Below are 179,826 nucleotides of genomic sequence, written 5' to 3' on the forward strand. Positions count from 1 at the left end.
GTTCCCATTCCATAATACCTTTGTGGGGTACAAAGTCTGGTTGCCTATTTAATAAAGTTTGATACCATTTTTGTCCTCCTATGATGTCCTGTACTCTTACTTGATTTGTTATTTCAATAATCATTTTTTCCTCCAAATTTAATAATTTTCATGATGTGAGACAGATAAACAAACAATCTGGTCGCCTGATTCTCTTAAAGTATATAATCTTTACATTGTATTGCAAATAGTCTATATAATTGATATATTTTTACTTAAGATTCCTTTATAGTTTTTATAAGTAAGACATGGCTGTAAAAGTTGGATATTGGGGATACTTAAATTTTTTTGAAAGGGATTAAACTATCGTGAAGAATAAAACAATGGATTCAAGAAAGAAGAGAAAGAAGAAGAAATCAAAAAGAGTTCTTTTTTTTGTATTATTGTCGATCACTATTCTTTTCCTCTCTCTAGCAAGCTATGCCACATATTTGTATTTTAAAGCGGAATCTGTGTTTTCAGAATCCTACGCTGAAACGACTAGAGATAAATCCAGCCTTAGAGATGTTAAAGTTGATCCTAAGTTTGATAATATCTCTATTCTCATCATTGGAGTTGATGAAAGTAAAAACAGAAAAAACGCCGGTAACTCTCGGAGTGATGCATTAATGCTTGCTACCCTAAATAAAGATGAAAAAAGCGTTAAACTATTGAGCATTCCTAGAGACTCGTATGTACATATCCCTGGATTGGGGTATGAAACACGTATAAATCACGCATATCAAAGTGGCGGTACTGAAGGAACGATTGAAACGGTGGAAACTCTTTTGGATGTGCCAATAGACTATTATGTTAAATTAAACTTTGAAGGGTTTGTCGATGTAATTGATTCAATAGGAACAGTAAGAGTTAATGTTCCTTATGAAATAACGGAAGGGAGTTATTACGGAACAGCTAAGGTTCATCTGGAACCGGGAGTACAAAAATTGAACGGAGAGGAAGCTCTTGCTTTTGCAAGGACAAGGAAACAAGATAACGATATTGAGCGAGGAAAGCGTCAACAAGAAGTTGTAAAGGCTACTGTTCAGGAAGTAACATCATTAGATTCCTTATTTAACTACGAAAAAATTATAGAGGCTGTTGGTGACAACATGACTACAGATCTTAGATTTGATGAAATGAAAAGCTTTATTACTTATGGGATGGAAGGGTCTAATCTAAATTTCGAAACGTTAACTCTTGCAGGAACCGATTATCAGCCTGGTAACATGTATTTTTGGAAGCTGGATGAAGAAGAGCTTGAAAACACAAAAAGAGAGTTAAAAGAACACCTTGAATTGTGATAAAACTAGTTGAAATTTCTAGTATTAATATAAGTAAGCGCTACCAATATATAAAGAATCCATTTTGAAAAACTTTAGCAAAATGGATTCTTTAGAGCAGATACACATACCATAATTTAATTATCAAAAGCATCTTTTACTTTATTCGATATCATATGTTTTGACATGGACTCTTTGTCTTATAAATCATCAACTTTTATATCCGATAATTGAGCATTTTCCTGGGAACTTTTTATTTTCCTTTCCATTTCCTCCATTCTTTTTTCTAAATCACTGCTGTTTATTTCTTCTTTACTGAAATAGCTAAAAAGTGCAGAGATTATAATTCCAAGCCCTAGGCCCAGAAACATACCTGCTGCCACCTCATCAATTGCTAGTCCGATTCCTATTCCTGTCAGCAAACTACCTGGAATGAATAAACTTTCATTATTAGCTAGAATTGCTATCTCCCCCTAAAAATAGATTCATATAGAATTTTAGCCCCATTCCTTCGCTAAAATCCCATAGATAACTTGGTCTTCGTATCTGTCCCTTATCCATTCTGCCTGTCTAATTCTTCCTTCTTCTAAAAAACCTAATTGTTCAGGCAATGCTCTGCTCCGCTCATTCCCAACTGCAATATACACTTCAATCCGGTTGAGTGATAGCTCTTTAAATCCATAATCTAAAATAGCTTTACATGCTTTGAGCATAATGCCTTTACCTTGAAAGTCTTTTCCTAACCAATAACCTAACTCCCCTACCCTATTCACTGTGTCTACTTCATTAAACCCAATCGTACCCGCCATTTTCCCTTTATAATTAATGGCAAACCATTTAGGGCTATTTTCTACTACCTCTTCCATTCGTAGTTTTAAACTTATATTCGTATCTTCCTCGTTTTCTACTGATCCAACCCAGGCGATCCATCGCTTTAAATGCTCCTTTGAATTAATTATTAAATGATAATACTCCTCTGCATCATCCTCCGTAAACATTCTTAAAGATACATCATTATCAATTATATGTTCTGACATGACACTTACCTCCTGTAATTACTATTTAAGTTTTGTGGTTAAAGGAATTATTTTGATACTGATGAATTTTTAAATGATGTTCTTCAAGATGCAATAACTGATATACTTCATGAATGATAAAGCAGGCTGTACTTTTAACAGTTATTCCCTCTTATGGCTTCACCAGATTACACCACAAAATGCAAGGTCTGCTGATTTTGCCATTTTTACATCAAACATTTTGTATTCAAAATCCAATAAGAGCTGCTGAAACAATGAGAGATTTAATGGATTGGACGATGAAGTTAATGAAAGGAATCAAAGGCACTTTGCCCATCTCGGTGTAAGATGCATTTGGTTACTTAGACTCTATTTTCTTTTAAAATGAAGAGTTTGCCAAAATACTTAAATCACGATAAAACAAACAAACACCGATCCTTTTATATATTATAAATGGCTCAGTGTTTACTCTTTATTATGGGGTTCTCAAAATTTTCTCCATTTTCTTTCCTTTTGCTAATTCATCAATCAACTTATCCATGTAACGGATTTCCTGCATAATAGGTTCTTCGATGTCTTCCACCCGGATACCACAGATTACCCCTTTGATTAAAGACCTAGAAGGACTTAGTTTGGGAGCTTCCGCAAAGAAAGTTTCAAAATCTGTCTGTTTTTCCAATTGCGTTTCTAACTCCTCTTGGCTATATCCTGTTAACCAACGAATAATTTCATCGACTTCTGATTTGGTTCTTCCTTTTCTCTCTGCCTTTGTAATATAATGTGGATAGACACTAGCGACACTCATTGTATAAATTCTATGTTTAGCCATGTAAAATACTTCCTTATAGTGTTTTCTTTATTATATTATGAAAAATAGGTGGTTTCAATAAAATTAACTATAGGAGTAGCCGTCAGTGGACTTTGTTTAAAGTCCGCACAAGAAGGTATATTAGAGTTCCATTACTAAATAATACCATGTAGCTCCTAATTATGCGTTTCATTATCTTCAATTCTGTCAAAACGCTTTTTATTCTTTATTACCGTTTAATCAATGCAGACAAATCTCCTTTAAAGACTTTTTCTTTTTTAAGATTGTAAGTGGATAACCTTAGCGTAATAATTCCTGTTTCATTTTTTAAGGCTTTCTTATTAATTACCTCCACTGTTGTATACAGCTCATCACCTGGATACACGGGTTTTATAAACTTAATATTATTCATGCCAGTTCCAGCGATAATATCATCACCATGCCTGCCTTGTTCAATCCAAAGTTTAAATGAGATAGCTAATGTATGTATACCAGAAGCAATGATTCCATTAAACCTACCTTGTGCTGCTTTTTCTTCTTCTAAATGCATATATTGTGGATCCAACTCTCCTGCAAATCTAATAATATCCTCTTTTGATAATTTATATGCTTCAGTTTCGAATATATCGCCAATTGTAAATTCATCTAATTTCATAAAACACCTCAATAAAATATAGTAATTAAACAGTTTTTTAATTTTAACATCTGTTAATAAGAGTTAGTACTAATTTGAGTGTTATAGACCTTACCTTATTTTAGAAAATCCTTAACCTAATTACATTTCCTTGAATACTTACCTGAGTTTTATACTATAAAACCTCATCGCTTTTGGAACACCTTTAATTTCGAAAATGCCATTCATAATTAACTGTCTTACTCTATACTCAATATATTCATCACTAATATACTGATCCAAATATCCAATGACCTCTCCTATTAGGCGTGCAGATTTCATAAATTCTTTACTTTTTTGCTGTTTATGCAGTTTCTTAGCTTTATTGATAATATACTCATCAAAATAGGATTCATCTACACTCTTAATCATTTTATATTGCCATATTCTAAGCACTTCTTTTGTAGTAGATAGATGCTGCCATTCCTCCTCAAGAATTTTACGCTGCTCTTGACTTAAGGAGGAACCATTTCTGTTTTTCTCATAAATGAACCTTAACTTTTCAGGTATTATTTCCCCGGTATGTAATGGGTAAGATTCTGTATCTGGAATATTGAATTGGGATTTAAGTTGTTCAGTTGAATTGATTAAACTGATTTCGTTATTCCTTTCTCTTAATAAATACAGAACAAACCGTAAAGCTGTTTGTTCATGAGCGTTCTCCCCAGCCCAAATGGTAATTCGGATGTTCTTAGGAATAGCGTTAATCATGGAGATTGTGTTATTGAAATGGAAAAGATATTGATCAAGACAGTCATCATCATATATGAGATGATTTTTTATCCATTCATACCTGTGCTTAACTCCTGTATTTTCATGCAAACGCCACATAGGCCCAATAGAAAATAAATCCGAAAATGAAATGACGTTTTCCTCTTCATGCAATTTCATCTCATGTAATACTCTTTTTAAAGTACCTGATGATGAAGCATCAAACAAAATATGCACATTTTTATAACTCTTATTATCTTTAGCTTTAGTTCCATTACTTTTATAATGTAAGAATTCATGATACGTTTTCTTCAAATCGATAATAAATTCGCTCTCCGTATAGCGGTTGGATTCTTCCAGCATCTTCAGTCGTAGAAATGTTTGTAATAAAAGCGATTTCATTTCGTCATTAGAAGAATTATTAAGAATTCTTTTTAATTCATCAATCATGCTTGTCTCCCACCTTTTGCAGATAATTTACTAATTCGATAGTAATCGATTCTTTTGATCCAAATAAACATAATTTCAGCTATACTTTTATACTCTCAGTACATCTTGTAATTAGTGATTTAAAATCTCTCAAAAACATAGAAATATAAAAAAATATAGCCAATGTTAAGCAGAATTGCAATGAGTGATTTAATAAAAGACTCTCTTAACAAAATAGCTCCCATTCCTAAAAACGCACCACTAAATGCCACCATTGGCAAAAAAAATATAACTATGCTTACAATTCCTAAACTAAAACCGGCAAACGAATATGTAAAAATTACGATTAAACTTATCGCAATATTAAAAGCTAGACAAAGGAATGACATATTATTTAAAGGCATCAAGTTTCCAACTCCAATAGATTTTCGTTTAGCTCGTTCTTCGTAGAATATTCCTACTTCGCTAGAAGGTCATTATACCTGCTTTTTAAAAATTATTAAGTCATAGAACAATAAGGTTAATGCTTGTTATTTCCCAAATCGTGTTGATTAGATAAAAATTTTACTTAATACTCTTTATTTGTTTATCATACAAAAAAAACAAAGAGCAACAGGCTAATGGATAATAGAATGAAAGCAATCTGAATTGTGATATACATTGTAAATTCAAAAGCAGATAGCTTCCTTTGTTTTTTCTCTTTTTCTAAATGCCGAAGATAAAAAGGCGAAGTAATAACTAAAACAGATATAGAAATTGTCCGTAAAATTTCCGCAAAGACTATCAAATGATTCACTCTTTTCTATGGTTCATTCAAATAATAAACCCAAAATCTAATTTTGATATTCATTTAAATTCTGGTATGACTGCATTCTCTATAGAACGTATGAAGTCATTGAATCCCCTCACATATCACAACAATAATTTCCGATTAACTCTTACACACTTAAGCTTAAAAGAAATCTATTACCGAAACAAATATATTAAACAATCCACCTATAATAAGTAAATAGCCTATTGTTTTCTTTTCTTTGGGTATTGCTTCGACCCCCATTGTTAAAAGCAATGCTCCTAAGAATACCATCGAAATAGTTGTTGTATCTACACTTGGGTTCAAGAGTCCATAACCAGATAATACCATAAGTGATATAGCTAGGACTGCGATAATAATATTCAACTTCCCCCTCCATCATTTGTTCAAATGTAATTAATATTACGAAATTGTACAATAATGGTTTCATTAAATAACAAGGCTGTCCAACCGATAAATTTCGCGTTAAAAATGGCGGGTATTTTCAAAATCGCTTTGCTGTTATGTAAATATGAAAAGGAGGGATTGCGTGTTAAAGAATTTAACGTACGTTCTACTATCGACTTTTTGGTGTTACACTTTAATGGTACCGCACCATTTAAACAAACTTGTTAATATTGATATTTTATCTAAACCATTTTATACATTTCATATTGTTCTATATTAACTTTCTTAAATCCCGTTTTTCTAAGGAAGTCGGCCATATTAATATTATCAGGCATACTGATACTTAATTTTGCCAAATTTAGCTGCTTTACTGCGTATGAAATAAGATTACTAGCAACTCCTTTACACCTTTCTCCTTCAAGGACATATAAAAAATTAATTATCCCTGCTTTCGTAATAACTAATGCAGCTATAACCTGTTTATCGCCGTAAGCAGCAAAACAGTGAGCAGTGTGATCTTTAATAAAGTAGTCTACTTCATTCTGCCAGTTAATGTGTGTTGATAAAATGCGATTTCTTAGTTCTTCTGCTACTGATAAACCAACTTTTTCTACCTTTAAATTAGTATTGTGTTTAATCCAATTGACATTTATTGAACTGTTGAAATAGGTGATTATATTTCCCTTTTTGAATCCTTGTTTCTCATAGAAGCGGATGGCACGTTCGTTGTCTTTTAAAACTTCTAAACTAAATCGCTCACATTGTTGCTTATTTCCATTTTCAATAAACAATTGGAAAAGCTCTTGACTCACACCTCTTCCACGAAATTCCGGTGTTATACATAAAGTACCACACCTTAAGTTTTTATATCCATCAAACTTTCTAATTCCGCCAAGTATTAATCCAACAGGTACATCCTCTTTAAATGCAATAAATGAGTCTTCTAATGTATTTCCTTCAGGTCCAAAAAATCTATCAATAAACGGATCAAGTGGTAGATTCATAGGAATTGCGTAATCTGAGAAACCACTTAAAAAGGCTTGATGGATTAAGGATGGATCTACAACTGAACAAATCTTATAGTTCATAATGTACCTCCGTACTATTTGGGATTTTTATAATCATTTTGTAGCTATATCGGAATGCTGTTAGTTAGTAATTTAACTTATTATCTGCAATAAAACCCTTAATAAAAAAACAAATTAATAATAATCCATAAGTATTCTATTCTAACTCGGATATGGTTATTCATTTTGGTTCCATAGCTACATTGGTGGAACTAAAAGTTAAGGCAGAATATCCGTTGCCTCCATATCTAATTAAGACTTAACACAAATCCGCTACTTTATTCACTCCTAATCTTTCTCCCATCTTCTTAAAAAAGTACTTATTCCTCTTTTTTATTAGAATTCTTATCTGGCTTTCCCCAATAATATAAGAATCCTGCCGAAGATAATATAACTAACAAAGTATAAACGAAGCCCATTGTTATCCCCCTATTAATTACTTCTAGTTTATGTATCTTAGATAATCTATTGTTGTCTCGTCCAATCAAAATCTCTTATTAATAAACCTTGCTTTTTTGCATAGTCATTAATGGCTTTAATTAATTTATTCTTATATATGGAAAATGAATAGTGAATTTCCCTTTTTTGATTTATTTCATATTCTTCATAAATGATAAAGTTCAATAGATCCATCTTTTTAACTATAAATTGATTGCATTCATATTCCCCACTCCTGATATTGACAGAATATATAAAACTAATAATACCATCATAGTAATCTTGATGAGAGATTTCAGTTTCTAAAAATGACTGCAGCATTCCGTGCATTCAAACCCACCTCCCAAACTCTTCATTCCTTCAAGTAATCTATCCTGTTAAAAGTCTCGAAAAAAGTACAATAAATACTGCTATAATTATTCCAATGACTTGTTTATATGTTGTATTTGGATATGCAGTAATTATTTTCTCGATTATACAATTACTAAAATAATTAACGCTTATTAAGATTTGAGCTGTAAATAACATCATTAATTCCAATCTCTATCGTTCTATTATTAATTAAAAAGCCTGCACTAAATACAATAACCATTTCACTTTCACTTTTTTCAGTGATTTTCTCCTGGATTTTGTAATACCCATTTTCGAATGCTGCAAAAGATCTGTCGATAAAACAGGCCATTATTTTTTGGAATCTACCTTTCTCAAAATTATAAAACAAAAAATCGCGTATAAAAGGATATCTATCGTAACAACAAGATATGGATTCACTGTTTCGACTAGAAACATAGAAGGTATTCCGCCCATTACGTTATTTTCTGTCGTTATAAATAAGCAAACAAATATATTATTTGCTGCGTGAGCTCCAATTGCTAATTCTAAACTATTCGTTTTTGCAGTAATATAGGTTAATATAAAACCAGAGAAAAGATAGTCTAATGCAATAATCCAGCCGTACGACATCTCCGGATTAAAAAAGTGAAGCGACCCGAATATGGCACCAACAATAATAGCTAAAATAATTGGATTTTTAGTGAATTTGGCCAGCCATTGCAGCAGCAATCCTCTGAAAAACAACTCTTCAGACGTCGTTTGAATGGGAATAAGAATGATTGCTGCAATAATCAACAGCAAATAACTCTTCCAGTCCACAATATTAAAGGAATAACTGCCGAATTGAAATATCATAGTAATAACTTGAATAATAAAAAGCAAAATAAAAAATACAGAAAACCCAAAAATAATTCTTCTCCAATTAATCCGTTCATATGGTGTAATTAAAGATTTAAACCCACGCTTCAAAACAAACCGGACTGAGAACCAACAGCCTAAAATAATAAATATGGTGATAAACAAATCCACATAAAGGCTTAATAGAGGATCAGTAATCAGTAAATCTGCTTCATTGACTAGAGAATCATCGAAATTATTGATTCCATTTAGTATGCCAAAATATACTGCACCAGTTATTATTAAACCAAAAACAATGATAGTAATGAATAAAGATAAAATATATCTGGGATGCGTATTTTTGCCTTTTTCCACGCGCAAGAATTCAGTTAGCATTTCAACACACGACCTTTTCTATTATATTTTGCTTAATGAACGTTTAGATACAGCCGGTCTTTTACCATAGCCCTCCTAACGAACCGACTTATAATAATTTTATGCGTTGATATCCATAAACTTTAACTCAACAATACGCCAACCTATTTTAATCTTCATTTTTTATACGCGGTAATTGAAGAAAAAGTTCCATTCATTCTAAAATTCTGCCTCATCATAGAAATAGACCGCACCCTTGAACGATCTCATTGTTTATTGTAAAGAACCATGTTCTAATGCAAAAGGCATCTATATAAGAATAAGACTTAAATAGATGCCTCCTTAAAAAGTATTTCTTTTCCATATAATCCTAGTTGGAAAAAGATACTTTTATCAGTGTTTAACTTTTAATTTGTTTATTTTTTCCATGTGAATTTTGTAATGGCAGAAATTCTTCTATTATTTCATATGTATTGTTGTTAACTATACAATGAATTGAGTAAACCAAGCAATATATTTTGCACCTGGAATAAATATTACTTGTGCTAACAGAGTTCCTAATAACCTTGATGAAACCATCATTATAGATGCATTTTTTAAATTGATATAGCTTCCCTTTTGGTTAATCACATCATCTGCAAGGATTGAAATTTTTGGGTCTATAAAGACAATGAGCAAGATTGTGGCTAGTCCATTAATTAAACCTGATGCCATTACTGCTGTTGTCGCCCTCTCAGGTGCAAGCAATGCTGCATACAGTGCTGATAATACTCCTATTGTATAAATTGCAGTAATCAACATATTAATGCAAAATAATTTAATTGGTATATCTCGCCAGTTCATATCTTTTAAGTATACGAACTTAGGTAAATGAACATGTTTTTTTGCACGTTTTAGATAAGGTATTGTAAGCCCCTTTCTCAATAATGCTGGAATAGAACCTCGTTCATCTGCTAAATGAATGATTGCTCTCGAAAAAATAGCAATGAATGTTGGTAACAACAGTAGACCAATAATTGTTCCTAATGTTGCAGAACCAATTAAGATTCTGTATTGACCTGCTACGAACTCCAGAGCATTTTCTTTTGGCGCATTGTCAATCAAACTTCCTGTAAAAGGCTGTTGCATCATATTTGCTAACCTTGAAACCATTACCATTACATTAAACAGGGAAAGGGCCGAAGCTAATAGCTTTACTCTTGCACCCAATAACCTTACTGAATATGCTAATGTTTCGATTGAATGAATGATTAAGATAAAAAATCCAATCATTATTAATTGTGTTGTAAAATATTCCATATACATTCCCTACTCTATGTTATAGGATAGCACTGGTGTTACCTTAGTAGCTTTATCGTATAAATTCTTTAAGATTATTAGTTAAAGAGATAAATTCTCCCTTTGATACGGTTATTTCTGGTTCGACCCAAGTGAAACCATCATTTAAAAAACGAGGAATAATGTGCATATGATAATGCTCCACATCTTTAAATATTCCATTGTTTTGCATTATTGAGATTCCATCCGTTTTTAATACAACTTCTAGAGCAATTGCAATTTGTTGTGATGAAAGGATAACTTGAGTTAAACTTTCTGAGTCCACTTCACTAAACTCTCTATAATGCTTCTTAGGCACCACTAGAATATGGCCTTTGTTTATTGGATATTTATCCAGAAAACAACAAACTATATCATTCTCATATATGATATAAGCATCCTCTTTCTTAGATAAAATGTCACAAAACACACACCGTTTCATTTATCCAGCTTCCCCCTGAATTTGTTATAAATAATTTTCTAATCCCTCTAAACAATGAAGTAAAAATATGAATTTCAATATTAACATAATACTTAGATGATTTTTTCAATCTATAATCTATAAGGAAATGACGATTATGTGGAATCGTCCAATTGAACTTCTGCGGACGTTAGCCAATGAACTTTTTCTCAAGAATAATTTTATGTAATCCTTTTTCGTCAGTATAAGTTCCTATAATATCAAATCCATGTTTTATATTTAGAATTAACATGCCTCTCCATTTGTTCATTGTTTTAGTTTGAACAATCTTATAGCCTTCCTTTTTTAAATATTGATGTTGTTTTTCCATTAACTTAGAAGCGACTCCTTTTTCTCTGTAGTGAGAGCTCACTCCCCCTAACCAGCTATAAAACTTTTTTTATCAACCTCATATCCCATCTTGAATCCAATAACTTTTTTATCATCCATCGCTGTGATAACTAGTAACTTTGGTTTGGTGAGCATTTTTTCTATTAAATTATCATTAGTACTAAAAATTATATTTTGTAATCTAAGATTCCTTCTAATACATCTTCGTTAGGCATGGAATGAAAAACATGATAACTAGCAGTCAATGTAAATCTCCTTCTTTCCAAAGAAAGATTCATGTATTTGTTTCTGTTGATCTTTTTGTTATTTTGAATATGATTGCTTTAATAAATACTACTACACTCTCACCTCTTCAGTTTAATATCTCCCATAGAATCCCATCATCCATTGGAAAGAGGTTACCAAAAACACCAAAGAGCCTAATCGTTATTTTTTCACCGTTCTCAAATTCAACATACTTTTCATAAGAAGAGAATAAGCCAGTATTTCTAAAATGAGAAGAATTATTCTTTATTCTAATTTCCTTATTGTCTTTAATACACTTTTCATCTTGATCTTCACCATTACACTCTATTCCATTCTCTTTAAGAATCCATTGATTATAATCTGCTTTACTAGGGTTAGTAAATATCATAATAGCTATTAGAAGGATTACTATAATTAATACAGATAGCCACTTTTTCTTTACCAAATGTAAATCCACCCCTTCACCTAATTTAACGTTATCTAGGATTTTATATCCATCTTTTAATTAAAATGTGCTCTAATTCAACTAGAGAAGCCATGCTTCCTTCTTGAAAGATCGTTTAAAAACTATTTAGGAGCGACAAGTTCCACTTTAATTCTATCGGGGTCTTCAAAGTAAACGGCATAGTGATTATCTCCACCGGCAAAAGGATGACTTTTTGGATAAAGGATATTTACTCCTTTTTCTTTTAGTTTGCTTGTCATATCATCTACTTGCTGACGTGAACTTGCGTGAAACGCCAAGTGATTAAGACCTACTCGACATCTATGGTACGGAGTATCTAAAAATCTTTCCTCTGCTTGTACAAAAACAATGTATGTATCATCTAACTTCCAGCTTCGTCCACGTTCCCAATCTTGAAAAGGCGTATAACCTAATTCTTCAAGAAACCATCCCCAAAAATCTACAGTCTTACATATATCTGATACGTTTATTTCAATATGATGGAGCAATCCCTTGGACATGGAAAACCTCTCTTTCTTTGACCGTAATTTAAATCAACCCGATTATTAGATCATAGATAAATATTCTACTTTATAAAAACCTGTTTCCCGTGTCAACGTATACAACCATAAATAAAATAATGGCAAAAAATAATAAAAGACCAAGAATGTACAATCAGTTAATTTTATATGCTTCACTAATTAACCAGAACAACATACTAAAGACAAGGCAAACATTTCTCCCCATAAACTTAGAGAGAGCAGTTGTATCATTTTTCTTCTTTACTATGGAGGTATTGTGTTATAGCCTGTAATTAAGAAGGATCCTCTGCCATTTCTTAGAAAAATACCCATTACTATAAACAACATAATGACACCCATCATTTCAATCATTCTTATACCCGCAGTACAATATTTTTTGAAAAATCCTAGACAGAATATGTTGTGTTTATTAGGTAAAAGACCTGTTCATTAAAACTATTCGCCAACCGTCAGGGTCTTCAATAGTAACTCCCAGTTCTTTCCAATATTCATTCTCTGCTTCAACTTCAGGATAACCCATTATCTTTAATCGCTCTGTTACTTTGTCGATTTCTTTTTTATCAGTTATATAAAAGACCAATAGATTATCTTTTGTAGGTGCAGGGCAAGGACTTCCATCAATATGGCGTGTGAATTCCAAATGATAATTAACATCCGGTAAGCCAAATATTACTCCATCATAACCCCTGTGTCCTTTAAACTGTCCAATTTGTTTAAGTCCTAAGCCATTTTGGTAAAAATCAATGATTTCTTCAAATTTGTCAGTTGGCCTCGCAATTCTAACTTGTGCTGCTGTAAAATCTTTGAATTTCAAAATAAAACAACCTTTCTAGATAGATTTTTAACTCCAATTAGCAAACATATCATAAAGTAGCTAAATTCACAGATTACTATACCTGCAAGATTTATTATCTCATAATTGATAATCGGACTCCTGTAAACGCGAGTGATTTCACAACGATAAACTCATGATAAGCTGTTCTCCAATAGGACCACTTTTTCTCCTGCCTGTATCTTTAAAACCTACTTTTGAGTACAGTCTTTGAGCAGGAATGTTTTTATGATTAACAGCTAGTACAATCTCGTCACAGCTAGGAAATTCAGATTTAATAAATTCACCCAATAAGTTCATAGCTTGTTTAGCATATCCTTTTCCTTGCTTCGTATAATTAATGGATAATGCGGTTAATAACATGGCATTAGGATTATTGCAATACTCCTTTACACGTTTCGTTGTATGTAATAAAAAGAACCCAACAGGTTCATACTCGCTTAGTATAACGATTCGAAAGGTAGTGCACTAAATTTTACTTGTGTTTCAGGGAGTTCAAAAGCCATTAACTCCTTCAAATATTCGTTAGAATAATGTATCAATTCAACGTAACCATCTGTTCCCATAATACGGTATTCCTCTCTTTTTCAATTGGTGGTAAAATTTCCACTCCTCAACCTACAATACCTGAAAAACGTGTTTGTATTATTTCCTTCTTGATTAAGATTTTCTAGCTCTTGTTTTGTTAGAGGATTTTGTAAATACCAATGATTTTTTCTTAGCTGGCCCAATGAATTTCCTCCTTAGTTTTACTTAAACTAATTTCCCTCGTAAAAAATAAAATCTATAGATGTAAATGCACCTATTGCAATTAAAAAAGGTGATCTTATACGCTTCACCCTTTAGTTAAAAAACAAATATTCATTTATTTAATGCTTTGGTTAATGAGTCGATTGCAGCCATTACTTCTTGCATATTCTCATTATCGTTCAGATTATTACGAGCATGAAGCAGTACTGGTCTAACGGATTCAACCAAGCGACCAAATTTGTCGATCCAATCATATCTTGGAACCATCCAAGTATGAAAATGATGGGTTGTATCTTCGTTGTAAAAGTAATAAACGGACTCAATGCCTAATACATCTCTTTGTGCCTTCCTTAGCTTTGAAAGAACCTGAATATAATCTGTTTTTTCTTCTTCTATTAATTCATCAAAACATTTGATATGTCGTTTAGAAGCTAATATGATGAGTCCCTTTATTGGATACGCAACATCCTGATGAGCATGGAAATAATCAGTTTCTAGCACAACCCCACCTTCTGGTTCTATTACCCCACTTGTTAAAGCGCAACTTAAACACTGAACTTCTACTGTTCTACCGTTAGAGAAAGTTATTTTCTTCACATATTTCTCTCCTAAGCTATTCATGTGGATTCTATTATTTTCAACTTTGTCCTTATGGATATTGTTGTTATGTTAGGCTACCCGTTGGTATAAATTTTTGGTAGTTTTTTTACTAAAAGTTTCCCATAGCTTCTCATGATTACTAGCTACATTAATGGTGACTATAAAAGAATATGGTAAAATTCTTACATAAACTTTATTATTATTTATAAAACTCCTCTTCTTAATCGTCATTTTTACTGTGTTCTCATAATACTACGGTTAAGAGTATGAAAAGTTACATATATTTTTGTGTTCTTTAAATATATTTCTTCATTTAAAAGAGCGCCAAGAAGTTAATAAGATTATGAATTACAGCGACACTCATATTCTTTAAATTTATATTCTCTATACAATCTAAACTCTTTAAAATCACTTGTCTGCGACTCATAAACTTTTATAATAGGCGCAACATCCTTCTTTGCAAAATCCCTAACTTGTTCTTCCAAATCAATAGACGCATCTATAGGGTATTCATTCATATTTTCATATAGATTATTATGTTCACAAACATCATACGACACTGCAATATAATATCGTCTCATCATACCACCCCATTATTTCAATAAAACTTTAATAACCATTCTTCGTTTCCGCCCCCTTTCATTGAATAACTAAACCTCTAGAACCATCCTTACCGTTTTTAGTATATGACCATCAGAATTATCGTCATACTCTTCAGTGATGTTAAAACCTTTCGCTTGGTAAAAAGTTTTCCTATTTTATTCTCCTTCTCAACATTTATATAGATCTCCCTTACACCTTCTAATGATCGTATTCCTTCTTGTAACAAAGCAGTTCCGATTCCCTTTCCTTGATGTTCAGGATAAATATATATGGCACCTAATTCTACCTCGCCCCCATTTTTAACCGGGGAGTAATTAGCAAAACCAACGATGTTTTTCTTTACTTCTGCAACAAGAAATAAGGAGCCATTTAGACTTTTTTGCATCATTTCATCACTATATGCAATCTTTAAAAAGTTTTCTTGTATATCAGAAGGAATGATCCCTTCATAAGTCGAATTCCATGTTGCTCGTGCTATCTCTTGAACTTTGACAATGTCTTCTTTTGTCATTTTTTCGAATTGAGAGACTCACTTATATCATCCTCCGCATCATTTTTATGTGGTACCACTTCATATTTTCATGGATTAAATACCTTCACAAAGTATAGAAGAACACATCCAAAGAGACAAGTTGCCTCTGTGTAACCACTTTAAAACACTTACCTTTGATAACGTGGCTTTCTAAAGGAAATCGTATTCCGAATGTTTCTTTAGTGCCTCTGCACTAGAAAGTTGATTAGTAAATTAAAGTGGAAAATAATGATGAATGATTTCCATGAGGCGCTCAGAATTTTCGGTTGATACATTTTCCGATAGTCTTGCTGCTGCCATAATTGGAGCCCATTCAAATATTTCCTTCTTTGACAAACCACTTTTCTCCAAATATAATCGCAAATATAACTCGGCTAACTCTTCGGAAAACTGAGAATACAAAAGGTACGTCCTATAAATATCCGCACGAATGTCCCCTGCACTTGAATCAACCCAATCTATAATTGTAACTTTGTCATTCTCTGTAATAATCAAATTAAAAAGATGATAATCTCCATGACATAGTCTATTCTCAAATGTCATCGATTCTAATTTCGCTATTAACTGAGATTTATGCTGTTCTTCCAAATAGATAGTTCTTGCAATTTGATGTCGTAATCTATCTATCATAGGTTCAAATGAATCGGCTACTACCTTATGTATTTTTCGTTGGATATCAACGGAGATATTCATGTAATATTCTGCTCTATCCATGTTTTTAGATACGATTTCACCTATTGTCTTACCTTTAACATATTCCATAATGATGGCCTGTTTTCCATTTATTTTTGTTACATCAATAATTTTAGGAACATTAAGGCCAAGCGAGTAGGCAAGGCTTTGCTTATTCGCTTCATACATGGACTCCGTTAAAGGCAGATGATCTTTAAATACTTTAAAAATCCTTCCTTCATGAAGAAAAATCTCAGCTGTATATCCATTTGCGAATGGAACGCCTAAATTCAATCGCTTTCCCTCCTTTTATACTGGATCCTAAAATTAGCGATTAAATATATTTCTAGGGCTTATTTCTTAACCTGACATACATTAAGAGAGTGGCTGTCGTTTCATTTAACCCTCTACATTAGCTAGCCAGCAAGTTTAAATAGTTCATCTATATTTTTCATTTTTTCCTTATATAGTAGATTCCCATAATCTCTTAACTTCTACTAATTCCTCTCCATAATATTCCATTTTGTATATATCTGGTTTTGATGTTTGGAGCAAAAATTCAAGACCAAATTTACGATCATAATATCCCATCAATAAAGTCATCACAACTCCATGAGTACCTATAACTACTTTTTTTCCTTGATAAGTTTTTAAAACTTCTTTTAAGATATTTATTGCCCTTGCCTGGCATTCTACATTAGACTCTCCGCCCGGTAATTTGAAATCAGGTACTGAAAATGACTTTTCTACTATCGGAAGTAATTCTTTGTCGGCTATTCGTATATTTTCTCTCGTAAAGATTCTTTCCTTAAGGTCTTCGTATACTAAAACTTCTTGTCCTATTTGATTTGCTAGTTCCTGAACCGTTAGAATTGATCGCTTGTAAGGGCTCGAAATAACAGCGTCTACCCCTTCTTCTGTTAAGCGTTTTGTTATCAGCTGGGCGTCTATATACCCTTTTTCTGTTAACTCTCTTGTTCTTTCACTTCCTTCTTTTGGTGAATCACCGTGTCTTACCATGTATATAAACGTTTTCAAAATACGCACCTCTTTTCAGAATCCCTAATCTAATTATAGTCTGTGTCACCAATTACGATCTCGATTAAGTTATTAAACAAATTTTGTTGTGAGGGATTTTGCCAGTCCTTTTCGAACTCAGCCATCAGCCACATTACCTCATCAAGGAAGATATGTTGTATCGACTTTTTCCAAAAGAACTTTTCTTTGTCTGTTAAAGTGACATATTCTTTGTATCCTGATAAGAACAGATTCCATTCATCTATAGTGAAAATCCGGTCTGGCGCTTCTCTATGCTCATTATGAAAAAGCAGTAATGCTAAGGCTAAATCAAAAATTCTTGGTATCCAGCTTGCATTATCAGGATCAATCAAAAATGGTTCCGGGATGAAGACTAAATTATTCGCTTTAAAATCATGAGGACTTGCAACATGAGGTAATTCTGCATGGGAAAGTTCTGCTTGATACTCTACACTCTCGAGTAACTTTGCTTTTAACCCTGTATCAATTTTCAATCCAGCTTTATCTGCATGATGTTTTATTGCTTCCATACTCTCTTCTACTTCTTGCTCATTAAAATCGTATATATTATATTCAAGAAGATCATATACATTTGAAACTGGTGAAAGACGATGAATCAGCCCTAACAATTTCCCAGCCTCAAGGATTTCCTTTTTTTCACCTGAATATTTGTTGCCTTCTATAAATGGATAAACTACAAAGTTTGATTCGTTAAATTTTTGTGGATTATCTACTGTTAACTTAACAGGTGTGACAACATTTACTCCTCTATCCTTTAGCATAGAAGTATAAGCCATTACTTGACGTGCTTTCCTCTGCGTGCGTTTCACTATAAAATCATCATCGCCATGTCGAACAAGATATACAGGTGAATATGGATAAATACTTATTGGTTCTTCCTTAACTTTAAATCCAAATCTATTCAGAATCTCTTTTCCATTCATATTTTTATCCCCCAGTTGATATGCATTAACTTTTAACTTATTCTGTTATTAGTAGACTGCTAGTAGTTAATAAATATACCATTCACCTAGTGCTCATTCTCTTATTAAATAGCTTGCCTCTTAATACAATAGTTCAACAAAAAAGGTGGTTAATCCTTCTTGGATCAACGCACCCTATAAATAACATACAAATCTATTAATAAATCACATTACCTATTTGTAATCTTCCTTTAGAATTCCATATACATCTACATCTTCGTATTTTCCCCATCTTAAAATATCCTGTTTTAAGGTCCCTTCATATTTCAAACCAATTTTCTCCATAACCTTACTTGAAGCTTTATTTTTACTCATAATTGGGGCCCACACGCGATTCAAGCCTAATTCACCAAAGCCGAATTCAAGCACTGTTTTAGCAGCTTCTGTTGCAATGCCTTTTCCCCAATATTCTTTGCCTATCCAATAAGCTAATTCACCTTTGTTATGTAATTTATCTACTCTAATAGTCATGGTTCCTACAAGCTTATTTTCTGTTTTTAGAATGACAGCAAATGGAAAAGCATTACCATTTTTCATAAGTTGTGAATGACTACTAATCCAATTTTCAGCGAGTTCTATTGTATAGGGATGAGGTAAAAAAGTAGTTTCAGCTAATTCCTTGTCTCCAGCAAGCACTTGCACTTTACTGGCGTCACTTAATTCATAAGGTCGTAATACTAAACGCTCCGTATTCAGTGATTGCAACATATTAAGTATACCTTCCTTGTTCTTTTTTATTATTCTATCACACATAATAGTAAAAGTTTTCTATATTGTAGAAAAGTAATAACATACATCAATCAGTGGTAGACGAAGGACTATTTAGTTCCTTTGTCTCTCTTCCCATTCGCTTCTCAATATCCCCATCTTAATCGCGTCAAAATACTCCCCGTTCACTGTCCTTGCCTGTCTTATTCTTGCTTCTTCTATCATTCCTATTTTTTCTGCTACCTTTACCATTCTTGTATTGCCAGACCATGTTGACATTCCTAAACGGTGTAAATCAGTAGAGTTAAAAAGAAAATCAATCCATAATTTATAAGCTTCCGTCCCATAGCCACCATTCCAATAATTACTATCATAAATTACTATTCCTGTTTCCAGCCAGTTAGTATTTTGATCTACCCAGTAGCAACCAACGGATCCAATCACTTTCCCATCCGCTCTTATAACCATGGAAGCAGGAACATTTGGGTAAATTTCTTCCTCCCAACTTTTTTGGTAATCTATTTTGGTTACTTTTTCCTCAGGAATATAAGGCCCATTCCACTTTTTTGCTTCTTGTCCATTTTCTTCATACTTCCAAAAATATAACTCATCAATATCTTTCTTTGTTGCCCTTGATATTATAGCTTTCTTCCCAATCATTTCTTTCATCTTTAAAGACTTCTCCCTTAATTCAGTATGTAGAATAAAAATAAACCCTAAGCTACAGTTATCTTTGAGTATGTAAATGAACTGTTCATCGAGCACTACCAACATTTAACTTTATTTGTAAGTATCATTTGATGAAACCCAATCCATAAATTGTCTATATGGATAATAGGTTGTTCCATTTAAATTTATCTTAGGAGCGTCTGGGTTTCTTCTCAATAACTCTGTAATTTCATTTTTATCTAAGTTAAGGTAAAATTCCAATTCACTTTCTTTTAGAAAGAGATGGTAGTTTTGACCTTTCTCCGGATGCCCCATATTTTGTAGACCTTTTCCAATAAAATACCCCATAAGTGTCAAACCTACTGCTAACAAAACTAATCCAGTGCCTAATCCAGATATCTCTATTTCCATTAAATCTCCTCCATTATTATACGTTTATCTCTATTTGTCACAGCTAATTTCGTTTTCTTCCTACTATGTGATAAAGGGACATCATGCCCCATATTGCAGTGGGAAATGCGATTCCTCCTATTGCCATTGAAGTTATAATTCTAATTACGTTATCAGGAAAAAATACTGATAGAAAACCAATCACAGTGATTAGGAAGATGACGAATGGAACGACTCTTAATAATATTGCAGTTCCTTTCTTACCTTTTACTTTCCATTTGTTACTGTAAGTTGCAGCTAATGTACAAGCTATCGGAAGAACAAACGAACTGAGTATCGCTGCAACGAAGAAAAGAATAACTTTTAAAGTCCCTGTGCTCAGCGAAAATATTGTCCACAAAATTATAGTCGAAAGGAACAGGGATATCGATACATTTTTCATGGAACTATTTAAATTCTTATACTTTTCAACCGTTGTATCCTGATCACTATATATCGGATTTGTTCCAGAATTTGCTCTAAATAAGTGGATATTGGCTTCCGATGTGACATGTGACCATCCTGAAGAAGAGAAAAATTCCAAGTACTCTTCTTTTTCATCTTCATTTAATGGTCGATAGTCTATACTGTAGATATAATCTCTGCTCTCACCTTTTTCAAGTGTGTATCCCATAAACTTGAAATCACGGACATGCCAGCCTTTCAATGAATATCTACGTAATTTTCCCATATCTTGTTCTTCCGCAAAAGCTAGTCCCCCAGAGGTAATATACTTCGTTTGTCTCATTCTCTAACCTCCTTAAGTCCATTTTCAGCTAGATGAATCATCTGCTTTCTTACATTTAAATCTGCTTCTAAAACTTCTCTTCCTTTTTCGGTGAGCAAATACGTTTTACGTCTTGAATCTGACCCATCATATAGATAAATCCATTCTTGTTTTAACAATTTTTTTATAATCGTGTACATGGAAGCAGGACCAATCGTAATGGCGCCATTGGATGTTTTTTCCATTAAATTCATAATCCCATACCCATGCCTTGGTTCTGTTAAAGCAGCCATTATATAAAACATGGAATCTGTTAATTGCTCCGTTTTCTTCAATCGATCACCTTCTATATCTTTATAAGATATATCATAAAGTGTTATATATCTAAAAATAATATATCAACATATGATATAAATGTCTATAGGTATATCAAAAAATGATACAAGTTAGTTCCTTTGTTGTTGCTCGACCATTTTTTCTTTTCATACAGAACAGGAAAGGGATTAGCCAATCAGATACTCCCTTCCCACTATTTGGTTCATATGTTAATCAAACCATCCAATAAAGTTATTAGCAAACAAAGAATACAATAATATAGTGATAAACACTAATTGACTGATGGTAAATATATAAGCATTTCTATTTTCTTCATATTTCCACTCCATAATAGCCTTAGCTGTTTCCGTTAGAAAGAGAAATAGAAAGACTATATAGTATGATTCCAAATACCAGATTTTTCTCTAAAGGCTCTCTTCCGGAGTTTACGATAAAACCAATCAATAAAACGATAATAAAAATTATCCTGATTGTCCGATCGATCCATTTATGTTTATCATTAATATAAGTAGACGAAAAGATATTTTTCCTCTCTACTTTTAGCAACTTTCTCATTACAGTATTAAATAAGAATAACAGTAATCCCAACGTAGCCATAAACAAAAATAGCTTCAGCAAGAAATTTGATTCAACCCCTAGATCATACACAATTTCTCTCCCCTTTTTAAGTATCCCTCCAACGATATTAAAGCAAATACCTACTGCCCCATTACAAAATAAATCGACTTAATGTGTTAACGAACCCATTTGTTTTCTATTAAAGTCACGCATCCTAATCTGCAATTATTTCTCAGTTTTACGATATATTAATTGAACAACTCCAGAACTAAACTTTCTTGAATGAACCTCATCTCAGAATCAATTATGCACCAATCTACCTCCCCATTTTTCCCTTCAACAAAACCGTCCAGAGTAACTGATATCCAATAGTATTTTTCTTTTCCTGCTTTTGTTAGGTATTTCACTTCATTCCTTTACTTTTTTATAATCCCTCACAATACATGAAAGCTTTTTTTGCAACCTTTTTTTCGGTAAAAAAAGACCGTCACCTTAGACGATCCTTAAATTGTACTAATATAGAAGCTTTAACTTTAAACCTTCATGTGTTGCTTTAAAACCTAATCGTTCATAAAATCTTATTGCGTCTGGTCGTTTTTTATCCGTTGTCAGCTGGATTAAATGGCAACCGCGTTCTTCTGCGCGCTGGATTGCCCATTTGATTAATTCAGTGCCTATACCCTTTCCTCTTACCGAAGCCGACGTTCTTACCCCTTCAATTGTAGCTCTCCAACCACCTTGATGGGTTAAATAAGGAGTAAAAGTAATTTGTACGACGCCTATTACTTCTTTGTCACAAAAAGCCACTACTAATTCGTTATTTGGGTCAGATGTTATCGCCTCAAATGCTTTTATGTAACTATTCGGAAGTGGATCTTCAAAACGTTCACGTTTACTTCCCAAAACATCATCCGCAAGCATGGCCACTATCGTTATCAAGTCACCTTTAGTGGCCATCCTAAATCCTAATTCCTTCTTAAATGGAATCTCCCCCTCTTTTTAGTAAACTTTTTAATTCAAAGCTTACGATTGCCTGGAATACTTTAATGAGTCTTGTTTAATAGTTATTTCTTCCCCTTCTATAATTGAGTTGGCAATCACTTCACATTTTTTGATAGCCCACAGGTAATGATTAGACGTGTTCGCAGCAAAATAACTGTATAAATTACTAGTTTTAGTCCACTTAAAGTATTTTTTTGACATGAGTTCTTCATCAGTATGTAATTTAATTAAATCCATTACTCTTTGATGGCTTAGTTTCAATTTTTTAAAAGCTTGATTAAAAGTTACATCTTGGTAATTTTCCCAGATTTGCATATTTAGCAAATTAATATTCCTCCATTTATAACCCGGTGCCGGTATAGAAGGAGTATCACCATCCATACCTTCTCTGTACCATCTTTCAAGCATTGCATGCCATTCATACAAATGCATGAGGATATCCCGGAAATTCTTATCCCTTTCTGGAGTTTCAATGGAAATACTTCTTTTTCTGCTAGGTACGGATTCTATTATTTCAAGTAATCTTTTAAAATTCTGGTCACTATTCATTAGTAGAATTTCTTTTTCACTCTGCTCTGCCATGATTCTCTCCCCATCTTTTATAACCTGCTTTTTATTAGAAAAATCGGGTACAGTCTTATAATAGCATTTATCGTAAAAATATTTTTATTAAGTAAGGATCATTATTAATAACAGCAAAAATGACTGGATGAGTGACTAAATGAGGTAATTTTCCTGTAAATCGGTACTTATCTATAAATGACAGGTTGTATCTTAGTAGTTTTTGGTGTTATAAGACTTATAATCTTTTGATGTCATTTATATGCTCAACAATTGATAAAATACAGGTTAGAAACTAGATTCTGAAAATACTTATGTATTATTTAGGCAAATTAAGCTGCCATGAGATCCCAAAACGATCAACAAGCCAGCCGAATTTCTTACTGAAACCATAGTCACCAATGGGCATGAGGGCTGCTCCACCATCTTGCAGTTTTTGATAAAGATAATCCATTTCGTCTTCTTTATCGCAAGTAACATAAATGGAAAACGAAGGTGTAAAAGAAAATTCATGTTTTACATTACTATCAATACACATAAATTCTTGGCCTTTTAATGAAAAAACTGCTTGCATCACTGTTCCTTCTTCCCCAGCTTCATCAGCTCCATATCGAACTATACTTTTGATTTCTGAATCCTCAATTAACGAGGTATAATAGTTCATCGCTTCTTCCGCATTTCCGTCTTGAAACATTAAAAACGGTGTAACTTTTGACATCTTTATCAACCTTTCAAAAAAGATAATAGTACTAGATATATTATAAAGCCTTTATACAATATAAATAATCTGATACGTATGTTTTATTTTAAGCTAGTTAGAAACATTTAGTAGTCCACGTTAACCTTTTTTGTACTTTCTATAACCAAATTAAAACTCTGACTCGTTTTCCTCATTACATTGGCTCAAATTAAGAAAAATCATTCTCTGAGACGGTCATCATTTTGTTTGCTTTATTAGATGTTTCTTCATGACCCGGACCAAATAAATTTAGAATGATAACCCCTGCAAGAATTAAAAGGATTCCTGCAATACTAGCAAGATTAATTTTTTCTTTCCATATTAAAACCGATATGATAGTAGTAAAAACAAGTCCTAGTCCTGACCACATTGCATATGCAGTATTTAAAGGAATGTTTTTAAGTGATAATGACAAAAAATAAAAACTAAACACAAATGCTATTATTAATCCAATTGTAGGAAAAAGTTTTGAGAACCCTTCAGAGGCTTTTAATAAGGAAGTACCAATTAGTTCTGCAACTATTGCAAATAGCAAGTAAAGATATGACATTTAATTCCTCCTGTATCTTGTTGTGGTCATGAATTAGTGTTTTGAGTCCTTCGTTAAAATGAATGGTGTTTTATTTAAGAGACATTGGCACTCTCCCCTCTCTTTCAATAAATATCAAAGAGTTGATTCACTATTGCCTCTTTAACTTTCTTTCACTTACAACTTGATAAAATTGAAAAAACGTAAATAAAATAGCCAATACAGCTATAAAGCTTAATAAAACAGGATTACTTAAAGAAATGCTGTTATTAATCGATAAAATGATTACAATCAACCAAAAACCAGCTAGCTTTAATATTCTATTTGCAATATTATTTTTAAACAAATCTCTCACCCCTTATGTTAGCCATTCTTTAAGAATACTAGTCATTCATAGATATATATCTATACGGTTTAAATTGCAAAATGTTTCGATTTCAAAATTACTAAACAATAAACCTGGCTCAATATTTAAAAAACATTCTCCCCATTAATAGTTTATTATTCCATTTCTCTCAATCAGAAAAAGGAGAGTGTTTTGATATTCTTCTTTGCTAACATAATAGATTATGAAGGGTTACTTCTGATTTAAATAGGACGCGTTTTTGCATAAATTGCTTGCTCAGCCCCAAATCTGATTACTGTTCGCTCTAATTTCATACCAACTCTTTCTAATAACTTACAGGAGTAAATATTTGCTGTTTGTGTTTCAGCAACAACTTTAAAGTGGTTTAACTCATACAAAACATAATGAATAATGAACTGAACTACCTCTGTTGCATAACCTTTTCCCCACCAATTCGGTAATAGTTGATATGAAATTTCATGACAAATACCATCGTGATGTGGATCTATACTTACTAGCCCGATAAAATCACCGGTGTGTTTTTCTCTGACAATCCAGTAAAAAGAGTCTTCATCGGCATAAAGCATTTCAGAGAATACTGCTTCCATTTCATCATCGTGGCGTATGCCACCAAGATATTTTCTTACTTCAGAATTGACGTATAAGCTTTTTACCTCAGCATAATCAGAATTTTGCAAGGTATTAATGGAACATCGGGTTGATTCGAACAAATTCATACCTCCTATTAAATGGTAAAGACTCCCATCGGTCATTGTTTTAATTCTACTTCAATTGTTCGTGGCTCATGCCCTTCCACATATATAACGACATTGGCCTCGCCATCATTTAACCAGTTTACAGATACATCTTCAGGTTCTATATTAATCCTATCCGTTGTATGAATTTTTCTCTCAATATAAGTGGTGTTATCATACTTAATTCTTATTCTAGGAACAGGAGAATCTCCTATTTCAACAACTTCAATCCTATTTTTATTATTAGGCGAATCACTTACAACCAGCAGTGTTTCTTCAGGGAAGAATAAAATAAAGAAAACCTTTAATGGGTACCAAGCAATAACTCATAAAAGTAAAAGCACTAAGATAATGCCCCAGATAAAACAGCCGATTCCAGATATGAATTTTGTTTTTTGTTGTTCTTCCATGTAATCATTATTCCAATCCATCTCCTTATTCCCCACAATCTTGTAACATTCCCAGCTAAATACGGGGCAATAAAACTTAAAAAAACCTATTACTATAACATGAATTTTAATATGGCTTTATTTCAATATAATTTTCCTCAGTTATTTCATTTTTATCAGGAACTAGTAAGGACTGAAAGGATTCAAATAGTTCTTGTATTTCTTTCTGCCCATTTATCATAATTATTTTTTCTTCATACTCATCCTTATCTTTATATCTTGTTACCTCTATCCATTTCGTGTCATCGTCTTGATTATTTAGGTATAGTAGATCGATATCTAAATACCTGTCATAAATTTCGGATGTTTTTTTCTGAATATCTAAATATTCTTCTACTCTATCTTTTTGAATATGATATTGATAAACTTTAACATACACTTTTCTGTCCCCCTAAATTATCTCCTTCCATTTTCAAACCATTGAAACCATCTGCCATGCCCATCCGTTTCTGCGATCATATGACAACTTTCTATCCCATTCAAATAATAATCCAGATGTAAGTACTTATCTTGAATGTTATTATATATATGGAAAACATCTCTCTCCTTCCCAATAGCTTCTACAGTTTGTAACAGAACCTTTTTCTTTTCTAACGGTATTTGATTTGCAACGTGAGTATGAAAAATACAGATAACACTTTCTTTTGGAATACTGTTAACACATTTAGGTAACAAACTTATACCATCTCCATCAACGAGTCTTACTGAAGCTTTCTTCATATAATTTGCAGCTTCTTCAAACATAAGCATTCTATCTGTATGCTCGGTCCATATTAATGCTTTAAGCCACAATTCTTCTTCCTCATCATTTAAATCAACTGTATTTATATCTAAACCAATCCTAGTTGAAATTGGTGGTGGCATTAAATGGAGGATTGGGGTATTCGCTCCTTTTACTTCAGTTGAAAGATGAAGTTTTGAATTTTTATTACCATAAATAATATTTGTCCCGTATGAGTAAGAATATTTATCCCATAAAAGCTGTAATCCAGCACTTGTCCCGATTTCGATAAGTGCTAATGGTTTCTTTGCCATCTCGTAAATCGTACAAAAAACTGGATAAAGATAGGCACATCTCCTTACTTCATTCGTTTGCACAAGTTTGGTTTTTAGGATGGATTCAACTTCTATTTGATATGTTAAGCAGAAATCCTTAAAGAATTGGAATGATTCCTTATATGATTTTGCATGAGGTACGATACTTGGATAATACTCCCTTAAAGAGTGTTCCTTTCCTTTTAGTAAGAGATAATGAATTGCAGCAAATAAGAGGTTTGGTACGGGTTGCCCTTTTCGCGCCTTACTACAAATTGCAAGAAGATGATTGTCTGATGCAATTTTGATAGATAGATGTTCATATAATAAGCTAGAACCCTTACACTCCTTTTCAGCAAAAGTCAAAAAGTTTCGAGACAACTTTTCTTTTTTAATCAAATAAGCTCCCCCTTTTATGTTTTGGGCGACTATTTTAATGGTAAATTAGCTCATACAGCGAGAATAAATTGAGGTCTCCTTTGAATAAGAAGACCTCATTGGATTTAAAATGCTTTTGCCTCAATAATAAAGCGATGCTGCTTTACATCAAAAAACCCTCTTGACTGAATATGCTGATGTATTTCATAAAGTTTTTCTTCATATTTTTGAATACTGAAGTCTGGAATTTGCCAAGGAATTGCTTTTAAGTAATACACTAATGCACCCACATCATAAAATCGCTGAATCGGGAATTCTTCCTTACTATACAATACTTGGAAATGATTCTTTTTAATTTCCTTTAAGGCTTCTTTTAAATCCCAATTCTCAAACTCCGTGTTTAAAGAGACACCAAGGGCTTTATTAATTTCTTTACAATCCAATCCTCCAACCTGCTGTGTTAGAAATATACCATCTTGTCGGATGATTCTTCTGACCTCTTCTGGTGAATAAGATTCATGTTGATTGAGAATTAAGTCGAACTGATTTTCCTTAAATGGTAAGTCAGAATCTTCTTCAATTAACTCTACTTTAATACCCAAAGGTTCCAGATTCTCCTTAGCTAATTTAACGTTTGGTTTGTAAGCTTCTGTTGCATAAACCGTACGAGGAAGTGGTCTTAACATAGATAAAAATTCTCCGCCACCAGTACCCATGTCCAACATCGAATCTGCACGTTGAATTAGCTGTCTCGCCATACTTCCGTAAGACCATGAAAGCAGGCCACTCCGCTTACGTCCTGTCCCTGAAATAAAGGAGAAGTCCCATCCTGAAAATTGTCTATTAATATCATTTACATAACTTAAAAACTCACTGTCACGTCTCATCTATTCCCCTCCCAAATAGTTTAATTATTATATAACGCAGATTGGGAGGACCTCTTACAAAATAGGTAAACTGTTATGGTTCATGTTCCAATAATTTCATTTGTAAACACCCCTAATTGTAATCGCTTTTATTAGTAAATTATATCAAGCATTCGATATCTACCGGCTCAATAATCGCTGCCTTTCTAAAAAATATAGGCTGGTAAAGTTTTAATAAAAGTTATAGGTTATAATGTCTTTTCCATATTAATATTCGTTTCTATATATCCTAACTTTTCATATAACACACGTGCTCTTTTGTTGTGACCAAAGACGTGGAGACCTATCTTTTTCAATCCAATCTTTTTAGCAAAAACTTCGATCTCTCTCATTGCTTGTTTTCCATAGCCTTTACCTTGATTCTCTTCCCAGATATTTATGTCATAAATAAATCCTTTTTCAGCAGTTCTCTGTGCAAGCCAAATCATACCGACTTCCTTGCTTCCGTCACGAATCGTAAATAAATAATGGTTTCTTGTATTCTGACCGTCGGGCAATAATTTATTATATACTTGTTCTGCTCTACTAATTGCATCTTGTGGCTCCCAACCACCAGACTTCATTTGCTCGTTTGCATAGTTTCTAATGGAGAAACGATGATATTGCTGATACTCAATTAAATTCATGTCTTCTAATCTCAGATTCATTTAATTTCTTCTCCTATATGTTTTAAAATTACAAGATGTGCCCCTATTTATTCCACTAGGGTTTCAAGGTGTCCATTAGATTGTAGAAATATTTTGGTGCACCCGTATGGAAATAGTTAATACCAAGCCTCAAGGGTACTTCAGAAAAAACATCTAACTTCGATAAAATAATCTTAGCGAAGAGCAACCCACCAGCTGAACTAGCTGTTATTAGATTATTGTCCGAAATAGCTTTTACATTTATAGTTTGATTCACCCTTATAGTTGGGGTATACCATTTTGAGATATTCAAGACTGTTGCTCGTATGTATACGTTCGTCTAGTACACCAGATTCGGCGAGTGCAGTGGTAACACCGCAAATGGCGGCAACGGTTGCACCACACTCCAGCAATTCAAGTACCTTGTCTATAATCGGTAGGTGTCTTGGGTCATCCCAAGCATCTGCTCCAGGCAGCAGCAATACAGTTGAAAGAGAAGTAATAATATCATCGGTGGTAATCTCGGGTATAACTTTCATACCACCCTTTGTGATAATTGGATCCTTTGTGGCTCCTACGATCTTGACGGAGACTTTATCACTCTGCTTTTTGAAGTATTGTCATGAATTCAGCTCTGCTGTTACATGCGCAATTTCCCAATCTGCTAATGGATCTAGTACATAACTATAGACATTAATCACTTTATCCCTCCGGAAAAATAGTTATTGTCATTCCGATTAATTGACCTATTTCCCTAAGCTTAATATTTCTATATTAACATAATAGTCAAATAACAGACCGAAAAAATAGATTTGTTTGAGTCGCTTTGTCTTGATTTCTGTGCATCTGCTATTAAATGATGATTATTTCTTCCCTAGAGAAAAACCATGAAATAATCGTCCTCCATAAGGAAGCAATATTTCATCAACTAATTTGATCACTTCTTTTTTGGAATCACTTTTATAATATAAATCAAAAACTTCCACAAATTGTTCAGCAAAACTTATGTCGTATTCCTTTAAGGAACGTATGATCCATTTAGAACGTCCAATCCACATATTATTTGTTCTCAACACAAATTCACTTACGAGTTCAGCAAGTGTGTTAGCTATAAAAATTCCTTCTGCTCTATTATTACAACCAATAAAATCATCAAGGCTATCCGTAATAAAATAGCGTTTAGTATTTATTGTTTCCGTTGTCCAAATTTCTGGACCTTTGGCTAATAATTCTTTTGCTTCATATTTGATAGCATTTATAATTCCATTATCTTTTAGAATGATCCCTTCTGATACCATTCGTGGCAACGAAGGTCTTGCTCGTCTATAATCACTTTGGAAATACTCTCGATAAGATTCTAGATTATGTGCAAACACTTCAATCTTCCAACCATACTCAATTAGTGACTCCCTATAGGAAGAGCTATATGTTTTATCAAAAATTACTATATCCAAATCTGAGGTTTCTGTTGCTTCCCCACGTACAACACTACCTGCCAATAAAGCTCCATCGCAGTATGGAAAGTGACTTTTTATAAATTTGTGTGCTGCATTTATTGGATGTAACTTGTAATGATTTCCCATTAATATCCCTTCTTTGTATTATCTATAAAAATATCTATTAACATTTCCTGTTGAATAGCTGTAAATTTCTTGTCATAGTAAGCTATTGCTGCACTTATTAATCTTTCATCAGCTTTAACTACCTCTTGATTAGCTAGATACCAAAAGCAAATCCAAGATTGGTGCCTTTATATTTTTCTATCACTGTATTCCATTTGGATAACCATACTTAATTTTTTATCATTTCCAAATCATAGTCGTGGTCCCATTCACCGTGAATCATAAAGGAAGTTGGGAGCTGCTCTTTTAACGAAAAGAAACCTAATATCAACAAACCGAGAAAATTTGTCATGTCTTACATAAATTAAATTCAGATTTGGAATTTGCATTTAATTATTAAAAAGACTATGAAATTCTTTATCATGGATTAACAAATCTTCTATTTTATGTTCTTTATTTAGGTTCGCTTGCCCCTTCACAACCTCAACTGCTGATTTTTTACTGCCTTCTTTTCGATATTGTATTTCTACGGCGAAGTTATAAATAATCTCATTAGACTCTGTTTTTTCATATTCAATATTGTTTACTTTTAATTCGTAACCATTTCTTATTGGTTCAATCATAAATCCTGACCCATAGTTGTTTTTTACAAATTCCAAGTAGGACGATTCATCTGCAAAGTAATCTTTATAGAAGTTCTCGTCATATTGCACTAAATCTTCAAGTCCTTTACTATCCACAATTTGCTTCAATTCATCACTAGGACCTGTAAATGCTTGGTTTAATACTGTTTCTATTGTCACTAAATTTTCATCTTGATATTTTGTTTCTGTTTTTTCATTACAAGCAACTAAGACTAAGAGAATTATGGTAATGAAGGTGACTACATAAAACGATTGCCATTGTTTTTTCAAATACAAATCCCCCCTTGAGTAATACATCGAAGTGAAATCGATCTAATATTTTCTATGACCATCCGTTAAACCAACAGATTCAAAACCATTATTAATATAAAAGTTATTTAATTTTATATTATCGGCAAAACAACCTAGCCTAAGGTAATCTTTATCTCTTAATTTGGTTTGTACCCAAGCCAAAATATTTCTGCCTAAATCTTTCTTTATATATGTAGAAATAATCATTACACTTCACCAAACAAAATCTGCCTTATTTCTTTGGGTTCTTCTTGGTAGAGTTCGCTGCTATTATACCAGTTAATAATGCTATAGAAATTGCCACCCAAACCCAAAAACTCCTTAAATATCTACAGTAAACCATACTCTTTGTTTATAATGCTATGCATATTAGTCACTAAAGAGCATTTGTTATTTACTTTATAGCTATATAGATTTCAACTTTCCCATTAGGATAGTATTTTTCATAATCTATTGAATAAGCTCTCTCTATTGTACCTGCTTCTTCTTGATTCCATATTTTTCTCCAAGTATGAAAGATACCCTGTTCATCAGATGTTTCCACTTTATAGATTTCGAATTTCACATTTTCTGGGATTTCTATGAATGTTTTCCCATTATTATTTTCAATTCCAACGCTTAATGTATAATCTCCTTTATAGTTGCTCTCATAATTATGATAAATACCATATGTAGTTATTGCATTCATTTTGAGATGACTAGAAGCTTCTTTCCACATTTCGGTAATTTTCTCCATTACATGTTCATCGTTAAAATTATTTGTTTTAATACTACTAATTATTGATAGTCTCAACATCCTCACCCTTTATTTTTAGAATTAGAGTTTCCCATCTTCCGTAAATCTTCTCCTATTTGTAATGAAATCGACATAAAAGCACTGCTATTATTTTATGAAAAAGCGTCCCTTCTCAATAATTCCTATCCAACAAAAGCAGTAAATAGCTAACAGTACATAGAAAGATGGCAATTTGAGTTATAATATAAATACATTGTTCAATTAAATTTAACTTTCTATCCTTTTTAACTTTCTTAAAAAATCTATAAAAATAGAATGAACATAAGATTAGTATACCTGCAGTTACTTGTAATATATTTTCCAATATAGAAATCATTACATCATCCACTTAACTGATTTATCTCTATCATAACGGCTCTCCAAAAACAATATGCCAATGAAGATGTTTTGAATCCTGAAAATCACCTAAATTCGTAATTACTCTACAAGCACCGTATTCCTCAGTTACCATAGCTGCAACCTTTTTAATAACGCCCAATAGTTCTAGTAATATTTCATTATCATTTTCTTCCAATGTAATTAAAGAAGGGATATGTTTCTTAGGGATAGCTACTATATGGACTGGCCAAAAAGGTCTTGTATGATAGTAGGCTAATACATTTTCGGTTTCCAATACTTTATTGACTCGGGTTTTACCACTTAATACTTCATCACAATAAAAATCATCCGTCATAATGAACCTCCTTTTATAAATCTATTAAAGTCAATTCCTTCTTTTGGGTAATACCTATGGATTTATGTTCATTCATAACAACACGATAAAAAGCTTACACTTACTAAATGATATTATCGTATAAATCCACCTTCCGAATGAATAACCTGACCCGTAATCCATGCGGCTTCCTCGCTTACTAAAAATTTTACTGCTCTCGCGACATCATTTGGTTCGCCTACTCTTCCAAAAGGAAATTTTGGTTCCAAATGACTTTTAATTTCGTCCGTCATCCAGACTGTATCTGTTGGACCAGGATTAATAGCGTTTATCGTAATACCCAACGAGGCTAGCTCCGCTGACAATGTAACCGTTAGTGCATCTACCGCTCCTTTAGTTGTAGCATAGGCTAATTCACCAGGCATTGGTCCCTGAGACTGAACAGAGGTAATATTAACAATTCTTCCACCAGATTTTTTATTGAATCCTTTAGCTTAATGAACAGCTTAGCATTGTGGTTGCACGAATATTTACCAAATAGTGCTGATCTAATTCTTCTAGTGTTAGATTAGAAAAGTCATTGTTAACAGAGTATGCAGCACTATTAATAAGAACATCGGGATATCCTAAGGTTGATAAACAGTCTGCAGCAGTTTTTGGGTTGATTCATTTTGAGTTAAATCTAACTCCATATTTGATATCTTAACCCCATATTCCCTTAGCTCTTCCACCAATAATTTTGGTTCCTCCAAATCCATAGACCAAGGCATGTTCATATCATATCCTGTCCAATAGGTAAAAAATATGTGATGAGTAGTACTTGCAAGCTCTCTGCATATGGCAGCCCCTTTTTACGGCTTACCCCAGTAACAATTGCGATTTTCTCATTTAATTGACTCATAATAACCCCCATTTCATATAAGTAAATTTTCTAAACCCTTAACTTTAGAAAGGTACTTTCTTCTTAAGTAGGTTTGTTTGAATACAGAATTTAATCTGGAGATTTATATATTATTCTTTGAATCGTGTAACCCAAGCCCGAACCATCTTCTTCAATATATACGAAATAAAATATTCAAATAAACAGCAAATACGCAATTTAAAGATAGGATATACTAAATTCACGACAGATTCACTTAGTAACATAATATTCAAACAATACATCTAAAAAAAACGACCATTTCGAGATACGCTCCTCCTGAAGTTATAATTAAAGCTATTTACCTCAGTAGGGGCATAACACGTCATAGTCGCCTTGTCTAATCAAGTTGTGGTTAGACGGTTTTGTATTGCGTACCGTCTACTTGCATTATTGAAGCATTACTTCATATAATTATTAACCAATTCAAAACATCTTTCTTCTGTAAGGTTTGCTAACACACTTACATATTCCACGTGTTCCTGAGTACCACCTTTAAATCTATACGATGCTTCCAATGCATTATCATCTCTAAGTTTTAACCAATTTCGTTGTTCTTCTCTTAATTCTTCCATCTGATGTGGTGGCAGTTGTTGCTCTAAAACACCATAAATTTCATTCAATGAGTCATCCCACATATTCCACCTATCGTCTTCCACTTTTTTTAAAGCGAATGTGGAAGAATCAACTGGTTCCAAAGCTTCGGCTTCTTTTTTAGTATTGTTCAATTTTTTTAGATGCTCTTGCTTCAAAACTGCATTAGAATCATCAGAAGGCAAATTCTCCTCTTTTAAGGATACAGTGTTTGAAATATTCTCTTCTTTAATTGCATTACTACTCTGTGAGTTGTTTGAATCATCTGTTGCTACATCTGCACTAGTTGATGTAACTTTTTTTTCGTTTAAGTCTTTGACTGTCTGACTGCTGTCGTAGTTTGAATCAATTTCTGTTGAATCCAAATCAGACGAATCATCGTTTTTTTCTTGAGATGAATTGTAATCTTTCGACTGGTCGTCCGACTTAGCGGTCCTTTCGTCAGTTGAATTGTTGCAAGCGGCTAACAGAACTAATAATAAAGTAAAAATTATTAATATTATTTTTTTGTCACTTTTCATATGTATCTCCTTTTTTTGATTAGGTATCCGAAAAGATTTTACCATATATTTCCTTTTAATGATTACTGAATTTTATTAAAATTTACTTCGGGCAGCTAAATCACCTTTAAAAAAAACTTATGCAAAACCTACTTTAATAGATCTTTTCTCAGCAAACTCACTTGGAACAGATTTTTCTTTGGCCCTAAAATACTCGTTCCGTTACTTCGAACACAAGAAAAATTTATCATTATAGAAGTTAATAATGACCGTGAAAACAACTGAATTCTTTATGATTTCAAGTATTAGAAAACATGTATCAAAGAAATGAAGTCACTTGAATGACTTGAATATTAGAATAAAGCTTTTGCAAATAATTAATAGTAAGCACTTCTAAGCGAACGGTACTATTTGGAATGTAATATTTTATAATTATGGTTTTAAGAAACTAAACAAAAAAATGCAAAAATTATTTTTAAGGGCATACGTCTATTCCATCTAGTACAAATGAACATACACTATTTTGTACAATGATGTTAGGAGAGGATAAAATGAAAGAAGAAAATAGACAATTTGGAGGCGGCTACCCACAAATGGGCGGTTACCCGCAAATGGGTGGCTACCCGCAGATGGGCGGGTATCCGTATATGGGTGGTTATCCACAAATGGGAGGGTATCCGCATATGGGCGGTTACCCACAAATGGGCGGTTACCCACAAATGGGCGGCTACCCACAAATGGGCGGTTACCCACAAACGGGCGGTTACCCACAAATGGGTGGTTACCCGCATACGGGTAGTTACCCGCAAATGGGCGGGTCTTCACATTCAGGTTCGCAATCAGGTCAGCGTTCCAACGATTAATTTTGATACTATAAATGATGCAAATACTACACAGTTAGGTAGTATTTGCTCTTTTTTCTGAAATTGTATAGTAATTTGGAAAGCTGTTTATATTCAACAGTGTACTTCTTCCCTATAGAGAGCAACTTGTTGTTGAAGTATGATTTAACACTTTACAATAATAAACTTTCCACTGGATTTGATGCAGGAGTCTTAAAATAATTCTTTAGGTTATTTTATATCCATGTTCTCCTTAAGGAACAACTAGACTATAAAGATAAAAATCTAAGATAGCTTGTTTCACTAATTAAATAACTAAACTTCAATTATTACCGAATATTTAAATATCTCCTTCGATAAAAATAGACGATGATTTAAATGAACGCCTTGCCAAACTTTTGTTCTATGAGTTAAAGAAGGGTTCTGTTATTGATCCAACCATTGTTCTATGGGTTGAAAGGAATCGTGTCTTTTCTATAAGCGCGATGTGTTTAACTCTCCTTTTTGAGAGAAAAAATACTAAAGGCAGCAATCTGCTAGATAATAAGCTAGTCGTGTAAAGCCCCCATTAATAAAGAACCATTCTTTATTAATTTCTCGAGTATTTATCCTACTGGCAAAACAATAGTAATCATTGTACTTTTTCTAAAAACTGTTGTACTTCTTTTGGAGTTTTCAATATTATAATTTGCTTGTCCTTAGACAAATGCGCGAGACTCATTAAAATTTCAGGTTTTTTAGTTTTGGGATATTTCCATATCCATTTAATAAAACCTAAGTTAAATTTTTCTTTACATCCTTTTCCCATATCAGGTCTTGTTTTATTTCGATACTGAAATATTCGAGTAAGAACACAAAAAAGACAGATTGTTCTGTGAATATCGAGGAAAATTACGGTATCTGCTGCATGAAGTCTGATGTCCATTGTACTACCATAGTTTCCATCGATAATCCACTCTTCTTTTTTTACTAAATTTTTCTGGATTTTTATTTGTTCATCCTTGGGAACACCCACCCAATGTGGTTTCCAAAATAACGCGTCAAGGTGATATACATTTATTTGCAGCTTTTCACCTAGTTGTCTTGCAAGTGTGGATTTCCCAGCCCCGCCGGAACCAATAAGTATAACCTTTTTCATAAGCTCTCCCTTCTACATAGTGTTTCTGTGTATCTTCGTTTTGAAAGTTAAAATTAACACAATATTCAAAATTACTTATAAAAAAGCTAAGACGATCAATTTGATGATCGCCTTGTTTTTTTCCTGTACCCATAGCTCAAGTTATAAACGTACTTTTAAAATTGGTGTAAAGTAATCTAGGCTATGTCCTATCGTCATAGTCTTCATTAAACCACAGTGGATCTTTGTTATCGACCTCTCCATTATAATTAATTAAAATCTCATCACCTGCTTTAATATCTGTGAAAGCATAGAAGTCAAATGTATGATTTTCAAAATTTATCTCGTAGTTTGCATTAGGTTCATAGGAATGGTTAAATAACATTCCATACCCTAGAAGGATTGCAGTATGATTTATCCCATACTCGAAAGCGTAATCAGCTAGTAAAGTTTGCTCGATGTATTGATGCTGATCGTTTGGATAAGAAATAACAGGTGCTTCATGTAAAAGCTCCCCTTTTTTAATATCACGCGTAGCAAATACCCCTCTATTGAACTCCCCATCACTTATAGAAGATGTTTTTATCTCGATCATGTTGTCACCTACTCACTTTTAAAATGTTATTAAATACTTACTTTAACATTCATTCTAACATTTATTTAGAAAATAGGCTTCTACAATAAAATCCCTTCAAAATTTCAAAATCGTACATAAGGTAATTCTGCAGTTTTTTCATAATTAAAATATAATCACTACTGTTTGTCCCATTTGTTCTCTATTCTTAGCGAGTTAATCTAAAGTTCAAAACCTGTTAAGAGCAGATAAGCCAATATTAAGTCCAGATATAATCACAAAAAGTAACATGCCTGAACTAATAACGCTAATCACCATTCCTAACCAAGATCCGATAGAAAATGGGACTGTAAGAACGAGTAAAAAGCAAAAAAACAAATTAGTAATGACCACCTTTATTTGTATAAGAAACTTAGAAATAAAATAGCTCACTAAATTTATAACAAAACCAATATGAATTTTCCACGTACCTTAGACTAATTGAGTTGCGCCAAATATATAAAATACATAGCACAAGCATAAATATAAGAAATATAAGTTTTATTTCTTAAGCCAATCACTATTCCATTGAAAAAAAGTATTATCTACAGAAGAGTTTTTAAATATGAAATCTGGATATGGTAAAGCGAGTTTTGGTTTATTATCTTCTTTTATAAACACTAGGTCGACGGATTCACCATCAAACGGTGCCAATTCGCCACTTACTATGTCACATTCAAAAACAAATACATTGTACTCTACTTGATCACCATTAGGGTATGTATAACGAAAAGTCTCTCCACCAAATATTCCTAATAACATATTTGGCTTTACTCTTAGTCCAGTTTCTTCCCGAACTTCACGAATAATCGCTTGTGCAGGTGTTTCTCCTGGCTCTATCGCTCCCGCAGGTAAACTCCAATATTCACCTTCCTGAGGCTTTTGGAACAATATTTCATTATCAATGTTTCTGATAACGGCAGCTACACTTGGCATTAACATCAGCTCTGTTCCAATCTTACTACGGATTTCTTTATAGTAATCAGAAATTGGCATGATTCCCCACCTCTATGAATGTGTCTTTTTATCACTCCAGTGTTACTCGCAATAATAGAATATTTGTGTTTTTAACTTAGATTCTTTCGTAAATCTCAATTAATGAACCAGCAGGATCTCTAAAATGAGCTACCTTAATACCCCAATCTTGCTGTTCAGTCGGTTTCGTAATAAACTCTACTTTGCTTTTTAACTCTTGATATGTCTCTTCCACGCTATCTACTTTAAAGATTAAAGCTGTCTTATCCGCCTGTTCGATATGTGTGGAATATTCTTCTCCAATAGCTTCCACCATCTGTTTACGGTCAAAAACACCTAAAGTAGCACCCTTAAATTTGAAATCAGCATAATTAGAATTTTCATCTCCCCAAGTAACATCAAACCCCAATAAATCTCTATAAAATAAAAAGCATTCTTTATAATTGTCTACAAGTAATCTAGTGTGCGTAAATTCCATCTATAATATCTCCTCTTGAATTCTTCTTTCAATATTTATTCATACCAAGCTTTAATTGGCCTATTCTTAGGAAAACCTAATTTATCGCGATAAGCCTTCCTTTCTTCCGTAAAATCAAACCACTGTTTACTACTCCCAGGATTGTTCGAAAAGTTAATCACACACCGAATCTGATCTTCAACACAACTATCAGACCAAACACCTAATTTTTGTTCCAATTCATCAAAGAGTTTGGCCCCATCCTTTCCCTTGACATCCTCTAGTGAAAAAAAGTTCAATTCAAAAACCAGTTTTTCAGCTAATTTAGAACCAATAGAAGGAATACTCTGGAAATCCGCTAATCCCTTTAAAATGTTCGCTCTTTCAACAGAAATATCTAACATTACAACTATTTCTTCTCTATTATAAGTATGTATTTCACTAATTTTTACTTTTGCTTTTCTAAGTTTTGATTTTTCACTGTCTGTTAAGGGCAATTTAGGGTTAGAACTCATCAGTTATACCTCCTCTTCAAAACACTTAATAATTAATAAAACGTACTCTGTTATAAAATTGCTCCGTTCACTTAATGACCTCGTCAAAAAGGGGTGTTAATCCTCGTAATTAGATAGCTGAAAAGGAGATTTATCTATTATTCTTTAGTAACGAATAAACATATGTATCGTACACTTCACCATTCTGATGCATATAATCCCTTAGGACGCCTTCTTTCTGAAACCCCAATTTGCTGAGCAATTTATTAGATGCTTGATTATTAATAAAAACAACAGCTCCTATACGAAATAATCCTAATTCATCAAAACCATATTGAATTACTTTTAATACTGCCTCTGATGCATACCCTTTTCTCCAATAATCTGGGTGAATTTCATAACCTATTTCCGCCCGTTTATGTTTAGGTGACCAAGCATTAAATCCAATGGTTCCAATAATATTTTGGCTTCCTTTTATTGTAATTCCCCAACGTATTCCTCTTTTATCTTTGTAATTCTTTTCGAAAAAGTCAACAAATGCTTCTGCTTCTTCTATTCTACCTAATGTTTCTTGACCATAAAATCTCGTTACATTTTCGTTAGAAAAACAAGCGAATATGCCAGCTGCATCATCCTTAGATATTTCTCTTAACACCAATCTATCTGTTTTTAATGTTGGAAACATATTTTCTCCCCATCTCTCCAAAGAAGTAACATCTCTTCAACCATTCCTATTCATACATTTACTTCTACAAAAAAGGCGGTTAATCCTTCTTGGATCAACGCACCTTTTCGTTCAATAATTGATAAACTTTAATAATAGCCCAAACTATTATTATAATCCAAATTAATAATATTAATAAACCAACTATCCAATTCTTTGGCTTATCATTTTTTGTTCTTTCTTCTGCCTTTTTTACACAATCAGATAATACATCTGTTGGTATCATCTTCAATGCCAATAATATACCTAATGGGAGGAGAATCACTTCATCCAAAAAGCCAAGAATCGGGATGAAATCTGGTATTAAGTCAATCGGACTAAACGCATATGCGACAACACAAGCAGTAAATACTTTTGCATACCAAGGTACTCTTTCATCTTTACAAGCATAGTAGAGAACAAATATCTGTTGTTTTAATTTTTTCGCCCAAGCCTTGATTTTCTTAAACATCTTATCCCCTTCTAGCAACAGAATTTATATTTTCATTTTAACAGAGACCTACTACTAAAATATCGCAGATGGGATTAAAAAGGCGCCTTCACATTGATAAAAAGCTCCTTGTTGATGAATAGTATTTATTCCACTCCACTTTCCAGGATCTTGAAAGTCCCTTTTTCACAGTCAATTTCTGCTTCTACGCCATATGGCAATATAAATTTCGGTTCGGTATGACCAAAATTCAAGTTATAGAGAATCGGCAAATTCTCCAAATCATATTCCTTCATTACTTTTTGAATTTCTTCTTTATACTCATCGTAATATTTCTCATCCTGTGGTTTACCAAAAACAATTCCATTTGCTTTTTGAAGAATACCTTGTACAGCATAATTTCGTAACCAATATTTAATAAATTTTGGCTCCGGTTTTTCTTCTGATGTTTCAAAGAAAAGGATGCTATTCTCCCAATATTTTTCTTCTGGCCAAAGTTCTGTTCCTTTTGCAAATTCCAGTACTTCTATACAACCACCAATCAAATGGCCTTGAACTGCACCTGATCCTTGAAGGACCTCGTAACCCGTATTTTTCACCATCGTCCGTTGACGGTTCTTATTCCCTTCTATCCATTCTAGACGTTCACTCGTCCATTCATTAGCCGGTTGAATTTCACCAATAATTTCATTTGAAAAGAGAGTTCGATTTATCATTTCAATCGTATAGGGATGCATCTCCACGTTTTCAGCAAAGTCGGTTAAAATGGCTGGACCATAAAAAGAGGTGATTCCTGCTTTATGACAAAATAAATGGGAAACCGTCACATCAGAGTAGCCCATAAAGATTTTCGGATTTTCTCTTATAACATCGAAATTAATAAATGGGAGCAGGCGAATACTATCTTCTCCACCAATGTTTGCAATGATACCTTTTATACTCTTATCCAGAAATGCTTCCATTAAATCTTCAGAACGAGCTTGTGGATTATTATAAAGATACTCTCCCCCTTTTAAACTATTCGGCATGGAGACCACTTCCAGCCCAAAGACCTTTTCAAGTCTCTCTACGCCTTGCTCATATCTCCATCTTAGTGCGGGTTCACCCGCTCCTCCCCAGGAAGGGCTTAATGTTGCAACACGATCTCCCGGCTGCAGTTTTTTTGGCTTAATTAACATATAACTCCCACCCTTTTAAAAACTGATTTTTTATGTAGTTTTAGGTTAGTTAAACTTACTTTCTTCTATCGTCAAATTTCCTTGACAAGTAGAAACATGATAAACCAGAACCTAAAGAAATAATAAAAGGAATAATTGCGAGGAAAGGCATAATAACTGTCCAATATAGTAAATAAGCGCTTATAGCCAATATAAACTAACTCACTTTAAGTAAAAAACTCGATGCAAACTGTTTTAACACAAGCAAAGTATCTGCCTCCTATTGCACCTTATAAATTAATTCTTTCTTAATGATAACATAATTTTCAATGAGTATTTTTCAAAACATATTGATTACTCTCTAGCCTGATTGTCTCTCCCGATACCTCTTTTAAAAACACCTATAAGCTTATCATATTCCCTCTCATATTTTTTCCATTTTATATAGTTATAAATAAGCTGAATTAAAAAAAGAACAAAGAAGAAAATGGACACCATAAGAAATTCAAGAAGAATTAAGTCTGCAAAAAAGTATATTACAATAAGTGAAACAACAAATACCGGAAGCGACCACACGGTACGAATCATTTTCCTTCTATATGTCAACTTATGATAAAAAAATTCAAAACCTTTATCTTCTTTTTCTATATTTTTGAAAATTAACGATAATATCAATGTGACATTCCAAGTAATCAAAATTTCTTTTCTATTATTTCTTCCCTTTACCAACAAAAAAGGTGCTTCCCTTTTTAAAGGATGCACCCTCCATATCTCTTCTCTCTACTTTCATTATACTACTAATTATACATTATTTATAGACTACTCTTTGCCCCATTCCTATACTATACTGTAATACACAACTAAAAAGTAGGAGAGGTGTATCCGAATGACTGACAAAAAAGATGTCTTAGATAATGGTCCTTTTTTTCATGGTACGAAAGCAGAACTAAAAATTGGAGATTTATTAGTACCTAATCACTTATCAAATTATCAAGATAAGAAATCTAACTATATATATTTTACTGCAACACTTGATGCTGCTAAATGGGGTGCTGAATTAGCTGCATCTAAGTTAAAAGAAAGAATTTATGTTGTCGAACCATTGGGTGAATTTGAAAATGATCCGAACGTAACAGACAAAAGATTCCCTGGAAATCCAACTCGATCATATAGGTCGAAATCTCCTTTGAAAATAGTCGCTGAATTAAGTTCATGGGAAAGACATTCTGATGAACAAATAAATCATATGCTCTCCTCTTTAAAAGAATTACGTGAACAAGGGAAGGCTGTCATATATGATTAATCCTTAAATCAAAAGGGTAACGCATTAAATGAACCAAAAATTAATTTGTCTTTGCACACCAAGGTGCACAAAAACAAGATTAATCATTAAAAAATGGCTTATCAATCTCGATAAGCCATTTCCTATATGGTTTATTTTGATAATGCAATTTTTATATGAGCAAGGTGATGCTCTTCATGCCAAGCTAATTTTGCAACTTTTGTTGCCACTGTTATTTTACCGTTTATCTCGTGAGTAAAAGTCCGATCTAACTGTTCCTCAGTTAAACTTTTACCTAAAGACACGATGCGTTCATTGATACCTTCTAGCATTTTAATTGAACTTTCTACAGGAAGGTTTGTATCTGGTTGAATTGCCCACTTATCTTGATCAAATTCCGGTACTGTAGGATTCTCATCTGTTAAAGCAAGCTTCAAACGCTGATACATATTTAACTGAGAATCTGCAATGTGGTGAACAAGTTGACGAACTGTCCAGCTGCCTTCACGATAAGTTTTGCTTAATTCCTCATCACTTAATGAGTTTACTGTTTCTCTTAATCGAATGGTATAAGTTTCGATTTCCTTTAACCATTCTTGAATATTTTCTAATGTTACTTTTTCAGGTACTTGTAGTTGCCCAATAGGATATTTAACATCCATTTTAATTCCCCATTTCTATAATTATTATTATTAACTTAATTATCTCACAAACAGCGTTTTATTTTAACTATAATATCTAATTACTTTGTTATTCAAGAAATTAAAACCAATTAGTGACTAGAACTTAATTTCTTTGATACTTTCCAATTTCCTGTTCCTTACTACTATATACGTAAAATAGCGTTCGTATATTGACGTATCCACTGGCTAAAGCCCCAAAATCTCATTTGAAGAGTAAACAATTTTTTTAATACCACTTGATAATGTTCGTGCCCCTACTCATTCCTTCATTTCCCTTTATATATTTAATAAAGATCAGAAGTGAAATTAGTAAATTATGTGAAATGATTCGTGTTATTGTATTCTTTCTCCATACTAAGTAAATGCTTATTATTAAAAGACTGATAGACTGCATATCTTTTAAATTGGAAAAAAGGATAAAATTTTACGGCATATATAAAGTAGTCTAATTGCGATATATCGGATTTATGTATTATTTCACCATTAAACGTTTTGGAAAAAAATGCAGTATATTTCCATTCATAGGAATTATACCTTATATAGCTTCCTTCGTACCAGGTAACAAATGTGGACAGAAGCAAGACAGAAATTCCAACTAGATACTTAATGACAAACTTCACCTATCTTTCTCCTTTAGTTAATTCTCTTTTGAAAAAATCCTCACTTGGTCATAGCTAAGTTTGAACTAAAAGGAAAAGTGTTTTTAGCTAAAGGCAAGAGCTTGCTTTCTTATCTTTTCGAAAAACAAGAGCAACTATGAATAAAAATTTAATCGGTAAGAAAGCTCTTAATCTAACGATTTTCTTTTATCTGTTTTAATAATTCAATTATTTCTTGTTGTTGTTTATATCCTTTTCGCATGTGTCCTTCTATTGATAATAGAGTAATAAATATTACGATAAAAATTATAATAGCCACTTTTCAAATCCCCATTCTTCCATTCTTATTCAAATGTTCACTCCTCACATTTAAATAGATGTACAAATTAATATTACCTTTCAGAAAACGAGATGGTCCTTCATTTATTTCTAATTTGATAAAAGGATGATACATCTGATGCATCATCCCTTAGAATTTTAAAAGCCTCATTTAATACCTGAATGTTTACACTTGATTAATTTTACTTTCATCCAAATATGCAACTTCCCATAAATGACCATCTAAATCCTGAAAACCCCAAATATACATGAAACCATGGTCTTGCGGCTCACTTAAAGATTTACCACCAGATGACAATGCTTTATTTACTAACTCGTCCACTTGATCCCTACTGTCAGCTGAAAAGCTGAAAATTGCTTCAGCAGAAGTAGTAGTATCCACAATATCCTTCTTACTAAATCCTTTGAAACGTTCCTCATTCATAATCATAGCAAAGATATTTTCACTGATGATCATGCAAGATGTAGTTTCATCAGAGAATTGTGGGTTGAACTCAAAACCAAGGTTTTTGAAAAAAATGGTGGATTTGTTCACGTCTTTTACAGATAAATTGATAAAGATATTTTTGGATGTGAATGCCATTCTTATAACCTCCTTGAAAATAACTGGCAAGTTAGCCTTATCATTTAAGTTTTTCAATGTATGTCCCTAAATATTCCACTTTTCTCTACGTCATCTATACATTAAATAGCCTTGCTTTTGGAATTCCATTTATTTCAAATCTCTAAAGTTATTCATCTCTGTATTTTTTTCGTCTTTACTCTACAAAACTGCCCCTTTAGTAGTATATATTCTTTCTAAATTAGTACGGATCCTTCTTGAACCAATCTGTTGATTAAGAAGATTTTTCCTCATTATTTTTTAAAAACTGCCTGATTTCTTGGATAGAGATTCCTAAGTTAAAAGCCTCTTCAATAAGTTCAATCCACTCTTCATCTAATTCTGTAACCATCTTAAAACCCCCCCAAAATATGTAATATTTTAGGTAGCACAGCCATCATAGTTCATAACCTTAGACCTGTAGCTTTGCGTCCCAGTCTTTCGATTGGTTTGCCTTTTCTGTTTTATTACAGGATACCTATACAAATAATACCAAATATTGGTAGAAATAAATTGGTAATCTTTACCAAAAATTTCGACACATTCTGCGAAAATAAAAATACATGATTGGGGATTTAATTGATAATTTCGGTAGGATTATAAACAACCTATTAAACTGCAACGCTAATGAAATAGTAAAAAATGAAATTATTGAAGTGACTAAACTTTTTTGTGAGTCGATACTAGCTGAGGTATAACTTATAGGAAAGCTAAGAAGCATAGGAAATAATGACGAAAAAGAGGATTTCTAACCGACCCAACGGTAGTGTGTTTGCTCGTAGAAACAGGTCCAGGTCTAGCCGAAGAAATGAATAATCCTTCTTTTTTATATCCAGAGATACACCTAATTGTACAAAGGTAGAAATAATTATAATGGCATGAGAGGATTCTAATGTACGGTGTTAAAAATGCTATTTATTCTCACAAGAAACTTGTGACCAAAAGCTATCCATCTTTTAAAGAACTTTACTAAAATCAAAAGTATTCTCTTCAATATAGATTTTTTCCTGAGTACTTTTAATAACAACGTCGAAATTCTTACTGTATGGATGCATAAATACCTCATACTGAATACGCCGTTCATGGTGAGATTGCTTTAAATAATCGAAATTCGCTCCTCTTTCCTCGATATCCCGCCCAACTCGTCTCACAAGTTCCGTAGCACCATCTGTATAAAAATAAATTAGAAGATCAAATAACTCAGGACTAATAAAAGCAACACTCATACCCTCTACAATGGTTAATTTATTTTGCGAAGAGAGAATTTCACTTTCTAAATAATGTGCATCAATCGTACGTAAATTCATCCCTTCTCTAAGCATAAGTATATCTCTTTCTAAGGAGGGTAAATGATGTGCTGCTGGGTGGCATGCTGTCATTTTATAATGATGTAATTCTCCTTTATGTGTGTAGTCAATAAATGTAGATTTTCGCACAGTAGAACTCAAGATATATGGGTCCGTATTAAGATAGTTTATACCGCATTTCAACTCTTCCATTAGCATATGTGCAAAAGTCGTCTTTCCAGCGGCCCCATGACCAGAGACCCCAATAATCAGCTTCATATTAGATTTATAAATCCAGCGTACTATTTCTTGTATTAATGTATCCACCATTCTCCCACTTTTCAAATGTTCTTTTCTTTAGTGAAATTCTATCTCTGATATATAACAGAGAGGTCATTTTTCCTTGTTTCACAAATTAGTACGATACTTTAAAATTTAAATTTCTATATTGAAGCGTGGCACACGTTACTTCAACAAATTAATTCTGTTTTTCTTCAACATAAATACCCAACATATATAAGTAAAATAACCAATAATTATTGGCAAAACAGGGGCAATACTGAATTTTTCAGGTAAATAGATAAACAAGATTAAAGTAAATATAAAGGCTGGAATCATAAGCCATAACCATACTCTTACTCTTTTATTTTTTAAAGTTAGTTCAAATTCCATCCTTCAATCCTCCACTTATTAAACTCAACTGGCCCATTAATAATTTAACTTGTCCGTTAAAATATCATTTTTGTTATCTATGGTATTCAATTAACCAACAGTCCTCATACACTCCTTCATGTAACTCTTTTTTAGGAAGTAACTTTACCTTTTTAAAACAACATTTCTCATAGCAACGAATAGCCCTTATATTTCTTACTTGAGGATCCATTACTACTCTATCCGCATTCTTTTCTGAAGTTAAAAAATCAACCATTGATGAAACAAGTAATGTTCCAATACCTCTATTCCAATAATCTACTTCGCCAATAAATTGGTCTATTCCATAAATATTTTCTGTAACATATCCATAATCTTCTTTCGTTTTATTATCTAATTTATAGAATTGAATATATCCGATCTTTTCCCCATTAAATTCCACCATACATTTGCCCACATCATCTTCAGAAGCATAAAAGACTTTTTGAACCATATCGAAATCAAAGGGCTTGTCCCTTCCTTCATAAAATTCAAGAACTCGTGGGTCAGAAAGCCATTTCGTTAACAGATACTTATCTTTATCTTCTAATTTACGAACTTTTAGACGACCATTTTGAAACAACATTATCTCCCTCACTCTTAGAATTACACTTTTAAATTATCCTTAATTTCTCAATACCTGATTATAGTATCATATTATTCTAAATAATTTTATGACCTTCTCAAAAAATATAAGTCACTTTTTAACTTCCCTCTATAACTCAACTTCCAATAATTACAACTAGCAAACCGAAAATAATAAACATAAGATTGTATCCCCAATAAGTTTGCTTCCATTCTCGTTAAATCTTTCTTTCCATTATAAGTCTTTCCATATACTTTATAAAATTACCAAGATAGGCAAAAATCTTCTTCACCTATCACTATTATAAAAATTCCTTCTACACATCTTCTTTCATCTATTCATCGAAGATTCGTATTCCTTAAGTGAATTATTAAATCCAGATAATGTTGCACTATCTTTCAATCGACTGACTATTTTTTTGGCACATTCCATCAAAGAATTGGTGTATGTATTAACCTCCACATCGTAAATTTCTCTCTGATGCACAAAACTAAGCTGAGAAACTGCTTGACCGATTCTGCGATCCCCTCTGACCTGTTCTCTACGTTTAAGCTCCTCGACGGGACAATGAACTCCCACAAGAAGAATTGGATAAGAGTTCAGAGTTCCATAAAATTTTCTTAATGTTAAAGGGTCATGAAGAATTTGATCTAGTATTAAGTTAATGCCTTGATCTGAGAACATTGCTACATTTTTATAATAAAAATATTCTGTTTCTAGAGGGATTAGCCGTTGATTTTCTCTATCTTCCATCTTTTCTATGACTAAATCATAATCATCTATGCTAAAAACAAAAAATTCAGGAAGTAATTTTATTATCTCCTAAAGTTGATTTTCCTGAACTTGATACACCATTTAGAACTATAATCCTTCCTTTTTCCACAAACAACACCCCAATTTTTTCAGTTTTAAAGAGATTCAATGCCTATCTATAGATTTCCTGCTTCTGCCTCTATTGTGAAAACTTAACTGTTCAACTCTAGTCATTATTACTTTGAATTATTCCAAAACAATCTGACTTCGTATTTATTGCTAATTTTAAGACAATACTCTACACTGTTTTAGTTTCTGTATATTTACCATATAAAAGGGGAAATTACTACCAAGAATTCTAGAATTCAATGGTGGAAAATATTCTTGTCAGCGGAGGAAGATAATGAATAAAAAGAAATGGGACTTATTTGCTCTGTCATCTATACCATTAGCCATGACACTGGGAAATTCCATGTTCATACCAGTTTTACCAATTATTGAAAAGGAAATTGGCATTTCTTCTTTCCAATCAAGTTTAATTATCACTGTGTACTCGATAATTGCAATATTACTTATCCCACTAGCCGGTTATTTATCTGACAGGATTGGTAGAAAGAAAGTGATTATCCCTAGTTTAATTATTTCTGCGATTGGCGGTATTGTATCTACGTTGGCTGCTTGGATGGTTGAAGATCCATATATTCTTATTCTGGTTGGCAGGTTTTTGCAAGGGGCAGGAGCAGCAGGAGCGTTTCCAGTTGTTATACCTACTGTCGGTGATATGTTTGAAGATGAAAAGGAGATGAGTAACAGCTTAGGGATTATTGAAACATCAAATACATTTGGAAAAGTTTTAAGTCCTATCTTTGGAGCCGTTCTTGCAGCGTCAATCTGGTATCTACCTTTTGCCTCCGTACCAGTGCTTTCTGTCATATCCCTTCTTCTGATTGCTAAATTCGTGAAAGTACCTAATAAAAACGAAGAAGGAAAGAAAAAAAGCTTTCGGAATTTTATAGAGGAAATTAAGGAAACTTTTCATCATAATGGCCGTTGGCTGATGGCTGTGTTTATTATCGGCTGTCTAAATATGTTTATTCTTTTTAGCTTCTTATTCCATTTATCCTCTCTCCTAGAAGATAAATATGATATAACTGGTATTCTTAAAGGAGTTGTACTCGCTATTCCGCTGCTTTTTCTCTGTACGGCCTCTTATTTTTGCGGCAAGAAAATTGGCGGAAATAAAATTGTCATGCGTACCGTTATCTTAATAAGTAACTTAGGAGGAGCTGTGGCACTAGCTTTTATTAATAATAATATGGGACTTTTCTTAATGATACTTTTACTAACTATAACGGGCATAGGTATTGGTCTTTCCCTGCCTTGTCTTGATACCTTAATAACAGCTGGAATTTCAAAAGAAGAAAGGGGAACAATCACTTCTCTTTACAGCAGCATGCGCTTTTTAGGTGTAGCAGCTGGACCTTTTGTTACTGCTTTGTTACTAGAAAATAACATTAAGTATATTTACCTTATTTTTGCTTCCTTTAGTATGTTTGCTGCTCTTTTAGCCTTTTGGGCTATAAAACCAGAGAGGGAAAAGAAAGTTGTGGCTCAGCAATGAGAATATTTTTTACAATAAAGTATAAGTTATCGGGGGATTTCTTCCCCCTAAGAATGATATTCCTAGGATTGTTTTATTGGTTTTTCTTCTTTAAATTTTTCACAAAACCAGATAATAAACCATCACAATTCAACTCATCATATAATTGATGTGTTATTTCATTAGCTTCTCTGTCAATCCCTGCCGTCGTCCATTCTGCTACATCTTTCTTAGGAGCTGTGGTAATTTTTATCGTTAATAGATAGAGAAGAGATCTAAAATCACCTCTGGTTTATTTAAATTAAACTCCCCTTTCAAAATCTTATCTTAATTTGTAGTTGTATGTCACTGTATTACACACTTATTGAACTAAGTTGCCCCATAAGCAGAAAAAAGATCGCCATTTTGACGATCTCAATACTGTATTAAACTACCCGTTTGTTTCGCGATTTTGCTTTTAGAAACAAAGGAGACCTCCTCAAATCTTTCCAATAAAATTTAAAGTAACAAAAGGCCCTTTCTTACTTTCTTGGTTTCCCTTCCTATTTCAAGCATTATTTTTAGAGGGATCCGTGCCAAAATTCATCTTTTACTTACTGCTAGCTCTTCTTTACGTATTTCCTTAACTGCTTCAATCATCGCTTTTAAAGCACCGATAGTCTCTGTTTCATTTCTTGTTTTTAGACCACAGTCCGGATTGATCCAGAATTTAGTAGGTGAAATTGCTTTAAGCTGATTGGTAATATTTTGTTTGATTTCATCTTTACTTGGAATGCGAGGACTGTGAATATCATAGACCCCCAGCCCAATTTCTTTTTCATACGTGTTCTCTTCGAATATGGAAATAATTTCTCCGTGGCTTCTTGATGTTTCAATGGAAATGACATCCGCATCTAGGGCATCGATCGCATCGAATATATCATTAAATTCAGAATAGCACATATGTGTATGAATTTGCGTCTGATCCTGTACAATCGATGTTGCCAAGCGGAATGCATAGACGGCTGCCTCCAAATAGGACTGCCATTTCTCTTTGTCAAGGGGAAGTCCTTCTCTTAACGCAGGTTCATCCACTTGAATAACTTGGATCCCATTTTGCTCAAGTAGCTCCACTTCTTTACGAAGGGCTAGAGCAATCTGATTTTGTACGGTATACCTTGGCACATCATCATGAACGAAGGACCAATTTAAAATCGTTACAGGCCCTGTTAGCATTCCTTTTACTGGTTTATCGGTTAAAGACTGTGCATAAACACTTTCCTTCACTGTCATGGGTTGCCTAAAGGAAACATCACCAAAAACCAGCGGCGGCTTCACGCAGCGGGAACCATAGGATTGAACCCATCCAGATGTTGTAACGTCGAATCCATTCAGTTTTTCACCAAAGTATTCCACCATATCTGTCCGTTCAAATTCCCCATGGACGAGCACATCCAACCCAATGTCTTCTTGGATAGCGATCCACATCTTAATGTTGTCTTTAATAAACTGATCATATTGAGCTTGGGTAATTTCACCTTTACGCCATTGTGTTCTAGTTTGCCTTACTTCTTTTGTTTGTGGCAGACTCCCAATCGTTGTCGTCGGGAAAAATGGCAGTTTTAATTGATCCTGCTGCTTTTGAATCCGTTCAGCGAAAGGTTGAGAACGTTTCGTATCGGTTGTATCGACCTGTTCCAGTTCTTTTCGTACCTGTTCATTAATCCGATCTGTTGAACGATTAAATTGTTCCAATTGTTGTCTGTTTTCCTTTAATTCCCTGCTGATACATTGTTTACCCTCTTCCAGACCTTTTGCTAGTGTTACAATTTCTATAATTTTTTCATCGGCAAAAGCTAAGCCATTCTTAATTGCCGGATCCAGATTTTTCTCGGATTTAACTGTTACTGGCACGTGAAGGAGGGAAGCGGATGGCTGAACAATCAGTGTCCCACTTTTCACATATTCTCTAATCGCTTCCAGCTGTGTGAGCTTCTCTTCCAATTTCGAAACCCAAACATTTCGGCCATTCACAATTCCTGCTGCAAGCACTTTATCTTCAGGGAATCCATGCGCTTTTATTAATTCAAGTGAATCTCCATGCACGAAATCCATTCCAATTGCCGCCACAGGAAAATCAACAATTGATTTATAATGAACAATATGTTCAAAATAGGTTTGCAAAATAAGCTTTAATTTCGGTGCTTCTTTATTGAACCGTTCGTACACTTGTCTTGCCTCGGCAATTACTTCTTCGGAAAGATTCGTTCCGAAAATCGGCTCATCGATTTGTATCCAGGTTGCACCAGCAGCTTCTAGTTCTTTTAATATTTGAATATATAACGGAACAAATGCTTGTAAAAGTTTCGAAAAATCTTTTTCCTCGTAGCCTTTTGACAGCTTTAGGAAGGTGATTGGGCCCAAAATGACCGGCTTGCCATCAATCCCCAATTTCTCTTTTGCTTCTTTATAAAATGCCAGCGGCCGATTTTCTGTTATTTCCGGTTTTGCATTTTCCAGTTCCGGTACAATGTAATGATAATTTGTATTAAACCATTTCGTCATTTCCGACGCAACCGCATCCTTTGTACCACGGGCAATGGCGAAATAGGTGTCGAGATTAACCTTGCCTCCATTATAAGGAAAACGCTCAGGTATTACTCCAAACATAACCGATGTATCAAGCACATGATCATACAGGGAAACATCTCCTACAGGGATGAGTTCGAGACCCAACTCTTTTTGTTTTTGCAGGTTATTCAATCGCAATTCACCTGTTTTTTCCAATAATTCCTGTTCTGTCATTTCCTGTTTCCAAAAGCTTTCCAGCGCGCGCTTCCATTCCCTGTTTTCTCCGATTCTTGGATATCCTAAATTAGAACTGATTACGTTTGTCATTTGTTTTCTCCTCCTAAAAATATTCAGATTAATGATGATGAATAGCCCTAAGTGTTTGCTTCCCAGTGACAGATTGTACTTTTTCATTGATATAGTCCACCAGCCTGACGGTGATATCATATCTTGTAAAAGGTGTGATTAAATAAATGCCATGAAAGTATTCCATCGCTGTATTGATTAGCTCCTTTGCAATGGCAATGCCTTCTTCAACCGACTGCTGTTTATTAGCTGAAACAGCTCTCATTCTTGCTCTGGTCTCATCGGTCAACTTAATTCCAGGTACTTCATTATGAAGAAATTCTGCATTTCTCGCGGACATAAGCGGCATAATTCCTATATAAATGGGTTTATCAATATGCCTGGTTGCTTTGCTTAATTCAATCATTTTATCGGGGCTGTAAATAGGCTGTGTCAGAAAATAATCTGCACCAAAAGTTATTTTTTTCTCCATCCGTTCCACTGCTTTATCAAGCTTGGCAACATTCGGGTTAAAGGCAGCAGCAACGTGGAAAGATGTCGGCTTTCTTAAGGATTTTCCTGAAAAAGACATACCATTATTGGCCTGTTTGATCAATTTAATGAGGTCAAAGGAAATCACATCAAATACTGAGGTGGCTCCAGGAAAATCCCCTATTTTGGTTGGATCACCAGTGATGGCCAGAATGTCATGGATTCCTAATGTCGAAAGCCCCATTAGATGGGATTGCAGGCCAATCAGATTTCGGTCCCGGCATGTGACATGAACAAGTGGCCGAATGCCGATTTCCTGTTTGATTTTCGCTGCAATGGCCATGTTGCTTATTCTTGGCGATGCCAGTGAATTGTCTGCTAGTGTAATCGCATCAATCCCAGCTTCATTTAATGCTTTTACCCCTTCCATAAATTCAGTTGTATCTAAATGCTTTGGTGCATCAAACTCAACAATTACCGAGTGTTGTTTTTTAGCGATTTCCGGTAAAGGTGTCTTTGTTTGTACCTGTTTCTCCTTTAACTGAATCGGTGTCGATTCCATATGGATTTGTTTTTCCTTTATTGGGGTTAAGTTCTTTAACCCCTCTGCCAACGCGCGGATATGCTCAGGTGTTGTTCCACAGCAGCCGCCTATCAGTCTTACCCCTTCATTGCGAAAATCCTTCGCACAACTCTTAAAATAATCTGGCTCGTTTTCATAGATAAGTTTTCCATTGTGATATGCAGGTAAACTCGCATTGGGATAAGCTGCAAGATAGGATTTATTCGACAAAGGTACATCTTCAAGCGATTTGACCATATGATAAGGCCCAAGCCTGCAGTTAATACCGACAATATCCGCACCGGAATTCTCTAAATGCTTTAGTGCGTCCGGTAATCGAATTCCATTTTCCAAGACACCTGGCTCATGCATGGCAACATTCGTTATAATCGGCAAGTCTGTTTCTTCCCTGGCAATCTCCAAAACAGTTGTCAGTTCATCGAGATCATAATAGGTTTCAAGAATCAGTCCATCTACTTTTTCGGTAAGCAGGCAGTACAATTGTTCCCGGAAGCTACGCTTGATCTCCTCTTTTGAGGCAAATGATTGTGTACCATGAATTCCACCTATTGTTCCGAGAACATATGCCTGATCACCAGCTGCCTGTGTAGCATGACGAACGGCCGCTGTATTAATCTTTTTGACCTGATCTTCCAATCCGTATCGGGACAGCTTGAGATAATTTGCAGCATAAGTATTTGTTTGAATCAGATCAGCACCGGCTTTTATATAGGCTTGATGTACGTTAACAATTTGTTCCTGGTGTGTCAGGTTCAATTCTTCAAAACTACGATCTACCCCGTAGGAATAAAGCAAAGTTCCAATCGCTCCATCACCAATCAGAATACGTTCTTTCATTGCAGCTAGAAGATCCATTTTTTCACTTCCCTTATAACATTTAGAATATTTAAAAATCCAAATCGATTAAAATAAAAAACATTCTTTTTTACTCGAATTTATTCGCGGTTAAATAGAATGCCTTTAGTTGTCTAATGGTATTACTTATTATGTTTTTTCGGGATTCTTCTCTGTACGTGTAAACCGATTCGTTGCCATATCAATTTGTGTGATTTCTCCATAATAACTCACATCTCCAAATGCTTTAATGATATTTCAATTAGTTTAAGGTTAATAGATTGCTTTTCCCATTTGAATCGCCTATACGTCTATATTCACCATTCTGCAGAAGATTACTATTAATATAACAGGGAAAAGTTAATATAGGCTAACACCGAAAAGCTATCGTTCGTTATAGGTTTAAACTATAGTTATTCAGATCATTATCACTATACAAATGTTCTTCTTAAAGACAAGGGCCGTTGTATTCAGGTGGTTCTTTTCTAATAAGATATTTATACTTGCAAAACACCTACGAATTTGATTGACTCTTAATAAGATCGGTTTTTCGCCAACAGTCATGTTTTGGAATATCGATAAAAAAAAGAATAGGACGAGGAGTGAACATCTATGGTAAGTGATACAGATATGAAACACTTGCAACGTTGTGTTGAATTAGCAAAGACTGCCTTAGACAAAGGTGATGAACCATTTGGTTCAGTATTAGTTTCGGCCGATGGAGAAGTACTATTTGAAGATCATAACCATGTGGCGGGCGGAGACCATACCCAACACCCGGAATTTGCTATAGCGAGATGGGCAGCCAACAACATGACGTCTGAAGAAAGAAGCAAAGCAACAGTATATACCTCTGGCGAACATTGCCCTATGTGCGCTGCTGCTCACGGTTGGGTTGGTTTAGGTCGAATTGTTTATGCAAGTTCTTCTGAGCAGTTGGTACAGTGGTTGAATGAATTGGAGGTTGCTCCATCTCGCGTTCGAAATCTTTCCATTCAGGATGTTATTCGTGATACCAGAGTAGATGGCCCTGTTCCGGAACTAGCTGATCAGGTTCACAGGCTCCATCGTCAGTTTTACGCAAGAGATGTTGATTAAAATTCACAGATCACTATGAAAGAGGAAATAGGAGTCCTATTTTGGGCTCTATTTTCTACCCAAATTTAGCACTAATCTTCTTGGATTATTGCACCCTTTCCATTTAGTTGAATGAAATATATCATAATCGCTCAACGAAATACGATTTTAATTTTAAAATAGTATTATCTGATTCGGTATTGAGCTTTCATAAAATACTTCTAATTTGCCCAATGTAAAGTTATGCAAGTTAATAACCCCCGTAAAAACCATTCCCGCACCTCTTCTACCTCACCCATCTTTTAACCAATAGTCCTACTGCAAAGCTATAAACCATATGGCCGGCCGTCCAATAGATAAAGGCTGGAAAATCAGTCAGGCTTGGAGTTTTTTCCGATAGAGCTGTTAGTGGAAACAGCATAGCACTCCCTACTGTATAAACAAGAATATAGGCTAATAGGCTATACTCGATTCCCAGTGCTCTCAGTATATAAAATAATCCAATGACACTTGAAATACACGTAACAAAGTGGAAGATGATTCCGACAATAGACCAGTTGTGCAGTTGGTTTATTAGCGGAATGTAATCAGTGTTAAACAACAATATATATGCATCGTTATGAGTCAGAAGCTGAATAATTTTGAGAGACCCTGATAGAATAATTCCAGCAATGATTCCGATCACTGTTAGTTTCATAACTCTTTTCATTTCAAACCTCCTAGTTTCTGAATTTTATTCCCTGAAGTAAAAATTCTAAAACTGGAGCAAGTTTTCTCTAAAAATTATGAATGTCCGTAAACAATTGTAGCTAAGAATTTAAGAACAAGAAATATTAGTGCATTATTGAAAATCTTCAATCTTGATGCTATATTCGAAAAGAATAAAGGAGGAGATTACAGTAAACCATTATCAGGTGTGAAGAATTAAATGAATGTGTTTTTCAAAATTCATTTAAACATTTTGTAAAAATACATTCAGGAGGAATGAAAATGGATAAACAAATGAATTGGAATAGTTTGGCAAAAAAACAACAACAACTTCAATTTTCTGGAAGCATTCACGTGCGCAGGAGTGGTGAGACCATATTATCAGAGAGCTTTGGCTATGCGATCTATTCGGAGGGAATCGTAAATCAATCAAGCACCCGCTTCTCCATCGCATCTGGAAGTAAGATTTTTACTTCTATTGCTATTTGCCAGTTGGTGGACGAAGGAAAAATCACATTTGATACGAAAATTATCGACTGCTTAGATATTAATTTTCCGTATTTTGATGAAAGAATCACCATTCATCATTTACTAACACATACATCAGGTGTTCCAGATTATTTCGACGAAGAAGAAATGGATGATTTTGAAGTGCTTTGGGAGACCCTTCCAATGTATCATGTTCGTAATGCGGAGGACTTCTTGCCAATGTTTCAGCAAAAAAAGATGCAAGGCAAAGTCGGCGGTCCTTTCAAATACAATAATACGGGATATATTATTCTAGGCCTTGTTATTGAGCAAATCAGTGGTATGGATTTCGTTGACTATATCGAAAAAAATATATTTCAAAAGGCTGGTATGAATGACTCTGGGTATTTCCCTATGGATGAATTGCCTGGAAACATTTCAATCGGATATATAAAAAAATCAGATGGTACATGGAAGTCCAATATTTTCTCTCTGCCTGCAAAAGGTGGACCTGATGGCGGTGCCTATGTTACCGCAACTGAGATGGGAGCATTTTGGGAAGCGTTAATGAATGGCCGACTATTGTCTAAAGAAATGACTCGCATCCTATTGACTCCTCAAGAAAAAGTGGCAGATGATATCTTTTACAGTTATGGCGGTTATTTGCAGACAAATGAACATGGTGTGGTGAAATACATACAGATGGGTTATGACCCAGGAGTTAATTTTCGCTCTGTACATTATCCAGAGCAAGATCTTACCATCATTGTTTGCTCAAACAAATCAGAAGGTGCTTTTGAGATGCTGAAGGAAATAGAAAGTTTAACAATTATTAAGTAAAGGATGGAAAAGGGTTAATCTTACTATTAGCTCTTTTTTTCTTTAATCGGGTAATAGTTAGAAGTGACGAGTTCCCTTTAGGTGATTTAGCTCAATAATAAAAGGAGCTGCTAAACAGCTCCCTTTTAGGTGAGATTACATTCTTTTATAGTGTTACAAATCTATCTGTTTTACGTTTCGATAAGCGAAATCGCTATATATTCATCCTTAAATTATAAAGTGACTATAATTGGGCCATTTTTAGTTAGGATAATTGTATGTTCCAATTGAGCTACATAGCTTTTTTCTGTAGCATAGGTCCATCCGTCATTTTTTTGGAAAACTTCTTCTTCAAAGGTTGAGATAAATGGTTCGAATGCGATAACCATCCCTTCCTTTAATATCTCATTATCCCATCGATCATAATAATTACAAATATGGTCCGGTGCTTCGTGTATTCTACGTCCCACACCATGTCCTGTAAGGTTTTTGATAACAGTGAATCCATTCTGTCTCGCTGTTTCGTATACCGCTTTTCCAATTCTATTCTTTTTGGAACCCGGTTTAGCTTTCTTAAGACCTTCGTCAAATGCCTTTTTAGCAACATCGCATATTTTCGATAGTACTTCTTCTCCTTCTCCTACTACAAATGAGATTCCTGTATCCGCGAAATAACCGTTCTTTGAAGCAGATACATCTATATTTACTAAATCCCCTGCTTGGATAACTCGATGACTTGGAATACCATGTGCTACTTCTCTATTAAGACTTATGCAAGTATAGCCAGGAAAATCATATTCCCCTTTTGGTGCAGAAACTGCACCTGATTTATCTAAAAGTTCTCCTGCTAAATCATCAAGTTCCTTGGTCGTTATGCCAGGAATTGTCCTTTGTACCAATTCATCTCTTACGGAGGCAACAATTTTGCCTATTTCCTTCAAACCATTAAAATCTTCTTCTGTTTTTGCAATCATTTTTTCTACCTCATTATCTTTTATCATAAATTAACTTTATAAGTGTCAATTGTACCTTTACTTGCACTAAAAATACAATTAATATTAATTATTTCATACTGAATTTGCTACGAGCAAGAAATAACCAACAAGGATTTGGTGCATAAGGAAATACTAAGGATATAATAAAATCTATATTCTAAACTCGTTAGAAAATCACCATATACACATTGTTATTCCATTTATTTAACCTCTCTATTATAGTTAAATAATCATAATCCTTCTTGAATTAATGCACCAGTTTGATAATTTAATACCTACTACATCTCTTTTCAATACTCTCAACTTTTTAAAGGTATTATAAACAATGAGCACCAACAACTAGAAATACCGCTTTTAAAGTCATTTATTATATTCATACCATAAGTTGCTTATGTTTACTCACGCAGCCGCCGATTAATGTTGCTTTAGGTATAATTTGAGTTATTATTATCTGAGGAAAAAATCTAAATCCATTTATATGTTTCAAATTCCTAATAAGGGGGTATATACTTTTAAGGGAAAAAATAGAAGTTGCTCTATCAGACATTAATTCGTTAAAGTTACATAAGATAAAGGGTGTTATATATATTAAGGATAAATCAGAATGGAAAACATGCCTGGAATCCAATAATATTAGGATTTCAGGCTATTTTAGGCTGTTTAGTGTATAATAGAGATAACGAATATAAGCTATTTAGATCACAAAATTACAACAACAGCAACTTAAATTTAATTTGTTTTTTTAGGAGACAAATAATATATATTTACAGGAGGAAAAAAGATGGAAACGCGCTATCAGTTTAATGAGGAAATAGTAGAGTTAAATAAAAAAATTGTTACCCTAATGGAAATGTCAAGGGAAGCGCTAATTGATGCATTGCATGCTTTTCATAATCAGGAGCTCGATAAAGCAAAGTTAATCATTGAAAAAGACAAGGCAATTGACCAGCTGGAAATGGAAATTAATGAAAAGGCAATACTGCTGATAGCAACACAGCAACCGGTTGCAACAAATCTTCGTGAAATTATCGTTGCACTAAGAATTGTAACCGATATTGAACGAATGGCTGACAACGCTAAAAACATTGCCAGATCAACTATTCACCTAGGTAAGAATGAAACAGCAGCTATTCCTGAAGAACTTAAAAACATGGAGAAATTGACTTTGGAAATGCTGAATAAATCCATTCTTGCATTTGAAAATAATGACATTGTAATCGCGGGACAACTTGCGATCATGGATGACAGGGTGGATAAATCCTATAAGAAAATTGTAAGTGAACTATTGGGAGAGACAGCAACAGACCCAGATCAAATTCAATATATTATGCAAGTGGCATTGACTGCTCGATACATTGAAAGGTTTGCTGACCACATTACAAATATAGGAGAAAGTATTCTTTATCTTGTTAAGGGAGAAACCTTCGCATTAAACTAAAAAGTCCAAAACACTACTTAATCTCTCCGTTCTAAAGGCTAATATTTTAAATTTAAGGAAGTTAAAAAAGAAAAGTCCGAAACAACTCGAATTCTAACATAAGAATTTTGAATTGTATTCGGATTTTCTTGTTTACCTACATCCCCATCTTACTCAGAAACACAGGGTTCTTTAAAAAAACACCGCTTAATCTCCTCCCTCTTCTCTTATTCCATTTTTTAATTATATGGTTTTATTAAGGTATATAGTTGGAAACATTCAATTATTTTGCCTTTAGGTTTTTCTATCCCATTAAGAATTAAAGTAAACAAGCTTGAATCAGGTAACTGAAAAACATCGAGCCCAGCTTATCGAATAAGATTTAGATAGCCTTTATTCCGTTAATGCTAATGATTTAAATAAGACGATAACCGTTCTTCTCTCACAGGTAAATTTTATGGTCCATTATATTAGCCTCGCCAAATTGTTGTTCTTGCAAACGAGTAAGGATACCTTTTAAGTAAGTCACCAACTATTTTCTACATGTTACCCTTTATTCTTCTACCACTTACTAGATTATGGAGACTTTAAAGAATTTTTAACATAAAATTATATTAGAAAGTATATGAAAGGAGTATCAAAAATAATTTTAATGCAGTTCATCCAGTCTTTTTTATGAAAGTAGGTGTCTCAAATTTGAAGCTTTCCCTCAATATTGACAAAGCACTAAAAGAAACAAGAATTACCATTGATGCCCCTGAATTAGATGATAGTATCCAAGAAATAATTGACTTCATTAATGGGCGGGAACAGCAATTCCTTATTGGAAAGAACGGTGAAATGCAACATATTCTTAAGCCCGATGACATCCAGTATTTTCATACTGAAAAAAATCATGTAATTGCTGTGACGGAAACAGATTCTTTTATTTTAAAAGAAAAATTATATGAGTTAGAGGACAAACTCCCCTCTAAAAAATTTATTCGCTTTTCTAAATCGGTGATCGCAAATTTACATCATTTGAATCGTTTTGAACCATCATTCAATGGTACTCTCTGTGTTTACTTCAAATCAGGAAGGAAGGAATATGTCTCCCGTAACTATGTACCTGGTATTAAAAAAGCTCTAAAATTAAATAGGAGGAAAGTAGAATGAAAACGTTTATAATCCGCAGTTTCATCGGTATTTTTTTCGGAGGCTTTATTGCCGTGTTAATCACGAATTTAAATATTCTTTTCGGAGATTTTGTTATGATAGATGGAACACTTTTCTTGAAAAACTCTATAGGTTCTATTCTTTGCGGCTGGTTTTTTACTGTCAGTCCATTGTATTTCGAAAACAGAAAATTAAATCTCCCTCAGCAAACTATATTACATTTTCTAACCATCATGGTCCTATACCTCATCTTAGCACTCTCAATCGGTTGGATTCCATTTAATATAATTAGTGTTTTACTAACAATCTTAATCGCCATTGTGGTCTATATAATCTTTTGGATTGCGTTTTATCTTTACTTCAAAAATCAAGCTCGAAAATTAAATGATGACTTAAAAAAAATATAAGGATCGATGCAAAAGAATTACTACACAATTTATTAAACTGTTTTATTCTAAGAGGTTGGGACAAAGTGTTTAATCAAAAGAAAAATCCGAACGATGCTCAGTGGAGAAATACCGCTCCGGAAATATACTTCGCTTTCCGCGGGCAACGTCTCAGCCTCCTCGGAAGAAGGGCACTTCCTGCGGGGTCTTCGCTTGTTGCTTTTCCCGCAGGAGTCTACGTATATTTCCTCAGCTAATTTAGTGCTTCGTTCGTCTTTTGAATTAAACCTTTAGTTATGTCCCAGCCTCATTGTTATTAGAATTGCCCAAATTTAGAAAACAAAGTTAAACATCGCTCTTCCACCAAACTCCCCCATTAGCGTCCTTTCTCTAAACCTTAAAAAATATAATATTCCGAACATGCTATTGTATTTCCCGGAATACAAAGGCGATCAATTAATTGATCACCTTTTTCCTATTGCCCACATCATTTAACTGAGTACTTCTTACGGTTTTCCCTCTTTATTAAAATTACTGTTTACTATTAATTCCTCCCAATCTTCAAGTGACAACTTTTCCGTAATATGTTTTAATTCATTAGGTACTTCTATGTAACACATCAATTCTAAGCTATTTCCATCTGGGTCTTCAAAATAAACAGAAGCATTTCCCTGATATGGTCTTACAAATGGATCAATTGATGTTCTGCTTCCAAAAGGTACAGCGTCCACTTCTATGGATTCAAGCCAACTTATCGACTTTTTCAAATCTTCATAAGCTACTCGAAAAGCGATATGTTTTAAAGATGGGTGATAGGATGTCTTGTACTCCTCTCCTTCCCACAATCCTAACCAACTTCTGCCTTCTTCTATCCAAAAGAAGGCAGTCTCTTCGTCACTCCAAGCTAACTTTAAGCCTAATTTTTGATAAAACTTAATGGAGTTTCCTAATTTTTTTACTGGTAAATGCGCTTCAAAAATACCTTTAATCATTTTTTTCTCCTCCCGGTATAATTATTTATCTAAGTACCATTTAACTTAATATTACTAGAACTCTTCATATAAGTATAATATATGTTTATTATGATGAATAATAACTAATTGTTATCACTTTGTTTCTTAGTCAAATTGCCCTCATTTAATTATTCTAGCTTTCTAAATAGATACAGATTCCCCCCTCTCCCCCCTTAGTTTTAACTTTTTAGCTTGTTCTTTCTTGCCATGTTTTTACTCTCTTCCTTGATAAAATATCTAACAATCCTAATTGAGTTTAGTTATAAAATATCCTGCGTGTCTGTTATTCCTATTCTCTACTATCTAAGTCCCTTGCCTTCCGTTAATATATCCTGCTCAGAAAGTGACTTTGACCATTTCTTTATAAAAGTGTGATAGAGTTATATATAGGAGCATTTACATTTATATATATGGTTACTAGTAAACCGCCAACAAACAGAAAGCAGGGAAATATATTACGAGGAAAAATAGAATAAAGATAACGAGGATTCTTAAATTGAATTATTTTCCCATATTATTTTTAAAATGAGGTGGTATGAGGATGGAAAATAAAGAAAAAGAGATTCCTTTTTTATTAGCGATATTACCTATGATTATTATGATAAGTGTAATGGCAGTGACAATTATTAAATTTGAAGGAAGTCCCCATGTTCCATTAATTATTGGTACCATAGCGTGTTGTCTTATTGCCTGGACGCAAGGTTATACATGGAAAGAGATGGAACAAGGTATTGTTAAAGGTATTACATTAGTAATACCAGCAATTATTATCATTATGCTGGTTGGTCTGATTATTTCCTCCTGGATTGGTGGAGGAATTATCGCATCGATGATTTATTATGGGTTAAAACTACTTACTCCATCTTTATTTCTAGTCTCCATATGCTTAATTTGTATGATTGTATCATTAGCAATTGGAAGCTCCTGGTCTACTATGGGTACGATAGGTGTTGCAGGCATGGGAATTGGAATCAGTATGGGAATTCCTAGTCCGATGGTTGCAGGAGCTATTATTTCGGGTTCCTATTTTGGTGATAAAATGTCCCCATTATCGGATACAACGAACTTAGCAGCAGGAGTAACGAATACGGATCTATTTGAGCATATCAAACATATGATGTATACAACCATTCCAGGGCTTGGGATAGCCCTGATTGTTTATTTTATCCTCGGACGGCAGTTCCATGCAGTTGATTTTAGAACGGGCAATATCAATGAAATTATATCCGTGTTAGAAGCGAATTTCGTCATTTCACCATGGTTATTTTTAGCTCCTTTAGTCGTTATCCTTTTGGTAGTGAGAAAAGTTCCGGCACTCCCTGCTTTAACTGCCGGTGTTTTCATTGGCTGGTTTTGTCATGTTTTTATCCAAGGTGGAAGTATTGGCGCGGCGGTCAATGTACTGCATGACGGTTACTTCATTGAGAGTGGAAATGCGCTAGTAGATAATCTATTTAATCGCGGTGGGATTCAGGATATGATGTTCACTGTTTCACTTACAATCGTTGCCATGACATTTGCTGGAGTAATGGAGGCAACTGGTATGCTGCGCTCAATTGTACATCAGATCATGAAGTTAGCGAAAACCGCAAAGAGTTTAATCCCAGCAACTGTGGGATCCGCATTTCTTACCAATCTAGTGGCAGCTGAACAATATATTTCTGTTCTCCTTCCTGGAAGAATGTTTCCGGAAGCGTACAAAGCCAAAAATTTACATTCCAAAAACTTATCTCGAGCAATTGAAGACGGCGGAACGTTAACGTCTCCATTGGTTCCCTGGAATACTTGTGGTGTCTATATTTTTTCTACATTAGGAGTGTCTGCATTACAATATGCTCCGTTTGCGGTTCTAAATTATACCGTTCCGATTATCAGCATATTATTTGCTATATTTGGCATTAAGGTGGCTTACGTAAAGAAAGGTAAGACGGATGTAGTAGAAGAGACAGCGCAGCTCCTTGGAAAAAAAGCATAAGATGCAAAAAGGCTGAATCATTTTATTTTATGATTCAGCCTTTTTTATCCATAAAAATATAAACTTCTTTTAAGCTAATGTTTTTTGCAATTTCTTTCTCTGTATAGATGAAGAATAAATATATTTTTTATATACATAGGGGGAGGTCATCGCAGAGAGGAGAGCTCCGTAATTTACAGAAAAGGCTACTTCATCGCCCGGTTTTAACGGGACTTTCTTTGCGTCCAGTACAATGTGGTCGCTGCTTGAACCAAGAATATCAACAGGTAAGATCGGAGTAAGTCCTGGGACATATACATCCTGTCTTCCAACTCCTAAGATTGCTCTTCTAATTGTTCCTCGGTCCTCAAATGAAAGACTTTCCCCAAGGAAATTGTTTCCAGTCTTACCTATTGGTACAGAAGGTTTCCGCTTCGATTCAATTACTTCCGCAACAAAGCGGAAGGCATCTTGATATAAATTCGAAATAGGTGTTCCATGTATTGTTTCTCTCCCTAACAGCATTGATTCTCCCAAGCGGATATTGTTAACAGTACCAACATCTTTCGTATTCAACAACCACTGATAATTTGCTGAATTCCCTCCAGAAACATAGACAAGTGGTAGAGAAAATTGCTTTTTAATACTTCTTACAAAAGAGGAAAATTGTCTCATTTTTTGTTCTGTTGGTATGACCCCGCCAAAACAAGCAAAATTTGTTCCAATTCCTACGATTTGCACACCTTTTAGATTTTGTATTTGGCGGATAAAAGCAGGTAGATGCTTAGGTAAAATTCCTTCTCTTAAATCTCCCATTTCTACCATTAAAATAATCGAATGGATTTTCTGTTGCCGTAGAGCTTCAGCGGAAAGTGCTCGGATTACTTCGATTTCCGTGTTCATACTAACATCCGCATATTCGACAACCTGTTCTATATCGCTTAGTGCAGGAGTGCGCAGTAGAATTAATGTTGCATCTAATTTAGCTTCTTTTAATTTCTTTATATTCATGATTTTTGAATCAGCAAGACTAGTGATTCCACCGTTTATGAGCGAACTTGCAATAGCTAAGTCTGCAGTGACACCCTTTACAACTGCAGTTACTTCAATTCCCTTTTCCCCAAAGAGAGTCTTTAATATTTTTGCATTATGAGCAAGCTTACCGAGATGTATTTCAATTCTTGGAGCTTTGATTCTGCTCATTCTGAAACGCCAACTTGCTCTGATCGGGAAAGGGAAGGAAAGAATGCAATTAGATTATCAACTATTTTTGCAGGTCCAAATTTTAAAACATCGGTAACCGGCAGCTTATATTGATTTTCATAATCTGTTATTGTAGATTCTATATCTTCATCGGTCATACCTTCATGGTTTAAGGTAATTCCTATCACTTTTGTTTGAGCATAATGTTCAATGAGGTTGATTTCGTCTTCCACCTTAGGCATTGGCATGAAAGGAAAGTCGCCTAATACCTTTCGTTTTGGTGGGTGCTGGAGGATTACAGCTTTAGGTTTTGCCCCTTTTAGAATCCCTGCGGAACTTGCATATCCTGGGTGGCTTAATGCGCCCTGGCCTTCTACAATAATAATATCCGGCTTTTCGATTTCTTCAGCTCGGACAATTTCATTTTCAATTTCGCCGATTAAATATTGCATTGGGAAGGCATCGATTGCAAATCCATATTTGTACCCCTGAATGAGTCCAGTTTGTCCGGTTGAAATAAATGCTGTTTTATATCCTCTGGCCTGCAATTCTTTATCAAGAATCACCGCTGTTGTTCTTTTACCGCAAGCTCCATCGGTACCGAGAACGGTAATAATCGGTGTTTCAATGTCAAGAATCCTCCCTGTGAAAATATGCCAGTCTTTCTTTGGTTTCGGTTTTCTGATATCACGAACTTCCACATTATATTGCTTTGCGAAAGTCATGATCTCTTCATCCTCGGTTAAGAATTCTTGGAGCGGATTAATAATATTCAGGCCTTCTTCCATTGCTTTTATGACAACTTGTCTTTCTTCATCATTTAAGAAAGCATCAGCCGGAGCAAGTCCAATAATAAAATCTTCCGGTCTGTTAGCAGCTTTTCGTAATGCCTCGTCCAAATTTTTAAAAACAGGAATTCCACTCTTCTTACTATCCAAATACTCCCCTGCATCAAGTCCAGCCTTTGTACTATCTATGATTCCGACAATATTGTATTTACCGGGTTCTCGGACTAGACCGTTCGCAGTTTTACCATCCATCGATCCAAATTGATATTCACAATAAACAACTGCATGTTTACTCAACGTTGTATCCCTCCATAATATTTAAAGTGATACCATTGCAAATTAAAAAGAACACCTTGGTAATAGTATCCATGATAGCTATCACATACTAAAAAGGTGTCCAATACATAAAAACTCCCATCAGCAGGAACTACTCATCCTGAACTGATGGCAAGTTGCACCAACCGAACATTTACTTGAGCAGTAACCTCACTTACCTTATAGGTATCGTAAAGGAGTTTGTGAGAAAAATTGTATTCGTTTTTCATTGGCTTCTGACATACTTAGTATGTAAATCTATTACCATCCTTTATTATATCTCATTTGGTTTGTAAAAGAAAGGAATGAGATTTTGTAATTATTAGATTAGCTCAATAACTAGTTCAAGGTCTTTTCCTAAAGCTTAAGCAGTCGGAAAAGTGAATCGGGTGTCAGACTTCATAATGGAAGCTTCGCATGAACTTATATGTATAAACTTGCATATAGTACTGCAAAGACTTCCTAAGGATGAGTATGATGCACATTACGATTAACCTTTATAATTTTAAAGTTAATAGTATTTCAGGTAATGGCTCTATAACAATCGGTGAAGCGTTCCATAATAGTCATACTTCCAAAATTAAATCCCAGGGGGTCAATTCTTCCTATGGTGATTTATCAAATAATGAAGCAATGATGGAAAATATTTATATTGATCCAGATGTAAATGATCAAACGGATATCGGAAACTCTGATTCACCTAACATAGGGCTTCCAAACCTAAAGCTTGGAGAATATTAATAAAAGGAGAATTCGAATGCCTTATCAAATAAACTTTTTAGGTATTAAAGTTAATGGTATGACACAAAATGGGAATTTAGATATTGGCCATACAGTTCATAATAGCCATACCTCTAATACGAAAATGTTTGGTACGAACTTTTCTTTGGGGGATTTGTCTGCTACTAGTTCACAGTTAAATACAGCTATTCTTGATCCTGATGTGAGTGACCAAGATCAAATCGCTAACCCATCCATCCCAATGTCAGGTCAAATTTAAGCGGATTGTAACGGGGTGATGATATGGATGTGGAGAAAGTAAAAAAATGGATCGATTTTACGCATAGTTTTCAAAAAAGCGGATTATGGCCCAATGCCAATGATAAATATCCACCAGAGAAATTCTTCAAAAAAGAAGAAAAGAAGGAATCCGTCGTTTTAAAGAGAGATGTAGATTATCCTAGAATCGATGTTTATCAAGATGATACACATATTTATATTTTGATTGAAGCTCCCGGAATAGACCCGAAAGCTATTCACCTATCTTTACAGTCAAAGCATCAATTAATCATGAAAGGAACGTTTCAGAAACCATCCCTTTCATCAGAAACAGCCATCATAACAGAACGATATTACGGAGACTTTGAGCGAACTATCCAGCTTCCCGAACCAACTGAATCACACCTAATACAACTGAGTTCATACCATGGACTAATTCAAATCATTTATCCACGCTTTAATGAAATAACACCATTGCAATTCAGCTGGTGAGGTACCTGTGTCATGCTTATACTTTCAAGAGAGTTATTCCTCGTTTCATTAGATCATTTAAAAAAAGACTAACTCAAAAATAATGATTTATAACCTTCTGTTTGAGTTAGTCTTTACAGTAGAATTACAGATTCACTGTCCTTAAGGAGCAAATTTCCTTGGTTAAATATAATGCTACTTCCTTTTACTTTCGTAGAGTGTTCTAGTAACGTAGTGCTGCTAATAACATTACCGAAACACCAACTAAACATATCCCTGACCCTATCCAATCGTATAGGTCAGATGTGGTTTTATCTATTTCCCATCCCCATAATACAGAACAAATACCCAACATAGGCTGCATATACTCTACCGAAAGATAGAAATGCTTGAAAAGCAGCAATAATACCACATATAACTAATACTATTCCTCCGAGTAGCCCTAGATATGAAGGTTTATCTTCTCGAAGCAATTGCCATATAAGGTCTCCCCCAGATTTCAGCTATACCTGCTATTAAGAAAAGTGATGCTGCTTTAAACAAGGTCTCATTAAAAACTCAAGTCATTCATTCTACTTTGTTTGTCAATTTAAAACTGTTTTCATTAACTTGATACCTAGGATATGGAGTGCTTTTTCCCCTATTAATTGGTTTCTTTCCTTTACTAATTACACCCATTCTCCTTTGCTGAATCTCAACAATACCTTGAATGATGAGTTGCATGGCAAAAATTGCCAGCATAAAAGCAACTAACACCCACAAATACCAATAGTATCCTGAAATGATTGCACCTCTGCCAATCGCACCTATTAATCCGGACCACTCGTATGTTATGGAAATGGCAGACGGTTCAAATCCTGCCGAGTTTTTTGTTCCTCCAAAGAAAAGATTAAATACCCCTAAGTGAATAAAAATTAACAACACCTGAATGAACTGTTGACCAAAAAGAATAGCTAACTTAGGTCCAATATGTGGAATGATATGTTTTATGAATAAATGTGTGCTACTACCACCAATCATTTTAGAGCTAGAAATATAATCCCGAGAAAGAACTTCATTAATTTCCTTTCCAGTTAGGACCGTAGTAACCGGAAGAACAAGAATAGTTAAAATAAATACTTCCCAAACTATACGTTCACTAATGGAAAAGGCAAAATACTGAGAATATAAGCTATCAAACTTAAAGGCATAAAATGGAGAGAATCGACAGCACCTTCCATCCATTTTTGATTTCTTCGGCTTAAACAAAAAGAATAAATTGCACCAAAAATGAGGCCACCAAAAACACGTAAAAAAGCAATCAATAAGCCAAATAACAAGGTATATTTTGCTCCAAACTACCAATTGATCAAATATACTAAACCCAAATTGGTCTGAACCAAAGATAAATGGATCGGTTCGAGCATATGGTGGTGTTGCGGCTAATGTTATGCCATCGTCTTTGTATAGAAATTTTTCTTGCCCAACATAATTATCTGTTATTACAGAGTAGATAACACTATAACCAATGGCAACAACAAAAAATAAACTTCCTACAATTACTTTCCATTCTTTAAAATAAACCGCTATTGCTCTATAACATGCTTTTAAATGCCTATGTAAACTATATCTACTAACCCTAAAATGTTTAACGTTATAGCATAAATTCTTAATCCTAATCTGGTTAGTAATTATAAAATTCTCATAAACTCTTTTAATGCTTGTTTTCTTGTTTCTAATATCATTAAAATACAGATTCTCTTTATTAGCCCATAAATCAATACAATAGAACAAAACATAAAAGGGCGTAAAAATCATGAATAAGACAAAGGAGATTGTAATTGGTGTAAAACTTTCAAGTAGGTAATACGTTAATCCGTGTACATTGAATATCCTTTCAATGATAAATTGGCTTGAAAGCATTCCGAAAATGATTACTTTAAGTCTTTGGGTAAAAGCAGGCATAATATTCCTTAAAGAATGTTTTATTAAAATTTCTAAACCATTCATTCCTTTTGCTTTTAGAAATAGAATATATGTCTTAGAAAGCTCCTCTTCAAACAAATGCATGAAAACCTTAAACATCGAGATCATTGGCAATATAGAGAGTGTTAGTATTGGTGCAAAGTAAATATCCTCGGAATAGGCAGCAACATTAAACAATTTTATGTCTGTTATTTGAAACATTTTTATTGTTATTGCCTGTAAAAGTGCAGCAATGATTAAATCAGGTATAGACTCCATAAAATCTACAATTCTTTTAATATAATCGGTTATTCTACTGGGAAGGCAAGTTACGATTAAGGCTAAGATCAAAGCAAAAATAACTCCTGAAAATACAGCACCAAGTAGAATCTTCATCGAATAAATAAAAGGCTCCTGTAGCACTTCAAAAATCGGATAACCACTTTCCAAATAAAAATAACGATACTCCCAGGCCTTTGGGTCAAGCAATGTCTGGATATGTTCTATGAATAAGGTGAAGAAACTGGGAGATTCTTTGAAACTTTTTAACGATATAAACTCTGGAATTATACTGATGAATACGATACCAATTAACCCTAACAAATAAAATAGAAAAAAATTTATTACCTTCATATTCTCCCCTTTACAGATTTGTTATACTAAACTGTTAGCTCGAAATCTTTAACTGAATAATACCATAATATTCCAAACAATTTATAGTATTTTACAGAAGTAAGAAGTAAAGACAATGAATTTCGCTAATCGTTTTTTAACTCTTGTAGACTTAAATACAAAAATTTCACTACCGTATACGAGTTACCTTCTTTTCTAATGTACATTTCTTTATTCTTCTTCTTAAACAATCCCGTCCCGTTACTCCCTATAAATAAATTAACTTATAACCGGGAAGTTCCGTTCCTCTACCCAATGAAGGATAAACTGTTTCTGGCGAGGATTTAAGTTTTCGGGTAAATCCTCTTTTCGAAAGAATCTATGTCCCTTACTTTCTAATCCAGTTTGTCTTAGTACACCTTCATAGTCCTTTGTCTTAAAAATAACTTGTACACTATACACTTTATCTTTGTTTGGGTATTGAACGAAACAATCTTCTCCTGAATAAATTCCAAATAGCTCCAATCTATGTACTACTAGTCCTGTTTCCTCTAATGTTTCTCTCTTCGCGGTTTCTTCAAAGGTTTCCCCTAATTCCATTACTCCCCCAGGAATGCACCAATTATCTTCATCCGTTCGATGCTGTAATAATATACATTTATTCTGTTCAACAATTACTCCACAGCCTACTGTAAATAGTGTATCGTGACCAATAAACTTTCTCATATCTTTAATATAGTTCATTAATATGTACCCCTATCTGAGTAAATTGTTAAACACATCGTGGTATTCTTTTATAAATTGAGCTGTCATTAACTCGATGTCTTGCTCTAATACTAACATAATTTTCGGATAATATTGTTGGTTTATCATAGAAAATGGCTATTATGAGAATGCATTGTTGAACTCTTGCCCCAATAATTTAAGTAAAATACTTTACATTAACACTTAATCTTTCCATCGGTATGTTAAACAGGTCGGGTAATAAAATTTACTAATAAATACGGCTATACTTACAGTTACAATCAGTACTCCAATATTTATTAACCATTTCTTCATCTGATATTTATTGCCTGTTAATCCAATAGTTTCAATAAAAAAGGCGGTTAATTCTTCTTCAATTAACGCACCCGTTCTCTAAGAATGGTTTTATATTACATCATTTAATACTTCTTCAATATCTTTCTTCAATTCCTCTTTTACTTCTTCTAATGATTCATCAAGTAGTTCACCGATGATCTTACTTCCTGGAATACTCTTTGAAATTGGCATACCTAACAAGAAACGTTGACATTCCCATATTTTAATTATATGTAAATAGATAAGTTCACCTTTTTTATCAGTAATTCCTATTGAAACAGAGGAATTGTATATTGGCTTAAAAGGGTTATTGCCTTCCTTATTAAACCCTGCATCAAAATCTAACTTTTCTCAGCAAAAATACTCTTATTTTCTTTTAACAATCTTTTCATATAGTCTATTAAAGCAATTTCAGTATTTCTAATATTTTCCTTTAATTTTGCATTGAAATCCTTTTGTTGATATCTCATTATAAATCACTCCTTTCAACAATATAAATAAATTATTCGCTAATATATTTTATACTCCTTCTTAAACTTAACTGCTCTGATGTTTTGTTACTTCTCCGTAGTGATAATCTCTTAGAGTAACTGAAGATTAAAAAATCCTTTCTATATTACGTTTCACTTTAAGTCTGTTTAATTAATTTGTTACATTTCGTTTTGTAATCAGGCAGATATACCTGAAGGATTAAAAAGTTAGTGTAAAGGGAAGTATACCTCTATAAACAAAAATGAGGTGACGGAGATGTCTAAGATAAAACAAGAAGAGCTGGAAACATTAAGGGAGTTAATTAAAGACGTAGACACTGCAATGCTGACTACGTTAACGGAAGATGGACTTATTTCCCGCCCTATGAAAACACAAGATGTAGAGTTTGATGGGGACTTATGGTTTTTCACTAAGAAAGAGACTAATAAATATGAAGAAATTTTACATGATCAAGAAGTTAATGTGGCTTATGCAGGTAAATCCTATGTTTCTATTCGTGGTAGAGCAGAAATCATTGAGGATTTAGAGAAGAAAAAGGAATTATGGAGCAAAGCATATGAGAAAATTATGCAAACGTCTTATGATGATCCTAATGTTGTCTTGTTAAGAGTAAAAGCTGAGGCAGCGGAATATTGGGATACCAGCAATTTTACTAAAAAGATCGCCTTTCTCTATAAACGCATGACAGGGCAAAGTTCTGAATCAACAGATGTTAATGAAACGCTTGAATTGGATAAATAACAGCAAAATGGGTTGTCTGGGTATAGGACAATCCTTTTTTATGTTGAACTAGCTGTAGCTATATTTATCTTTCAATAAGTTGACATTGGCTAGTAATAAATTTTAGTGCATTTTCTTCATTATCTATCAAATTTCCTGTAAAAGGCTGTTGAATCATGCTAGCTGCCTTGAAACTATCACCTCTACCCTTACATCTCGTAAGCATACTAAATAAGCTAATATTCGATTGAATGAATCATTGATATAAATCATTCAAACGATCATTCATTCATCATGTGCACTAACGGTAGATCACCCAATAGTTAGAGGGGGATTATTAAAAATCGATATATCTTCGTATCACTTATTAAATCTTTAATAAAGTAACATAGTCTTAATCAAAATGTAATCCAATAATCTGATAATATGAGATACGATATATATGTAAAAGATGAATTCAGCTTATTCTTTAAAAGTGAGGAGTTGAGTCATAATGTACATAATTGCGAGAAAAGTAAATGGAAAAACAGAAATTCTAAAAGACACAAACAGCACTTCTAATAAAGTCTTCCATAATTTTACTAGAGCAGAATCCCTCGTCAAAAAATTAAACTTCCATACCCTTTCAGATAAAAAATGGTGCGTAATGCATACAAAAATGGTTAAATAAACCAACACTGTTGGGTTGTTGTTAAACAGCCTTTTATTGTTTTTCTGAACAGACTATCTTCAAATTTCTGGCTAATTATTTGTTTCACCTTCAATACTACTGCCCTATTGGTTCAACAACTCTATCTATTTATTATTATATCCAAAAATATTAACTGAAAAAGACGATCATTCCCGGTGATCGCCCTTGTTTGATTACTACTCCGAATCGTTTAATTACCTATTTCTAGTTTTATAATTTTCATAATCTATTTCAAAAATTTGCTTGGTCTAAAGGATTCATAGAATCACCACTTACAGGACAATTAAAACCGAATGGTAAATTGCTCCCAGAACACCAATAATTAAAGGATATTCATAATGAAAGTTCGAAGTAGATTATTGCCTAAAATGCCTTGTTTTTGGAGGATTGTTTGTTTTTCATTCGACGCTGGAACGAAAGAGTCGCTATAAATATAGTTACCCCCCACAAGAACAATCCTCCATACGTTACCACATACACCCAAACAGCTAACCCTTCCGTGTGTCCTTTTGGAAGCACCCCTAAAAATTGAAGAACTGCTAATAAGCTAATTAGAACTGTCAACACCCCAACCGACCATCCTAAGATAATTAATAACCATTTTGGTAATTTCTCTCCCCAGGAAGTCACAAGAGCTAAAGCAAATAAAGATGCTAGTACTGCCAAGATAGCTGTGAAGTCAATTCCATTGGTATATAACGTATATAGAAAAGCAGATTCTTCCTTTAATATTTCACCAAACGCTGCTACATTTTGTACAGCTTGTTTTGTTGTAAGTCCTACAGTTGAGCCCCATGCCCAAAGCGATTTTAATATCGCATATGGCAACAGTGCAAAAGCTGCGACACAGCCCCATCCTTTAGTCAAGTAGGTTTTATCAGTCTTTTCTGACTCCTTATGTTTCTCTTGTTTTAAGCTCAAAAGACTTCTCCCTTCTCATCTTGTTTAAAAAACTCCCCCAAAATTCAAAGTCTTATTTGTCTTGAAATAAGTGTTATCCTTTATATTCTTATTCGATATGGAATCCTTTTTATTCTTTATATCCTTGAAGTAATTTACATAATAAGCACGTTCTACTTGGAATTTATAATTGTAATTTTTTCCGCTGCAATTCGATCCCATCTTCAACTCTTACACTCGTAAGCTGAAGAGTTTTCTACATAAGAGTAATTAATTTATATTAGAAATATCCTCTTTTATTTCATCTAATTTCTTGTCTATCTCGCTTAACTTATTTTTTACATTATTAAAAAAATGGGCTATTCGCGAAATCACATATACAATTAGCACAAGAAATAAAATATTTAATATCATTCCAATGGCATCCATATTCTCTCCCCTTCTTAGATCCATTTATAACTTTCTTCCAATTACTTAATATCCTTCATAAAATCTCCTATATCGTAAACGCGATTCATTGACAAAAAAGGCGACTAATCCTTCTTGGATTAACCCGCCAATTTGTTGAAGAAGTATTATAGTTAAAATATGAAATCACTACCTAACAATCACCAAGTTTAATTCGTCTTAATATCCTCCTCGATTTCCTCAAAGGATTTATCTCCGTAGATTGCCGCCGAAAGGGTAATGGAATATCCATCTGGATCTTTTAATACTAACTCTCGAGCGTTCCATGGACGATTAATTGGGCCTTCCACTATTTTTGCACCAACGGTAAAAGCTCGCTCTGCAAAAGAATCAACCTCTTTTACTAAAAAGTTTAAGATAACTCCTTTTCCTTTTATATCTTTGTTGTCTCTTCCTAGAATAAGCATAATATCTTGATATTGTTCTCCACGGATATGGGCCATTACAATGTCCCCAGTACTATCTGGCAATTGAAATACGGAATCAAAATGAAGTACATCATTGTACCAACTTAGCGATCTATTCATATCACTTACCTCTAGTTTAGTAAAGAATGGCATTGGATAGGCTTGCATCATTTCACTCTCCTTGTAATCTATTTACATAAAATGTAAACTATTACGCAACGTAAAGGTCAAGTGAAATATTTACCATCGACTACACAGGAATTCTAAATTAAAAGTTTAACGGATAGTTAAATCACTTCGCCTCCATAATACTTCTAAAAACATTTATCAGAACACCCGTTTAGGTGATCCCCTTGTTGTTTTATATAGTTGGTTTCTCAAACGCTTTTTACCAATGAAAAGGTGCCTCTCTCAAGAAACCATTTTTTCTTGGCTGCTTTTTTCATCAATAAATTTAAAATATGGTAAACATATTCCTGCTAATGAAACGATACTAATTAATACCCCAATTAAAAGGTACAATGGTCGAACACCCACCACTTCACTTAATACACCACCAATTAGTACTCCCAACGGCATGACGCCTCTAATAATTAATAAACGAACTGAAAATATCTTACCCATTAGGTCATTGGGTACCGTTTTTTGGATAATAGTTGTATTATGAACGCTAAAAATAGCCATTACTATTCCACCAATAGTTTCTGTTGTTATTGCTAAAGGGATACTGTAATTAAAACATAGTACTATGTAGGTTAGCCCTCCTATGAAAAGGGAACCAAGCATGAGAAATCTACGGCTCTTATATTTAATTCTTGTAACTAAGATAGCACCTACTAGGTATCCGATAGGAAAACCAGCCATGAAATATCCGTATTCAGCATACGTCCCCCCTAATACTTCGGTAATGTATGGCAGGGTTGTAACCATTGTCACTCCAACCCCAAATTGAACGAATGCTAAAAAGACCCCTAACCAAACAATCATTTTTTGGGAAAAGAAAAAAGACACCCCTTCCATGAAATCGGCTAACCATGTTTTTCTTACCTCTCTGATATTTCTGTCTTCTTGAATAAAAAGTAATGTAAAACCACTCATGATTAGTAAAGAACAAACCAGAATAAGAGTGAGATGAACACCAGTATACTCAATTACTATTCCAGCTACTATTGGAGATAAAAATGTCATTAAACGGACTGTTCCGTCAATGTAAGCATTTGCTGACTGTAACTGGTCTTTGTCTACAATAGTGGGAGTGATCGCATGATTAGCAGGTACATAGAAAGGCGTGATTAAACCAACTACGCACTGAACAGCGTAAATGTGCCAAGCTTCAAGGTTTCCTGATATTAATGCAGCTAACGGTATGACAAATATGGCTCCCCTTGTCCATTGCGAAAGTATCATAATCCACTTTCTACTCCAACGGTCAATATAGGGACCAATAAATAGCTGAAGAATCAGTGATGGTAAAAAGTACAAAAGCCACATACTTCCAAGTGCCAGAGTGGAGCCCGTAAGTTGGAAGATTAATATTGAGTTGCAAAATGTGCCAAATGCTCCACCGAGTTCAGATATTCCATTTCCAATCCATGTAGATACAAACGAACGGTTCTTAAATAGAGAAGGATTCATAAATTCTCCTTTTATGATTGTTTTATGTACTGCTCTAATTCCTTGAAGAGTTGTTCTATTACATTAGCTTTTAAGGAATATTTCCCTTCCATTATTTCAACCAATTTAGCAGCACGTAATATTTTTAGATGATGATGAATGGTAGTTTTGCCCGTATTCAACTGTTCTGTTAGTTCCTGTAACGAATGATCTCTTTCAGATAGTAACTTGACTATTCGAAGCCTAATCTCCTCTCCTAACGCCTTATGCTTTAGCACTAAATAGTTATTTGGCATATATTTATCATTTGGTGAAAGGCTTTCATTTGCTACTGGGTAGTAGAAGACTTTCGTATCTTCCATATCTGCTTCAATATTCCAAGGTCTATAAACATACTGTGGAATGAGTAAAACCTTATGAACACTTGGCTCAGGAAGGTAGTTTATTCCCCCTGTTGCCCACTGGACAAGCTCTTCAGGAGACATCTTTAGTTTCATCTTCTTTTTAGATTCATAATCGGTTCGTAGAATTTGGTTTGTCAGTTCTAATTCTGGGATTATCACAGTTTCATACCATAATGTCATAACCTCAATGAGGTGATCTTTGAGTTTTTGTGTGTCGGTTTTACTAATAAAATTGATATACTGAGGAAAAAAGGGATTATCACTCGTTATCTGTTGCAATTCTAAGATAGCGTTCTCTTTACCTTCTGCAGCTTTTTCCCTTATGTGCTGAAACTTTTCTCCGATGTAAGGCAGACAAGTAAATTTAAGTTTTATTCCTTCTAACAAATTGACACTTTTGCAGAATTCATCAAGTGTGTTACTTTCATGCTGGTGGAGCAATTGTAATAGTGCTTTCCAAGTGTTGTTTTTCTCCACGTAATCTAAATGGTGGTTTAAATTACCTGAAAATGATCCTCTAAGTTTCTTCCAATAACTTGCTGGTTTTTCTAAAGTGTTAATCAATCGGTAATTCGTTACTGCTGCTATCCCAAGTGCACATTCCCATAATGAAGAATAAGAAAATTGAACTTCATATGTTTCTCTTTTTCTACTTGTTGCCTGTAATATTTCCAAAAAATCACCTCTGACAAATATGTTAGTTGGAATAATTATACAGAAATATAATAAAGGGTTCAAATATTTTTGAATTAGTTATTCAACAATTGTTGAATATACTTCTAATTATAATCCTCCTAACTAAACAATAAAAAACGTATTTGTTTTATAAAACAAATACGTCTTCTTATTAACCATAATATTTTTATAGCATTGTTTTTTAACTTTGTGAATTTTTTACATAGAAATAGCATCTACATTACTATGAAGTAGCGTAGGACTAAGTATCTTAAAACACTCTGCATAACTGCACTCATCTTTAACCTGTTTTGCTACCTGTTTTGCTTTCTCTGTAAAATAATTAGTTATATAAGTGAGATATTCACCAGAAAATTGACTTGTATGGGCTTGTATTGCCTCCATTTTCTTTTCCAAATAACGATCAATATTTATATATGTATTAGGATGATTAGTTGTGTAATACGCTATCGCTTTAACTCTATGAACATTAAGCTCTTTTTGAAGTTGCTCAGGATAAAATCGTGGGTTTGGGCTTATACGAGCCGCAAAAGAAGCAACTCTGCCCGTCACAATGTGATCGATGTGTGTTTCGTACTTTAGAAAAGGATCGACTGTAAAAATAATGTCTGGTTTAACCTTACGAATGACATAGACTATCTCTTTTCTTAATTCTTCGTTATCAAACAAGTGACCATTTTGAAAGTTTAACAAATGGTAATGTTTTACACCTAAAATTGTACCTGCTTTTTCCTGTTCTCTACGTCTAATATTGATTACATCCAGATTGGATAAATCAGTATTATAATTTCCAGAGCTTCCATTAGTGACAGTGAGATAATGTACTTCAGTACCTGCATCTATTAGCTTAGCTATTGTACCCCCTGCAGAAATATCATTGTAATCAGGGTGCGGTTGTATAAAAAGCGCACGATTCATTTTAAATGGATTGGGAATTTCAATTGAAAGCATCTCTTCACCTCAATATATATTTTTTCTATGAAAATACGATAAATTCTCCTTGAACGATCTACCCTTGGCATAAAAATAGCTACAGCAGATCTCATCTTCAACCCTAGTACCAGTTAATACAATAATAATAACTGTTACCATTATTTAGTAAGCCTAGCTTTTTAGCATTATTGGCTTAATTCATTGTTATCTTTAATTGTGCTTATCAATTCTTCAAAGTTATCATTGAATCTATTTAATTCAAACTCATTCATATCCCCATTGTTTGATGAATCTCTAATGGCACTTGATATAACAGAAGCAGAGAATAAAATACATACACTTAGGATAACGATTGCCCCGGGCAAACCCAATCTCCTTTTCTTCTCACTCAATTTAATTCCCCCTATTTTGTTTTACAATTACTACTGAAATAAATCGAAAAATATACTTCCCCTTTATTACATTAACATCTGCGAACATAGCTTTAAACCTTCTGGAATTACGCGCCAGTTATTTCAAGTACATCATTACAAAAAAATATTAACCTTTAAATGATAACCCTTCTTCTTCTAATGAAGTTCTCATAATTGGTAAGGAAGCTGGTCCGATACCATGAAATTTAAGAATTTCTTTTTCAGTGTACTTTGAGAGTTTCTGCAACGTATCAATTCCTTCGTGAAGTAATGCTTTTCTTGCAGGTGAACTTAGTTTCGATAAGAACCCACTTTCAGGTTTATTCTCTTTATCACAAGTTGGACAACTAGGACAATCACTACTTTTGTAATATTTGTGTCCTTTATTACATACTCTTAAACTTTTTTCCATTGTGATTAATAATCCTCCTACTAATTTCTACTTATCCTTTTATAGAAATGCTATCAAAACAGTAATTTCTGAGCCAAATTGATCACCTTCTTTAACTCTTGCACCTTTTAGCGTAATAAAAAATTTAAAACATCAGATTTTAATTCTTGATGGAAAAGATTTCTATTAAATCCACTCGGGTCTTGGGAAGGAGGAAATGAAGGGTTTTTCATCACTTCAGGAAAAGGACTTAAGAAGGAAAAGTGACCAGCGTTTTCTATGGATTTATGTACTATTTTCCCTGTGTTTTTTAACCCATTTAATAAAAATTCAGCATGAAAAGAAGGAGTAATTTCATCTTTTTCTCCTGAGATCATCAAAATAGGTAGATTTACTTTATCAACCGCTCCCTTGTTTCTAAACCATCCTAAAGCAGGTGCTAATAAAATCACTTTTTTAATCCTTTCTTCAGCGTCTACGTTTATAATTCTAGAAATTTGATCATCTGTTTCCCATGGAAGAGTTGTTGGTATACCTCCAGCTGCTGCTATCGCAGTATAACCTCCCATTGAGTGTCCGATTATCGAAATAGCATCAAAATCAACACAGTCTTTTAAGAAAATGTCATCATAAAACCAGTCAATGGTTTGAGTGATATTTCTCGGTCTGCTTTCTAAAAGTTTAATTGTATTTTCTAAATGATTGTCATTTAAATTGTTAAATGGATGCTCAGGCATTGCTACAATAAATCCATTTCTAGCTAAATGATGAGCAAGCGTTCTATATACAAGTGGTGTTCGACCACTACCATGAGATATTAAAACTAACGGATAAACAGCATCTTTCGGCTTTGCTTCCTTTGCGACATTTATACTATAAGGCCCTATTTTTTCTTCTTTTTCATGAGTGTCAGTAGGATACATAACAAACATGGGGAATGTTACATTCAAATTGTCATCAATAATATCTACTTTTCGATAACCCACAAAGTTTTCTTTTTTCATATCACTTATCAATTCATACCACCTCAAGATTTACAAGCTTTTCCATAATATCTGCTATTATGCTTCTAGTTGCAACTATTTTACCTTCGATTATTCTGCCCCTATAATTCAAAAAAACTACCTAACACTAAAGTACCAGTTGGTTCATAATGTTATTGTTTTTGTAATTTTTCATCAATTTGTTTTAGGTGGTGTGCATCGTGTTTAATGAAAATCTTAATAAAACTTTCTCTTGAGAATTCTCTTTTACCGCCGCCAACAGTAAACCTAACATCTTTGCCAAGACTTGAAATTCTTTCATTAAGTTCTTTACGTGTAAGTGCAAAACTATCAATGATAGAATCAACTGAATAATCTTTAATAAAAGACATAGCTTCTTCATTATGTTGGTCATGGTCAGGAAACTTTGGTAAATCACCACCATCAGCCATATAGGGTATCATCTTTTCAAGATTGAATTTATCCCAATAGTATAGATGTCCCACGATTTGTATGATTGACCATTTTCCTTCTTTAATCGGTTCCCGCAATATTTCTTCAGGAACTTCTTTTAATTCCATAATAGTATCTATCATTTTTTTAAATTGAATGAATGTTCTATTCAACTTATTCCCTCCCTCATTGAATTCAACAAACAAAACATTCGTTTTTAGGTTCGTATTGGATCACAAATTGTTCTTTTAACAATTAAAGGAATAGTAATTAATATATCAATAATGCTATTCCATCTTGTTGCACTAACCTTTCCGAAGTCTATTAACTATACAATTCAACATAACATAATATTCAAAAAATATCATCGCTATTTATCTATAACTTGGTGACAAATTACCAAGAATTTAATTCAGTTCTCCACTTCACATAGGTATAAACAAGTTGCCCAATAAGAGTAACGAATAATACCAGACTTATATTAATAGTTATCTTAAGAGGTGCACCCAATATAACTAACATTATTATCGTTAGAACGTCAATAGGTATCATCCATAGTGTTCGAATGAACTTTCCTCTATAACTCAATTTCCAATAATTAAAACCAGGAACACGGCCATTTTTCAATTGATTCACCTCTCGAAACATTGAATCGCAATGCTACTAAGAATCCGTACAACTTATGATACGATTCAGTGGGTCAAATAAGAGGTTTATGATATTGTAAAAAGTTTCATGCTTTACTTCTTAAGGAGAGTAAATCTGCTCTAAAAATAAAATATGCCAACTATTTTTCATAGCTGGCTCAATGTCACTCCTGACTTTATTTTATACTCTTTTTTTCCGAGTGTATACATCAAAAATAACGGCAAGAGCTAATACTCCTCCACGGATGATGTATTGAGGAGCGATTCCCACACCCATCAGGTTCATTCCGTTTGTTAAAGTTGCCATAACGAGTGCACCAATAATGGCTCCTGTTACTTTACCAACCCCACCGGCAGCGGAAACTCCTCCAACAAATGCCGCTGCAATAGCATCAAGTTCGAATAAAGTACCCGCGGTAGTTGTAGCAGATTGTAAGCGAGAGGTATACAAAATACCTGATAAGGCTGCTAGCATCCCCATAGAACCGAAAACAAGTAATGTAATCTTACTCACATTTATTCCGCTAAGGTGCGCCGCTTCTGGATTACTGCCTACTGCATAAATATGTCTTCCTAAGACTGTCTTTGTAGTAATAAAATGATAGACAATCACAACAAGAAGCATAATGATAACTGTCCAAGATAATCCGTTGTAACTAGCTAAAACCCAAGTAATATAACCGATAATAGCCGAAACAAAAACTAGCTGGAGTATAAAAATTTCCTTAGATACCACTTCAAAATTATATTTTATTTTATTTCTTCGGTTTTTGATCGTACTGTATATGTAGAATACAATCGCTAATGCACCAACTAGTAAAGACAGTAAATGAACCCCGCCAATTACCATGAGTGATGGGATATTTCCATTACCTATCGCATTAAATACATCATCATTAATTATGATCGTCCCTGTCTTTTCTGTTACTAAAAGAATGGCACCTCGATAAATAAGCCATCCTGCGAGTGTAGCAACAAAGGCAGGTATTCCTATTTTAGCAACTAGAAAACCTGTAATTGTTCCAGCGAATATTCCTAGGATTAGAATAATTGGGATGACTATATAAACTGGCATTCCTACTTGCATAAGTAATATCGCTGCAATGGCACCCAGGAATCCAGCTAAGAAACCGATAGACAAATCAATATGTCTAATTACAATAACTAGCATGACACCCACAGCTAAAACTGCTATATAACCTGCTGAATCTAATAAATTACTTATATTCCTTGATGACATAAATAGACCATCTGTAAGAATGGTAAAGGTAACCATGATAATGATTAAAGCAATGTACATACCATAATCACGAATATTATCTTTAACTAAATGTTTCGCTTCATTCAATAGTTTCATAGTATTAACCTCCTATTGCGTAGCAAATTCCATGATTTTTTCTTGATTTGCTTCCGCAGATGATAACTCACCTTTGATTTCCCCTTCAGCCATCACATATATACGGTCACTCATCCCTAGAACTTCACCAAGTTCTGAAGAGATCATAATAATACTCATGCCTTTATCTATTAGTTCATTCATGACTGAATAAATTTCAAACTTAGCGCCAACATCAATTCCTCTTGTTGGCTCATCTAAAATTAGTAACTTAGGGCCAACGAATAACCATTTGGCTAATGAAACTTTTTGTTGATTACCGCCACTTAAATTACCAACTAGCTGTTGTAATGATGAAGCTTTAATGCCTATTGAAGTTTTGTAATGATCAGCAACTTTGATCTCCTCATTCTCATTAATTATTCCATTTAAAGATATTCCTTTCATGTTTGCCGCAGAGATATTGTTCTTAATATCTTGTAGTAAAAACAACCCATCCCCCTTGCGATCCTCGGTAACATATGCAATTCCTGCTTTAATGGCCTGATTTGTATGTTGAAGGTTGACAGGACGTCCGTCCAAATATAAATCCCCTTGCAACTTATAAGACTTTGAATTTCCGAAAATACTTAAAGCTAATTCTGTTCGGCCAGAACCCATTAACCCTGCTATTCCAATAATTTCTCCTTTTCTTACATGTAAATTGACACGTTTAGAGACGTTACGGCCTACTTGGGGATCATAAGCAGTCCAGTTGGATAATTCAAGAATTTTATCACCAAAAGTTTTTTTATCTCTTTTTGGATAAATGTCCTCAATTTCCCGACCAACCATATTTTTAATAATCGTATTTTCATTAATTTCTCCTTTAGTGGCTTCCAATGTACAAATCGTCTTTCCATCTCGAATTACGGTCGCCTTATCTGCAATGGAGATTACTTCCTTTAATTTGTGGGAGATCATAATACAGGTGATTCCTTGCTTCTTTAATTCGCGCAACAAGTTTAATAGATTCTCACTATCGTCTTCATTAAGCGCTGCAGTCGGTTCATCTAAAATAAGTAATTTCACATCTTTACTTAATGCTTTTGCAATTTCAATCAATTGCTGTTTACCTACACCTAAATCCTTAATTAAAGTTTCAGAATTCACTTTTAGATTCACCTTATCAAGTAATTTTTTAGACTCAACGATTGTTTTATTAAAATCTAATACACCACTTTTATTAACTTCATTTCCAATAAAAATATTTTCATAAACTGGAAGATCTGGGAATAAAGCAAGCTCTTGATAAATAATGACGATTCCAGTCCCCACACTATCGGTGATTTTGTTAAATTGTTGAACCTCACCATTAAATACGATATCCCCCTCGTATGATCCATATGGGTAGACTCCGCTAAGTATTTTCATTAGTGTAGACTTACCAGCCCCATTTTCACCAACCAGGCAATGAATCTCACCTTTTTCTACCTTGAAATTAACATCGCTGAGCGCTTTGACTCCTGTAAACTCCTTCGTTATCTGTTTCATTTCCAGAATATATTCGCTCATGTTATTCCTCCTTGACAAAATAACTATTTGAATGTGAATAGTGACAGACGATTAATCTATCACTATTCTTAGATTCTAGTTATTTTCTTTTTATAGACCAGAGAATTCACTTGCTTCATAATAACCGGAGTCAATGAGTTCACTCTTAACATTCTCTTGTTCAACAACAATTACATCTGTTTGTTTTGCTGAAACTTCTTTACTTCCGTTATCATAAGTACCTGTTGTTTCAGGTGTTTCGCCATCTAGAATGTCAACAGCCATTCCCATTGCATCAGTAACAAGTGTACGAACATCTTTAAATACGGTCATTGATTGTTTACCATCGATAATATATTGAATAGAAGCCATCTCAGCGTCTTGTCCAGTTACTACATAACTTGAAACATCAGGATCCGTTCCAAAAACATCTGCAATCGCGCGGGATGTCCCATCATTTGGGGCAAGAATAGCAACATCACCTTTTAAGTCTGTGTTAGCAGCAGTTAAGTTAGTTTGGGCTTTGTTTTTAGCCTCGTTTGGATCCCAATTTGTTGTAACCTGGCCAAGGATTTTTCCCAATTCATCACGTGAAAGTTCTGCTTTATCCTTTAGACTCTCTGCTTCACTAGAGTTTGCAATGACAAATGTTCCATCAGCAATTTTCGGTTGTAATTTATTCCATGCTCCTTCAAAGAATAAAAATGCATTATTGTCTGAAGCCGCTCCAGCATATAGGTATAATGGAATTCCTTTACCATCTCCAGCATGATCGATTAAGTATTGACCTTGAGCTTCACCAACAGCCACACTGTCAAATGTTACATAATAATCAACCGCATCAGTATCTGTAATGAGTCGATCATAAGCAATTACAGTAATATCGTCTTTTTTAGCAGACTCCACCGCAGCACCCGCCGCTGCACCATCATGTGGGGCAATAATTAATACATCGATACCTTTACTAATAAGTGTTTCAACATTTTCCTTTTCCTTTGCGGAGGAACCCTGGCTGAATAAAATTTCTGTTGAATATTCTGAGTCTACTAATGCATCTTTAAACCGTGTTTCATCTTGTACCCATCTTGGTTCATCTTTAGTAGGTAAAACAATCCCAACATTTACCTTGCCACCTTTAGATCCTTTTTCCCCACCTTCGCTACTGCTCGATGCGTTGTTACTACTACAGCCAACTGCTAGAATTGCCATTAGCAGGGCAATCAGTAAAACTGAAACCAATTTTAACTTCTTCATAATAAACCCCCTTGAATCTATATTCTTTACCTTCTATTCAAATATAGCAGTACTACAAGTCAATAAAAACGCTTACTTATGGTAATAATTTATCATTATCTGTATTTTTTAAATATTTTTTAATGAAACAGTATGAGAATCAATTGCCCTTCTTAATATACAGAAAACACAAATATAAAAACCACCAGTTCCAATAAACTGGTGGTTCAGTTAAGCATTCATTCCCTCCCTTTATATACTTCCTGTTTAGAATGAAAACCATCTGCGATGATGGTGTCATCAATATTTTCACGATCAACGACAATAGGAGAAAGGAGTATGGATGGTACCTCTGCTTTTCCATTGTTTATCATACTTTCTCCCATTACTTCTTCCCCTTTAGCAAGCTTGACCGCAACTTCAGCGGCTAGATCTGCTAGTGGTTTTAATGGCTTATATACTGTTAACGTTTGAGTTCCGATAACGATTCTTTGTGCGCCGGCAAGGTCTGCATCTTGTCCCGCAACAGCTACTTTACCCTCGAGACCCTGTTCTGCTAATGCTTGAATAGCTTTTCCAGCTGTAGCATCATTTGCAGCAATAACAGCATCTATGTCATTCTTGTTTGCCTTTAAAGCCTCTTCCATACTTGCATATGCATTTTCAGGGAGCCAATCCTTTGACCATTGGTCATAAACAATGGTAATGTCCCCCTGTTCAATAAGGGGGTGAAGCACGTTAAATACTCCTTTTTTAATTAAATGTGCATTATAATCTGTCTCTGCACCACCTATGTATACATACTTACCTTTAGGAACGATTTCAGTGATGACATTTGCTTGAAATTCACCCACCATTTCATTGTCATAAGAAATATAGAAATCAATTTCGGAATTACGAACTAATCGATCATAAGAAAGCACCTTAATTCCTGCTGAGTGGGCTTTTTTCACAATCATCGCTGTGGACTCTGCATTATGCGGGACGATGACTAGTAAATCGATGCCTTCGTTTATTAGTGTTTCTGCTTGTAGAATTTGTAACGCATCATCTCCTTCAGAAGCAAAAATCTTTACTTCAGCACCCAATGCTTCCACTGCCTTTCGAAACAACTCCCGGTCCCTTACCCATCTATCCTCTGCTAACGTATCCATAGAAAAGCCAATAATAATTTTATCATCTGCTTCTGTATGGCTCTCGATAGTCTCTCTATGTGTTGAGGGTTTTTCATTTAAACCACGATGTTCCGTATTGCTTTTATTCTGTTCACAGGCAGTAATTAGAAGGAGTAATAGAAGCATTAACAATAAGATATTTCCCTTTATAAAGCTCGTTTTCATTCAATTCACCCTTTTTTCTACCCCATTATGTCTTAGCTCCCAACAATGATTTTCTATATTCTGTCGGAGATACTCCATACATTTTTCTAAATACCTTACTAAAATAATTCGGGTCTTGGTATCCAATATCAAACGTAACTTCCTTTAAACTTTTTTCGGGATTCAGCATCAATTTCCTTGCATGCTCTAATCTGCACTCTGTCAAAAAGGAGATATAGTTCACACCTAACTGTTCTTTATAAAGCTTGCTAATATAAATTGGACTTAATTTAAATTTTTGAGCAATCCCATCTAAGGAAATTTGTTTATGGGAGTTTTCAATAATATACTGCCTAATTTGTCTAATTGTGTCATCCTCTACTTGGTTCTGATAATCGATAAAAGACTGTCTCATTTGGTTGAGAAAATGATTTGTTTCCATACGTAATTGTCTGAAATCATTTATTTGAACGAAATATAATGGGGAGTCTAGTTCAACTCCGATTTCATTTAACACCCGCGATGCAACCCAAAGCAGTTCTAAGACACGCTGCTGGGCTTCTATGATATTGGCACCTTTTTTGTCATAAAACTCAATTAAACTCGTTACTTCTTTCAAGATATCTTCCCACTGACCATTTCGGATTTGGTCGAACATCTGATTTTCAAGTTTTTTAGAATAATGTCCGTCTATTATCGTATCAGTTATTGATATATCTGAATAAAAGCGATATTTTACGGGTAATGAACTATCTTTCGTGGCAATAAGTGACTCTTGGTAGGATTGACGTATAGTTTCTAAAGAATGGCAGACATTTCCAATCCCTATGAACCAACCTGCTTTACCACCGGATATGGATAAAATATCCCTTGCAAGTGTAATTGCTTGGAAGCGAAAAGAATAATCCTGTTTTCTAAACACAATAATAGGAATTTGTCGTCCATATAGCGTACCAACCCATGCATTTCCTTTTTTCCTAACCTTTTGTTTAATTTCTGTATACAAACTCTTTGAATCATGTGGTAGTAGGATACTCATCACAAACTTTTCGCTTGTCATCGGAGTATCTAATAATCCTACTAACTCATCCAAATGGATTTCATGTACATGATCGAATAATAATTGTGTAACAACATCTGTTTCTACGATAGTTAATGCTTTTTGTAAAACTGTTTGCTGGTGAATGTTCTTTTCCTTCGATTTCTTTTCTTCGTCAATTTGGCTCATTACTTTGCCGACTGCTCTTACAACCTCACTTGCTTTACTTGGCTTGAGCAAATAGTCTTTCACACCCAGCTTAATTGCTGATTTTGCATAATCGAATTCGGCATAGGCCGTAATCATAATAAACTTGATATTCGGATTTATTTCACTCATTTTCTGTATCGTTTCAAGTCCACTCATCCCTGGCATCTTAATATCCATTAATACCAAATCAGGCATAAATATCACAGCCTTATTTAAAGCAATGGTTCCATTTTTAGCATCTTCAATTTGAATCTCTGGGAAATTCTTTAAAAGTATTGCTTTTAAACCTTCCCTTACAATCTGTTCATCATCAACAATCAGGAGTCGCTTCATTGTCCCTCCACTCTCCTTGTTTTAGGTATTTTTAGAATAACCTTTGTCCCGATTCCCACTTTGCTTTCAATATCAAAAACATCATTATAGTTATAGAATAAACTTAGTCGTTTCACGACATTATTAATTCCGATGCCCGTGAAATGACCTTCCGACTTTGTCGTTTTCAACTGAAGTATTTGCTGTACCTTCTCTTCTGGCATCCCCGGTCCATTATCTTCTATCTCTAGTCTCACGTGGTCAAGCTCATCAACAACGCGAAACCATATACTACCGCCCTCTTCAACTGGCTCAACCGCATGGATGATAGCGTTTTCAATAATTGGTTGTAATGTTAAACGTGGGATTTGTACGTCTAAACATGAATTATCTATTTCCAAATGAAATTGCAGCCGATCTATAAATCTTGTGTTTTGTATATTTATGTATTGATTTAGTACTTGAACTTCTTCAAAAAGGGAGGTGGAATTTCCTAATTTGTTCAGGTTATAACGCAGGAGTCCCGCGACATTGACTAAAAGATCACTTGTTTCTTCCGCCCCCTCTAAATATGCCTTCTTAGATAGTATATCTAGTGTATTATACAGGAAATGAGGGTTAATCTGGCTTTGAAGACTGCGAAGTTGACTTTCTTGTAATAACAGTTTGCTTTGTTGAAGCTCATTTTCTAATTGTGCCTTCTGTTTTATTTCAGATAGATAATTATTTATATTGATACGCATCTTATCGAACATCTTAGCTAAAAATGAGATTTCATCATTAGAGTCAACATCAATCTTTACATCAAAACGTCCTAAAGAAAACTCATGTGCTGCTTGGGTTAACTTATTAATTGGCCTTGTTATTCTTTTTGAAAACAAGTGAGTTAAGAACAGCAATAACATTGTAATCAAAGGCAATAACCAAATTCCCAGCATTCGTAATTCCTCTGAATTTTCAATAATACTGCGATAAAAGCGTTCATACGTATTAAGTTCTGTGTCTATTATGGTAAGTGTCATCTCAGAAATATATTTCGAAATCCGACTTGCCTCTGAAAGCGCATTCAAATAGTCTTCTGTTTGTTGCTCAGAACGAGCCAAAACAGATTGTTCCGTTGTTTCAACTAGACTCTCTATTAAGTTTTCATAGTTTGTCAGCGCATAATTATTATCAATATTCCTAAATTCTATGACCTTATTCTTTGTACTTAGAACTTTACTTTTATTTTTATTTATCTCTTCCAAATTAGCTTCTGTTGGTTCAATTATATAGTTATTAAGAGCTGCCACTATTTGCTGGCTTTCATTTGTTACTTCATTCATAATTAAATATCGTTCTAATATATTGTTGTACTGGTACTGCATTTTTTGATTGTAATAGGTTAATGAAGTCCAAATAGCTACCATAATAAATAAAACCGCTACTACAAGCACCAATATTTTTTTCTGAATACTATTCATTTTCCATCATTCGCCTTTATAATCTGAATATCAGTTTGATATCCTTCTAAATCCAATGGAACTTCCCTATTACTCAGCCAGTCTAAAATCAATTTCACACTCATCGTTCCCATCTCTTCAGGGGACTGCTCTAGGATTCCATCAATCTTCCCTTGATTTAGTAATGTGATAGAGTCATAATCATCATCAAATGAATAAATAAAATAAGGCTCAATTTGTGATCTTCTTTCAACCTCATTAATCATAGCCGCTAGTATATCCACGTTAATTACAATAAAAGCATCTAAATTTGGATTCTGGTTTAAGACATCTTTCGTAGTTGCAATGACCTGTTCCCTGGCATCATGCATTTCAATATAATGGGTTTGAATATCTGGATATCTTTGCAAAACATCCCTAATCCCTTCTACTCGCTGTTCTTGGAAGTATTGGTGCTGTATATCAATCATAATCGCAACTTCTCCATCAGCGCCCATATCAGCTATTAATTGTTCCGCAATCATTTTACCAGCTACATATTGATCTGACCCTACATAAGATTTTCTAAGACTATCACCCATAGGGACATCGTTTGCAACAGTTATAATAGGAATTCCGTAAGAAGCTGCTTTAATTTTGGTTAAGGTTTTAAACTCATCTGTGTCTACCCCTTGTAAAATAATTCCATCCATTTGTGAATAGATAGCGATTTCAATTTTCTTTAGAAATTCTTCTTGATTGTTGCCATAGCTTCCCCAAACTTCTAGACTCGCCCCCTCCTTCTCCGCCTCTTCCATCGCACCTTTTGCAACCTTGTCCCAAAAAGGGGTCTCAAGCTCCTGAGTGATTAATACAAGACGTTGCTTCATATCCACATGTGCTGTTGACTGAGGTAATTCCCAATCTGTCTTAAAAACTTTACTTGCTGACAGAATCGTAAAATAAAATAGGGTAATACAAACAAAAGTGAAGATAACGATAGCTAATTTACGCAAGAAGAACTATCACCCTTTCAAAATAACCATCAGTTTATTTTTTGATTATAATAGTTGAAACTAGCAATCAACGATATCATAACAGTAATCTTTTTAAAAGCAGTATACCATTCTAAATCAGTTATTGGAATATGGTCTAGATTTTTGAATGATTTGGGACTGTTTCCAGGATCCAGTTATACGTTTTTATCTTTCTCTAATGTAAAGATAAGAACCTCATTTACTTATGATAAGAATCATCGTAATGCATCAGAGTGAAGTTAAATTTAACTCTATTATAAAAAAGGAGAATCTATTTCTATAGACTCTCCACAGCACTAATTATATTCGTCATAATGACTCTGAGAAATTGCTCCCAATTCTAGTGCACGATTTGGATTGATAAGGAATGCAGGGCTTATTACAAAGAAAAAGTAAGATATAAAGGTGGAGGAATCCAAAAACGAAAACGTTGCTTCCGCTTGTCGCTAATGTAACTTGTAAGGTGACGTAGCCAACGATCCCCAGGGCAACTATCCCTATAGCGTAATACAAAATAAATCGGCTGGGTTCTTCCTTTCCTTCTTCATTGATGCCATTTAGTCTAAGGACAAGCTTCTCTCGGTTGATAAAGCCAAACACAAATACAAATGTAAGAACATGGATAATTATCGTTAATCCACCCAAGCAGTTCCCCCAAATGATACTAAATAGAGGTATGGATGAATAGACCGACAGCATCATCAACTTGACACACACATTAATACTATTGAGGTGAATACCGCTGTATCCATACTTTAGCCAAAGAATAAATAATAAAAGCAAAAACGATTGGAATAGTTAGTACACTAGCAATGATAATCTTCAAATTCTCTGTCATAGCACTCATAAATGGCGCAAAAAAGATACATATAAAAGCAACATTTAATATATTTGTTTGTAAAATCGGCTTTCTAACTCTCTTCATCCTATCCCCCTATACCTATCTCTGTTAATTGATAGAAAGCGTCTTTTAGTGACGATTTTCTAGTTTGTTATACGATATAATTGAGTGAATTTAGTTTCAAATATAAGAATTAAAGTTATAATGGTCTAGTGTTTGAGCGATAGTTTTTATAATAATAGGCCAATCACCTCTCCTATATCTTCCAAGTAATTACTTATTCAAGAATCCCGTTTTTACTACTCAAAATTCTGTTCCATTATTCATAGGTTAAAAATCTAATAAAATTTGGAACTCTTTCTTTAAATGTAGAATAATTGTGTTCTCCATTTACAACAATGTCAAACATCGCTTTAACACCTTTAGCTGTTACAATCTCGTAAACTCTTCTATTTGAATGTAAAAACAACTCGCTAACCTCATCTTTTTTCCCTGATTCCTTTGTTCCGCAGTCAAAGTAAACTCTATCCAAAGATGTTAAATCGCTGTTTTGTAGTAGCTTTTCAATTTCTTCTTGATTTCGATAAAAAGCAGATGAGATAGCAGCAACCCGTTTAAAAATATTTGGATAACAACTTGCTGCATAAGTTGAAATAAGCGCCCCTAACGATACTCCTGCCATATAGGTTTGAGTGGGATCAGTACGATATTTTTTATCTATCATTGGCTTTAGTTCATTCACTATGAAACTCACATATTCTTTTCCTTTTCCACCAAGCGGTCTTGTATCACCTATGAGCTTCTTGCTAAAATCACCATTAATCCACGGACAGTATTCGTAAATTCTATGGTTATTTTCAGTGTTTTGATCGATTGCTATAACAATGATGTCCGCTTTTATTACTTCCAAATGTTTATGAAGTTCCAAGGAAACTCCTCCTATTGCACCTTCATTATTAAAAACATTTTGTCCATCGTGCATATATAAAACTGGATACCTCAAACTTACCTTGTTATAGTTCTTAGGTAAATAAACCCGTATATTCCTTTCTTGCTCAAACAAAGGAACTTTAAACTCCTTCAACATCAGAACACATCCTTTCAATACAAAGCAAATACTATGGATATTTAATCAAAATATCCGAGTACTCAGAAGAACATTATTTTACAGTCTGCTTATTTGTTTTAAAGTTCACGATAGCATAATAAGATTTAATATTGGTTGCCTAATTTTTCTACAACTAAAGGAATTTCCGCCAAATCTTCCACTATAAAATCGGCTTTTACATTATCCCACTGATAGTCTTTTTTCCAAACACCTTTCATTCCTACGTGTTGAGCAGCCTTTACATCTTTTTCTGGGTGGTCGCCAACAAAAATACTTTCAGACGGTAAAACATTAAGTTGATCTAAGGCTTTAAGAAAGATCTGTGGTTCGGGCTTTTTTGCTCCCTCCCATTCGGATATAAGAATTGCTTTAAAGTATTGTTCAATACCTAAAGCCCTAATATTATTCATTTGAAACTGCCCTTTTCCGTTAGTAATTATTCCAAGAACAATGTTATTATTCATTAATTTATCTAACGTACTAATAAGGTTAGAGAAAGGAATACAACTATATTGAAACTGACTGATATAGTCTTGTAATAATTCATCCCATGTCAAACCTGTAATATCAAATTCATCCACTAACTGTTGATACACTTTATCCTTCCAAACATAACCCCTTTTTTCTAGTTCAATAAACCTTGTTATGTATTTTTTCTTTGGTATGTGATTTAACCACTTATTTAGTTGTTGGTATTGATTTTCTATAAAAACTCTTACTGAAGCATCTCGGTTTAACAAAGTTCCATCTAAGTCAAATACAACAGCTTTTATAATATTCATCCACTCCCCTAAAAATGCTCGTAAGTTGGAATTAAAACCACAAGGCTTTTTTCATTTATGGCAGCCTCAAGAAAAATAAGAGATTATTCTCTCTAGACTATTAATCCTATATCAGAATCGCACCCATTAGTACAAAATTTATACAAATTACGAACTACTAATCCCACTCTTGTCCATGTCATATTGGTATTTTATGCATAAACTAAATTAACCACCACAGCTTCATATTTATACCTCCTATTGGACACTCTTTATATTGGGTGTCCTTTAATTCATAATAAAGTCCATTTATTAATTTCTCTTACGTCACTTCTATTTTCGACTATTTTTTTAAAACTTAACTCTACTTCTACTGAATATTAGGTAAATACTTTTAATTCACTCTCTAATTAACTAAATATTTCTCTTTTGTCTATTACGAAAAAGAACCCTATTACATAACATGTACTGTAGTGATGGAAAGGTGGTGAACTTAATGAGCTCTGAATACGGTGGCGGTTATGACGGAGGAATGAAAATGAATTTTGCCTTAATCGTTGTTTTATTTATCCTGTTAATTATTGTTGGCGTATCCTTCGTTCATAAGGGGTACTAGTTTTTTCGTGGGATAGTCTTAATGTTTGATAGTCCTACAACTACCACACTCTAATAATTCCTCCTTACAGTAGGGTACCGGGAACTTCACTTTTTCCGGACCCTTTTTCTTTTGGAATCCTTTTTTCTCAATTACATTTTCTGCATAATTTTTTTCAATAGTGAAAAAAGCTGATGGATATACTCTCATAAGATTCCAAACAAATCTTTGGGTTTTCCAGAAGAAAAGGCGCTCAACTTCTAGGGTCACCTTGTTAAACTTTTTACACCCAATGGTGAAAAATCTAATTTTCTAAGATAGATACAAATTCCATGCACTAGCAACTTTTATACATTAAAATATTCCTACATTTTTACTCTATGGAATAGTAGACTTACAAGGCGTTTTTATCGCATTTGAATAGGAAGAACAAACTACTAAATAAGTAAAACTCATATCTCCATCGTGTTAGGTTAAATTTTTAACACGATGGACTGTGTCTTTTTTAGTTGAAGGTAAGACACCTGATTTTCTCTTCTTATATCTATCTAAATTCTTTTCTCTTATACTTTAATAGGATGATTAAGGATAAAGATTTTATCTCAAACACCACGTTTATTCCCCCATATATAAGTGTGAAGTTGTGGCAATACCCGGACATCGTTCAATTCTGCATTATTCATTACAAGATCAACCAATCGTTCGTATTTTTTGAGCAGATATGGTAACAACTTCTCTTGTTCTCCTGTTTCCAAGTCATCATTACCGACTTGAAGAAACAATTTCACATCAGGATACCTTTTGTGTATGTTGATGGCATATTGCATATCTTCTTCTCCAAAGATGACAACCTTTAAACTGAAATCACCCTGTTGTTCTTCCTTTAATGAACTGATAATAAAATCCAATGTTTCAAAATTTGTAGTCATTCCAGAGCTTGGTGGCTTAGGCGAAATCGTTAGATCATCTATCTTTGTAAACCATTGCTGCCATCTGCTACCTTGTGTTTCCAATGCAACCTTCACCTGATTTTCATGAAGTAGATCTACCAATGCATTCAATTGAACCAATAATCCTGGATTGCCTCCAGAGATGGTAACATGTTGAAATCGTCCGCCACCCTTTTCAAATAAGGCATCCACTATTTTCTGCGGTTCCATCATTTGAATGGATTCCTTTTCTGAACCGTCCCAGGTGAATTTCGAATCACACCACGAGCAAGAATAGTCACAGCCAGCTGTTCTGACAAACATCGTTTTTTGGCCAATGACCATCCCCTCCCCTTGAATAGTTGGACCAAAGATTTCAAGTACAGGTATTTTTCTCATAATGTTTTCCCCTTTGGTCGGTAAATACAATAGCTCGTGGGTGTTTCCCTTAAATATACCTGAATGCAAGTCGGCTTATTTGATAGGGTGTTTAGGTATTCCTGAATGATTTCATATATAGTTCGGGCAACCACTTCTGTTGTCGGAAAATATTCAGCGTCTAGGTCGGAGAATTTGGTGTCTTCATTCATTACACGATGATCAAATCTCTTATGAATTAAATCTTTTACTTTTTTAAAATTAACTAAAAAGCCTGTGTGATTAAGCTCGTCTCCAGCAATGGTGACATTTGTAAAATAAGTGTGCCCATGCATATTTTGACATTTCCCAGCATCCCCATGTGGTATATAATGTGCTGCGGCAAACTGAAAATCTTTATTTAATTCATATGCATAGGGATGTTCTGTTACTGGATAAATCTGTTGAATCATGAATTATCACTCCTTCGTTTTTTTGTATCTTTAGGAGCTTGTATCCATCCAAATAAAAAAAGACAACACCAAGAAGATGCTGTTCTAGCTCCTTAGTTTTTTATAGAGGGATGGAATTTCGAACCTCTCCTGCCAATACGCAGATTCTGTTATTCACTTACAATATCACTTTAACATATCTTTTATTTTAGATTAAAGGATATATGTCAACATTTCATAAGGAAACATGATAACTGAAGAGCTTCTCGTTTTGCAGCAGTTAGCACAACAGAGGAGTATGTAGTGCTAGAATCTAATTTTTAACTCCACTAAAATAGTTAAAATATTTAAGAAACCACTCACTCAGTCATTCCTTAGTTTTTACAAAGGGTGTTTTGCAATATATCTTTAGTATTGATGAATTGGTGATAAGGTCACTCCTGAAGTTCTTGTTGAAATTGCCAACTCCTTTCAAACAGAGTTATAGAAGTATATTTATTGAAAAGCTAAGGAGCTTCTGAGCTCCTTTTTCCTCTGTACTTAGCCCGTTAGTTCGATTTTATTTACAATGTTTTATATTACTTTCCAATATACTCGGACCTAATTTTTCGGTTTTAGAATTGGATAGTCGTACCTGAACTATTCCTTTTTCAGCTATTTCCGCTGTAATATCATCAATTCTTCCGGCCCAAGTTGGACTATCTTGTGCAGGCGAAGGATACAACTTGAACCGCCAACTAATTTCTTCAGATATGAATGCAAAGCCTTCGTAACTATCGTAATTTCCATAGTATGATGGCTCAGGAAGATGAACTCCAAGAATGCTTATATTTGTTCTTGCAAAACTAGGTGGAAGTAATTGAACTTTATAAACCAAAGCTACACCCTTTGCGTTTTTCAGTTCTTTATCAATCGGGTTTAAAACCATACTACAAGGCATCGTTATCGCATTTGAATATGAGGGACAAATTACTAAAAAAGAGAAAATAAGTAAAAAAGATAAAAGTTGTTTCATATTACACCTCTTACATTCTTTTTTATAAATTTGCCCTTATTTTGTTCTAAATATTAGATAGTCCTTATTCTACCAACCAGCCTCTTTAGTACAATAACTTCTATGTACAATAGCGTTAATCAGTTACGATTTAACGCTCGTACAGTTATTCGTTGGTCGTCTGCATCGCCTATTTCAGTTAACCCTCTTGTTCATTTCCTTCTTTTGGTGAAAGACCGTGTCTAATATGTTTATAATATAATAGTTTTCAATTTAACCCGAGTTAATATAAGCTAAACAAATCTGCTCTATTCTCTAATAGTTAATTACTATCCCCATTCATCAGCTTTTTCGTATACAAACCACTTATAATTCATCATTGAATAATATTCTTGAACAGCGATATAATCTTTTTTACTAGTTGTAATTATATATGTATTGCTTCCCCTATAGTTAATATCCTCAATTTCATCTTTATTGAATAAAATAGATATTCCCGGGTCATTTATAATACTGTCTTCTGTTATCTTTTTTAATATATTATAGGGACTAAATAATGAAACAAGTAGCATTAAAATAATCGTACAAATAGCTGTTAATAACACTAGCTTTAGTCTGTTCATAATAACACCTCCACTTTTGAATATATACATAGATATTCTATGTATATATTCATGCTGTAATACAGATCATTTAAACTCAATATATGAAAAAAGCGACTAGCATGTTGATCAATGCATCTATTATTTTTATTTTTATTCAACAACAAGTAATTCTTTTAGTCTTATTGTATCTTGAGAGGAAATGATATAGACAACTTCTTCGTGACCAATAAACGTTACTATACTTTCTTCTCTTTCGTTATCGAATACAAGGTGTAATCCATGAGTATCACCATTTTCGTATTGAACCAATATGTCGTAATCGGGTTTTTCATTTTTCACATCCACTTTTTGATATATTACATTTGTATTTTTTAGGATATTTCCAAAACTCGCCACTTCCTCTGTTTGGTCAATTGAGTCAAAATAATTTTCATTTAATCCTCCATAACCATTAGAGTTGGATATTGAAATCTTAGATACATTATCAAATAATCTAAGCTCTTTATTTAATGATTGACAAGCCATTAAGGTAGTACCGCAAAAGACTATAAGTAATAACAACATTAATTTCTTCATGCAATATCACCTCCTACTCAAACATTTGCTTTTAAGGCGGCCTTAATACATAAAGCGAATAACTCATTTCTACTGATGTATGAATCCTTAAACAAAGCTGTTTTCTGACCCTTTAGAAGCACCTTATGATTATTTTTAAATTAAACTTAACACATTATATATCGTATTACAATAAGTTTTTAATACAAAGCAATAAATAGTTGTTGCTACTTAATTCTTCTGTATATTGTTTTTATGAATGAAGAAAGAAACGCTTTATTATTTTAGCTAAGTCTTATTTTCTCCTTGGTATAATAAGTGATTGAAATATTGTTAACATTCTATCTATAAAATTTATTACAGCTCTATAAACTATTTATGTTTTCATGTTGCAGATGATCGTATTTAACTATTATGGAATAGTAAATGATTGGTTATTGCAAATACGGTGAGAAAACCTACTTTTAGTATTGGTATGGATCATTAACTTTAACTTCTACTCCCAATTCTTCTAGGATTCTCTTTTAGCAGCCTTTTCAGGTATCTCACCTTTCTTTATTCCGCTACCTATAATTACAAAGTATACAGAATCTTCCCTAACCCTTTTAATCAGTATTTCATATAAAAACTAGCGAACTTCTATTTCTACCTACATCTCCCTTTGAATTCCTAATTAATCATAGCTCTCTCTCTATTTTGAAATCGGCACCTTATAAAAGGTTCGCACCTATTTACTAGAAAAAGTACACATTTTTTTAAAAATTATTGATTTAGGATGAATGTCATAAATTTGCTTTTAAAATCAAATCTTTCTCTTATTACTATATTATGTTAGACTTAATATCTACGGACTATTTCGACTTTTCTTAGTCACCTCCATATTAGGGAAGGAGTATAAGAAATGAATAGAATCAGCGTTTTCCTGGATGATTATCGAAAAGCACCCGATGGCTATGTGTTAGCCGAGACTATTGACGAGTGTATAAAACTCTTGCAAAACTTTCAAATTGAACATCTCTCCTTGGACCACGACTTACTAAATAGAACGAGAAATGGTTTTATGCTCGTTCAAATAATGGTTAAAGAAAATCTATTTGCAAATCGCATTACTATTCACTCTGCCAATTCAGTCGGTGGTAAAGCTATGTACAACTGTTTGAAACAAGCACAACGAGATTTTACTATGCCCACTGACATTATTGTATCCTTAAGACCACTGCCCCTTAATTTCTTTCCGCCAAAGGCTCTGCAACATTATTTAGAAATACGGTAAAACTGCAGCTTTTGAATAAAATTTGTTCCCAAAACTTGGATTTACACTAAATATAAAGACCCCATTTTGAAAAAAGATTAATCAAATTGGGGTCTTTTAAAAGTTTTTCTTTTATAAAAAGGTTGATTATTTTAGTAATCCCATTTCCGCAATCGCACGCGATTGTGGAATTAAGAACTTTAATATATAAGGAATGAAAGGATGATTTTACACATAACGAGATGAAATTATCTTTTTTGTGGTCTTTCTAAAAGTAACAAAATAAAACAACTACTTAAACACTCTTTACTTTTCGGATTCAGTGATTTCATCAATAACAACATATAATTCTGGCGAGAATTGTTGGAGATGTGTATCAGAATAGGCAAATATAAATGAATTTGTTGAAGAAACTACATAATCCTCTAGGATCTCATTACTAACTATATAATCTGCTCTTTCTAGATCAATCTCATTAAGAATATATACATAAACTTTGTTATCTTTTAATTCATATATTCTTTGTTCTTTAGCAAAATCCAGTTTATTTTCATTTTCAATTGGTTTAGACGTTATTGATATATCATTTTTAATGAACAGTTTTTCTAAACCCACCAAAGTGTTATACTCATCTTTTTGTAAAAACATTACCACAATAACTATAAAGGAGAATATCATTAAAATTATGATTGTTTTTAGACCTTCCCTCAATTTAGCAACCTCCCCGTACTGATCCTTCCTTTATTACAAGTAACTCCTTAGTATCTCTTACTTTATTGATGGAAACTTTATCATTCTGCTTTATAGCAGTATGGACCCGAAATTAGCTCCGCCGTCAATATCCAAACTCGAAGTTTGGAAAATATCTTTATCCTCTGCAATATCATAATAGGTGAATTGAGTTTTCACATACTCGCCTCCAAAATATAATAACAATTCAAATGGTGTTAATATAATATTTTATTTATGGTACCTCTGTCTAACGAAAAAGGCGGTTAATCTTTCATAGATTAACCGCCTTTTTCGTTCAACCGTATACTAACACACGAATTACTATGTAATATCTAATTCTAAATACTCTTCAGTTTCTCTAAAACCAAACTTCTTGTACACTGGTCTCCCCATTTTTGAAGCCCCGAGGAATACTTTTGAAACACCAGAAAGCTTGACCTCATTCATTAATTTAGTTAACAACGTAGTTGCAATTCCTTGTCCACGATAATTTTCATCTGTATACATATTTGCAATATATGCCTTTTTTCCAGTCCTATTAGTATAACTAGGTGGAAACTCATAAAAAATTACTGCACCACAAGCTATAATTCTTTCATCCTCTTCCATATCTTCAACTAACCATTGGATTAAAGTCCCGTCGCTTAGTTTATTTTTAAAGAAGACAGATAGTTCTTTTTCAATATTTATATTTGGTTCTATTCCTTCATCAACTAATTGCTTTTTCCTTAAATCGACCAATTTATCAATATCATTAATATTAGCTTTACGATATTTCAACTCCTAATCACTCCTTAAAATGCAATATACTATTTAATTATTTTACCTACATAAATTAACAGATTTTTTTAAAGACTATACTGCAAATTTAGCCAAAAAACAATGAAAATTAAAACTCCTCTCTACTTCTTATTGAACCTGATATGTAAATTCTAAATCCCTATACTTGAATATACTACATTATTCCATATAATTTATTGGATTTTCCAGATAAAAAAGGCGATCAAATTTAGTGACCACCTTGTTAACCCCTTGCATCCGTTATAGGTAGTAACATTCCAATGTTTAGAATTCTTTAATCGAACAACCTTCTATTTATAATTAAATACGTAATGATTAATAAAACCAACATAGCAATGACAAGAACAATTGCTTCATAAGGATAGTCAATAAAACTATGGATAATTACTAACAAACCTAACGGCAGAAAAAAAGTTCTCCCTGTAATTTTACCTAATAAGGATTTATTTTTAATGTTTTTTTCATTAAACCCAGCTAATAACCACGTTTGCTTTCTTACAGCTACCAAGTATGAAACAAGTAAAAGAGCTAAACCAATGAATAATAATCCGAAGTCCATCTTTGAACCTCCCTAAACCAAATTAATTTCCCAATACTTTTATTACGATTTTTACTATAAAAAAGTTCTCTTTTAGTACAATAATTTCAACAAAAAAGGAGCCTAGGTCAAAAGTGTTTTATCAGAAGAAAATCCGAACGAAGCTTAGTGGAGAAATACCGTTCCGGAAATATACTTCGCTTTCCGCTGGCAACGTCTCAGCCTCGGGCCAACAGGACGTTGGTCACAAAGGCGTTGCCCCAGGATGGGGCGGTCTTAGCCTTTAAACCTTCCACACTTCCTGCGGGATCTTCGCTTGTTGCTTTTCCCGCAGGACAAGGAATGTTTCAGCAGCGACACATCGCACGAAGAAAAAGTGCTTTTCTTTTTCGAGGAGTCTACGTATATTTCCTCCACTAACTTGGTGCTTCGTTCGTCTTTTGGATTAAAATATTTAGTTATATCCCAGCCTCACGGTACAGTTGAATAAGAACTTCATAATTATATAACACTAATAAAATTAAGCTAGAAACAAATCCTGTTCCGATTTCCAAATATGAATAGTTTATCTCCAACCATACATGACTGAAACTGAATGCTTGCCGCAACTAATATAAATGTGTCTCTTCTTACTTGAATATCTAGCTAAAAAGCATTGAGGGCAGCCCTTTCTTTCTTACCATGCAGTAAGTAATAAAGACCGGTAGTTGCTAAAACTACAAAACCTAAGATGATGTACAAAGTACTATAGTTAATGAATTGAATGAAGAATCCGAGCAGATAAGGACCAAATCCAAGCCCTGCATCAAGGAAAATAAAGAAAGTCGACGTGGCTAGTCCCATGCGATGAATAGGAGTCAATTTAACGGCGATGGCTTGTGTGCATGACTGCATATTACCAAATCCGAACCCTATAAGAATTCCTGATAATAACAACGTGATACTGTTGTGGGCTGAACCTAAAAGCAGCATTCCGGCTGTAAAAAGAAGAAACGCTGGATACATTACATAATTTGCTCCTTTTACGTCCATTAATCGACCTGTTATTGGCCGTGAAATCAAAACTGCAAAGGAATAAACTAAAAAGAAGAAGCTCGCTGCACTTACCAGGTCAATTTCAATTGCATAAAAATTAATAAAAGATAAGATACTGGAATAACAGAAAGCTACAGCCAATGTTATCAGTGAAATCGGAACTGCCTTAGGTTCAATAAACTGAGATAGCTTCAACCCTTTTACTTCAGTTGGTGTTGCTGTTCCTTCCAATGTTGGCACCTGTACCAAAATGCTATAAACAAATTGGTGATCCCTAATACAAGACAGAGGCCGAAGATTATTTGAGTACTTGTATATTGACTCATATATAGACCGACAAACGGCCCAATTGCTGTTGCCAATGTCGCACTCATGCTGTAATACCCAATACCCTCCCCTTTTCTTGTGTCCGGAATAATTTGCGCCACAATCGTTCCAGTTGCAGTGCTAGCTACGCCCAATGCAACACCATGTAAAAAACGGGTAATAATTAGAAAATAGATACCTAAATGGATAAAATATAAAGTGGTTGTTAAGATGAATAAAATTAATCCCACGAACAACGTTTTTTTCCGTCCAATCCTATCAATGCTTGCGCCAATAAATAGACGCCCAATCAATGTTCCGACAATAAAAATACCTGTAACAAGCCCGGCCTGGCTTACAGAAGCATGATATTCAGTTACCGCATATACTCCGATGATTACGATAAGTAAATAAAAAACCAGCGTCAATAGAAAATTGACACAAGACACGATGACAAAATCCCTTGTCCATAATTTAGTATTACTCATTTTTCCTCCTCCCTTTTCATAAGATTACTCCGTATTTTTGGGAGGGTTTGAAACATGATCCGTTGCTCTTTATCAGTAATTCCTTCCATCACTCTGTTTTCTAGATTCGTTATTTTTATTCTGCACACTTTATAGATTTCTTCTCCTCTTTCCGTCAACTCAATGACTTTTTCCCGCCTATCCTTGCCAGGAATCTGCTCCACTATCTCCAGGTCTTCCAAACGATGGACCCTCCTTGTGATTGTTGGTTTTTCCACATCATATTGATTGGATATTTCCACAAGAGTCGAAGGTCCATTATTTTTTATATAAAAAATAACTTGCCATAAAGAATATGAAAGCTCGTAAGTACTTAATAGCTCATTTAATGTCGTAATAAGTGGTCGATACAAACTTAAATAACGTTGGAAAATACCTTCCATTTCATTCACTTCTTCCTAAAATAGTTACCATAGATAACGATTATCCATGGTAACTATAGACCTTTAAAAAAAGGATGTCAAGGGTAATGACCTTTGATTATTTACTTGTATCTATTTAATTTTTCTTCTGGAATATGACAATAATCATTTGGATATCTAGCTAACCTATCTTGATGTTCTTCAGCACTTCTCACATAGTTTGTAAGTGGTAATACTTCAACAACTATCAGGTCATAATCATTTCTCTCACCTAGAAATGCCTTCGCTTCTTTTAAGTGTTCTTGCTTTTCACTATATACTCCGGTTCTGTATTTCTTGCCAACATCCTGTCCTTGTTTATTTAAACTGTATGGATCAATTATTTCAAAAAAATATCCCATTAATTCCCTGATTGTTACAATCGTTGGATCAAAACCTGTCTTTACACACTCTGCGTAACCATCATAATCTCCATCAAGTGTGTAACTTGTTCCATTAGCTCTACCCGCTTCTGTAAACTTAACCCCAGGTAAATTCTTTATAAAAGCTTCTACTCCCCATAAACATCCACCTGCAAAATATACTATTTCCATATTGTCCTCTCCCTTATACTGCAAATTAGTCATTGGAGCCCAGTTATTATTCAAGTATCGCATCCGTTACTTTAAGTACATTTATTCACTAATACTGTAAATTGAGTTTAATCATTTATTAGATTTAGCCAAAAAGTGTACTATTGAATGCATAAATGACTAAATATAAAGGATTCAAAAATAACGCCCTCTTCTTATTTTTCTATAAATTCGATTGGCATATCTTTAGTTATCTTAGAAGATAAATTGTTCAATCGGCTTATTTGCTCCGTGTCTTCAATTGTTAATTTTGCATCACCAATTGATGAAGAGTACGCACTGAAATCTTTATCACTTTCTATAAAGTCAATAAATTTAATTTCTAGTTTTTCTTTTTCGTTTTTGAAATTAACTACAAGTACATCATCAGCAAATTTATATTCTCCCTCTTCCCCACCAATAGTATTAGTAACTGCATTATCATTTAAAAAATTCAATGTCATAATCGGTTTGTAATTACTAGGATTATCAATTTCTTCTTGAAGTACTGGCGTATAAGCAACTTCAAACGTTTTCCCAGATAATTCGTCGTTGTCGTTACAAGCTGTGACTAAAAGTACAGATGAGAGTAAGAGAAATAGAAAAACAAACCGCTTACTCATATTAGTAACCCCTTTCCAATAAACATAATATTTTTATATACGAAAGAGTACAGTATAAAGTTTCAATGACATGTTATAGCTTTTTCTATAAAAAATACTGTCTTCAGAACAATCCTGCCCCTTTAGTTAAGTAGTTTCAACAAAAAAGGTACTTCTCTTTCTTCAAGAAAAACCCCTATAGTTGAACAAGTAAATACGCCTTTATTACATATTTCAATTCGGACTGTACTTGCATTGATTAAGTATTTAATTAGTAGTTATCTTGAATATGACATAATTCTATTCACTTTATAATACCTTTTATTATCAATAAAATTTTAATTGTAGAGAGGGATTGGAAAATATGGCAATAAGGCCTCCATTGTTACAAAGAGGAGATACCATTGGATTAGTTACACTTGGCAGCCCTCTTGATGCAAATACTATTAATACCAGAGTACAATTCTTGAGAAATTTGGGCTTTAATATCGTTTTTGGCGATCATGTTTATTCTTATAGTGGCATTGTAGCAGCTTCAGCTCAACAAAGAGCAGATGATTTAATGAATATGTTCAGAAATCCGAGTGTCAAAATGATACTTGCCACCCGTGGTGGGACCGGGGTTCAGACCATTCTTCCTTATCTGGATTTTGATATAATAAGACAGAATCCAAAAATTATATCTGGTTATAGTGATATAACTGTATTATTAAATAGTTTATATCAATTTAGTAATTTAATTACTTTCCATAGTTTAATGCTTATTGACTTTAGACCAGAAACACCTGGTTATAACTTCAATCAATTTTTTGAAGCAACTTCGACGTTGAATTCCCCCAGGATGATTCAAAATCCACCAGATATAGCCCTAAGGGGTTTAGTACCAGGGAATGTAACAGGCCCTATAGTAGGTGGGAATATGACTTCGTTAGTAAATGCACTCGGTACACCATATGAAATTAATACACAAGGAAAAATACTTTTTTTAGAAGAAACCCACTCTCCAACTACAATGATTTTTAGGTATTTAACTCAATTATCAATGTCAGGTAAATTTCAAGATTGTCTTGGTATTATTATAGGAGAATGTACGAATTGCCCCGCATCTTATGGAACAACATATGAAGATTTAATTAATTCTTTATTAGTCCCCTTAGGAAAACCACTGGTAAGCAACCTTACTACAGGTCATGGCTTTTATAAAGCTACTATTCCAATAGGTGCTAATGTAAATCTAAATTCAACAGAGAATACATTGACTGTGATGGAACCACCTGTTTCTTAGTGGTTTGAAGTTTTGGTTTAGTATACCTTTTTTACACCTCACAAAATACAAAGTGATCGTTAGGATTCCAAACGTGCAAATGATCAGCAATATATCCACGTAACCATAGCACATCATTTATTCTTCTAAGGTAAAATCCTTTCGGAAAATAATCATCTTCATTGATTATCTCTGATGCTATTGTGATGGAGCCAGAAGGAGCTTGATTTTGTTGTGAAAGATTCCCCGTATAACCTTCAGGCTGATCTAAATACTCTAATCTCAAGTGAGGCGCTAGCTCTAGCGGACATAATTCCAAACCAAATTCTCTAACTCGTTTAAAAATCTGAAGCATAGTAGCTCCATCAGGAAAGCCAAGGTCCCTAACGGTTAGTTCTACGGTCTTCAGACTGTACTTTGTTTTAGAAGTAATGAATTTTTCATCAGATAATAGTCTTTCTCCATAGTCATTTATCAAAATGGAGTGTTGTTGCAGTTTTTGAATAAGCTGCCATTTCGTTAGCCCGCCAACCTCTATTGTTCTAGTAATAACTGGGCAATTAGGGTATCTTCGCAATCTTAGTCACTCCGTTCCAATTAGGTCGAGGATTTAAATATATACATTCTCTTGTTATTCAACTATCCTTTAAATAATAAAAACTGCCAATAAGCCACTAGATCTTAAAGCAACCCTTCTTATAGTGAAATAGAGGTGTTTATCTTAAATGGTTTAGATTTCAAGATTACCTTTAAAGTTTAACCTTCTCAAAATGTTCAACTATTGGAAATGGATCATAAAAATGATGTAATTGCTTCTTCCATTCTTGATACTCGTTGGATTGTCTAAATCCAACTGTATGGTCTTCTAATGTTTCCCATTTTACCAGTAGAAGATATTTCCCCTTAGCTTCGTTACACCGTTGTAATTCGTGGGATATGTATCCTTTCATTGAGGAAATTATTTTTGAAGCCATACCAAACGCTTCTTCATATTCCTTTTCTTTTCCGGATTTAACTTGCAGCATAGCGGCTTCTAATATCATAAAATCTCTCCTTTATTTACAAATTTTCTTTTTGAAGATAAGAACCAGATAGTTTAATAACAGCTTCTATTAACTGGTTTCATATATATTAAATGTTTTTATGAAATGAGAACTAACCATTAGGATTATCCCTATTAAGATTGGTAGTAAAGAAAAAGAATAGAAGACTTCTGGAATTCGCTGATTGCCTATTAAACTCTTGCATCAGTTACTTAAACAACGTTTTATAGTTAATTGAATTACTAACTAAAAACTTAATTGCTTTTCAAAACTAAAGTATAATTTCCCTTCATAAATTCTCTCATTGAATTTAACAAAACCTAATGAGGACCAAAAATCCAGGGCTTTTTTGTTCGTAGAATGAACTGCTATTTGAATACAGTTTACCTGTTTGTCTTTCATTAATTCTTCATAAGTTATATATATGTTTTTGGCATAACCTAAACCTTGATGTTTTTTGTGTATTGCAAGCAAACTTAACCATGGCTTATTATGACGTGGGCTTGACATTCCGTAATCGAGAATTCCAATATATTCATCATCTTTTTTCACTAAATATCTCTCAATCTTTAATTCCTTAGCTTCTTTGTATATTTCTAAAATATCCTCATTCCTCAGCACTTGTTTACCATAGGCGATTTTATTATATTCCATATTTGAATTCATAATTTCTTTTTCAATGTATATTTTATCGATATCATTTTTTATTAAAGTAAACATTTATATTTACTATTCCTTTTCATTTTAAAACTCAGCTTATCAACTAACTGACTCTTAATAAAGAAGTTCAACAAAAAAGGCGGTTAATCCTTCTTGAATTAACGCGCCTTTTAGTTCAACAATCTATAATTAGGACCAAGTTATTAAAATACCAATGATAAAAATAAAACCAGAAACGAAATGTGTGTACGACATTATCTTGTTATTTGTTTGTAAATGGTAATCTCCAAACAGAAGTAACGCCAACCCAAAAAGTAAAATAGCAATATTGTAATTAAAAAATACGATTACAATTGAAATAATTGTAAGAATAAGTCCAATTAGTCTCATAAATTTACCCCTAAACTCAAATTAATTTCCAATTTATATAATACATACGGATTCAAGAAAATAAATACATTTCAAGATAAGCACTGATCCACTAGTCTTAGACTATCGCCACCATATAGTGAAAAAGGAGAATAGATTTATTAGCTGGTTTAGCAGGATCCATTTACCTTACTTTTCCTTTAAAATATGAACTCCTCTCTATCAAGAGGAGAAATAATACCGAATTATACTGACCCTATACAATCTAAGCCATTTTATTGATAAATCTACTTTAATTTAATTTTTTTAGGAGTTTTACATATTCACCATAATCGTCTTCACCAGTAAATAATACGTTATTAAATCCTTTCTTTTCATATAGATATCTTGCGTTTAAGTTATCTGTGTCAACGCCAAGTGCTATTTCTTCATATCCAAGTTGTTCAGCATAATCAATCAAATAATCAAGAATAATTCCTCCTATTCCACGATTGCGATATTCATCTTTGACTATCATTCGAGATAGGTAAATCCGTTTATTTGGAATAGTATAATCTGGGTCATTGTTTTTAAAAACTAAAGAACCTTCGCCTATAAATTCGTTATTTTTTAAATAAATAAAGGTGATTCTGTTTCCGCTTACTAATTCGTCATAAAACATCTTTGCCATTTCTGGTTTCTTGTCCATATCCCAAATATTACTGCACTTATTATAGTCTTCAAGATTTAATTTCATTATTTTATACGAATTCATAACTAATCCCTCTCTGAAATATAACAAAGCAACAAATTCAGTTGTTCCTCTAAACTGTCCCGTTAGCTCATTATCTCTATACCTGAATATAATACCATAATATTCTAAACGATTTACTCGTTTTCACATAAATAAAAGGCGACCAAATTCTATGATCACCTTGTTTAACTATTGCACCCGATATTTAAAAAAAGTAAAATTAGTCTTGATAACAGGTTTAATACTCACTTTTCATTACCCAACTCTCACAAGCTCGTCCACTTTCATCATAAATTTCTTTCCCAATCTCTAACTCTATATTTCTACCAGAGTCAGGATATTCAGGACCTTCGTCATTTCTTATATAGATGGTATTATCATTTACCCACTGCATAGAAAAGTTGCTTTTCCCATCGCTATAATATATTGTTTTAATTTCGTTACTCTCATTATTTGTGATCTCCACCCATATATTTGCTCCACCAGTCGCACCACCGTAATGTTTATAATAAGAATTAGCTGTATATTTTACTGTCGGAGAATCAGCAGGACCTTTGTAATATGTACCTTGACCAAGACGATCAAAAGTAAAGAAATACTTTTGATATCCAATTACCAATATAATTGCCATAATAATAAATATAAGTATTTTATTTCTCTTCCTCAAACAACCACCCTTAGTTATTCATTACTTCAATTTTTAAAGTCTTATTAAGCGTTCCATGTTCACTGAACTCGGCCTTTAACCAAAGTAACAATTACCTTTATTGAATAAACGCACCCGTTGGTGTAATAAGTACTTTAAATTAAAATAGCAACAACCTAATTGCATCTGGTTTTTTTAATTGTGATGTGACTTTCTGAGTAATTTTCCATTTGCAACAACTCCGATAAACCCAGTAATCGCGAAAACATATGCTACAAACAAAGATGTTGAATTAAGTGATTCAAAAAGTATTCTAAACACACCAAAAGCAAAAACAAGCCCACTACTTAAAAGTGTTATAATCATTCGAGTTTTATTTTTCACTTTTCACCCTCCCTAACTCTATCCCCTTCATAATAATAACATAATATTCATAATACAATTTAAAGAAAAAGATGACTCCCTTGTTCAACTTTTGCACCTGTTCGCACCATAGGAACTTTATCTTAAAGACGCATTCCTCTTTCTATAATAAGTTCAATAAGAAAGGTGGTTAATCCCTTTAGGATTAACATACTCGTAAGCTGAATTAAAATCTATTACTCCTGCACCTAATACTCAAATAAGTTTTATAGAGATATTTCATCTTTTATTGACCAAGCAAGGAATACATAAACCCAAAATGAGACTGGATTTGTAAAAATGAATATTAGTCTGACAACAAATGAGGATATTCCAAAAAATTCAGCTAAACCTCCGCATACTCCCGTTAACGCTTTGTCCGTTAAAGACTTTCTCAATTTGTTATTCAATGTGAATCCCCCTTTTTGATATCTGAATAATACCATAATTACCATATATTTTTTTCCAGGATAAAAGGCAATTGTATATGATCAAATTGTTTAATACTTGCGTCCTGTAGTTTTAGTACATTTGTTCACAAACCTCTAGCATTTATCAATATTGTTAGTATTATTATGCCACTGCTTAATTATCGTACATTATCTTTATAATAATATGTCTCCTTTATCAGTCCTATTTAACATAAAAAACATTTGGAATCTATGAGACAAGTGATGATTTTTCTATCATTTTTATGCTAAAAACCATTCAAATTCTTCTAAATTACATAATGTAAATATATAAGGGATTGCTCATGAAGGATCCTCTAGTTAACAGAAGGTGATAAATATGTCAGATTATGGACTTGGAATGGGGATGGGATTTGCTTTAATTGTAGTCTTATTTATTCTGCTTATAATCATTGGAACTTCTTATTCTGGAGGCGGTTATTAATTAATCCTATTATATAAATTACAACCTTCATACTTAAAAAACTATCATTGCAGAAGCTTCTATCTGGTCAAAATGAGTGAACATTCTCTTTAGAAGGACAGGTAATTAAATCCTTTTGTTAAACCCAAAAAGGGAGGTGATAAAATGAACCCAATGATGAGATACCGAGGAGAACCGGTTGCGGTAAGAATGCGTGACGGAAGAGTATATCGGGGAGTAATTGGTGGAGATCCACCACCAGGAGGATTCTTCCTGATGTCCGGTTTCAGAAGAAGATTTGTGCCTTTTGCAGCAGTCATTTTCGTATTTTCATTTAGATTTAGAAGACGTATTTTCTAAATCCCCTCAAAAATCCCTTCTTAAGGTATTCCACCCGAAAGGTTAGAGTAAAACTTTAACTTTTCGGGTGCATCATCATTAATCATGTTACAATTGCTTTTTTATGTTCCTTTTTAATATCAGTATTTCTGTAAACACATAAAACTGTATTACTGGTTTTGGTTTCACAGTAATTATTCTTATACTACAATCCAAAAATTCGTCAATAAACCATTAATAGTGAAATTTTAATCTCGCATTTTTCCTGCCTCTCTCGATGTCATTGCCCCCTGCCCTGCGCTTACATCTTTTTGAATTTCCTGCTTTACTTTATTAACATCAGTTCCGGCAAAACCGGGTTTCGTACTCCTATTCAAAGATTTTTTCGTTTGTTTATTTTGCTGCATGAGCAAATCCTCCTTCATTTATGGTTTAGCAAACTTATTATTAACAAAAGAGCACTGAGTATAAGTAATATAATTTGAGTCAGGCAGAAAAATAAACTTTCAACTAAAACTAACCGATCTGCCTTTTATAATTTCTTCTTAAGAGATCACTGTGATGGATAATCTAGTGAGGTTAATTTTGCTCTTTATTCCTATAATACCTAAGACATGATAATAAAAATAATTTACTTTGTTGGTCTTATAAAATTAATCCTGTTTGGTCTCTATAGCTAAAAATTTAATTTCAATATACTAGAATATATGATAAACTTCACAATGTGTGTTTTTTACTTGAAGAAACGATGACCGGTTTTATTTATAAAATATGGGCAAAATATCCACTCAAATCATTAATAATAGAAGTTGTTATTCTGCCGTATTTAACTAGAGTAGGAACGTACATATATTGTTTAAATTCATCAGGAGGTTACATATGAAATTTGTTATTTCTATTTTAGGTATTGTTGTTGTATTGCTTTTGGCTTGGTTGGCAAGTTCCAATCGGAAAAAGATAAAATTTAAACCCATTATAACGATGATTGTCATTCAAATTATTTCATCATTGTTACTGTTAAATACAGAATATGGACTCATCATCATCACTGGTATTTCTGCATTTTTTGGCATACTGCTCGAGTATGCAAACGAAGGCGTTTCCTTTGTATTTGGCGGCATGGCGAACGAGGGAGAAGCTCCATTCTTTTTAACTGTATTACTGCCAATCGTTTTTATTTCTGTTTTAATTGGAATTCTACAACATTTGAAGATTTTACCTTTCTTTATGAGGGGTATTGGTTTCTTATTAAGTAAAGTAAACGGGATGGGTAAGCTTGAATCATACAATGCGGTTGCATCTTTGATGGTCGGACAATCAGAGGTTTTTATCACGTTAAAAAAACAACTCGCTCTGATTCCAAAACAACGTATGTATACTCTATGTGCTTCGGCGATGTCGACTGTATCAATATCCATAGTCGGTGCTTATATGACGATGCTAGAGCCGAAATATGTTGTCACAGCTCTAGTTTTAAATTTATTTGGCGGTTTTATCATTGCATCTATTATTAATCCATACGAGGTAGAACCAAGCGAAGATATATTAGAAATACAAGAGTCGGAAAAGCAATCCTTTTTTGAAATGCTCGGCGAGTATATCCTTGACGGTTTTAAGGTTGCTGTTATCGTTGGTGCCATGCTGATTGGTTTTATTGCTTTAATGGCAGCAATCAATCAGTTGTTTGAGCTTTTGTTTAACATTTCCTTCCAACAACTTTTAGGTTATCTCTTTGCTCCCATTGCCATCATTATGGGGATTCCCTTATCAGAGGCTGTTAGTGCCGGGGGAATAATGGCGACTAAAATGGTGACCAATGAATTTGTGGCGATGTTGGATTTATCCGGAGGCAGCCATCACTTTAGTGAACGTACAATGGGAATTCTTTCTGTATTTCTGGTTTCCTTTGCCAACTTCTCTTCTATTGGTATTATTACCGGAGCAGTCAAAAGTTTGAATGAAAAGCAAGGGAATGTCGTAGCACGTTTTGGCTTGAAACTGTTATATGGCGCCACACTTGTAAGTATACTTTCAGGGATTATCGTTAGTTTGATTTTATAGAGTTTGCTGGAGATCCATATGTATTGGTGGTGGTAGCGTGAACTGCACCTCCAATTATTATTTGTGTTTAGCAATACCGATCGTCTTGAGATTATATCAGTAAACAAGCCTTATTTGAAAATAGAACTGTTGATTACTTTTATATTAAAAAATTTAGTTTTTTTTTACTTTTTATTTGTCTATTGTATAATCGGAAAACCTCTGTTAAAATTCAAAAATCAACTTCATACGATCCTTATATATCTATGGGAATATGGTCCATAAGTTTCTACCTGGCAGCCGTAAAATGTCGGACTATAAGGAAAGTTAGAGTGCGACACGTGACATGTGTACCTTCGTGCATTCTCTTCTTTCTTTATAGATGGAGAGGTGCACTTTTTTATTATCATAAAAGATCAGATTTCTGACGGTAATAAGGGTCGGTGAAGCTATTATCAGGAGGTTATTATGAATATTTTATTTGGTTTTTTATCCCTTGTGGGTTTACTATTTATAGCTTGGCTTCTAAGCAAAAATAAAAAGGCTATCAAATGGCGTACGATTATAATAGGTGTGGTATTAGAAGGGATTTTCGTTTACTTCATGCTCAATGTCCCCCTTGGTCGCTTTCTTCTTACAAGTGCTGCTCAAGGTGTACAGAACGTCCTTGACTATAGCCAAGCAGGCATTGATTTCTTATTTGGTGGCTTTTTTGCAGAAGGCACGAATGTAGGATTTGTTTTTGCGATTCAGGTCTTATCTGTTATTATTTTTATCTCTGCATTGGTCTCAGCTTTGTATTATTTACGAATCATCCCTTTCGTTGTGCGTATACTCGGTTGGGCTGTTGGTAAAGTGTTTGGGACAACTCGTGTTGAATCTTTTAATACAGTTGCCAACACCATGTTAGGCGTTGTCGAATCCCCGTTACTTATTAAGCCTTATCTTGCAAAACTTACACGTTCGGAACTATTCACTGTTATGGTTGGGGGCACAGCTTCAGCAAGTGGTGCGATTCTATTGTCTTATGCTCAAATGGGTATTGATATTAAGTATCTACTTATCTCTGTTTTCTCCGTACCATTTGTCGCTATTGTAATGTCTAAAATCATGGAACCTGAAACAGAAGTATCTGTGACGAATGAAGATGTCGAAATGGAAGAAGCAGGACATACGAATATTTTTGAAGCCATTTCTGAAGGAGCTGTGAGCGGAGTAAAACTTGCTGCTAATATTGGTGGTTTGCTTATTGCTTTTATTAGTTTATTAGCTCTCGTAAACGGTATACTAAGTATCTTTGGAACAGATCTGGCTACCATATTTGGTTATGTTTTCTTTCCTTTTGCTCTACTTGTTGGGATTCCTATGGAAGATGCTTTCCGAGCAGCATCAATTATTGGAACAAAGCTTGCAGCCAATGAACTGATTGCATTCCAGGAGGTACTCAATTTCCAAGAGGAATTTAAGCCACAAACGGTTGCAATTTTAACCGTTGCACTGTGTAATTTCGCGAACCTCTCTTCTATTGGGCAATTAATTGTTGGTCTTGGTTCCTTAGCGCCTTCAAAGAAAAAACTAATTGCTTCTCTAAGCTTTAAAGCTATTATAGCTGGTACCTTGGCAAGCTTTATTACAGCTATTTTTGTAAGTATGTTCATTTAAGGAAACTAGAAGGAACCGTTAACTAAAACTTAAACAAAGCCTTTTAAAAACTATCCTTCTTCCAATCTATAGGATAACGAGGGATAGTTTTTTTCTTTACTGGAGTACCCTTTTTAAAATTTGTTTTTTTTTAGGATTTTCGAATGTAAACTTCCATGATAGGCTTTTTTCTAAAATCGTCCCGTTTATCTCTACTAGTATTATAGTAATTTGAATTTCATATTTCATTACGAACCTCGTTTTCGAACTTCCCACCAAGGGTAAGGACATAGTATATGATACCTATAAATACTCAAGGTTCCAGAGAATCCTTAAGAGACTAACTTATTAATGGATTTTTGGATAAAATACAATTGTAGTCTTACCTGAGGGTATACGGATAACATTATGGAGGGATTTAGTATGAAACATTTTACAGAGGAAGAAAAGATCAAGATTTTATCTGATATGATTGCTATTAAATCTGTAAACGAAAACGAAATCGAAGTGGCAAATTACTTAAAAGATTTATTTGCTGAATACGGCATTGAATCTAAAATTGTTCCAGTTACAGACACTCGTGTTAACTTAGTGGCTGAAATTGGAAGCGGCAGTCACGTCATTGGTGTTTCTGGTCATATGGATGTCGTCTCTCCTGGTGATGAAAGCGAGTGGACCTCAGATCCATTCACATTGACAGAAAGAGACGGAAAATTATACGGACGTGGAACAAATGACATGAAAGCAGGATTATTAAATCTTGCCCTAGTGATGATTGAACTCAAAGAAAATAATGAACTCAAAAATGGTACTGTCCGCTTTATGGCAACGACTGGTGAAGAAGTCGGTGGCGCAGGTTCAAAAAAATTATATGAAGAAGGCTATATGGATGACGTAGATTATCTATGGGTAGCGGAACCTTCTCATGACACGATTATTTACTCTCACAAAGGATCACTTAACTCTATAGGTGAAGCAGCACACAGTTCTATGCCTAGCCAAGGTTATAACGCGATTAATCCATTGATGGAATACCTCTTAGAATTAGACGAAAAATTAAATGGTGATGATCGCAAAAATGAAGTTCTGGATAAATTGGTTATGAGTACCACTATTTTTAATGCAGGGAACCAAGTAAACTCCATTCCAGAAAAAGCTGTAGCTGAAATAAACGTGCGTACAATTCCAGAATTTGATAACGATGAAGTGATTGACTTATTCAAAACAACAGCTGAAAAATACAATAAAGAAGGCTCTCATATTGATGTTGAAGTGACCATGACATTACCAAGTGTGTTCACTTCTGGACAGTCTGAAATGGTTGATCTTGCTAAGGAACTCGGAAAAAAATACTTAGACTTGGAAATTTCTGTTAAAGGGTCGCCAGGGGTAACGGATGCATCCAACTTGTTAAGAGGGAAAGATGAGAACTTTCCATTCATGATGTTTGGTCCAGGCGAAACAAAAATGGCACACAAAACAGATGAATATGTCTACAAAGATTACTACTTTGCATTCTTCGATATCTATAAAGAATTAATTTTAGGTTTATCTAAATAAAAAAAGATTTTACAAGAGGTGACTACCATTTTCGTAGTCACCTCTTTTCTTTATTACTCTTGTACTGTTTGATTACATTAATTCAATAGTACAATCGTTCCCCCAGCCATAGCGAGAAAAATGATTTTCTTCCAGAAATGAGAAAGAGCATCTGCAGTCACTCCTATAATTCAGGCATTCCACGGCTTTCACCTTATCATCTTACATCCACTAAACAATAAATAACCAAAAGTCAAATATCGTTGATGTTAGCACTATTCCTAGATACTATATGTATTTCCGTGTGGATTTATCGGATATACCTTTGTCCACGTTGTTCGGTACATAGATGGTACTATAAATTGCGAGGTTTCGTCGCATAGTTCAAAAATTTTGTAGCCTTTTTTCTTCCCTACTCCCTGATACTTAATTTCTGCATCAAACTCCATACAGCCAGTCTTTATAAAAATTTGGAAAATTAGGCAAAAACTGTTTACGAATGATTAAAAAATGAATATAATTACCTCATGGATTAAAAAATTCTTAAGGAGGTCGAATGAAATGATCGTAATTGTTAGCTTAATGTCACATGTAGCATCTACAACTTCACTAAAATTTAAAATGACGCATTCGACCAGATCGGAAGGGATCGCTTAAGATTTTTTTATGTAATTAAGCATACCCATACCGCAGGGAGAAGCGTGCCCTGCGGTATTTTTGTGCCTTTTTTCACTGCAGGGAGGAGTCTCTCTGCGGTTTTTTTGCATTTTATGGGTAATTTGAGGAGGTGATTTGGAATGAGGTTAAACATTTTTTTTCTCACAATAACGATTACAAAACGTGAGAATACACTTGAGGAAGCACTTCATAATGAAAATGTTGAAAGAATTTTTGAAGAGAGCCGAAGAAGAGCAGACTATTATAATCGTCAATACTAATTTTCTTAATTTAAAAACATGAAAGGTGTGAATGAAAATGATTTATATGATTCAAGGACGTCAGGCAGTTTTATGGGTGGAGAAAGACACCACCTAACAGTCTAAAATAATATAAAGAGAAGTTATTAATTCAGATTAGCATGCCGTTTTAACTTAGGACCGCTCACTTCAACAGTTAATTTGTACTAATTTAAAGCGGTATTTGCACACACAAACTGATTATGATATAGTGTCAGGAAATCTTAACAGAAAAGCCTAATTCCTCGGTATTAGATTTGAGAAATTAGGCTTTTTATATGTTTCATTCAAGCACCAGTTAATTCACAATCCTATGTTATGTAATTATGTTATTCAAAAGTCACTCGATGTTTAGTTACTTGAGCAATTGCCTTAATTCTTCAGTCATTTCCTCAACTAATTCGGGTCTTCCATGAAACTGCGCAGGGGTATTTTGAAATAGTTCAATACTCCAGCCATAGTTCTTTTTCACGGCAACTAGAGTTTGATGGGCATTTACTGAAGGTTCAATATCTGATTTTCCAGGCGGAACCATCCCTGCAATAGCGTGTAATATTGCAGCATCAGATCCCAGTGGCCTTATATCCTTAACTTTGGTCACAAAAGGAGCAGTAGGATGGTCCGCAAAGATGGGTTTGAGGTGCGATAAAATGTCCTCCTGACCAATTAACTTACTACCATCAAATCCAATCTGGACGCCGTGTTCTGCAAATAGTTCCGACATTCCTTGTGCATCACGTCTATTCCATGCATCAATTAGTGTTTGATAAAGATTTTGAATTTCATTTTGAAATGAATCTTTCATAATCTATTCCTCCTTAATATGTGTGCAGTCCCTTCACAATATTATCTAAGTTTACCACAAACGTCTTCTATATTTACCTTAACATTAGGTTTATAGTTCTTCTGCATTTAATAAAATACCCCGTTTCCTGAACCAAATTACTTAATTGTACTTCTCTTTGGATTTTGATATAAGATAAATTAATGATCCCCCAAAAACTAATCCTCCAGCAGCTATACCTAAGTAAACAGCAGAATATGATAGTATTTCAATGTCGTTCCCCAAAATATAATCTTTAATAATAAATAGGATTGTAATTATGGTTGGAAATACTAGAGTCCAAAATAACATAATTTTTGGCCCTTTTTGCACAGTCTCCCCCCTTTTTTTACGCTTATTCCACTATCCTTCCCCTTTAGTAAAAAATCTTCTACATAAAATAGCGTAAATCCTTCTTGAATTAAAGCACCATTAGTTAAGAAGCTAATAACTCCACTCTTCTTCTAAGATGGCGTAATAATACTCATCCCACCATTCATTACCCTGAGGTATACATTTCTTAAAATAGCCTTCCCTCCTCATTCCTATCTTCTCCATTACCCGATAAGAAGCTGTATTTTCTGGCTGACAAGTTGCTATAATTCTATGTATCTTAAACTCCTCAAATCCACACTTTAATATAGAATGTGCAGCTTCAGATGCATAGCCTTTATTATAATATTTAGGATTGAATACCCAGCCAATTTCATATGTATGTTCACCAAAGTACTTATGAAAAACAATGTGTCCAATGAGAATATTTTCATCTTTTAATCTAACAGCAAATTTCTCTGGGTTATCGCCGGTATTTTTATCAATAAACTCTTTTGCTTTATCTTCAGTAAAAACATCTTCTGGTATATATTTCATTACCTTGTCATTTGAAGTATATTCTAGTAACGCTTGCCAATCATTTAGTTGAAATTTTTGTATTAGCAACCTATTACTTTCTAAGTACATATAGATTCCCCCATAAAAAAAGTCAATTACCTTATTTTTCTTTGTAGTAGTTATCTTTTCCCTGTTACACCAATCTACCCCTTTAGTAAAAAAGACCATCGTACTGTCCTGAACCCCAAAAGGTAGACTTAAGTATTTAAACAGCTAGTTCACTGGTATAAAGACGATATTCAACCGGACTCATACCAGACAACTTTGCTTTTATACGTTTGTTGTTATAGTAAAAAATATAATCACTTACTGCTTACTTAAGCTCTTCTCCATTGGTGAATTATCCAAGCAATTTCCTTTTCTGGACTTACTTTGAAATATATCATTATCTTTAAGTTACTTCACATATTGTTTCATTTGGTAGACCTAACCTTGATCAGAGTGTATGGTTTTTCGTAAATGTTACTTCACTATAATTGAGATTCCCAATTTATAAAGGAGCGATTCTCTGTTTTTCAGCCTCTATAAAGTTATATACATTCAATATTTCTTTGTCATAGTCGTTATCTATTTCAAAATACTTAACACCTGCTTGTAAACATTTTGTTTTAAATATTTTATGTTCCTTGATTAGTTCTTCGATTGTTCTTTCTTCTGGCCAACTCCGGAGTTCAACAGCATTCCTATATTTCACTATTTTGGTTTCAAAGTTTTCTTGAATATAATCCGTCGAAAAACCTAAGAATACTGGAATAATCTTTTCTGAATAATTGATGTCAAAGTCCTTTAGATAGTGGGGCAATATATAGCTTCCTTCAATAATAATATGTTGTTCATTCTCGATATTTGTCATAATGATCCCTTTTAATATTGGCCAGAGATGATCTCCAATGACTTCGGTACCGTCTAGTGGTGTGAATCCACAATTCTTATCTCCTCTGTACAAGCCCATTTTTAAATGATCTACAGAAAGAAAAGAAATATGATATTTTTCTAGTAACTTTTGAGCCATCAAGGTTTTCCCAGTTCCACTTACAGCACTTATTAAAATAACCATATATTGCTCCATTCTGATTTATTTGTTAGTTAACCGTTGATTATTGCACTAAACTTCTCTTTTAATATAATTAGTTCAACAAAAAAGGTGGTTAATCCTTCTTGGATTAACTCACCCGTTAGTTTAAGCACATCCTTCACAAGTTCAATAAATTTATGTAGATAAGCAATTCACCATTTAATAAACAATTCAGCTCTTTTCAGTTAATCGTAAAAATTCATTCACGTCTTTGAGAAAAAAAACAACTAAACGTTTTTCTTTCTAAAAAAATTAGAAATAACGAGTAGAATTACCCCTATTATGATTGATGGTAAGGCAAAAGGATAGAAGAATTCTGGAATATCTTCTGCCATCACACCGCTCTCACTAAAAAAAAATAATCCTGAAATAAAAAATAGAAAACCTAACCACCCAATTACCTTCCCAAACTTAGTATGTTTTTTCATCATATTTAGTCACCAACCCACTTCATTTCTACTAAATAAATTAAAAATAGAGAGCAATCATATTCTGATTCTCCTCTTCAACTCTTGCACCCGTTTGTTAAACAAATTACATTACATATTTATTTTTTAATAATCACTCCACTTATAGTTCCTACCCATATTCCGAGTAAACTACTAAATGTAACCAATCCTAATCCCATACCTTCCCAACCACCGACAACCTCTATGCTGTAAATAACAATTCCGACACAAACAAAACTCAATATGACAGAAATTAAAAATAAAGCTTTTCTAGAAATCTTACGAGATATAAAAAAGATGATAATGCCAACAACAATCCCAATGAGCAATATCGGTGACCATCCTTCTAACATTAAAGCATCCATTGTTGTTCTCCCTTTACTTATTTTTATCAAGCAATCTATAACATTCCTTGAAAGCTCTTGCCCTATTAATACATAACTTCAACGAAAATAAGCGATAATCCTTCTTGGCTTTTGCACCCGTTTGTTAAATTAGTACTTGAATAATTAACATCTTTCCTCAATAATACCGACACGCAAATAATTGACAAAATAATTTAATTGTGCTATAATTTACAATTATCTTTATATTGTATATAATAGGATTCTCCTGGCCAGGGGAATCTTATTTTTATTTGGGAGGAAAATGGTGTGAAACAAAATGAGTCCAGTTTAACTTCCTTAGTATCGGCTTTTGGTCGAGAATATCACAGTAAATATGACAACCCAAAAATTTTTGATGATTTTATTGCAAACAAACTAATTTCCGAAGAAGAGTTTTCAGCTATCAGCCAGAATATGGTTAACGGTATTCAGTTTTTCAACAGAGATATTGGGCGCAGATTTAAAAATGATCCAAATGAAATTTTAAAATGGATTACCCAAGTCCAGCTTTCCCCAACACCACTAGCACGCGCTGCCTATTGTGAAAAAGTAGTGCTTAATGAAATCAAGTTAGGAGTAAAACAGTATGTCATACTTGGAGCTGGTTTAGATACTTTCGTTTTCCGATACCCAGAATTTAAAAATAGATTAGAGATATTCGAAATTGATCATCCAGCTACACAAGAATTAAAAAAAATAAAGTTGGAGGATGCTAAACTTAATATCCCGGACCATCTTCATTTTGTTTCTATGGACTTTACTACTAAATTTTCTTATCAAGATTTAGCAGATGAAGGGTTTGATAACAAAAAAACATTCTTTAGCCTTTTGGGTGTTTCATATTATTTAACTAAAGAAGAAAATGTGGCCTTGATCAATCATTTATTTGCTAACGTTCCATCAGGTAGCTCTATTGTGTTTGACTATGCAGATGAAAACCTCTTTATAGAAAAAGGAATGTCTAATAGAGTGGAAAACATGGTAAAAATGGCTTCAGCAAGTGGTGAACCAATGAAATCGAATTTCACTTATAATGAAATTGAGAATTTATTAGAAAAATCCGGTTTACTAATTTATGAACACTTATCACCAACTACGATAAATGACCTTTTCTTTGCAAATAGGACGGATTATTTATCTGCATTCGAGACCATCCATTTTATTCACGCTGTAAAGAACTAATTTTGTAATTCAATAGCCTCTTAATCATTATGATGATTAAGAGGCTATTATTATTATATGAGCAAAGTATCAATTAATTTCTTTCATTAAACTAATCTGTCCCTTTAGTTCAATAACTTCTACAGAGCTTTTATCCTTGTAGAATTAAAGCCCCCGTTTGTTGAAGAAGTTAATTCATAAAAGAATGTATCTTCTCTTTCAATCCAGCATTATTTGTATAAATAATATAAGTTTCAGAATCTGTGTTTATTACTACTCTCTCTGTGTGCCCGTATGGAAGACCAATCCTAATTCCATTTTTAACTTTTCCAGCGTAAGTATCATCATTTAAAACTTCTATTATTTTGGAAAATGGTATCTCAATGTTACTTAATTGCCATTTAATATGTAATGCCTCATTCTTTTTAGTCACCTTTACTTCCATTCCTATCACCCCCATCTAGAATAATTCATACGGACATATACATAAAAAGTTTCATAGCTGCAAAAACCTCTCTAAAGACAATCTCTTTAATGTATTAAAGCATCCGTTAATTGAAGAAGATTGACTTATTATCCTAATAGCTTTGTTTTATATTTTAATCAAAACTTTTCCTTTATAATTACGGCTTTCAATTAATTTATGAGCCAATGCAGCATCGTTTAAATTAAACACTTGTGCGATAGGAATAGATACTTTGTTTAAAGCAAATAGTTCTATAACTTTTTCCGCAATAGGCCTTAATCGTGCTGGATTGAGTTCCCTAGTTGTACCCAAACTAAAACCTTTAATGTTCCTACAACTACTATGAACATCACTTGTTTTAATTGTACCTGCTTCACCACTGCTATTTCCAAATTGAACAAGAGTACCATAAAAAGCTAAGCAATCTAAACTCCTACTGGTCACTTCTCCAGCAACCGAATCGAAAATAACATTAGCCCCCAAATTATTAGTCTCCTTTAAAACCTTTTCAGTAAAAGTTTCGTAGGTACATACAACATCAGCACCTAACTTCTTAACATAGGATTCTTTATCCAAAGTACCGACAGTGCCAATAATTTTATGGACACCTGCTATTTTGGCTAATTGAATTAACATCGTACCTACTCCACCACCCGCACTATGAATAACTATGGTGTCCGATTTTTTTACTTGCCCAATTTCATGGAGTAGAATATAAGATAAAAATGAAACTGTTGGCATTGCTGCCGCTTGGTCAAATGGTAGACTGTCTGGAATTTTAAAAACTAACTTCTCATTTGCTACGACATACTCAGCATAGGATCCGTTTTTAGGAAAAGCAATTACCCGATCTCCCACTGAAAATGTTGAATTAGGAGATACCTCTTTTACAACCCCCGAAATATCAAGTCCAAGCATCAAAGGAAAAGTCCCTTTTCCCTTATTTCCTACACGCTTTTTAATATCTGCATAATTAACACTTGTGTATGATACTTTAATTAAAACCTCGTTATCACCAATAGTGGGTGTATCAACATCTGTATATGAGAGTACATTTACATCACCAAATTCATTTTGTATCACAGCTTTCAATTTTATATAACCTCCTTTTTTAACTTAACAAATATTTTATCACCTCATTAATTAAAAAAATTGAATAGATTTATCTATTCCTATAAGTAGTACTTATCAGTTATAAATAATCTCCTCCTATTCTTCAATACGGAAAAGCCGATTTCCTTCTTAAACTAGGCTGCTCAATTTGTAAAAAAAGATCGCCTTAAAGACGATTTCATTACATTATTAAAGCACCAGTTAATACAATGAGAATGAATAAAGCTCTTATTCACTTTAAAAGAACTTGCTTCATACTTTTAATTATCCCCATATGTAGATTTTCATGGTTCATATGAAAAACAACCATGTCTCCTAATGTTCTCATACCTAAAAAAGGCTCTTTTAGTGGCTCACCAAGATGTCCCTTACAAGTTTCTTCAATAAGAATAGGTTGCTCTTTCAGCTGTATTATTAACTTATCCATTGACGGAGGTTGTTCTGTCCAATTTTCTGGTTTACTCCCTCTCGGAAACATCAGGTGATAAGAGAGAGGCATTTGTCTCTCCTTACCTACAGCTGGAAACATAGTATTGTCCCAACCTACTAAAATATGACCAGCATTCCAGCGAATACTGTTATTATGGCCATGAGGAATTCGGTCGGCGACTTCCTCGGGAATTGTACGAAGAAATTCAACAGTCCATTTACGCCACATTTTCATTTGTTCAAATAATTGTTCTTCCCTCATAAATCTCATCCCCTTATCCCATAATATTCAGCATATTTAACACTCGCGCCTTATTGCAGCTGACCGTTCTGCACATCTATGCTTTCCGGAAAATCCTATTTTACCTAGTTCTCCTTCGCTATATGTAAAAAAGATGACTTGCATAAGAAATTAATTCAATTAAGCCATAGTGTTTTACTACAACTAGAGCGTTTCATCCAATTTCTGAATCTTTGAGTGGGAAATTAAGTAAACATCGCCTACAACATCGATTTTGTCTCCCTTTACACGCACAGCGCAATCTTTGTTCGATGCATAAATATTTATTTTTTCTGATAGGAGAGATAGTTCGCTTTGAACCTGTGCAATGTTATTTTCAAGATCAAAATGGGACAGGACGGAAAAGTTGTCAAGACCAATTCCGTCGTAAACAGAGCTCGTTTCAACTTGGTATCCAAAGTTTTTCGAGCATAACCATTTAACGGACATGTTGATTGCCCCAGCGCTTGCTCCCATCACAATAGCGCTGCTCTTTTTAATCGCTTCTGACAATTCATATTGCATCAAGAAGCTATTTTGTTTAATAGTATTCCCCCCCAACAAGAAAATGACTGAAGCATTTTGAATTATCGTTTGGGCATCTTCCTTCTGTACGCGATAATTAATTAAATGATATTTATCAAACATAATGCCCGCCTGGTCAAGCCACGAGCGTTCAGTAGCACCATCATCCTCATAAATAGATGGATTCGAGCTAATCATAGCAAGCGATTTTCTATCAGTTATATCCTCCTGTAATACCCTGCCCAGATTCTCTGGGAAAAAATGGTTAAACCAACCTAAATAATAGTGAGTTTTCATAAGTACCCCCATAGCAAATTGTAAATAACATTTATTCCTAGCGTCACTCATTCTGTTTTCTTGTCACCAACAATATACTCTCCAAATGGCCCGATTGTTGAAAAACAGTTAAACAACGCTCTTCAACTAAATTCCTCGTTTAGTAAGATATCTACCATATAAAATAGCGTTAATCCTTCTTAGATTAATAGGGTTATGTTATACTTTACTTCTTGGATAGATGATATCTAGCATTAGCAAAAAATATGGTTCCAAAAAGAAACAACAATCTATTAGCCAGCTTGCAATAGCTGAATATCACCATTAAATATAAATTCACTTGATAAGGTAACAAACACCATGATTGCCATTAACCAAATACAATCCTATTAAATGTTTCATTAGGTATATTACCCTCCTTCTACGACTAATTTACCGCCCTAAGTTTACCAAATAAAACCAAATTTTGTTATGCTAAACGGCCGTTAGTAATACCTTCTACACAAAATAGCGTTAATCCTTCTAGAACTAACACACCCTTTAGAATAGATCCAAAGGAATGAAGCTGAATAACTTTAATTTAAAATTACAACTGCTTTTTCTTCACTCTTGTGCTTAGAATGGTGAGGACGATATAGATTACGAAGGCAATTGAATTTATAAGCGTATCCGTTGCTAAAGAAATGATTAAAGTATATTTTTTAGACATAAATAATGCCTAAGAACCACCTTTATTACCTTTGAGAGTAATAAATTTTACTTTAGATAGTAATTTTTTATTGCTATTTAATACCATTTAATTTATTATATAGTTTGAGGAGGGAATTTTCAGAAAAATGGATGAGATAAGATTAAATGTAAGCTTATTACGCAGGAAAGTGCCAAATCTCACTAGTGCAGCCCGACAAGTTGGCTTGCGGCCAGCCACTGTTTCAAATCTCTGCACAGGAAAAATACCTATTGGAAGAGCAGAGGTTCGAACTTTAGTTGCACTTGCATCATTAGCCGATTGCAGTTTAGACAATCTGATAATCAGAGGGGAGAAAACGGAAATGATAGAAACCAAAATCAAAACATTGGATTTATTTGCTCCATTAGCAAAAGGAGGTACTGTTGGTTTGGTTGCACGCCCCGGCATGGGGCAACTCGTTGTATTAGCAGAAGTGCTCTACCGGTTGAAGATGGATGGGTATAAAACAATCTTTTTAATGCCCGAAGGTGAACACCAAGGCTTAATGGAACTTATTGAAAATGCTGAAATTATCACAAGCAATATTAAAGATTCCTATGAAAAAATGGCAACCCTTGGTGGAGACCAAGATATCATCTTCATTGCAGACAGAACCCACGTGATAACAGGAGATATCCAGAAACTACAGGATAATCTTGAAGGAATAGGAATTGATTCTGTTACAACATTTCTTGTTGATTTGACAGGGGAAGTTGTGGATGAAGATTTACCTTATGGACCACTGGAAACCTTGTGGCAATTTGATGCAGATCTTTCTGCAAGACATTGCTATCCGGCTGTTAATCCTCTTAGCTCAACATCAACTGTACTCGAAGGATCTCACCTAGATCAAGAACACTTTACCATTCAACAAAAAGCACTAAAACTACTCCGCAGATACCGGGAACTCCGTTCATTAGTGAGTGTTAGTGGGATTGATCGAATTGCAACATCCGAATTACAAACCTATCAAAGAGGTGAACGGTTAGAAGCTTATCTAACGCAACCTTTCTATGTTGCTGAGCCTCTTACTAAAAAACCAGGTCAAGCTGTAACCCTTCAAGAAACCTTGAGCGATGTAAACAAAATTCTAAACGGTGCCGTAGATTCTACAGAAGTATCAGAGCTAGAGTATATTGGTAAATTATAAAATCGACAATTGGGAAAGGGCTCTTCCCTTAGGTGGAGGATCCACAAATAAACTCCTAGTTTAACGTCATTGCACTTATTCTCAATCAAAATTTAGAACCGGTCTTAGAAATAAATTTAGGAGACACCGCCTTTTTCAAACACTAGAAAGTACGTGGGGTGTTAAGAAGCGAAAAGCATTGCGAGAACCTAGAAAGAGATTTAATGATGTCAAACCACATCAGATGCCTAAACATTTTGGTCATTCACTAATCGGACCTGTCTATATTAGGGATGCAAAGTCACATCAAACGTTAAAGAATGTTGATAGAGAAGTTAGCAGCCCCGCACTAGAATTTTCCTATGGAGAAATCAGTTTAGAACAATACCTAAAACTAGAATGATTACCATGGCATTTATCGTGCAGGAGCTTATGCATATACTACTATGGTGGTTGTTAGCTTACAATTACTCAAATTGTAAATTCCTTAAAGGAAATTGACACCTCTCTTCCCTTTGGTGCACTCAGATAAAATTATTGAAATCGCCCTCATTTCTAGAGAGCGATTTTTTTTGCTTTATTAAAGCACTCGTTATCTGAATAAAAAACCGTCGCTTTTACATTCTCTCAAATGAATTATATTAATGCCCTATTGAACTCTTGAACTATTAATTGAATAAAACGTTAATATCATGTATTTGATTAGCTTCCTATTATTTCTTTCACCCAAATAATTCCCTCATTTACAAATGTATCTGTTGGGTTTGTATGCGGTGTATGTTCAAAAACAAAAAACACATCTAGACTTGTCGACAGCTTATATATTAAATCTTTTACATTAAAATGTGAATTGTCTATTTCGTGTGACGGGTGAACAGGTATCCAAATGTATTTGTTATTTTGAAATTCCACGTTGTGTAAATGGACAACCTTTATATGATTCTTCCATTTTTCAATATAATTCATCACCTTATCCCCAGCCGCTAATAAATAATCCCCTATGTCAATACAAAGTTTTATTCCATACTTGTCCCATATTTCAATTGGAAAATTATCAAGGGCTCTAATCCCAAACACAGACCTGTTAAGGCCCAGTTTCGGCTCACACACAATGTCTATAGAATATTTTTCTTGTAGTAAATGTAATCTTTTTAATCCATTTTCAATTATTTCATTAGTATCTATATCTTTTTCTTCTTTAAAATTAGGAAAATGTACTAAAATATACTTAGCCCCTAACTCGGACATATATTGAGCTTCCGATTCAAATTGATCCCAAGCCTGCTCTGGCTCGTATTGAATCTTTTCCAACAGATCATATTTACTTTGATTTCTGTACAAAGGGGAGTGCAAACCAAATGTTACATTTTTCTTATTTAATAGTTCTAAAAAGTTATTTAAAGACTCTTCGCTTGGAAACTCCCCTATTTCAATATGATTTACATTTTTCTTCTTAAATAATAAAGGGAACTTTTCAGGTTCTGACATAATTACACTTCCAGAAAGTCCAATACAATGATGCATAATTTAAACTCCTTCCAAAAAAAGATTCTATAAATTAGAAACATAATACCACTCGAGTACGATAAATCTTGCACATGTTATAAATAGCCTCTCATCCTAATTACTTTCCCATCAACTTCTGTACCAATTTCTTCCATTCCATTCTTAAGATAAAACTTAATCGCAGCATAATTTGATGGAGAAACTCTTAGGTGATATTCACTAACTTTATTGTTCTCAAAAAATTCCTTCGCATAGTCGTGTAATTCTTTCCCTTTACCCTTTCCACGCTTTTTAGGTATTAGGTAATACAGATTTACATATCCAATTTCTTTTCCTTCGAATTCACGAATGGTTAATTCCAGTTGCCCAATATATTTACCGTCTTCTTCAACTAAGACAAAGCCTTTTGAAAAATCTTTTCCTTTTTCATCTAACCAATGCAGGTATTCCTCTTCGTTAAATCCCGAAGTATCTCCAAAACTAACTTTAAAAGAGTCTTTCCGAAATTCAACCACTTTATCTCGATGTTTCTTTATTTCAATTTCCTTGAATTTCACACTATCTCTCCTTATAAAGTCACTTCTTTAATAAAATTCTTGTTTTACAAAAGGTAACGTTTGTTTGAAGAAGTTAATTTATAAATGATAGTAAAGTATTTATTCAAAAATTACTATGAAGATTGCAACTAGGATAAGCATTGGTAATAAAATACTTTTCACTTTATTTTCCTTCCAAAAATCGACTGATATTGTAATTCCAGCTATAATCATGAGAGGGACCCCGATCAACTTCATAATCTCGAATGTCAGTAGATTTCCTAAAGAAGAAAGGAAATACCCTGTTACAAGGAAGCCGAAAGTTAAAATAAAATGTGCAGATTTAAATGTCTTTTTTACGTCATTTTTGTCATCTTTGCTCATTTTTAAATAGGCTATAAGCATCATGGTAAATGGGGTTCCCCACATAAACAGGAAAGTAACCAGTGAATCAATGTCTATATTCAAATAATCCCCCCAAACTAACTTATAGTTAAAGTATCCAATAGTTGAACAAAACAACTAGTCTCATATTCTTTATACAATCTTAACTCTTTAAGCCTTTCAACCTAACAAATTTTCCACTACTCATTTTATTAAATCACTATACTCACTAGCCTTAACTAACTCCTTCGCATCCATTTTTGTCCAGTCCAGAATTTTTGTATCAGGATTGTTTTGGATGAAGCTTTCTGTGATTTGATAGCCTATTTTGTAATCTGACCATCTGGGAATATCCTTAGCTGGATTTCCATAAGTAAAATTGTTGTAAATGTTCCTATCCGTTGATTCATAATTTGCAGCTAATTCTTCTAAAACATACTTTTCTTCTTCATCTGATAGAGTCTCTATCCAAGAGGCATTCTTTTCTGGATAAATAATACTAGCAAACGAATCTGCTTTCCCTTCAGTAAGGATGGAGTCTAATAAACTATAAATACTTTGTTCACCATTATACAAAAAGTTAACCGTATGATGATATTCGTGTGCTACTGTATACTTAAGAGTCTCTTCTGAAACGGAAGGATGAATATTAAGTAAGATGTTATTTCCAAAATACGCAAAACCACCTACCCCTTCCAAATTATCAATAGTAAACCAATCTTCAGGATTCACTGGAAAAATATAAATACTTGTATCTTCACCTGATAATTGTTCTGCAGATTTTGATAATGCCTCTTCTATCCATTTATTGATTTTTTCTTGATTTTGAAACAGTTCCTTCGTGTTTTTCTCTAGTTGCTCAACGTCTGTTGTCGGTGATAGAGGGTCTCCTATCTTTATATAATTAAGAGAGGATTCATCCTTAAAGGGTTTTAATACATATTCTGTATAGGTTTCCTCATTGTCCAATTCAGAGTTTTCCTTCATAAGCCCTGTGTATTCAAACACTTCTTCGTAAAAAGGTATAATTTCAAATTCCTGCCCATTGTGTGAAAATTGATATGTCGTTTGAGGAGATATATTGTCATTGTCCTCTACTTCTTTATTTTTTTCTTTTTCGTATGAGCAAGCCGTAATGAAAATTAAAAATGCAATTAAAATAGATAACTTAATTAAATGTCTCATTCATTTCCCTCCGTTCAGTAGTTCGACAAAAACGTGATTAATTCTTCTTCGATTTTCGCAACAGTTAGTGAAAAAAGCTTCTGACATTGTCAATGGCTCTTGTTTTAGCTTTGAAGTAAAACTTGGTCATTTACACCTTTACTTTTAAAATTGTGCCCTTTAATCAAATAACTAAGGTATGTACTCTATCATTCACTAATGTAAACCATTGAAAAGACAATAGATTACTTTTATAGTAAAGTAATTGTATAGGAGGCTCATTCTTATGAATATATTAGTTTTAGGATCAACTGGAAGAGTTGGGAGTCAAATAGTGACTTATGCTCTTCGTGATAGACATCATGTTACTGCATTCGTTCGAACTCCAGAGAAGATACAAATTAATGATGAAAATTTAACTATTTTTCAAGGTAATGTTTTAAATAAAGTTGATATTGTACGTGCAATGCATGGAATTGACGTAGTTATTAGTGCATTAAATACTGATGGGACAACCACTTTATCAGAAAGCATGCCAATAATTATTGAAGCAATGGAAAACAAAGGTATACAACGAATCATAACTGTAGGAACTGCAGGTATCCTGCAAAGTAGAACCACACCCAATTTACTGCGTTATCAGTCCAGTGAATCAAAGCGCAAATCGACCCGTGCTGCGAAAGAACATCATAAAGTTTACGAAATCCTTAAAGACTCGACACTCGACTGGACTATTGTTTGTCCTACGTATTTACCTGACGGAGAAAGAATTGGTAAATATCGCGTAGAACGTAATTATTTGCCAGAGAATGGGGCTAAAATTTCCGTACCAGATACAGCGGAATATACATATAACCAGATAATATCAAGCGATTATATTAAATCACGTGTAGGTATCGCCTACTAATAAAGTTCCTATGCTTTCTTCTTATTAGCTGAACCTGTTTGTCGAAGAAGAAATGAGGTGAGATACAAAAATTCCCTTTGTTCAAACACAGTGCCCTTTTTGAAAACTTAAAGTATGAATTAAAATCATAGTAAAAGGGGTGTTAAAAATAACATCTCTTTTTAACTTGCCTGCCCCGTTACCCCAGTAATTACAGTTTTCTATTTAATAAACCCTCTATTCTTCAAATTTCTTATACATCGTTCCATCTACATCTCTAACTTCAACTACTGGGTTCAGTTTGTCTACTCCAATAATAACTGTTGGATTTATTTCTGTAGATTTATTATAAAAACTTTTTACATGTATTACTGTTTTCCCATTCAGTTCCTCAACGTCAGAAACTTCAATACTTGTTCCTGTTCTTTCTTCACCTAATGAAAGAATGACTGCTTTACTATCTACTGTATCCATTATTTTAAACCCGCTTATATCTTCGGTTTGAAGTCGTTCTAAATATTTATAGATCTCATCCTCTTGTGATGCATATTCATTCTCTTTTTGTATAATCCAATAATCCGGCCGATTCAAGTAAGAAAAAGCGAACATGCCAACAACAAATAAAACGATAAAAGTAAAAATATATTTACGCCATAGACTTTTTTTCCCCATTATCATTAGTATAATAAAAATAGTTATAACCCCTAAACCTATTACGGATAAGGGCATTCCTTCAAAACCGCCAACTAACAATCCTCCAAACACTATAGCAATACCCACTATAAACAAAAAAAGGATCTCTTTTTATCCTCCATTTCTTTTGAAAAAAAGTATGTAAGAGTATAAAACCCTATACCTATTACTAATCCGAAAAGATACAAAGCCATAAACAAGTGCATTAAATAATCCTCCTTTGTTTAGAAAACAGCTACGACCCTTTCTTACTCTTATTATATATTCAACAAGAAAGGATGCTTATCCTTCCTCAAGATAAGCACCCCTAGCACTTAGTTAATAAATTCAGCTTTAAGGAGATAAGCAACGTTATATTCTTCCAACTCACTCATATTACTCTCAACATCTTCATAAAAGCTCATGGAGAGCGTACTCATAACATTTTCATTTGAATAACAAATATCTGCTAACACTACTTCTCCTCCTTCTATGGTTATCATTTCTTGAAAACTCCCCCATACACTCGACATTTCTGCTAAGCCTGTTGAATCTGAATCAAAACCGCTTATTGAAGACGTGCCACCACTACTGCTGACACCAATATTAAAGTTATTTTGCTTTAGATTATTAGTTCTTGGGACTGTAAAAATAATTGACCCATTTTGTTCAACCTCTGTTGTTAAATGAACTAATTTATCATCAACCAATTCACCTAATTCATATTTCTCAATCCATACAGATACTTCTTCATATTCTCTGTCTATTTTAAAATCAAATACAAATGATTTCTCTGAAGTAGTCGAAAATATGGCATTCTCTCTCTCGGTTAATTCAGCAACAGAAACCGTATTAGGTTTAAAATTGCTGCAAGCACCAAAAGCAAATATCAGTAAGGATAATGTTAGTATTGCTGATATTTTTTTCATTCTTTATTCCCCTTTTGTTACATCTATAATTTTACAATGAAAATTTCCCTCTTTGTAATAATAGAATATTAAGACAATATTTCTTAAAGAAAAAACGACCATTTTGTTAGTCGCCTTGCTTCACTCTTGTACCATAAAATATTTTAATCTGAACTCACTCAACTTCGTCTATCATCTGCAACCTAATCTTTATATCTGGATCAGGAATTTCTTCCAGCTTATCTATCAAAAATGAATATTTATTATGGTCCATTTCCGCTCGAAGGTATGAATATTCATATAGTTTATCAGCGATTTCTACTGCCATTTCCTCACTAATATTTCTATATAAAAGAGAAATAAGTTGTTCTAGTAACCAATTAATATCATTATCACCTATATGTATATTTGTAAGAGTAGGCACAATTAGTTCTTCATCATTGCTTGTTTTAAATATGTTTTCCGCTTCTTCTTTAGTTATGTCATGCAGCTCTGGCATCTCCATATCATCAGTGATTTCCGCCTCATCTTCATCAACAATAACCATCTCTTCCTCTTGGAGGCCTTCAATGAACTTAGAAAAATTGCTAGCAATTTGAATATCAACTTTTTCTTCTACCTCAATATAGACGATGCTAGGTTCGCTAGCTCCTCCTCTATAATCCATTGCAATCCAAGTATGACCATCTCCACCCAGAAGCACGATATCCTCTGGAAGTCCCCATTCATTAATAAGGTACAGAGAATCTAAAATACCTTCTTCTCCAATACCATAAATACTTTCGATATAAATAAAGTCTTCTACTGAGCTAGTTGAAAATTCAATTGGAAAAGCAGTTCGTTTTATGTATCCGCCATTTTGTTCTTTTACTAACTCCTTGTAGAGTTGTGGTAGTTTTACTCCTAATTTCTTCTCAGCACCCACAATATCCTCTTCTTTAATAGGCTTTAATACGTATGAATCGTCTTCATCTACTAACCAAAAGTCGCGCATAATTCCCTCCTGCAAAAATTAGTATAATGAAATATTACCATCCTAAAACCTGCATTAATATCATTATTGCTCGACAAATCACGACATAAAAATGTGCCACCTAGAGCTACCCTTCTAACTTATAGTTGAAGTTAATTTCTGCCCCTATACATTTTATCCGCTCGAAATACACTCAAAATCATTAATATTAACGTAACTATAACAAGTAACACCCATAAATCATTATTGTTTACTGCTAAGACTATTGCAATTATCCCCGATAAAATAGATGTTATGAAACCCAACATTGTTTTTAAATCTTTCAATACCGACCAATTCATTTATACCCTCCTCTTATTGTTGTTATTTTACATAAGTAATTAAAACAGCTATTTCTCTCACTTTAACAATAGCAGCCATTAGTTTAAGAATGAGTTAGGATTATACCATTGGCTAAATTTTGTTCAGTTGGGTACTTTAAATATATTAGTTATCCTCTACAAATCAAACTCAGTAGAAAGAGGTGAATCCAAATGGCTAATTCAAGAACTAACCAGCTGCTTGTTGGAAGTACCATTTTATCTAGTGCTCTTAGTATCACAGTTATTGCCTTGACAATTTATCACCATTTTACAATTCAAAATAAAATTGATGAACTAAAGAGGGCTTAGGAAACTAGGCTCTCTTTAACTTATCTGTCCCTTTAGTAAAAAAAGACCGCCATTTTGACGCTCTCACTGTAGTATTAAAGCACCCGTAAGTTAAGGAAGAACATAATAACGATTATTTATATTTAAGAAAACCACCTTTTAGTTGAATTAAAATTGATTATATTTTATTAGTAAAAGTCCATATACATCTCCATACATGTTTTGAAGGAGTCTATTTTGCAGAAGGTTCCTACCTTTTGTAATCTAGCTTTCACTACAACAAATTTTGATCCTATATTTCTTAATATAGCTGATGTTAATGAACAATTGATGACTATTGTACTGGTGAAGATGGATTTTCAATTTGATCTTGATCACTTATATCAGAATCTTGATTCGAAGTGAAAATTAAAGAAAAAGAAGGTGAAAAATCTCCCATTGAAAAATTAGCACCATTTAATTTTAGGTTTGATGTATGGCTATTTTGCAAGTTTTTTCCTATATTAATATTTGCATTTTGTGCAAGCCCATTTACGGACAGTTTACCAATATTAATTTGCTTAAACATAGAAGCCTCCAATAAAATGATTTATTTGAATACTAATACAAGTTATGTTGAACAAGCAAAAAAGAAATGGACAAACATGGAATTTAGTATATAAAGTTCTTATCTATGAAAAAAACAAACTAATATAACGATGTACTGGTAGTGAGATTCATTCAGATAACGTAGAGATAAAATCAATTACAGTAAAAGCACCCCCTCCTTAAACACATATAGAAAAGAGCGATTAAGGACTCGCTTAACTAATGCACCCGTTAAGGCAAGAAGAACTGAGTATATTAGCTAGCTTACCAAAAGTGATAATTCTGTTAATTTTCATTCGGCATGGTTGCGAGATCATTTAAAAATAAATTATTTCAATCAGAAATGGCACGACTACCCCCAAGAGAAGAAAAGCAATGACGACGAATAGAATAGTTCCAGCTATTGGCAGAATCCATTTTCTATTCTTGTAGTATTGGTACCAGTAATTAACCGACCAGATTAGTACCAGTGTAACAATATAAACGAATTTGACACCGTCATAGTTGGGGCCTGGGCTAATATTTATCACAAGGAAAAAGGCGAGAAAACCGATAAATCCGAGCAAGAACCAATTGACAGTATGTACGACAATATTATAAATAATATAGTTATTCTTCATTATCTCCACTACTTCCCGTATGAATTAAAAAAGCAATGCTAATGAAACAAAGTTGCTTCTTGTGTACTTATATGTATAATAGCGCTAATAAAATTACCCTAATTACTCAAAGAACCCAAAAAATCACCTAAACGAATTAATATATCTTCAATTTTATGTTCTTCATTTAAATTTGCTTGCCCACTCACCGTTTCAACTTCTAATGATTCGCTGCTTTCTTTTTGGTAGTGTAGTTCTAAGGTGAAATCATAAATTATTTCATCAGATTCTGTTTTCTCATATTCGATATTTTCAACCTTAAAGTTGTAGTCATTTTTTAATGCTTCAATCAGTATTCCAGAACTATTATTGTTATTTACAAATTCCATATAAGATGCTTCATTTGCAAAGTAATCTTCAAAATGATCTTTATCATACTGTACTAAGTCTCCAATTTCCCCACTATTAAATATTTTCTTTAATTCATCATTTGGTCCTGTAAGAGCGTTCTGTAATAGAGATTCAATTGTCTCTATATTTTCATCCTGTGTTTCCTGCTCTGCATTTCCTGTACAACCAGCTATCAATAAAAGCATTAAAGTGAATAAAGCGATTACAAACAATTTATACGTTTGTTTTTTCATATAAAACTCCCCCTTGATAAGTAATACGAGGGATAATGTTATTAAGTTTCACAAGGCTTTATATTCAAATCTTGTTTTCACTATACTTCCCCGTTGCTTCAAAAGAAAAAAGAAAAACCATCCTTCGTTATAGAAGCATCGCAACAGTTCGCTTAACAAACCTTTTTATAAAAAGTAAGGGTTGTTTTATTATTTATTTTCCTGCTACCTCCTGTTTGGTTATAACCCATTTTTTATATAAATAACAATTTCTTTTTTCCTCTGATATTTTAACTAGTTCCCAACTGGCTGCTTGAGGGGACATTTATTCAATAAAATTATAGTCTTCTGAGCTACCCCTTTTCCTTGATAGGCAGGCCATAACTTCACTAACTAAATAATTATAGATGTTATAACATTATGCAACTCACAGTTCTTATTGAACTCTACTGCTCCGATATCTCAATAAGTTTCTGATGGCTCTTAAAGTAACGCATTCGTAAGTGTAAGAATTTAAGTGAAGCATATTCCACAAACGCGCCTGATTGTGGAATAGTAACATTAAAGAACTTAAATAGAGGATAAGCTATTTAAGTAACCGTCAACTTTTTTTAAACGAAAATCTTCAAGCTGCAATAATTGATTTACCTCATCAATTAAGAATGTAGGCTCTTCCTCTAATAATTTTTCTCTTTTATGACTTCCCCAGGTCACACCACAAGAAGCAACGTTTGCTGATTTTGCCATTTGTAAATCAAATATAGCGTCACCTATCATTACAGTTTCTTCTATAATTAAATCATATAACTTCACTATTTTTAAAACACCATCTGGATGGGGTTTATAATGTTTGACTTTATCTGATCCGATAATATCTTTGAAATATGTATCAATATTTAATTTTTGTAAGTTTCGAATCAAAACATCAGTCTTTTTACTTGAAACAACAAATAACTGTCTATCTTCTGCTTTTAACTCACTCAACAATTCTGGAATATTTGGAAAAACGACAAGACTCTCAATTTCATTTGCTTTGTAATGATTACGGAAAATTTGAAGAAGATAATTAAAGGATTCATCTGTAAAAACATAATCTGTCATTTCTTTAAATGACACCTCAATTGGAATACCCATAAAATGTTCAATTTGTTCAGTACTTGGAACATTCAAACCAAACTCTTTAAAGGCAGATTGAGTTGCAATTACACTACATAACTTAGAATCTGCTAGCGTGCCGTCAAAATCAAATATATAGTTTTTCATTTTCTCTCTCTCCTACTGATGGAAAATTTTTTTAATTAATTCTATCATATTCTTAGTGGAAATTTTGCTTATTGAGTTTGTAAATCATTTAAGTTTTAATAAAAATATAACCAGGTTGCTGAACATAAGTTATACAACGCTCTTTAACTAAATTCTCCCCTTAGTACAATAACTTCTACGAACGTCAATCCTTATTGAATCCAATTGCTGAATAATATTTAGAAATTATAAGTCCTTATAAGCTATATATTTATTGCCATTAAAGTCTTTATACTCTACACTTTCTATCTTTCCTAACGAGCAATAATGGAATATAAGTTGCTCATTAACCATTTCGGTTAAGAAAGTTGTTTTTGTTGGATTGTGACTGACTGGAATAAGTTTAAATTTATATAATACTCCATACATCTTAGGAACTGTTAAATATAGTTCACCATTTTTTAAAGTGATATCTAAAATTTTACTCTCATCATTTTCAATAAGATACTTCCCAGCAATAAGCTCCGTGTTAGTAAAGTTGATTGGTTGAGTAGAAAGAGGTAATGATACTTGTTCATCAAAAAGTACCCTAGCCATTTCTTGAGTTAAATGTGTTACAGGCGTAACGTTTATATTGCTAAGAAAGATTACCGTAACTTGCTCATCAACAAATCTGAGGAAATTGCTACAAAAACCACTAATATCTCCAAAATGGTGCACACATTTTCTACCCAACATTTCCGATACCATCCAACCAGATGCGTACGAACTAATATTTGGTGAAAACATTTTCTCCATAAGTTCTTTATTTAGGAGCTGAGATGATTCTAATGCCTGATCCCAAAGGAACAAATCTTCTGTTGTTGAATATAATCCATAGGCTCCTAAAGGAAAGGATAAATCTGCATATGCTGAGTGAATTGGTTTTTCCCAGAATGAATAGCCTGAAGCTAAGTCTGCAACTATCTCAATTCCGTCATCACAGCCTGTATTACTCATACCCAAGGGACGACATATTTTTTCTTTTATGTATTCTGCATAGGACATGCCTGAAACTTTTTCAATAATTGCTGTTAGTAATGTATAACCTGAACTTGAATATTCAAATTTCATACCTGGTTCGAAATTCAACTCCAGATGTTTGAACGAATCAATCAGTTGTTCTAAGGTCATCGGCAGTCTCATTGTTTTAGACCAAAAGTCGGGAAAACTTGTGTAATTTGGAATTCCTGTAGTGCTTGTTAAACAATGATAGAGAGTAATATTTTCACCAAGTGGGTAATCAGGAAGATACTTCCCTATACAATCATCTATACACAATTTCCCTTTTTCATGTAATTGATATATACCCATAGATGTAAAAGCCTTAGTAAGTGAGCCGATGCGAAATTTGGTTGTAGGTTTATTGGATACCGAATGCTCCCAATTTGCCATACCAAAACCTTTATTTAAAATGATATCTTTATTAGAAGCTATCAAAATTGAACCATTTATATAACCATTTTCTTCATACCTTTCTATCCATTTGCCTATCCGTTCGTCTGCTCTCATGTAATTCCCCCCTTATCCCCTAAATAAATATTATTACAATAGTAAATCCATCATACCTTCTTCTAGGATTACATCTGTTAGAATAAGTCAATTGAAATTTTAACTCCATAATAAATTCCGCAATTGCAAACCATCAGAAGGATGACCATGATATGCCCTCATCCACCGAGGATAAGTAATCGGAAGCACTTCAGTTAAAGAACATTCATTTAACCGCCTTGGAATTAGTCACTACTACATAGATCTATAATTTTTTTAATTATATAATAATTATTGAGACATCTACAACTGAAGGGACTAAAGTGTAGTTGGATGAATTTTGCATTAATAAACGGACATGGCGTTGCTCATGATTTTTATTAAGGGGGGTAAGTATGATTATTTATTGGGTACAAGTTGGTTTTGCTATATTTGTGTTTCTTTTCTCAACAGTAGCTGCTTGGTTTGAAGGAAGTGGAATTTTACAAGATATATTTAGTTGGGACCATACAACACCTTTCTCCCAATTATTAAATGGGGAAGTAACTAAGGCTAGTGACATTGTAATTCTTGATTATTTTGTTTTTGCTGCTAAATACCTTCCGCTGTTTCCTATATTGATGACTTTAAGTAGTCTACATTTACTTATTCTATTTGGATATTTTCTATTTAAAAACACAAAGAAATTTATAATATTTCTTGGAGTGATTGGAAGTATGCTAATTTTTCTTAGTATTTTCTTCATAAACTATCACACAATCGGTGGTAAATCATTTTTGTATACCTTCTTAGTTAGTGGCTTGTTATGTATAATTATTACATGGATTATTAAAAAATATGATACCTTAACATAATAAACAACAGAACACTTACACTAAAAGTTAAATTTACTAACGCTATAATTACACCTTTATGAATTACTATGGTAAAGAACTTAATGATTATAACTAAAACACCCCAACTTCTAAATGTTGGGGTGTTTAGGTTTAATATTTATTACAAATCTGAAATCATACCGCCATCGACAACGAATTGTGCTCCAGTTGAATAACTAGAATCGTCAGAAGCAAGGTATACAACTAAATTAGAAACTTCTTCTACTTCTGCTCTTCTTCTTAGTGGAATATCTTGCTCAAGTTGTTTTAGATATTCTTCAACATCTGGTTGGTCAGCCATAGGTGTTTTGATAATTCCAGGATGTACAGAATTTACACGGATATTATATTGTCCAAGCTCAGTAGCCGCACCTTTAGTCATACCAGTTACAGCATGTTTAGAAGCACTATAAGCAATAGCCGTTGGCGCACTTACCAAACCATCTACAGATGAAATGTTAACAATAGAACCTACGCCAGCTTTTTTCATAGAAGGAAGTACTTTTTGCATTCCTAAGAATACGCCAAGCTCGTCTACTTTAAATGTTAATTCGAAGTCTTTTACAGTTAGTTCTTCTAATGTTTTGAAGATACCAATTCCTGCGTTGTTTACTAACACGTTGATAGGACCAAACGTTTCTTCTGTTTTTGCTACAACTTCTACCCAGTTCTCTTCACTAGCAACATCTAATTTAAGAGCGATTGCGTTTTCTCCTAATTCATCGGCTAGTTTTTGTGCACCTTCCAAGTTAAGGTCAGTAATAGCCACTTTCGCGCCTTCTTCCACGAATTTACGAACATGCATAGCACCCATACCTTGTGCTGCCCCTGTAATGATTGCTACTTTTCCATCTAATTTTCCCATTATGAATTTCTCCTTTCAACTCCAAGTACAATTTTTTTTACTTTCGTGAACAAGTTAATAATAAACCTTCTTTAAATTATTTTCAAATAAAGAATCTTGATTTAAATATATTTTTAGCTATATATATATACCAGTGGAACTCTTGTTTCACAAATCTTCCCCCCTTAGTACTGCCCCATTACTACAATAAATCCGACAAAATGCACGCTAACCCTTTTTGGATTAACACACCCTATAATTTGAGTGAAATACTTCACAATAACACTTAATCTTTCCACTCCCTTGTAATTTTAAAATCACATAAATTCTTGTTCACAACTCTGTAATTGGTATTTGTGTCTTACCACCTTATATAGCCACTATCCTCTTGTATTTGAAATTCCCAGCCACTTTTTAAAATAAAATGATGTTCCATTAACACCTGTCAATTCCCAATCTTCTTTTTCAAGCGAATTTAACTTTTCAGTCATTGCTGTATTAAAATCAATACCGTTCTTCAATTGGATTTGAATGTTTTCCACTTTGTATTCAAATTGCTTCAATTAAGAACCACCTTTATTATTGTAATATAAAAGATAATTAAAAATGGTTTCTTTTTCAAGTACCTGCCCCTTTAGCACAATATAAGTTACTAAAAACAACTAGCGTCCTTCTTTTTAAAGAAATTAGAAATAACAAGTAGAATCAGCCCTTTTATAATTGATGGTAAGAAAAAAGGATGTAAGACTTCTGGAATATCTTCCGCCATTACACCACTTTCATTAAAAATAATAATTCTGAAATAAAAAGTAGAAAACCCGACCAAAAATTTACCTTTCCTACTTAGTATGTCTTTTCACGTTTATTTCACTTCCCCCAAGCAAAATAACATAATGTTATTTCAATAACCAACTATCCTGTCCTAATAGTACAATATGAAAAAGATAGCTATTGTTCGATCTCATCTTTAACTTTTACATCTGTTTATTGAAGAAGAAATCGTCTTGAATTTATTCCGTTATCTCCCAATCTGGATTCCAAACCACTTCCCACAAATGCCCGTCTGGATCTTGGAAGTATCCAGAGTATCCACCCCAAAAGGTTTCGTGGCCTGGAACTGTAACTACTGCACCTGCTTTCTCTGCTTGTTCTATTACCTTATCGACCTCTTCTTTACTGTTAACATTATGACCAATTGTAAATTCAGTGGGACTTGTTGGTGTCTGCTTAATATTGGTGTCGTAAGCTATATCTTTACGATTCCATATTGCAAGTTTTAGATATGATTGTAAGTCGAAAAAGGCTACCATACCGTGCTCAAATTCTTTACCTACTATGCCTAGTGTTGGTAACCCAAGTCCATCCTGATAAAATTTCAAAGATCTTTCCAAATCATCTACACCCAATGTAATTACTGAAATTCGTGGTTTCACATAATCCCTCCTTCATAAGACAGTATTTTCACTTAGCCTCTTCAATAAACCTGCCCTGTTACTTGAATAAAAAAGGATCTTCGTAATTGAAGAATCCCACCTGTTACCTTAAGTACAACATTTTCTCACCTAAATAAAAAAATCATTTCACTTAAATTTTGGTCTAAAACTAGCGAAAGCTCTTGTTTTTTAACTAAATGAATGAGGGATTTTTGAAAAAGTGAATACCACTAGCATTAGTTGTAAACAAACAACTTGCTGATAATGTTCCTTGTTTGGGATTAGTTTCTTGCTTCTTTTCTCTTCTTTGATTCTTTTACATAATTAATATAGTTCCCTGTTCCTTCGATTGCAGAAACTGCAATAATAGCCCATTCAAGCGGGGAGACATCATTTAGCGATTCCTTGCCATAAAATAATGTAAATACTGTGATAAATCCATATAGAAAGGCTTTAAAGAAATATTCCCAAATCGGAGAATAATTCTCTAAATTAACTCTTGCGTATATCTTATCTATAAGTAAAGCAATTCCCAGAATTATCACCAAAGTAAAAATCAATTCCATTGTCACAGATCACCTCCAAGTAAATTCTAACGCACCGTTAACTTACTAAAGAAACTTTAATCTATATGCCTTTTTACTAAGATACACTGAACGATTGGATTAGTAATATATGCTAAACATAAAGCGATAAACAGCGGATAATTCTCTTCGTTTTTAGGTATGGCATAGTCTATAATCCAAACCGTCACACCCTGTTAAAATAAATATAAAAACAAACACCAGCTTTAAACTTATTTTTCTCATAAGAAGCCCTCATTTGACGCAATTTATTTTAATAATATACATATAATCATTTATACGAAATATATATCAGCAAAGTTTCGACGAGATACTTAAACTAAACTGTCCCTTTAGTTAATAAAGACCACCCAAATGACGATTTTATTGTTGTGTAAAAACACCCGTTTGTTTAAGTACATTTAAAACCAACGGTTATCCAATGTGATTATGAATACACCAAAAAATAAGAATCATACTCACTATTCCCCAAGCAGTGGTACTCACTATCCACCAAATTATAGATTTAGCTTTTGCTGAACTTTCCTTGCCTTCCATATTTTCTGTTATAAAAGCGAGCTTACTTTCCATTCCTTTTTTCAAAGAAGTGAGTACAACAAATCCGATTATTATGAAACCAATAGTTATCCAGAGTAATATATCCACCTTTTATCCATCCCTTTTGTGAATTACTTTTCTTTCAATCTTCTTTATTCAATTATTCCGCCCCGATAATACAATAGATTCTACTAAAAAGGTGGTTAATCCTTCTTGGATCAACGCACCCGATAGTTGAATAGCAATTTTAATTCATTCTATCCAAAATTAAATAGTCCTTAGTTCTAAATATCGTTATATCGTTCTTCTCTGCAAATTCAGTTAAATGTTCATACGCTTCTTGAGGTTAAAGTACGCATAATCTAATGTTGATTCCTTTTTTCATCTTTATAATCGCAGCTTTTTTAGCCCATCCAACACGTATCAATTTCAGTTGATTTATTTGGTCGGGATAAATATTCTTTTTGATGATGGGTTTATTGAATAATAATATCTGGTATATTAAATGCTCCCTGTGGATGGTAAATTTAAACCGAAAAGAAGCTAACCAAATAGCTATTAATAAAACGAATAAGAATAGCGATAAAGATTGTCCGTAATAATCTGCCAGTACATTCCACAGTAAGACAATAAAGATTGTAATAAAAATTGATTGCCTCTGCGAATTTATATTATACTCCATTGATTGGAAGTACCCCCTCGAAAAATGAATCAAATGACTAAACTATCCATAATAAAAATAAATACCCATAGCAACAATCACATTTTTAAGTTAAAGCTCCAAAAACAAAAAGAACAAAATCAGTTACTCCAATGAGAAGGTAGTTGTATATAAGAAGGCAATTTCGTTTTCACATCACCTTTAGCCGAATTAATTTGCATTTGTGTCAAAAACATACTGGTAGAAAGATCAGCCCCACTAATATCAGCATCACGTAAATCAGCACCAATAAAATTCACTGCTCTTAAATCAGCATTTCGCATATCGGCAGCAATTAAATATGCTCCTCTAAAATCAGTTGCCCTCAAATCTTTATCCTTTAATTTTTTTCCGATCCAGTCGGCTCGTGCATGGTCAAAATCTTTAACCTTATTAGCACCAATTAACTTTGCAATAATATTTTCTCTAATAGAATCACTTGCTACTGTAAGTAATTCATTCAACGAAAATCGGTAGATCACCAGATCAAGAGATAATAGTTCGTCAGCACCCAATTTCGTTAAATCTTGTAACTCTTTTAATTTCTGACCCAACTCATCAGACAGGTCATTTGAAATATCGTACGACATAGCTTCTGCTGCATACGCAATCATTTCATGAATTTGTTCCATTATGGGAAACACTTGGAACATTTTTTCACCAGTTTCAGGATTATCTCGCCAACTTTGACCATTAAAAGTAACCTGAGAAACGATTTGTCCAGCACCTAAACAGTCATATACTGTACAGCCTTTGAATCCTTTTTCTCTCAACTGGCTATGAATTTGGCAACTATAATCGGATTGTAAATTCATGCAGGGAGTAGCTGCGGGTTTATTAATTGGAAAATCGCTGGATGCAATAATATTAAGTGCTGTGCAGCAGAGACCAAAGCATTTAGAACAATCGGCAGTTAAATCTTGTCTTATATTATTGGCTGTTTCTTTATTCATTTTTAACCCTCTTTAAATTTCTACTTTTTAGTTGATTATAAATACACGGTATTATTAAATGTCATTCCAAAATAACTATATTCTATATTAATACTGTTTATTGCTTCATTATGAGTAACACTAATCCCATATATTTCGTCATCTTTTGATGCAGTTCCATCATCTAATTTTTCAAAATTAGATGATGGTGAAGTTCCTGTTTTTATGACTACCTCATCTATATTAGTAAAACCATATTTTTTCGCTTCTTCACTGTTATAATCATCTGTTATGGTGAACCCTTGCAATGCATTACTAACTTGCAAGCTTGTTTTTAAAGGTTTTTCATTATTATTGATCGATACACTTAATATTTTTACTTCACGAAAACCGTTGTTACCAATACCGATAACAACTGATTTATTATCATCACTAGAAGCAATAGTACCTATCTCTAATGGTGGATTAAATTTCAATAAAAAGTAACCACCACCAATCATTAATACAAGAATCAATATTCCAGTACCTTTCCAACCAAAACCACCCACTAAATCAGCAAGATTGCTCCCGTGGATACTACTAGAAGGTTTTTTTAATTCTCCTTGTCTCATTTTTTCTCTTCTTACTTCAGGTGTTTCTTTGTCTTTTCCCATTTTTACATCCCCTGTAAAATAAATATTCCTAAAAAAAATGATGACCCTTTTACCAGATAGCTCAGCAGCATTTCATTTAATATTAACATAATATTCCTAACATTATTAGAAAAAGAAAAGCCAATCAAATTCTGATTGCCTTGTTCAACTCTTGCACCCATTAATTTAAGTACATTATTTCACAATCTCTTCAAAGTATTAACATATGAATCTAATCATCTTTAAAGGCATTGTTTCATAAATTGGACGCTAAATGAAAAATGAGTACTCACCCTTGGTCTTGGATAGTACCCTTTTCTTGAATAGCTAATGGTATTATTATCTGGTATTGTGGGAGATCAAAGAGTGGAAAACTAGATTTAATCAAATTATATTATTCATAATAAATGACATTCTTCCATTTATTATTTGTTGTGGGCTTTTTAACTGAAAGCTGTTCACTGAATCCGAATAATCAATTTTTAAGTCCTTGTCGTCAAAGAATATGATCTTTGATTTCTCCAACAATACAGGACGATCGTTAGTCTCAAATAGAATATCTTGTGTTTCATCTCTGGTTGGGACAAAATGCAAAGTAGGTACTCCAGCCCCACAGGCGAGCCCTTCCATTACGTTTTGAATTTTAAGATATCCTTTTTGATCCCCAATTTTTTTGTTCAATTCTTCTGATGCCCTTTCTGTAATAATCATTGCCATTTGACACACTCCCTCTATTTTTTACCAATGAATTTAAATTAAGGCAGCATAACCGCCGCCTTGATTTTAAAAGACCTTTTATTTGAAGGGTCTAAAATGCATTTCTAAAACTATTAACCTAATCAGACTATTTTGAAGAAACCTTACCTTGAATTTCAATTTTAACATCTGCTTTTTTCAATAAATTTCCTACTTCGCATCCTTTATCAGCAGCTTCAGTTGCTCTTTGTGCGGATTGAATCTGTTCTTCTGTTGCATCAGCAGATAAAACGATATGCGGATAGTGAGTAATTTTAAACTCATTATCAGATATATTTGCCTCAGAATTTACTATAAGTTCTGCAACTGGTAGTTTTCTACTTTCAAGCGCAAACGTAAGTGTTGCTGCGTAGCAAGTAGTGACAGAAGAAACTAGAACCTCTTTTGGATTTGCTCCCTTACCACTGCCTCCTAAAAATGTTGGAATAGCGATTTTTGTATCCAGATTCTCTGATTTAAGTGTTCCATTCCCTGTTACCCCTTCATTCCACACAGCATTTACATTTATTTTCATATCAGCCATTTATAAACACTCCTTAATAAAATTATATTTTTAATCAGTACCTACCGGTCGGTACATTTTTAACTTAACATGCCTACTACAGAATTGGCAAGATAAAATTTTTGCTCTCAAAAGGACCGCAACCATATTTCCTGGACCTAATCGGAAATAGTGTTATTATTATTGTACCGAACAGTCGGTAAACAGTAATGTTAATATATAATTAAGGTTATACTAAATAGAAAAGTAAAAGGGAGTTTTGAACATGCCAACAAATTTATATGCAAAAGAAAATACGCAGAATCTAGCTCAATTAAAAGATTTAGCGCCAGAGCAATTTCAAGCTTTCCATGATTTTAATCATGCCGTATTTAGTGAAGGTGCTCTTACTCAAAAAGAGAAAGAAATTGTTGCTGTAGCAATTGCACATATTACCCAGTGTCCGTATTGTATTGACTCTCATACGAAGAAAGCAAAAAAAGCGGGAGCATCATTAGAAGAATTAGTTGAAGCAGTATTTGTTGCTACCAGTGTGGAAGCAGGTGGCGCAGTTACTCACAGTACGCATATCCACAACGCAAAAGATGCAGGTGCATCAGATGTTCTTTATGCTCGTTCTAATTTAAAAAATTTACGAAATATAGGTAAGTTTGCTCCTGAAGGATTCAAAGGCTATACAGCATTTAGTACTGCGGCTACTAAAGAAGGAAAACTTACCGCTAAGTTTAAAGAAATCATCGCAACTGCATCCGGTGTAGCCAGTCAATGTCCATATTGCATTGATGTCCATACGAAAAAAGCAGAAAAACTCGGTGCAACAAGTGAAGAACTTGCAGAGGCAATCTTGGTTACTTCTGCATTACGTGCTGGCGGTTCCTATGCACACATGGCTAATATGATTCAAAGTTACCAGGATTGAGGTTGTGGTATTATGTCGTCTAAAAAACAGGGAATTATTCTTATATCTAGAGAGGTAATACACTCAAAAGGCTACCAAGCGACATCAGTTAGCGATATTATGGAAGCTGCTAAGATTGGTAAGGGACAATTTTATCATTATTTTCAATCAAAACATGATCTTGGATTAGCGGTTGTTGAAGATCTGGTTAAAGATTGGGAAGAACAGTTAATTATTGGTATTCTGAATACTTCAAATGACCCTGTCACTAAACTACAACGCATGCTCCAATGGGCAGAGACAAGTCATGCGGAAATGGAGATTAAGTATGGATGCGCAATGGGAAATTTGGCAATCGAAATGAGTACCCAAGATGAAGAATTTAGAATAAAGATTAATGAATTTTTTAATCACTGGATTAACTCAGTTGCTGATATCTTAACGGAAATGATGGAAAACCATCAGTTAGATCAATCAATCAATCCTAAAAAAGATGCAGAATCCATTGTTGCCATGATTGAAGGCGGAATTTTACTAATGGTAAGTCAGCAAAATATCCAAGTTTTACGGGATATTTTCGAAGTAATTATACAAAAGTATCATTTAGATTAAAGACAAAAAGTATGAAAAGATTAAGTGAATCATTTCGGTTTGTTAGTTAAGATTAATGTATACCTAATAAGCACCAAGAAAGTTCCTTGGTGCTTTTTGGTTATTCCCCTATTTCGGCAAAGCGTTTGATGCGTTCGCTAATTTCATTGCGAACACGCTGGAAAACTGCCCATTTTTCTTCTCCCGTTCCTTCTGCTCTTGCTGGGTCATTAAAACCCCAGTGTTCCCGTTTCACTTTAGGCGGTGTGACAGGGCATTTATCTTTAGCATCACCACAAAGAATGGCTGGTTTAAGTCCAATACAATACCGAACTCAAACTAGCCAAACAGCTGCATGATTTTAAACTTTAACTTTTAGGGGTCACTACCTTTTCAAGTAACGCACCCGTTAATTGAAGTAGAAAAGAGACACTTATAAGCAATCTCTACCTATTCTGGAAGATTGTCTCAGAATGGATTCTTAAAGAAAATCCCTCAGTAGTTGAATAAAGATTTAATATTTTTTATGGAAAAAAAGTAAAAAGCTCCACCGATCATCCAAAAAGGTTCCCAGAAAATTAACCTCCAAAACGATGCATATGAATCTAAATCAAATTCTAAAATATTAAACGTACTTAATGTAATAGTGACGAAATTAAGAAATCCATATAAGAACAATAAGGACCCTACAATTTTCGAAGCGTAATAAGAATTCTGATTATTATAGGATTCTTCCATTGAACAAGAAGAATCAACAATAATATTAAACCAAGTAATTTAATAAAACCGGTAAGCCAAACAATCGTGATGAACGAAGGGGAAGGGTTTAGGGACATTTCATAAATAGACGCTCCTAGAGATCTAACACCAAGTAAGCCATCCATTGCCCAATAAAAGCTCATACTTGAAAAAATAATAGTCCAAACAATACCGAAAGTTATTATCCAATAATTCCTCTGCATTGGAAAGCACTCCTCTATAAAAGTCTTACACTTTTATTCCCTTCAGATATTCATATAAAATAATTTTATTGTGTAGCACAGTTATTTCTTAACTTTGTTCAATTGGCTTACTCCACTATATGGCCCAATTGCTTAACGAAGACCAAAATGGGCTCTTTCACTAAACTGCCTGTTTATACAATAAATTAAGCAGAAAGACTTTAATCCTTCTTGGATTAAAGCATCCGTTAGTTGAGTAAGGATTCATTAGTAATTTGCTCATTATACATATTAATTGGGTAAAGATTCTTTTTAAATAAATTATTAATAATTTGCTTAAATACCTCTGGTTCCCGTAAGTCTTCATTCTTAAATTTTACAAGGTCACTTACCCTAATCCACTTACTTTCAGAAATTTCATCTTCTTCGAGGTTTATAGAACCACCAGTAACCTCACCAATAAAATGAAATAGAATTACTTGATTGCTTGTACTACTGAAAAAATTATATACACCAGTAGTTCCTATCAGTTTTACATCCAACCCTGTTTCCTCTTTTACTTCCCTCTGAGCTGAATAAAGAATGTCTTCACCATATTCAATACGTCCACCCGGAAAATTCCATTTATTAAAAGCAGTTGGTTTATTCTCTTTAATAATTAAGCCTTCAGTTTCATTAAAGATTGATACGCTTGCTACTAAAACAATTCCCTCTTGCGACATCCATTTCTCCTCAATTCTTTTTGAAAATCAGATTTTATCTCTATTATATCTGATTACTTTATTCCTCAGCTCTTGCTACCCGTTAGTCATACATGTAACGCAAGACCAGCGCTACACCACAAAGAATGAAAGTTTGTTTCTATGTCTATAATGACTTTTGGGTATATTCACAACAATCTTGTCACAGCATTATAAATTATAAAATGCTGGGTCTAGTTTATTTTTGTCTTTTTTAGGATTTTCGGATGTAAACTTTCATGGTAGTTGAAGAAGAAACTGTTAGATTTCACACTTCTACCCATTATCATTATTTTTGTTTGAACATAACACCAATAATATAAAGCTAGACAAAAATCCTGTCCCAATTGCTACATACGAATATTCTATTTCCAACCATACATTACTGATAATCCCGAATATCGAACCTAAAAATGCTAACCACCCTACAAAAAATCCGATTTTCTTTCCTGTTAAAATCATAATTACCTCCGTTCCGCTAACCTGCCTCAAAGCGAAATTCCATTTTTATATAAGTAAAGACGATCATTGGATAATCGACTTTTGAATTCTTGCCCCGTTAGCTGGGTAAATGATATAAAGCTAAACCTATTTTATAACCTACTAAAAATAAAATTGCTACTGCTGATACGTTCACACAGGCAAATATAAATGGTCTTTTCTTTCCGAGAACATTATAAAATGATTGTATCTTCTTTAAATTAGTCAATTTGAGAACCCCTCTCTAACGAAAACAATATATTAATATTTTACCGTAAAATCCACATCCTTGGTTAACTATTCTGCCCCTTTACAATAACTTCTAAGAAAAGTAGCGTTAATCCTTCTTGAATTAACGCACCCGTTACTTTAAGAGCAACTTTTACAATGTCGCCTTAAAAATAATAAGAAAAGGCTGTCAAAACAGCCTTTTCTTATTTAAACTAAAATTCCCCTGATAGCATTACTTCACCAATGAAGCCCTCAAATTAACACCATATTCCAAATAACCCTTTAAACAAGTCAACATATAGACCCAACCTTCTTTATTATCTAACAGCTGAATTATTATATTGTCATCATTTCCGTTAAAACCTTGTTCCTTGATTTCAATGATACTTTCAGAATTGCCTAATTCATTCAGGGTAATCGTGACTCTATGCCCTTCGCCATTTGCACCCCAAAGAAAGACGATTTTCTTATTTAGCTCGATTTCCGTTATTTTTATATCGCCTTGTGCATCATATTCATCATATCTTAGTGTAATCGTCTTTCCTTGCTCCCATCTTTCAGAACTCGACGAGAACCAAAAGTTCCCTATTTTTGTGGGGTCAACAAAGGCTTCAAACAATTCATTCACTGGCTTCAATATTTTCATTTTCGTAACATTGTTCATAAAAATTACTCCTCGGCTTGTTTATATTTAATGTGCTACTCGTTCATATTATACCTCTTTGAATTTTGAAAAAACAAATTCGTTGTTCAACTACTCTTCCCCTTTAGTTAAAAGTGACCGCCGTGTGACGATTTCCTTATTGTGTTAACGCACCAGTTAGCTTAAGTACATTCATTCACAAATTTGTATCCCATTAAAGCATTTGAATATGTGTTTTATTAAATGAATCTTGATATTTCTAAAGCAACCGATTAGTGAACTGTCTTCCTTCATGGTTTATCTTCTTCACAAAAAACAGTTGTTCTTATCAAGCATAGACTTTTGCTTCTTGAATCGTAACTCTTCCGTTACCGTTTGTATCAACACTAGAAAGATCACCGTTTGCGTTTAAATTAGTTGATTTTGAAGGCTCACTTTTTGTTAAACCGAGAGATGCATTTACTTCATCAGGGTTCACGTTATCAAATCCTGAAGATTCCATAATACAGAAAGGGATATTTTTAATGCAAAACAAGAAAAAATAGAGAATATCGTTGTTTCTCATACCACAAAAAGCAGAGCCTTCTCTATATTTATTTTTATAAAGGATAATGGCACTGATAAACATCAAATACTAGAAATATAAGTCCCTCTTACTCTAGGATTAAGCTAGTTTAAGAGGGACTATATAGAATTTGGTGGTGACAACCTAAGTATAATATAAAACGTAGTATTATAGACTAGGTCGCTTGCCACCAAGTAGATTTAATTTTTCAATCGCATAACCGGTATTCAGTACACGTCCATCCGCAAATGCTGGTCCTGTAATTTGGATTCCTACTGGCATATTTCCATTCCATCCACAAGGTACGGATAGGGTTGGTGTTCCGATTATATTTAATGGGTTTGTCAAGCGAATAAAGTTCGGTAGTAATGGCACTTGTTCACCGTTTAAATCAACCATTTCATCCCCAATCTTATTCGGCATAACTGGTAATGTTGGTGAGATGAGTACGTCTACATTTTTGAATATTTCATTAAAATCTTGTGTCAACTGTTCTTTTACTTTCACTGCATCTGCATATTGCTTGGAGGATGGGAATGCTCCAGAAACTAGAAAGCCGCGGATATCTTCACCAAAATCTTCAGGTCTTTCAATAATGCTTCTATAATGAACAGCAGAAGCTTCGGAAACAGAAAATGTAAATCCTGCCCAATCAGCATCTTTCATCGCAGGTATTTCTACTGTTTCTACTTTTGCGCCTTGATCGACAAGTGTTTGGATGGTATCGCGAACAGACTTTTCAATATTTGAATCGATATTGTTGAAGAAATATTCTTCATCCACACCAATAACTAAGTCTTTCACATCTCCCGTAATTTGATCGAGAAAGTTTTCAGGAGTCCTTTCCATAGAGCCAGCATTTTTTTGATCGTGTCCAGCAATGATTTCGAGTAATCCAGCTGCATCTTTCACCGTCTTTGTCATTGGGCCAACATGGTCCTGGGTCCATGATAACGGAAACACTCCATGGGTACTAACTAACCCACGAGTAGGTTTTAACCCAACGATTCCACAAGCAGCCGCTGGGATACGAATGGAACCAGCTGTATCTGTTCCAATCGAAGCGATACTTGCACCGACTGCAACAGCTGCACCGGATCCACCGCTGGAACCACCTGGAGTCTTCTCCAAATCCCATGGATTACGGACGGCACCGTAATATGGGTTATCACTCGTAATACTTAGTGCATATTCATGTAAATTCAATTTCCCCGTAAAAATAACTCCAGCATCCCGAAGTTTTTCTACAATGGTTGCATCATAAGAGGGGACATAGTCCTTATGTATTTTTGAGCCCAACGTTGTTAATTTATCTTTAAAGAAAACATTGTCTTTAATTCCCATTGGGATTCCATGGTACATTCCAAGGTAATTACCATTTCTGATTTCTTCTTCTGCCTTCTTTGCATTTTCAATTGCCTCATCACGATAAATGGATATGTACGCATTCGTTTTTTCATTCGTTTCTTCTGCACGATTAAGTACTGCTTCTGCCAATTCAACAGGAGAAATCTCTTTGTTTTTAATAAGTGGTGCTAATTCCTCAACTGATTTTGTTACAATCTCGTTTGCCAACTTTTCTCCTCCATCTTTCCTCGTTAGAGTATTTAGTACATATTCATTGTAGGATGTAAAATTCTAGTAATCAAGAAATACAATTTGCTAGAATAGAGGATTTGATATAAAGATTTGGCTTACATAGAATACAAGATTAGATTCTCTGGATCAGTGGCTGCAGATTTCCGAAATTTTGTCGATAAACCGAAATAACTTCATCACGCGCGTCTCCTCCTCCTCTCTTTTCTTTTACTTTCTCTTTATGTATGGGGGATGTTTCGGTGATGGATTGGGTGCGTAAAAAGTATCGCCTATTCGGAAACTAAAATTCATAATTACATAGTTTTCATTAATGGTGCTATTCAACAATCTGGACCTATTGCGCAACAAGCAGGGATGGAATACACCGATTTAGAGACAAACTTAACTTTTTTTATTTACCATCCCCGTCTCCTGGTCAATCCCATAGAGATAGGTTACTTTTGGCACACTAAAAAAGCCATGACTTTACATCATGACTTTGTCTAACTTTACTTTTCAATTGTTTCTATAAGTTCTTTTAATTCAGGTTTAAAGCCTTTAACTGCCTTATCTCCAACTACGGTAACAGGTACACCCATAAAACCAAATTTTTCGACTTCCTGTTGATATTCCACACTTGACATGACGTCTCTTACTTCAAATGAAATTTTTTCCTCTTCTAGCATCTGTTTAACATAGTTGCATTCTACACAGCCAGGCGTGGAATAAACGATGACTTGTTTGCTCATGCGTTCAGAGCCTCCTTGATTGAATCTCTTGTAATTTTCCAATGAGAAGTATTCCAAGAAACTTTACCATCATCAAATAGCAAGATTTGTGGAGATTCATGTTTAATTTCAAATTCTTCAGCAATATGATTTGATACAGGTCGATCTTCTATTACCAAGACCATTGCAGCAGAAGTAGTTTCATTTTCATTAACAAATGATTGAAGTTCTTCATTCGCTTTGGCACTGATTGGGCAAGTTGTACTATGTTTTAATAGCAAACGTTTCCCAGGTTGTTGAACAAATTCATTTAATTCTTCAATGCTTTTAAGTTGTTTTATAGACATTATCCGCACCATCCTGTTTCACAATATAATATTTTCCTTCATAAATCTAACATAATGGAAGATATTTTACTAATGATGGGACTCTATTAACAAAAACGTATGTTTATTGTAAAACACTGCTATTAAAAGGATTATGAGTGGATGACAAAATTACAATAACGAAAAACATCCATTTAAATTCTTTCTTTAAGGCTTTTTTCTAAAAGATTTTTCCTTTAATAACGAAAACTGTTGAAGTTTAAGAGGAACGGATTGCGAAAACTTCCAGTAAGGTATAAAACATTCTTCTACTAACCTTCCCCTTTAGCTTAATAAAGAAAAGCTTCCTACATTAGGAAGCCCGTTTTACGTGTTATGAACTCTCAATCCCTGTCGAACAAGTACCAGTTACTTTTCACTTTAAACTTATTCATTAAGAAAAAATGAAATATTCATTGACCGAAGATGGTTTTCACTCTGCCAACTTGTCCGTCTTGTAGTCGAACTTTAATCCCGTGTGGATGATGGGGTGATTTTGTCAGTATGTCTTTTACAATTCCACGAGTAGTTTTTCCAGTCCGTTGATCCTGTTTTAAAACAATATCCACCTCAAAACCTAGCTGAATGTTTTTACGTTCCTGTCCATTCATTGTAATTTTCACTTCCTTTTATTTTTTACAAATTGCAATTTTGCGTTTTTCGGATAATTAGTCTAGTCAATCTTACACTATTTTATATTAAGTTCTTATCAAATACATAAAATTTTTATTGTATCATGTTTTTATTCAGTTATTCTACTTACATGACCTAAGCTCGTGCTCCTTATTAGCATAGATCTTCTTAGTTAGGGAAGCATTGGATCAGCGGCTTTATGTTTCCATAGTTTTGTCGATAAACGGAAATAACTTCCTCATGCGCGTCTCCTCCTCTCTTTTCTTTTACTTTCTCTTTATGTATGGGGCAAGTTTCGGTGATGGATTGGGTACGTGATTGGGTACCCAATTGGGGTGAAGATAGGTCAAGTGACTTTTCAAAGGACACCATTTCATAAACTGGTGCACAGTTTTTTTCCCTTTTTATAGTGAATCATATTATTTTTAACGAGAATCGCCCTTGCATCAATTAACGTCCTTTTCGCTGCTGCGCTTAAGGCATCAGCCCTCTCGATTCACTAACATTATGGAGCTCAATCCCTTCAACCATTTGGCTTTCGGCCCGCTACCTAACTGTCTAGCTTAAGACTAAAGTTACCTTTAGCCCTCCAAGACTCGCTACGAGCGAATGGCTAGTTCTTACTCGACGGGAATCCCACCCGTTATATGACACGACCTAAGCTTGACCGCACAAGCACCCAATAGTTGAATAATCTATGTATCAAAAATTAATAAAATTAATAGCATATCGTAATTCTTTATTTACTGTATTTCTTGCATATGGAGTTTTGTAGTTTTTAATGATATGTTTCTAAAAAAGAATTTGATTATAAGTATATTTTTTCGTGAAATTGGATAACCGTTTTGTTTCCCATTTGATACATCAAACATATCCTTAATTTCTTCTATTCCCAACTTGTGGAAGGCACTTAATTTTACTTTCATTTTCCTTATAATTTGTTTTTCCTCTCGATAAAGATAACTTTGGCCTTTTTCCTCTCAAGAATTACCCCTCTTATTTAAGAAAGTGGTTTTGACATGTCCATCATATTTTTAAATCCAAGATTTTCATAAACTCTTCTCCCAGTTGAACTTGACCACACTCTTGCCCGTTTTGGCCCCTTTTTGTTTAAGCTATAAACAAATTTCATCTACTAATTTATAGGCTAATCCAGTCTTGCAATGATCTTTCAACGTATATACCGCTACCACCCAACCAAATAGGCTCTGTTCTTCGGCAAGTGGGTAGGAATACTCTGTCCTAATAAGACCTCCTACACAAGCCACAATATTATCATTGCTTCTACAGCAACCCTGAACATTAGATTACCTAAATTAGATTCTTTTACAAATAAGTTTTTAACTTCTTCAACCCTCTGTAATTCTGGCTTTTGTATTGCATCAGTTCTCCCATTTCACATGCCATTCTGTACCAATAGCGTTTATCCTTCTAGAATCAACGCACCCGTTAGCACAAAAAATGAAGTTAATTACTTGATGTAATTCTTAAATAATATCCATCTGGGTCCATTATTCTAAAATCGTTCATTCCCCAGGGTCTTTTAGTCAATTCAGTATGGATTGGATAACCTTTTGCAACTACCTTATTATAAACATCATTTACATCTTCAACTTCTAAAACTATTTCAACACCTAAGCCAATTTTTTGACTATTACCAGTAACTTTAAGTGGATGGCGGTCAGGTAAATTTCTCATTTCTCCTAGACCTAAAAATACATCCCCTTTTCTAACAGGAATGTAATCCTTCAGTTTCTTTTGGTATGTTAAAGTCCAAAATGTTCCTATAAAATTCTACTGATCTTTCTATACTTTCAACGAATAATTCCAGTCTTAATTTCATTATTTACTTGTCCTTTCTTTCACTTAGGTTACAAAAATCAAGGCTAAATGCCTCTCATTATTTAAGAGTCTATCCTGCCCCGTTAATACATAACTTCAACAAAAATAAGCGATAATCCTTCCTAGACTATCGCACCATTTAGTTGAAAAACCTTACTTTATCTTATTACGTTTTACCGATGCAAATATAGCCCATCCAGCTTATTACACAATTGTCGCTCGATTGATGAGACAACTTCCTCTTTTGACTACCTATTTTTTAAAAAGGGTAATATATTCCTCCCTGCTGCTTATCTCCATTAAAAACGGGTGAAGTGACATAATTAAAACGAATAAAATAGGAAATAGACTTAACAATATGATACCTGGGATATCAAAGAAAATGTTAATCAGCAGTGGTAATAATATGATAGCGTTAAAAAGGGCACTTTTAGTTCTTGATTTTTGTGTTTGGTATTGTGTTTTTCCACAGTAAGGGCAAGTCATTCCAGGATTGAAAGTAAAAGTCTTTTTAATAGTTTGATTCCAGTTCCACTTATTATGGCAATGCTCGCAAGTCGGCATTTTAAACACCCCCACACTCCGTAATATGGCCGCTTTTGGTACAACTATGTTCAATTATTGCACCGCACCCATTAGTTTAATAAGCACTTCTCTTTTTTTGTTCTATCTGTTCGACCTATGAAGTAAATCCTTAATTTATTTACTATTTTTTTTACCAATTTTCTCGTTACCACGTTTAAAGTTCCCCGTAATTTTAGCTAATAATAACTGTACTTCTGTTATATTATCTTCAGCTTCTCTAATTCTTGCTATAAGGAGTTCCGCCTCACTACCCTTTATAATTTTAATTTGTTTACCTTTGTAATAGATTACTACCTTTCCTTTTTTTGTTGTTTGATATGCAAACGGTTCTTCACTTAATCTGTTTCGTTTATCTATTTCGCTCACTACAACGTCTCCTTAATTAATTCAGTTTCAAACATTGTATTCAAAAAAATCATTTATTTAACTTGTTTTCTTTAAATTTCAACTCACTGAATTAAGACATAATGTAGCCATTTCTTTTATTTAACTAAACTTTCCCTTTAGTAAAATATCTTCTACATAAAATAGCGTTAATCCTTCTTGGATTAACGCACCCTTTATTTTAATAAGCAGCTTATTCTTCTATTGTACATTAAATTACAAATTGTTCACTGACTGTTAGATATTTTAGTGCCAGTCAGTTGACACTTAGCTATTCTTCTTGAACGAACTTTACCTCATTATATTCACAATTGTTACAGTACATTAAATGAGGACAAAACTGATCTTTCGCTGTATTGGGATAGCCATCCCCCATTTTTACAGTTTCTTCATCATTATAATGACCATAAGGATCTAAAAAATCGGATACCTTACCTGAATCTTCTAATCGAGAACTACATTCCGGACAATTTAATTCTAATTCTTTAAACGAATTACATATAGGACACATAGCCATCAGTATCACTCCTTTTTGCTTTCTAGTTAGTATCCATTTTTTTGATTGGTACTATGTAACACAAAAGTGTGATGCTGAATCTTTGTCCTATTTTTATTGGCTTTGTTAATGTTTATTGTTGATATTTATACAAAAATCAGAGTTAGTTCTCTCCCTTATACAGCAAAATTAGCCTAACACTCCAAGAATGGAGCCCTGTTCTTGTAAAAGTATCGCACCTGTTAGATGAACAATTCAAAAAGTATTTAGTACAAAATAAATCCTTTCTTCATTGAATTCCATATCATATTTACTTTTCTCAACTAAGTCCACTGCACCCATTTTTGTCTATTCTAATATGGGACTATCATGATTGTTTTTAATTTGATACTTTCAGTGATTTGATAACCTATTTTGTAATTCGATCATCAAATAAAATAAGAACAAGGAGTCAACTCACAAACTCCTTGTTCAACTTTTGCACCCAATAGTTAAGAACAAATCTTCACAATCCGTTCTCAAATGTAATATCTTTACTTGGATAAACATCTGCAAACCAACGTAATACTCTGTTATGATGGTTTATTATTTGTTGAGCTGTAATGTCTTGTGAATCCCAAGTGCTGTGTGTATCTGAAGCTAAAGTGACCTTATATTCCATACTAGATGCTCTTCTACAAGTTGTATCAACGCACGCTTCTGTTTGAATTCCCACAATTACTAAATGTTCAATCCCTTGTTTTTTGAGTTCATCATCTAAAGAAGTATTAAAAAATGAATCAGGAGTATTCTTTTGAATGATTACATCTGTATTTTTGGGAATAATGTCAGGATGAATCTCCCAACCCTTTGTGCCATATTCTAAAGGCATACCTGCAGGTGAATTATGCTGTATATAAAAAATCGGTGTCTCTGTAGAGCGTGCTTTAACGAGTAAATCCTTTAAATTTTGTAGTAACCTTTCACCTTGATATACAATATTACCTTCTTGAAACATCCCATTTTGGACATCTATAACCAGTAGTGCTTTCTTCATCATTCTCCCCCCTAAAAAAGACTCTTACTGACAATCTCTTATTCCAACTAGATATCTCACAGAATGATTTCAGAAACTTTGGGTTCGTACTCGGATATTATATCAACTTGATGTTCAAAACAAACTAATGAATAGTGTTTCAGGTTCTTGTTCAATAATCCTAACTCTTTTTTCACATATTGAAGAAAACTAGATCTTTCATAGATACGAAATGAATCACCTTGAAATATGTTTTCATCATTCCAAACAGTATAATCATCATAAACCACCGAATATGTAATATAATTTTGGAAATCAATTTGTAAAGTTGTTACCTTACTATCAGGATGAGGATAAATGATTAAATCAGTTACATCCTTACTCCTATTTACGATAAACCTTAAAGCTACACCATCTGTTCTTGGTTCCGAAATAGCCTCGAAAGAAATTTTATACCCTAAATCTTTCACCAAGTCTACAAACTCCAATACTTTTCCCCACTCTTTCCTTTAACTTTATATATCCACCACCTTTAATGCAAAAAGGTATACTTCCTTAGTTAAGAAACGCACCCCAAAGTACAATAAGAGACGAACTTATTTTTACTGGTTTATTGATTCACTTAAAGAATGGGTAAACTTTGACTCCCTGGTGCTTATTTCATTGAACTTACAATTTCAATGAATTCCTCTTCGGTAATCTCATCTTTTGGATTTTCATAGTTTTGCATCAATTGAATCAGATGAAAAACTCCCCTTTCTGCTCGCCATTGAATAAAATGGGCCTTTTCTCCTTTAGCAGTAACTTCAGCCCCGTTATCTAATTTAATTTTTTCAGCGGTTTTTATTCCTTCGACAACTTAATCCCCATTTGGATATGTGTGTTGCCCCCTAATTTCAACATAATACCATAATATTCAAAAATCATTATCCAAGAAAGACATTAGATTAGATAACAGCCTTGTTAACCTCTTACACTTTTTTCTTTTTAAAATCTTATTTCACTAATCTACCTCGTTAATACAATAAATTCTATAAAAAAGGTGGTTAATCCTTCATGGATCAACGCACCCGTCAATGGAGTAAAATTAATTTGTTATACACTCGAAATAAGTCATTTCTAAACCTGTTTTTTCAATAATAGGATGTCCCCCTCTGTTAAAACAATTATTGGCTGCTTCTGTTACTTCTACATAACTAAAATAAAATTGAGAAGCAAAAATAATTGCAATTATTATTAATGCGAATATACTCACTATTATTAAACCTTGTATGGGAGTAACTCTATTTCCACTCATATTTCCACCTCATTTCAAGACTTATATCAATAACTAATTCGTTTAAAATACCAAACCCAGTACGAATAATTTCATTTTAATTATTGTAACGTACCCTTTAGCTTAATAAAATAGTATTTGTAACATAAAAGTTAAATTCGGTTACAAAGAAACGCACCAGTCAGTTGAAGAATATATTTTCCAAATAAACAATCCCCATACAAGATACCCATACTGTACAAGGTATTGCTAAACTTCTTATGGAATGCAACCAATAGTATTCTTTTTTATTTCTTTGTAGCAATCTATCCGTAATAAAAAACAAAATTGCTACACCTAAACTATAAAAGTGTAATATTAGGCCGAAAAGGATGTGTAAAATACCTGAGATAATTACTTCAACTTTTCCATTATTAGTTTTACCAGACAGAAATTCTCCTATTTTATCACTAATAATAGAGGTAGGTACACCATAGATTAAAATTACTGGAAAACTATACATCAAATAAGCAGGTGTTGCTATAGAAAAAGCAAAAAAATAATCTGTTATTGAACTTATATCTCCCCACGGATTTGGAACAGTCAACCCGAGTAAAATAGCAAATAATGTTCCGGATACAGAGGCTGAAATAATTTTTCTCATTAAAACCGTATTCACTAAAGTCCCTCCATCTGTCATCTGTAACACAGCCACCTTATGTCGTTCTAGACCCATTTATAGATATTGTATTATTGGATGTTCCTTTATCATTTACCTGAATGCTTCCAAAGTATAAACTTTCAAATGAGAAGGTAGGTAAAACAACAAAACTAATAGTAAAGGTAAAATTATATAAATGAAAATCTTTTTTATTACCGAAAATTTTATTTCTAATCACCTAACTATTTACAATTATTTCCCTGATACAATAACCATAACATTTATATAAAGTACACTCATAGAGATATTTATCTTTATTCTTGAGCATTAGTTAGTTTAAATCAATAAAAATAATAATACAGTTGCTTACTGCTTAATCTTTTTACAGACATAAATCATTTGATAACTATCAGCTGATATAGGGGTTTCATCCCAATCTTTATAAACACTTATTATTTCAAAGCCATTTCCATATAAAATACGTTCCATCTCTTTCGGAAAAACGTATCGTAAACATATATTTGTTCTCACTTCATCGATTACTTCTTCATTTTTATTTATAAACTTTCTTATTGTTGTGTTGTGCTGAACTTGGGTTAGGGAGTCATATTTACTAATTGTGTATACATCAACTTTATTTTGAGTCTCACTATCTACGTAAGTTTTCCAATATTCCTCTGTACTTGGCTGTAATAATTCCTCTGCATTCGGAAACCTTGTTCCAAAAATAAAAATCCCTTCAGTTTCTAAATGCTTATTTACAGATATTAATAAACTATCTTGGGCTTCATTTGTAAGGAAATGTTGGAATGAATTCCCTACCGAATAAATCAAGTTACTTTTTACATCCAAGTTTTATTTGGTACAATCTTGTTCTATCCACTCTATTTGTAAATCAAGATTAGATGTTTTCTTTTTCGCTTCATTTAACATTCCTGTATGAAGGTCAACCCCTATCATGTTGTATCCTTTACTTGCTAAAGGAATAGTTGCTCTGCCTGTTCCACAAGCTATGTCAATTATTATCCCTTTTGTCTTGGACGCCCATTTCTCTAAGAATTTCACATCTTCTGTATATGTATCATTCTCTTTATCATACAAAATTGGGTTATCATATTCTTCAAAGTTATAAAATGTTGATTTCTCCCCCTTTAATACAATAAGTTCAACAAAAAAGGCGGTAATCCTTCTTGAATTAACGCACCCTTTAGTGAAAGGAGAAAAGTAAAGCTATTCAACAATCGCGCATATTGCATCGCAATCAAATCAAGGTTCTTCAACATATTATTGAATAATTATTCGAATGAAAAATCATATCCAACATAGTTAAATACATTTCTGAATCCAATATTCTCTGCAACTGCAACAGAGGGTTTGTTAATTTCCATACAATCCCAATACGGAACCATATTATTGTCCAAACAATCTTTAACAAAACTATGAGCTACCCTTTGAGCTAATTTTTTTCCCTGATGAGTCTTTAATGTTTCAATATCTATGCAGTGTACATTTCCAACCACAAAACCTGAAAAACAAACACTAACAATTTCATTTTCGTAAACAATACAATAACCCATTCCATTATTAAAGAAACTCTCAGGTGAAGGCCAAAAATCTAATATTTTTGATTGTAAAAATTCAATGTTTTTTATTGAGTTATCCTTATTTTCATAGAGTGTATTACAGATTTTTATAACCTTATATCCTTGATCAATTTCAGGTTCGTTATTACCTTTATAACCATCCTTATGTAAGATATAAACCCTCTGATTCCAACTCCCTAATTTACGATGTTCAAAAACTCTTTCAATAGTGTTATTCCATTTTTCGTGATTGCCAACTCCTTCAAACCATTTTAGTTGGACTTTTTTTGCTTCCGGTATAATTACATTGTTAATAAACTGGTTTAATCCATTATTAAAGTTCTCGTTTTGCTCACTTCCAAAAAATATAAATCCATCATTATTTCCTAACCAAATAAGCCCAGATACAGGGTTATTAATATTATCTACAAAAATACGGCCCGGATTTTCATTTTCAACAATTGCTTTTGCTTCTAATTGCCCTTGTTCATTTAACAATTTTCTACACTTACTAAATTCAGTTTTATCTAACTCGAATATCATATATATCCCTGCCCCTTCACATTTACAGGATAGATTAACATTCAAATTTATTTCCCTTGAGATTCTAACTTCCCTTTATCCATTTATTTCGATATTAAGGCAAACAAAAACCTCTATAATTTGACCCGATTGTTAATAACAAGTGAAACAACACTCTTCAACTAGACTACCCCATTAGTAAAATATCTCCATTCTCAATATTAGCATAATATTCCAATAATATTTACAAAAAAAAGACCATCATTTGATGATCGCCCTGTTTAACTCTTGCACCCGTTTGTTTAAGTATATTTATTCACAAAATTGTTTTGAGCTTTACTTTTTTCTTAACTCGTTTAGTCCGGGAATACGTTTATAAATATCCGATACCTTATGTAAAACCTCTAACTTTACTTTATCTCCTCCATTTCCAGTCATAGCAGTATCGACAAATCCATAAATTAATCTTAACAAAGATTTAGCGTCTTCTTCTGTAAGATGGTTAATAGCATCTATTGTATTCTCAAAGTGGTTAGTATCATTATATTCTTTCAACATAATCCCTCCTTAATTCTACTTAAACTATCTTATTTCGATAATAAATTGGCGGAGGCTCCTTGTTCAGTAATTGCACCCGTTAGCACAATAAGAATTTGTTAATCCGAAAAAGTTTCCCCTTTACTCAAGTCCAAAGTATGATTATTAATTGTGATGGTATGGTTATTTGTCCATTCGACATCTGCTTTGTGCATATTGTTATCATTATAAATATTTTTCTTAAACCAAAGAGGACCATCTACTATACCTAATACACCAATGGAGGTAGCAGCCCCGCCATTTACAGTGTAAAAGTCGATAGTGATTTTAGAATCGGGAGACTGTATAGTCTCAATAGGTTCCCTCGTAAATGTATTCACTACTATTGCTAATAAAAGAATTGCTGAAAGAGAAAATGTAACTAAGACCGTCAGCCAACTTCTCCATATCGCCACCCTGCTTCTTTTGTCCTTAAATCCTACAATCCCCATAACAAAAGCAATAACTGTAAGTAACCATAAAATAGAAACAGGCGGTGACACTGACCAAGTTTGGTTATGAAAAGCATATATAGAATGTAATGAAGTCGATAAGAATAATAAACATAAAGAGAATGACCATAAATTATATTTTATTTCCAAAAATTCTCCCCCTTAGAACACCTCTTATAATTATCACCTTGTACCCGATAGTTCAAGTATATTTTTCACAACCTCTGAGTTTGAAAGATAAAGGTTACCTAAAACGCTTAGTCATCCTTTTATAATATGTATCAGATATTTATGACTTAGCATCTTTTAAAATAGATAGTACTTCAATCGTTAACAAGATGAGAGATACACCTACTGAAATAGTTACATTTATAACATCATTTAATTTTATTAGTATTCCTATTATGTAGAAAGCTCCTACCCTTGACAACGCTGTAGATAGGACGGCATAGATATTTTTACCCCACAGGTATTCGAAGAGCGTTTCGAAAATATTATCAATTGTCATCAAATAAATTAGAAAAGAAATGCCAATAACAATTAGTTGATTGGTATTTATATTTAATGAAAAAATTGTATCAATTATACTAGTTGATCCCATTATTAGAAAAAGAGAAAATGCAAAGACGAATGTGATAATTACTGAAAATAGAATAGCAACGACTATTAAGGTTAATAAGCTGTCTTTACTTTCCTCTTTTTTGTTTTGATGATTGATGAACCAAAACAATAAGAGAAATGAAAGAATAAAAATTACAGATAAAAATATTAGAATTTTTAACATAGCAACCCTCGATTTTTTTTGTAGTTTTTAGGTTGATACATTGGAAAAGTTATTTATCTACTTATTCTATCAAGAACAATCTTTCAATGCATCCTCCCTTTAAATAGTAATACGTTTTAACAAACGTTAAGTTTCAAATTATTCGTTTAATTAACCCCTATCAATTAAAAAAGATCGCCATATGACGATCTCATTGTAGTGTTAAAGCACCCGCTACTTTTAGAGAAGATTAACCATTATCAATATCAAATTTCAGCTTATCAATATAATTTTTCCCCTCTAATAGTGAAAGACCTAAAGTTTCTCTGGCTTTTTTTACTGCTTTTACGTCTTTCCCATCCTTTATTAGCGCACGTAACTCATCATTTATTGGATTTTCAGGGAGTTCTAATTGTTTACTTAACTGGTCTAAATTATATTGTCTTCCTTTTATTCGACCCTCTAATTTACCCAACCTAACCGACAAATAAATTATTAAAAGAAAAGATATGATTATGAGATAATATTCTAATTAATTACACCTCCAAAAAATAGTTGTTTACTCTACCTACTTACGAATTAGAAAAGTAAAGGTTTCAATGTTCCACTAAACCGACCCTTTAATACAATAAGTTAAACAAACATACCCAAATCTTCATTTGTTACAGGAATGCTGCCCAGTTTGTTTTCACTATAACTAGCACTAAATATAATCCACCAGAAACCAGTTTTCTCTGTTTTAAGTTGTAGACGATTCAGAATTGGAAATCCCCATCCTTGATTAGCAGGACTTCTGTTCCACCTTCTTTAATGCCCACTACTTTCATATCTTCGGTACCAAAGGTCACATTGACTAACAAAAGTGAAGTATTCAGACCCGCTGCCTTCAACTCTTCCTCAGATTGGCCAATGCCATTTTGAATATTGGAGGGAGATGCATTTCCGATTCCAATGTGACAGGCCGTATTTTCATCAAATAAGGTATTGTAAAAAAGAGTATCTGCCTGAGCAAGGGGAGATTTTTTAGAGACCAAGGCAATTTCACCTAGATAATGTGAACCTTCATCTGTTTCGATGAGACTTTGTAACTCTTCTTGTCCCTTCGCGGCATAATATTCGGTAATCTGTCCATCTTTAAAAATTAGATAAAATTCATCGATAACACTTCCCCCATAGATAAGAGGTTTAGTACCTACCAATTTGCCATTTACCTTATTTTTATGGGGAGCAGTAAATATTTCTTCCGTAGGGATGTTCGGAAAGAAAGGTATTCCATTTTTATCTATGACACCTCCACCAATAAAGAGATGATTTTTAGGTAGACCAACTAATAAATCAGTTCCACGGCTATTTTTAAAATGCAGGGATTCAAATTGGCTCCCGTTTAGGATTTTTTTTCGAGACTCGAAGGCTCTATTGTGACTCTCCCAATCTTTTATAAGATTTTTTCCATCCGCCCGAGATCCTTTTAAAATTAATCTCCATAATGATTGTAAAGCTTCTTCTTTACTTAGGTTTGGAAAAACTTTAGTTGCCCATCCAGCGTACGGGACAGCTAGAAGACACCAGCGTACCTCGTGGGATCTAATTTTCGCATAATAATCCCTCAATTTGGTACGAGAAGCTTTTTGGAAACGACTTATCCTTTCTGTAGAAACCTCCTTAAAGACATCTAAGTTTTCAGAAATAATATGTATGTATGCAGCACCTGCATTGTCCCACTCCTTAAAACGGGCAGCCTGCCAATCAGGAAAGTGATCGATGACACTATCTGCTGCATTTAAGTAAAATTCTTTGGTAGACTGTTCATCCGTCCAATCGATAAATACATTTGAAGCCCCTGCCTCATAGGCTACCGTTTGGATTAGACGTGCAAACGTAGCATTTTGAATATCACTATGAATAATCAATAATTGATTTTTTTGCAGATTCACACCAGCTCGTACAGCAAGTTCTGCATACTTTTTTAACTGTGCTTCAGTTATAAATTCATATATTCCTTTAATCATTTCATTTCTCCCCTGAGTTGTTCTTGTATAATGACCTACTTAAACTATCCTGTCCCTTTTGTACAATAGTTTCAACAAAAAAAGGCGTTAATCCTTCTTGAATTAAAGCACCCGTTTTTTGAATAAGGAAAAAATTAGGAGTTATAATTATTCATTAAACCTTCCCATTATTACGGTATTATAATAACTTCCATCCGATAGTAGCTTATCTTTTATTAATATTCCTTCTTCTACAAAACCATAGTTTTTATAGAGCAGTATGGCTTTTTCATTTGTTTCGAGTACACTCAAAGTAATTTTCTTTATTTCGGTTGAATCAGCCCATCTAATTGTTTCCTTTAAGAAGTTTGTTCCAATACCATATCCCCAGAAATCTTTTAAAACACAAACACCAAACTCAACTTTATGATACATTCTTTTCAACTGATTGCCTTCACACCTTGAGAAGCCTACAATCCTTCCGTTTACTTCGCAAACTAAAAAAATATTATGGGCACTTTCTGTATCTTCTTTGATTAGTTTTTTAAAACCCACTTCATCTATGTACGCTTCACCTTTTTCTCTATCCAAATTTTCTGTTTCGCCATCTATCTGCAATCTTATTTCAGACAAGTTTTTCGCATCATTCTCTTTGGCTGACCTTATAGTATAACTTAAATTACGAATATAAAATTCTATTGGATTTAACTTCATTAATCTCCCCCCTTTTATTCCACTAAACTTCGCCATTAGCTCAATATCTTTATACCTGAACATAATACCATAATATTCCAAACAAAATATGAATTTTCCAGAAGAAAAAAGGCGACCAAATTCTATGATCACGGTTGCTAACTACTGTACCCATATGTTTGAGTGCAATCATTCACAATCTTGGTTGGTAAATAAAAAAGGTTGGAGCAGCAACCTATTTTAAATCGAAAATAATCTATTCTGTCTTCTTATTAAATAAAGTAGTTGCTCTGATGATATACTATTAAAGCTTGACCATTTATTAATCTTACTATATCAAGCCCGATCTATTTAAACGTTCAGCTAACTGCATTTTTCCTCATTACTTATAAAGGACTTCAACTTGTTGAGGAAAGATTCTTTAAATGAACTTTGACCTTTGTAAGTTAGAACTACATTTGAAGCTCGAAAGTCTGTTGTACGATGTTCCCTTTTTACGAATCCATTTATTTGAACCCATTTCTTTATATATAAAATAAAACTTCTATGTTGATAGATAGAAAGACCGCAAATTTATGCGGTCTTTCCTATAGTTATATGTTGGGTTTATTCTAGGTTAGCATGTTTACCATACATTTTATTAGAATCTAAACCTTTTTTCTCCATAAAACGCAGAATTAAGGCATCATAAAATAACAGCATCATTTGTTCAAATAGAGATCCCATTGGTTGGATAGTTTTGTAATCACCTTTAGACTGGTCTTTCGTTACTCCCGGTAATTCTACAATCATATCAGCCAATTCTCCAATGGTTGATTCAGGAGAAATGGTGATAGCCGCGACTTTACCTCCTAAGCTTTTCGCTTTTTCAGCAATAGCAACTAAAGTTTTTGTTTCCCCTGAACCAGAACCAATAATTAATAAATCTCCTTTTTCTAAGTTGGCTGTTACAGTTTCACCGACTACATAGGCATCAATCCCCATGTGCATCATTCGCATCACAAAGGACTTACCCATGAATCCAGATCTGCCTGCACCAGCTACAAAGATTTTCTTAGATTCCAAAATCTGGTTTACTAATTTTTCTGCCTCTGAATCAGAAATTAATTGAACCGTTTGATTTAACTCTTGAATAACTTCTGCTAAATATTCAGTAGTCTTCATAATTGAATTACCCTTGTTTTATTAATTCTTGCATTTTTTGTGCTGTAGCTTTTTTATCATCTTTGCTTGTAATACCGCCACCTACAATAACGAGGTCAGGCTGTTCTTTTATTACTTCAGGAAGTGTTTCTAATTTAATTCCACCGGCAATCGCAGTTTTAGCATTTTTAACAACGCTCTTAATCGTGTGTAGATCTTCAAAGGAATTTTTCCCTACAGCTTGCAAATCGTAACCTGTGTGCACACAAATATAATCGACACCAAGTTCATCTAATTCTTTAGCACGTGCTGCAATGTCTTTCACCGCGATCATATCCACAAGGATTTGTTTACCTTGTTTCTTAGCTTCTTCTACTGCACCTTTAATTGACTCGTCTTCTGCAGTTCCAAGAATTGTTATGATGTCAGCGCCTGCAGAAGATGCTTGGCTTACTTCATATCCAGCAGCATCCATAATTTTCAAGTCGGCTAATACAGTTAAGTTAGGAAATGCGGCTTTTACTTCTTTCACTGCTTTAAGACCTTCATTGATCACCACAGGTGTACCAATTTCTACAACATCAATATGCTCTTCTACCTCTTTCACTACTTCAATTGCTCCTGAAATATCGACAAGATCTAATGCTAGTTGTAATTTCAATTATATCTCTCCTTATTGAATATTTTAATTTGTTGCGCTAAGTGTGTGTCATTAGACATGTGTAAACTATTAATTTACTAGCATATTATCTGTATACCCATTTTGATATAAAGTAAAAAGTCGCACTTTTTTCGTATATAGTGTTATCAAGTCATTTCCTACAATACGAAAGGCTAGTCTAATAACCTATCTTGGTTAAGTTTTCACATTTCTTTCCTAAGTTGTATGGGTCTAGCCTATGCCCTTTTAATCAAAATATATCGAATATTTATTAGTGATACCTTATAAATATTATGATTAATCCAGCAATTGAATCAGCGTTTTTCCTACCTCTAAAAAAACTATTGAAGAATGATTCATTGTACATTTGGAATAATACCTTTGTATATATATAGTTAGTCAAAAAGGAGGGAACCAAAATGGATATTCAAAAATTAGCCGATCATGAGTCCTTGGATCTACATGAAGTAATTAATTTTAAAACCCTATGCTTAGCGAAATCAAAACTAATGCAGGGGCTGGTATTTGATCATGAATTGAGAGCATTAATGCAAAAAGATGTTGAACAATCCATGCAAGCGCTTCGAGAATTACAGGCAATTTATCAACGCGCACCTTTTGAAGCTCCAGTTCCTCAAAACCGGCCAACACCAATAATAAATTGAAAAGGGAGGAAAATTCATTGAACCAAGACTATTTAGACCCTATAAACTCGCTACACGTACCAGAGCTAGCAGATACCACATTTGCGATGGATTTACTCCTTCGTTCCAAAGAAGGTGTACGCAATATTGCTGTTGCATTAACGGAGTCTGCATCACCTGATGTTAGAACCCTCTTACGAAGCCAGTTAATGCAAGGTATTGCCATGCATCAAGAAATTACAGAACTAATGATTAATAAAAAATGGTTCCATCCATACGAACTAAGTGAACAGTATAAGCTAGATCAACTCTCTGCCAACAATACATTGATGATTGGCAAAATGAATCTATTCCCTGTTGAGACCAATAGAAAAGGTATGTTTGACCAGACACCTGATGATCACTAACACTGGAGGCTGTATAGCATGAAGGCAGTAACGTATCAAGGTATTAAAAATGTTGTAGTCAAAGAAGTTCCAGATCCAAAGATTGAAAAACCAGATGACATGATTATTAAAGTAACGAGTACAGCTATATGTGGGTCAGATTTACATTTAATTCATGGCATGATTCCTAACCTGCAAGAAAACTATGTTATTGGTCATGAACCAATGGGAATCGTCGAAGAAGCCGGTCCAGGTGTGACTAAACTAAAAAAGGGAGATCGAGTAATTATTCCCTTTAATATAGCATGCGGTGAATGCCATTACTGTAAAAACCATTTGGAAAGCCAATGTGATAATTCAAATGATAATGGTGATATGGGTGCCTATTTCGGATATTCTGGTACGACGGGTGGCTATCCAGGTGGGCAAGCTGAATATTTAAGAGTGCCATTTGCCAACTTTACTCATTTCAAAATTCCAGAGACTTGTGAAGAACCAGATGAAAAGTTAGCAGTTATTGCCGATGCGATGACTACTGGTTTCTGGAGTGTTGACAATGCAGGTGTAAAGGATGGAGATACAGTTATTGTTCTTGGCTGTGGTCCGGTTGGTCTTTTTGCTCAAAAATTCTGTTGGTTAAAAGGGGCAAAGCGAGTCATTGCCGTTGATTATGTCAATTATCGCCTGCAGCACGCAAAGCGCACCAACAAAGTAGAAATTGTTAACTTTGAGGACCATGAGAATGTAGGAAGCTACCTGAAGGAAATCACCAAAGGCGGCGCTGATGTTGTCATTGATGCAGTTGGTATGGACGGTAAAATGACTGATATGGAGTTCCTTGCAAGCGGAATGAAGCTTCAAGGCGGAGCATTAAGTGCGTTTATCATGGCTTCACAAGCAGTGCGTAAAGGCGGGACAATTCAAGTTACTGGCGTTTACGGCGGCAGATATAATGGTTTCCCTCTTGGAGATATTATGCAGCGAAATATCAATATCCGCTCTGGTCAAGCACCTGTCATCCACTATATGCCATATATGTTTGAATTAGTTTCGACCGGAAAAATTGATCCAGCAGATGTTGTAAGTCATGTACTTCCACTTAGTGAAGCAAAACATGGCTATGAGATTTTTGACACAAAAATGGATGATTGTATAAAAGTCGTGTTGAAACCTTGAGGAAGGAGGTATAAAAAATGAAGTACGCCTTACACGAAGTTCTTGAGGTTCATGAGATAGCTGCATTTAAGACGACTTGTTTAACTAAATCCAAAACGATGAAAGCTTTAGTTACTGACCAGTCATTAAAAGATATTATGCAGAAAGACATTGATGTATCTACGAGACAATTACAAGAATATGCTTCTATCCTTTCCAACGCTAAGCAGTAAATTAGGAGATGAATGAACATGAATCCAATCATTGAAACTTTAACTGGCATGAACGCACTATCGGATCAAGTCGTTGCAATGGATCTACTCATTTCAGCGAAAAGTGGAATTAGAAATTATGCCATGGCAGTTACGGAGACAGGAACACCGGAAATTAAAGAGATGCTCACTCGCCATTTAGTGGAAGCTCTTGATATGCATGAACAAATATCCACCTATATGAAAGAAAAAGGATGGTACCATGCTTGGAATACAAACGAACAGATTAGTTTGGATTTAAATAATATCAATACAGCATTGAACTTACCTACATTATAAGAAATTTCCAGGAACAGTTTAACACTCACAAAATAAACTGTTCCTATTAAACCATTTTGATTTTATCAGAGTAAGTAAAGTTAAAATTTCTTTCTTACTCGTGTTTGTTTTACACTATATAATGAAACAATTAATTGACTATTTTTATTATGAAAAGGTCGGAGCAGGAAATTCATCAATTTTGATACGAAGTAAACTATAAGGTTTCTGTCGTAAGTCTTTTCCATAATGAAATCTAGGCTGTCGATGTAATTGGTTCACAATGACATACAAATATTGATCTGGACCTATTGAAAAGGTATCCGGCCACAAAATTCTCGGATCGTGTGCGATAGTTTCCATTATGCCATTTGGCAATATCTTACGGATACTGTTATTTTCATAATCTCCAGCATAAACAGTTCCCTTTGCACCGGTGATCATTCCATCAGACGCACCTTTTTCTCCCCAATATTCCACATGATAAGGTAAATCCAAGTCAGGTATTTTTCTGTCTCTCAGGGCTTCAGTTGAAATCGAGAACAAATGACGACTGGTTAGTGGAGCAAAAAATAATATCTTTCCATCGGGCGAAATCGCAAGACTATCAGACGCCAATCTAAATGGAGAAGTTGAACCGTCCTTGTTTCGATTCATTAAAATTTGACCTTCTACTTTCGGTAAAAAATAGGGATCGGGTGAAGTTGAATTTGCCCCATTTAACCGTCTAAACGCGTTCCCATTTGATAAATCTACGACGATAATAGCTCCTGGCCCTCTTGAAGAAGAATCAGTTATATAGGCATAACCTGCTTTTCCAACACGAAAATCAAAACGGACATCATTCAGATATGTTGTAGGCAGGACAACATCTTCTGTAAAGGTATATACTTTTCTTATTGTATTGGTTTCTAAATCAACAGCGACTAATTTCGCCCCCCTTTTAATAGGTTCAGAAAAATTGGGTGCAGCTGTATCTAATATCCAAAGCGTTCCCCTTCCATCAGCAACTACACTCTGGACACTGATGAAAGTCATTGTGACATTCTCGGGGTTAACCAAATTGGTTTGTAAATTAGGATAAGGTTGCAATTTATCCTCAAAAATTTCCCCCACCGTAAATTTAACATCGTCTCCCCATTTCGGAAAGCAAGTGAAAATACGACCGGTTTCTGAAACAGTAACACCTGTAGGCATAGCCCCATAAAATGCATAAACTAGTTCTAAATTACCAAAATATTTTTCACTAGGTAACATTAATATCCTCCTCAAGTATTCAAGCGGGATATCTCCTATATATGATTTATATTTATTCTAGTGCATGTTTCTTAATAAGTTTTTCTAAACGAAAAGATGATTGAATTGATTGTTTTCAAAATTACTAGGGTTGTCAGAAGAAAGAAAATATTTTATTTTAAAGGTCTCCATAGCTAAGTTGGAATATTCCCGAATCAAAGTTAAGCTGTTATAAATAAAAATTGGGAGTTTACTTTTTAAATTTGTGAGGAGATGTACTTCAGCTAATCTGCCCTTTAGTTTCATAAGAAAAAGGCTGGCTAAGCAACCTCCCTTATTAAAGTAAAGCACCCGATAGTTTAAGTGTAATTCTTCGCAAAAAAGGCGGTTAATCCTTCTTCGATTAACACACCCGTTCTGCATTCAATAATCGTTTTGCAATATCTTTGTCCATACTTACAGCAGAACCCAAAACATTTGAACCAACATAAGGAATATTCGCAATACGTAGCATCCCTTGGATACTTCCGTCATCCCCTAAAGTACCGTGTAGTATTGGGAATATAACATCAAGTTCATCTAAGAATTTTGAATCTTGTATTTTGAATAACTGATTCTCAGTTTCACCCGGTACGATAGCAACTCCGTTATTTGTTTTATTTAATGCAATTAATTTAGGGTCTTCCGCATTAAGTAAAAAATATGAAGCATCACTTAAATGCCATTTCCCACTCTTATCTATTCCAATTAACAAAACATCATATTTAGATTTGTCAATTGCATCAATAATGTTTTTCTCCGATTGTAAAAATACCTCGTGTTCTGCAGATTTCCCCCCGAATAGTAATCCGATTGTTTTCTTCAATATCATTTCCCCTCTCCATTATTACTTTGTGGCTTCTATACACCAATAAGGCTCTTTTTGATGTAGTTTAACTGTTTGAAACCTATGATTTACTATCATCTCTTCAATCTCTTCTGTATTTAGTAAAATAAAGTTTTTCGTCCTTCGCATTTTTTCCATTTGTGATTTATCGGTAATAGATAAAAATAGTTTTCCACCTGGTTTTAAAACTCTGTGAACCTCTGCAAATCCTTGGTTAATGTCAGTCCAAAAATAAAGGTTATGAACTGAAAAAACTATTACTTCATTTTCTTCTATTTCCAATAAATCAGTAGTCCAGCGATTAATCGTATCATTACCTCTTTGCATATAGATTCCAATCCATTTGGAAAGGAATCCTTTTGGTTGTTTTAATTGGTTACCCAACCATTTCTGAATCATTATATCTCCCCTTAAATAGTAATCTATAATTTACTTTTACGATATTTCGCATTAAAAGTTTATATCTTCTCCAACTATCCTGCACCTTTAGTACAATAACTTCTACGAAAAGTAGCGTTAATCCTTCTAGAATTAACGCACCTTTGGTTGAGAAGAATTATCTTTTATGACACCCTAATTAAACAAAGTGGACACGCTATTTAGATAGGTAGTTTTCTATCCACATCTTCAGCTTTTAAGCATAAATTACTCGTTTATCAGGATTCGTTTGAAATCCTTTTGTGAAGTAGAAAAGATCTCTTTTGTATCTTGGGTAAACGTGGAGATGATAATGCCAGACATCTTGACTTCCGGCTGGCTCATTATGCTGCCGAGTAGTAATACCATCACACCTATATGTATCTTTCATTGCAAAAGCTGTAAGTTGTGCTGCTCGATGGATTTCAGTTGCATATTCTAGGGGGAGTTCATAAATGTTGTCGAAGTGTTGATTAGGGACAACGAGAACGTGTCCTTTATGTTTGGCCAACATTTACTGGCTATAAAATCCGTTACATAATCATTTTGGAATATCACATCATCTTGTTTTGTTCCTTTATTGGGTAAATCCAAGCCCGAACTGATTTGGCAGAATGGGCATTCATATCCTTTTGGCAGATGTGATATTGTTTTCATCATTTTTTCCATCCCTTACATATCTCTTAATTATAAGCCCCAACATTATTAATAGAATAACTCTTAAACTAAAGCACTCGTTAGCTCAATAACTTTTTCTTTGATTTTCTTTACCTTTAAACAAAGAGCATAAAAAATATGCTGACCAGTGATTTCAAAGTAGTACCTCCGCCAGATAACATCATAAGTCTCCGATATTAAAGTCATACTTTAACCATAAGAAAAAGGCGACCTCTTCAGGTCACTCTTTTTAACTATCGATCTGTTACTTTAAGTGTACTCTTTCTCAATGTTAGGGCAGCAGAAAGTTATTCGAGTTTACTTGATAATTCAAGCAAAATTTCCGGCCAAAAATCTACTTTTCCAGTTGTCTTTCCAGTACGAACTATTACAACGTTAGATTTAGGACTAACATAGATAACTTGACCATATTTGCCATGTGCAAAGAAATCATAATTTCCATCTTCACGTTCATAACCTAGCCACATATATTTGTAATATCCTTGATCACGATTGAAAAAATCCCAGCTAGTATAACTATAGTAGGAATCATTTATATTCTCTTTTCTTTTTGTGGAATCAATTACCCATTGGCTTGATATAATTTGTTCCCCATTCCAGTTCCCTTTATTCAAATACAATTTTCCAAACCTAGCAAAGTCGATAGCCCTGGCATTGATACCACTTTCCATTTTTTCAAACCCATGCTTTTTGCTATCCACACTCCAGGTTGCTGAATATTCCATGCCAACTGGTTTCCATAATGTTTCTTGTAAATATTCAGAAATAGATTTTTGAGTTGACCGTTCTAAAATTATTCCTAACAAAAGAGGGTGATAATTATTATATAGGAACTTTTCGCCTGGTCTATCAACTAATTCGGTTTCCTCTATAGCTAAACGTCTAAGATTTGGAGAATAATATGTTTTAGTATCATCCCCAAACAATAATCGGCCTTCAATATAACGAATTCCAGAGGACATCTCTAAAAGGTGCTCAATACTAATCTCTTCAAAACCTTTATTACTCAATTCAGGTATATAGTTAGTAATGGGCTCTTCAATACTTTCAATATAGCCCTCCTCTATTGCTTTACCAATGAGAAATGATACAAACGATTTTGCTACAGAAAAAGACGTATTGATAGACTCTCTACTATAGTCGTTAAAATATTTCTCATATATTACTTTGTCATTTTTAATGATAATAAATGATGTTGTATTAGTCACAGTAAAAAACTGTTTAGCGTCGCCAAGCGTATACCTTTCTTGATCATAGGAATAGTTAATATCCATCAGTAAATCATCAATATAACTTTCTTTCAAGTCATATTCGAACGTATGACTGTCATTCGCCTTCTTAATCTCCCTATATGCAAACTTTTGATGATCGTAAAAGTCAGATTCCCCCCAGAGAATTCCCCTACCTATATAGGTGAATGATTTATAATCAGGCAATAGTAACATATAAGAAAATAACATTAGAATTAATACTATAATTAAGATACCAATCTTTCTTTGCATAAGTTTCCCCTTATTTAGATTTCTTATTTTGCTTTATTATCATTCGATGTCTTGCACAAACCTATTACTACCTTCAATCAACGGTTGTTGAATTGTATCTTATTAATATTTTCATTAGGGACTCCAGTTTCAATGTAACTTCTGATCAATTTCCAGTCATCGTTTTCTTGCATCTTAAGCGTTTGAAAAACTAACGCTCTCTAACTTCTTTCCACCAATAACTAATGTAGCAGATAAGATAGCCCTAACTTCATCCTGTCCTAAAGGAATTATTGAAACGACATTTAAGCCCTTGTTTCCAACCAGTTATCGATTCTTCATAACCAAAGTCACTAATTCACTACCTGAAATCTCTCTTGCTTTATAACCTTGGAAATTAAAATTTTTCAAATCTTTATAGATGAATTTCTCCAAACCTCTAAATACCAATCAAGAAACTTGTGGAATGAACTGTTTTCCATAAAATACCCCCTAATATACTGACTTTATATACTAAATTGCCCATATAATGCAATGACCCTCACCTAAATGTTATCATAATTTTCTAATATTAAAATCAAAACTTTAACCACAAGAAAAAGGCGACCTCAAGAGGATCATCTTTCGCAGTAAGTTAACCAAAGAGTAAGAGCCAATTGATACAACGTATTCGAAAAAAGAGCGTTAACCCTTCTTGGATTAACGCACCCGTTAGCATTCCTGTAGAACGTTAAATTTCAGGTTTGAAAAAAATAGAGCCCCTCGATAAGATGAATTTACACACACAAGCAAATCAATCTTAGGAGGAAGCTCTACATGAAGTATAAA

General features: G+C 33.7%; 212 protein-coding genes, 11 pseudogenes and 3 riboswitches (1 of these 226 only partly in view). Of the genes and pseudogenes, 37 read left to right on the forward strand and 186 right to left on the reverse strand.

Annotation, left to right across the window (positions count from 1 at the left end; all coding sequences use genetic code 11):
- A pseudogene (locus D8M04_RS03270) lies at positions 1–124 on the reverse strand (VOC family protein); it reaches 267 nt to the left of the window's first position.
- Positions 125–347: 223 nt separating this feature from the next.
- Here D8M04_RS03270 and D8M04_RS03275 point away from each other — a divergent pair.
- The gene (locus D8M04_RS03275) at positions 348–1,322 is read left to right on the forward strand and encodes an LCP family protein (RefSeq protein ID WP_246001098.1); all 975 of its coding nucleotides are present in this window, start codon (positions 348–350) and stop codon (positions 1,320–1,322) included.
- Positions 1,323–1,501: 179 nt separating this feature from the next.
- On the opposite strand, the gene D8M04_RS19885 is transcribed toward D8M04_RS03275, so the two are convergent.
- From D8M04_RS19885 to D8M04_RS03295, 5 genes are all read right to left on the reverse strand, one after another.
- Positions 1,502–1,684, reverse strand: a complete 183-nt coding sequence (locus D8M04_RS19885) for a hypothetical protein (protein WP_147436756.1) — start codon at positions 1,682–1,684, stop codon at positions 1,502–1,504.
- 114 nt (positions 1,685–1,798) lie between these two features.
- Complete coding sequence (locus tag D8M04_RS03280; RefSeq protein WP_121521374.1) at positions 1,799–2,338, reverse strand: GNAT family N-acetyltransferase; 540 nt, start codon at positions 2,336–2,338, stop codon at positions 1,799–1,801.
- A 454-nt stretch (positions 2,339–2,792) separates the two neighbouring features.
- The gene (locus D8M04_RS03285; protein ID WP_121521376.1) at positions 2,793–3,146 is read right to left on the reverse strand and encodes a DUF2200 domain-containing protein; all 354 of its coding nucleotides are present in this window, start codon (positions 3,144–3,146) and stop codon (positions 2,793–2,795) included.
- A 208-nt stretch (positions 3,147–3,354) separates the two neighbouring features.
- Positions 3,355–3,780 carry a MaoC family dehydratase gene (locus D8M04_RS03290; protein WP_121521378.1) on the reverse strand — a complete coding sequence of 142 codons (426 nt, stop codon included), beginning with the start codon at positions 3,778–3,780 and terminating at the stop codon, positions 3,355–3,357.
- A 138-nt stretch (positions 3,781–3,918) separates the two neighbouring features.
- Positions 3,919–4,959, reverse strand: a complete 1,041-nt coding sequence (locus D8M04_RS03295; RefSeq protein ID WP_121521380.1) for a DUF1835 domain-containing protein — start codon at positions 4,957–4,959, stop codon at positions 3,919–3,921.
- A 180-nt stretch (positions 4,960–5,139) separates the two neighbouring features.
- Here D8M04_RS03295 and D8M04_RS03300 point away from each other — a divergent pair, with 180 nt between their 5' ends.
- A complete protein-coding gene (locus D8M04_RS03300) occupies positions 5,140–5,388 on the forward strand; it encodes a hypothetical protein (RefSeq protein ID WP_121521382.1) in 249 nt (82 codons plus the stop codon).
- A gap of 502 nt (positions 5,389–5,890) precedes the next feature.
- Here D8M04_RS03300 and D8M04_RS03310 read toward each other — a convergent pair.
- The 43 genes and pseudogenes from D8M04_RS03310 to D8M04_RS03525 all read right to left on the reverse strand — a co-directional run bounded on the left by D8M04_RS03310 (position 5,891) and on the right by D8M04_RS03525 (position 35,309).
- Positions 5,891–6,115, reverse strand: coding sequence for a DUF3953 domain-containing protein (locus tag D8M04_RS03310; RefSeq protein ID WP_121521386.1), 225 nt, complete (start codon positions 6,113–6,115; stop codon positions 5,891–5,893).
- Between the two features lie 263 nt (positions 6,116–6,378).
- A complete protein-coding gene (locus D8M04_RS03315) occupies positions 6,379–7,224 on the reverse strand; it encodes a GNAT family N-acetyltransferase (protein ID WP_121521388.1) in 846 nt (281 codons plus the stop codon).
- 444 nt (positions 7,225–7,668) lie between these two features.
- Positions 7,669–7,971 (reverse strand): hypothetical protein, encoded by a 303-nt coding sequence (locus D8M04_RS03320; protein WP_121521390.1) that lies wholly within the window; start codon positions 7,969–7,971, stop codon positions 7,669–7,671.
- 351 nt (positions 7,972–8,322) lie between these two features.
- A complete protein-coding gene (locus tag D8M04_RS03330) occupies positions 8,323–9,207 on the reverse strand; it encodes a CPBP family intramembrane glutamic endopeptidase (protein ID WP_121521394.1) in 885 nt (294 codons plus the stop codon).
- A gap of 462 nt (positions 9,208–9,669) precedes the next feature.
- A complete protein-coding gene (locus D8M04_RS03335) occupies positions 9,670–10,485 on the reverse strand; it encodes a lipid II flippase Amj family protein (protein WP_187695395.1) in 816 nt (271 codons plus the stop codon).
- Positions 10,486–10,537: 52 nt separating this feature from the next.
- Positions 10,538–10,945, reverse strand: coding sequence for an HIT family protein (locus tag D8M04_RS03340; RefSeq protein ID WP_121521396.1), 408 nt, complete (start codon positions 10,943–10,945; stop codon positions 10,538–10,540).
- 169 nt (positions 10,946–11,114) lie between these two features.
- Positions 11,115–11,336 carry a GNAT family N-acetyltransferase gene (locus D8M04_RS20635; RefSeq protein WP_342772619.1) on the reverse strand — a complete coding sequence of 74 codons (222 nt, stop codon included), beginning with the start codon at positions 11,334–11,336 and terminating at the stop codon, positions 11,115–11,117.
- 330 nt (positions 11,337–11,666) lie between these two features.
- Positions 11,667–12,005, reverse strand: a complete 339-nt coding sequence (locus D8M04_RS03350; RefSeq protein WP_246001099.1) for a DUF4359 domain-containing protein — start codon at positions 12,003–12,005, stop codon at positions 11,667–11,669.
- Positions 12,006–12,127: 122 nt separating this feature from the next.
- The gene (locus D8M04_RS03355; protein WP_121521398.1) at positions 12,128–12,526 is read right to left on the reverse strand and encodes a VOC family protein; all 399 of its coding nucleotides are present in this window, start codon (positions 12,524–12,526) and stop codon (positions 12,128–12,130) included.
- Between the two features lie 430 nt (positions 12,527–12,956).
- Positions 12,957–13,364, reverse strand: a complete 408-nt coding sequence (locus D8M04_RS03360) for a VOC family protein (RefSeq protein WP_121521400.1) — start codon at positions 13,362–13,364, stop codon at positions 12,957–12,959.
- Positions 13,365–13,499: 135 nt separating this feature from the next.
- Positions 13,500–13,945 (reverse strand): annotated as a pseudogene (locus D8M04_RS03365) (GNAT family N-acetyltransferase).
- Positions 13,946–14,240: 295 nt separating this feature from the next.
- Complete coding sequence (locus D8M04_RS03370) at positions 14,241–14,726, reverse strand: HIT family protein (protein ID WP_121521402.1); 486 nt, start codon at positions 14,724–14,726, stop codon at positions 14,241–14,243.
- A gap of 344 nt (positions 14,727–15,070) precedes the next feature.
- Positions 15,071–15,310 carry a hypothetical protein gene (locus D8M04_RS03375; protein ID WP_121521404.1) on the reverse strand — a complete coding sequence of 80 codons (240 nt, stop codon included), beginning with the start codon at positions 15,308–15,310 and terminating at the stop codon, positions 15,071–15,073.
- Positions 15,311–15,379: 69 nt separating this feature from the next.
- Positions 15,380–15,843 (reverse strand): annotated as a pseudogene (locus D8M04_RS03380) (GNAT family N-acetyltransferase).
- A gap of 234 nt (positions 15,844–16,077) precedes the next feature.
- A complete protein-coding gene (locus D8M04_RS03385) occupies positions 16,078–16,830 on the reverse strand; it encodes a phosphotransferase family protein (protein ID WP_121521407.1) in 753 nt (250 codons plus the stop codon).
- Positions 16,831–16,998: 168 nt separating this feature from the next.
- On the reverse strand, positions 16,999–17,574 hold the full coding sequence (locus D8M04_RS03390; protein WP_121521409.1) for a histidine phosphatase family protein: 576 nt from the start codon (positions 17,572–17,574) through the stop codon (positions 16,999–17,001).
- 29 nt (positions 17,575–17,603) lie between these two features.
- The gene (locus D8M04_RS03395) at positions 17,604–18,518 is read right to left on the reverse strand and encodes an aminoglycoside phosphotransferase family protein (RefSeq protein WP_121521411.1); all 915 of its coding nucleotides are present in this window, start codon (positions 18,516–18,518) and stop codon (positions 17,604–17,606) included.
- Between the two features lie 213 nt (positions 18,519–18,731).
- Positions 18,732–19,265 carry a GNAT family N-acetyltransferase gene (locus D8M04_RS03400; RefSeq protein WP_121521413.1) on the reverse strand — a complete coding sequence of 178 codons (534 nt, stop codon included), beginning with the start codon at positions 19,263–19,265 and terminating at the stop codon, positions 18,732–18,734.
- A gap of 114 nt (positions 19,266–19,379) precedes the next feature.
- Positions 19,380–19,934, reverse strand: coding sequence for a GNAT family N-acetyltransferase (locus D8M04_RS03405; protein ID WP_121521415.1), 555 nt, complete (start codon positions 19,932–19,934; stop codon positions 19,380–19,382).
- A 111-nt stretch (positions 19,935–20,045) separates the two neighbouring features.
- Positions 20,046–20,345, reverse strand: a complete 300-nt coding sequence (locus D8M04_RS03410) for a DNA-binding protein (protein WP_121521417.1) — start codon at positions 20,343–20,345, stop codon at positions 20,046–20,048.
- Positions 20,346–20,388: 43 nt separating this feature from the next.
- Positions 20,389–21,111 carry a DUF2812 domain-containing protein gene (locus D8M04_RS03415; protein ID WP_121521419.1) on the reverse strand — a complete coding sequence of 241 codons (723 nt, stop codon included), beginning with the start codon at positions 21,109–21,111 and terminating at the stop codon, positions 20,389–20,391.
- Positions 21,108–21,425, reverse strand: a complete 318-nt coding sequence (locus tag D8M04_RS03420) for a PadR family transcriptional regulator (RefSeq protein WP_121521421.1) — start codon at positions 21,423–21,425, stop codon at positions 21,108–21,110. Before D8M04_RS03420 ends, D8M04_RS03415 begins: the two co-directional genes overlap by 4 nt.
- 210 nt (positions 21,426–21,635) lie before the next feature.
- Positions 21,636–21,755 carry a DUF4181 domain-containing protein gene (locus tag D8M04_RS20330; RefSeq protein WP_425463995.1) on the reverse strand — a complete coding sequence of 40 codons (120 nt, stop codon included), beginning with the start codon at positions 21,753–21,755 and terminating at the stop codon, positions 21,636–21,638.
- Positions 21,756–21,762: 7 nt separating this feature from the next.
- Complete coding sequence (locus D8M04_RS20335; RefSeq protein ID WP_342772626.1) at positions 21,763–22,023, reverse strand: DUF4181 domain-containing protein; 261 nt, start codon at positions 22,021–22,023, stop codon at positions 21,763–21,765.
- Between the two features lie 242 nt (positions 22,024–22,265).
- Positions 22,266–22,386 (reverse strand): annotated as a pseudogene (locus tag D8M04_RS20340) (dihydrofolate reductase family protein); the annotation flags it as partial.
- Positions 22,387–22,497: 111 nt separating this feature from the next.
- The gene (locus D8M04_RS03435) at positions 22,498–22,941 is read right to left on the reverse strand and encodes a GNAT family N-acetyltransferase (protein ID WP_121521423.1); all 444 of its coding nucleotides are present in this window, start codon (positions 22,939–22,941) and stop codon (positions 22,498–22,500) included.
- A 66-nt stretch (positions 22,942–23,007) separates the two neighbouring features.
- Positions 23,008–23,568, reverse strand: coding sequence for a ClbS/DfsB family four-helix bundle protein (locus tag D8M04_RS03440; protein ID WP_121521425.1), 561 nt, complete (start codon positions 23,566–23,568; stop codon positions 23,008–23,010).
- A gap of 298 nt (positions 23,569–23,866) precedes the next feature.
- On the reverse strand, positions 23,867–24,265 hold the full coding sequence (locus D8M04_RS03445; protein WP_121521427.1) for a VOC family protein: 399 nt from the start codon (positions 24,263–24,265) through the stop codon (positions 23,867–23,869).
- A 190-nt stretch (positions 24,266–24,455) separates the two neighbouring features.
- Positions 24,456–24,836: a DMT family transporter gene (locus D8M04_RS03450; RefSeq protein ID WP_121521429.1), complete on the reverse strand. Its 381-nt coding sequence runs from the start codon at positions 24,834–24,836 to the stop codon at positions 24,456–24,458.
- Between the two features lie 130 nt (positions 24,837–24,966).
- The gene (locus tag D8M04_RS03455; protein WP_121521430.1) at positions 24,967–25,161 is read right to left on the reverse strand and encodes a hypothetical protein; all 195 of its coding nucleotides are present in this window, start codon (positions 25,159–25,161) and stop codon (positions 24,967–24,969) included.
- Positions 25,162–25,403: 242 nt separating this feature from the next.
- Positions 25,404–25,898: a GNAT family N-acetyltransferase gene (locus D8M04_RS03460; protein ID WP_342772620.1), complete on the reverse strand. Its 495-nt coding sequence runs from the start codon at positions 25,896–25,898 to the stop codon at positions 25,404–25,406.
- A gap of 534 nt (positions 25,899–26,432) precedes the next feature.
- Positions 26,433–26,744, reverse strand: a complete 312-nt coding sequence (locus D8M04_RS03465; RefSeq protein WP_121521432.1) for a hypothetical protein — start codon at positions 26,742–26,744, stop codon at positions 26,433–26,435.
- Between the two features lie 17 nt (positions 26,745–26,761).
- Positions 26,762–27,799, reverse strand: a complete 1,038-nt coding sequence (locus D8M04_RS03470; RefSeq protein WP_121521433.1) for a DUF2332 domain-containing protein — start codon at positions 27,797–27,799, stop codon at positions 26,762–26,764.
- 104 nt (positions 27,800–27,903) lie between these two features.
- Positions 27,904–28,665: a class I SAM-dependent methyltransferase gene (locus D8M04_RS03475; protein WP_121521434.1), complete on the reverse strand. Its 762-nt coding sequence runs from the start codon at positions 28,663–28,665 to the stop codon at positions 27,904–27,906.
- Positions 28,666–28,892: 227 nt separating this feature from the next.
- Positions 28,893–29,351, reverse strand: a complete 459-nt coding sequence (locus D8M04_RS03480; RefSeq protein ID WP_121521435.1) for a GNAT family N-acetyltransferase — start codon at positions 29,349–29,351, stop codon at positions 28,893–28,895.
- 215 nt (positions 29,352–29,566) lie between these two features.
- Entirely contained in the window at positions 29,567–29,869 is a 303-nt protein-coding gene (locus tag D8M04_RS20345; RefSeq protein ID WP_246001101.1) for a DJ-1/PfpI family protein, read from the reverse strand.
- Positions 29,870–30,193: 324 nt separating this feature from the next.
- Positions 30,194–30,913, reverse strand: coding sequence for a nucleotidyltransferase domain-containing protein (locus D8M04_RS03490; RefSeq protein ID WP_121521436.1), 720 nt, complete (start codon positions 30,911–30,913; stop codon positions 30,194–30,196).
- A 368-nt stretch (positions 30,914–31,281) separates the two neighbouring features.
- Positions 31,282–31,806 (reverse strand): HECT domain-containing protein, encoded by a 525-nt coding sequence (locus tag D8M04_RS03495; RefSeq protein WP_121521437.1) that lies wholly within the window; start codon positions 31,804–31,806, stop codon positions 31,282–31,284.
- Positions 31,807–31,848: 42 nt separating this feature from the next.
- On the reverse strand, positions 31,849–32,034 hold the full coding sequence (locus D8M04_RS03500) for an N-acetyltransferase (RefSeq protein ID WP_121521439.1): 186 nt from the start codon (positions 32,032–32,034) through the stop codon (positions 31,849–31,851).
- Between the two features lie 187 nt (positions 32,035–32,221).
- A complete protein-coding gene (locus D8M04_RS03505; RefSeq protein WP_342772621.1) occupies positions 32,222–32,623 on the reverse strand; it encodes a GyrI-like domain-containing protein in 402 nt (133 codons plus the stop codon).
- 346 nt (positions 32,624–32,969) lie between these two features.
- Positions 32,970–33,296: an HIT domain-containing protein gene (locus D8M04_RS03515; protein WP_187695396.1), complete on the reverse strand. Its 327-nt coding sequence runs from the start codon at positions 33,294–33,296 to the stop codon at positions 32,970–32,972.
- 113 nt (positions 33,297–33,409) lie between these two features.
- Positions 33,410–34,176, reverse strand: a pseudogene (locus D8M04_RS03520) (SDR family oxidoreductase).
- A 419-nt stretch (positions 34,177–34,595) separates the two neighbouring features.
- A complete protein-coding gene (locus D8M04_RS03525; protein ID WP_121521448.1) occupies positions 34,596–35,309 on the reverse strand; it encodes a lysozyme inhibitor LprI family protein in 714 nt (237 codons plus the stop codon).
- A gap of 608 nt (positions 35,310–35,917) precedes the next feature.
- Here D8M04_RS03525 and D8M04_RS20520 point away from each other — a divergent pair.
- On the forward strand, positions 35,918–36,151 hold the full coding sequence (locus D8M04_RS20520; RefSeq protein ID WP_187695397.1) for a hypothetical protein: 234 nt from the start codon (positions 35,918–35,920) through the stop codon (positions 36,149–36,151).
- A gap of 610 nt (positions 36,152–36,761) precedes the next feature.
- Here the strand turns inward: D8M04_RS20520 and D8M04_RS03535 are convergent.
- From D8M04_RS03535 to D8M04_RS20115, 9 genes are all read right to left on the reverse strand, one after another.
- A complete protein-coding gene (locus tag D8M04_RS03535; protein WP_121521450.1) occupies positions 36,762–37,268 on the reverse strand; it encodes a DNA topology modulation protein in 507 nt (168 codons plus the stop codon).
- A gap of 181 nt (positions 37,269–37,449) precedes the next feature.
- Positions 37,450–37,842 carry an SET domain-containing protein gene (locus D8M04_RS03540; RefSeq protein WP_121521452.1) on the reverse strand — a complete coding sequence of 131 codons (393 nt, stop codon included), beginning with the start codon at positions 37,840–37,842 and terminating at the stop codon, positions 37,450–37,452.
- A 519-nt stretch (positions 37,843–38,361) separates the two neighbouring features.
- Complete coding sequence (locus D8M04_RS03545; RefSeq protein ID WP_121521454.1) at positions 38,362–38,856, reverse strand: NUDIX domain-containing protein; 495 nt, start codon at positions 38,854–38,856, stop codon at positions 38,362–38,364.
- Positions 38,857–38,932: 76 nt separating this feature from the next.
- Positions 38,933–39,313 (reverse strand): VOC family protein, encoded by a 381-nt coding sequence (locus D8M04_RS03550; protein WP_121521456.1) that lies wholly within the window; start codon positions 39,311–39,313, stop codon positions 38,933–38,935.
- Positions 39,314–39,348: 35 nt separating this feature from the next.
- Positions 39,349–39,807: a helix-hairpin-helix domain-containing protein gene (locus D8M04_RS03555; RefSeq protein WP_121521458.1), complete on the reverse strand. Its 459-nt coding sequence runs from the start codon at positions 39,805–39,807 to the stop codon at positions 39,349–39,351.
- A 130-nt stretch (positions 39,808–39,937) separates the two neighbouring features.
- Positions 39,938–40,471, reverse strand: coding sequence for a GNAT family N-acetyltransferase (locus D8M04_RS03560; RefSeq protein ID WP_121521460.1), 534 nt, complete (start codon positions 40,469–40,471; stop codon positions 39,938–39,940).
- Positions 40,472–40,565: 94 nt separating this feature from the next.
- Positions 40,566–40,961: a YkvA family protein gene (locus tag D8M04_RS03565; protein ID WP_121521462.1), complete on the reverse strand. Its 396-nt coding sequence runs from the start codon at positions 40,959–40,961 to the stop codon at positions 40,566–40,568.
- 125 nt (positions 40,962–41,086) lie between these two features.
- Positions 41,087–42,118, reverse strand: a complete 1,032-nt coding sequence (locus tag D8M04_RS03570) for a S66 family peptidase (RefSeq protein ID WP_121521464.1) — start codon at positions 42,116–42,118, stop codon at positions 41,087–41,089.
- A 333-nt stretch (positions 42,119–42,451) separates the two neighbouring features.
- Positions 42,452–42,859 carry a hypothetical protein gene (locus tag D8M04_RS20115; RefSeq protein ID WP_187695398.1) on the reverse strand — a complete coding sequence of 136 codons (408 nt, stop codon included), beginning with the start codon at positions 42,857–42,859 and terminating at the stop codon, positions 42,452–42,454.
- 124 nt (positions 42,860–42,983) lie between these two features.
- On the opposite strand from D8M04_RS20115, the gene arr reads away from it, so the two are divergent.
- Positions 42,984–43,400 (forward strand): NAD(+)--rifampin ADP-ribosyltransferase, encoded by a 417-nt coding sequence (gene arr / locus D8M04_RS03585; protein ID WP_121521466.1) that lies wholly within the window; start codon positions 42,984–42,986, stop codon positions 43,398–43,400.
- Between the two features lie 131 nt (positions 43,401–43,531).
- On the opposite strand, the gene D8M04_RS03590 is transcribed toward arr, so the two are convergent.
- From D8M04_RS03590 to D8M04_RS03625, 8 genes are all read right to left on the reverse strand, one after another.
- A complete protein-coding gene (locus tag D8M04_RS03590) occupies positions 43,532–44,041 on the reverse strand; it encodes a YfiT family bacillithiol transferase (protein ID WP_121521468.1) in 510 nt (169 codons plus the stop codon).
- 335 nt (positions 44,042–44,376) lie between these two features.
- Positions 44,377–44,682, reverse strand: coding sequence for a DUF4306 domain-containing protein (locus tag D8M04_RS03595; RefSeq protein WP_121521470.1), 306 nt, complete (start codon positions 44,680–44,682; stop codon positions 44,377–44,379).
- Positions 44,683–45,166: 484 nt separating this feature from the next.
- Positions 45,167–45,583 (reverse strand): VOC family protein, encoded by a 417-nt coding sequence (locus D8M04_RS03600; RefSeq protein ID WP_121521472.1) that lies wholly within the window; start codon positions 45,581–45,583, stop codon positions 45,167–45,169.
- A gap of 253 nt (positions 45,584–45,836) precedes the next feature.
- Entirely contained in the window at positions 45,837–45,953 is a 117-nt protein-coding gene (locus tag D8M04_RS03605) for an anti-repressor SinI family protein (RefSeq protein WP_121521474.1), read from the reverse strand.
- Positions 45,954–45,982: 29 nt separating this feature from the next.
- Positions 45,983–46,066: riboswitch (cyclic di-GMP riboswitch) on the reverse strand.
- 491 nt (positions 46,067–46,557) lie between these two features.
- Positions 46,558–47,214, reverse strand: a complete 657-nt coding sequence (locus D8M04_RS03610; RefSeq protein WP_121521698.1) for a uridine kinase family protein — start codon at positions 47,212–47,214, stop codon at positions 46,558–46,560.
- Positions 47,215–47,352: 138 nt separating this feature from the next.
- Complete coding sequence (locus D8M04_RS03615; protein ID WP_121521476.1) at positions 47,353–47,559, reverse strand: hypothetical protein; 207 nt, start codon at positions 47,557–47,559, stop codon at positions 47,353–47,355.
- Between the two features lie 73 nt (positions 47,560–47,632).
- Positions 47,633–48,163 carry a GNAT family N-acetyltransferase gene (locus tag D8M04_RS03620; RefSeq protein ID WP_121521478.1) on the reverse strand — a complete coding sequence of 177 codons (531 nt, stop codon included), beginning with the start codon at positions 48,161–48,163 and terminating at the stop codon, positions 47,633–47,635.
- Between the two features lie 330 nt (positions 48,164–48,493).
- Entirely contained in the window at positions 48,494–48,916 is a 423-nt protein-coding gene (locus tag D8M04_RS03625) for a phosphotransferase-like protein (protein ID WP_121521480.1), read from the reverse strand.
- A gap of 403 nt (positions 48,917–49,319) precedes the next feature.
- On the opposite strand from D8M04_RS03625, the gene D8M04_RS03630 reads away from it, so the two are divergent.
- Positions 49,320–50,537 (forward strand): MFS transporter, encoded by a 1,218-nt coding sequence (locus D8M04_RS03630; protein ID WP_121521482.1) that lies wholly within the window; start codon positions 49,320–49,322, stop codon positions 50,535–50,537.
- A 561-nt stretch (positions 50,538–51,098) separates the two neighbouring features.
- Here the strand turns inward: D8M04_RS03630 and metE are convergent.
- Both metE and D8M04_RS03640 read right to left on the reverse strand, forming a co-directional pair.
- A complete protein-coding gene (gene metE / locus D8M04_RS03635) occupies positions 51,099–53,393 on the reverse strand; it encodes a 5-methyltetrahydropteroyltriglutamate--homocysteine S-methyltransferase (RefSeq protein ID WP_121521484.1) in 2,295 nt (764 codons plus the stop codon).
- Positions 53,394–53,421: 28 nt separating this feature from the next.
- Complete coding sequence (locus D8M04_RS03640; RefSeq protein WP_121521486.1) at positions 53,422–55,281, reverse strand: bifunctional homocysteine S-methyltransferase/methylenetetrahydrofolate reductase; 1,860 nt, start codon at positions 55,279–55,281, stop codon at positions 53,422–53,424.
- A 591-nt stretch (positions 55,282–55,872) separates the two neighbouring features.
- Between D8M04_RS03640 and D8M04_RS03645 the strand changes: the two genes are divergently transcribed.
- The gene (locus D8M04_RS03645; protein ID WP_121521489.1) at positions 55,873–56,358 is read left to right on the forward strand and encodes a nucleoside deaminase; all 486 of its coding nucleotides are present in this window, start codon (positions 55,873–55,875) and stop codon (positions 56,356–56,358) included.
- Positions 56,359–56,623: 265 nt separating this feature from the next.
- On the opposite strand, the gene D8M04_RS03650 is transcribed toward D8M04_RS03645, so the two are convergent.
- Positions 56,624–57,046, reverse strand: a complete 423-nt coding sequence (locus D8M04_RS03650) for a hypothetical protein (RefSeq protein WP_121521492.1) — start codon at positions 57,044–57,046, stop codon at positions 56,624–56,626.
- 281 nt (positions 57,047–57,327) lie between these two features.
- Here D8M04_RS03650 and D8M04_RS03655 point away from each other — a divergent pair, with 281 nt between their 5' ends.
- Positions 57,328–58,353: a serine hydrolase domain-containing protein gene (locus tag D8M04_RS03655; protein WP_121521494.1), complete on the forward strand. Its 1,026-nt coding sequence runs from the start codon at positions 57,328–57,330 to the stop codon at positions 58,351–58,353.
- Between the two features lie 212 nt (positions 58,354–58,565).
- On the opposite strand, the gene map is transcribed toward D8M04_RS03655, so the two are convergent.
- Positions 58,566–59,306, reverse strand: coding sequence for a type I methionyl aminopeptidase (gene map, locus D8M04_RS03660; protein WP_121521496.1), 741 nt, complete (start codon positions 59,304–59,306; stop codon positions 58,566–58,568).
- 802 nt (positions 59,307–60,108) lie between these two features.
- Between map and phoU the strand changes: the two genes are divergently transcribed.
- From phoU to D8M04_RS03675, 3 genes are all read left to right on the forward strand, one after another.
- The gene (gene phoU / locus D8M04_RS03665; RefSeq protein ID WP_121521498.1) at positions 60,109–60,765 is read left to right on the forward strand and encodes a phosphate signaling complex protein PhoU; all 657 of its coding nucleotides are present in this window, start codon (positions 60,109–60,111) and stop codon (positions 60,763–60,765) included.
- Between the two features lie 675 nt (positions 60,766–61,440).
- Entirely contained in the window at positions 61,441–61,899 is a 459-nt protein-coding gene (locus D8M04_RS03670) for a LytTR family DNA-binding domain-containing protein (RefSeq protein WP_121521500.1), read from the forward strand.
- Positions 61,896–62,306: a DUF3021 domain-containing protein gene (locus tag D8M04_RS03675; RefSeq protein ID WP_121521502.1), complete on the forward strand. Its 411-nt coding sequence runs from the start codon at positions 61,896–61,898 to the stop codon at positions 62,304–62,306. The genes D8M04_RS03670 and D8M04_RS03675 overlap by 4 nt, the downstream gene beginning before the upstream one ends.
- Before the next feature lie 485 nt (positions 62,307–62,791).
- Here D8M04_RS03675 and D8M04_RS03680 read toward each other — a convergent pair whose 3' ends face one another.
- The gene (locus tag D8M04_RS03680) at positions 62,792–63,277 is read right to left on the reverse strand and encodes a VOC family protein (RefSeq protein ID WP_121521504.1); all 486 of its coding nucleotides are present in this window, start codon (positions 63,275–63,277) and stop codon (positions 62,792–62,794) included.
- A 556-nt stretch (positions 63,278–63,833) separates the two neighbouring features.
- On the opposite strand from D8M04_RS03680, the gene nhaC reads away from it, so the two are divergent.
- A complete protein-coding gene (gene nhaC / locus D8M04_RS03685) occupies positions 63,834–65,273 on the forward strand; it encodes a Na+/H+ antiporter NhaC (protein ID WP_187695399.1) in 1,440 nt (479 codons plus the stop codon).
- A 69-nt stretch (positions 65,274–65,342) separates the two neighbouring features.
- On the opposite strand, the gene D8M04_RS03690 is transcribed toward nhaC, so the two are convergent.
- On the reverse strand, positions 65,343–66,455 hold the full coding sequence (locus D8M04_RS03690) for an alanine/ornithine racemase family PLP-dependent enzyme (protein ID WP_121521508.1): 1,113 nt from the start codon (positions 66,453–66,455) through the stop codon (positions 65,343–65,345).
- Positions 66,452–67,540: an N-acetyltransferase DgcN family protein gene (locus D8M04_RS03695; RefSeq protein WP_121521510.1), complete on the reverse strand. Its 1,089-nt coding sequence runs from the start codon at positions 67,538–67,540 to the stop codon at positions 66,452–66,454. Before D8M04_RS03695 ends, D8M04_RS03690 begins: the two co-directional genes overlap by 4 nt.
- Positions 67,541–68,032: 492 nt before the next feature.
- On the opposite strand from D8M04_RS03695, the gene D8M04_RS03700 reads away from it, so the two are divergent.
- From D8M04_RS03700 to D8M04_RS03710, 3 genes are read left to right on the forward strand one after another with little or no spacing between them, the layout of a single operon-like run.
- Complete coding sequence (locus tag D8M04_RS03700; protein ID WP_425463997.1) at positions 68,033–68,299, forward strand: spore germination protein; 267 nt, start codon at positions 68,033–68,035, stop codon at positions 68,297–68,299.
- A 16-nt stretch (positions 68,300–68,315) separates the two neighbouring features.
- Positions 68,316–68,558: a spore germination protein gene (locus D8M04_RS03705; protein WP_121521514.1), complete on the forward strand. Its 243-nt coding sequence runs from the start codon at positions 68,316–68,318 to the stop codon at positions 68,556–68,558.
- Between the two features lie 23 nt (positions 68,559–68,581).
- Entirely contained in the window at positions 68,582–69,049 is a 468-nt protein-coding gene (locus D8M04_RS03710; protein ID WP_121521519.1) for an Hsp20/alpha crystallin family protein, read from the forward strand.
- Between the two features lie 202 nt (positions 69,050–69,251).
- Here the strand turns inward: D8M04_RS03710 and D8M04_RS03715 are convergent.
- From D8M04_RS03715 to D8M04_RS20530, 5 genes and pseudogenes are all read right to left on the reverse strand, one after another.
- Positions 69,252–69,571: pseudogene (locus D8M04_RS03715) on the reverse strand (YnfA family protein).
- 24 nt (positions 69,572–69,595) lie between these two features.
- Positions 69,596–71,605 (reverse strand): ABC transporter permease subunit, encoded by a 2,010-nt coding sequence (locus D8M04_RS03720; protein WP_121521521.1) that lies wholly within the window; start codon positions 71,603–71,605, stop codon positions 69,596–69,598.
- 258 nt (positions 71,606–71,863) lie between these two features.
- Complete coding sequence (locus tag D8M04_RS03725) at positions 71,864–72,328, reverse strand: NUDIX hydrolase (protein ID WP_121521523.1); 465 nt, start codon at positions 72,326–72,328, stop codon at positions 71,864–71,866.
- 405 nt (positions 72,329–72,733) lie between these two features.
- Positions 72,734–72,865, reverse strand: coding sequence for a hypothetical protein (locus D8M04_RS20525; protein ID WP_281277106.1), 132 nt, complete (start codon positions 72,863–72,865; stop codon positions 72,734–72,736).
- A 140-nt stretch (positions 72,866–73,005) separates the two neighbouring features.
- Entirely contained in the window at positions 73,006–73,134 is a 129-nt protein-coding gene (locus D8M04_RS20530; protein WP_281277107.1) for a hypothetical protein, read from the reverse strand.
- A gap of 277 nt (positions 73,135–73,411) precedes the next feature.
- Here D8M04_RS20530 and D8M04_RS03730 point away from each other — a divergent pair, with 277 nt between their 5' ends.
- On the forward strand, positions 73,412–73,897 hold the full coding sequence (locus D8M04_RS03730) for a pyridoxamine 5'-phosphate oxidase family protein (protein WP_121521525.1): 486 nt from the start codon (positions 73,412–73,414) through the stop codon (positions 73,895–73,897).
- 1,033 nt (positions 73,898–74,930) lie between these two features.
- Here D8M04_RS03730 and D8M04_RS03735 read toward each other — a convergent pair.
- The 20 genes from D8M04_RS03735 to D8M04_RS03835 all read right to left on the reverse strand — a co-directional run bounded on the left by D8M04_RS03735 (position 74,931) and on the right by D8M04_RS03835 (position 95,041).
- Entirely contained in the window at positions 74,931–75,488 is a 558-nt protein-coding gene (locus D8M04_RS03735) for a hypothetical protein (RefSeq protein ID WP_121521527.1), read from the reverse strand.
- Positions 75,489–75,737: 249 nt separating this feature from the next.
- A complete protein-coding gene (locus D8M04_RS19895; RefSeq protein ID WP_147436759.1) occupies positions 75,738–75,920 on the reverse strand; it encodes a hypothetical protein in 183 nt (60 codons plus the stop codon).
- Positions 75,921–76,084: 164 nt separating this feature from the next.
- Complete coding sequence (locus D8M04_RS03740) at positions 76,085–76,513, reverse strand: VOC family protein (RefSeq protein ID WP_121521529.1); 429 nt, start codon at positions 76,511–76,513, stop codon at positions 76,085–76,087.
- A 240-nt stretch (positions 76,514–76,753) separates the two neighbouring features.
- Positions 76,754–77,977, reverse strand: coding sequence for an MFS transporter (locus tag D8M04_RS03745; protein ID WP_121521531.1), 1,224 nt, complete (start codon positions 77,975–77,977; stop codon positions 76,754–76,756).
- Between the two features lie 11 nt (positions 77,978–77,988).
- On the reverse strand, positions 77,989–79,035 hold the full coding sequence (locus tag D8M04_RS03750; RefSeq protein ID WP_121521533.1) for an ArsR/SmtB family transcription factor: 1,047 nt from the start codon (positions 79,033–79,035) through the stop codon (positions 77,989–77,991).
- Positions 79,036–79,254: 219 nt separating this feature from the next.
- The gene (locus D8M04_RS03755) at positions 79,255–80,007 is read right to left on the reverse strand and encodes a PIG-L deacetylase family protein (RefSeq protein ID WP_121521535.1); all 753 of its coding nucleotides are present in this window, start codon (positions 80,005–80,007) and stop codon (positions 79,255–79,257) included.
- 167 nt (positions 80,008–80,174) lie between these two features.
- Positions 80,175–80,381 carry a hypothetical protein gene (locus D8M04_RS03760; RefSeq protein ID WP_121521537.1) on the reverse strand — a complete coding sequence of 69 codons (207 nt, stop codon included), beginning with the start codon at positions 80,379–80,381 and terminating at the stop codon, positions 80,175–80,177.
- 148 nt (positions 80,382–80,529) lie between these two features.
- The gene (locus tag D8M04_RS03765; RefSeq protein ID WP_121521539.1) at positions 80,530–80,820 is read right to left on the reverse strand and encodes an RNA polymerase alpha subunit C-terminal domain-containing protein; all 291 of its coding nucleotides are present in this window, start codon (positions 80,818–80,820) and stop codon (positions 80,530–80,532) included.
- Positions 80,821–80,921: 101 nt separating this feature from the next.
- The gene (locus D8M04_RS03770) at positions 80,922–81,809 is read right to left on the reverse strand and encodes an alpha/beta hydrolase family protein (protein WP_425463996.1); all 888 of its coding nucleotides are present in this window, start codon (positions 81,807–81,809) and stop codon (positions 80,922–80,924) included.
- A 140-nt stretch (positions 81,810–81,949) separates the two neighbouring features.
- Positions 81,950–82,402 carry a DinB family protein gene (locus tag D8M04_RS03775; protein WP_246001102.1) on the reverse strand — a complete coding sequence of 151 codons (453 nt, stop codon included), beginning with the start codon at positions 82,400–82,402 and terminating at the stop codon, positions 81,950–81,952.
- A gap of 655 nt (positions 82,403–83,057) precedes the next feature.
- Positions 83,058–84,233 carry a sugar ABC transporter permease gene (locus D8M04_RS03785; protein WP_121521543.1) on the reverse strand — a complete coding sequence of 392 codons (1,176 nt, stop codon included), beginning with the start codon at positions 84,231–84,233 and terminating at the stop codon, positions 83,058–83,060.
- A 12-nt stretch (positions 84,234–84,245) separates the two neighbouring features.
- A complete protein-coding gene (locus D8M04_RS03790) occupies positions 84,246–85,766 on the reverse strand; it encodes a sugar ABC transporter ATP-binding protein (protein ID WP_121521545.1) in 1,521 nt (506 codons plus the stop codon).
- Positions 85,767–85,856: 90 nt separating this feature from the next.
- Positions 85,857–86,999 (reverse strand): sugar ABC transporter substrate-binding protein, encoded by a 1,143-nt coding sequence (locus D8M04_RS03795; RefSeq protein WP_121521547.1) that lies wholly within the window; start codon positions 86,997–86,999, stop codon positions 85,857–85,859.
- A gap of 218 nt (positions 87,000–87,217) precedes the next feature.
- Complete coding sequence (locus D8M04_RS03800; protein WP_121521548.1) at positions 87,218–88,318, reverse strand: sugar ABC transporter substrate-binding protein; 1,101 nt, start codon at positions 88,316–88,318, stop codon at positions 87,218–87,220.
- A 25-nt stretch (positions 88,319–88,343) separates the two neighbouring features.
- Positions 88,344–89,879, reverse strand: a complete 1,536-nt coding sequence (locus tag D8M04_RS03805) for a response regulator (RefSeq protein WP_121521549.1) — start codon at positions 89,877–89,879, stop codon at positions 88,344–88,346.
- Positions 89,876–91,321, reverse strand: coding sequence for a sensor histidine kinase (locus D8M04_RS03810; RefSeq protein WP_121521550.1), 1,446 nt, complete (start codon positions 91,319–91,321; stop codon positions 89,876–89,878). Before D8M04_RS03810 ends, D8M04_RS03805 begins: the two co-directional genes overlap by 4 nt.
- A complete protein-coding gene (locus D8M04_RS03815) occupies positions 91,318–92,295 on the reverse strand; it encodes a sugar ABC transporter substrate-binding protein (RefSeq protein ID WP_121521551.1) in 978 nt (325 codons plus the stop codon). Before D8M04_RS03815 ends, D8M04_RS03810 begins: the two co-directional genes overlap by 4 nt.
- Positions 92,296–93,040: 745 nt before the next feature.
- Positions 93,041–93,241: a hypothetical protein gene (locus D8M04_RS03825; protein ID WP_121521553.1), complete on the reverse strand. Its 201-nt coding sequence runs from the start codon at positions 93,239–93,241 to the stop codon at positions 93,041–93,043.
- Positions 93,242–93,476: 235 nt separating this feature from the next.
- Entirely contained in the window at positions 93,477–94,244 is a 768-nt protein-coding gene (locus D8M04_RS03830) for an alpha/beta hydrolase (protein ID WP_121521554.1), read from the reverse strand.
- A gap of 125 nt (positions 94,245–94,369) precedes the next feature.
- Positions 94,370–95,041, reverse strand: coding sequence for an HAD family hydrolase (locus D8M04_RS03835; RefSeq protein ID WP_121521701.1), 672 nt, complete (start codon positions 95,039–95,041; stop codon positions 94,370–94,372).
- Positions 95,042–95,522: 481 nt separating this feature from the next.
- On the opposite strand from D8M04_RS03835, the gene D8M04_RS03840 reads away from it, so the two are divergent.
- Positions 95,523–95,642, forward strand: coding sequence for a YjcZ family sporulation protein (locus D8M04_RS03840; protein WP_121521555.1), 120 nt, complete (start codon positions 95,523–95,525; stop codon positions 95,640–95,642).
- A 581-nt stretch (positions 95,643–96,223) separates the two neighbouring features.
- Here the strand turns inward: D8M04_RS03840 and queE are convergent.
- The 5 genes from queE to D8M04_RS03870 form a co-directional block, all read right to left on the reverse strand.
- Positions 96,224–96,952 (reverse strand): 7-carboxy-7-deazaguanine synthase QueE, encoded by a 729-nt coding sequence (gene queE, locus D8M04_RS03850; protein WP_246001117.1) that lies wholly within the window; start codon positions 96,950–96,952, stop codon positions 96,224–96,226.
- A complete protein-coding gene (gene queD, locus D8M04_RS03855; protein ID WP_121521558.1) occupies positions 96,946–97,380 on the reverse strand; it encodes a 6-carboxytetrahydropterin synthase QueD in 435 nt (144 codons plus the stop codon). Before queD ends, queE begins: the two co-directional genes overlap by 7 nt.
- Positions 97,381–97,466: 86 nt before the next feature.
- Positions 97,467–97,513: riboswitch (PreQ1 riboswitch) on the reverse strand.
- 405 nt (positions 97,514–97,918) lie between these two features.
- Positions 97,919–98,374, reverse strand: a complete 456-nt coding sequence (locus D8M04_RS03860; protein ID WP_121521560.1) for a YoqH family protein — start codon at positions 98,372–98,374, stop codon at positions 97,919–97,921.
- Positions 98,375–98,682: 308 nt separating this feature from the next.
- Positions 98,683–98,976: a hypothetical protein gene (locus tag D8M04_RS03865; RefSeq protein ID WP_121521561.1), complete on the reverse strand. Its 294-nt coding sequence runs from the start codon at positions 98,974–98,976 to the stop codon at positions 98,683–98,685.
- Between the two features lie 132 nt (positions 98,977–99,108).
- A complete protein-coding gene (locus D8M04_RS03870; RefSeq protein ID WP_121521562.1) occupies positions 99,109–99,534 on the reverse strand; it encodes a hypothetical protein in 426 nt (141 codons plus the stop codon).
- 880 nt (positions 99,535–100,414) lie between these two features.
- On the opposite strand from D8M04_RS03870, the gene D8M04_RS03875 reads away from it, so the two are divergent.
- Positions 100,415–100,786: a cyclic-phosphate processing receiver domain-containing protein gene (locus tag D8M04_RS03875; RefSeq protein ID WP_121521563.1), complete on the forward strand. Its 372-nt coding sequence runs from the start codon at positions 100,415–100,417 to the stop codon at positions 100,784–100,786.
- A 285-nt stretch (positions 100,787–101,071) separates the two neighbouring features.
- On the opposite strand, the gene D8M04_RS03880 is transcribed toward D8M04_RS03875, so the two are convergent.
- The 7 genes and pseudogenes from D8M04_RS03880 to D8M04_RS03910 form a co-directional block, all read right to left on the reverse strand.
- A complete protein-coding gene (locus D8M04_RS03880; protein ID WP_121521564.1) occupies positions 101,072–101,476 on the reverse strand; it encodes a hypothetical protein in 405 nt (134 codons plus the stop codon).
- A gap of 342 nt (positions 101,477–101,818) precedes the next feature.
- Positions 101,819–102,277, reverse strand: coding sequence for a GNAT family N-acetyltransferase (locus D8M04_RS03885; protein ID WP_121521565.1), 459 nt, complete (start codon positions 102,275–102,277; stop codon positions 101,819–101,821).
- 295 nt (positions 102,278–102,572) lie between these two features.
- Positions 102,573–102,857 carry a DUF3784 domain-containing protein gene (locus tag D8M04_RS03890; protein ID WP_121521566.1) on the reverse strand — a complete coding sequence of 95 codons (285 nt, stop codon included), beginning with the start codon at positions 102,855–102,857 and terminating at the stop codon, positions 102,573–102,575.
- A 624-nt stretch (positions 102,858–103,481) separates the two neighbouring features.
- A pseudogene (locus tag D8M04_RS03895) lies at positions 103,482–104,665 on the reverse strand (MFS transporter).
- Entirely contained in the window at positions 104,662–105,087 is a 426-nt protein-coding gene (locus D8M04_RS03900; RefSeq protein WP_121521567.1) for a MarR family winged helix-turn-helix transcriptional regulator, read from the reverse strand. Before D8M04_RS03900 ends, D8M04_RS03895 begins: the two are co-directional and overlap by 4 nt.
- A gap of 101 nt (positions 105,088–105,188) precedes the next feature.
- Positions 105,189–105,659 carry a peptide-methionine (S)-S-oxide reductase gene (locus D8M04_RS03905; RefSeq protein WP_121521568.1) on the reverse strand — a complete coding sequence of 157 codons (471 nt, stop codon included), beginning with the start codon at positions 105,657–105,659 and terminating at the stop codon, positions 105,189–105,191.
- Between the two features lie 194 nt (positions 105,660–105,853).
- Positions 105,854–106,300, reverse strand: a complete 447-nt coding sequence (locus D8M04_RS03910) for a hypothetical protein (RefSeq protein ID WP_121521569.1) — start codon at positions 106,298–106,300, stop codon at positions 105,854–105,856.
- 343 nt (positions 106,301–106,643) lie between these two features.
- Here D8M04_RS03910 and D8M04_RS03915 point away from each other — a divergent pair, with 343 nt between their 5' ends.
- Positions 106,644–107,564 carry a S66 peptidase family protein gene (locus tag D8M04_RS03915; protein ID WP_121521570.1) on the forward strand — a complete coding sequence of 307 codons (921 nt, stop codon included), beginning with the start codon at positions 106,644–106,646 and terminating at the stop codon, positions 107,562–107,564.
- Positions 107,565–107,595: 31 nt separating this feature from the next.
- On the opposite strand, the gene D8M04_RS03920 is transcribed toward D8M04_RS03915, so the two are convergent.
- From D8M04_RS03920 to D8M04_RS03955, 8 genes are all read right to left on the reverse strand, one after another.
- Positions 107,596–108,120, reverse strand: coding sequence for a helicase (locus D8M04_RS03920; protein ID WP_121521571.1), 525 nt, complete (start codon positions 108,118–108,120; stop codon positions 107,596–107,598).
- Positions 108,121–108,292: 172 nt separating this feature from the next.
- Positions 108,293–108,586, reverse strand: a complete 294-nt coding sequence (locus D8M04_RS03925; RefSeq protein WP_121521572.1) for an antibiotic biosynthesis monooxygenase family protein — start codon at positions 108,584–108,586, stop codon at positions 108,293–108,295.
- Positions 108,587–108,832: 246 nt separating this feature from the next.
- On the reverse strand, positions 108,833–109,306 hold the full coding sequence (locus D8M04_RS03930; protein ID WP_121521573.1) for a GNAT family N-acetyltransferase: 474 nt from the start codon (positions 109,304–109,306) through the stop codon (positions 108,833–108,835).
- 129 nt (positions 109,307–109,435) lie between these two features.
- On the reverse strand, positions 109,436–109,636 hold the full coding sequence (locus D8M04_RS03935) for a hypothetical protein (protein ID WP_121521574.1): 201 nt from the start codon (positions 109,634–109,636) through the stop codon (positions 109,436–109,438).
- 271 nt (positions 109,637–109,907) lie between these two features.
- Positions 109,908–110,369, reverse strand: a complete 462-nt coding sequence (locus tag D8M04_RS03940) for a GNAT family N-acetyltransferase (protein ID WP_121521575.1) — start codon at positions 110,367–110,369, stop codon at positions 109,908–109,910.
- Positions 110,370–110,586: 217 nt separating this feature from the next.
- Positions 110,587–111,015 carry a DUF5412 family protein gene (locus tag D8M04_RS03945; protein WP_158595076.1) on the reverse strand — a complete coding sequence of 143 codons (429 nt, stop codon included), beginning with the start codon at positions 111,013–111,015 and terminating at the stop codon, positions 110,587–110,589.
- A gap of 174 nt (positions 111,016–111,189) precedes the next feature.
- On the reverse strand, positions 111,190–111,378 hold the full coding sequence (locus tag D8M04_RS03950) for a hypothetical protein (protein ID WP_121521577.1): 189 nt from the start codon (positions 111,376–111,378) through the stop codon (positions 111,190–111,192).
- A 245-nt stretch (positions 111,379–111,623) separates the two neighbouring features.
- A complete protein-coding gene (locus tag D8M04_RS03955; RefSeq protein ID WP_246001103.1) occupies positions 111,624–111,806 on the reverse strand; it encodes a PspC domain-containing protein in 183 nt (60 codons plus the stop codon).
- A gap of 406 nt (positions 111,807–112,212) precedes the next feature.
- Here D8M04_RS03955 and D8M04_RS03960 point away from each other — a divergent pair, with 406 nt between their 5' ends.
- Together D8M04_RS03960 and D8M04_RS03965 are read left to right on the forward strand one after the other, a co-directional pair.
- Positions 112,213–112,290 carry a YjcZ family sporulation protein gene (locus D8M04_RS03960; RefSeq protein WP_246001118.1) on the forward strand — a complete coding sequence of 26 codons (78 nt, stop codon included), beginning with the start codon at positions 112,213–112,215 and terminating at the stop codon, positions 112,288–112,290.
- Between the two features lie 144 nt (positions 112,291–112,434).
- The gene (locus D8M04_RS03965; protein ID WP_121521579.1) at positions 112,435–112,629 is read left to right on the forward strand and encodes a hypothetical protein; all 195 of its coding nucleotides are present in this window, start codon (positions 112,435–112,437) and stop codon (positions 112,627–112,629) included.
- Positions 112,630–112,856: 227 nt separating this feature from the next.
- Here the strand turns inward: D8M04_RS03965 and D8M04_RS20120 are convergent, their stop codons facing one another.
- Positions 112,857–113,015 (reverse strand): hypothetical protein, encoded by a 159-nt coding sequence (locus D8M04_RS20120; RefSeq protein ID WP_187695400.1) that lies wholly within the window; start codon positions 113,013–113,015, stop codon positions 112,857–112,859.
- 472 nt (positions 113,016–113,487) lie between these two features.
- Between D8M04_RS20120 and D8M04_RS03970 the strand changes: the two genes are divergently transcribed.
- The 4 genes from D8M04_RS03970 to D8M04_RS03985 all read left to right on the forward strand — a co-directional run bounded on the left by D8M04_RS03970 (position 113,488) and on the right by D8M04_RS03985 (position 118,766).
- Entirely contained in the window at positions 113,488–114,669 is a 1,182-nt protein-coding gene (locus D8M04_RS03970; RefSeq protein WP_121521580.1) for a NupC/NupG family nucleoside CNT transporter, read from the forward strand.
- 215 nt (positions 114,670–114,884) lie between these two features.
- A riboswitch (purine riboswitch) is annotated at positions 114,885–114,986 on the forward strand.
- A gap of 130 nt (positions 114,987–115,116) precedes the next feature.
- Entirely contained in the window at positions 115,117–116,310 is a 1,194-nt protein-coding gene (locus D8M04_RS03975) for a NupC/NupG family nucleoside CNT transporter (RefSeq protein WP_121521581.1), read from the forward strand.
- Positions 116,311–116,712: 402 nt separating this feature from the next.
- Positions 116,713–117,849 (forward strand): ArgE/DapE family deacylase, encoded by a 1,137-nt coding sequence (locus D8M04_RS03980; protein WP_121521582.1) that lies wholly within the window; start codon positions 116,713–116,715, stop codon positions 117,847–117,849.
- 776 nt (positions 117,850–118,625) lie between these two features.
- The gene (locus tag D8M04_RS03985) at positions 118,626–118,766 is read left to right on the forward strand and encodes a YrzI family small protein (protein ID WP_121521583.1); all 141 of its coding nucleotides are present in this window, start codon (positions 118,626–118,628) and stop codon (positions 118,764–118,766) included.
- A gap of 373 nt (positions 118,767–119,139) precedes the next feature.
- On the opposite strand, the gene D8M04_RS03990 is transcribed toward D8M04_RS03985, so the two are convergent.
- The 7 genes and pseudogenes from D8M04_RS03990 to D8M04_RS04020 all read right to left on the reverse strand — a co-directional run bounded on the left by D8M04_RS03990 (position 119,140) and on the right by D8M04_RS04020 (position 122,387).
- Positions 119,140–119,589 (reverse strand): SgcJ/EcaC family oxidoreductase, encoded by a 450-nt coding sequence (locus D8M04_RS03990; RefSeq protein ID WP_121521584.1) that lies wholly within the window; start codon positions 119,587–119,589, stop codon positions 119,140–119,142.
- A 141-nt stretch (positions 119,590–119,730) separates the two neighbouring features.
- On the reverse strand, positions 119,731–119,940 hold the full coding sequence (locus tag D8M04_RS03995; protein ID WP_121521585.1) for a hypothetical protein: 210 nt from the start codon (positions 119,938–119,940) through the stop codon (positions 119,731–119,733).
- 111 nt (positions 119,941–120,051) lie between these two features.
- Complete coding sequence (locus D8M04_RS04000) at positions 120,052–120,567, reverse strand: GNAT family N-acetyltransferase (protein WP_121521586.1); 516 nt, start codon at positions 120,565–120,567, stop codon at positions 120,052–120,054.
- A gap of 136 nt (positions 120,568–120,703) precedes the next feature.
- Positions 120,704–120,945: pseudogene (locus D8M04_RS20360) on the reverse strand (IS3 family transposase); the annotation flags it as partial.
- Between the two features lie 43 nt (positions 120,946–120,988).
- On the reverse strand, positions 120,989–121,555 hold the full coding sequence (locus D8M04_RS04010; RefSeq protein WP_121521587.1) for a 2-phosphoglycerate kinase: 567 nt from the start codon (positions 121,553–121,555) through the stop codon (positions 120,989–120,991).
- Between the two features lie 245 nt (positions 121,556–121,800).
- On the reverse strand, positions 121,801–122,004 hold the full coding sequence (locus D8M04_RS04015; RefSeq protein WP_121521588.1) for a hypothetical protein: 204 nt from the start codon (positions 122,002–122,004) through the stop codon (positions 121,801–121,803).
- Between the two features lie 116 nt (positions 122,005–122,120).
- Positions 122,121–122,387, reverse strand: a complete 267-nt coding sequence (locus tag D8M04_RS04020) for a YesK family protein (RefSeq protein ID WP_121521589.1) — start codon at positions 122,385–122,387, stop codon at positions 122,121–122,123.
- 288 nt (positions 122,388–122,675) lie between these two features.
- Here D8M04_RS04020 and D8M04_RS04025 point away from each other — a divergent pair, with 288 nt between their 5' ends.
- Positions 122,676–123,590 carry a class I SAM-dependent methyltransferase gene (locus tag D8M04_RS04025; protein WP_121521590.1) on the forward strand — a complete coding sequence of 305 codons (915 nt, stop codon included), beginning with the start codon at positions 122,676–122,678 and terminating at the stop codon, positions 123,588–123,590.
- Positions 123,591–123,759: 169 nt separating this feature from the next.
- On the opposite strand, the gene D8M04_RS04030 is transcribed toward D8M04_RS04025, so the two are convergent.
- The 4 genes from D8M04_RS04030 to D8M04_RS04045 form a co-directional block, all read right to left on the reverse strand.
- Entirely contained in the window at positions 123,760–124,014 is a 255-nt protein-coding gene (locus tag D8M04_RS04030) for a SunI/YnzG family protein (protein WP_121521591.1), read from the reverse strand.
- A 147-nt stretch (positions 124,015–124,161) separates the two neighbouring features.
- Positions 124,162–125,127, reverse strand: coding sequence for a quinone oxidoreductase family protein (locus D8M04_RS04035; RefSeq protein WP_121521592.1), 966 nt, complete (start codon positions 125,125–125,127; stop codon positions 124,162–124,164).
- 253 nt (positions 125,128–125,380) lie between these two features.
- On the reverse strand, positions 125,381–125,839 hold the full coding sequence (locus D8M04_RS04040) for a DinB family protein (RefSeq protein ID WP_121521593.1): 459 nt from the start codon (positions 125,837–125,839) through the stop codon (positions 125,381–125,383).
- Between the two features lie 183 nt (positions 125,840–126,022).
- The gene (locus D8M04_RS04045; RefSeq protein WP_121521594.1) at positions 126,023–126,679 is read right to left on the reverse strand and encodes a Type 1 glutamine amidotransferase-like domain-containing protein; all 657 of its coding nucleotides are present in this window, start codon (positions 126,677–126,679) and stop codon (positions 126,023–126,025) included.
- Between the two features lie 815 nt (positions 126,680–127,494).
- On the opposite strand from D8M04_RS04045, the gene D8M04_RS04050 reads away from it, so the two are divergent.
- Together D8M04_RS04050 and D8M04_RS19960 are read left to right on the forward strand one after the other, a co-directional pair.
- Positions 127,495–128,538: an ATP synthase beta subunit C-terminal domain-containing protein gene (locus D8M04_RS04050; protein ID WP_121521595.1), complete on the forward strand. Its 1,044-nt coding sequence runs from the start codon at positions 127,495–127,497 to the stop codon at positions 128,536–128,538.
- A 178-nt stretch (positions 128,539–128,716) separates the two neighbouring features.
- On the forward strand, positions 128,717–128,920 hold the full coding sequence (locus D8M04_RS19960; RefSeq protein ID WP_121521596.1) for a hypothetical protein: 204 nt from the start codon (positions 128,717–128,719) through the stop codon (positions 128,918–128,920).
- A 299-nt stretch (positions 128,921–129,219) separates the two neighbouring features.
- Here the strand turns inward: D8M04_RS19960 and D8M04_RS04060 are convergent, their stop codons facing one another.
- The 4 genes from D8M04_RS04060 to D8M04_RS04075 form a co-directional block, all read right to left on the reverse strand.
- Positions 129,220–130,041, reverse strand: a complete 822-nt coding sequence (locus tag D8M04_RS04060) for a TIM barrel protein (protein ID WP_121521597.1) — start codon at positions 130,039–130,041, stop codon at positions 129,220–129,222.
- Positions 130,042–130,118: 77 nt separating this feature from the next.
- Positions 130,119–130,580, reverse strand: a complete 462-nt coding sequence (locus tag D8M04_RS04065) for a GNAT family N-acetyltransferase (protein WP_121521598.1) — start codon at positions 130,578–130,580, stop codon at positions 130,119–130,121.
- A gap of 99 nt (positions 130,581–130,679) precedes the next feature.
- Positions 130,680–131,027, reverse strand: coding sequence for a hypothetical protein (locus D8M04_RS04070; RefSeq protein ID WP_121521599.1), 348 nt, complete (start codon positions 131,025–131,027; stop codon positions 130,680–130,682).
- A gap of 120 nt (positions 131,028–131,147) precedes the next feature.
- Positions 131,148–132,128: a DUF2268 domain-containing putative Zn-dependent protease gene (locus tag D8M04_RS04075; RefSeq protein ID WP_121521600.1), complete on the reverse strand. Its 981-nt coding sequence runs from the start codon at positions 132,126–132,128 to the stop codon at positions 131,148–131,150.
- A 265-nt stretch (positions 132,129–132,393) separates the two neighbouring features.
- Here D8M04_RS04075 and D8M04_RS04080 point away from each other — a divergent pair, with 265 nt between their 5' ends.
- Positions 132,394–133,014, forward strand: coding sequence for an NAD(P)-dependent oxidoreductase (locus D8M04_RS04080; RefSeq protein WP_121521601.1), 621 nt, complete (start codon positions 132,394–132,396; stop codon positions 133,012–133,014).
- 216 nt (positions 133,015–133,230) lie between these two features.
- On the opposite strand, the gene D8M04_RS04085 is transcribed toward D8M04_RS04080, so the two are convergent.
- From D8M04_RS04085 to D8M04_RS04100, 4 genes are all read right to left on the reverse strand, one after another.
- The gene (locus tag D8M04_RS04085; RefSeq protein ID WP_121521602.1) at positions 133,231–133,782 is read right to left on the reverse strand and encodes a hypothetical protein; all 552 of its coding nucleotides are present in this window, start codon (positions 133,780–133,782) and stop codon (positions 133,231–133,233) included.
- A 218-nt stretch (positions 133,783–134,000) separates the two neighbouring features.
- A complete protein-coding gene (locus tag D8M04_RS04090) occupies positions 134,001–134,594 on the reverse strand; it encodes a hypothetical protein (protein WP_121521603.1) in 594 nt (197 codons plus the stop codon).
- A 154-nt stretch (positions 134,595–134,748) separates the two neighbouring features.
- Positions 134,749–135,567 (reverse strand): SMI1/KNR4 family protein, encoded by an 819-nt coding sequence (locus D8M04_RS04095; RefSeq protein ID WP_121521604.1) that lies wholly within the window; start codon positions 135,565–135,567, stop codon positions 134,749–134,751.
- A gap of 131 nt (positions 135,568–135,698) precedes the next feature.
- The gene (locus D8M04_RS04100) at positions 135,699–135,887 is read right to left on the reverse strand and encodes a hypothetical protein (protein ID WP_121521605.1); all 189 of its coding nucleotides are present in this window, start codon (positions 135,885–135,887) and stop codon (positions 135,699–135,701) included.
- 192 nt (positions 135,888–136,079) lie between these two features.
- On the opposite strand from D8M04_RS04100, the gene D8M04_RS19965 reads away from it, so the two are divergent.
- Positions 136,080–136,217, forward strand: coding sequence for a hypothetical protein (locus D8M04_RS19965; protein WP_158595077.1), 138 nt, complete (start codon positions 136,080–136,082; stop codon positions 136,215–136,217).
- Positions 136,218–136,530: 313 nt separating this feature from the next.
- Here the strand turns inward: D8M04_RS19965 and D8M04_RS04105 are convergent, their stop codons facing one another.
- The 5 genes from D8M04_RS04105 to D8M04_RS04125 all read right to left on the reverse strand — a co-directional run bounded on the left by D8M04_RS04105 (position 136,531) and on the right by D8M04_RS04125 (position 140,799).
- Positions 136,531–136,764, reverse strand: a complete 234-nt coding sequence (locus D8M04_RS04105; protein ID WP_121521606.1) for a spore germination protein — start codon at positions 136,762–136,764, stop codon at positions 136,531–136,533.
- A gap of 337 nt (positions 136,765–137,101) precedes the next feature.
- On the reverse strand, positions 137,102–137,404 hold the full coding sequence (locus D8M04_RS04110) for a hypothetical protein (protein WP_121521607.1): 303 nt from the start codon (positions 137,402–137,404) through the stop codon (positions 137,102–137,104).
- Between the two features lie 98 nt (positions 137,405–137,502).
- Positions 137,503–138,027: a hypothetical protein gene (locus D8M04_RS04115; RefSeq protein WP_121521608.1), complete on the reverse strand. Its 525-nt coding sequence runs from the start codon at positions 138,025–138,027 to the stop codon at positions 137,503–137,505.
- Between the two features lie 549 nt (positions 138,028–138,576).
- Positions 138,577–139,269 carry an HAD family hydrolase gene (locus D8M04_RS04120; RefSeq protein ID WP_121521609.1) on the reverse strand — a complete coding sequence of 231 codons (693 nt, stop codon included), beginning with the start codon at positions 139,267–139,269 and terminating at the stop codon, positions 138,577–138,579.
- 225 nt (positions 139,270–139,494) lie between these two features.
- Complete coding sequence (locus tag D8M04_RS04125; RefSeq protein WP_121521610.1) at positions 139,495–140,799, reverse strand: serine hydrolase domain-containing protein; 1,305 nt, start codon at positions 140,797–140,799, stop codon at positions 139,495–139,497.
- Positions 140,800–141,173: 374 nt separating this feature from the next.
- Here D8M04_RS04125 and D8M04_RS04130 point away from each other — a divergent pair, with 374 nt between their 5' ends.
- Positions 141,174–141,632 carry a DUF4306 domain-containing protein gene (locus D8M04_RS04130; RefSeq protein ID WP_121521611.1) on the forward strand — a complete coding sequence of 153 codons (459 nt, stop codon included), beginning with the start codon at positions 141,174–141,176 and terminating at the stop codon, positions 141,630–141,632.
- Between the two features lie 142 nt (positions 141,633–141,774).
- Here D8M04_RS04130 and D8M04_RS04135 read toward each other — a convergent pair whose 3' ends face one another.
- The 9 genes from D8M04_RS04135 to D8M04_RS04180 form a co-directional block, all read right to left on the reverse strand.
- Complete coding sequence (locus D8M04_RS04135; RefSeq protein WP_121521612.1) at positions 141,775–142,518, reverse strand: SDR family NAD(P)-dependent oxidoreductase; 744 nt, start codon at positions 142,516–142,518, stop codon at positions 141,775–141,777.
- A 359-nt stretch (positions 142,519–142,877) separates the two neighbouring features.
- Positions 142,878–143,060: a hypothetical protein gene (locus D8M04_RS04140; protein WP_121521613.1), complete on the reverse strand. Its 183-nt coding sequence runs from the start codon at positions 143,058–143,060 to the stop codon at positions 142,878–142,880.
- 447 nt (positions 143,061–143,507) lie between these two features.
- Positions 143,508–143,930, reverse strand: a complete 423-nt coding sequence (locus D8M04_RS04145; RefSeq protein ID WP_121521614.1) for a VOC family protein — start codon at positions 143,928–143,930, stop codon at positions 143,508–143,510.
- A 281-nt stretch (positions 143,931–144,211) separates the two neighbouring features.
- Positions 144,212–144,502 carry a hypothetical protein gene (locus tag D8M04_RS04150; RefSeq protein ID WP_121521615.1) on the reverse strand — a complete coding sequence of 97 codons (291 nt, stop codon included), beginning with the start codon at positions 144,500–144,502 and terminating at the stop codon, positions 144,212–144,214.
- Positions 144,503–144,928: 426 nt separating this feature from the next.
- Positions 144,929–145,159, reverse strand: a complete 231-nt coding sequence (locus D8M04_RS20365; RefSeq protein ID WP_121521616.1) for a hypothetical protein — start codon at positions 145,157–145,159, stop codon at positions 144,929–144,931.
- A gap of 693 nt (positions 145,160–145,852) precedes the next feature.
- Positions 145,853–146,704: a pentapeptide repeat-containing protein gene (locus tag D8M04_RS04165; RefSeq protein WP_121521618.1), complete on the reverse strand. Its 852-nt coding sequence runs from the start codon at positions 146,702–146,704 to the stop codon at positions 145,853–145,855.
- A 35-nt stretch (positions 146,705–146,739) separates the two neighbouring features.
- Positions 146,740–147,336, reverse strand: coding sequence for a DUF6366 family protein (locus D8M04_RS20640; RefSeq protein WP_222928573.1), 597 nt, complete (start codon positions 147,334–147,336; stop codon positions 146,740–146,742).
- Between the two features lie 363 nt (positions 147,337–147,699).
- Positions 147,700–148,032 carry an iron-sulfur cluster biosynthesis family protein gene (locus D8M04_RS04175; protein WP_246001104.1) on the reverse strand — a complete coding sequence of 111 codons (333 nt, stop codon included), beginning with the start codon at positions 148,030–148,032 and terminating at the stop codon, positions 147,700–147,702.
- A 127-nt stretch (positions 148,033–148,159) separates the two neighbouring features.
- Positions 148,160–148,594: an OsmC family protein gene (locus D8M04_RS04180; RefSeq protein WP_121521619.1), complete on the reverse strand. Its 435-nt coding sequence runs from the start codon at positions 148,592–148,594 to the stop codon at positions 148,160–148,162.
- Positions 148,595–148,838: 244 nt separating this feature from the next.
- On the opposite strand from D8M04_RS04180, the gene D8M04_RS04185 reads away from it, so the two are divergent.
- Both D8M04_RS04185 and D8M04_RS04190 read left to right on the forward strand, forming a co-directional pair.
- Positions 148,839–149,492 (forward strand): carboxymuconolactone decarboxylase family protein, encoded by a 654-nt coding sequence (locus D8M04_RS04185; RefSeq protein ID WP_121521620.1) that lies wholly within the window; start codon positions 148,839–148,841, stop codon positions 149,490–149,492.
- A gap of 12 nt (positions 149,493–149,504) precedes the next feature.
- Positions 149,505–150,083, forward strand: coding sequence for a TetR/AcrR family transcriptional regulator (locus tag D8M04_RS04190; protein ID WP_121521621.1), 579 nt, complete (start codon positions 149,505–149,507; stop codon positions 150,081–150,083).
- A gap of 100 nt (positions 150,084–150,183) precedes the next feature.
- On the opposite strand, the pseudogene D8M04_RS20375 reads toward D8M04_RS04190, so the two are convergent.
- The 29 genes and pseudogenes from D8M04_RS20375 to hxlA all read right to left on the reverse strand — a co-directional run.
- Positions 150,184–150,363 (reverse strand): annotated as a pseudogene (locus tag D8M04_RS20375) (low molecular weight phosphatase family protein); the annotation flags it as partial.
- Positions 150,364–150,748: 385 nt separating this feature from the next.
- Positions 150,749–151,024, reverse strand: coding sequence for a hypothetical protein (locus D8M04_RS20380; protein ID WP_246001105.1), 276 nt, complete (start codon positions 151,022–151,024; stop codon positions 150,749–150,751).
- Between the two features lie 227 nt (positions 151,025–151,251).
- Positions 151,252–151,725, reverse strand: a complete 474-nt coding sequence (locus D8M04_RS04205; RefSeq protein ID WP_121521622.1) for an NUDIX hydrolase — start codon at positions 151,723–151,725, stop codon at positions 151,252–151,254.
- Between the two features lie 961 nt (positions 151,726–152,686).
- On the reverse strand, positions 152,687–153,118 hold the full coding sequence (locus tag D8M04_RS04215; protein ID WP_121521624.1) for an SRPBCC family protein: 432 nt from the start codon (positions 153,116–153,118) through the stop codon (positions 152,687–152,689).
- Positions 153,119–153,437: 319 nt separating this feature from the next.
- A pseudogene (locus D8M04_RS20125) lies at positions 153,438–153,584 on the reverse strand (DNA/RNA non-specific endonuclease); the annotation flags it as partial.
- Positions 153,585–153,830: 246 nt separating this feature from the next.
- Positions 153,831–155,237 carry an amidase gene (locus D8M04_RS04225; RefSeq protein ID WP_121521626.1) on the reverse strand — a complete coding sequence of 469 codons (1,407 nt, stop codon included), beginning with the start codon at positions 155,235–155,237 and terminating at the stop codon, positions 153,831–153,833.
- A gap of 512 nt (positions 155,238–155,749) precedes the next feature.
- Positions 155,750–155,989, reverse strand: a complete 240-nt coding sequence (locus D8M04_RS04230) for a glutaredoxin family protein (RefSeq protein WP_121521627.1) — start codon at positions 155,987–155,989, stop codon at positions 155,750–155,752.
- Complete coding sequence (gene ytxJ / locus D8M04_RS04235) at positions 155,986–156,315, reverse strand: bacillithiol system redox-active protein YtxJ (protein ID WP_121521628.1); 330 nt, start codon at positions 156,313–156,315, stop codon at positions 155,986–155,988. Before ytxJ ends, D8M04_RS04230 begins: the two co-directional genes overlap by 4 nt.
- Before the next feature lie 431 nt (positions 156,316–156,746).
- Complete coding sequence (locus D8M04_RS04240; protein WP_121521629.1) at positions 156,747–156,944, reverse strand: YwbE family protein; 198 nt, start codon at positions 156,942–156,944, stop codon at positions 156,747–156,749.
- Positions 156,945–158,433: 1,489 nt separating this feature from the next.
- Positions 158,434–158,664 carry a VOC family protein gene (locus D8M04_RS20535; RefSeq protein WP_121521631.1) on the reverse strand — a complete coding sequence of 77 codons (231 nt, stop codon included), beginning with the start codon at positions 158,662–158,664 and terminating at the stop codon, positions 158,434–158,436.
- Between the two features lie 31 nt (positions 158,665–158,695).
- The gene (locus D8M04_RS20680; RefSeq protein WP_121521632.1) at positions 158,696–158,809 is read right to left on the reverse strand and encodes a VOC family protein; all 114 of its coding nucleotides are present in this window, start codon (positions 158,807–158,809) and stop codon (positions 158,696–158,698) included.
- 251 nt (positions 158,810–159,060) lie between these two features.
- The gene (locus D8M04_RS04265; protein ID WP_121521633.1) at positions 159,061–159,372 is read right to left on the reverse strand and encodes a TIGR04104 family putative zinc finger protein; all 312 of its coding nucleotides are present in this window, start codon (positions 159,370–159,372) and stop codon (positions 159,061–159,063) included.
- A 135-nt stretch (positions 159,373–159,507) separates the two neighbouring features.
- Positions 159,508–159,759: a hypothetical protein gene (locus D8M04_RS04270; RefSeq protein ID WP_121521634.1), complete on the reverse strand. Its 252-nt coding sequence runs from the start codon at positions 159,757–159,759 to the stop codon at positions 159,508–159,510.
- A 289-nt stretch (positions 159,760–160,048) separates the two neighbouring features.
- On the reverse strand, positions 160,049–160,294 hold the full coding sequence (locus tag D8M04_RS04275) for a hypothetical protein (RefSeq protein ID WP_121521635.1): 246 nt from the start codon (positions 160,292–160,294) through the stop codon (positions 160,049–160,051).
- Between the two features lie 484 nt (positions 160,295–160,778).
- Positions 160,779–161,309: a cysteine hydrolase family protein gene (locus D8M04_RS04280; protein WP_187695402.1), complete on the reverse strand. Its 531-nt coding sequence runs from the start codon at positions 161,307–161,309 to the stop codon at positions 160,779–160,781.
- 56 nt (positions 161,310–161,365) lie between these two features.
- A complete protein-coding gene (locus tag D8M04_RS04285; protein ID WP_121521637.1) occupies positions 161,366–161,776 on the reverse strand; it encodes a hypothetical protein in 411 nt (136 codons plus the stop codon).
- Positions 161,777–162,375: 599 nt separating this feature from the next.
- Positions 162,376–162,585 carry a hypothetical protein gene (locus tag D8M04_RS04290; protein WP_121521638.1) on the reverse strand — a complete coding sequence of 70 codons (210 nt, stop codon included), beginning with the start codon at positions 162,583–162,585 and terminating at the stop codon, positions 162,376–162,378.
- A 160-nt stretch (positions 162,586–162,745) separates the two neighbouring features.
- A complete protein-coding gene (locus D8M04_RS04295) occupies positions 162,746–163,243 on the reverse strand; it encodes a hypothetical protein (protein WP_121521639.1) in 498 nt (165 codons plus the stop codon).
- Positions 163,244–163,570: 327 nt separating this feature from the next.
- Entirely contained in the window at positions 163,571–164,038 is a 468-nt protein-coding gene (locus D8M04_RS20645; RefSeq protein WP_342772622.1) for a hypothetical protein, read from the reverse strand.
- Between the two features lie 21 nt (positions 164,039–164,059).
- Positions 164,060–164,305 (reverse strand): class I SAM-dependent methyltransferase, encoded by a 246-nt coding sequence (locus D8M04_RS20650; protein WP_342772623.1) that lies wholly within the window; start codon positions 164,303–164,305, stop codon positions 164,060–164,062.
- A gap of 194 nt (positions 164,306–164,499) precedes the next feature.
- Positions 164,500–165,330: a GNAT family N-acetyltransferase gene (locus D8M04_RS04305; RefSeq protein ID WP_121521640.1), complete on the reverse strand. Its 831-nt coding sequence runs from the start codon at positions 165,328–165,330 to the stop codon at positions 164,500–164,502.
- A 315-nt stretch (positions 165,331–165,645) separates the two neighbouring features.
- Positions 165,646–165,864 (reverse strand): hypothetical protein, encoded by a 219-nt coding sequence (locus tag D8M04_RS04310; protein ID WP_121521641.1) that lies wholly within the window; start codon positions 165,862–165,864, stop codon positions 165,646–165,648.
- A 101-nt stretch (positions 165,865–165,965) separates the two neighbouring features.
- Entirely contained in the window at positions 165,966–166,487 is a 522-nt protein-coding gene (locus tag D8M04_RS20390) for a DUF5412 family protein (RefSeq protein WP_246001106.1), read from the reverse strand.
- 139 nt (positions 166,488–166,626) lie between these two features.
- On the reverse strand, positions 166,627–167,121 hold the full coding sequence (locus D8M04_RS04320) for a hypothetical protein (protein WP_121521642.1): 495 nt from the start codon (positions 167,119–167,121) through the stop codon (positions 166,627–166,629).
- A 229-nt stretch (positions 167,122–167,350) separates the two neighbouring features.
- Complete coding sequence (locus D8M04_RS04325; protein WP_246001107.1) at positions 167,351–167,575, reverse strand: hypothetical protein; 225 nt, start codon at positions 167,573–167,575, stop codon at positions 167,351–167,353.
- Between the two features lie 280 nt (positions 167,576–167,855).
- Positions 167,856–169,109 carry an aminopeptidase gene (locus tag D8M04_RS04330; protein WP_121521644.1) on the reverse strand — a complete coding sequence of 418 codons (1,254 nt, stop codon included), beginning with the start codon at positions 169,107–169,109 and terminating at the stop codon, positions 167,856–167,858.
- A 147-nt stretch (positions 169,110–169,256) separates the two neighbouring features.
- Positions 169,257–169,802: a GNAT family N-acetyltransferase gene (locus tag D8M04_RS04335; RefSeq protein WP_121521645.1), complete on the reverse strand. Its 546-nt coding sequence runs from the start codon at positions 169,800–169,802 to the stop codon at positions 169,257–169,259.
- A 585-nt stretch (positions 169,803–170,387) separates the two neighbouring features.
- Complete coding sequence (hxlB, locus tag D8M04_RS04340) at positions 170,388–170,945, reverse strand: 6-phospho-3-hexuloisomerase (protein ID WP_121521646.1); 558 nt, start codon at positions 170,943–170,945, stop codon at positions 170,388–170,390.
- Positions 170,946–170,952: 7 nt separating this feature from the next.
- The gene (gene hxlA / locus D8M04_RS04345) at positions 170,953–171,585 is read right to left on the reverse strand and encodes a 3-hexulose-6-phosphate synthase (protein WP_121521647.1); all 633 of its coding nucleotides are present in this window, start codon (positions 171,583–171,585) and stop codon (positions 170,953–170,955) included.
- 419 nt (positions 171,586–172,004) lie between these two features.
- Between hxlA and D8M04_RS04350 the strand changes: the two genes are divergently transcribed.
- The 5 genes from D8M04_RS04350 to D8M04_RS04370 are packed head-to-tail and all read left to right on the forward strand — an operon-like array spanning position 172,005 to position 174,321.
- Entirely contained in the window at positions 172,005–172,250 is a 246-nt protein-coding gene (locus tag D8M04_RS04350) for a spore gernimation protein GerQ (RefSeq protein WP_121521648.1), read from the forward strand.
- A 17-nt stretch (positions 172,251–172,267) separates the two neighbouring features.
- On the forward strand, positions 172,268–172,636 hold the full coding sequence (locus tag D8M04_RS04355) for a spore coat protein (RefSeq protein ID WP_121521649.1): 369 nt from the start codon (positions 172,268–172,270) through the stop codon (positions 172,634–172,636).
- 18 nt (positions 172,637–172,654) lie between these two features.
- Positions 172,655–173,791, forward strand: a complete 1,137-nt coding sequence (locus tag D8M04_RS04360; RefSeq protein ID WP_121521650.1) for a zinc-dependent alcohol dehydrogenase — start codon at positions 172,655–172,657, stop codon at positions 173,789–173,791.
- Between the two features lie 17 nt (positions 173,792–173,808).
- Complete coding sequence (locus D8M04_RS04365) at positions 173,809–174,003, forward strand: hypothetical protein (RefSeq protein WP_121521651.1); 195 nt, start codon at positions 173,809–173,811, stop codon at positions 174,001–174,003.
- An 18-nt stretch (positions 174,004–174,021) separates the two neighbouring features.
- Positions 174,022–174,321 (forward strand): spore coat protein, encoded by a 300-nt coding sequence (locus tag D8M04_RS04370; protein ID WP_121521652.1) that lies wholly within the window; start codon positions 174,022–174,024, stop codon positions 174,319–174,321.
- A 147-nt stretch (positions 174,322–174,468) separates the two neighbouring features.
- Here the strand turns inward: D8M04_RS04370 and D8M04_RS04375 are convergent, their stop codons facing one another.
- From D8M04_RS04375 to D8M04_RS04400, 5 genes and pseudogenes are all read right to left on the reverse strand, one after another.
- Positions 174,469–175,557, reverse strand: coding sequence for an L-dopachrome tautomerase-related protein (locus D8M04_RS04375; protein ID WP_121521653.1), 1,089 nt, complete (start codon positions 175,555–175,557; stop codon positions 174,469–174,471).
- Between the two features lie 403 nt (positions 175,558–175,960).
- Positions 175,961–176,404, reverse strand: a pseudogene (locus D8M04_RS04385) (D-alanine--D-alanine ligase); the annotation flags it as partial.
- Between the two features lie 18 nt (positions 176,405–176,422).
- Positions 176,423–176,821 (reverse strand): class I SAM-dependent methyltransferase, encoded by a 399-nt coding sequence (locus tag D8M04_RS04390; RefSeq protein ID WP_121521655.1) that lies wholly within the window; start codon positions 176,819–176,821, stop codon positions 176,423–176,425.
- A 235-nt stretch (positions 176,822–177,056) separates the two neighbouring features.
- The gene (locus D8M04_RS04395; protein ID WP_246001108.1) at positions 177,057–177,353 is read right to left on the reverse strand and encodes an HIT family protein; all 297 of its coding nucleotides are present in this window, start codon (positions 177,351–177,353) and stop codon (positions 177,057–177,059) included.
- Positions 177,354–177,804: 451 nt separating this feature from the next.
- The gene (locus tag D8M04_RS04400; protein ID WP_121521656.1) at positions 177,805–179,019 is read right to left on the reverse strand and encodes a serine hydrolase domain-containing protein; all 1,215 of its coding nucleotides are present in this window, start codon (positions 179,017–179,019) and stop codon (positions 177,805–177,807) included.
- Positions 179,020–179,826: the final 807 nt, after the last annotated feature.

It is taken from the genome of Oceanobacillus piezotolerans (genome assembly GCF_003665065.1).
Taxonomy (GTDB): domain Bacteria; phylum Bacillota; class Bacilli; order Bacillales; family Amphibacillaceae; genus Oceanobacillus; species Oceanobacillus piezotolerans.

Bases quoted from the DNA above. Each gene is read 5' to 3' on its own strand.
- D8M04_RS03280 (WP_121521374.1), bottom strand. From the start codon at position 2,338: ATGTCAGAACATATAATTGATAATGATGTATCTTTAAGAATGTTTACG.
- D8M04_RS03285 (WP_121521376.1), bottom strand. From the start codon at position 3,146: ATGGCTAAACATAGAATTTATACAATGAGTGTCGCTAGTGTCTATCCA.
- D8M04_RS03290 (WP_121521378.1), bottom strand. From the start codon at position 3,780: ATGAAATTAGATGAATTTACAATTGGCGATATATTCGAAACTGAAGCA.
- D8M04_RS03295 (WP_121521380.1), bottom strand. From the start codon at position 4,959: ATGATTGATGAATTAAAAAGAATTCTTAATAATTCTTCTAATGACGAA.
- D8M04_RS03300 (WP_121521382.1), top strand. From the start codon at position 5,140: ATGAGTGATTTAATAAAAGACTCTCTTAACAAAATAGCTCCCATTCCT.
- D8M04_RS03315 (WP_121521388.1), bottom strand. From the start codon at position 7,224: ATGAACTATAAGATTTGTTCAGTTGTAGATCCATCCTTAATCCATCAA.
- D8M04_RS03320 (WP_121521390.1), bottom strand. From the start codon at position 7,971: ATGCACGGAATGCTGCAGTCATTTTTAGAAACTGAAATCTCTCATCAA.
- D8M04_RS03330 (WP_121521394.1), bottom strand. From the start codon at position 9,207: ATGCTAACTGAATTCTTGCGCGTGGAAAAAGGCAAAAATACGCATCCC.
- D8M04_RS03335 (WP_187695395.1), bottom strand. From the start codon at position 10,485: ATGGAATATTTTACAACACAATTAATAATGATTGGATTTTTTATCTTA.
- D8M04_RS03340 (WP_121521396.1), bottom strand. From the start codon at position 10,945: ATGAAACGGTGTGTGTTTTGTGACATTTTATCTAAGAAAGAGGATGCT.
- D8M04_RS03355 (WP_121521398.1), bottom strand. From the start codon at position 12,526: ATGTCCAAGGGATTGCTCCATCATATTGAAATAAACGTATCAGATATA.
- D8M04_RS03375 (WP_121521404.1), bottom strand. From the start codon at position 15,310: ATGAGACGATATTATATTGCAGTGTCGTATGATGTTTGTGAACATAAT.
- D8M04_RS03395 (WP_121521411.1), bottom strand. From the start codon at position 18,518: ATGAATGGAAAAGAGATTCTGAATAGATTTGGATTTAAAGTTAAGGAA.
- D8M04_RS03400 (WP_121521413.1), bottom strand. From the start codon at position 19,265: ATGTTGCAATCACTGAATACGGAGCGTTTAGTATTACGACCTTATGAA.
- D8M04_RS03405 (WP_121521415.1), bottom strand. From the start codon at position 19,934: ATGAAAGAAATGATTGGGAAGAAAGCTATAATATCAAGGGCAACAAAG.
- D8M04_RS03410 (WP_121521417.1), bottom strand. From the start codon at position 20,345: ATGGAAATAGAGATATCTGGATTAGGCACTGGATTAGTTTTGTTAGCA.
- D8M04_RS03415 (WP_121521419.1), bottom strand. From the start codon at position 21,111: ATGAGACAAACGAAGTATATTACCTCTGGGGGACTAGCTTTTGCGGAA.
- D8M04_RS20330 (WP_425463995.1), bottom strand. From the start codon at position 21,755: ATGGAGTGGAAATATGAAGAAAATAGAAATGCTTATATATTTACCATC.
- D8M04_RS20335 (WP_342772626.1), bottom strand. From the start codon at position 22,023: ATGGCTACGTTGGGATTACTGTTATTCTTATTTAATACTGTAATGAGA.
- D8M04_RS03435 (WP_121521423.1), bottom strand. From the start codon at position 22,941: ATGGCCACTAAAGGTGACTTGATAACGATAGTGGCCATGCTTGCGGAT.
- D8M04_RS03440 (WP_121521425.1), bottom strand. From the start codon at position 23,568: ATGGCAGAGCAGAGTGAAAAAGAAATTCTACTAATGAATAGTGACCAG.
- D8M04_RS03445 (WP_121521427.1), bottom strand. From the start codon at position 24,265: ATGTCAAAAGTTACACCGTTTTTAATGTTTCAAGACGGAAATGCGGAA.
- D8M04_RS03450 (WP_121521429.1), bottom strand. From the start codon at position 24,836: ATGTCATATCTTTACTTGCTATTTGCAATAGTTGCAGAACTAATTGGT.
- D8M04_RS03460 (WP_342772620.1), bottom strand. From the start codon at position 25,898: ATGAATTTGTTCGAATCAACCCGATGTTCCATTAATACCTTGCAAAAT.
- D8M04_RS03475 (WP_121521434.1), bottom strand. From the start codon at position 28,665: ATGAGACGTGACAGTGAGTTTTTAAGTTATGTAAATGATATTAATAGA.
- D8M04_RS03480 (WP_121521435.1), bottom strand. From the start codon at position 29,351: ATGAATCTGAGATTAGAAGACATGAATTTAATTGAGTATCAGCAATAT.
- D8M04_RS20345 (WP_246001101.1), bottom strand. From the start codon at position 29,869: ATGAAAGTTATACCCGAGATTACCACCGATGATATTATTACTTCTCTT.
- D8M04_RS03490 (WP_121521436.1), bottom strand. From the start codon at position 30,913: ATGGGAAATCATTACAAGTTACATCCAATAAATGCAGCACACAAATTT.
- D8M04_RS03500 (WP_121521439.1), bottom strand. From the start codon at position 32,034: ATGATTATTTCTACATATATAAAGAAAGATTTAGGCAGAAATATTTTG.
- D8M04_RS03505 (WP_342772621.1), bottom strand. From the start codon at position 32,623: ATGTTGAGACTATCAATAATTAGTAGTATTAAAACAAATAATTTTAAC.
- D8M04_RS03515 (WP_187695396.1), bottom strand. From the start codon at position 33,296: ATGACGGATGATTTTTATTGTGATGAAGTATTAAGTGGTAAAACCCGA.
- D8M04_RS03525 (WP_121521448.1), bottom strand. From the start codon at position 35,309: ATGAAAAGTGACAAAAAAATAATATTAATAATTTTTACTTTATTATTA.
- D8M04_RS20520 (WP_187695397.1), top strand. From the start codon at position 35,918: ATGGGCGGGTATCCGTATATGGGTGGTTATCCACAAATGGGAGGGTAT.
- D8M04_RS03535 (WP_121521450.1), bottom strand. From the start codon at position 37,268: ATGAAAAAGGTTATACTTATTGGTTCCGGCGGGGCTGGGAAATCCACA.
- D8M04_RS03540 (WP_121521452.1), bottom strand. From the start codon at position 37,842: ATGATCGAGATAAAAACATCTTCTATAAGTGATGGGGAGTTCAATAGA.
- D8M04_RS03545 (WP_121521454.1), bottom strand. From the start codon at position 38,856: ATGCCAATTTCTGATTACTATAAAGAAATCCGTAGTAAGATTGGAACA.
- D8M04_RS03550 (WP_121521456.1), bottom strand. From the start codon at position 39,313: ATGGAATTTACGCACACTAGATTACTTGTAGACAATTATAAAGAATGC.
- D8M04_RS03555 (WP_121521458.1), bottom strand. From the start codon at position 39,807: ATGAGTTCTAACCCTAAATTGCCCTTAACAGACAGTGAAAAATCAAAA.
- D8M04_RS03560 (WP_121521460.1), bottom strand. From the start codon at position 40,471: ATGTTTCCAACATTAAAAACAGATAGATTGGTGTTAAGAGAAATATCT.
- D8M04_RS03565 (WP_121521462.1), bottom strand. From the start codon at position 40,961: ATGTTTAAGAAAATCAAGGCTTGGGCGAAAAAATTAAAACAACAGATA.
- D8M04_RS03570 (WP_121521464.1), bottom strand. From the start codon at position 42,118: ATGTTAATTAAGCCAAAAAAACTGCAGCCGGGAGATCGTGTTGCAACA.
- arr (WP_121521466.1), top strand. From the start codon at position 42,984: ATGACTGACAAAAAAGATGTCTTAGATAATGGTCCTTTTTTTCATGGT.
- D8M04_RS03590 (WP_121521468.1), bottom strand. From the start codon at position 44,041: ATGGATGTTAAATATCCTATTGGGCAACTACAAGTACCTGAAAAAGTA.
- D8M04_RS03600 (WP_121521472.1), bottom strand. From the start codon at position 45,583: ATGGCATTCACATCCAAAAATATCTTTATCAATTTATCTGTAAAAGAC.
- D8M04_RS03605 (WP_121521474.1), bottom strand. From the start codon at position 45,953: ATGGTTACAGAATTAGATGAAGAGTGGATTGAACTTATTGAAGAGGCT.
- D8M04_RS03615 (WP_121521476.1), bottom strand. From the start codon at position 47,559: ATGGAATTTGAACTAACTTTAAAAAATAAAAGAGTAAGAGTATGGTTA.
- D8M04_RS03620 (WP_121521478.1), bottom strand. From the start codon at position 48,163: ATGTTGTTTCAAAATGGTCGTCTAAAAGTTCGTAAATTAGAAGATAAA.
- D8M04_RS03625 (WP_121521480.1), bottom strand. From the start codon at position 48,916: ATGGAAGATAGAGAAAATCAACGGCTAATCCCTCTAGAAACAGAATAT.
- D8M04_RS03630 (WP_121521482.1), top strand. From the start codon at position 49,320: ATGAATAAAAAGAAATGGGACTTATTTGCTCTGTCATCTATACCATTA.
- metE (WP_121521484.1), bottom strand. From the start codon at position 53,393: ATGACAAACGTAATCAGTTCTAATTTAGGATATCCAAGAATCGGAGAA.
- D8M04_RS03640 (WP_121521486.1), bottom strand. From the start codon at position 55,281: ATGGATCTTCTAGCTGCAATGAAAGAACGTATTCTGATTGGTGATGGA.
- D8M04_RS03645 (WP_121521489.1), top strand. From the start codon at position 55,873: ATGGTAAGTGATACAGATATGAAACACTTGCAACGTTGTGTTGAATTA.
- D8M04_RS03650 (WP_121521492.1), bottom strand. From the start codon at position 57,046: ATGAAAAGAGTTATGAAACTAACAGTGATCGGAATCATTGCTGGAATT.
- D8M04_RS03655 (WP_121521494.1), top strand. From the start codon at position 57,328: ATGGATAAACAAATGAATTGGAATAGTTTGGCAAAAAAACAACAACAA.
- map (WP_121521496.1), bottom strand. From the start codon at position 59,306: ATGATTGCAAAAACAGAAGAAGATTTTAATGGTTTGAAGGAAATAGGC.
- phoU (WP_121521498.1), top strand. From the start codon at position 60,109: ATGGAAACGCGCTATCAGTTTAATGAGGAAATAGTAGAGTTAAATAAA.
- D8M04_RS03675 (WP_121521502.1), top strand. From the start codon at position 61,896: ATGAAAACGTTTATAATCCGCAGTTTCATCGGTATTTTTTTCGGAGGC.
- D8M04_RS03680 (WP_121521504.1), bottom strand. From the start codon at position 63,277: ATGATTAAAGGTATTTTTGAAGCGCATTTACCAGTAAAAAAATTAGGA.
- nhaC (WP_187695399.1), top strand. From the start codon at position 63,834: ATGAGGATGGAAAATAAAGAAAAAGAGATTCCTTTTTTATTAGCGATA.
- D8M04_RS03690 (WP_121521508.1), bottom strand. From the start codon at position 66,455: ATGAGCAGAATCAAAGCTCCAAGAATTGAAATACATCTCGGTAAGCTT.
- D8M04_RS03700 (WP_425463997.1), top strand. From the start codon at position 68,033: ATGATGCACATTACGATTAACCTTTATAATTTTAAAGTTAATAGTATT.
- D8M04_RS03705 (WP_121521514.1), top strand. From the start codon at position 68,316: ATGCCTTATCAAATAAACTTTTTAGGTATTAAAGTTAATGGTATGACA.
- D8M04_RS03710 (WP_121521519.1), top strand. From the start codon at position 68,582: ATGGATGTGGAGAAAGTAAAAAAATGGATCGATTTTACGCATAGTTTT.
- D8M04_RS03720 (WP_121521521.1), bottom strand. From the start codon at position 71,605: ATGAAGGTAATAAATTTTTTTCTATTTTATTTGTTAGGGTTAATTGGT.
- D8M04_RS03725 (WP_121521523.1), bottom strand. From the start codon at position 72,328: ATGAACTATATTAAAGATATGAGAAAGTTTATTGGTCACGATACACTA.
- D8M04_RS20530 (WP_281277107.1), bottom strand. From the start codon at position 73,134: ATGAGATATCAACAAAAGGATTTCAATGCAAAATTAAAGGAAAATATT.
- D8M04_RS03730 (WP_121521525.1), top strand. From the start codon at position 73,412: ATGTCTAAGATAAAACAAGAAGAGCTGGAAACATTAAGGGAGTTAATT.
- D8M04_RS19895 (WP_147436759.1), bottom strand. From the start codon at position 75,920: ATGGATCTAAGAAGGGGAGAGAATATGGATGCCATTGGAATGATATTA.
- D8M04_RS03740 (WP_121521529.1), bottom strand. From the start codon at position 76,513: ATGATGCAAGCCTATCCAATGCCATTCTTTACTAAACTAGAGGTAAGT.
- D8M04_RS03745 (WP_121521531.1), bottom strand. From the start codon at position 77,977: ATGAATCCTTCTCTATTTAAGAACCGTTCGTTTGTATCTACATGGATT.
- D8M04_RS03755 (WP_121521535.1), bottom strand. From the start codon at position 80,007: ATGCTTTCAATTGAAATTCCCAATCCATTTAAAATGAATCGTGCGCTT.
- D8M04_RS03785 (WP_121521543.1), bottom strand. From the start codon at position 84,233: ATGAAACTATTGAATGAAGCGAAACATTTAGTTAAAGATAATATTCGT.
- D8M04_RS03790 (WP_121521545.1), bottom strand. From the start codon at position 85,766: ATGAGCGAATATATTCTGGAAATGAAACAGATAACGAAGGAGTTTACA.
- D8M04_RS03795 (WP_121521547.1), bottom strand. From the start codon at position 86,999: ATGAAGAAGTTAAAATTGGTTTCAGTTTTACTGATTGCCCTGCTAATG.
- D8M04_RS03800 (WP_121521548.1), bottom strand. From the start codon at position 88,318: ATGAAAACGAGCTTTATAAAGGGAAATATCTTATTGTTAATGCTTCTA.
- D8M04_RS03805 (WP_121521549.1), bottom strand. From the start codon at position 89,879: ATGAAGCGACTCCTGATTGTTGATGATGAACAGATTGTAAGGGAAGGT.
- D8M04_RS03810 (WP_121521550.1), bottom strand. From the start codon at position 91,321: ATGAATAGTATTCAGAAAAAAATATTGGTGCTTGTAGTAGCGGTTTTA.
- D8M04_RS03825 (WP_121521553.1), bottom strand. From the start codon at position 93,241: ATGAAGAGAGTTAGAAAGCCGATTTTACAAACAAATATATTAAATGTT.
- D8M04_RS03830 (WP_121521554.1), bottom strand. From the start codon at position 94,244: ATGTTGAAGGAGTTTAAAGTTCCTTTGTTTGAGCAAGAAAGGAATATA.
- D8M04_RS03840 (WP_121521555.1), top strand. From the start codon at position 95,523: ATGAGCTCTGAATACGGTGGCGGTTATGACGGAGGAATGAAAATGAAT.
- queD (WP_121521558.1), bottom strand. From the start codon at position 97,380: ATGATTCAACAGATTTATCCAGTAACAGAACATCCCTATGCATATGAA.
- D8M04_RS03860 (WP_121521560.1), bottom strand. From the start codon at position 98,374: ATGAAACAACTTTTATCTTTTTTACTTATTTTCTCTTTTTTAGTAATT.
- D8M04_RS03865 (WP_121521561.1), bottom strand. From the start codon at position 98,976: ATGAACAGACTAAAGCTAGTGTTATTAACAGCTATTTGTACGATTATT.
- D8M04_RS03870 (WP_121521562.1), bottom strand. From the start codon at position 99,534: ATGAAGAAATTAATGTTGTTATTACTTATAGTCTTTTGCGGTACTACC.
- D8M04_RS03875 (WP_121521563.1), top strand. From the start codon at position 100,415: ATGAATAGAATCAGCGTTTTCCTGGATGATTATCGAAAAGCACCCGAT.
- D8M04_RS03890 (WP_121521566.1), bottom strand. From the start codon at position 102,857: ATGGACTTCGGATTATTATTCATTGGTTTAGCTCTTTTACTTGTTTCA.
- D8M04_RS03900 (WP_121521567.1), bottom strand. From the start codon at position 105,087: ATGGAAGGTATTTTCCAACGTTATTTAAGTTTGTATCGACCACTTATT.
- D8M04_RS03905 (WP_121521568.1), bottom strand. From the start codon at position 105,659: ATGGAAATAGTATATTTTGCAGGTGGATGTTTATGGGGAGTAGAAGCT.
- D8M04_RS03910 (WP_121521569.1), bottom strand. From the start codon at position 106,300: ATGAGTAAGCGGTTTGTTTTTCTATTTCTCTTACTCTCATCTGTACTT.
- D8M04_RS03915 (WP_121521570.1), top strand. From the start codon at position 106,644: ATGGCAATAAGGCCTCCATTGTTACAAAGAGGAGATACCATTGGATTA.
- D8M04_RS03925 (WP_121521572.1), bottom strand. From the start codon at position 108,586: ATGATATTAGAAGCCGCTATGCTGCAAGTTAAATCCGGAAAAGAAAAG.
- D8M04_RS03930 (WP_121521573.1), bottom strand. From the start codon at position 109,306: ATGTTTACTTTAATAAAAAATGATATCGATAAAATATACATTGAAAAA.
- D8M04_RS03935 (WP_121521574.1), bottom strand. From the start codon at position 109,636: ATGAGACTAATTGGACTTATTCTTACAATTATTTCAATTGTAATCGTA.
- D8M04_RS03940 (WP_121521575.1), bottom strand. From the start codon at position 110,369: ATGAATTCGTATAAAATAATGAAATTAAATCTTGAAGACTATAATAAG.
- D8M04_RS03960 (WP_246001118.1), top strand. From the start codon at position 112,213: ATGGGATTTGCTTTAATTGTAGTCTTATTTATTCTGCTTATAATCATT.
- D8M04_RS03965 (WP_121521579.1), top strand. From the start codon at position 112,435: ATGAACCCAATGATGAGATACCGAGGAGAACCGGTTGCGGTAAGAATG.
- D8M04_RS20120 (WP_187695400.1), bottom strand. From the start codon at position 113,015: ATGCAGCAAAATAAACAAACGAAAAAATCTTTGAATAGGAGTACGAAA.
- D8M04_RS03970 (WP_121521580.1), top strand. From the start codon at position 113,488: ATGAAATTTGTTATTTCTATTTTAGGTATTGTTGTTGTATTGCTTTTG.
- D8M04_RS03975 (WP_121521581.1), top strand. From the start codon at position 115,117: ATGAATATTTTATTTGGTTTTTTATCCCTTGTGGGTTTACTATTTATA.
- D8M04_RS03980 (WP_121521582.1), top strand. From the start codon at position 116,713: ATGAAACATTTTACAGAGGAAGAAAAGATCAAGATTTTATCTGATATG.
- D8M04_RS03985 (WP_121521583.1), top strand. From the start codon at position 118,626: ATGAGGTTAAACATTTTTTTTCTCACAATAACGATTACAAAACGTGAG.
- D8M04_RS03990 (WP_121521584.1), bottom strand. From the start codon at position 119,589: ATGAAAGATTCATTTCAAAATGAAATTCAAAATCTTTATCAAACACTA.
- D8M04_RS04000 (WP_121521586.1), bottom strand. From the start codon at position 120,567: ATGTACTTAGAAAGTAATAGGTTGCTAATACAAAAATTTCAACTAAAT.
- D8M04_RS04010 (WP_121521587.1), bottom strand. From the start codon at position 121,555: ATGGTTATTTTAATAAGTGCTGTAAGTGGAACTGGGAAAACCTTGATG.
- D8M04_RS04015 (WP_121521588.1), bottom strand. From the start codon at position 122,004: ATGATGAAAAAACATACTAAGTTTGGGAAGGTAATTGGGTGGTTAGGT.
- D8M04_RS04020 (WP_121521589.1), bottom strand. From the start codon at position 122,387: ATGGATGCTTTAATGTTAGAAGGATGGTCACCGATATTGCTCATTGGG.
- D8M04_RS04030 (WP_121521591.1), bottom strand. From the start codon at position 124,014: ATGGAAGTAAAGGTGACTAAAAAGAATGAGGCATTACATATTAAATGG.
- D8M04_RS04040 (WP_121521593.1), bottom strand. From the start codon at position 125,839: ATGAGGGAAGAACAATTATTTGAACAAATGAAAATGTGGCGTAAATGG.
- D8M04_RS04045 (WP_121521594.1), bottom strand. From the start codon at position 126,679: ATGAAAACTCACTATTATTTAGGTTGGTTTAACCATTTTTTCCCAGAG.
- D8M04_RS04050 (WP_121521595.1), top strand. From the start codon at position 127,495: ATGGATGAGATAAGATTAAATGTAAGCTTATTACGCAGGAAAGTGCCA.
- D8M04_RS04060 (WP_121521597.1), bottom strand. From the start codon at position 130,041: ATGCATCATTGTATTGGACTTTCTGGAAGTGTAATTATGTCAGAACCT.
- D8M04_RS04075 (WP_121521600.1), bottom strand. From the start codon at position 132,128: ATGAGACATTTAATTAAGTTATCTATTTTAATTGCATTTTTAATTTTC.
- D8M04_RS04080 (WP_121521601.1), top strand. From the start codon at position 132,394: ATGAATATATTAGTTTTAGGATCAACTGGAAGAGTTGGGAGTCAAATA.
- D8M04_RS04090 (WP_121521603.1), bottom strand. From the start codon at position 134,594: ATGAAAAAAATATCAGCAATACTAACATTATCCTTACTGATATTTGCT.
- D8M04_RS04095 (WP_121521604.1), bottom strand. From the start codon at position 135,567: ATGCGCGACTTTTGGTTAGTAGATGAAGACGATTCATACGTATTAAAG.
- D8M04_RS04100 (WP_121521605.1), bottom strand. From the start codon at position 135,887: ATGAATTGGTCGGTATTGAAAGATTTAAAAACAATGTTGGGTTTCATA.
- D8M04_RS19965 (WP_158595077.1), top strand. From the start codon at position 136,080: ATGGCTAATTCAAGAACTAACCAGCTGCTTGTTGGAAGTACCATTTTA.
- D8M04_RS04105 (WP_121521606.1), bottom strand. From the start codon at position 136,764: ATGTTTAAGCAAATTAATATTGGTAAACTGTCCGTAAATGGGCTTGCA.
- D8M04_RS04110 (WP_121521607.1), bottom strand. From the start codon at position 137,404: ATGAAGAATAACTATATTATTTATAATATTGTCGTACATACTGTCAAT.
- D8M04_RS04115 (WP_121521608.1), bottom strand. From the start codon at position 138,027: ATGAAAAAACAAACGTATAAATTGTTTGTAATCGCTTTATTCACTTTA.
- D8M04_RS04120 (WP_121521609.1), bottom strand. From the start codon at position 139,269: ATGAAAAACTATATATTTGATTTTGACGGCACGCTAGCAGATTCTAAG.
- D8M04_RS04125 (WP_121521610.1), bottom strand. From the start codon at position 140,799: ATGAGAGCAGACGAACGGATAGGCAAATGGATAGAAAGGTATGAAGAA.
- D8M04_RS04130 (WP_121521611.1), top strand. From the start codon at position 141,174: ATGATTATTTATTGGGTACAAGTTGGTTTTGCTATATTTGTGTTTCTT.
- D8M04_RS04135 (WP_121521612.1), bottom strand. From the start codon at position 142,518: ATGGGAAAATTAGATGGAAAAGTAGCAATCATTACAGGGGCAGCACAA.
- D8M04_RS04165 (WP_121521618.1), bottom strand. From the start codon at position 146,704: ATGAATAAAGAAACAGCCAATAATATAAGACAAGATTTAACTGCCGAT.
- D8M04_RS20640 (WP_222928573.1), bottom strand. From the start codon at position 147,336: ATGGGAAAAGACAAAGAAACACCTGAAGTAAGAAGAGAAAAAATGAGA.
- D8M04_RS04175 (WP_246001104.1), bottom strand. From the start codon at position 148,032: ATGGCAATGATTATTACAGAAAGGGCATCAGAAGAATTGAACAAAAAA.
- D8M04_RS04180 (WP_121521619.1), bottom strand. From the start codon at position 148,594: ATGGCTGATATGAAAATAAATGTAAATGCTGTGTGGAATGAAGGGGTA.
- D8M04_RS04185 (WP_121521620.1), top strand. From the start codon at position 148,839: ATGCCAACAAATTTATATGCAAAAGAAAATACGCAGAATCTAGCTCAA.
- D8M04_RS04190 (WP_121521621.1), top strand. From the start codon at position 149,505: ATGTCGTCTAAAAAACAGGGAATTATTCTTATATCTAGAGAGGTAATA.
- D8M04_RS20380 (WP_246001105.1), bottom strand. From the start codon at position 151,024: ATGCAGAGGAATTATTGGATAATAACTTTCGGTATTGTTTGGACTATT.
- D8M04_RS04205 (WP_121521622.1), bottom strand. From the start codon at position 151,725: ATGTCGCAAGAGGGAATTGTTTTAGTAGCAAGCGTATCAATCTTTAAT.
- D8M04_RS04215 (WP_121521624.1), bottom strand. From the start codon at position 153,118: ATGAACAATGTTACGAAAATGAAAATATTGAAGCCAGTGAATGAATTG.
- D8M04_RS04230 (WP_121521627.1), bottom strand. From the start codon at position 155,989: ATGAGCAAACAAGTCATCGTTTATTCCACGCCTGGCTGTGTAGAATGC.
- ytxJ (WP_121521628.1), bottom strand. From the start codon at position 156,315: ATGTCTATAAAACAACTTAAAAGCATTGAAGAATTAAATGAATTTGTT.
- D8M04_RS04240 (WP_121521629.1), bottom strand. From the start codon at position 156,944: ATGAATGGACAGGAACGTAAAAACATTCAGCTAGGTTTTGAGGTGGAT.
- D8M04_RS20535 (WP_121521631.1), bottom strand. From the start codon at position 158,664: ATGAGAAATTTACCTGACCGCCATCCACTTAAAGTTACTGGTAATAGT.
- D8M04_RS20680 (WP_121521632.1), bottom strand. From the start codon at position 158,809: ATGAAATTAAGACTGGAATTATTCGTTGAAAGTATAGAAAGATCAGTA.
- D8M04_RS04265 (WP_121521633.1), bottom strand. From the start codon at position 159,372: ATGCCGACTTGCGAGCATTGCCATAATAAGTGGAACTGGAATCAAACT.
- D8M04_RS04275 (WP_121521635.1), bottom strand. From the start codon at position 160,294: ATGGCTATGTGTCCTATATGTAATTCGTTTAAAGAATTAGAATTAAAT.
- D8M04_RS04280 (WP_187695402.1), bottom strand. From the start codon at position 161,309: ATGAAGAAAGCACTACTGGTTATAGATGTCCAAAATGGGATGTTTCAA.
- D8M04_RS04290 (WP_121521638.1), bottom strand. From the start codon at position 162,585: ATGAGTGGAAATAGAGTTACTCCCATACAAGGTTTAATAATAGTGAGT.
- D8M04_RS04295 (WP_121521639.1), bottom strand. From the start codon at position 163,243: ATGACAGATGGAGGGACTTTAGTGAATACGGTTTTAATGAGAAAAATT.
- D8M04_RS04305 (WP_121521640.1), bottom strand. From the start codon at position 165,330: ATGATATTCGAGTTAGATAAAACTGAATTTAGTAAGTGTAGAAAATTG.
- D8M04_RS04320 (WP_121521642.1), bottom strand. From the start codon at position 167,121: ATGTTAAAAATTCTAATATTTTTATCTGTAATTTTTATTCTTTCATTT.
- D8M04_RS04330 (WP_121521644.1), bottom strand. From the start codon at position 169,109: ATGATTAAAGGAATATATGAATTTATAACTGAAGCACAGTTAAAAAAG.
- D8M04_RS04335 (WP_121521645.1), bottom strand. From the start codon at position 169,802: ATGAAGTTAAATCCAATAGAATTTTATATTCGTAATTTAAGTTATACT.
- hxlB (WP_121521646.1), bottom strand. From the start codon at position 170,945: ATGAAGACTACTGAATATTTAGCAGAAGTTATTCAAGAGTTAAATCAA.
- D8M04_RS04350 (WP_121521648.1), top strand. From the start codon at position 172,005: ATGGATATTCAAAAATTAGCCGATCATGAGTCCTTGGATCTACATGAA.
- D8M04_RS04360 (WP_121521650.1), top strand. From the start codon at position 172,655: ATGAAGGCAGTAACGTATCAAGGTATTAAAAATGTTGTAGTCAAAGAA.
- D8M04_RS04365 (WP_121521651.1), top strand. From the start codon at position 173,809: ATGAAGTACGCCTTACACGAAGTTCTTGAGGTTCATGAGATAGCTGCA.
- D8M04_RS04370 (WP_121521652.1), top strand. From the start codon at position 174,022: ATGAATCCAATCATTGAAACTTTAACTGGCATGAACGCACTATCGGAT.
- D8M04_RS04375 (WP_121521653.1), bottom strand. From the start codon at position 175,557: ATGTTACCTAGTGAAAAATATTTTGGTAATTTAGAACTAGTTTATGCA.
- D8M04_RS04390 (WP_121521655.1), bottom strand. From the start codon at position 176,821: ATGATTCAGAAATGGTTGGGTAACCAATTAAAACAACCAAAAGGATTC.
- D8M04_RS04395 (WP_246001108.1), bottom strand. From the start codon at position 177,353: ATGTTGGCCAAACATAAAGGACACGTTCTCGTTGTCCCTAATCAACAC.
- D8M04_RS04400 (WP_121521656.1), bottom strand. From the start codon at position 179,019: ATGCAAAGAAAGATTGGTATCTTAATTATAGTATTAATTCTAATGTTA.